The 230,686-nt window shown below is 58.2% G+C and carries 203 protein-coding genes and 2 tRNA genes (1 of these 205 running past the window's edge); 106 read left to right on the top strand and 99 right to left on the bottom strand.

Annotated features, from left to right (window positions below; genetic code table 11):
• The 6 genes from Q0864_RS01895 to Q0864_RS01870 all read left to right on the top strand — a co-directional run.
• On the top strand, positions 1-133 hold the 3' end of the coding sequence (locus Q0864_RS01895) for an ABC transporter ATP-binding protein (protein WP_298565615.1). The gene continues 1,439 nt to the left of window position 1, outside the view; only the last 133 of its 1,572 coding nucleotides appear in the window; the start codon falls outside the window, past its left edge; it ends in the stop codon at positions 131-133.
• A complete protein-coding gene (locus Q0864_RS01890) occupies positions 133-1,230 on the top strand; it encodes an ABC transporter permease (RefSeq protein ID WP_298565614.1) in 1,098 nt (365 codons plus the stop codon). The genes Q0864_RS01895 and Q0864_RS01890 overlap by 1 nt, the downstream gene beginning before the upstream one ends.
• Complete coding sequence (locus Q0864_RS01885; RefSeq protein WP_298565612.1) at positions 1,230-2,237, top strand: ABC transporter permease; 1,008 nt, start codon at positions 1,230-1,232, stop codon at positions 2,235-2,237. The genes Q0864_RS01890 and Q0864_RS01885 overlap by 1 nt, the downstream gene beginning before the upstream one ends.
• A complete protein-coding gene (locus Q0864_RS01880; protein ID WP_298565610.1) occupies positions 2,221-3,024 on the top strand; it encodes a purine-nucleoside phosphorylase in 804 nt (267 codons plus the stop codon). Before Q0864_RS01885 ends, Q0864_RS01880 begins: the two co-directional genes overlap by 17 nt.
• Before the next feature lie 69 nt (positions 3,025-3,093).
• Entirely contained in the window at positions 3,094-4,011 is a 918-nt protein-coding gene (locus Q0864_RS01875) for a sulfite exporter TauE/SafE family protein (RefSeq protein ID WP_298565609.1), read from the top strand.
• Complete coding sequence (locus Q0864_RS01870) at positions 4,011-4,778, top strand: TIGR02186 family protein (RefSeq protein WP_298565607.1); 768 nt, start codon at positions 4,011-4,013, stop codon at positions 4,776-4,778. Before Q0864_RS01875 ends, Q0864_RS01870 begins: the two co-directional genes overlap by 1 nt.
• Before the next feature lie 8 nt (positions 4,779-4,786).
• Here the strand turns inward: Q0864_RS01870 and Q0864_RS01865 are convergent, their stop codons facing one another.
• The 8 genes from Q0864_RS01865 to Q0864_RS01830 form a co-directional block, all read right to left on the bottom strand.
• Entirely contained in the window at positions 4,787-5,515 is a 729-nt protein-coding gene (locus tag Q0864_RS01865; RefSeq protein ID WP_298565605.1) for an SDR family oxidoreductase, read from the bottom strand.
• Positions 5,508-7,046, bottom strand: coding sequence for an AAA family ATPase (locus tag Q0864_RS01860; RefSeq protein WP_298565603.1), 1,539 nt, complete (start codon positions 7,044-7,046; stop codon positions 5,508-5,510). The genes Q0864_RS01865 and Q0864_RS01860 overlap by 8 nt, the downstream gene beginning before the upstream one ends.
• 64 nt (positions 7,047-7,110) lie before the next feature.
• On the bottom strand, positions 7,111-7,764 hold the full coding sequence (locus tag Q0864_RS01855; protein ID WP_298565601.1) for an acyl-homoserine-lactone synthase: 654 nt from the start codon (positions 7,762-7,764) through the stop codon (positions 7,111-7,113).
• A gap of 90 nt (positions 7,765-7,854) precedes the next feature.
• Positions 7,855-8,568 carry a LuxR family transcriptional regulator gene (locus Q0864_RS01850; protein ID WP_298565599.1) on the bottom strand — a complete coding sequence of 238 codons (714 nt, stop codon included), beginning with the start codon at positions 8,566-8,568 and terminating at the stop codon, positions 7,855-7,857.
• Positions 8,513-8,728, bottom strand: coding sequence for a hypothetical protein (locus tag Q0864_RS01845; RefSeq protein WP_298565597.1), 216 nt, complete (start codon positions 8,726-8,728; stop codon positions 8,513-8,515). Before Q0864_RS01845 ends, Q0864_RS01850 begins: the two co-directional genes overlap by 56 nt.
• Before the next feature lie 266 nt (positions 8,729-8,994).
• Positions 8,995-10,284, bottom strand: a complete 1,290-nt coding sequence (gene ccrA, locus Q0864_RS01840; protein WP_298565594.1) for a crotonyl-CoA carboxylase/reductase — start codon at positions 10,282-10,284, stop codon at positions 8,995-8,997.
• Between the two features lie 148 nt (positions 10,285-10,432).
• Complete coding sequence (locus tag Q0864_RS01835; RefSeq protein WP_298565592.1) at positions 10,433-11,878, bottom strand: 1-acyl-sn-glycerol-3-phosphate acyltransferase; 1,446 nt, start codon at positions 11,876-11,878, stop codon at positions 10,433-10,435.
• Positions 11,875-12,120 carry a hypothetical protein gene (locus Q0864_RS01830; RefSeq protein WP_298565590.1) on the bottom strand — a complete coding sequence of 82 codons (246 nt, stop codon included), beginning with the start codon at positions 12,118-12,120 and terminating at the stop codon, positions 11,875-11,877. The genes Q0864_RS01835 and Q0864_RS01830 overlap by 4 nt, the downstream gene beginning before the upstream one ends.
• Between Q0864_RS01830 and Q0864_RS01825 the strand changes: the two genes are divergently transcribed.
• Together Q0864_RS01825 and deoD are read left to right on the top strand one after the other, a co-directional pair.
• Positions 12,119-14,098: a protein meaA gene (locus tag Q0864_RS01825; RefSeq protein WP_298565589.1), complete on the top strand. Its 1,980-nt coding sequence runs from the start codon at positions 12,119-12,121 to the stop codon at positions 14,096-14,098. The genes Q0864_RS01830 and Q0864_RS01825 overlap by 2 nt on opposite strands.
• Before the next feature lie 113 nt (positions 14,099-14,211).
• Positions 14,212-14,916 carry a purine-nucleoside phosphorylase gene (deoD, locus tag Q0864_RS01820; protein WP_298565588.1) on the top strand — a complete coding sequence of 235 codons (705 nt, stop codon included), beginning with the start codon at positions 14,212-14,214 and terminating at the stop codon, positions 14,914-14,916.
• Positions 14,917-14,918: 2 nt separating this feature from the next.
• Here the strand turns inward: deoD and Q0864_RS01815 are convergent, their stop codons facing one another.
• Positions 14,919-15,782: a DUF1989 domain-containing protein gene (locus tag Q0864_RS01815; RefSeq protein WP_298565587.1), complete on the bottom strand. Its 864-nt coding sequence runs from the start codon at positions 15,780-15,782 to the stop codon at positions 14,919-14,921.
• A 256-nt stretch (positions 15,783-16,038) separates the two neighbouring features.
• On the opposite strand from Q0864_RS01815, the gene Q0864_RS01810 reads away from it, so the two are divergent.
• Positions 16,039-16,542: a DUF2478 domain-containing protein gene (locus Q0864_RS01810; RefSeq protein WP_298565585.1), complete on the top strand. Its 504-nt coding sequence runs from the start codon at positions 16,039-16,041 to the stop codon at positions 16,540-16,542.
• Positions 16,543-16,592: 50 nt separating this feature from the next.
• Here the strand turns inward: Q0864_RS01810 and Q0864_RS01805 are convergent, their stop codons facing one another.
• On the bottom strand, positions 16,593-19,841 hold the full coding sequence (locus Q0864_RS01805; protein WP_298565584.1) for an efflux RND transporter permease subunit: 3,249 nt from the start codon (positions 19,839-19,841) through the stop codon (positions 16,593-16,595).
• On the bottom strand, positions 19,834-20,841 hold the full coding sequence (locus Q0864_RS01800; protein WP_298565583.1) for an efflux RND transporter periplasmic adaptor subunit: 1,008 nt from the start codon (positions 20,839-20,841) through the stop codon (positions 19,834-19,836). The genes Q0864_RS01805 and Q0864_RS01800 overlap by 8 nt, the downstream gene beginning before the upstream one ends.
• A gap of 186 nt (positions 20,842-21,027) precedes the next feature.
• Between Q0864_RS01800 and Q0864_RS01795 the strand changes: the two genes are divergently transcribed.
• Positions 21,028-22,239, top strand: coding sequence for an FAD-binding oxidoreductase (locus Q0864_RS01795; protein ID WP_298565581.1), 1,212 nt, complete (start codon positions 21,028-21,030; stop codon positions 22,237-22,239).
• Between the two features lie 4 nt (positions 22,240-22,243).
• On the opposite strand, the gene trpA is transcribed toward Q0864_RS01795, so the two are convergent.
• Complete coding sequence (trpA, locus tag Q0864_RS01790) at positions 22,244-23,035, bottom strand: tryptophan synthase subunit alpha (RefSeq protein ID WP_298565579.1); 792 nt, start codon at positions 23,033-23,035, stop codon at positions 22,244-22,246.
• Positions 23,036-23,095: 60 nt separating this feature from the next.
• Positions 23,096-23,512: a VOC family protein gene (locus Q0864_RS01785; RefSeq protein WP_298565577.1), complete on the bottom strand. Its 417-nt coding sequence runs from the start codon at positions 23,510-23,512 to the stop codon at positions 23,096-23,098.
• Positions 23,513-23,611: 99 nt separating this feature from the next.
• Between Q0864_RS01785 and ychF the strand changes: the two genes are divergently transcribed.
• Positions 23,612-24,709, top strand: a complete 1,098-nt coding sequence (gene ychF / locus Q0864_RS01780) for a redox-regulated ATPase YchF (protein ID WP_298565575.1) — start codon at positions 23,612-23,614, stop codon at positions 24,707-24,709.
• 113 nt (positions 24,710-24,822) lie between these two features.
• On the opposite strand, the gene Q0864_RS01775 is transcribed toward ychF, so the two are convergent.
• From Q0864_RS01775 to Q0864_RS01765, 3 genes are all read right to left on the bottom strand, one after another.
• A tRNA-Leu gene (locus Q0864_RS01775) sits at positions 24,823-24,909 on the bottom strand.
• A gap of 71 nt (positions 24,910-24,980) precedes the next feature.
• A complete protein-coding gene (locus Q0864_RS01770) occupies positions 24,981-25,541 on the bottom strand; it encodes a tetratricopeptide repeat protein (protein WP_298565573.1) in 561 nt (186 codons plus the stop codon).
• Between the two features lie 32 nt (positions 25,542-25,573).
• Complete coding sequence (locus tag Q0864_RS01765; protein WP_298565571.1) at positions 25,574-26,053, bottom strand: Lrp/AsnC family transcriptional regulator; 480 nt, start codon at positions 26,051-26,053, stop codon at positions 25,574-25,576.
• A 110-nt stretch (positions 26,054-26,163) separates the two neighbouring features.
• Between Q0864_RS01765 and putA the strand changes: the two genes are divergently transcribed.
• Both putA and Q0864_RS01755 read left to right on the top strand, forming a co-directional pair.
• The gene (gene putA, locus Q0864_RS01760; RefSeq protein WP_298565569.1) at positions 26,164-29,622 is read left to right on the top strand and encodes a bifunctional proline dehydrogenase/L-glutamate gamma-semialdehyde dehydrogenase PutA; all 3,459 of its coding nucleotides are present in this window, start codon (positions 26,164-26,166) and stop codon (positions 29,620-29,622) included.
• A gap of 55 nt (positions 29,623-29,677) precedes the next feature.
• Positions 29,678-30,427 (top strand): rhomboid family intramembrane serine protease, encoded by a 750-nt coding sequence (locus Q0864_RS01755; RefSeq protein WP_298566167.1) that lies wholly within the window; start codon positions 29,678-29,680, stop codon positions 30,425-30,427.
• A gap of 145 nt (positions 30,428-30,572) precedes the next feature.
• Here Q0864_RS01755 and Q0864_RS01750 read toward each other — a convergent pair whose 3' ends face one another.
• The 3 genes from Q0864_RS01750 to Q0864_RS01740 form a co-directional block, all read right to left on the bottom strand.
• A complete protein-coding gene (locus Q0864_RS01750) occupies positions 30,573-30,773 on the bottom strand; it encodes a hypothetical protein (RefSeq protein ID WP_298565567.1) in 201 nt (66 codons plus the stop codon).
• Positions 30,774-30,844: 71 nt separating this feature from the next.
• Complete coding sequence (locus tag Q0864_RS01745; protein WP_298565565.1) at positions 30,845-31,633, bottom strand: inositol monophosphatase family protein; 789 nt, start codon at positions 31,631-31,633, stop codon at positions 30,845-30,847.
• Between the two features lie 70 nt (positions 31,634-31,703).
• Positions 31,704-32,609, bottom strand: a complete 906-nt coding sequence (locus Q0864_RS01740; RefSeq protein WP_298565564.1) for a LysR family transcriptional regulator — start codon at positions 32,607-32,609, stop codon at positions 31,704-31,706.
• 101 nt (positions 32,610-32,710) lie between these two features.
• Between Q0864_RS01740 and metF the strand changes: the two genes are divergently transcribed.
• Positions 32,711-33,577: a methylenetetrahydrofolate reductase [NAD(P)H] gene (gene metF / locus Q0864_RS01735; RefSeq protein WP_298565562.1), complete on the top strand. Its 867-nt coding sequence runs from the start codon at positions 32,711-32,713 to the stop codon at positions 33,575-33,577.
• A 21-nt stretch (positions 33,578-33,598) separates the two neighbouring features.
• On the opposite strand, the gene Q0864_RS01730 is transcribed toward metF, so the two are convergent.
• A complete protein-coding gene (locus Q0864_RS01730; RefSeq protein ID WP_298565560.1) occupies positions 33,599-34,738 on the bottom strand; it encodes a type III PLP-dependent enzyme in 1,140 nt (379 codons plus the stop codon).
• Positions 34,739-34,874: 136 nt separating this feature from the next.
• On the opposite strand from Q0864_RS01730, the gene Q0864_RS01725 reads away from it, so the two are divergent.
• The 4 genes from Q0864_RS01725 to Q0864_RS01710 all read left to right on the top strand — a co-directional run bounded on the left by Q0864_RS01725 (position 34,875) and on the right by Q0864_RS01710 (position 42,625).
• The gene (locus Q0864_RS01725; protein ID WP_298565558.1) at positions 34,875-35,306 is read left to right on the top strand and encodes an Lrp/AsnC family transcriptional regulator; all 432 of its coding nucleotides are present in this window, start codon (positions 34,875-34,877) and stop codon (positions 35,304-35,306) included.
• 45 nt (positions 35,307-35,351) lie between these two features.
• Complete coding sequence (locus Q0864_RS01720) at positions 35,352-36,980, top strand: alpha-D-glucose phosphate-specific phosphoglucomutase (RefSeq protein ID WP_298565556.1); 1,629 nt, start codon at positions 35,352-35,354, stop codon at positions 36,978-36,980.
• 342 nt (positions 36,981-37,322) lie between these two features.
• Entirely contained in the window at positions 37,323-39,356 is a 2,034-nt protein-coding gene (locus Q0864_RS01715; RefSeq protein WP_298565554.1) for an autotransporter domain-containing protein, read from the top strand.
• A gap of 125 nt (positions 39,357-39,481) precedes the next feature.
• Positions 39,482-42,625: a valine--tRNA ligase gene (locus tag Q0864_RS01710; RefSeq protein ID WP_298565552.1), complete on the top strand. Its 3,144-nt coding sequence runs from the start codon at positions 39,482-39,484 to the stop codon at positions 42,623-42,625.
• Positions 42,626-42,687: 62 nt separating this feature from the next.
• On the opposite strand, the gene Q0864_RS01705 is transcribed toward Q0864_RS01710, so the two are convergent.
• Positions 42,688-42,864 carry a Tat pathway signal protein gene (locus Q0864_RS01705; RefSeq protein WP_248364076.1) on the bottom strand — a complete coding sequence of 59 codons (177 nt, stop codon included), beginning with the start codon at positions 42,862-42,864 and terminating at the stop codon, positions 42,688-42,690.
• A gap of 96 nt (positions 42,865-42,960) precedes the next feature.
• Here Q0864_RS01705 and Q0864_RS01700 point away from each other — a divergent pair, with 96 nt between their 5' ends.
• Positions 42,961-44,073, top strand: a complete 1,113-nt coding sequence (locus Q0864_RS01700) for a pyridoxal phosphate-dependent aminotransferase (RefSeq protein ID WP_298565548.1) — start codon at positions 42,961-42,963, stop codon at positions 44,071-44,073.
• On the opposite strand, the gene Q0864_RS01695 is transcribed toward Q0864_RS01700, so the two are convergent.
• Entirely contained in the window at positions 44,070-45,269 is a 1,200-nt protein-coding gene (locus tag Q0864_RS01695; RefSeq protein WP_298565546.1) for an aminotransferase class V-fold PLP-dependent enzyme, read from the bottom strand. The genes Q0864_RS01700 and Q0864_RS01695 overlap by 4 nt on opposite strands.
• 158 nt (positions 45,270-45,427) lie before the next feature.
• Between Q0864_RS01695 and Q0864_RS01690 the strand changes: the two genes are divergently transcribed.
• The 4 genes from Q0864_RS01690 to Q0864_RS01675 are packed head-to-tail and all read left to right on the top strand — an operon-like array spanning position 45,428 to position 49,568.
• A complete protein-coding gene (locus tag Q0864_RS01690; RefSeq protein ID WP_298565544.1) occupies positions 45,428-46,114 on the top strand; it encodes a tyrosine-protein phosphatase in 687 nt (228 codons plus the stop codon).
• Positions 46,111-47,979 (top strand): ABC transporter ATP-binding protein, encoded by a 1,869-nt coding sequence (locus tag Q0864_RS01685; RefSeq protein WP_298565542.1) that lies wholly within the window; start codon positions 46,111-46,113, stop codon positions 47,977-47,979. The genes Q0864_RS01690 and Q0864_RS01685 overlap by 4 nt, the downstream gene beginning before the upstream one ends.
• Positions 47,980-48,033: 54 nt before the next feature.
• A complete protein-coding gene (locus Q0864_RS01680; protein WP_298565540.1) occupies positions 48,034-48,777 on the top strand; it encodes a folate-binding protein in 744 nt (247 codons plus the stop codon).
• Between the two features lie 14 nt (positions 48,778-48,791).
• Complete coding sequence (locus Q0864_RS01675) at positions 48,792-49,568, top strand: fructosamine kinase family protein (RefSeq protein WP_298565539.1); 777 nt, start codon at positions 48,792-48,794, stop codon at positions 49,566-49,568.
• Between the two features lie 3 nt (positions 49,569-49,571).
• Here Q0864_RS01675 and Q0864_RS01670 read toward each other — a convergent pair whose 3' ends face one another.
• Together Q0864_RS01670 and efp are read right to left on the bottom strand one after the other, a co-directional pair.
• Positions 49,572-50,117 carry an rRNA large subunit pseudouridine synthase E gene (locus Q0864_RS01670; RefSeq protein ID WP_298565537.1) on the bottom strand — a complete coding sequence of 182 codons (546 nt, stop codon included), beginning with the start codon at positions 50,115-50,117 and terminating at the stop codon, positions 49,572-49,574.
• Between the two features lie 67 nt (positions 50,118-50,184).
• Positions 50,185-50,748: an elongation factor P gene (efp, locus tag Q0864_RS01665; protein WP_298565535.1), complete on the bottom strand. Its 564-nt coding sequence runs from the start codon at positions 50,746-50,748 to the stop codon at positions 50,185-50,187.
• Positions 50,749-50,958: 210 nt separating this feature from the next.
• Between efp and Q0864_RS01660 the strand changes: the two genes are divergently transcribed.
• Together Q0864_RS01660 and Q0864_RS01655 are read left to right on the top strand one after the other, a co-directional pair.
• Entirely contained in the window at positions 50,959-51,276 is a 318-nt protein-coding gene (locus Q0864_RS01660) for a DUF6280 family protein (RefSeq protein ID WP_298565534.1), read from the top strand.
• A 121-nt stretch (positions 51,277-51,397) separates the two neighbouring features.
• Entirely contained in the window at positions 51,398-52,843 is a 1,446-nt protein-coding gene (locus Q0864_RS01655; RefSeq protein WP_298565532.1) for a cobyric acid synthase, read from the top strand.
• A gap of 12 nt (positions 52,844-52,855) precedes the next feature.
• Here the strand turns inward: Q0864_RS01655 and Q0864_RS01650 are convergent, their stop codons facing one another.
• From Q0864_RS01650 to Q0864_RS01640, 3 genes are all read right to left on the bottom strand, one after another.
• Entirely contained in the window at positions 52,856-53,857 is a 1,002-nt protein-coding gene (locus tag Q0864_RS01650; protein ID WP_298565530.1) for a hypothetical protein, read from the bottom strand.
• A gap of 101 nt (positions 53,858-53,958) precedes the next feature.
• The gene (locus Q0864_RS01645; RefSeq protein ID WP_298565528.1) at positions 53,959-55,365 is read right to left on the bottom strand and encodes a TolC family outer membrane protein; all 1,407 of its coding nucleotides are present in this window, start codon (positions 55,363-55,365) and stop codon (positions 53,959-53,961) included.
• A gap of 55 nt (positions 55,366-55,420) precedes the next feature.
• Positions 55,421-56,074, bottom strand: a complete 654-nt coding sequence (locus Q0864_RS01640; protein WP_298565526.1) for a protein-L-isoaspartate O-methyltransferase — start codon at positions 56,072-56,074, stop codon at positions 55,421-55,423.
• A gap of 199 nt (positions 56,075-56,273) precedes the next feature.
• On the opposite strand from Q0864_RS01640, the gene Q0864_RS01635 reads away from it, so the two are divergent.
• Positions 56,274-56,347 (top strand) — tRNA-Cys (locus Q0864_RS01635).
• Between the two features lie 62 nt (positions 56,348-56,409).
• On the opposite strand, the gene Q0864_RS01630 is transcribed toward Q0864_RS01635, so the two are convergent.
• Entirely contained in the window at positions 56,410-57,285 is an 876-nt protein-coding gene (locus tag Q0864_RS01630; protein WP_298565524.1) for a tyrosine-type recombinase/integrase, read from the bottom strand.
• A 630-nt stretch (positions 57,286-57,915) separates the two neighbouring features.
• Between Q0864_RS01630 and Q0864_RS01625 the strand changes: the two genes are divergently transcribed.
• A complete protein-coding gene (locus Q0864_RS01625; protein ID WP_058260740.1) occupies positions 57,916-58,263 on the top strand; it encodes a hypothetical protein in 348 nt (115 codons plus the stop codon).
• Positions 58,264-58,265: 2 nt separating this feature from the next.
• Here the strand turns inward: Q0864_RS01625 and Q0864_RS01620 are convergent, their stop codons facing one another.
• On the bottom strand, positions 58,266-58,682 hold the full coding sequence (locus tag Q0864_RS01620; protein WP_298565521.1) for a hypothetical protein: 417 nt from the start codon (positions 58,680-58,682) through the stop codon (positions 58,266-58,268).
• A 382-nt stretch (positions 58,683-59,064) separates the two neighbouring features.
• On the opposite strand from Q0864_RS01620, the gene Q0864_RS01615 reads away from it, so the two are divergent.
• Both Q0864_RS01615 and Q0864_RS01610 read left to right on the top strand, forming a co-directional pair.
• A complete protein-coding gene (locus Q0864_RS01615) occupies positions 59,065-59,277 on the top strand; it encodes a helix-turn-helix transcriptional regulator (RefSeq protein WP_055190692.1) in 213 nt (70 codons plus the stop codon).
• Between the two features lie 2 nt (positions 59,278-59,279).
• On the top strand, positions 59,280-59,483 hold the full coding sequence (locus Q0864_RS01610; protein WP_298565517.1) for a hypothetical protein: 204 nt from the start codon (positions 59,280-59,282) through the stop codon (positions 59,481-59,483).
• A gap of 174 nt (positions 59,484-59,657) precedes the next feature.
• On the opposite strand, the gene Q0864_RS01605 is transcribed toward Q0864_RS01610, so the two are convergent.
• Genes Q0864_RS01605 through Q0864_RS01595 form a run of 3 tightly spaced genes read right to left on the bottom strand, consistent with a single transcriptional unit; the run spans position 59,658 to position 68,667 of the window.
• Positions 59,658-64,988 (bottom strand): DUF3883 domain-containing protein, encoded by a 5,331-nt coding sequence (locus Q0864_RS01605; protein WP_298565515.1) that lies wholly within the window; start codon positions 64,986-64,988, stop codon positions 59,658-59,660.
• Between the two features lie 38 nt (positions 64,989-65,026).
• Positions 65,027-65,356 carry a DUF4357 domain-containing protein gene (locus Q0864_RS01600; protein ID WP_298565514.1) on the bottom strand — a complete coding sequence of 110 codons (330 nt, stop codon included), beginning with the start codon at positions 65,354-65,356 and terminating at the stop codon, positions 65,027-65,029.
• A gap of 17 nt (positions 65,357-65,373) precedes the next feature.
• Positions 65,374-68,667 (bottom strand): TM0106 family RecB-like putative nuclease, encoded by a 3,294-nt coding sequence (locus tag Q0864_RS01595; RefSeq protein ID WP_298565512.1) that lies wholly within the window; start codon positions 68,665-68,667, stop codon positions 65,374-65,376.
• Positions 68,668-68,772: 105 nt separating this feature from the next.
• On the opposite strand from Q0864_RS01595, the gene Q0864_RS01590 reads away from it, so the two are divergent.
• Positions 68,773-69,756 (top strand): WYL domain-containing protein, encoded by a 984-nt coding sequence (locus Q0864_RS01590; protein ID WP_298565510.1) that lies wholly within the window; start codon positions 68,773-68,775, stop codon positions 69,754-69,756.
• Between the two features lie 22 nt (positions 69,757-69,778).
• Positions 69,779-70,444: a HEPN domain-containing protein gene (locus Q0864_RS01585; protein ID WP_298565508.1), complete on the top strand. Its 666-nt coding sequence runs from the start codon at positions 69,779-69,781 to the stop codon at positions 70,442-70,444.
• Between the two features lie 536 nt (positions 70,445-70,980).
• Here Q0864_RS01585 and Q0864_RS01580 read toward each other — a convergent pair.
• Positions 70,981-71,829 carry an OST-HTH/LOTUS domain-containing protein gene (locus Q0864_RS01580; protein ID WP_298565506.1) on the bottom strand — a complete coding sequence of 283 codons (849 nt, stop codon included), beginning with the start codon at positions 71,827-71,829 and terminating at the stop codon, positions 70,981-70,983.
• Between the two features lie 587 nt (positions 71,830-72,416).
• Here Q0864_RS01580 and Q0864_RS01575 point away from each other — a divergent pair.
• The 14 genes from Q0864_RS01575 (at position 72,417) to Q0864_RS01510 (ending at position 83,229) form a co-directional block, all read left to right on the top strand.
• Positions 72,417-72,743, top strand: a complete 327-nt coding sequence (locus Q0864_RS01575) for a hypothetical protein (RefSeq protein ID WP_050673810.1) — start codon at positions 72,417-72,419, stop codon at positions 72,741-72,743.
• Positions 72,744-72,807: 64 nt separating this feature from the next.
• Positions 72,808-73,383, top strand: coding sequence for a lytic transglycosylase domain-containing protein (locus Q0864_RS01570; RefSeq protein WP_298565502.1), 576 nt, complete (start codon positions 72,808-72,810; stop codon positions 73,381-73,383).
• On the top strand, positions 73,383-73,673 hold the full coding sequence (locus Q0864_RS01565) for a TrbC/VirB2 family protein (protein WP_025060020.1): 291 nt from the start codon (positions 73,383-73,385) through the stop codon (positions 73,671-73,673). Before Q0864_RS01570 ends, Q0864_RS01565 begins: the two co-directional genes overlap by 1 nt.
• A gap of 7 nt (positions 73,674-73,680) precedes the next feature.
• Entirely contained in the window at positions 73,681-73,959 is a 279-nt protein-coding gene (locus Q0864_RS01560; protein ID WP_298565497.1) for a VirB3 family type IV secretion system protein, read from the top strand.
• The gene (locus Q0864_RS01555) at positions 73,949-76,315 is read left to right on the top strand and encodes a type IV secretion system protein B4 (RefSeq protein WP_298565495.1); all 2,367 of its coding nucleotides are present in this window, start codon (positions 73,949-73,951) and stop codon (positions 76,313-76,315) included. The genes Q0864_RS01560 and Q0864_RS01555 overlap by 11 nt, the downstream gene beginning before the upstream one ends.
• Entirely contained in the window at positions 76,308-76,466 is a 159-nt protein-coding gene (locus Q0864_RS01550; RefSeq protein ID WP_298565493.1) for a hypothetical protein, read from the top strand. The genes Q0864_RS01555 and Q0864_RS01550 overlap by 8 nt, the downstream gene beginning before the upstream one ends.
• Positions 76,467-76,512: 46 nt before the next feature.
• The gene (locus Q0864_RS01545) at positions 76,513-77,607 is read left to right on the top strand and encodes a lytic transglycosylase domain-containing protein (protein WP_298566166.1); all 1,095 of its coding nucleotides are present in this window, start codon (positions 76,513-76,515) and stop codon (positions 77,605-77,607) included.
• Positions 77,604-78,383, top strand: a complete 780-nt coding sequence (locus Q0864_RS01540; RefSeq protein ID WP_298565491.1) for a type IV secretion system protein — start codon at positions 77,604-77,606, stop codon at positions 78,381-78,383. The genes Q0864_RS01545 and Q0864_RS01540 overlap by 4 nt, the downstream gene beginning before the upstream one ends.
• A gap of 4 nt (positions 78,384-78,387) precedes the next feature.
• The gene (locus Q0864_RS01535; protein ID WP_298565489.1) at positions 78,388-79,038 is read left to right on the top strand and encodes a type IV secretion system protein; all 651 of its coding nucleotides are present in this window, start codon (positions 78,388-78,390) and stop codon (positions 79,036-79,038) included.
• A gap of 3 nt (positions 79,039-79,041) precedes the next feature.
• Positions 79,042-79,737, top strand: a complete 696-nt coding sequence (locus tag Q0864_RS01530; RefSeq protein WP_298565487.1) for a TrbG/VirB9 family P-type conjugative transfer protein — start codon at positions 79,042-79,044, stop codon at positions 79,735-79,737.
• Entirely contained in the window at positions 79,730-81,043 is a 1,314-nt protein-coding gene (locus Q0864_RS01525; RefSeq protein ID WP_298565484.1) for a TrbI/VirB10 family protein, read from the top strand. The genes Q0864_RS01530 and Q0864_RS01525 overlap by 8 nt, the downstream gene beginning before the upstream one ends.
• 2 nt (positions 81,044-81,045) lie before the next feature.
• Positions 81,046-82,041: an ATPase, T2SS/T4P/T4SS family gene (locus Q0864_RS01520; RefSeq protein ID WP_298565482.1), complete on the top strand. Its 996-nt coding sequence runs from the start codon at positions 81,046-81,048 to the stop codon at positions 82,039-82,041.
• Complete coding sequence (locus Q0864_RS01515) at positions 82,034-82,210, top strand: hypothetical protein (RefSeq protein WP_298565480.1); 177 nt, start codon at positions 82,034-82,036, stop codon at positions 82,208-82,210. The genes Q0864_RS01520 and Q0864_RS01515 overlap by 8 nt, the downstream gene beginning before the upstream one ends.
• 20 nt (positions 82,211-82,230) lie before the next feature.
• Complete coding sequence (locus Q0864_RS01510; protein ID WP_298565478.1) at positions 82,231-83,229, top strand: type IV secretion system protein; 999 nt, start codon at positions 82,231-82,233, stop codon at positions 83,227-83,229.
• Between the two features lie 149 nt (positions 83,230-83,378).
• On the opposite strand, the gene Q0864_RS01505 is transcribed toward Q0864_RS01510, so the two are convergent.
• The 17 genes from Q0864_RS01505 to Q0864_RS01425 form a co-directional block, all read right to left on the bottom strand.
• Entirely contained in the window at positions 83,379-83,999 is a 621-nt protein-coding gene (locus tag Q0864_RS01505) for a hypothetical protein (RefSeq protein WP_298565477.1), read from the bottom strand.
• An 11-nt stretch (positions 84,000-84,010) separates the two neighbouring features.
• Positions 84,011-84,412: a hypothetical protein gene (locus Q0864_RS01500; protein WP_298565476.1), complete on the bottom strand. Its 402-nt coding sequence runs from the start codon at positions 84,410-84,412 to the stop codon at positions 84,011-84,013.
• Between the two features lie 11 nt (positions 84,413-84,423).
• Positions 84,424-85,503 carry a hypothetical protein gene (locus tag Q0864_RS01495; protein WP_298565474.1) on the bottom strand — a complete coding sequence of 360 codons (1,080 nt, stop codon included), beginning with the start codon at positions 85,501-85,503 and terminating at the stop codon, positions 84,424-84,426.
• Positions 85,504-85,808: 305 nt separating this feature from the next.
• Positions 85,809-87,701, bottom strand: a complete 1,893-nt coding sequence (locus Q0864_RS01490) for a type IV secretory system conjugative DNA transfer family protein (RefSeq protein ID WP_298565472.1) — start codon at positions 87,699-87,701, stop codon at positions 85,809-85,811.
• Positions 87,694-89,502, bottom strand: a complete 1,809-nt coding sequence (locus tag Q0864_RS01485; protein WP_298565470.1) for a relaxase/mobilization nuclease domain-containing protein — start codon at positions 89,500-89,502, stop codon at positions 87,694-87,696. The genes Q0864_RS01490 and Q0864_RS01485 overlap by 8 nt, the downstream gene beginning before the upstream one ends.
• Positions 89,489-90,079, bottom strand: a complete 591-nt coding sequence (locus Q0864_RS01480) for a hypothetical protein (RefSeq protein WP_298565468.1) — start codon at positions 90,077-90,079, stop codon at positions 89,489-89,491. The genes Q0864_RS01485 and Q0864_RS01480 overlap by 14 nt, the downstream gene beginning before the upstream one ends.
• Before the next feature lie 252 nt (positions 90,080-90,331).
• Entirely contained in the window at positions 90,332-90,553 is a 222-nt protein-coding gene (locus Q0864_RS01475) for a hypothetical protein (protein WP_298565466.1), read from the bottom strand.
• The gene (locus Q0864_RS01470) at positions 90,554-90,991 is read right to left on the bottom strand and encodes a hypothetical protein (RefSeq protein WP_298565464.1); all 438 of its coding nucleotides are present in this window, start codon (positions 90,989-90,991) and stop codon (positions 90,554-90,556) included. It lies immediately after the preceding gene.
• Positions 90,992-91,115: 124 nt separating this feature from the next.
• Entirely contained in the window at positions 91,116-91,319 is a 204-nt protein-coding gene (locus Q0864_RS01465; RefSeq protein WP_298565463.1) for a hypothetical protein, read from the bottom strand.
• Positions 91,316-91,624, bottom strand: coding sequence for a hypothetical protein (locus tag Q0864_RS01460; RefSeq protein WP_298565461.1), 309 nt, complete (start codon positions 91,622-91,624; stop codon positions 91,316-91,318). The genes Q0864_RS01465 and Q0864_RS01460 overlap by 4 nt, the downstream gene beginning before the upstream one ends.
• Positions 91,625-92,247: 623 nt before the next feature.
• Positions 92,248-93,126, bottom strand: coding sequence for a zincin-like metallopeptidase domain-containing protein (locus Q0864_RS01455; protein WP_298565459.1), 879 nt, complete (start codon positions 93,124-93,126; stop codon positions 92,248-92,250).
• 420 nt (positions 93,127-93,546) lie between these two features.
• Positions 93,547-94,380, bottom strand: coding sequence for a phospholipase D family protein (locus Q0864_RS01450; protein ID WP_298565458.1), 834 nt, complete (start codon positions 94,378-94,380; stop codon positions 93,547-93,549).
• A 79-nt stretch (positions 94,381-94,459) separates the two neighbouring features.
• Entirely contained in the window at positions 94,460-96,226 is a 1,767-nt protein-coding gene (locus Q0864_RS01445; protein WP_298565456.1) for an ATP-binding protein, read from the bottom strand.
• Positions 96,223-97,887, bottom strand: a complete 1,665-nt coding sequence (locus tag Q0864_RS01440) for a DEAD/DEAH box helicase (protein ID WP_298565454.1) — start codon at positions 97,885-97,887, stop codon at positions 96,223-96,225. The genes Q0864_RS01445 and Q0864_RS01440 overlap by 4 nt, the downstream gene beginning before the upstream one ends.
• Positions 97,888-98,154: 267 nt before the next feature.
• On the bottom strand, positions 98,155-98,994 hold the full coding sequence (locus tag Q0864_RS01435) for a phosphoadenosine phosphosulfate reductase family protein (RefSeq protein WP_298565453.1): 840 nt from the start codon (positions 98,992-98,994) through the stop codon (positions 98,155-98,157).
• A complete protein-coding gene (locus tag Q0864_RS01430; protein WP_298565452.1) occupies positions 98,987-102,337 on the bottom strand; it encodes a hypothetical protein in 3,351 nt (1,116 codons plus the stop codon). Before Q0864_RS01430 ends, Q0864_RS01435 begins: the two co-directional genes overlap by 8 nt.
• Entirely contained in the window at positions 102,327-103,268 is a 942-nt protein-coding gene (locus tag Q0864_RS01425) for a DUF4007 family protein (RefSeq protein WP_298565451.1), read from the bottom strand. The genes Q0864_RS01430 and Q0864_RS01425 overlap by 11 nt, the downstream gene beginning before the upstream one ends.
• Before the next feature lie 126 nt (positions 103,269-103,394).
• Here Q0864_RS01425 and Q0864_RS01420 point away from each other — a divergent pair, with 126 nt between their 5' ends.
• Together Q0864_RS01420 and Q0864_RS01415 are read left to right on the top strand one after the other, a co-directional pair.
• Positions 103,395-104,537 (top strand): cysteine desulfurase family protein, encoded by a 1,143-nt coding sequence (locus Q0864_RS01420; RefSeq protein WP_298565450.1) that lies wholly within the window; start codon positions 103,395-103,397, stop codon positions 104,535-104,537.
• Between the two features lie 72 nt (positions 104,538-104,609).
• Positions 104,610-106,637, top strand: coding sequence for a DNA phosphorothioation-associated putative methyltransferase (locus Q0864_RS01415; RefSeq protein ID WP_298565448.1), 2,028 nt, complete (start codon positions 104,610-104,612; stop codon positions 106,635-106,637).
• Here Q0864_RS01415 and Q0864_RS01410 read toward each other — a convergent pair.
• The 7 genes from Q0864_RS01410 to Q0864_RS01380 all read right to left on the bottom strand — a co-directional run bounded on the left by Q0864_RS01410 (position 106,634) and on the right by Q0864_RS01380 (position 112,619).
• Positions 106,634-107,380, bottom strand: a complete 747-nt coding sequence (locus tag Q0864_RS01410) for a hypothetical protein (RefSeq protein ID WP_298565447.1) — start codon at positions 107,378-107,380, stop codon at positions 106,634-106,636. The two genes, Q0864_RS01415 and Q0864_RS01410, sit on opposite strands and share 4 nt — an antisense overlap.
• 353 nt (positions 107,381-107,733) lie before the next feature.
• Positions 107,734-107,931, bottom strand: coding sequence for a hypothetical protein (locus Q0864_RS01405; RefSeq protein ID WP_298565446.1), 198 nt, complete (start codon positions 107,929-107,931; stop codon positions 107,734-107,736).
• A gap of 248 nt (positions 107,932-108,179) precedes the next feature.
• Positions 108,180-109,253 (bottom strand): cell envelope integrity protein TolA, encoded by a 1,074-nt coding sequence (locus tag Q0864_RS01400; RefSeq protein WP_298565444.1) that lies wholly within the window; start codon positions 109,251-109,253, stop codon positions 108,180-108,182.
• An 87-nt stretch (positions 109,254-109,340) separates the two neighbouring features.
• Positions 109,341-110,561, bottom strand: a complete 1,221-nt coding sequence (locus Q0864_RS01395) for a type II toxin-antitoxin system HipA family toxin (protein WP_298565442.1) — start codon at positions 110,559-110,561, stop codon at positions 109,341-109,343.
• The gene (locus Q0864_RS01390) at positions 110,554-110,856 is read right to left on the bottom strand and encodes a helix-turn-helix transcriptional regulator (protein WP_298565441.1); all 303 of its coding nucleotides are present in this window, start codon (positions 110,854-110,856) and stop codon (positions 110,554-110,556) included. Before Q0864_RS01390 ends, Q0864_RS01395 begins: the two co-directional genes overlap by 8 nt.
• Before the next feature lie 235 nt (positions 110,857-111,091).
• Positions 111,092-111,955 carry a hypothetical protein gene (locus Q0864_RS01385; protein WP_298565438.1) on the bottom strand — a complete coding sequence of 288 codons (864 nt, stop codon included), beginning with the start codon at positions 111,953-111,955 and terminating at the stop codon, positions 111,092-111,094.
• Positions 111,956-112,307: 352 nt separating this feature from the next.
• Positions 112,308-112,619, bottom strand: a complete 312-nt coding sequence (locus Q0864_RS01380; RefSeq protein WP_298565437.1) for a hypothetical protein — start codon at positions 112,617-112,619, stop codon at positions 112,308-112,310.
• Positions 112,620-112,675: 56 nt separating this feature from the next.
• Between Q0864_RS01380 and Q0864_RS01375 the strand changes: the two genes are divergently transcribed.
• The 3 genes from Q0864_RS01375 to Q0864_RS01365 are packed head-to-tail and all read left to right on the top strand — an operon-like array spanning position 112,676 to position 115,170.
• Entirely contained in the window at positions 112,676-113,167 is a 492-nt protein-coding gene (locus tag Q0864_RS01375) for a RimK/LysX family protein (RefSeq protein ID WP_298565435.1), read from the top strand.
• Between the two features lie 54 nt (positions 113,168-113,221).
• Complete coding sequence (gene rimK / locus Q0864_RS01370; RefSeq protein WP_298565433.1) at positions 113,222-114,127, top strand: 30S ribosomal protein S6--L-glutamate ligase; 906 nt, start codon at positions 113,222-113,224, stop codon at positions 114,125-114,127.
• The gene (locus Q0864_RS01365; RefSeq protein WP_298565431.1) at positions 114,127-115,170 is read left to right on the top strand and encodes a succinylglutamate desuccinylase/aspartoacylase family protein; all 1,044 of its coding nucleotides are present in this window, start codon (positions 114,127-114,129) and stop codon (positions 115,168-115,170) included. Before rimK ends, Q0864_RS01365 begins: the two co-directional genes overlap by 1 nt.
• Before the next feature lie 135 nt (positions 115,171-115,305).
• Here the strand turns inward: Q0864_RS01365 and Q0864_RS01360 are convergent, their stop codons facing one another.
• Entirely contained in the window at positions 115,306-116,565 is a 1,260-nt protein-coding gene (locus Q0864_RS01360; RefSeq protein ID WP_298565429.1) for a urate hydroxylase PuuD, read from the bottom strand.
• A gap of 100 nt (positions 116,566-116,665) precedes the next feature.
• Here Q0864_RS01360 and Q0864_RS01355 point away from each other — a divergent pair, with 100 nt between their 5' ends.
• On the top strand, positions 116,666-117,571 hold the full coding sequence (locus Q0864_RS01355) for a LysR family transcriptional regulator (protein ID WP_298565428.1): 906 nt from the start codon (positions 116,666-116,668) through the stop codon (positions 117,569-117,571).
• 11 nt (positions 117,572-117,582) lie between these two features.
• On the opposite strand, the gene uraH is transcribed toward Q0864_RS01355, so the two are convergent.
• Entirely contained in the window at positions 117,583-117,936 is a 354-nt protein-coding gene (uraH, locus tag Q0864_RS01350; protein ID WP_298565426.1) for a hydroxyisourate hydrolase, read from the bottom strand.
• Positions 117,937-118,084: 148 nt separating this feature from the next.
• Here uraH and puuE point away from each other — a divergent pair, with 148 nt between their 5' ends.
• The 7 genes from puuE to Q0864_RS01315 all read left to right on the top strand — a co-directional run bounded on the left by puuE (position 118,085) and on the right by Q0864_RS01315 (position 128,279).
• A complete protein-coding gene (gene puuE, locus Q0864_RS01345) occupies positions 118,085-119,500 on the top strand; it encodes an allantoinase PuuE (RefSeq protein WP_298565424.1) in 1,416 nt (471 codons plus the stop codon).
• Complete coding sequence (locus tag Q0864_RS01340) at positions 119,497-119,988, top strand: ureidoglycolate lyase (protein ID WP_298565423.1); 492 nt, start codon at positions 119,497-119,499, stop codon at positions 119,986-119,988. Before puuE ends, Q0864_RS01340 begins: the two co-directional genes overlap by 4 nt.
• 50 nt (positions 119,989-120,038) lie before the next feature.
• A complete protein-coding gene (locus tag Q0864_RS01335; RefSeq protein WP_298565421.1) occupies positions 120,039-121,475 on the top strand; it encodes a nucleobase:cation symporter-2 family protein in 1,437 nt (478 codons plus the stop codon).
• A 210-nt stretch (positions 121,476-121,685) separates the two neighbouring features.
• Positions 121,686-124,343: a pyruvate dehydrogenase (acetyl-transferring), homodimeric type gene (aceE, locus tag Q0864_RS01330; protein ID WP_298565419.1), complete on the top strand. Its 2,658-nt coding sequence runs from the start codon at positions 121,686-121,688 to the stop codon at positions 124,341-124,343.
• 23 nt (positions 124,344-124,366) lie between these two features.
• Positions 124,367-125,644 (top strand): 2-oxo acid dehydrogenase subunit E2, encoded by a 1,278-nt coding sequence (locus Q0864_RS01325; protein ID WP_298565417.1) that lies wholly within the window; start codon positions 124,367-124,369, stop codon positions 125,642-125,644.
• 13 nt (positions 125,645-125,657) lie between these two features.
• Complete coding sequence (lpdA, locus tag Q0864_RS01320) at positions 125,658-127,403, top strand: dihydrolipoyl dehydrogenase (protein WP_298565415.1); 1,746 nt, start codon at positions 125,658-125,660, stop codon at positions 127,401-127,403.
• A 123-nt stretch (positions 127,404-127,526) separates the two neighbouring features.
• Positions 127,527-128,279, top strand: coding sequence for a sulfite exporter TauE/SafE family protein (locus Q0864_RS01315; protein ID WP_298565413.1), 753 nt, complete (start codon positions 127,527-127,529; stop codon positions 128,277-128,279).
• Between the two features lie 4 nt (positions 128,280-128,283).
• On the opposite strand, the gene Q0864_RS01310 is transcribed toward Q0864_RS01315, so the two are convergent.
• The 8 genes from Q0864_RS01310 to bhcA form a co-directional block, all read right to left on the bottom strand.
• The gene (locus tag Q0864_RS01310) at positions 128,284-128,790 is read right to left on the bottom strand and encodes an AmiS/UreI family transporter (protein ID WP_298565411.1); all 507 of its coding nucleotides are present in this window, start codon (positions 128,788-128,790) and stop codon (positions 128,284-128,286) included.
• A gap of 77 nt (positions 128,791-128,867) precedes the next feature.
• Positions 128,868-130,361 carry a nucleobase:cation symporter-2 family protein gene (locus Q0864_RS01305; RefSeq protein ID WP_298565409.1) on the bottom strand — a complete coding sequence of 498 codons (1,494 nt, stop codon included), beginning with the start codon at positions 130,359-130,361 and terminating at the stop codon, positions 128,868-128,870.
• 82 nt (positions 130,362-130,443) lie between these two features.
• The gene (locus Q0864_RS01300; protein WP_298565407.1) at positions 130,444-132,720 is read right to left on the bottom strand and encodes an NADP-dependent malic enzyme; all 2,277 of its coding nucleotides are present in this window, start codon (positions 132,718-132,720) and stop codon (positions 130,444-130,446) included.
• A gap of 160 nt (positions 132,721-132,880) precedes the next feature.
• Positions 132,881-133,411, bottom strand: a complete 531-nt coding sequence (locus Q0864_RS01295) for a peroxiredoxin (RefSeq protein ID WP_298565405.1) — start codon at positions 133,409-133,411, stop codon at positions 132,881-132,883.
• Positions 133,412-133,480: 69 nt separating this feature from the next.
• Entirely contained in the window at positions 133,481-134,446 is a 966-nt protein-coding gene (gene bhcD, locus Q0864_RS01290; protein ID WP_298565403.1) for an iminosuccinate reductase BhcD, read from the bottom strand.
• Positions 134,447-134,509: 63 nt separating this feature from the next.
• Positions 134,510-135,673 carry a 3-hydroxy-D-aspartate aldolase BhcC gene (gene bhcC, locus Q0864_RS01285; RefSeq protein WP_298565402.1) on the bottom strand — a complete coding sequence of 388 codons (1,164 nt, stop codon included), beginning with the start codon at positions 135,671-135,673 and terminating at the stop codon, positions 134,510-134,512.
• A 15-nt stretch (positions 135,674-135,688) separates the two neighbouring features.
• The gene (bhcB, locus tag Q0864_RS01280) at positions 135,689-136,642 is read right to left on the bottom strand and encodes a beta-hydroxyaspartate dehydratase BhcB (RefSeq protein ID WP_298565400.1); all 954 of its coding nucleotides are present in this window, start codon (positions 136,640-136,642) and stop codon (positions 135,689-135,691) included.
• Between the two features lie 20 nt (positions 136,643-136,662).
• Positions 136,663-137,832 (bottom strand): L-aspartate--glyoxylate aminotransferase BhcA, encoded by a 1,170-nt coding sequence (bhcA, locus tag Q0864_RS01275; RefSeq protein WP_298565398.1) that lies wholly within the window; start codon positions 137,830-137,832, stop codon positions 136,663-136,665.
• Positions 137,833-138,030: 198 nt separating this feature from the next.
• On the opposite strand from bhcA, the gene bhcR reads away from it, so the two are divergent.
• A complete protein-coding gene (gene bhcR, locus Q0864_RS01270) occupies positions 138,031-138,840 on the top strand; it encodes an HTH-type transcriptional regulator BhcR (RefSeq protein ID WP_298565396.1) in 810 nt (269 codons plus the stop codon).
• Here the strand turns inward: bhcR and Q0864_RS01265 are convergent.
• Positions 138,837-139,670: a bifunctional allantoicase/(S)-ureidoglycine aminohydrolase gene (locus Q0864_RS01265; protein WP_298565394.1), complete on the bottom strand. Its 834-nt coding sequence runs from the start codon at positions 139,668-139,670 to the stop codon at positions 138,837-138,839. The genes bhcR and Q0864_RS01265 overlap by 4 nt on opposite strands.
• 233 nt (positions 139,671-139,903) lie before the next feature.
• Between Q0864_RS01265 and modA the strand changes: the two genes are divergently transcribed.
• Genes modA through modC form a run of 3 tightly spaced genes read left to right on the top strand, consistent with a single transcriptional unit; the run spans position 139,904 to position 142,517 of the window.
• Complete coding sequence (modA, locus tag Q0864_RS01260; protein ID WP_298565392.1) at positions 139,904-140,728, top strand: molybdate ABC transporter substrate-binding protein; 825 nt, start codon at positions 139,904-139,906, stop codon at positions 140,726-140,728.
• The gene (gene modB, locus Q0864_RS01255) at positions 140,728-141,420 is read left to right on the top strand and encodes a molybdate ABC transporter permease subunit (RefSeq protein ID WP_298565390.1); all 693 of its coding nucleotides are present in this window, start codon (positions 140,728-140,730) and stop codon (positions 141,418-141,420) included. The genes modA and modB overlap by 1 nt, the downstream gene beginning before the upstream one ends.
• Positions 141,417-142,517: a molybdenum ABC transporter ATP-binding protein gene (modC, locus tag Q0864_RS01250; protein WP_298565389.1), complete on the top strand. Its 1,101-nt coding sequence runs from the start codon at positions 141,417-141,419 to the stop codon at positions 142,515-142,517. The genes modB and modC overlap by 4 nt, the downstream gene beginning before the upstream one ends.
• Here modC and Q0864_RS01245 read toward each other — a convergent pair.
• From Q0864_RS01245 to Q0864_RS01235, 3 genes are all read right to left on the bottom strand, one after another.
• Entirely contained in the window at positions 142,514-143,815 is a 1,302-nt protein-coding gene (locus Q0864_RS01245; RefSeq protein WP_298565387.1) for an FAD-binding oxidoreductase, read from the bottom strand. The two genes, modC and Q0864_RS01245, sit on opposite strands and share 4 nt — an antisense overlap.
• Before the next feature lie 55 nt (positions 143,816-143,870).
• A complete protein-coding gene (locus tag Q0864_RS01240) occupies positions 143,871-145,265 on the bottom strand; it encodes an aspartate aminotransferase family protein (RefSeq protein ID WP_298565385.1) in 1,395 nt (464 codons plus the stop codon).
• A gap of 131 nt (positions 145,266-145,396) precedes the next feature.
• Complete coding sequence (locus tag Q0864_RS01235; RefSeq protein ID WP_298565384.1) at positions 145,397-146,056, bottom strand: GntR family transcriptional regulator; 660 nt, start codon at positions 146,054-146,056, stop codon at positions 145,397-145,399.
• Between the two features lie 165 nt (positions 146,057-146,221).
• Here Q0864_RS01235 and Q0864_RS01230 point away from each other — a divergent pair, with 165 nt between their 5' ends.
• Genes Q0864_RS01230 through Q0864_RS01205 form a run of 6 tightly spaced genes read left to right on the top strand, consistent with a single transcriptional unit; the run spans position 146,222 to position 152,898 of the window.
• Positions 146,222-147,307: a polyamine ABC transporter substrate-binding protein gene (locus Q0864_RS01230; protein WP_298565383.1), complete on the top strand. Its 1,086-nt coding sequence runs from the start codon at positions 146,222-146,224 to the stop codon at positions 147,305-147,307.
• A gap of 45 nt (positions 147,308-147,352) precedes the next feature.
• Positions 147,353-148,525 carry an ABC transporter ATP-binding protein gene (locus Q0864_RS01225; protein WP_298565381.1) on the top strand — a complete coding sequence of 391 codons (1,173 nt, stop codon included), beginning with the start codon at positions 147,353-147,355 and terminating at the stop codon, positions 148,523-148,525.
• Positions 148,522-149,412, top strand: coding sequence for an ABC transporter permease subunit (locus Q0864_RS01220; protein WP_298565379.1), 891 nt, complete (start codon positions 148,522-148,524; stop codon positions 149,410-149,412). The genes Q0864_RS01225 and Q0864_RS01220 overlap by 4 nt, the downstream gene beginning before the upstream one ends.
• Positions 149,409-150,221, top strand: coding sequence for an ABC transporter permease (locus Q0864_RS01215; protein WP_298565378.1), 813 nt, complete (start codon positions 149,409-149,411; stop codon positions 150,219-150,221). The genes Q0864_RS01220 and Q0864_RS01215 overlap by 4 nt, the downstream gene beginning before the upstream one ends.
• Complete coding sequence (locus tag Q0864_RS01210; RefSeq protein WP_298565376.1) at positions 150,218-151,564, top strand: glutamine synthetase family protein; 1,347 nt, start codon at positions 150,218-150,220, stop codon at positions 151,562-151,564. The genes Q0864_RS01215 and Q0864_RS01210 overlap by 4 nt, the downstream gene beginning before the upstream one ends.
• A 5-nt stretch (positions 151,565-151,569) precedes the next feature.
• The gene (locus Q0864_RS01205; RefSeq protein WP_298565375.1) at positions 151,570-152,898 is read left to right on the top strand and encodes an FAD-dependent oxidoreductase; all 1,329 of its coding nucleotides are present in this window, start codon (positions 151,570-151,572) and stop codon (positions 152,896-152,898) included.
• On the opposite strand, the gene Q0864_RS01200 is transcribed toward Q0864_RS01205, so the two are convergent.
• Positions 152,895-154,421 (bottom strand): malonyl-CoA synthase, encoded by a 1,527-nt coding sequence (locus tag Q0864_RS01200; RefSeq protein WP_298565373.1) that lies wholly within the window; start codon positions 154,419-154,421, stop codon positions 152,895-152,897. The two genes, Q0864_RS01205 and Q0864_RS01200, sit on opposite strands and share 4 nt — an antisense overlap.
• An 84-nt stretch (positions 154,422-154,505) precedes the next feature.
• A complete protein-coding gene (locus Q0864_RS01195) occupies positions 154,506-155,177 on the bottom strand; it encodes an SOS response-associated peptidase (protein ID WP_298565371.1) in 672 nt (223 codons plus the stop codon).
• 54 nt (positions 155,178-155,231) lie between these two features.
• On the opposite strand from Q0864_RS01195, the gene Q0864_RS01190 reads away from it, so the two are divergent.
• Positions 155,232-155,786 carry a flavodoxin family protein gene (locus tag Q0864_RS01190; RefSeq protein ID WP_298565370.1) on the top strand — a complete coding sequence of 185 codons (555 nt, stop codon included), beginning with the start codon at positions 155,232-155,234 and terminating at the stop codon, positions 155,784-155,786.
• 112 nt (positions 155,787-155,898) lie between these two features.
• Here Q0864_RS01190 and Q0864_RS01185 read toward each other — a convergent pair whose 3' ends face one another.
• The gene (locus tag Q0864_RS01185) at positions 155,899-157,470 is read right to left on the bottom strand and encodes a bifunctional metallophosphatase/5'-nucleotidase (protein ID WP_298565367.1); all 1,572 of its coding nucleotides are present in this window, start codon (positions 157,468-157,470) and stop codon (positions 155,899-155,901) included.
• A 180-nt stretch (positions 157,471-157,650) separates the two neighbouring features.
• Here Q0864_RS01185 and Q0864_RS01180 point away from each other — a divergent pair, with 180 nt between their 5' ends.
• The 3 genes from Q0864_RS01180 to arsC are packed head-to-tail and all read left to right on the top strand — an operon-like array spanning position 157,651 to position 159,388.
• Positions 157,651-157,989 carry a DUF952 domain-containing protein gene (locus Q0864_RS01180; RefSeq protein WP_298566165.1) on the top strand — a complete coding sequence of 113 codons (339 nt, stop codon included), beginning with the start codon at positions 157,651-157,653 and terminating at the stop codon, positions 157,987-157,989.
• Positions 157,986-159,050: a quinone-dependent dihydroorotate dehydrogenase gene (locus Q0864_RS01175; protein WP_298565366.1), complete on the top strand. Its 1,065-nt coding sequence runs from the start codon at positions 157,986-157,988 to the stop codon at positions 159,048-159,050. The genes Q0864_RS01180 and Q0864_RS01175 overlap by 4 nt, the downstream gene beginning before the upstream one ends.
• Positions 159,047-159,388, top strand: a complete 342-nt coding sequence (arsC, locus tag Q0864_RS01170) for an arsenate reductase (glutaredoxin) (RefSeq protein WP_298565364.1) — start codon at positions 159,047-159,049, stop codon at positions 159,386-159,388. Before Q0864_RS01175 ends, arsC begins: the two co-directional genes overlap by 4 nt.
• On the opposite strand, the gene Q0864_RS01165 is transcribed toward arsC, so the two are convergent.
• The 3 genes from Q0864_RS01165 to Q0864_RS01155 are packed head-to-tail and all read right to left on the bottom strand — an operon-like array spanning position 159,385 to position 161,707.
• Positions 159,385-160,707 (bottom strand): MATE family efflux transporter, encoded by a 1,323-nt coding sequence (locus Q0864_RS01165; protein ID WP_298565362.1) that lies wholly within the window; start codon positions 160,705-160,707, stop codon positions 159,385-159,387. The genes arsC and Q0864_RS01165 overlap by 4 nt on opposite strands.
• Positions 160,704-161,219 (bottom strand): PaaI family thioesterase, encoded by a 516-nt coding sequence (locus Q0864_RS01160; protein WP_298565360.1) that lies wholly within the window; start codon positions 161,217-161,219, stop codon positions 160,704-160,706. The genes Q0864_RS01165 and Q0864_RS01160 overlap by 4 nt, the downstream gene beginning before the upstream one ends.
• The gene (locus Q0864_RS01155; RefSeq protein ID WP_298565358.1) at positions 161,216-161,707 is read right to left on the bottom strand and encodes a PaaI family thioesterase; all 492 of its coding nucleotides are present in this window, start codon (positions 161,705-161,707) and stop codon (positions 161,216-161,218) included. The genes Q0864_RS01160 and Q0864_RS01155 overlap by 4 nt, the downstream gene beginning before the upstream one ends.
• Positions 161,708-161,811: 104 nt before the next feature.
• Here Q0864_RS01155 and Q0864_RS01150 point away from each other — a divergent pair, with 104 nt between their 5' ends.
• From Q0864_RS01150 to Q0864_RS01115, 8 genes are all read left to right on the top strand, one after another.
• Entirely contained in the window at positions 161,812-162,936 is a 1,125-nt protein-coding gene (locus tag Q0864_RS01150) for a putative manganese transporter (RefSeq protein WP_298565356.1), read from the top strand.
• A gap of 95 nt (positions 162,937-163,031) precedes the next feature.
• Positions 163,032-163,400, top strand: coding sequence for a MerR family DNA-binding transcriptional regulator (locus Q0864_RS01145; RefSeq protein WP_298565354.1), 369 nt, complete (start codon positions 163,032-163,034; stop codon positions 163,398-163,400).
• Between the two features lie 249 nt (positions 163,401-163,649).
• A complete protein-coding gene (locus Q0864_RS01140) occupies positions 163,650-164,051 on the top strand; it encodes a MerR family DNA-binding transcriptional regulator (RefSeq protein WP_298565352.1) in 402 nt (133 codons plus the stop codon).
• 11 nt (positions 164,052-164,062) lie between these two features.
• Positions 164,063-165,835, top strand: coding sequence for an acyl-CoA dehydrogenase C-terminal domain-containing protein (locus Q0864_RS01135; RefSeq protein WP_298565350.1), 1,773 nt, complete (start codon positions 164,063-164,065; stop codon positions 165,833-165,835).
• 27 nt (positions 165,836-165,862) lie between these two features.
• Positions 165,863-166,075 carry a hypothetical protein gene (locus tag Q0864_RS01130; protein ID WP_248364151.1) on the top strand — a complete coding sequence of 71 codons (213 nt, stop codon included), beginning with the start codon at positions 165,863-165,865 and terminating at the stop codon, positions 166,073-166,075.
• Positions 166,076-166,103: 28 nt separating this feature from the next.
• Complete coding sequence (locus tag Q0864_RS01125; protein WP_298565346.1) at positions 166,104-166,739, top strand: glutathione S-transferase family protein; 636 nt, start codon at positions 166,104-166,106, stop codon at positions 166,737-166,739.
• A gap of 17 nt (positions 166,740-166,756) precedes the next feature.
• On the top strand, positions 166,757-167,962 hold the full coding sequence (locus Q0864_RS01120) for an acetyl-CoA C-acetyltransferase (protein WP_298565345.1): 1,206 nt from the start codon (positions 166,757-166,759) through the stop codon (positions 167,960-167,962).
• A gap of 15 nt (positions 167,963-167,977) precedes the next feature.
• Positions 167,978-170,182 carry a 3-hydroxyacyl-CoA dehydrogenase NAD-binding domain-containing protein gene (locus Q0864_RS01115; RefSeq protein WP_298565343.1) on the top strand — a complete coding sequence of 735 codons (2,205 nt, stop codon included), beginning with the start codon at positions 167,978-167,980 and terminating at the stop codon, positions 170,180-170,182.
• 69 nt (positions 170,183-170,251) lie between these two features.
• Here the strand turns inward: Q0864_RS01115 and Q0864_RS01110 are convergent, their stop codons facing one another.
• The 3 genes from Q0864_RS01110 to Q0864_RS01100 all read right to left on the bottom strand — a co-directional run bounded on the left by Q0864_RS01110 (position 170,252) and on the right by Q0864_RS01100 (position 172,762).
• The gene (locus tag Q0864_RS01110) at positions 170,252-170,863 is read right to left on the bottom strand and encodes a Hint domain-containing protein (RefSeq protein WP_298565342.1); all 612 of its coding nucleotides are present in this window, start codon (positions 170,861-170,863) and stop codon (positions 170,252-170,254) included.
• A 325-nt stretch (positions 170,864-171,188) separates the two neighbouring features.
• Positions 171,189-171,836, bottom strand: coding sequence for a sulfotransferase family 2 domain-containing protein (locus Q0864_RS01105; RefSeq protein WP_298565340.1), 648 nt, complete (start codon positions 171,834-171,836; stop codon positions 171,189-171,191).
• Positions 171,837-171,856: 20 nt separating this feature from the next.
• Positions 171,857-172,762, bottom strand: a complete 906-nt coding sequence (locus Q0864_RS01100; RefSeq protein WP_298565339.1) for a DMT family transporter — start codon at positions 172,760-172,762, stop codon at positions 171,857-171,859.
• 119 nt (positions 172,763-172,881) lie between these two features.
• Here Q0864_RS01100 and Q0864_RS01095 point away from each other — a divergent pair, with 119 nt between their 5' ends.
• On the top strand, positions 172,882-174,528 hold the full coding sequence (locus Q0864_RS01095) for an AMP-binding protein (protein WP_298565338.1): 1,647 nt from the start codon (positions 172,882-172,884) through the stop codon (positions 174,526-174,528).
• 63 nt (positions 174,529-174,591) lie between these two features.
• Positions 174,592-175,626, top strand: coding sequence for a hypothetical protein (locus Q0864_RS01090; protein ID WP_298565335.1), 1,035 nt, complete (start codon positions 174,592-174,594; stop codon positions 175,624-175,626).
• A gap of 45 nt (positions 175,627-175,671) precedes the next feature.
• On the opposite strand, the gene Q0864_RS01085 is transcribed toward Q0864_RS01090, so the two are convergent.
• The 5 genes from Q0864_RS01085 to Q0864_RS01065 all read right to left on the bottom strand — a co-directional run bounded on the left by Q0864_RS01085 (position 175,672) and on the right by Q0864_RS01065 (position 180,109).
• Positions 175,672-176,823, bottom strand: coding sequence for an SPOR domain-containing protein (locus Q0864_RS01085; protein WP_298565334.1), 1,152 nt, complete (start codon positions 176,821-176,823; stop codon positions 175,672-175,674).
• 68 nt (positions 176,824-176,891) lie between these two features.
• Positions 176,892-177,524: a uracil phosphoribosyltransferase gene (gene upp, locus Q0864_RS01080; RefSeq protein WP_298565333.1), complete on the bottom strand. Its 633-nt coding sequence runs from the start codon at positions 177,522-177,524 to the stop codon at positions 176,892-176,894.
• A complete protein-coding gene (locus tag Q0864_RS01075; protein ID WP_298565331.1) occupies positions 177,517-178,509 on the bottom strand; it encodes an adenosine deaminase in 993 nt (330 codons plus the stop codon). Before Q0864_RS01075 ends, upp begins: the two co-directional genes overlap by 8 nt.
• Positions 178,506-179,720 carry a phosphopentomutase gene (locus Q0864_RS01070; RefSeq protein WP_298565329.1) on the bottom strand — a complete coding sequence of 405 codons (1,215 nt, stop codon included), beginning with the start codon at positions 179,718-179,720 and terminating at the stop codon, positions 178,506-178,508. The genes Q0864_RS01075 and Q0864_RS01070 overlap by 4 nt, the downstream gene beginning before the upstream one ends.
• On the bottom strand, positions 179,717-180,109 hold the full coding sequence (locus tag Q0864_RS01065; protein WP_298565327.1) for a cytidine deaminase: 393 nt from the start codon (positions 180,107-180,109) through the stop codon (positions 179,717-179,719). Before Q0864_RS01065 ends, Q0864_RS01070 begins: the two co-directional genes overlap by 4 nt.
• 207 nt (positions 180,110-180,316) lie before the next feature.
• Here Q0864_RS01065 and Q0864_RS01060 point away from each other — a divergent pair, with 207 nt between their 5' ends.
• The 3 genes from Q0864_RS01060 to Q0864_RS01050 all read left to right on the top strand — a co-directional run bounded on the left by Q0864_RS01060 (position 180,317) and on the right by Q0864_RS01050 (position 186,335).
• Positions 180,317-182,590, top strand: a complete 2,274-nt coding sequence (locus tag Q0864_RS01060) for an NADP-dependent malic enzyme (protein WP_298565324.1) — start codon at positions 180,317-180,319, stop codon at positions 182,588-182,590.
• A 232-nt stretch (positions 182,591-182,822) separates the two neighbouring features.
• Positions 182,823-184,709 carry a propionyl-CoA synthetase gene (locus Q0864_RS01055; protein ID WP_298565321.1) on the top strand — a complete coding sequence of 629 codons (1,887 nt, stop codon included), beginning with the start codon at positions 182,823-182,825 and terminating at the stop codon, positions 184,707-184,709.
• 141 nt (positions 184,710-184,850) lie between these two features.
• Positions 184,851-186,335 carry a sigma-54 dependent transcriptional regulator gene (locus Q0864_RS01050; protein WP_298565319.1) on the top strand — a complete coding sequence of 495 codons (1,485 nt, stop codon included), beginning with the start codon at positions 184,851-184,853 and terminating at the stop codon, positions 186,333-186,335.
• Positions 186,336-186,343: 8 nt separating this feature from the next.
• Here the strand turns inward: Q0864_RS01050 and Q0864_RS01045 are convergent, their stop codons facing one another.
• On the bottom strand, positions 186,344-187,105 hold the full coding sequence (locus Q0864_RS01045; protein WP_298565318.1) for an NAD kinase: 762 nt from the start codon (positions 187,103-187,105) through the stop codon (positions 186,344-186,346).
• A gap of 169 nt (positions 187,106-187,274) precedes the next feature.
• Between Q0864_RS01045 and glyA the strand changes: the two genes are divergently transcribed.
• Positions 187,275-188,567, top strand: a complete 1,293-nt coding sequence (gene glyA, locus Q0864_RS01040) for a serine hydroxymethyltransferase (RefSeq protein WP_298565315.1) — start codon at positions 187,275-187,277, stop codon at positions 188,565-188,567.
• 158 nt (positions 188,568-188,725) lie between these two features.
• Here glyA and Q0864_RS01035 read toward each other — a convergent pair whose 3' ends face one another.
• Positions 188,726-189,088 carry a hypothetical protein gene (locus tag Q0864_RS01035; protein WP_298565312.1) on the bottom strand — a complete coding sequence of 121 codons (363 nt, stop codon included), beginning with the start codon at positions 189,086-189,088 and terminating at the stop codon, positions 188,726-188,728.
• A 123-nt stretch (positions 189,089-189,211) separates the two neighbouring features.
• On the opposite strand from Q0864_RS01035, the gene Q0864_RS01030 reads away from it, so the two are divergent.
• On the top strand, positions 189,212-189,970 hold the full coding sequence (locus Q0864_RS01030; protein WP_298565309.1) for an alpha/beta fold hydrolase: 759 nt from the start codon (positions 189,212-189,214) through the stop codon (positions 189,968-189,970).
• 63 nt (positions 189,971-190,033) lie between these two features.
• Here Q0864_RS01030 and Q0864_RS01025 read toward each other — a convergent pair whose 3' ends face one another.
• Positions 190,034-190,345, bottom strand: a complete 312-nt coding sequence (locus Q0864_RS01025; protein ID WP_298565307.1) for an ETC complex I subunit — start codon at positions 190,343-190,345, stop codon at positions 190,034-190,036.
• Between the two features lie 575 nt (positions 190,346-190,920).
• Here Q0864_RS01025 and uvrB point away from each other — a divergent pair.
• Complete coding sequence (uvrB, locus tag Q0864_RS01020) at positions 190,921-193,095, top strand: excinuclease ABC subunit UvrB (RefSeq protein WP_298565305.1); 2,175 nt, start codon at positions 190,921-190,923, stop codon at positions 193,093-193,095.
• Between the two features lie 63 nt (positions 193,096-193,158).
• Here the strand turns inward: uvrB and Q0864_RS01015 are convergent, their stop codons facing one another.
• The 3 genes from Q0864_RS01015 to Q0864_RS01005 form a co-directional block, all read right to left on the bottom strand.
• Positions 193,159-195,393 carry a molybdopterin cofactor-binding domain-containing protein gene (locus Q0864_RS01015; RefSeq protein WP_298565302.1) on the bottom strand — a complete coding sequence of 745 codons (2,235 nt, stop codon included), beginning with the start codon at positions 195,391-195,393 and terminating at the stop codon, positions 193,159-193,161.
• A 2-nt stretch (positions 195,394-195,395) separates the two neighbouring features.
• Complete coding sequence (locus Q0864_RS01010; protein WP_298565300.1) at positions 195,396-195,854, bottom strand: (2Fe-2S)-binding protein; 459 nt, start codon at positions 195,852-195,854, stop codon at positions 195,396-195,398.
• Between the two features lie 95 nt (positions 195,855-195,949).
• Positions 195,950-196,708 (bottom strand): DeoR/GlpR family DNA-binding transcription regulator, encoded by a 759-nt coding sequence (locus Q0864_RS01005; protein WP_298565299.1) that lies wholly within the window; start codon positions 196,706-196,708, stop codon positions 195,950-195,952.
• 120 nt (positions 196,709-196,828) lie between these two features.
• Here Q0864_RS01005 and glpD point away from each other — a divergent pair, with 120 nt between their 5' ends.
• Positions 196,829-198,412 (top strand): glycerol-3-phosphate dehydrogenase, encoded by a 1,584-nt coding sequence (gene glpD, locus Q0864_RS01000; RefSeq protein ID WP_298565296.1) that lies wholly within the window; start codon positions 196,829-196,831, stop codon positions 198,410-198,412.
• 5 nt (positions 198,413-198,417) lie between these two features.
• On the opposite strand, the gene Q0864_RS00995 is transcribed toward glpD, so the two are convergent.
• Positions 198,418-198,876, bottom strand: a complete 459-nt coding sequence (locus Q0864_RS00995) for an Lrp/AsnC family transcriptional regulator (RefSeq protein WP_298565295.1) — start codon at positions 198,874-198,876, stop codon at positions 198,418-198,420.
• A 141-nt stretch (positions 198,877-199,017) separates the two neighbouring features.
• On the opposite strand from Q0864_RS00995, the gene Q0864_RS00990 reads away from it, so the two are divergent.
• The 7 genes from Q0864_RS00990 (at position 199,018) to Q0864_RS00960 (ending at position 211,631) form a co-directional block, all read left to right on the top strand.
• Positions 199,018-202,425 carry an indolepyruvate ferredoxin oxidoreductase family protein gene (locus Q0864_RS00990; protein WP_298565292.1) on the top strand — a complete coding sequence of 1,136 codons (3,408 nt, stop codon included), beginning with the start codon at positions 199,018-199,020 and terminating at the stop codon, positions 202,423-202,425.
• A 446-nt stretch (positions 202,426-202,871) separates the two neighbouring features.
• Positions 202,872-205,283, top strand: coding sequence for a hypothetical protein (locus Q0864_RS00985; RefSeq protein WP_298565290.1), 2,412 nt, complete (start codon positions 202,872-202,874; stop codon positions 205,281-205,283).
• 8 nt (positions 205,284-205,291) lie between these two features.
• Entirely contained in the window at positions 205,292-207,178 is a 1,887-nt protein-coding gene (locus Q0864_RS00980) for a GMC family oxidoreductase (protein ID WP_298565288.1), read from the top strand.
• Positions 207,168-207,611: a hypothetical protein gene (locus tag Q0864_RS00975; protein WP_248363787.1), complete on the top strand. Its 444-nt coding sequence runs from the start codon at positions 207,168-207,170 to the stop codon at positions 207,609-207,611. The genes Q0864_RS00980 and Q0864_RS00975 overlap by 11 nt, the downstream gene beginning before the upstream one ends.
• Before the next feature lie 7 nt (positions 207,612-207,618).
• On the top strand, positions 207,619-208,920 hold the full coding sequence (locus tag Q0864_RS00970) for a hypothetical protein (RefSeq protein ID WP_298565283.1): 1,302 nt from the start codon (positions 207,619-207,621) through the stop codon (positions 208,918-208,920).
• Entirely contained in the window at positions 208,917-210,422 is a 1,506-nt protein-coding gene (locus Q0864_RS00965) for a hypothetical protein (RefSeq protein WP_298565280.1), read from the top strand. Before Q0864_RS00970 ends, Q0864_RS00965 begins: the two co-directional genes overlap by 4 nt.
• 9 nt (positions 210,423-210,431) lie before the next feature.
• Positions 210,432-211,631, top strand: a complete 1,200-nt coding sequence (locus Q0864_RS00960) for a catalase family protein (RefSeq protein ID WP_298565277.1) — start codon at positions 210,432-210,434, stop codon at positions 211,629-211,631.
• Positions 211,632-211,694: 63 nt separating this feature from the next.
• Here Q0864_RS00960 and Q0864_RS00955 read toward each other — a convergent pair whose 3' ends face one another.
• The 3 genes from Q0864_RS00955 to Q0864_RS00945 form a co-directional block, all read right to left on the bottom strand.
• On the bottom strand, positions 211,695-212,483 hold the full coding sequence (locus Q0864_RS00955; RefSeq protein ID WP_298565273.1) for an ATP-binding cassette domain-containing protein: 789 nt from the start codon (positions 212,481-212,483) through the stop codon (positions 211,695-211,697).
• Between the two features lies 1 nt (position 212,484).
• Entirely contained in the window at positions 212,485-213,606 is a 1,122-nt protein-coding gene (locus tag Q0864_RS00950) for an ABC transporter permease (protein ID WP_298565271.1), read from the bottom strand.
• 90 nt (positions 213,607-213,696) lie between these two features.
• Positions 213,697-214,647, bottom strand: coding sequence for a sugar ABC transporter substrate-binding protein (locus Q0864_RS00945; RefSeq protein WP_298565269.1), 951 nt, complete (start codon positions 214,645-214,647; stop codon positions 213,697-213,699).
• 186 nt (positions 214,648-214,833) lie between these two features.
• Here Q0864_RS00945 and Q0864_RS00940 point away from each other — a divergent pair, with 186 nt between their 5' ends.
• Positions 214,834-215,838: a LacI family DNA-binding transcriptional regulator gene (locus Q0864_RS00940; protein ID WP_298565267.1), complete on the top strand. Its 1,005-nt coding sequence runs from the start codon at positions 214,834-214,836 to the stop codon at positions 215,836-215,838.
• Here the strand turns inward: Q0864_RS00940 and Q0864_RS00935 are convergent.
• Genes Q0864_RS00935 through Q0864_RS00925 form a run of 3 tightly spaced genes read right to left on the bottom strand, consistent with a single transcriptional unit; the run spans position 215,835 to position 218,997 of the window.
• Entirely contained in the window at positions 215,835-216,968 is a 1,134-nt protein-coding gene (locus tag Q0864_RS00935; protein WP_298565264.1) for a Gfo/Idh/MocA family oxidoreductase, read from the bottom strand. The genes Q0864_RS00940 and Q0864_RS00935 overlap by 4 nt on opposite strands.
• Positions 216,969-216,980: 12 nt before the next feature.
• Positions 216,981-217,874 carry a TIM barrel protein gene (locus Q0864_RS00930; protein WP_298565261.1) on the bottom strand — a complete coding sequence of 298 codons (894 nt, stop codon included), beginning with the start codon at positions 217,872-217,874 and terminating at the stop codon, positions 216,981-216,983.
• A gap of 19 nt (positions 217,875-217,893) precedes the next feature.
• Positions 217,894-218,997, bottom strand: coding sequence for a Gfo/Idh/MocA family oxidoreductase (locus Q0864_RS00925; protein WP_298565258.1), 1,104 nt, complete (start codon positions 218,995-218,997; stop codon positions 217,894-217,896).
• A gap of 123 nt (positions 218,998-219,120) precedes the next feature.
• Between Q0864_RS00925 and iolD the strand changes: the two genes are divergently transcribed.
• The 7 genes from iolD to Q0864_RS00890 all read left to right on the top strand — a co-directional run bounded on the left by iolD (position 219,121) and on the right by Q0864_RS00890 (position 227,682).
• The gene (gene iolD, locus Q0864_RS00920; RefSeq protein ID WP_298565255.1) at positions 219,121-220,989 is read left to right on the top strand and encodes a 3D-(3,5/4)-trihydroxycyclohexane-1,2-dione acylhydrolase (decyclizing); all 1,869 of its coding nucleotides are present in this window, start codon (positions 219,121-219,123) and stop codon (positions 220,987-220,989) included.
• Positions 220,989-221,828, top strand: coding sequence for a phytanoyl-CoA dioxygenase family protein (locus Q0864_RS00915; protein WP_298565252.1), 840 nt, complete (start codon positions 220,989-220,991; stop codon positions 221,826-221,828). The genes iolD and Q0864_RS00915 overlap by 1 nt, the downstream gene beginning before the upstream one ends.
• The gene (iolC, locus tag Q0864_RS00910; protein ID WP_298565249.1) at positions 221,825-222,802 is read left to right on the top strand and encodes a 5-dehydro-2-deoxygluconokinase; all 978 of its coding nucleotides are present in this window, start codon (positions 221,825-221,827) and stop codon (positions 222,800-222,802) included. The genes Q0864_RS00915 and iolC overlap by 4 nt, the downstream gene beginning before the upstream one ends.
• A gap of 11 nt (positions 222,803-222,813) precedes the next feature.
• Positions 222,814-223,656, top strand: coding sequence for a 5-deoxy-glucuronate isomerase (locus Q0864_RS00905; RefSeq protein ID WP_298565246.1), 843 nt, complete (start codon positions 222,814-222,816; stop codon positions 223,654-223,656).
• Positions 223,653-224,483: a class II fructose-bisphosphate aldolase gene (locus Q0864_RS00900; protein ID WP_298565243.1), complete on the top strand. Its 831-nt coding sequence runs from the start codon at positions 223,653-223,655 to the stop codon at positions 224,481-224,483. The genes Q0864_RS00905 and Q0864_RS00900 overlap by 4 nt, the downstream gene beginning before the upstream one ends.
• A 1-nt stretch (position 224,484) precedes the next feature.
• Positions 224,485-225,474 carry an inositol 2-dehydrogenase gene (gene iolG / locus Q0864_RS00895; RefSeq protein ID WP_298565240.1) on the top strand — a complete coding sequence of 330 codons (990 nt, stop codon included), beginning with the start codon at positions 224,485-224,487 and terminating at the stop codon, positions 225,472-225,474.
• 210 nt (positions 225,475-225,684) lie between these two features.
• Positions 225,685-227,682 carry a CocE/NonD family hydrolase gene (locus Q0864_RS00890; protein ID WP_298565237.1) on the top strand — a complete coding sequence of 666 codons (1,998 nt, stop codon included), beginning with the start codon at positions 225,685-225,687 and terminating at the stop codon, positions 227,680-227,682.
• A 259-nt stretch (positions 227,683-227,941) separates the two neighbouring features.
• Here Q0864_RS00890 and Q0864_RS00885 read toward each other — a convergent pair whose 3' ends face one another.
• Positions 227,942-228,166, bottom strand: coding sequence for an alpha/beta-hydrolase family protein (locus tag Q0864_RS00885; protein ID WP_298565234.1), 225 nt, complete (start codon positions 228,164-228,166; stop codon positions 227,942-227,944).
• Positions 228,167-228,481: 315 nt separating this feature from the next.
• On the opposite strand from Q0864_RS00885, the gene Q0864_RS00880 reads away from it, so the two are divergent.
• Together Q0864_RS00880 and Q0864_RS00875 are read left to right on the top strand one after the other, a co-directional pair.
• Positions 228,482-229,996 (top strand): HAMP domain-containing sensor histidine kinase, encoded by a 1,515-nt coding sequence (locus tag Q0864_RS00880; RefSeq protein WP_298565232.1) that lies wholly within the window; start codon positions 228,482-228,484, stop codon positions 229,994-229,996.
• A complete protein-coding gene (locus Q0864_RS00875) occupies positions 229,993-230,601 on the top strand; it encodes a response regulator (RefSeq protein ID WP_298565230.1) in 609 nt (202 codons plus the stop codon). Before Q0864_RS00880 ends, Q0864_RS00875 begins: the two co-directional genes overlap by 4 nt.
• The last annotated feature ends 85 nt before the right edge of the window (positions 230,602-230,686 follow it).

The following is a 230,686-nucleotide window of genomic DNA, read 5'->3' as shown; positions in this document are numbered from 1 at the left end:
TTTGTCGCTCAGCGACCGGATCGCTGTCATGTTCGACGGACACATCATGGGTGAACGCCTTCCGGACAAGACCGACGAACGCGAGCTTGGCCTTCTGATGGCCGGGGTCACCGAAGAAGGGGACGCAGCCTGATGGAAAAGATGCCAAAATGGGCCGACGTTGCCCTGATCCCCTTCCTGAACCTGCTGATCGCCTTTGTGCTCTCTGGATTGGTCATTCTGGCCATCGGGGAAAACCCTGTCAAAGCGCTGCAGATGATGATTTCGGGGGCGCTTGGGTCGACTTATGGCTGGGGCTATACGCTGTATTACGCCACCAATTTCATCTTCACAGGTCTTGCCGTTTCGATCGCGTTCAAAGCGGCAATGTTCAACATCGGCGGCGAAGGTCAGGCGATGGTCGGCGGGTTGGGTGTGGCGCTTGTCTGCCTTTACATCCCCTTCCCGCACTGGTCCGTCGCGATCCTTTTCGCGATGATTGGCGGCGCCGTCTTCGGGGCGGCCTGGGCGGCCATCCCGGCCTATCTGCAAGCCAAGCGCGGCAGCCATGTGGTGATCACGACGATTATGTTCAACTTTATCGCCGCATCGCTTCTGAACTACATGCTGGTGAATATCTTGCGCCCGAAAGGCGAGATGAACCCGCAAACCGCAGGCTTCCCCGACGCGACACATTTGCCGACCCTGCACGAGATGCTGGCGCCGTTTGGCATCGCCTTTTCCAAATCGGCACCGGTGAATGTCTCGCTTTTCATCGCCCTTGCGGCTTGCGTGGTCGTCTATCTGCTGATCTGGCGGTCACGACTGGGGTACGAGATCCGGTCCTTCGGGCATAGCCAGGAGGCTTCCGTCTACGCTGGCATCTCGCCCGTCAAGATCACCATGATCGCGATGCTGCTGTCGGGTGGTCTGTCGGGTATGATGTCGATCAACAACACGATGGGCGAGGCTGAGCGCCTCGTCCTGAACTCGGTCGAGGGCGCAGGTTTCATCGGCATTGCCGTGGCTTTGATGGGTCGCAACCACCCGTTCGGCGTATTGCTGGCCGCGCTATTGTTCGGCTTTCTGTATCAAGGCGGCAGCGAATTGTCGCTGTGGACGAAGATCCCGCGCGAACTTGTCATTGTCATTCAGGGCCTCGTGATCTTGTTCACCGGGGCGTTGGACAACATGGTGCGCAAACCGGTTGAACGCGTCTTCATTGCCGCTGCGAAACGGAGGGCAAGCTGATGGATTTCTTCACGATTGTCCAAATCTTCGACAGCGGCCTGCGCCTTGCGATACCGCTTCTGTTCGCCTGCCTTGCTGGTCTTTTCTCGGAACGCGCGGGCATCTTTGACATTGGGCTTGAGGGCAAGATCCTTGTGTCGGCCTTCTTTGCCGCTGCCGTCGCAGCCATGACCGGTTCGGTCTGGCTTGGCTTGCTGGCGGGCGTTGCTGGATCGCTTGCGTTTTCGGCGGTGCATGGCGTTGCGTCGATCACCTTTCAAGGCAATCAACTGATTTCCGGCGTTGCGCTGAACTTCCTTGCTTCGGGTCTGACCGTTCTGGTTGGCGAGGCATGGTTCGCACTTGGTGGGCGCACGCCGTCGCTGTTTGGCAAGGGCCGTTTCACAAATATCGACCTGCCCTTCTCGATCACCAAAGCCGACGCCGAAGCTGCCGGGTTGCCTTTGTCGAAAATGCTTGAACAGGCCAATCCCATTCAACAGGTCTATACCGAGCTGATCTCGGGCCACACCATTTTGGTCTATGTCGGCCTGCTTCTGGTGCCACTGTCGTGGTTCGTCCTGTATCGCACGCGCTTTGGTCTGCGACTGCGTGCCGTGGGTGAAAACCCTGCGGCCGTCGATACGGCAGGCATTTCGGTGATCGGCCTGCGCTATAGCGCGATGGCGATCGCCGGCACGCTTTGCGGTTTGGCGGGCGTCTATCTGGCCACGGGTCTGGGCGCTGGTTTTGTGAAGGAAATGAGCGCTGGCCGCGGCTTTATCGCACTGGCCGCCCTGATCTTCGCCAAGTGGAAACCGGTTCCTGCCTTAGGCGCAACGTTCCTATTTGGCCTGCTGGAAGCCATCGCGAACCGTTACCAGAGCATCGACCTTGGCGGGTTCGTCATCCCGGTGCAATTCATGCAAGCCCTGCCCTATATCCTGACCGTTGTCATTCTGGCCGGTTTTGTCGGCAAGGCGGTTGGTCCAAAAGCAGGCGGTGTTCCCTATGTCAAAGAACGCTGAGGCACTGGCCGCTCAAATTCGCGACGTCGCCGGCCCCGAGCCAGTCCAGCTTGGTCTTGTTCTGGGGTCAGGTCTGGGTCATCTGGCCGAAGCGGTCGAAGGCGTGGCCATCCCCTATGATCGGCTGGACGGCTTCCCCCAATCACATGTTTCGGGACACAGCGCCAAGCTGGTGGTGGGCCAATTGGAAGACACGCGGGTCGCGGTTTTTGCGGGCCGCTCGCATTACTATGAGAACGGAAAGCCGGATGCGATGCGTCTTCCGCTTGAATTGCTCAAGGCTTTGGGGGCTGACAAGCTGATCTTGACCAATGCGGCTGGCTCCATGCGTCACGACATCCCACCCGGAGACCTGATGCTGATCTCGGATCATATCAATTTCTCGGGCCTCAATCCCCTGATCGGAGAGCCTTCGGACGCGCGCTTCGTTCCGATGGGCGACGCCTATGATCCTCAGATGCAGGCGGACTTTGCCAAGATTGCGACGTCCGAAAGCATCCCGCTGAAAGCAGGCGTCTATGCGTGGTATTCCGGGCCATCATTTGAAACCCCCGCCGAGATCCGGGCGATCCGCACCCTGGGCGCAGACGCTGTCGGTATGTCCACCGTGCCAGAGGTGATCCTTGCCCGTTTTCTTGGATTGCGCGTTGGTGCGTTCTCGACAATTACCAATATGGCGCAGGGGATGTCGGACGAGGCCATCAGCCACGAGCACACCAAAGCAATGGCCCCACTTGGGGCTAAAAAGTTGGAAAAACTGGTTCGCCGCTACTTAACGCGTGACTAACAGCCTGCAAATGGGCCAAGTATAGAGAACATCACCCCGGAACGCCCTTAGCCCAGAAGTCTTTCGAATATGCAGATTTACCTGCCGATCGCCGAAGTATCCGTGAATGCGTTTCTGCTGCTCGGATTGGGTGGAATCGTCGGCATTCTTTCGGGCATGTTTGGCGTGGGCGGTGGGTTCTTGATGACGCCACTGCTGTTTTTCATTGGCATTCCGCCAGCCGTCGCCGTCGCCACCGAGGCCAACCAGATCGTTGCCAGCTCGTTCTCCGGCGTGCTCGCGCACTTAAAACGCAAGACCGTAGACCTGCGAATGGGCTGTGTTTTGCTGGTCGGTGGCCTGATCGGTGCGGCCTTCGGGGTGCAACTGTTCAACAGCCTCAAGGCAATCGGCCAGGTCGATCTGTTGGTGAAGCTGTCCTATGTGCTGTTTTTGGGCGTCATCGGTTCGCTTATGTTCGTGGAAAGCCTGCGCGCCTTGCTGCAGTCACGCGGTGGCACTGTGGTGCCGACCCGGCGCAAGCACACATGGCTTCACAATCTGCCCTTCAAGATGAAGTTCCGCACATCGGGGCTTTATATCTCGGTCATTCCGCCGATCATCGTCGGAATTCTGGTGGGCATACTGGCTGCGATCATGGGGGTTGGCGGCGGGTTCATCATGGTGCCTGCAATGATCTACCTTCTGGGAATGCCCACCAAGGTGGTTGTTGGCACATCGCTGTTTCAGATCATCTTCGTGACCGCCTTCACGACGCTATTGCACGCGACGACCAACTTCACCGTTGATATGGGGCTGGCCGTTTTGCTGCTGGTTGGTGGCGTGGTGGGGGCTCAGATCGGCGCGCGCATCGGCACCAAGCTGAAAGCAGAACAGCTGCGCGTTCTTTTGGCGCTGATGGTGTTAATTGTGTGCGGCAAACTTGCGATCGACCTGCTGATCCAACCCGCCGAGCTTTACGAACTTGGCGCGAAAGGTGGCCACTGATGCGGCGCACCTTGTCCCTTCTTCTTTTCTTCATCGCGCTGGCCTTGCCCGCCCGCTCGGAAAAGGTCGTGGCCGGGCTGAGCCAGAACCGCGTGTCCATCACCGCAACCTTCGTCGGGTCAGAAATCCTGATCTTTGGTGCGGTCAAGCGCGACAAACCACCGCCCGAGGGTGATCCCCTGCAAGTTATCGTCGTCGTTGAAGGGCCAGCATCGCCCGTGACAGTGCGCCGCAAGGCGAAACGGTTCGGCATCTGGGTCAACACCGACGCAATGGAACTTGCTGCTGCACCCAGCTTTTACGCGGTGGCGACCTCGGCCCCGCTGTCACAAACCGTGTCCATTCTGGATGATCTGCGCCACCTCATTTCTGTTGAGCGGTCCATCCGCATCAGTGACAACCCCTTCACCAATGAAGACCCGCGTGATTTCTCAGCGGCCCTCATTCGCATTCGTGAAAACAACGGCCTTTACACGCTGATGGAAAACACCGTGAACCTACGCGAAGAAACGCTGTTCGACACCCGCATTGCCTTGCCGGCCAACCTGACCGAAGGTGACTATCGCACGCGGATTTTTCTGACCCGTGGCGGCTATGTTGCATCGCAATATGAGACGGTGATCAACGTGCAGAAGGTCGGATTGGAGCGCTGGATCTTCAACCTCGCCCATGAGCAGCCGCTGATTTACGGGCTTCTGTCTCTGGTGATTGCCATCGCCGCAGGTTGGGGCGCTTCGGCTGCATTCCGGTTGATCCTGCGCAGCTGAGCGCGCTTCTAGCCGCGCCCGATATAGGGCATCTTTGTTGCCATGACCGTCATAAACTGCACATTCGCTTCAAGCGGCAAAGTCGCCATGTGCAAAACCGACCGCGCGACATCGCTGACATCCATCGTCGGCGGGGGCGCAACTCCGTCGCGAACCGAGGCATCGACAATGCCCTGCAAAAGCTCGGTGCGCGCGTTGCCAATGTCGATCTGACCGCACGCGATATCGAAGGGGCGGCCATCCAGGCTGATCTGGCGCGTCAGCCCTGTGACACCATGTTTGGTGACGGTATAGGTCACGGCCCCCGCCCGCGGAACATGGGCGCTGACCGAGCCATTATTGATGATTCGTCCACCTTGCGGCGTCTGTGACCGCATCCGGGCAAAGGCGGCACGCGCGCACAGGAACATCCCCGTCAAATTGACCGACACGGCACGCGACCAATCCTCGACCGACACCTCGTCAATCGGAGCCGCTTCGGTGAACAGCCCTGCGTTATTGAACAACACGTCCAGCCGCCCGGCCTGCGACGTGAAACTGTCAAACGCGGCGTCTACGTCTTGTGGCTTCGACACGTCCGCGGGCAACACAATGGCACGGTCATGCCCCGCGGCGACTTCTTCCAGCGCCTCACGGCGGCGGGCCAGAAGGCCCAAGGTCCAGCCCTCTGCCAGAAAGGTTTCGGCCACGGCACGGCCAATACCTGCACTGGCACCGGTGATCAGAAGGCTAGGCATCGACTTCTCCTTCGGACTGCAAGTTGAGCGGGGCGGGTTTTGTCGACAGGTCTGCTGTTGAAAGCTCGGCCTGCGGGCGCGCCATGGCGTAGCGCTTGACCCAATGAAGCCGCGTTTCCGCGCGGGTGATCGCCACATAGGCCAAACGTTTCCACAGCGGCAAACCTGCTTCGGTGCGCCCAGCCCGCGACGCCGCCCAGATATCTGGCGCAAACACTTGCACCTCTGGCCATTGAGACCCCTGCGCCTTGTGGATCGTGACCGCAGCCCCATGAAGAAACGCGGCGCCCATTCGGGCCGCGTAGGGGATGAACGGCTCTTCCTCGTCTGGCATCTCGATCTTGATGATCGACGCCACGGACACCTGAGGGTCTTCGGCACCGATCACGTGAAGCCGCGAAAAGCCCTCGCGATTTCCCGGCCCAAGATAGACGCATTGAGCGCCCTTGATTAGACCACGCGCTTCTAGATCAATCCGCTTTTTTCGGTGCTTCAATGGCAGCTCGATCCCGTCGCAGATCAGCGGTTCACCGGGAAGAAGCGAATGTTCGGGGGCACCGAAAGCGCCTCGGAATGCACTGATCAACCGCACACGGGTCACATTGCGCCAGACCAAAACCGGAGACCGCGCCATCAGGTCGGCATTCACGCGTGCAGCCACCACGACACGATCATCAACGCGCGCTGCGTCCTCGATCATTTGCTCGAATGACGCAAAGTCGAGCGTGTCATCCGCCAAGGCATGGGCCAGATCCAAGATCGGGTTGTCCTGCGCTTGCCGGTGTATGCGGTGAAGCTCCAGCTTGCGGCGTTCACCCAGCTTGTCAAATACCATCTCGCCGGATTGGCCGACCGGGGCCAGTTGTGCGGGATCCCCGAACAACACGAGCGTCGGGAAAATCTCGCGCAGATCGGACAGCTGCTTTTCATCCAACATCGAGCTTTCATCGACAAAGCCGATGTCCAGCGGGTCATCTCGACGTTTCCAGCCGGTGATAAAATCGGATCCGCGCAGTCCTGCTGCGGCCAGCGCGCCAGGAATGGATTTCTGTGTCTGGTAAAACGCAAACGCGCGGTCAAGCGCGTCATCGGTCAAGCCCTCAACCGTTGGCCGCTCGCCGCTTCCAGCCAGCCATTCCGCTATTTTCTCGTATTCCGGGTCATAGACCGGCGTGTAGAGGATGCGGTGAATTGTGGTCGCCGGCACGCCACGGTTTCGTAGCACGCTTGCGGCCTTGTTGGTTGGTGCCAGAATGGCCAAAGTGCGTCGATCCTTGCGGCGCTTGCCTTCCCAGTCGCCCGACACAACCTCGACGCCCGCATCCTGCAACGCCTTGTAGAGTTCGGCCAAAAGCAGGGTCTTTCCCGACCCTGCTTTGCCGATGACAGCCATCACTTGTGCCTTTCCGTCCGCAAGCGGCGTCAGCACAGCATCGTCCAGATCAACCCCCGCACCGCGCAGCATTTCAGCCACGCGATCATGGGCTTCGGCCTGGTCGTCAGAGTAGGTCAGGGGCGCGCGTTCGGTCATAGCGCGACCCTAACCTGCGCTCTGGTCCTGCGCCAGCGCATAGGCGCTGGCCACAACGTTTTCGTCAGGCGGTTTCGGGCAGGTCTTGCTCTTGCGGAGCAGAACGTGCGCCAAGGCCGAGTGAATAACGCAACCAGCTTTTGCTGGTTTCGCGGCTGACGCCCACCCGTTCGAGGGTTGGGGCAAAAGCATCGTCATTCATCGACCATAGGCCTACACCGATCCGTTCCTTGCCTTCACCGTCCATACCGACGACCTCGGGCTCAAGCCCCATCAGGCGATAGATCCGCTCCATGCGCGGATCGAACACACCGACATAGTGCTTCAGTTTGAAGGCGCTCATCAACTCTCCGGCCCCCAACGCAAGTGCGGCCGACGCGCGACGGTCGGCACCGGGTGCCAGACAGAACCGGGTGCATTCCCAAATGAGCGGGCTTTCAATCCGCACACCTTCGGTCAAATGGATGAAGTGGTCGTTGACCATCGTTTGCCCCACTGTGGGCAGAAAACGCATTGATCCACCGTGACGGCCATCAGCCTGTTCCCAGATCACATAGAGAGGGTTAATGGCATCATACTCGTCACGTTCGTGCCCTGCCTCGTTGACGTGAACATCCCAGCCGAGACGGCGCGAGAATTGTTCAGCCCGATCGCGGAACATGGTGTCTGCAAGCAGAGGGAAATTGTTAAGATCGTTACCATAGAGATAGCGCAGCATGAGATTGGCTCCTTTGTCCGATAAGCTAGCCAAACAATGGTCGCCTTAAGGTTAATGTAAGGCAAATGTCTCGTGCGTTTTCATCAAATTTTAAACGATGATGATTCCCGTCGACAACGCACGCGCTACCGCATGGGTTGTATTCATGGCGCCCAGCTTGTGACGAGCCGATTCGATATAAACTCTTAGCGTGTGCTCTGATATCTGCAACTCAGCCGCAGCTTGTGCTCTATTCATCCCTTTGGCGAGGCAGGTCATGGCCGAAAGTTCGCGCGGCGACAGTGAGGGCGACGAGCTTTCTTCGCCCCATTTTTCAAATGCCAGCGCCTTTTTGTTCAGCTCGTGTGCAATAATCATCAGATCGTGGGTGTTCTGATCGACGAAACGCTCCCAGTCCTCATCGGCAACATTGTCGTTCAAAGTAAACAGCGCGAACTGTCCATTTGGTCCGCGGATCGGAATTGTGAAACCCTGATTGCCTAAACCGAACGCAAGCGCGTCCTGAAACATTTCACGTGCGGCCTTCGAGGACCAGTCGAGCTCTTTCCAGGAAACAGGTGTAAACCTTTGAAAACATCCGAAAATAACAGGATCAATCCGCAGGTAGTCCTTTTCGAGATAGCGATCTACCCACTCGGCGCTGTAGGTTCCCGCGCCGAAACGCTCTCCGACAGAGTTCACCCAATGATAAACGGCATGCGACACATTGTAGTAGTCCCGAAGCGCTTCGATAACGCTTTGAAGATCCTCAAGCGTGCTCGCCGCCTGCAATGTAGAGAGTAGGTCTTCCAACCGGTTTATCATATGGCTTCACGTTCTCCGTCGTCCGACGTGAAGCGCTTGCGATCTCGGTCATGGCGATAAGGCGCGCATCATCCAACTGGTCTGCCGTGACACTTAAACCATTTTTCACGGCATAGGCCTTCAGGTCGGTAAGAACATCAATGATCCATTCATCTGACATGTAAAGCCTCGATCCATAGGTTAGGGAAAACAACCTTAGCATGTGATTTTTTTTCGAGGTATTCACAGTTTTGCACTCCCCAAAAATGGCGAGGCTCAGAATACTATCCTATTGATTTGATCCCGGTGATGCCAATCGGCGTCGTTTCGCTAAAAGTGATTCGGAATAAATCTTTTCGCTGAATAGGTGTGCTGCGCGCACGAAAAAGCCCCCCACCCCAAGAACAGGGTGAGGGGCCGATCCATATGGCCCAGCAATCGGGTTGGTTACTTGGGACCAGCTTCCAGAGCGTCCTCAAATGTTCGCAGCCCGGTTTTCGGGGACTGCACCAGAACCGCCATGTTGCCCGGCTTGTGTTCGTTGCGCAGCATCTTCATATGCGCGTCCGGGATCTCGTCCCATGGGAACACCTCTGACATGCAGGGGTCGATCCGACGTTCCACCATCATCCGGTTGGCCGATGCGGCCTGCTTCAGGTGCGCGAAGTGACTGCCTTGGATGCGCTTTTGGTGCATCCAGAGGTAACGCACATCGAACGTGCAGTTGAAACCCGTCGTGCCCGCGCAGATCACGACCATGCCGCCTTTTTTACACACGAAGGTCGACACCGGGAACGTCGCTTCGCCGGGATGCTCAAACACCATGTCCACATTGTTGCCCTTGCCGGTGATGTCCCAGATGGCTTTGCCGAATTTACGGACCTCTTTGAACCACGCGGCGTATTCGGGTGTGTTCACGGTGGGCAGTTGCCCCCAGCAATTGAAGTCCTTGCGGTTGATGACGCCCTTGGCGCCAAGCGACATCACGAACTCGCGTTTGTCTTCTTCAGAGATCACACCGATGGCATTGGCGCCAGCCGCGTTGATCAATTGGATCGCGAAGGACCCCAAGCCACCTGACGCGCCCCAAACCAGCACGTTTTGACCGGGCTTCAACTCATGTGGCGCGTGACCGAACAGCATCCGGTAGGCCGTTGCCAAGGTCAGCGTGTAGCAAGCGCTTTCTTCCCAAGTCAGGTGCTTGGGGCGTGGCAAAAGCTGCTGCGCCTGAACATTGGTGAACTGCGCGAACGAGCCGTCAGGTGTCTCATACCCCCAGATCCGCTGGCTGGGCGAAAACATGGGGTCGCCGCCGTTGCATTCTTCGTCATCGCCGTCGTCCTGATTGCAGTGGATGACAACCTCGTCCCCAACCTTCCAGGTTTTGACCTTGTCTCCGACAGCCCACACGATGCCCGACGCATCAGACCCCGCGATGTGATAGTCAGCGCCATGGCCATCGAAGGGCGAAATCGGCACACCCAGACCAGCCCAGACACCGTTGTAGTTAACGCCTGCCGCCATCACGAGCACCAGAACTTCGTGGCTGTCCAATTTCGGTGTGTCGACGACTTCCACCAGGAACGACTTGTCGGGTTCGCCGTGCCGTTCGCGACGGATCGCCCAAGCATACATTTGTTCAGGCACATGGCCCAACGGTGGCATCTCGCCGATTTCGTAAAGGTCTTTTTTCGGGGCATCGTAGTCAGCGATGCTGGGTTGCGTGTCCAAAGCCATCGGGGCCTCCTGCTATTGCGCGTTATCTGATTCTGTTGCCGCAGTGCAGAAATGCGGCTGCTAATGCAGCATTACGTATGGCTCCGCAAGATTGCAACACCAAACAGCACATTTTTGTAACTTTATGTCGCGTCAAATGATTTCAGAGCTAAGGCAGAACGGCTGCGTCAGCCACCTCGGACGGGGTCAGGTCCGATATTTGAACCGTCGTGATGGCATCCGACAAATGGGCGATAGAGTTGGCGTAGTAAGACAAGATCAGCCGATCCGAAGGATTGACGCGATAGACCGACGCGCCATCTCTGCCCTCTTCCATGATCAACTTGCGCGATTCCAGAAGACGAAGTCCGACTTCGGCGGCATATTTCATGTCACCACGGGGCAAATGCACATGAGCGCCCTTGGCTTCCATGTCGGCCACAAGAGTCTGGAACCGATCTTCGATCTCGGCACTCGTATGCGTGTCTTTTTCAAGAAGAATGGCGGCGACAACGGGCACGGGAAGCACCGGCACGACGTCACGGATGCGCGACATCAGCTCTTTCCCAAGCGGGATCAGGATCTGTTCGGGGGTGCGATCCCCAAGAAAGGTCGCCAGTGATACCGGCGCCCCAAAGGACACACTGGCATAACCAAAGCGATGAAATTTACCTGTCAGGCGTTGCCAGATGTGGCGGCCCACATGGCGCGCAACATACTTGAAGCGCAGCCCGAACTTGCGATGACCGCTGACATCGGCGGCCACCAACACGCGATCCTCCAACACCCGGTCATAATTCATCGCCACCGGCACGAACACCACGTCGCGGTTCTTGCCCGGTTCGAAATCTTGCACGATATAGCTGAGCAGCCCCAGCTTGGGCGCCCCAACTGTCCCATTGAGGCTCAGCCCGCCTTCCGGGAACATCGCCTGCGTCACGCCGCCCTCTGTCGCCATCCGCACATAGCGCGCCAGCACTTTGCGATACAGCGCATTGCGGCTTTTGCGACGAATGAAGAACGCGCCCATCGACCGGATCAAGGCGCGCAGCGGCCAGACACGGGCCCATTCGCCCACCGCATAGGACAAGTGCGAACGTTCGGCCGCAAGCCACGTGACCAGCACATAATCCATGTTGGATCGGTGGTTCATAACAAAGACGACCGTCGCGTCAGGCTCTATCTCGCGCAGGCGCGCTTCGTCGAAAGCGCCAAGGCGCACACGATAGAAGGCCCGGCTCAGCAGTTTTGCCAGCCAGATCCCAAACCCGAAATAGGCGGTGGCCGAGAACCGCGGCACGATCTCGCGTGCGTATCGCTGGGCTTTCTCAAAGGCGACCTGCTCGGGAATGCCTTCGTCGCGGGCATGTTCGGAGATCGCCTTGGCCACTTCAGGATCATAAGACAGCCTTTGCACCATGTCATAGCGCCGGGCCAGCTTGAAGGGTTCGATCGGGCGTTCAAGCCTTTGGTTTAGCTGCGCAACCGCTCGTTCAAGGCGACGGCGAAAGAACCAACGGACAGAGGGGAACAGGAAATGCGACGCAAAAGTCACCGTGGCGAAAGCCAGGATCAGGACAAGCAGCCAAAGAGGCAATTCCACCACGCGCGTCATGGCGTCACGTTTTCAGGTTTCCGGCGCAAGGTAAAGCCTGACCAGCACCAATGCGGCACGCAATGCACGCACCAATTCTCATTTGTTTGCAATTGGAAGGCAGGATTGATGCCAACAACCGAGCCTGCCAGCATGGCGTCCCCAAAGCGCGCAACTTTCTTCATGCAATATTCACCCTTGCGTAACATTCTTTCGTCTGCGAAAAATGCTGCAGCGCAACAAACCCGCGAGTCACGGAACATGAACAGCCCCACGAATCCCAGCCCTCAAACGCGGCCATGGCTTTTCCGCACGTATGCGGGTCACTCGACCGCCAAAGCGTCGAACGCGCTTTATCGCACGAACCTTGCAAAAGGTCAGACGGGTCTGTCGGTGGCTTTCGATCTGCCAACCCAAACCGGATATGACAGCGACCACAAGCTGGCGCGCGGCGAAGTGGGCAAGGTGGGCGTGCCGCTTGGCCACCTGGGCGACATGCGCGCGCTGTTCGCCGATATCCCGCTTGAGCAGATGAACACCTCGATGACGATCAACGCCACGGCGCCGTGGCTGTTGTCGCTTTATATTGCAGCGGCTGAGGAGCAAGGCGCGGATGTCTCAAAGCTGCAAGGCACGGTGCAGAACGACATCATCAAGGAATACCTGTCGCGCGGCACCTATGTCTGCCCGCCAGAGCCTTCGCTGCGGATGATTACCGACGTTGCCGCCTATACGCGCGAACATCTGCCAAAATGGAACCCGATGAACGTGTGTTCCTATCACTTGCAAGAAGCCGGCGCGACGCCCGAAGAAGAGCTGGCCTTCGCACTGGCCACCGCCATCGCCGTGTTGGACGATCTGAAAAACAAAGTGCCCGCCGAGGCCTTCCCGGCCATGGTGGGCCGCATCAGCTTCTTCGTGAATGCCGGCATCCGCTTCGTCACCGAGCTGTGCAAGATGCGCGCCTTTGTCGAGCTGTGGGATGAAATCACCCGCGACCGCTACGGCGTCGAAGACCCCAAGTTCCGCCGTTTCCGCTATGGTGTGCAGGTGAATAGCCTCGGCCTGACCGAGCAGCAGCCGGAAAACAACGTCTACCGCATTTTGATCGAGATGCTGGCGGTCACGCTGTCCAAAAATGCCCGCGCCCGCGCCGTGCAACTGCCCGCTTGGAACGAAGCACTTGGCCTGCCCCGCCCGTGGGACCAGCAATGGTCTCTGCGCATGCAGCAAATCCTAGCCTATGAAACCGACCTTCTGGAATTCGACGACCTGTTTGATGAAAACCCCGCCGTGGAACGTAAAGTGGCCGAGTTGAAAGACGGCGCACGCGCTGAGCTGGCCCAGATTGACGGGATGGGCGGCGCGGTTGCTGCCATTGAATACATGAAGTCGCGCTTGGTGGATTCGAACGCGCGACGCATCAACAAGATCGAAGCGGGTGAAACCACTGTGGTCGGTGTGAACCGCTGGACGGAAGCCGCCGAAAGCCCCCTGACCGCAGGCGATGGCGCGATCATGGTCGCCGATAAGGAAGCCGAGGCCGATCAGATCGCCCGGCTGGAACAATGGCGTGCAGATCGCGACGGAGCCAAGGTCAAGGCTGCGCTGGACGCATTACGAGCTGCTGCCAAATCCGGCGACAACATCATGCCGCCGTCAATCGCCGCCGCCAAAGCGGGCGTGACAACGGGTGAATGGGGCGAAGTTATGCGCCAGACCTTCGGGCAGTATCGCGCGCCAACGGGGGTTTCGAAAAACCCATCAAACCGCACCGAAGGGCTGGACGAGATCCGTACCCGCGTGGATGCGGTGTCTGACGCGCTTGGTCGTCGTCTGACCTTCCTGGTCGGCAAACCGGGGCTTGATGGTCATTCCAACGGTGCCGAACAAATCGCCGCCCGCGCCCGCGATTGCGGCATGGATATCACCTATGAAGGCATTCGCCTGACACCGGAGGAGCTTGTCGCCTCGGCCATCGAAACCGAGGCCCACGTGGTCGGCCTGTCGATCCTGTCAGGCAGCCATATCCCGCTGCTGGAAGAACTGATCGAACGAATGCGCGAGGCTGGTCTGGGCCACATCCCCGTGGTTGCGGGCGGGATCATCCCGGATGAGGACGCAGACCGACTGCGCGCCATGGGGGTCGCCAAGGTCTATACGCCGAAGGATTTCGAGCTGAACACCATCATGGACGACATCGTAACCTTGGTGGCTCCAGCAGAAGTCGCCGCCGAATAGGCCGGCCCCGACACGACGGTTGAAAGCGTGCTGCGCCACTCTGCGCTGCATGAACCTTTCCCTTTCCGCACGCGCAGGCTAGGTTTCCTCTGTCCCAAGAAACGGAGAAGACTATGACCGTCCATATCGGTGCCGAAAAAGGCCAGATCGCTGAAACCGTGCTGATGCCCGGTGACCCCTACCGCGCCCGCTGGGCAGCAGAAAAGTTTCTGGATGGGGCCGAGTTGGTCAATGAAGTCCGCGGGATGCTGGGGTTCACCGGCACCTACAAAGGCAATCGCGTTACGATCCAGGGGTCGGGAATGGGGATGCCCAGCCTGTCGATCTATGCCAACGAGCTGATCCGCGACTACGGGGCAAAAACCCTGATCCGCATCGGGTCATGTGGCGGGATGCAGCCGCAGGTCAAGCTGCGAGATGTGGTGATTGCGATGACCTGCACGACCGTCGGGACACCCTCCAACACGATCTTCCGTGAGTTGAACTATTCGCCCTGCGCCGATTACAGCCTTCTGGAGGCCGCAGTGGCATCGGCCCGCACTCGCGATGTTGGGGTTCATGTCGGCGGTATCTATAGCTCGGACACGTTCTATGATGAACGCCCAGACCTGAATGAGCAGATGACGCGGCACGGCATTTTGGGCGTCGAAATGGAAGCGGCAGAGCTTTATACGCTTGCCGCCCGCCATGGCGTGCGTGCGCTTGGGATCATGACTGTCTCGGACCACCTGCAAACCGGCGAGGCTTTGGCCTCGGACCTTCGCGAACAGAGCTTCGGTGACATGGTCGAGATCGCGTTGGACGCCGCGTTCGCCTGAGCCTATCGGCCATGACTGCGGTCATAGCCGTTGCACGGCGGCTGTGACCATCCAGCAAGCGCACCTTCATTGGGGGCGAACACCTCGACCTGCAGCGGAAAACACGCCGCCGTATCCGAGCTGTGTTCAGATGAACAATCCCCACCCGGACAGGCGCTGAGTGCGCCCAGCAGGTCGATCTCGGCAAAGAACTCCAGATAGTCGCCGGGACGGACCGGACTTTTCTTCATGAAATACTGGCCAGTATCGCGGGTAAACCCGGTGCACATGAAAACATTCAGAACGTCATGGATGTGAGGTTCTGCTTGGGCCAGCGTGCAGCCCAGATGATCCGCCAAGCACCGCGTCAAATTGGAATGGCAGCAGTGGTGATATTGCCCGCCCGTCAAAAGATTGTGCGTATAGGGGTCACAGCGTGTGCCGATCACGTCATGCACTGACCCGCCAAAAGCGTCGAACCCATACCAATCCAGCGTGTCATCAACGATGGTCGCCATCGGACGCGTGCCGGGAAAACTTGTCCACATCCGATCTGAAACGGACAAATGCGTGCCGTGAAGGGCGCGTGTCTTGCCCGAATAGAACCTTTCATCAAGGTCATGCGCATTCCAAAGGTTCAGATCTCCGACCTGCGGCCCTTCGACCGAGGTGATGCGAAAGAAGTGACCGGCTGGCACGCTGAACACGCGCGCATCGCGTGGCGGCACCCGTGTTTCACTGATTTTCAGAGCCCCCTCGCGTGCCTCGCGGTAAAGCGACATGGGCGGGGGTGGCAGTGTGTCGGCGCGATAGCAGATCACCGGACCCTCGGCACGGCGAAGGTCGGCATCGCTTGGGGCCTCATACATCGGGTGTTGTGGCTTCATCCTTGGGCCTTTCGCTGTGTTTTCCGCATGAAGCCACGCCAGGACAACAGGGGCAAGGCTTCTCGATATGGCTGGTCAGGGACGGTCGGGTTGCGCCGGGCAAGCCAAATCTGCCGTCGCCACCGATCCGACGTCCTGGCACGAGGCGCCTGCATGTGCCGCGTGCCCACTGCCCCCGGCCGCACCATCGACCACAAGATTGACAAGCGGCGTATCGAAGGCCATCTGATAAGCCGTCTAGTGGAAGGGGTTTTTGATGAAGCTTGCCTATGTGATTGCACCGGGCCGGGGGCAAACCAACCTCTTGCTGGCGGGTGTGGCTGCGGCGTTGGGCCAGCGGGGTCTGTCGCTGTGTGGGACCGTTCAGTTGGACACGGAACGCGCCGAGGAACATCACTGCGATATGGACGTTTTGGTCTTGCCGGACGGGCCGAAGATCCGCATCAGCCAGTATCTTGGAGCGAACGCCCAAGGCTGCAAATTGAACCCCGACGCCTTGGAAACAGCCGTGGGCCAGACCGAGGACAGGGTGAAAGCTGGCGCTGACCTTCTGATCGTCAACAAGTTCGGCAAGCAAGAGGCCGAAGGGCGTGGATTTCGCGAAGCCATTGGAAGTGCGCTTCTTGCCGACATCCCCGCGATTATCGGTGTCAGCGAAGGGTCGCATGACGCCTTCAAGGCCTTTGTCGGCGAGGCAGAGCAGTTGGCACCTGAACATGACGCCGTGATGACCTGGGCAATCGACGCGACGGCCAAATAGAAAGGGCGCCGAACAGCGCCCTTCCCAGTCAACTGTGCGATTGTCGGACCTTAGGTGCGAAACACCCGGTAGATCGCGGGAATGACCAACACCGTCAGCAGGGTCGAACTGAGAAGCCCGAACAGAAGCGAAATCGCGAGCCCCTGAAAGATAGGGTCAGCCAAGATTACCACTGCACCGATCATCGCCGCGATCGCCGTCAACAGGATCGGTTTGAAGCGGATCGCGCCAGCTTCGATCAGGATCGACACCTTGTCCTGACGCGGGTCCGCATGCCGGATGAAGTCGACCAGAAGGATCGAATTGCGCACGATAATCCCCGCCAAGGCAATGAACCCGATCATTGATGTGGCCGAGAATGGCGCGGCAAACAGCCAATGCCCCACCATGATCCCAAGGAAGGTCAGCGGAATTGGGGTCAGGATCACAAGCGGAAGCTTGAATGACCCGAACTGCGCCACGACAAGGATATAGATCCCCAAAAGGGCCACCGCAAAGGCCGCGCCCATGTCACGGAACGTCACCCATGTGACCTCCCATTCGCCGTCCCAAAGAAGGGTGATGACGCTTTCATCCTCAGGCTGGCCATTCATTCGGATAACGGGCTTGGTGCCGTCTTCCCACTCCATCTGGTCCAACGCGTCAGCAACGGCGAGCATGCCGTAAAACGGTGCCTCGAAATCGCCCGCCAGTTCCGCCATCACCATCTCTGTGGCGCGGCCGTTATGGCGAAAGATCGGGAAACTCGCGCGCTCTTCAACCAGCGAGATGACGTCGCCCAGTTCGACCACGCCGCGCGCACCCGGCAGCGTGTTTGCGGGGATCGGCGTGGACAAAAAGCGTTCATCAACCACCCGGTCGGCCTTGTCACGCCCCACCACGATCGGAATCGGATAGCGCCCGTCGCTGCGGTGCGAATAGCCGACCGTGGTCTGGGTGTTCAGCATGCCCAAGGTCGCGAATACGTCCTGTTCCTGAACGCCGTGGAATTCCAGTTGGTCGGATGAAATGGTTGCGCGGATCTTGCGTGGCTGGGTACCGAACCCGTCATCGGTATCGACCACATAGGGAACGCTTTCAAACGCTTCACGGATCTTCAGCGCAGCCGCCCGGCGGGCGTCGGCTGTGGGTCCATACACCTCGGCCAGAAGCGTCGCGATGACCGGCGGACCGGGGGGCGGTTCGACAGTTTTCAGCGTCGTGCCCGGCGGAACATCCAGCGCCGCAATTCGGTCGCGGATCTCCAACGCAATATCATGGCTTTCGCGGTCGCGGTGGTGTTTGGCGGCCAGCATGATCTGCACATCGCCCATCTGCGGTTCTTCGCGCAGATAATAGTGACGCACCAACCCATTGAAGTTGAACGGGCTTGCTGTGCCGGCATGGGTCTCGACCGAGATCACCTCGGCCAGCTTCATCACTTCATGCGCGACAGATTGCGCGACGGCATCGGTGGCTTCGACCGAAGACCCTTCGGGCAGGTCGATCACCACGGACAGTTCGGACTTGTTGTCAAACGGCAAAAGCTTGACCGTCACGTCCTTCGTATACAGCAGTCCCAGCGATCCGAAGCTCAGCACCACCGAGACAAGAAGAAAGATCAGGCTGCGCGACTTGCTGGCTAGAATGGGCCGTGCGACTGCGGCATAGATAGCTCCCAGTCGACCCCCTTGAGGGCCTTCCTCGGCGTGATCATGGGCCGGCGCGTTGCCCGCGATCTTGATCATCAGCCATGGTGTGATGATCACCGCCACGAAAAAGGAAAAGATCATCGCAGCCGAGGCATTGGCCGGAATCGGGCTCATATAGGGGCCCATCAATCCCGACACGAACAGCATCGGCAAAAGGGCCGCAACCACGGTCAACGTGGCGACAATGGTGGGGTTGCCAACTTCAGCCACTGCACGCACGGCCTTGGTAACCCGATCGGCCTTGTCGCCCATCGCCCAATGGCGGGCGATGTTTTCGATCACAACGATGGCGTCATCGACCAAAATCCCGATGGAAAAGATCAACGCGAACAAGGACACTCGGTTCAGCGTATAGCCCATCACCCACGCCGCAAAGAGCGTCAGCAGAATGGTGACCGGGATCACGACCGCAACCACGATGCTTTCGCGCCAGCCAATGGCAAACAGCACAAGCCCGACGATCGACACCGTGGCAAGGCCGAGGTGGAACAATAGCTCGTTGGCTTTCTCGTCCGCGGTTTCGCCGTAGTCACGGGTGACGGTCACTTGCATGCTGTCAGGGATCAACGCGCCTTGCAGGGCGTCGACTTTGTGCAGAATGGCTTCTGCCACCACGACGGCGTTTGCGCCGGCGCGTTTCGCGATGGCCAATGTCACGGCCGGCGCCCGGATCAAGTCACCGGCACCGCCTGCGTGATCGTCACCATGCGCCCCACCTTCACGGCGGACCTGCGACACGATGCTGTCGGACATGTCTGGCACAAAGCTGACATCAGCCACGTCGCGCACATAGACCGCGCGCCCATCACGCGCGGTCAGCAACAAGTTGGCCACGTCGGCCGGGGCGCGCAGGGTTTCGCCCGCAACCAGCGTGACTTGCTCCCCCTTGTCGCGAACATAACCGGTTGAAAACGCGCGATTTGCCCCCTGAACCTTACCCGCCAGCTGTTGTAGGGTGATGCCATAGAGGGCCAGCTTTTCAGGGTCGGGCGCGATACGGATCGCTTCCGAACTGTCACCGACCAAATAGGTCAGCCCAACATCCTGGATCTTGGCAACCTCGTTTTGCAGCTCGCGCGCCACACGGGTCAGGTCGTTGGCCGTCACCGCGCCCTGTCCGTCGACCGGCGTCAGGGTCAGCGCCACGATGGCCACATCGTCGATACCACGCCCAACGATCAGAGGCTCTCCGATCCCGACGGGGATGCGGTCCATATTGGCGCGCACCTTGTCGTGCACCCGCAAGATCGCGGCATCCGACGAGGTGCCAACAAGGAACCGTGCCGTCACCATCGAATAATCGTCGCGGGTCGAGCTATAGACATGCTCGACACCATTGATGCCCTTCACGATGGTCTCCATCGGTTCGGACACCAGCTTCACGGCATCTTCAGCACGCAAGCCCGGGGCTTGCATGTGAATATCCACCAGCGGGACCGAGATCTGGGGCTCTTCCTCACGTGGAAGGCTGGCCAGTGCGACAAGCCCAACGGCCAGCGCCGCCAGGATCATCAAGGGGGTCAGGGCAGATTGAATGAAGCCTTTGGTCAAAGCTCCGGCAAGGCCCAGCGCCGTATCGCTTGGCGGAGGGGTGCTTTTATCACTCATGGGTCGCAGCTCCGCTTGTGGGCTTGGCTTGCGCCAAAACCTGTTCGCCGGCGCTTAGCCCGGTCAGGATCTCGACCAGATCGACGCCATCAAGGGCGTGGTGTTCACCGGGCACGACCACACGATCCACTGCCGTTCCATCCGCGCCGACGACCGACACGAAATCGAGCCCCATGCGCGTCGCAACCGCTTCGACCGGCACGACCAATCCTTGTGTCTCACCGACAGGGAGCCGCACCAGAACGCGCGCATCTACGAAGTCTTCGCTCAGGTCTGACACCTTGACATCAGCAATCACGCGGCCGTTTTCGATTTGCGGATAGACCTTTGCAAGTTGCCCAGACACATCCGTCCCGTCATTGCCAATCATGATCTCGGCCCCTTCTTTCAGAAAGGCAGCATGACGTTCAGGGACGGCAAGACGCAAAAAGAACCCGCCACCACCGATCACGGCCACAGGTTCGCCCGGCATCACAACCGAACCGCGCGTTACTGGCACCGACAAAACAGTGCCCGCGATGGGGGCCAGCACGGCGCCCTCGACCGCTTGTTGCTCAATGACACTCCGCTCGGCACGGGTTGCAGCGATCTGCCCCTTGACCACATCAACCTGCGTGCGCAACGCGTCCAGCCTTTGAGCCGTGGCGACCCCCCGTTCCACGAGGCTTTCGCCGCGCGTCAGTTCGCTTTGTGCGTTTTCCAGTTGCGCCTGAAGCGAGGTCAGCGTGGCGTCGATGGCCGTCAGGCGCAGGTCCAGCTTTGCGTCCGTCACAGTGGCCAGCAACGCGCCTTCGTCCACCCGCGCGCCTTCGGAGACAAGGATTTCGGTCAACGTGCCGCCCAGCCGCGAACGCGCAGGCACCATATCGGAGGCTTCGACCTTACCAAACACCGCTTTCCATTCCGTCAGTTGAACCGGCGCGACCGTGTATAGATCAGCCGCGTTGGCTGGCCCCGTCAGGCACAAAAGGGGGAGGGTCAAGATGATATCGCGCAGCATTGGGGTCTCCTTCAGCGGGCATTGCATCACTTCATATGCACATTTTTGAATGCTTATCAAGCGCAGCTATTTTTTATCTTTGCACCAAGTGCTTTGCAGCACCTTGACCCATGTCTAGTCTTTGACAGAAAACAGCCAAATAAACGTGCACATCTGTGCGCCTGATGCCAGGATCATCCATTGACCATGTCTCACCTCTCCCAGCACCCGGCGCGGACAAGTTATGATGTCGTGATCATTGGCGGCGCGATGATGGGTTCATCCGTTGCGTGGTGGCTTAGCCATTCGCCCGACTTCCAAGGTCGCATCTTGGTAGTCGAACGCGATCCGACCTATGCGCAATGCTCAACCGCTCACACGAATTCCTGTATCCGCCAGCAGTTCAGCGAGGCGCTGAATATTCGCATCTCGCAATTCACGGCCGAATTCATAAAGAACCTGCGTGCGAACATGGGGGGCGATTTGCGGGTCGATGACCTGTCGATCCAAGAATTTGGCTATCTGTATCTGGCCGACAGCGAACCCAAGGCCAACGCATTGCGTGCGGCACAAGTGATGCAAAACGGCCTTGGCGCACGCACACGTATCATGACCAAGCATGACCTGGCGCGCGACTTCCCGTTCTATCAGCTCGACGACATCCTTCTGGGCAGCCACGGCACGCGCGACGAAGGCTACTGGGATGGCGGGGCACTGTTTGACTGGTTTCGGCGCAAGGCCGTCGCGGCAGGCGTCGAATATGTGAATGCCGAGGTCACTGGGATCGAGGCAACGCAAGCTCAGGTGACATCGGTAGCGCTCTCCTCTGGGCGAACGCTGTCATGCGGCCATTTGGTGAACGCCGCAGGCCCGCGCGCCAACCATGTAGCGCAATTGGCTGGTCTGGACATACCCGTTGAGCCGCGAAAGCGTTTCACTTGGGTTGTGAAGGCTGAACACCCGTTAGATCACGAATTGCCGCTGACCATCGACCCATCCGGCGTGCACATCCGCCAGGATGGACCCGAAACCTATATGATCGGCGCGCGCCCTGGCCCTGATCCGGCGGTCGACCCGGCTGATTTCCACATGGATCACAGCCTGTGGGAAACCCATGTCTGGCCCATCGTTGCGACACGCATACCACAATTCGAAGCGCTGCGGATCGTGACCGAATGGGCGGGGCATTATGCGTATAACACGCTGGATCAGAACGCGATTCTTGGACCGCATAGCGAGGTCCGAAACTTCTACTTCATCAGCGGATTTTCCGGCCACGGGCTGCAGCAAGCCCCTGCCATGGGGCGTGGTCTGGCCGAGTTGATCACCACCGGCAGATTTCAAACCTTGGACCTAAGCCCCTTCGGCTATGACCGGATCGCGGCTCACCGCCCATTTGGCGAAAGCGCAGTGATCTAGGCGTCTAGCCCCGATGCGCCCCGTCGGACAGCGTTTTCACGAAAGCCAGCACATCCGCGACGGGTTCGCCTGCCGCAATTTTCGACACGATCGCGCTGCCCACCACCGTGCCGTCCGCGATGCTTGCGATCGCCTCGGCCTTTTCAGGTGTGTTCACGCCGAAGCCAACGATCACGGGGATATCTGTGGCCGCCTTGATGCGCGCGACCTCTGGCCCGACATTGGTCGCCTGCGCTTCGGCAGCCCCGGTAACACCCGTCACCGACACGTAATAAACGAAGCCAGAGGTATTCTGGAGCACCTTCGGCAACCGCTTGTCATCGGTGGTTGGCGTCGCCAGCCGGATGAAGTTCAACCCGGCCTTCTGCGCCGGGATGCAAAGCTCGTCATCTTCTTCAGGCGGTAGATCGACAACAATCAGCCCATCCACGCCCGCGGCCTTTGCATCCACCAGGAACTTGTCCACACCGCGACTATAGATCGGGTTGTAGTAGCCCATCAGAACAATCGGGGTCGTATCGTCGCCCTTGCGAAACGCGGCCACCATATCCAGCGTCTTTTGCAGGGTCATGCCGCCGTCAAGCGCACGCTGGCCTGCCAACTGGATCGTCGGCCCATCCGCCATCGGGTCGGTAAACGGCACGCCAAGTTCGATGATATCGACACCTGCCGCAGGCAGTCCCTTCATCACCTCAAGCGAGGTCGCCATGTCGGGATCCCCGCCCATGATGTAGCTGACAAACGCCTTCTGACCCTTTTCGGCCAAGGCAGCAAACTTCGCATCAATCCGGGTCATCATCCGTCCTTTGTCATGTTCAGAACCGATGTGCCGAATACGGGCGGGAAAATCAATGGGTCACTCGTAGTCGCTGTCCGCCATGATCATCCAACGCACCCCGAACTTGTCGGTCAGCGTGCCGAAAAGCGGCGTCCAGAACATCTCGCTCAGCGGCATCCGCACGTCACCCCCATCGGCCAAGGCATTGAAGACCCGCTTGGTTTCGGCCTCGTCCGGCAGGGAAAGGCAAACATTGCAGCCGGCCATTTCCGGTGTTTCGCCGCTTGGGTCGTCGCTGGCAAACAGCATACCGTCACCGATTGCCACGCTTGCGTGCATGACAGCATCATCCGGCACGCCGGGCATCTGGTTGCGATCTTCCTCTGGCATATCCTTGAAGGACATGATTTCGGGCGAGCTGCCAAAAATCTCGGCGTAGCGCGTGACGGCGTCACGACATTTGTCTTTAAAGAACACATAGGGAATGGGCTGCATGGCAAAGCTCCTCTGTTGCGCGTCTCGCCACTTCACCACGCTTGCGCCCATCCTGTCAAAGCCCTAGAACGCCCCGAACACTGAATGACGGAGGCCGTGATGGGTTTCAAGATGGGCATCGTTGGTCTGCCGAATGTCGGCAAGTCGACCCTTTTCAACGCACTGACCAAGACCGCAGCTGCGCAGGCGGCGAACTTTCCGTTCTGCACGATCGAGCCCAATGTGGGCGAGGTGAACGTGCCGGATGACCGGTTGGACAAACTGGCCGCCATCGCCGGGTCGAAAGAGATCATTCCGACCCGCATGACCTTCGTTGATATCGCGGGGCTGGTGAAGGGCGCCTCCAAAGGTGAAGGGCTGGGCAACCAGTTTCTGGCCAACATCCGCGAGGTGGATGCCATCGCCCACGTCCTGCGCTGCTTTGACGACGGCGACGTGACCCATGTCGAAGGCCGGGTGAACCCGGTTGAAGACGCCGCGGTGATCGAAACGGAACTGATGCTGGCCGATCTGGAAAGCATTGAAAAACGCCTGCAAAACATCGTGCGCAAGGTGCGCGGCGGAGACAAAGAGGCAGTTCAGCAAGAACGCCTTCTGCGCGCCGCTATGGAAGTGTTGGAAAAAGGCGAACCCGCCCGCACCGTTGATGTGGACGACGAGGACCGCAAGGCATGGAATATGCTGCAACTTCTGACCTCCAAGAAAATCCTGTATGTCTGCAACGTCAACGAAAGCGATGCGGCCAGCGGCAACGCCTATTCGCAAGCGGTCGAGAATATGGCCGCAGAGCAGGGCGCGGCCTCGGTCGTGATCTCAGCCAAGATCGAGGAAGAGATCAGCCAGCTTGACGCAGACGACATGGAAATGTTTTTGGAAGAGCTGGGGCTGAAAGAAGCCGGACTGGACCGCCTGATCCGCGCCGGATACGAGCTTCTGCACTTGGAAACCTACTTCACCGTCGGCCCGAAAGAGGCCCGCGCCTGGACCATCCGCGAAGGCACACGGGCACCGCAGGCGGCCGGCGTCATCCACGGCGATTTTGAACGCGGCTTCATCCGGGCCGAGACCATCGCCTATGACGACTACATTGCCCTGGGTGGCGAAGGTGGCGCGAAAGAAGCAGGCAAAATGCGGGCGGAAGGCAAAAGCTACGAAGTGAAAGACGGCGACGTCCTGCACTTCCTGTTCAACGCCTGATCCAACACATATGTCGAAAATTTGAAAGCCGGGGCGCGTCGGTCCGGCTTTCTTGGCGCAGAAAAGTCGCAAAAGTGATAGCTATCGCCGTCACCATTCAGGGCTGGGTGGGGTGGTGCGGGCGGTGGGAGTCGAACCCACACGGGCACAAGGCCCAACAGATTTTAAGTCTGGTATGTCTACCATTCCATCACGCCCGCGCCGGGCGGGGCAAGCCCCTGCCCTTCCCTACAATCAAAGAATTGCTGACGCAATCAACCAGTTGCATGCCTCAAAGCGCCGTCCCCTTTGGTTTGGTCAGCATGCGGCGTTCAGGGATCCAAGGGTTGAGCGTCAAAGCAGCGCGCAAGCTTTCCTGAGCGGCCTCGCGCCGTCCCAAAGCATGAAGCGTCAAAAACTTACCTGACAAGGCCGCGACGTGACGTGGATTGCGCATCAAGGCGGCATCCAGATCGCCCAGCGCGGATTGATAATCGCCCTGCAAAAAGTTGGCAAACGCGCGCTGATTATAACCTTCTGCATAGTCCGGGCAGTAGTCGACCAAGTCAGACAAGGCCTGCGCGGCGGCTTCATGGTCGCCAAGCCGGATCTTCGCACGCCCATCGTCCAGCAGCGCCTGCGCCTTCGCATCGGGGGCACGGGTCCACAAAAGCCACATCCCATTGACGGCGGGTCGCGCCTCGCCTTCGTTACGGGCTTGTTGAACCAGCGAGAATAATACATCCATCTGGTCGCGAATGTCGGGCGGGCGCGGGCATGCCTGAGCTGTCGCGGCAATGGGAAACGCCAAAACCGCAGACAGGAAAAACGATATGAAACCAGCCCGTATCATGGCCTATTTTGCTCTCGAACACCTTGATCGGGTCAAGTCACAACCCTGTGTCCATCGTCTTTGACCGCCTGCATCACCACATGTGTCGAACTTTGCGCCACATGCGGCAGTGACGATATCGCTTCGCCAAGCACCCGACGAAAATCGCGCATATCATGGGTGCGCACCTTCAAAAGATAGTCGAAATGGGCCGCCAGCATGTGACATTCTTCAACTTCGGGAATTTGCGCGACTTGCGCGTTGAACGCCCTGAGCGCCGTTTCGCGAGTGTCTGACAGCTTCACTTCGACAAAGGCGACGTGATCGCGACCAAGCCGGATCGGATCAATGTCCGCCCGATAGCCAGTAATCACGCCCTCAGCCTCCAGCCGCCTGACCCGCGCCTGCGTCGGGGATTTCGACAACCCGATCCGCCGCGCCAAATCGGTGATAGAAATCCGTCCGTCCCCCGACAGCACATCCAGAATCTTCTGATCAAGCCGGTCCATCTCGACTTGCTTTCTTTCCCGCATATCTGCCTCCAAACAGGTCATATTAACTGTGTCCAGACAATATTCAGGAATACCGCTAGGCTAATTCGGAATATCATAGGGGAAACGTGAACATCAATGGGATCTGCGAAATGACTGATTCTTTGCGCCAGAACATCGACCGCCTCGCCTACACGGACGAAGAAAGCCACATTCAAACGCTTGTCCGGTCAGCCGGGCTGACGGCCGATGACCGCGCGCGGATCGCCGCGCGTGGCGCTGACCTTGTGCGCGCCATCCGCGCGTCGTCTGATCCGGGCATGATGGAGGTCTTTTTGGCCGAATATGGCCTGTCGACCGACGAGGGCATCGCGCTCATGTGTCTCGCCGAAGCCCTTTTGCGGGTTCCAGATGCAGAAACCATCGACGCGCTGATCGAAGACAAGATCGCGCCCAGCGACTGGGGCAAGCATCTTGGGCGGTCATCGTCTTCGCTGGTGAACGCTTCGACTTGGGCGCTTTTGGTCACCGGCAAGGTGCTGGATGAACGCGAACCCGGCATCGCCGGTGCGCTGCGCGGCGCAGTCAAACGACTGGGCGAACCTGTCATCCGCACCGCAGTTGGTCGTGCAATGAAGGAAATGGGTAACCAGTTTGTCTTGGGCGAGACCATTGGCAACGCGATGAAACGCGGTGCAAAGATGGAGGCGAAAGGCTTCACCTATTCCTATGATATGCTGGGCGAAGCTGCGCTGACCGATGATGATGCCCGGCGGTATCAAATGTCCTATGCCAAGGCAATTTCCGAGATCGCAGGCGCCTGTAAATCAAAAGATATCCGTGCAAATCCCGGCATTTCCGTCAAGCTGTCGGCATTGTTCCCACGCTATGAACGCGCCCAGCGCGACCGGGTGATGGCGACACTTGTGCCACGCGTCTCTGCCCTTGCGCACTTGGCGAAGTCGGCGGGCATGGGCTTCAATATCGACGCCGAAGAAGCAGATCGTTTGCAAATCTCGCTGGACGTGATCGAAGCTGTGCTCAGCGACAAGGCACTGGCCGGGTGGGACGGGTTCGGCGTCGTCGTGCAGGCTTATGGCCAACGAGCGGGCGCTGTCATTGACTGGCTTCACGCATTGGCCCAGCGACTGGACCGCAAGATCATGGTCCGTCTGGTCAAAGGCGCTTATTGGGACACCGAAATCAAGCGCGCACAGGTCGAAGGGCTGGACGCGTTTCCGGTTTTCACCCGCAAAGTGGCCACCGATGTCAGCTATATCACCAATGCGCGCAAACTGCTGTCGTTGACAGATCGCATCTATCCGCAGTTTGCGACGCATAACGCCCATACAGCGGCCGCCATTCTGGACATTGCGCATAGTTCGGGCGTGGACGCGCGTGGGTATGAATTCCAACGCTTGCACGGCATGGGCGAGCGTTTGCATCAGATCATCATGGACGAGAACGGCACCCGTTGCCGTATCTACGCCCCGGTCGGCGCACATCGAGACTTGCTGGCCTATCTTGTGCGCCGCCTTCTTGAAAATGGCGCCAACAGCTCGTTTGTAAACCAGATCGTTGACGAAAGCGTCACGCCCGAAGAGGTCGCGGCCTGCCCGTTCGACGCGCTCGATCACCCCGCGCCGCATGTTCCGACCGGACCAGAGTTGTTCGGCGCGAGAAAGAACTCGATGGGGCTGGACCTGACTTATGAGCCGCATCTTGAAAGGATCGATGCGGCACGCGGCAAACACTATTCTACGGCGTTCAAGGCCGCGCCGCTGATCGCATCCACGCCGAAGGGTGGCCAAGTCGTGTCCGTCACCAACCCTGCCGATGGCAGCCCGGTCGGCAAGATCACATGGGCAAGCGCCGAAGACGTGTCGGCAGCCCTTGGCGCGGCCACCCGTTGGAATGCAAGCCCTGACGACCGCGCCAAGGTGCTGAACCGCGCTGCCGATCTGTATGAGGATCATCTCGGCACCTTCTTCGCCCTGTTGGCCCGCGAGGCTGGCAAGACTTTGCCCGACTGCATGGGAGAGCTGCGTGAAGCCGTTGATTTCATTCGCTACTATGCCAGCCGCATCCCGCTGCTTTCGCGCGATGCTTGTGGGGTTTTCGCCTGTATCTCGCCCTGGAACTTCCCGCTGGCCATCTTTACCGGCCAGATCGCCGGAGCCTTGGCGGCGGGCAATGGTGTGGTGGCCAAACCGGCCGAGCAAACCGGGATCATCGCGTATGAGGCCGTGAAGCTGCTGCACAAGGCCGGTGTGCCGCGCGAGGTGCTTCAGCTGTTGCCCGGTGATGGGGCGACGGTCGGCGCAGCCGTCACGTCGGATGCACGCATCAGTGGCGTGGCCTTCACCGGCTCGACCGAAACCGCACTGGTAATTCGGCGCGCGATGGCCAAGCATCTGTCACCCGCAGCCCCGTTGATTGCCGAAACCGGCGGGCTGAATGCCATGATCGTTGACAGCACCGCGCTGCCGGAACAGGCCGTGCGCGACATTGTCGCGTCAAGCTTTCAGTCGGCAGGTCAACGTTGCTCTGCGCTGCGCTGCCTTTACGTGCAAGATGACATCGCGGACGCCATGACCGAAATGCTGATCGGCGCGATGGATGCGCTTTCACCCGCCGACCCTTGGGATTTGTCATCGGACCTTGGCCCCGTCATCGACCAAGAGGCGCAAGACGGGATTCAAGCCTATGTCGACACCGCCCGCGCCGAAGGCCGATTGCTGCACGAGCTTTCGGCCCCACAAACGGGGCATTTCATCGCCCCTGCCCTGATCCGCATCGACGGCATTCACCAGATGGAACGCGAAATCTTTGGACCGGTCCTGCATATCGCCCGGTTCAAATCCGAAGACCTTGACGCCGTGATCGATGCGGTGAACGCCACGGGCTATGGCCTGACATTCGGCCTGCACACGCGGATCGACGACCGGGTGCAGCACGTGGTTGAGCGTATCCATGTCGGCAATGCCTATGTGAACCGCAACCAAATTGGGGCCATCGTCGGGTCGCAACCCTTTGGGGGAGAGGGCCTTTCTGGCACTGGCCCCAAAGCGGGCGGACCATGCTATATGGACCGGTTCTGCGCACCGGCGCCTTCGCCTGTTTCCGGTGCGGATGACAAAACGGCTCCGCCTGACGCAGCCGCCTTGTCTGCCAGCATAGCGGCAGCAACCGCGGACCTTGTTCTTGGCTCAGAACGGCTGCCCGGCCCGACCGGAGAGTTGAACCAGCTGTCAACACACACCCGCGACCCTTTCGTCTGCCTTGGACCCGGACAAGCTGTGGCAACGCGCCAGAAAGCCGACATCGAAGCCCTTGGTGGGCGGGCTGTCGTTGCATCGAACCTCAGCGCTGAAGCGCTTGGCGATCTGAACGGCATCGGTGGTGCGGTCTATTGGGGCGATGCACAGACCGCACGCGCCTTGGTGACGGCACTCGCAGCGCGCGACGGCGCGATTTTGCCTTTGATCACCGGTGCAATAACTGCAGAAGTCGTCACCCACGAACGGCATCTCTGTGTCGACACCACGGCCTCGGGTGGCAATGCCGAGCTTCTGCTGATGTCGCAGCCGCCTGATCTGGCCGCACAATAGACCACAGCGCAAGCCTATGCTTGACCAGGTGCATCGCATCGGGTCAAGTCAGCCAATGTTCCCGATCCGTGATCACAACCCGTCTGAGCGCACCCCTTATGTCACTTATGGGCTGATCGCGGCCAACCTGATCGTGTTTGCGATGATGTGGCCGCTTTATAGCGACGAGGCTGCCGCCGGTGCCGTCTTCCAGCGGTTTGGGATTATACCCCTGCGCCTGATGTCCGGCGACGGATTCGAGACGATCCTGACCTCGATGTTTCTTCATGCAGGGTTTCTGCATTTCGCGGGCAATATGCTGTTTCTGTATATCTTCGGCGACAACCTTGAAGATGTTCTTGGGCATGTCAGATTCGCCGTTTTCTATGCCATCTCGGGGCTTGGCGCGGCGCTGTTGCAAATCGGTGCCGACGTCACAAGCCCCGTGCCCATGGTTGGCGCATCGGGTGCCATTGCAGGCGTAATGGGGGGCTATCTGCTTTTGTTTCCGCGCGCCCGTGTCGATGTGCTGTTCATCATCGTCATCATTTTCAGGGTCGTTCCGTTCCCAGCCTGGCTGATGCTACTGATCTGGTTCGCGCTTCAGGTCGTAAATGGCGCGCTGAGCCTGTCGCAGGTCGGTGGCGGCGTCGCATATTGGGCGCATGCCGGGGGCTTCATCGCTGGGTTTTTATTCGTGCTGCCTGTTTGGAAGGGGTTGGGAGGGACGGCCTATTGGGCCAGAACGGACGGCCACCCGGACCATCCGGAAACGCGTTATCGGCTGGACCGAACCAGCGTGCCGACCGTCTATCGACGCAAATAGATGGAATGCCCATGCGCCGCATTTAACGACGCCAAACGACAGCGCAAAACACTGCTTGTCGCATAAAGCGCATCTTGCCGTGTCAGGACACCCACCCCGGAAACCTTCCGAAGCACCAATCAGGTCCTAGCATCGGTGACGTGCCTTAGCCGCCAATCGTCATGTTTGACAAGGAACTGCTGACCCTGTCAGCAAATCCCGGGATGTTGCCAGTCACAATAAACATGCTGATCATCCCCAAAAACAATATTGTAGCGGTCAGGACGATCCAATCGACGGTGACAGCACCGTCCTCATCCCGAAACAAATCAGCCAATTGGCATTTAATATATAAAATACGTTCCATAGGCTCTTTTCACCTGACTTTCAGGCAGGAATGTGACCTTCAAACGTCTTTTTGCAGAAAACACTTCTATTTCAGGCGCCCCGAACAAGCTTTGCGAACTTGTCGAAAATGGCTTCGTTGCTTGCGATGACTTCCCCGTCAGCAAGCACATTTTTGCCCGGCGTGATCGGTTCGATGAAGCCGCCGGCTTCGCGCACGATGATCAGCCCCGCGGCCATATCCCATGCATTCAGGCGCCGCTCCCAATACCCATCATACCGCCCGGCCGCTACATACGCGAGATCAAGCGCCGCCGATCCATACCGGCGCACGCCAGAGCACGACGGCAGGATGCGCGCAAGATCCTGGATCGTTTCCGGCAAATCCGACCGCCCCCCGAAGGGCAATCCGGTCGCAAACAGGCTTTCGATCAACCGCGCGCGGCCCGAAACCCGCAGGCGGCTTTGGTTCAGCCAGGCGCCTTTGCCTTTTTCGGCGACGAACATCTCGTCCTTGGCGGCGTCAAAGATGACGCCTGCGACGACCTCGCCCTTGTGCTCAAGACCGATGGACACCGCCCAATGTGGCAGTCCGTGCAAGAAATTCGTCGTGCCGTCCAGAGGGTCAACAATCCAGCGCCGCGTCGGGTCTTTGCCTTCGATCGCTTCGCTTTCCTCTGCCAGCCAGCCGTAGTTGGGTCGCGCTTCCATAAGCTCATCACGGATGATCTTTTCGGCCGCAATATCCGCTTTTGAGACGAAATCACCGGCCCCCTTCATCGAGACTTGCAGGTTCTCGACTTCACGGAAGTCTTTCACAAGGCTGCGACCCGCCATTCGGGCAGCCTTGATCATCACATTCAGATTTGCACTGCCTTCCATGGGGCGCTCCTATCTTCTCAGACGGCGCGTATACGCGCAGACGCCTTGTTTGCCAAGTCGGTTTAGCGGCTCAACTGCGTTGGCGTTTTACCGGCTCCGATCGACACAGCCGGATCATATGGGCGACATAGGGCACCATCGTGTCTTCGTCGCGTGTCGCCGCATACATCCGCTTGGACAGCCCGTTTGGTGTCAGCGGTCTTGTCACGAAATCCGAATTATCCGCGACCTTGCGCAAAACCCAATCCGGCAACACCGCCACACCACGCCCAGCGGCGACAAGCATCAAGATGACCTCGGTCATCTCGACCTGCCGAACAGCGCGCGGTTCAACCCGCGCAGGCGTTAACAAACCAGTGAAAACATCGGTTTTTGAACGGTCTACGGGATAGGTCAGCAACAGCTCTTCCTCGAAGTCTTCGGCTTCGATGTGATCGTGTTGCGCCAAGGGGTGCGCGGCAGCCGCGACAAATCTGGGTTCATAGTCAAACAGCGGTGAAAAAGTAACCCCGGGCAACGCCACCGGGTCCGACGAAATGACAAAGTCGATTTCTTCGCGCCGGAGGGCTTCCAGCGCATCGAAAGCCAGTCGCTGACGGATGTCCAGATCGACCTCGGGCCAGGCGTGGCGCAACTGGTCCAGCACCGGAAACAACCAGTCAAAGCAGGCGTGACATTCGATCGCGATGTGAAGGCGACCAGAACGACCGGATTTGAGCGCCCGAAATTCCTCCTCAAGCCGTGCGACTTCGGGCAGGACCATTTCGGCAAGGCGCAACATCTTCATACCTGCCGGGCTAAGCCGCATGGGTTTTGTGCGTCGGTGGAACAGCTCCATCCCGACCTGATCTTCCAGTCCCTTGATCTGGTGGCTCAGGGCTGACTGCGTGATGTGCAGGGTGTCTGCTGCGCGCGCCAAGCTGCCAGATTGGTGAATGGCACGGATTGTGCGCAGATGCCTAAATTCCAGATACATGTATGAGGCTCATGTTAAATGTGAGTAATATGAATTTGTCTCACAAACCAAAAACAGGCACAAGGGGCCATCCGATTAACGAGTCGCAATCCGAGGCCACCATGATCACGCCAAACATCTCTTTCGAATTCTTCCCGCCACAATCCTTGGACGCCTCATTCCGACTTTGGGAAACCGTTCGTGAATTGGCACCGCTGGATCCCGGCTTTGTGTCCGTCACTTACGGCGCGGGCGGCACGACCCGAGAGCTGACCCATGACGCAGTGGGCACGATCCACAAGCATTATGGCCTGAATGTCGCCGCGCATCTGACCTGCGTCGACGCCTCGCGCGAAGAAACAATGGAAATCGCCAACGGCTATGCCGCCGAAGGCGTGCGCGAAATCGTGGCCCTGCGCGGCGATCCCCCCAAAGGAAGCGCTGGCTTTGTGCCGCACCCTGACGGCTTTGCCTCATCGGTCGAACTGATCGAGGCACTGGCAGATACTGGGGACTTCCACCTTCGTGTCGGCGCCTATCCCGACCCCCACCCTGAAAGCGGCAGCATGGACGACAATGTTGCATGGCTGAAACGCAAGGTCGACGCAGGCGCTGGATCGGCAATCACTCAATTCTTCTTCGAAGCAGACACGTTTTTCCGGTTTCGCGACAAGTGCGAACGGGCCGGCATCACCGTGCCGATCATTCCGGGCATTCTGCCGATCGAGAACTGGAAAGGTGTGCGCAAATTTGCGGAACGCTGCGGTGCGACGGTTCCGGCGTGGCTTGATGACGCGTTCGACAAAGCCAACCGCGACAACCGCGAAGACCTGCTGGCAACAGCACTGTGCAGCGAGTTGTGCTCGGACCTGATTGATGGCGGCGTAGAGGACCTGCACTTCTACACCCTGAACAAGCCGGCACTGACACGCGATGTCGCGCGCGCGCTGGGGATCACCCCACGCGTCACGCTTCAAGACGTCGCATAAGGCGCGTCGCGGCGCGGCGGATTACAGTCCGGCGTGCTGCACCGTCACCAGTTCAAGCACCCCGTAGCCATTGAAGCGGGTCACGGTCGCCATGCTATAGGCGCCCATTCCGGCAAACAGCACATAGTCCTCTTCCGCCAGATCAGCAGGCAAAGCCAACGGATGAGGCAGCTGGTCAATTGAGTCGCAGGTCGGACCGAACACCACACGCGGCGTGGCGATACCCTGGTGCGCTTTACCCTTCGGTGTAACGGTAACAATCCGGTCCGGCACCCCAATCGAAGGCGCCTCGGACAAGGCGCCATATATCCCGTCGTTCAGAAAGACGGCCCCGTCTTCGCGGATCGATTTGACCTGCGTGGCAAGGGTGAAGGCCTCGGCCACCATCGCGCGACCGGGTTCACAAACCAAACGCGGCACGTCGGCACCAAAGGCGCTTTGCGCCGTGTTGTGGATCGCATCGAAGATCGCTTCAAGATCCGGTGCAACGCCACGGTCGGCGGCAAATCCGCCACCGACATTCAACCGGGCCAGCCGCACACCAGCTTTCTTCGCCACGTCAGCGCAGGTCACAATATAAGTGGACCACGCTGCGGGCTCGGCACATTGTGTGCCGGGGTGAAAAGTCATCGACGGGGTATAGCCCGCTTGGGCGACCTCTTTCAAAAGCGCGATCGCATCTTCCGTATCAGCCCCGAACTTCGCACCGAAATGATAGGCCGCCCCCGCAACGGGAAGCCGCAAACGCACCGCAACCTCGATGCCTTTCGGGGCGACCTGGGCTTGCAGCTTGCGAAATTCATGAGGCGCATCCACGGAATAGGATTTGACGCCCAGCGCGACCGCCTCGGCAATTTCGGCCCGCGACCGGACGGGGTTGTTGTAGTGCATCACTGCATCGGGTGACACGGCGCGCAGCGCATGCATTTCCTCGGGGCTTGCGACATCGAATGCGCTGATCCCGGCCGCAACAAGATTTTCCAGAACGACACGGCTATCATTCGCTTTGACAGCATATGTCACCAGCCCGTCAAACCCGTCGATGAAACGGCGCGCCGTCGCCTGCAGGGTCGCAGGCGCAAAATACAGCACGGGCCGGGATGGCGTTTCGGTTTTCAGATGGGACAAGGCTGTCAGCCAGATCGAGGGTTGCCTGCTCATGTTTGCTCGCTTTTTGGTCTTAGAGTGTCTGTTCGCGGTCACATGTTAAGAATCTGGCCCGCGACCGTCGATTTCCAGTGGCATTTCATACCAAATGTAAGGTATTTTCCGACGAAACATCGAAGGATTTAGGCGAATGGACGAAAAAGACCGCGAGTTGATCGCCCAGCTGGAAACAAATGCGCGCCTTCCCGTGGCCACGCTCGCGCGGCGGCTTGGTCTTGCGCGCTCCACCGTGCAGGCGCGGATTGAACGGTTGGAAGAAAAGGGGATCATCGCGGGATATGCCTTGCGTCTGGGCGACGCGGCGCGCGGCGACCGGATCCGCGCTACCGTCTTGATCGCAATCGAACCGCGCTCGACCCCGGTTGTATTGGCGCGGCTCAAAACGATGCCGCAGGTCGAAACGGCCCATACGGCCTCGGGAAGATTTGACATGATCCTGCAAATTGCAGCGGCCTCGACCACTGTGCTCGACCAAAGTCTTGATGCTATTGGCGAAATCGACGGGGTCAAAAGCTCAGAAAGCCTTATCCATCTCTCGACGCGGATCAATCGGCTAGGTTAACATGTCGCCATTCTATGCCGACTGAATTCTGGACGAGGTTCCCCAATGCAAATTTCCACCTGCACGACCAAACCGATCGACGGGCAGGTCCCCGGCACCTCCGGGTTGCGCAAGAAAGTCGAGGTGTTTTCGCAGCCCGGCTACCTTGAGACCTACGTGCAGGCGATCTTTGACGCGATCGACCCCGCAGGCAAGACATTGGTGATGGGCGGCGACGGGCGGTATTTCAATCGCACCGCGATGTCGACGATCTTGCGCATGGCGGCGGCGAATGGCGTGGCGCGGGTGATCATCGGTCAGAACGGCTTGCTGTCGACACCAGCCGCCAGCCACCTGATCCGCAAACGTGCAGCCGATGGCGGGTTGATCCTGTCGGCAAGCCACAACCCCGGTGGACCCAAGGGCGATTTTGGCCTGAAATACAACGTTGCCAATGGAGGCCCCGCCCCCGAGGCCGTTACCGACGCCATCGTTGCCTGTGCAAAACAGATCACCCGCTACCAGATTGCGGATATGGCCGCCCCATCTTTGGATCGGATCGGCGAAACCACATTGGGCGATATGGAGGTCGAGGTGGTGGACCCGGTTTCGGACTACGCGGACCTGATGGAGACCTTGTTCGACTTCGACGCCATCCGCGACCTGATCGCCGGCGGGTTTACACTGTGCTTTGACGCAATGCATGCGGTGACCGGCCCCTATGCCACGGCCATTTTAGAACATCGGCTTGGCGCGAAACAAGGCAGCGTGGTCAACGCCGAACCAAGCGAGACCTTCGGCGGCGGGCACCCCGATCCCAACCCGGTCTGGGCGAAACCGCTTTTTGATCTGATGCATAGCTCCGACGCGCCCGATTTTGGTGCAGCCTCGGATGGCGATGGGGATCGCAACATGATCGTGGGGCGGGCTGCCTATGTAACCCCTTCCGACAGCCTGGCCATTCTGGCGGCCAACGCACAGCTTGCGCCGGGCTATGCGCAGGGTCTCAAGGGCATTGCACGCTCAATGCCAACCTCGGCGGCAGCCGACCGGGTTGCCGAAGCTTTGGGGATCGAGATCTTCCGCACGCCAACCGGCTGGAAGTTTTTCGGCAACTTGCTGGATGCCGGGCGCGTGACCATCTGCGGCGAAGAAAGCGCAGGCACTGGTTCCGATCACGTGCGTGAAAAAGATGGCCTGTGGGCGGTGCTGTTGTGGCTGAACATTCTGGCCGCGCGCAAGGAACCGGTCGCAGACATCCTGAGGGCGCATTGGGCTAAATATGGTCGCGACTACTATTCGCGTCACGATTTCGAGGCGATCGAAAGCGAAAAAGCCCAAGCCTTGATGGATAGACTGATTGCCGCGCTGCCCAATCTACCCGGTCAAAGCGCCGCGGGGCTGTCCGTTAAATCGGCCGAGAATTTTGCCTATACCGACCCGATCGACGGGTCAGAAAGCGTCGGTCAGGGGATCATCCTGACATTTACGACCAACGCACGCGCAATGTTGCGACTTTCCGGCACCGGCACAGAAGGGGCGACCTTGCGGGTCTATCTGGAACAATATGCCGCGCCAGACCAGCGCCACGACACTGACGCACAGACCGCCTTGGAGCACGTGATCAAGGCCACGATGTCGCTTGCAAGGGTCGAGCATTTCACAGGGCGCAGTGCTCCGGATGTGATCAGCTGACGCATAGAAAGCGAAGGTGTGCGGTGGGATTGGTTGCTTTAAGCAACTTTTGAGTTGCGAAAATGCGAGATTCAGAGCGCCCTTGCCCGTCAGGCCAGGAACCCGGCCTTTACCTCAACGCCACACGAACTAACAAAGCCCTTTAATTCTTGGCTTTTCGCCTTTCTCAAGGCATAGTTAACCTAAGTTAACGGGTGTGGATTTGCGTCTGAAGCGTGCAAGATCGCGGCCGAGGGCAAGGGGAACAAAATGAGCTTGTGCATAACACGAAAAAGAGGGCGGCACGGGTGTGCCACTACGGTAAATCTAGGGATCGCAAAAAGCATTATTGCAAGCGTGGCCTTGGCTGCAAGCGTGCAGGGCAGCCATGCAGCAGGGCCTACGTTTGAACAGATCCCAACCCTTCCGCCAGCAACCGGGCTCGCTTTTTCCGAAGCCTTTGCGGTCTCGGGCGACGGCAAGCTGGTCGTCGGGTTTTCACAATCTGCCACCGGGATCCCGCAAGCCTTCACATTCCAGAACGGCGCTTTAGCCGCACTTGACCCCAGCTTCTCGGGCACCTTCAGCGCAGCGCGCGGGGTCAGCGATGACGGATCGGTGATTGTTGGCGAGCTGACGGTCGGGGCCGGCCAACCGACAGCCTTTTACTGGACCGCGGGCTCTGGGATGGTGGCAGCACCCCCGATGCTGGGCGGCAACAGCTTTGCCAACGGTGTCAGCGGCAATGGAAAGAAAATCATCGGCACGATGGGGAACGGCTCGCTGCCGCAACGCGCGTTTGTCTGGGACCGGAAGACCGGCACCGTAACCGATATCGGCACCCTGAAAAGCGACCTGAGCGGGCTTGCGCGGGCCAACGGCGTTGACGATAGCGGGAATGTGGTCGTTGGCGGAGCCTCGGCTCGCAATGGCTTCCACGCCTTCCGCTGGACACCGACCGGCGGCATGCAGGATTTGGGCACCATCGGCGGCGTGAAAGGGTTCAGCGAAGCCCATGCCGTTAGCGGCGATGGCCTGGTGGTCGTTGGGCGCTCTGCCATTCCTGCACCGGTGGACAACCGGGCATTTCGTTGGTCAGAGGGAACCGGCATGGTGCAATTGTTGGCACCAAACGAAGCCGACCTGCGCGAAACGCGCGCGTTGGCTGTCAGCCAAGACGGCACTTACGTCGCCGGGTTCACCATTGCACAAACACCCAAACGCTTCCGCGCGATCCGATGGGACGGCGCAGGAACCGGGATGTATCTGGGCGACCTGACCCCCAACAACGATGGCAACTCGCGGGCCACCGGAATCAGCGATGATGGCAGCATCGTTGTCGGCGTGTCCGAGTTCGATGCGAGCACGAACCTTCGCGGGTTTATCTGGCGCGAGAACCGAAAGGCGCCGGGCGGCACGATGCTGGACCACGTCAACACTTTGGCACAGGTGGCGCAAGGCGCTGCCGATCAGGCCAGCGCAGCCGCAACAATCGCCAACCTTGCCCAATTCGTGCTGGGACAGGAAATCGCAGCACCATCAGGCGGTTTGGCGGGCGAAGCCCTGTCCAGCCGTGGCGAAGGCGGGCCGATGCCCATCGCGATGCGCGTTTCCATTGGGGCCAGTCGCAGCGACGATGACAACGATGCCGTCGTCGGGGGTTTGACTGCTGCAACCGCCCTGACGCCTTCGTTGACCCTTGGCGGCTATATCGGTCTTGGATCGGACAACAACACGCTTGGCAGTTTCGGGATCGATGGGAATTTCACAAGCTATGGTCTGTTTCTGCGCAACGGTGCAGTGGGTGGCGAGGGGCTGACATGGAAAGTCGCCGCAGCGCAAACGCGCGCGGATGTGGACATCACCCGATCCACGCAGCTGGCCAACACCGAAACCGGCGCCGGTTCGTCGGAGATGCGCGCTCAGGCGGCCTCGGTCGAGCTGGGATACGGCATGCGGTATGGCACCGCACATGTCACACCATTTGCCCGACTTGCACGGTCATCTGTCACCCGCGACGGATATACCGAAACCGGCAACGTCGCCTTCCCGGTGACCTACGATGATTACGAGATCACAGCAACAGTCGCGACATTGGGCGCGAATGTCGGCAAAGCCGTGTCGGACGCCGGATGGCTAAGCTTTTCGGCTGGGGTAGAGTGGGATTTGTCGCGCAACTCCGGGCCTGTAACAGGCACAAGCGATATTCCGGGCATGACAAACTTTTCCATCGCCGGTCCGATAACGGAACGTGATCGCCGCGTCTTTGCCGAAGTTCGCTATACCCACCAATTGGGCAACGGGCGCGCTTTTGATATTGGGATCGGCGCGACACAGACCCCATATTCGAAAGAGGCGACCGCCATGGCGTCGATCGGTTATCAGATGAACTTCTGACCCAACGCACCTTTGAAAAGCTACGCCCGAGCCCAGCGCTCGGGCGTTGTCTTTTGGGACCGGGCTTCCCCTTTCCGTTCGTCTTGGGTAAACGGTCTTGAACTCATAAGACTTGGGACAAAACCATGGCCATGGACAAGACCTTCGACGCGGCATCTGCCGAGGCACGCATCTATCAAACCTGGGAAGACGCGGGCGCTTTCAAAGCGGGTGCAAACGCCAAACCGGGCGCGGACAGCTTCGCGATCATGATCCCGCCGCCCAACGTCACGGGCGCGCTGCATGTGGGCCATGCGTTCAACAACACCTTGCAGGACATTCTGATCCGCTGGCACCGGATGCGGGGCTTTGACACGCTGTGGCAACCTGGTCAGGACCACGCGGGCATCGCCACCCAGCTTCAGGTCGAAAAGATGCTGGCCGAGACGCAGCAACCGGGCCGTCGTGAGCTTGGCCGCGAGGCATTTCTTGAGAAGGTCTGGGAATGGAAGGGCGAATATGGCTCGACAATCATCAACCAGTTGAAGCGCTTGGGATCCACCTGCGACTGGTCGCGCAACGCCTTCACCATGGCTGGCGCACCCGGTGATCCGCGCACGGGGCACGAGAACTCGGCCGATTTCCACGATGCCGTTCTGAAGGTTTTTGTCGACATGTATGACAAGGGCCTGATCTATCGCGGCAAGCGTCTGGTCAACTGGGACCCGCACTTTGAGACCGCGATTTCTGACCTTGAGGTCGAAAACATCGAGACGCCCGGCCACATGTGGCACTTCAAATACCCGCTGGCGGGTGGTGCGACATATACCTATGTCGAAAAGGATGAGGACGGGAATGTCACACTCAGCGAGGAGCGCGACTATATCTCGATCGCCACGACCCGGCCCGAAACCATGCTGGGTGACGGCGCGGTGGCCGTGCACCCCGATGACACGCGCTATGCGCCCATCGTGGGTAAGCTGTGTGAAATCCCGGTCGGCCCGAAAGAACATCGCCGCCTGATCCCGATCATCACCGATGAATACCCGGATATGAATTTTGGCTCGGGTGCTGTGAAAATCACCGGTGCGCATGACTTCAACGACTATCAGGTCGCCAAGCGCGGCGGCATTCCGATGTATTCGCTGATGGATACACGCGGACACATGCGGGCCGATGGTCTGTCCTATGCCGAAGAAGCCGCGACCGCCCAGCGCATCGCCAATGGCGAAGAAGGGTTCGACGAGGCAAAGATTGCCGCGATGAACCTTGTCCCGGATGAGTTCCGTGGGCTGGACAGGTTTGACGCGCGCAAACTGGTGGTTGACCAGATCACAGCCGAGGGTCTGGCCGTGATGCACGACGTCACCCGGACCGAAATGGACGAAGACGGCGTTGAGACCCAGATCACCGAGACCGTGCCCTACGTCGAGAGCAAACCAATCATGCAGCCCTTCGGCGACCGCTCGAAAGTGGTCATTGAGCCGATGCTGACCGACCAGTGGTTCGTGGATGCCGAGAGAATCGCCGGCCCCGCGCTGGACGCTGTGCGCAATGGCGACGTGAAGATCATGCCGGAAAGCGGCGAGAAGGTCTTCTTTCATTGGCTGGAAAACATCGAACCGTGGTGCATCTCGCGCCAGCTGTGGTGGGGGCATCAGGTGCCTGTTTGGTATGGCCTTGACCTGTCGGGTGAAGGCTTCACGGACGACGAAGGCAACAACGCACTTGATCTGGTGGAAATGGGCCGTCTGCTGCTGCAACAAGACATGCTGCCCGGCCATGAACATAGCCACTGTGCCCATGACTTCGACGCGGTGACGCCGAAATTCGATGAAGTGCTTGTCACCCTGCCCACGCCCCTGAGCCATGCGCGGGTGATCGAAGTGGCGGACCGTGGAGCCGCAATTCATGCACTGGCCGAAAGCCTTGCCGCCTATGAGACCACGCAGGACCCAACCAAGCTGGTCTATCCCGTGTGGCGCGACCCCGACGTGCTCGACACATGGTTTTCGTCGGGCCTCTGGCCCTTCGGGACGCTGGGCTGGCCTCAGGACACCGACGAACTCAATCGCTTCTTCCCCGGTGATGTGCTGATCACTGGTCAGGACATCCTGTTCTTCTGGGTCGCCCGGATGATGATGATGAGCCAGGCGGTGACGGGCAAGAACCCGTTCCACACGGTCTATCTGCACGGTCTTGTCCGTGACGAGAAGGGCAAGAAGATGTCCAAGACCACCGGCAACGTGATCGACCCGCTGGAAATCATCGACGAATACGGTGCGGATGCGCTGCGGTTCACCAACACCTCCATGGCATCCATCGGCGGCGTGTTGAAGCTGTCGCGCGAACGCATCGCGGGCTATCGCAATTTCGGCACCAAGCTGTGGAATGCCGCCCGCTTTGCCGAAATGAACGACTGCAAACCGGTCGCCGGGTTCGACCCGAAAAGCCCGACCCAGACGGTGAACCGCTGGATCATCTCGGAAACTGCGCGGGTCCGCGTTGAAGTTGACGAGGCGCTGGCGGCCTTCCGCTTCAACGACGCCGCCAACGGGCTTTATGCCTATGTATGGGGTAAGGTCTGCGACTGGTATGTGGAGTTCTCGAAGCCTCTGTTGAATTCGGAAGACGTGGCTGTGCTGGCCGAAACCCGTGCCACCATGGCGTGGGTGATCGACCAATGCCTGATCATGTTGCACCCGATCATGCCCTTCATCACTGAAGAGCTGTGGGGGCAGATTGCTGCCCGCGACACGATGCTGATCCATGCCGACTGGCCGACCTATGGTGAAGAACTGGCCGATGGCGACGCCGCGCGCGAGATGAACTGGGTGATCTCGCTGATCGAAAACATCCGCTCGGCGCGCGCGCAGATGCATGTCCCTGCCGGCTTGAAAGTTCCGCTGATCCTGCAAGAGCTGGATGACGCAGGCCGCACCGCATGGGCGGGCAACGAGGTGATGATCAAACGCATGGCGCGGATTGACAGCATGACCGAGATGGCGGACCTGCCCAAGGGTTGCATCACCATCGCGGTGGCGGGCGGCATCTTCGCCCTGCCTTTGGCCGACATTATCGACGTCGGTGAAGAAATTGCGCGCCTTGAAAAGTCACTCGGCAAGCTTGGCAAGGAATTGGGCGGATTGCGTGGACGGTTGAACAACCCGAAATTCGCAGCAAGCGCTCCGGCAGAGGTTGTGGCCGAGGCCCGCGCCAATCTGGCCGCCCGAGAAGAGGAAGAAGCGACGCTGCTGACCGCGCTCTCCCGTCTTCAGGAAATCGGTTAGGGCCAATGGCAGCAAACTGAACATCAGGCCGGGCAAGCAGTCCGGCCTGTTTTGTTTGTGCCTTACGGCACCAGCCGCTCCACCGCGCGCATCATCCCAAGCGACTTGTCATAGACAAGCGTCAGAACGCGGCGCATCGGCGGAGAACTAACGGCCTTGCTGGCGATCTGTGGCAACCCACGGGTCGCCCCAGCCGCGGCCGCACTGGCCAGAAAAAGTCGGCGGTTCATTTTGGGCATAGCGCGCCCTCCACTCGTTAAGAACTCGTCTTATTTGGGTGTTGCCGCTCGATTTTCAACCTTGTCGCCTGCGATCTGCCCTGCTCTAACACCCCTATGACCAAGACCTATGCCCGCCTGACCCCGCTTGCCGAAAGCCTTCCCGCGACCGTCCCATTTGTGGGCCCCGAAACGCAGGAACGCGCCCGTGGCCGTGCCTTCGCCGCACGTCTGGGTGCCAATGAAAACACGTTCGGCCCCTCGCCCCACGCCATCGCCGCGATGGCAGATGCTGCGCGGGATGTGTGGATGTATGGCGACCCGGAGAACTTCGAGTTGCGCACCGCACTGGCCGTGCATCATCAGATCGACGCTGACAACATCATGGTCGGTGAAGGCATTGACGGGCTGCTGGGCTATCTTGCGCGGCTGCTGGTGGGTCCGGGCGATGTGGTTGTGACGTCGCAAGGCGCATACCCGACCTTCAATTATCACGTTGCGGGCTTTGGTGGGCGGATCGAGACCGTGCCTTACAAGGACGACCATGAAGACCCCGACGCGTTGATCGCCAAGGCGACCGAAACGGGCGCGAAGCTTGTTTATCTCGCCAATCCCGACAACCCGATGGGCACATGGCACAACGCTGATACCATCCAGCGCATGATCGACAGTGTGCCGCAGGGCTGTCTGTTGATCCTTGACGAAGCCTATGTCGAGTTTGCCCCGGACGGCACGGCCCCGCGTCTTGCCCCCGATGACCCCCGTGTCATCCGTATGCGCACCTTTTCAAAGGCTTACGGCATGGCAGGGGCGCGGGTCGGGTATGCGATTGGCGGAAAAGACCTGATCACCGCGTTTCACAAAATCCGCAATCATTTCGGCATGTGTCGGATCAGCCAAGCAGGGGCGCTGGCGGCGCTTCGCGATCAGGATCACCTGTCGCAAACCATCGCCAATGTGGCTGCCGCCAGAACCCGGATAGACCAGATCGCACGCGAAAACGGCTTGACCACCCTGCCCTCTGCCACCAATTTCGTGGCCGTGGATTGCGGTCGCGACGGCGCCTTTGCCAAAGCCGTGCTGGACGCGCTGACCGAACAGGACATCTTCGTGCGCATGCCCTTCGCCGCCCCGCAAAACCGCTGCATCCGTGTGTCAGCGGGTCGCCCAGAAGATCTGGATGCTTTCGCGGCCGCCCTACCGGTCGCGCTGGAAAACGCACGCGACTAAGCCTCGGCGATCACGCGCGCGGCGGCATCAAGCGCACCGTGACCGTACGGGATATCCAAGGCAATCAACCCGGACTGGATCGACGACAGCGCGCCCATCACCATTTGCGCGTTCAGATGCCCCATATGGCCCAGCCGGAAAAACCCGTCTGCGTTGGGGTCGTCTTCGGTTTGCATTCCCAGCCCGATGCCAAGCGTCACGCCGGTCTTATCCTCGGTCCAGCGCCTGAGCGCCGTCCCATGTGGCGCGCCGATCCGCAGCGACGTGACCGCGTTCGACCGATGCGCGCGATCCGCTACGTTCATCTCCAGCGGGCCATCGCAGGACCACGCCTCAAACGCGGCCCAGATCGCGCGGGCAAGATGAGCGTGGCGGGCCCAGACGGCTTCGATCCCGCCCTCCTCGGCGATCATGTCCAGTGCCTCGCGCAGACCATACAGGTGATGGGTGGGGGCCGTGCCGCCAAAAAACTGATAGAACAGTTCGGGGTTGGCGCGGTCGGTCCAATCCCAATACCGCGAAACGCGGGGCATTCCAGCCCGCACCTGCGCGGCCTTGTCGCTGAAAAAGACAAACGCCACGCCCGGCGGCACCATCAGCCCTTTTTGCGAGGCTGTCACGGCGACATCGACACCCCATGCGTCCATTTCAAACCGGTCACAGCCCATCGAAGCGATGCAGTCGACCATCAACAGCGCAGGGTGGCCGGCGGCGTCCATGGCCGCCCGCACAGACGCCACATCGTTCAGGATCGAGGTCGAGGTATCCACATGGGTCAGCAGGATGGCGCGGATGTTGCCGGCTGGATCGGCGCGCAAAGCAGCCTCGACCCGGCCCGGATCAACAGGTGCGCGCATGCCGAAGTCTTCGACCTGCACGTCGCCCCCCAAAGCCTCGGCCATTTCGCTCCACCCATGGCCAAACCGGCCGGTGCACAGCGATAAGACCCGGTCGCCCGGCGCAAGCACGTTCGACAATGCGGCCTCCCACGCGCCGTGCCCGTTTGCGATATAGATCGCCACATTGTGCCGGGTTCGCGCCACGTCGCGCAGACCTTGGGTCAGGTCCGGCATCATCGCGACCAAGGCGCCCTCATAGATGTTCGGGCCGGGTCGGTGCATTGCGCGCAGCACGCGGTCGGGAATCACAGACGGTCCCGGTATGGCAAGATATGAGCGTCCAAAGGAGAGAGTCATGCGAGTCATCTCGTGTTATCAATCCTCCAAGCGGTAGTGCGCGCCCGCCGCCCCGTCAACTGACCGAAGATCGGGCCGTGCTTGTCTGGACTTGTCCGACAGGCTACACCGCCTCGAAACCGCCCGCGAAACCGTTGGGCCATCCACCCGGAGACACAATGTTTTCCAAGGTCTATGCCCGGATCAAACAGTGGGAACGCAGCTGGAAAAGCTCGTTTGGCACCGATATCTCGACGCCCGAGGCGCGACGGGCCGCGCGGTGTCACAACAACCTCGTGGACCATGCCTTTCTGCGCCGAATCCTGCCCAATCGCTACAAGCTGTCGGACGAGGCATGGCGGTCGAACCAACCCGACCCGGTGCATTTTCCCGCCCTTGCCAAGATCGGCATCAAAAGCGTGATCAACCTGCGCGGGCCGGACAAGTTTTCGTATTATTTGTTCGAGAAAGAGGCCTGTGCGGACTATGGCATGACCCTCTACGATCACGAACTGTTCGCCCGCGAGCTGGGCAGCGCGCAGGATTATCTTGATCTACTCGACCTGATGGACAGTGTCGAAAAGCCGATGCTCATACACTGCAAATCGGGGGCCGACCGCACCGGCATTGCAGCTGCGCTGTATCTGCTGGACCAAAAAGGGGCCAGCATCGACGCGGCACGTGCGCAACTTTCGTTGAAATATGCGCATCAACGCTGGTCAAAGGCAGGTATTCTGGATCATCTTCTAGAAGCCTACGCCACCCAAATCGAAACCGACCCTATGCCCATCCGGGACTGGCTGGCGACCCATTATGACCCCGAGGCGCTAACCGCCTCGTTCTTAGCCAAGCGGAGCAAAGGATGAGCGACCCGAAACACCCCGACATGATCCGGTGGATCTGGAAAAGCTACATGCGGGCTTACCGGCTACCGCTGATCGCGGCGGTGTTTCTGATGTTGCTGGAAGGGCTGGCCCTTGGCGGGTTGAGCTACATGATCAAACCGATGTTCGATGTGGCGTTCTCATCGGGCAGCACATCGTCGATCATCGGTGTCGCTTTGGGCGTTGCCGGGATCTTCGTCGTTCGCGCCTTTGCCGCCTTCGGACATCGCATCTTGATGGTCCATGTTGGCCAACGCGTGGCCGCCAGGCTTCAGTCGGACATGGTGGCGCATATGCTGACATTGGACAGCAGCTTCTTTCGCGAAAACTCGCCCGGCACCCTGATGGAGCGTGTGCGCGGCGACGCCCAGGCCATCGCCAACATCTGGGAAGTGGTCCTGGCGGCTGTGGCGCGCGATGTCGTGTCGCTTCTGGCGCTGCTGGGTGTGGCGTTGTCGATTGACTGGCTATGGGTCGTTGTCGCCGTTGCGGCCGCACCGATCCTGACCATTCCGATGGGAATCCTTCAAAAACGGGTGCGCCGAACGACAACGGACAGCCGCGCTTCTGCGGCGCAGATCTCGACCCGGCTGGACGAGATCTTTCACGGCATCAACTCGATCAAACTGTCTGGCACCGAACGTCACGAACAGGGTCGCGTCGACCGCGAGATCGACCAGTTCGCGCGCACGCATTTACAAAGCCAAGCCAATCAAGGCGGCATTGTCGCGATGGTTGATATCATTGCGGCCATCGGTTTCTTTGGTGTGCTGGTGTATGGCGGCATCCAGATCAACGCAGGCGTCAAGACCGTCGGCGAATTCATGAGCTTTTTCACCGCGATGGCGTTGGTCTTTGACCCCTTACGCAATCTGGGCAAGGTTTCGGGCGCGTGGCAGGCTGCCCTTGCCAGCTTGGAACGCATTCGACGTGTGTTCGACGAACGCCCCTCGATTCTGTCGCCAGCCAAACCCGCAGCCCTTCCGGGGTCAGCCACCAAGGCAAAGATCGAACTCCGCGATGTTTCGTTTTCTTACGGGGATACGCCGGTCCTGCGCGGTGCCAGCTTCACGGCAGAAGCCGGAAAGACGACCGCGCTTGTGGGGGCTTCGGGCGCGGGCAAAAGCACCGTCTTCAACCTTTTGTCACGGTTGGCGGACGCGAAGTCCGGCAAAGTTTTGATCGGCGGCGCAGACGTCACAACCTTACCGCTGGACCAGTTGCGCGGATTGTTTTCCGTGGTGAGCCAAGAGGCGTTGCTTTTTGACGAAACCCTGCGCGACAACATCCTGATGGGCCGCACCGACGTGGGCGAGAAGAAACTCGCCCATGCGCTTGAAGCCGCACATGTGGCCGATTTCCTGCCCCGCATGGAACATGGTCTGGACACCCAAGCCGGCCCGCGCGGATCAAACCTGTCAGGCGGGCAGCGCCAACGCGTCGCCATTGCCCGCGCTGTCTTGCGTGATGCGCCGGTATTGCTGCTGGACGAAGCCACGTCCGCGTTGGATGCAAAATCTGAAAAACTTGTGCAAGAGGCGCTGGACAGACTGTCCAAGGATCGCACGACATTGGTGATCGCGCACCGTCTGGCCACCGTGCGCGACGCCGACAAGATCGTTGTGATGGATCAGGGGCAAGTGGTCGATCAGGGCACCCATGACGAGCTTCTGGCCCGTGGGGGCATCTATGCCCAGCTCTATAAGTTGCAGTTTCAGGACGGGTCCGGTCGGCAAAGCCCGCAACGAGCATCGCGATCATCGCAAAAGGGCCTGAAAGCCTCTGCCACCCAGACAGAGCCTGCGCGCTGGTCCCTGAAACGGCTTTTCTTTCGAAAGCAGTTTTGAGCACTTCCCCTTGCCTCAAGCCCACCTATATTGGGGATGCGACAGGAGAGCCATATGACCACCGACACCACCCGCACCGTGTTTCGGATATCCGGACCTGACCGAGAGGCCTTTTTGCAGGGCCTCGTTTCGAACGACATAGCGAAACTCGCAAGCGGTGCAGTCTATGCGGCCCTTCTGACCCCGCAGGGCAAATATCTGGCCGACTTTTTCTTGGTGCCGGCGACTGACGCGATATTGCTGGATGTCGCCAAACCGCTCGCCGCCGCGCTGTTGCAGCGGTTGACGATGTATAAACTTCGCGCAAACGTCACGATCGAACCCACGCAGATTGAACCCGCGCGCGGGCTGGGCGACGCACCGGCGGGCGCTTTCACCGACCCGCGCCACCCCGCACTTGGCTGGCGCGCCTATGACGGGCGCGACGGGCAGCAAGGCGTTGATTGGGATCAAATTCGGGTGACCCACTGCATCCCTGAAACGGGTATCGAACTGACACCGGACAGCTATGTGCTGGAGGCCGGATTTGAACGGCTGAACGGCGTGGATTTCCACAAGGGCTGCTATGTCGGTCAAGAGGTCACGGCCCGCATGAAGCACAAGACCGAGCTGAAAAAGGGGCTGGTCACTGTCAGCGTCTCAGGCGCAGCCCCGATCGGCAGCCAGATCACCTCAGGTAGCAAGCCCGCAGGACATCTTTTCACCCAAGCAGGCGGTCACGCCATCGCCTATTTGCGGTTCGATCGCGCCGGGCCGGACATGCAGGCCGGCGACGCCAAAGTCTCATGGAGGGGCTAAGCACCGCAATTCGGATGCTACTTGGTGTCGCCATTCAGACGACACGCCCCTTGCATGGCGGCAACCTGTCCACAGTCGAATTGGTCACCTTGATCGATGGTCGCGAGATCGTCGCGAAACACGGACCTCTGGTGGCCCGTGAAGCGCGCATGCTGAAGGCGATTGCCAAGGCCGAAGCACCTGCGCCAATGGTGTTGGGTGTGGCGGGTCAGGTGCTTTTGATGGACGCCTTACCGCAAGCGCCAGCGTCAACCAAGGGCTGGACCGCCTTGGCGCGCGGATTGGGTAAACTGCATGCGACCCATGGCGACCGCTATGGATGGGCGGAGGACTATGCCTTTGGCCACGTCACCATCTCCAACCAACCCTGCGCGACTTGGCCGGAGTTTTGGGCAAATCACCGTCTGCTGCCAGCTGGCGAGAAACTTCCCCCCGCGCTGATGTCCCGGATCGAAGTGCTTGCCAAGCAGCTGCCCGAACGGTTGCCCAGCCACCCGCCCCTCGCCTTGCTGCACGGAGACCTCTGGACAGGCAACGCGCTGTTTACAAGCAACGGCGCTTATTTCATCGACCCGGCCTGTTACTTTGGGCACAACGAAGTTGATCTGGCGATGCTTCATCTTTTCGGCACGCCGCCCGCCGCATTTACTGATTGCTATGGCCCCCTGGAGGCGGACTGGCAGACACGCCGGGCCATCTATCAGCTCTGGCCCGCGCTGGTTCATTGGCGCCTGTTTGGTGCGGGCTACACCCCGATGGTGACAGGCTTGCTGGACCAGCTTGGTGTATGACCGTCACGCGTGCCGCCAACTTCCCGGCGCAAGCCCGTCCAGACACCACTCTCCGATAGAATAGCGGATCAACCGCAAGGTTGGGTGCCCGACGGCTGCCGTCATCCGACGCACTTGGCGGTTACGTCCTTCGCTGATCGTCAGCGCAATCCAACAATCGGGAACCGATTTGCGAAACCGCACAGGGGGATTGCGCGGCCAAAGGGCGGGTGGCGCATCCATGCGCACCACCTTTGCAGGTCGGGTACGCCCGTCTTTCAAATCGACACCCTCACGCAGCGCCTGCAGGGCAACATCATCGGGAATGCCTTCCACCTGCACCCAGTATGTCTTTGGCAACTTGTGCCGCGGATTGGCAATACGTGCTTGCAGCTTGCCGTCGTCGGTCAGAACCAAAAGCCCCTCGCTGTCGCGATCCAACCGACCCGCAGCATAGACACCCGGCAGGTCGATGAAATCGGACAGGGTCTGACGTTTGGTCCCTTCACTTCCCCTGTCTGTGAACTGCGACAGGGTATCGAAAGGTTTGTTGAAAAGGATCGTCGTCATCGGTGGGGTCCAACACATAAGGGCAGAGCCTGCGCCCTGCCCTTTATCATGCATCATCGCAGATTGATCAGGCGCGTTCAGCGTATTCCATGGTTTCGGTGTTCACCACGATCGCCTCGCCGGGGCCAACGAAGGGCGGCACGCTGACGCGAACGCCATTGTCCAACAAAGCCGGCTTGAAGCTGTTGGCTGCGGTTTGCCCTTTCACCACTGGTTCGGTTTCTTCGATCGTGCAGGTCACTTTCTGCGGCAGCGACGCGTTCAGCGCCTCGCTTTCATAAAACTCGACCACAATTGTCATGCCATCCTGCAAGAAGGGGCGCCGCTCGCCAAGCAAATCTGCAGGAAGCTGGATCTGGTCGTAGGTTTCGGTGTCCATGAAGATCAGCATGCCATCATCTTCGTAGAGGAATTGCTGATCTTTTTGCTCCAGCCGAACCCGTTCGACCTTGTCTGCTGACCGGAACCGCTCGTTCAGTTTGGACCCATTGCGCAAATTACGCATCTCGACCTGCGCGAAGGCACCACCCTTGCCGGGCTTCACATGATCGACTTTTACCGCAGCCCAAAGGCCACCATTGTGTTCCAGCACATTGCCGGGACGAATTTCGTTGCCGTTGATCTTGGCCATATCGGAAAACCCATAGAAAAAGGTTGAAGTTTGTTGACCCGCACCTATATCTTGGCGGTCTGCCCGTGGCAAGGCGACGAAATCCGCTCGACCTAGGTATGCACTGGGCGCATAGCAGGCATGTATCGGCGGGGATACCGAATCGCGTGGAAAAGGCCATATTGGCCGTCACGCCCGCAAGAACAAGGCCAAGAATAATAAAGGACCACCATGCTGGATTCCGTAGACGGCACTGCATTCAACAACGAACAAGGCAATCGCGCCCGCAAGCTTTTTGCGGCGGTGGTCCTCGCCGCGTTGGATGACGCAATTTCCGACGACAAGAAGTATGGCAATGGTCCTGATCAGATTGCCCGCTGGGCCCGGTCGCGTGACGGCCGCGAAGTGTTGAGCTGCGCCGGCATCGACCCGAACGAACGCGTCGTCAAAGGATTGATGGAGTTCGTTTCCAAAGGCGTCCGCACCTCGGTTGCGTTGAGCCGCGAAGAAAGCGAACGCCGCAACGCAGCGCAGGCCGAAGCCGCCTGACGTAGCACAGCCAAAATAGTCGAGAAAAAGCGCGCCTCACTGGGGCGCGTTTTTCGTTTTGGTGGCGATATGGGTCAGTTCAGGGCTGGGCAGAAACCTCAAAAGACCATATTCAATCGGCATGACCAAAGCGATCATGATACAGGGCGCAGGCTCAAATGTCGGAAAATCCCTGCTGGTGGCTGGGATCGCGCGGGCATGCCTTAGGCGCGGCCTCTCTGTTGCGCCGTTCAAACCGCAAAACATGTCAAACAACGCTGCCGTAACAACGGATGGCGGCGAGATCGGGCGCGCTCAAGCCTTACAGGCGCGCGCTTGTGGGTTGGACCCGCAGGTGGACATGAACCCCGTGCTGCTGAAACCCGAAACCGATACCGGGGCGCAGGTCATCGTGCAAGGCAAGCGCTTTGCAACGATGAAGGCGCGCGACTATGGCAAAGCGAAAGCTGACCTGATGCCGCGTGTTTTGGAAAGCTATCACAGGCTGGCCCGAAACCACGACCTGATCTTGGTCGAAGGGGCTGGCAGTCCGGCCGAGATCAACTTGCGGGCAGGCGATATCGCCAATATGGGCTTTGCCGAGGCTGCGGACATTCCGGTCCTTCTGGCAGGTGATATCGACCGAGGTGGCGTCATTGCCCAACTCGTTGGCACCTATGCCGTTCTGCCGCCAGACGACCGCGCACGGATCAAGGCGTTTCTCGTCAACAAGTTTCGCGGTGACCCCAGCCTGTTCACCGAGGGCGCGTCCGCCATCGCAGATCAGACCGGGTGGCGAAATATGGGCACGGTGCCGTGGTTTGCAGATGCGTGGCGATTGCCGGCAGAGGACGTGATGGACATCGCATCACGAGGCGGCGGTGCTTTCAAGGTGGCTGTGCCACGCCTGAACCGGATCTCCAATTTCGACGACCTGGATCCCTTGGTCAATGAACCCGGTGTGACCGTGGACATCATAGCGCCCGGTCAGGCACTGCCCGGCGACGCCGATCTTGTATTGATCCCCGGTTCGAAATCCACGATTGCCGATTTGGTCGATTTTCGAGCGCAGGGCTGGCATATTGATTTGCACGCCCACATTCGCCGGGGCGGTCATGTGATGGGGATCTGTGGCGGATATCAGATGTTGGGGCGCGAAATCGTTGACCCAGAGGGGCTTGAAGGCCCGCACGGACGCATTGATGGCCTTGGGCATCTGGATATTTCAACACGGTTGCAGCCTCGCAAAACGCTGGCGCTGACCCGCGCCCAGCACATTGCCTCTGGCGCCCCCGTCGAGGGGTATGAGATCCATCTGGGGCAGACTGAAGGCGCGGATACAGCGCGCGCTTGGCTATCTGTCAACGGGCGCCCCGAGGGAGCCTCAAGCACAGACGGACGCATCCTTGGCTGTTATCTGCATGGCCTTTTCGCATCTGACGCATTCAGGCGAACCTACCTGCAGAGCCTTGGTGCGACCGTCAGCGACACCGCATTTGATGTGCGCATCGAAAACACGCTGGACGACCTTGCCCGCCATCTTGAGGCCCACTTGGATTTGGACGCGTTGCTTGCAATTGCCGGTTAGGTCGAGCCGTCGCTATTCGAGCCCTTTCAGCGTGAAAGCCCGCGCGATTTCGCGCCGCACCAGGCTACGAACCGATCGGGTGATCTTTTCACCCACGTCGCCTTGCAGTTCTTCACGCACCAGGCGAGACACCAGAGCCTGCAAAGCCGCTTCGTCGATCACGTCCGTATCTTCATCCCGAAGATCCAGCGGGTCGACTTGCTCTGCGCCCTGCTCAGCCCCGCGGTTCGCTATTGGAACCTCCGGCAAATCGGCCTTGATCGTCTGCGCACTATAGCTCCGGAACAAGAGAGGCTTTTCCGCAAGGGGCGCGTTTTGTTCTGCCGGTTCCTCGACCGTTTCGCTAACCGTTTCGCTGTCGGTTTCAGCGTCTGTCGGTGCGGCATCTGTCAGTTCGGCGTCAGTGATTTCCAACGACGGTCCGTCGCTTTGCAAATCACGGCCCTCACCTTCAGCGCGAAGGCGGGCTGCGTGAAACTTTAGGACTTCGGCCTGCGCGGTTTCTTCACCGCCATCCGGTTCCCAGCCGCCCAAGGTCGCACTGACAGCGGCTTCCAGCTCTGCAATCCGGTTCTCCAGGCTTTCGGCTTCGCTCGCGGCAGCACCAGAGGGCGTCGCCATCTCGTCAAAGCCAGAAAGCAGCTCAGCATCATCGTATGCGCTGTCGTCATGATCTACTGCGTCTGCCGTGATCTCGTCCTGCGCATCTGCTTCAGGGGAAGCCAGCCCCCCATTCCAATGGGAAAATGTCGGAGGTTCTTCTGGCGTGTCAGATGGCTTGCGCGCGTCAAATGCAATCGGGTGCACAAGTTCCAACACGGGTGCTTTTGTTTCCGCCGCGCTGTCGTCTTGATCTTCCGACCCTGTATCATGCACACGGAACGCTGGCGTGAGCACCAGCTTTTCGCCCGTCACTGCCCGATCCCGGTCATCTGACGACGCGCTTTCGGAAATGAGGCGACGAATCGATGACAGGACATCTTCGATTTCGATGTTGGAGACCGGATCTGACATTTAAAAACTACCTGTAAAGCGACGTGTTGGACCAGTCTATCTGGCCTTCGTTAATTGAACTTTACCCAAACACGTCGCTTCACACAACTGATCCGCGCAGATCAGTCCTTTCCAAGCGCTTCCAGCAGGCTGTCCAGACGCTTGCCCTGAGGGCTAACGCGATGCACCGGCGCGCTTTGCACCGTGTTGAAATAGGCTTCGGGATCATAAGTGACAACGCCAAGCTTCAGGTGCTCGGCGGTCAACAAACCCATCGACGACAGCAACGAATAGGCAGCCAGATACTGGTTTGACTGCGCTGCGATGCGGCTTGCTTCGGCGTCCAGAAGCTCTTGCTCGGCGTTCAACACGTCCAATGTGGTGCGCGACCCCAGTGTCGCTTCTTCGCGGGCCCCGCGTAAAGCAACCCGGCTTGCGCGGATCTGACGTTCTGTCGCTTCAAGGGATGCAGCCGCAATCGCCAGTTGCGCCCAAGCATTGGCGACCCCCTGATCGACCCCAAAGCGGACCTGATACAATCCTGCCCGCGCGGCCTCTGCTTGTGCAACAGCCTTACGGTATTCAGCCGACCGCAAGCCGCCTGAGTAAATCTCGCCGCGAATGGCAACGCCGACGCTGCTGTTCACGCTATCGGTGCCTGACGGAAAGGTCGAACGGTCGGCCCATGTGGTGCGCGCCGTGCCGACAACCGACGGCTTCATCGCGGCCTTGGAAATTGCAATCGCCAGATCTGCCGCAGCAACATTGTGCTGAGCGGCCAGAATGTCCGGGTGGCGTTCACGGGCGACCGCCTTGGCGGCATCCAGTGTCTTGGCCGTCATTGGCAAGGCAGGCGGCGTGGACAATCCATTTGGCATATGGCCAATCGCGGCTTTGTATTCCTCACGGGCGATTGCCAGACTACCCTGAGCAGACGCCGCGCCGGACCGGGCGGCCGCAAGCCGCGCCTGTGCCAGCGCCACATCGGTCTGGGTGACCTCGCCCACTTCAAAGCGATCATTCGCAGCGCGCAATTCCTGTGTCAGAACGCGCACCGAATTGCCTTGCAATTGCACGTTTTCCGCAGCCGAGCGCACATCCAGAAAGGCTTTGACAGCGCGCAGCAAGATCTGTTGCTCAACACCGACAAGGCTTTCGCGCGTCGCAAGCACGACCTCTTTCGCCGCTTCGACCGCCATCTTTCCGCGACCAAAGTTGAAAATGAGGATCTCTGCGGTCAACGTCGCGGACGTTTCCCAATAGTCATCGTTCGATACAAGTGATGTCGGATCAGTCCAGCCATGCTGGATTGCATATGACAAAACGGGCCGCAGACGGGATCGCGCGATCGCAACGTCTTCGTCCGTCGCACGCAACAGGGCTTGGTTTTGCTGCAGCAAGCCGCTGTGCTTGTAGGCCGAGGCCATCGCGTCAGACAGGCTTTCCGCCATCACTGCGGGAACATGAACAACCGAAAGCACCGCCGCCATGGCCACGCCTGTAAGTTTGCGTTTGATACCAATGGTCATCTTTTTCCCTTTTCCTAACCCGCGTCGCCGTTCCGGCAAGAGCATTTTAACAGCTTTACAATACGAAGCCCCGTGGCGCTTCGAACCCGGCGATCAGCGGTGCGCCTGCGCTAAACCCGTGGCGCCAAACCATGGCCCCATCTATCTTATAGCCGATTTTCACCGTTCCAAGCATCCCCTCTGCGAAGATGCAGGTCATGCGACCACCATCCTTCAATTGGTCGGTCAGAACATCCGGCACGGCTTCGACCGCACCTTGGATCATGATCACGTCATATGGTCCGTTCTTGGCATTGCCTGCCGTAAGCGGACCGGCAATGACCGCCACGTTGTCCACGCCATGCTCGGACAGGGTGGATTGCGCTTCGGCAGCCATCGCTTCGTCTTCTTCCACGGCCACGACGAAATCGGCCATACGGGCAATCACTGCCGAGCTGTAGCCAAGCCCGCACCCAAGATCGAGCACCAACTCATCTGCCTGTATATCCACAGCATCCAGCATCTTGGCCAGCGTGCGCGGCTCCAGCATTACGCGACCTCCGCCCAGGTCGACATTCTCGCCCATATATGCCGCTTCACGCTTGGAATCCGGCACATAATCTTCGCGCGGAACGGACAACATGGCGTCAAGGATCGGGAACTTGGTCACATCCGAAGGGCGAACTTGCGTGTCCACCATCTTTGTGCGGCGCATGGCAAAATTGGTCATAGCTAGCCTATCTTATCTGAAACGTCGGGCTTCTCTTGCCATAGTTAGCCTATAGCGGCAATCCCGCAAGGAAATATGTGCAATTTCGATCGCGACCGGGCGCCGCAGCTACCCTAAATGAAACGACCACTGCGCCCCTGTCAGTTCCGGGCTGGACAAGTCCCTGCCATTGGCGCTAGAGAAGCCCAACACCACGGATGGCGAGTTGGCGGAGTGGTGACGCAGCGGATTGCAAATCCGTGTACACCGGTTCGATTCCGGTACTCGCCTCCATTTAAAAACAATCACTTAGATCACTCCTTGCCGTGTTTGAGGCCCCGCGTTTACAGGGGCGTTTACATTTTTGAGTCTTGAGACAGTGATTTTGCTCGATTGAGCTTGCGCAAAACTGCATCGCTTTCGTCTGGGCTAACCTGCGCATAATGCTCGATAACCTGCGCCGCGTAGCGAACCGACCACCCCATCAGAACTGCGATTTGGCGCAAAGACAGATCGGCATTCAGCAATCTTGTCGCCGCTGTCCCGCGCGTGTCAGACAGAGTCTTCTCTCTACCGTCGATCCAAGGGGGGATCTGAGCTTCGCGTCGCCACTTGGTAATCTGGTTCGATGCCCAACGGGCCGTCAAAGGCCTGCCAAGCTCTGATACCAGCAGCACCTCTTGGCCTTCCGGCGTCTCTGCGATCAATTTCTCAAGGGCTGAAGTGGCCGGGATATATGCGATCTGGCCGCGCTTGCTGGTCCTGAAACGAAGGCGCTTGCCGTGCGGCGTGTCTTCGAATTGGTCCATCTTGACCTGAACCAGATCAGCTGCACGTAAACCGGTTTCGCATCCTGCGGTCAGGATCCTTTGGACCCACTTGGGTGCATGTTTGTTGAACTGGGCGATATCGCCGCTCGTCCAGATGATTTCTGTGCGGTTCGATTGGTAGAGCTTCTTGAGCTTGTGGCAGTGATGCTCTTTCAGCTTCCCCTCTTCCACCGCCCAATTGAGGACGCGCGTCACATGGGTGCCCGCCATATCGTGTTGCTTGGGCGAATGAAGCCACTTTTTGCGCCAATTGTTGACCTCGCCTCGAGAGGCACGCTCTTCGAACATCGCGACGGGATCTGCCCCAAATTCCTCGCGAAACAGTTCCAGCCACTTGCGGATATCGGCCTTCGAACGCTCGGCTTTTGGCAAGGACGCACTGGACAGAAAATCGTCGACCAAGTGAGTCGTCAGATATTCGGCAGGACTCGCGGGCCTGCCGCACTGAGAAAACGCATGATAGAATTCGGGATCTTTGGGGTTTGGGTCCGTTCCTTCCCAAAATTTGGGGCCGCCCCGCCAAGCATAGAAATGGTAGCGAACACCAGACACGACCTTGCGCCGGACACGGTGGACGCCCTTGGGAAGGTTACTTCTGGGCACGGCGCGCTCTCCGCTGTGCAACAAGGCTCGGTTGGGAAGTAGCTTCGCGGTCAGCTGCGCTGATTCCCTGAACAGCATCCAATCGCGCGCGAATGAGTTTCGGGTCATACCACCCGCGCCGCCCTGGCACCGGAGCGATACCCGTCCTACGGCAGAAATCATAAAAGGACGCGCTCGGCTCACTGTAACCAAAGAGAAGCGCGAGCTCTGGGGTCGGAATCAGCTGAATATGGCTTGAGCTCATTTCTTAGCCCTCTCACCCACGGCTTCTTGCCGCGACATGGCTGCCCGCAAACAAGACACCACCTGAGCGCCCTGTGAGCGTAAATTCCGCACAGCCTCCTCTTCAAGCCAGGCTTTCACGTCCGCTGGAAGGTTAAGTTTGAACTGGGTTGTCTTCATATTTACACCTCAACAAAAGGACATAAAATGTCCATATCATTGAGGACAAATATTGTCCATCATGCAATCATGAAAGAAGAAGCCTTGGTCCAATTCAAACTCTTGCTTCCTGCCGCGCTCAAGAAGCGTCTGGAAACGCATGCAACACTGAACCGGCGCAGCCTGTCTCAGGAAATCGTCGTCGCTCTTGAGGAGAAGTACCCGGCTGCAGAACCGGATGCGACGTCGGATCCAGCGGCCCGGCTGCTCTTCTGGCTCGCCAAACGCATCCGCCGGAGAAACCCTAAGCCTGGAACGCCAAGGGACAAACAAGCCGCCCTGTATGAGCGCATTGCGGGCGATATCGCCGAACGCATGAAAGACATCGGCGAATAACCCTAGTAGGCCACCCACTCATATCCGTGGTTGCCCTCGTGATCTTCCCATTCAACGCCAACCCCGCGCCTCCAATTTGATGACGAACAGTGTCGCGTCGGCAAAACCCATCGCGGGGCGGCGGCTGGTGTCGTGCGTTGCCAGCCAAATTCGCCCTGCGCGCCGTAGGACCCGAGGCGCATGTTGTAACTCTCAGAGCAATCATCGTCGCGTCCACGTTCGCGATGACTGTAGTGTCGTACATCCCAGACACGGATCGAGCGCACGAAATCGAATTCCAAGCCACTGATGTCGATATCGGCACGGCCTTCGACCACCTGTGCCTGAATGACTTGGCCGAGCGTCTGACCTGATTGGTCGCTGGCCTCCCAGATCCTTGAGGCCGTGCTTTGCAAAGGCGCACGCTCAGAAACACCCATCGGACAACGCCAAATTTGCAATGGCGGCTCAATTGGCCAGGGCGTGATCCGGCGGATAAACACGGCGCGGGCATGGGCACATTCTGCTGACGCAGGCCAACCACCTGCTAGGCAAAGCAGAATGGCGCAGTCGACCTGATAGGCTTTCGCCGCCTGCGGAGACAGGGTTGAAAGCAGAGCCAGAGTAGTTCCGGCGGTCCATTTTCTGAAAAGTCTGCACCACATATCAATAATTGCCTTTTGACTACATTACTGCATTATTGAAACTTTACAATCACCTCCGCCTTTACACCATATGCGAGCATATGATTTGCGAGGTTCGCGCGCGTTTTGTGGAATATATTCCGTAGAGCAGTTCTTGTGATCTGGCCGAATAGAGGCCATGAAATTACGGGAACGAGTAGGGTTAAATGTCCGGAATCTCAGAAGTTCCAGAGGATTAAGCCAAGAACAACTAGCGTTAGCTGCGGATGTGGATCGCAGCTATATCAGCGAGATCGAACTCGCCAAAAATTCAGCATCAATCGATGTTCTGGAGCGGATCGCGGATGCTCTCGAGGTCGATCCCAAGGAATTGTTTAACGAGAGGGGCTAGTTTTGCCCGAATTTGAGAGTGTGCGCACAACGGCCGAAGCCATCGGCCGCATTACGTGCATCAATACAGGCGAAGAAATCGGCCTACTGTACCAGTGGGACAACGGCGAAACGCAGGCAGCGCTTTATGAGCCGTATGAGAAAAACCCAACTGGTACGCCAAACATGTCTGAGCAAGATACAAACCTTGATCCTGACCGCAGCTAACGTCAAGAACGGGACTGTCCGCTGTTGCGTCAGGCACGAATAGCCAAGAGCTGCAGAAAAGCTGCCGTTGGTCGAGATGTGGATACCCAGAAGAGGAAATTCAGGGGGCAACGGCGTTGGAACTTTGGTGGAGGAAACGAGACTGGGAGCGAACTTTCTTTGCTTCTAACAAGTTTACCGGCGCTCAAAGCGTAATCTAAGCGATCCGCGTCCAACGACGGAGAACTGAGCCTGTGTTTCCTTATCCATCGGGTTTGGCAGTTCGAAAACGCACCAGTTTTCGGGCGAGAAAACATAGGGAACATAGAGAATGCGATATCGCCTGCGGCCGGTTCGTGAGGCGGAACTAGCGACGCGAAGTTCGTTGGAGGTCAGTTCGAATTCGCAGCCGTCCTCCAAAGTGGACTTCACCTCAAACATCCAATCAACCGTCGGTGTCTGTACCAGAAAATCGTAGCCGGCTGAGTCATCACCTTCGCCGCCGCCAAAGAACTTCTTTCTATTCTCCGATACCCATGAACTCTCGTCGACGGCGTCGGGAAACCGTCGCTTTAGGTACTGATAGGCCAACCATTCACTGGCGACGCCCATTGCGACCTTCTGCGTCTCTGTCAGTCGGGCGGTGCGCTGCCCCCGTTTGCCTCCCCTGCCGTTGCCGCCATCGGCGTCCGATCTCGACGCCCCATCAAATGGCACCAACCTGGTTCGCTGACGACTCCGCGCGAACCAGCCATCGTCGGATGCCATCGCGGCCTCGGCAATGTTCTGCATGGCTGCGGCAAATGAGGGATCACCTGAATCAAGGTCTTGCCCGGCAAATTGGATGATCCGCTTCCGACGGTCACGCTCTTGTTGCTCTCTAACCTTCCGTTCTTGCTCCTCGCGCACAGCGCTTTCGTCCAGCCCGAGGCTTTCTGGATCAATCCTTGCAGGCATATCATCAGGCCAGATACCGGCGCGCTCGCAGAGAGCTGCGACACGGTCCGAGTTGATCACATCGAAGTCAAGCAGGCCTGCATTCTCGACCAAGCGCACGACCTCCTGTGCCTCTCCTCTTTCCCAGACCTCCGGAAGATCAATATGGTTCTTGCGGCACCACGCCCCTATTACGGGTTTGGCTTCGCCCGCAAAGGCGCGAACCACTTTGCGGTTCTCGCTGATCGTCTTCTCGAAAGGCGGAAGCTCAACTTGCGGCACCATCCCCAACACCTCGGCAAAGGACGTCTCCACATGCTCGACGACCATCTGTCGGTCGAGCGTCTCAAAGTCGACAACCCAAGCTGGGTCAAATTGGATGAATTTGAGTTCGCGTCTTGAAAGGTAAGTCGAAAGGTCTTTACCGAGCCGGTAGTCATCTAGATGCAGCCGCCGTAGTCGGTCCCTTAACGTGGGCGCCATCTCACGCAAAAAAGCTTCGAAGGTGGCTCGCAATTCCACGTCACTTGATAGGGTTTCCTCACCGAGCGACAGGAGCACTCGGTTGAACTGTCCGTAGTTAAGGTCAAGCGCTGCCGCAATTGACCGCCGATCAGGATTATCCTCACATGCCGCGAGCAGGTCGGCGACAGCAGGAGACTCCGCTGAAAGATGCGCCTCCAGCCAAACCCGAAGTTTAAATTCAGCGCCTTGATCCTTGGCGGCATCTGCAAGGTCCCGAGCAAGATCGACATTTTCAAAGTATGCGACGACCGGAATGACCAAGTGAAGTACGTGCGCTAGGTCAGTCCGCATCCCTGCACGCATGTCTTCGATTATTCTAGCATCACATCCAAGCGCAGAAGCGAGTTCGATTTCGGTAGGTCGATCAATAGTGCCATCAGGGTGTCCCGGCGCAAGCCGAAGAAGGGCCAACTCGAGAGATCGAAGTCGAGCGTGGATAAGTTTCGAGAGTTCGGCCGCAAGGCCCTTTGCCAGTCGAGGCCAGTCAATTGTGATACCGTCCGTCAGTATGAGCGTCGGGTTGGCTTCATCGCGATAGGCGTACCACTGCATGTGACTGCCGTTCGCCACTTCCTGGCCAGCCACTGTCAGAGAAATCGATCTGCACCTCCGAACCCTGATCGACCTAATTCGGCTGTCGAGTGTCGTTTGGAGGATACCTCGCTCTAGGTTTTCGCCGATCATTTCGTTGGCAATAACTGCAATTTCAGGAAGCCAATCCAGCCCCATTGACACCAGATACTCGTCGTCGACCGAAGGTACGAAAACCGAGCCGTCCACCAGCAATCGAACTGAGTCACGATCCAGTTTCTCGGCCGAGTATGCCTCAATCTGCCCTAAGCTCTTTTCGATGACCCCGAGGTCCAATTCACCCAGCTCAAGTACTGCAATGCCTGCTGCGGAAAGCGCCCGCGCCTCAAAGCCTTGCGCGTTTTCGACGAGGATCACTTTAGTCTGGGTGCCATCGTCACCTTCGATCCGGATCAAGTTTCCAAAACGATTGACGGCAAGCGGGAGATTGGGTGGCAATTCGGCGTGGCTTTCGGCGACTTCTGCCCAAGCCCGACTATATTGGCGTCGAAACGTTGCGATATCTCCAGACTGAAGTTTCTCGCAGCAGTTTGCCAAGGCAACGAGGCGAAGCGCGGCTGTTTCGTGGCTGGCCCAATCTAGAAGCCCGAGCCCCTCGCCAAATGCAATTTCGGCGACTTCGTCCCGGTCAATGAGAACCCTCGCGTTGTCCGAGAGACGCGGCATGAATGCCGGAACACCCGGTCTCTTTGTTCTCGATGCCCAGCATTGGCTCGGTGATAAGAACATGCGCTCTCCGCGCATCTCTCCCTGCAGCCACTCCTCGGACCGCAAGAAGGCACCTAAAGGCGTGACAATGCGGCGCTCATCCCAATCACGTTCCGATCGACGATAGCGCCCGATCCTAGCAGAAAAGAATTTGCTGCGGTGAAGCGCGATATGGTGGACAAGCAATTCATAGAACGCCTCGCGCAGGTGGTCTGGAAACTCACCGTAATCAATCTGTCCCGGCAGTCGCCAGAAATCTCCCTTAAGCGTATAGTCTTCAGTGTATGGATGATAAAAGGATGTCTGCCGAGCCAGCTTTGTCCACTCTTTCCCAAGCCCTAGGTTGGCATCCCCATTTCGCAAAAGATTGTCCCAATGGTACGCGGGCGACCCTCTTTTCTTAACCCCGGATGCTAATTCTTTCAGACCATCGCTCACGCCCAAGAGATCCAGAAAGGCACCCCATTTTCGGTTGCCTTCTGCAATCGGCAGAACCCACTCTTTTAGTGGTTTGACAAGCTGGTTTCTCGAGCGCCGGCAATCCGGTGAATACTCGGAAGCCTCGCTAAGGAAGGCTTCCAGACGCTTTCCAATTTCAGTCCATGTGCCTGAGAAAACGGCCTCGGTTGCTGGCAGCCACCCCCCGATTGTCGGCACGTGCAAGTTGGCATCTTTGACTGCGGCTTCCGCACTCTTGCCCGCCGCATCCCAAACTCGAAACGCCCAATCGAGAGCGTCCATCCGCCTCTTTTCGCTAGGCGTCTTGCCCACCGCTGTACCCAAACCGGAAAGCGCTTCTAGCGGATCAAACTGCCGGACAAGTCCAGCATCAGACAGAGCATTCAGGGTTTCGTCGGACAGAGGGATCTTCTCGTCGAAAAAGCGGTACCCTCTGGTGAGGGAGGATGGTGGTAGAGGAACATTTCCCTTCTTGCGCTTGCCGATTTCACTTGCGCCGCGAACGTAAAGACCGCGCCGATCGCCCTCCTCATGTCCACCGGCCGAGCGCAGTTTCCCAGCCCGGTCGAGAAGAACCTCGGTACCGTCGAGGCAATCTAAGTTCACACCAGAAGCCTCGCAGAGCGCGACCAGATCCTTGTAGAATTTTGCCCACGTTAGCGGCTTTGCGGACCGTTCGATCAGAGATCTCGCATAGACTTCCGCCCAAACCGGGATCTCATCAGGTGAAGGCAGGCGAGAATACTGCCAGCCATAGCGACCCAAACAGCGTCCGGCCATCTCGCGCAGACGTTCAAGCCGCTGGCTCTCCAGCTCGCTTGAAGTGAGGTGCGCTCCGACATGCTTTACTATTTCGCGCGACTTCAGTAGCGCGAATTTGACCTCGGGCCAGATGGTGACTTCATTGATCGTTGACCAGCTTTCGCCGTCATTGGTCGGAATGATTGGAACAAAGCTAAGGTCTTCTAATTGCAAGTCGGCAACCCGGACGGCGTTATCAAGATTCCTAGCAGCACTTCCGGTCCACGCAATCAGGTCAAAGACACTGCGACCGGGAACATCTATCTGCTCATTTACCACAGCTAGAGCCCCAGAAAGGCAGGTCTCTGCGACAGCCTCCATCAGGATACTGTTGAGCGGAAGATCCAGTTCAATGTTGCGTCGGTCGATGTCTGCAAAAAAGGGAGCGTCTATGTGCCCCAAGAGCGGCGATCCGGCCTCTGCTGCCATTGGCAGAAAGTTGTAGAGTTGTCCGTTCAAAATGGCTGCGGTGGATATCCCTACTGCAACCGAAACAGATGGTTGCCCCTTCCAGTCCAACCAACGTTTCAAAGCGGGGGCTCGGTCGATGCTTTCTCTTACGGCATCAAGAACCCGTTCCTTCTCGACCTCCTGCTGGACCAGGAGGAAGCGACGCCGCTCTCCGACGTCAATTGCAGAGATCCGCGGGTTCCCCGGACGCCCCCCCTCCCGTAAAATTTTCTGGCGTCTGGTCAGGCGACGGCTACCCGTTCTTTTTCCTTCGATTTCAACGTCTATGCGGACCTCCGCGATACGATCGAGAAAAAGGAGAAGGGGGTGTTCCAGGTTTGCGATCTCGTCGACTTGTTTTCCCACCAGAGCCACCGCTGACGTGGATCGCAGAGGAGCAACTACAACCGTCGCATAGCCGGCAGTCGCGAAGCGTTCGACCTCGGGAGGGACTTCAGCTAGCGGTTGCGGCACCAGGTATCGAGGGATTGTCTGCGAGATCTGATCCGCTTCATCTTCCCTAACTTCTTGATCGAGCAGCTCGGAAAGAATGATGTCACGTATCTCACCAGGTTGAGAAAAACGGAAACAGTAACCGTCAAACGAGTTCGACGCTGGGTCCTGCGATCGCGAGTAGATTCGCACATCATCAGTGATCGCCTCAATACTGCGAAAGCCGAGACCCTTGTTGCCGATCCCCTCGCCGATCTCTTTTCCACTGGTCGCCAAGTTCATGATTCCATTCACATCACGCTCTTTGAAACCACGCCCTCGGTTGGCCACAAAAAGGTAACCTTCAGTGTCCGATATTTTGACAAACTTGATCGTGATCGCACCATTCTCACCAATTTCGTGAGCATCGTGCGCATTCTGGATAAGCTCAAAAAGAACTCGGTCACCGTATTCAGTCCCAATGACTTCTCCCAAATTCTTTAGGCTTTCATAGGTCGACAGCTCCTTCCGATGCGCATCGAGTGCGTTCGAAAGAGCATTGCGGGCCTTGGTCTTCAGAGATTCGGAAAGGCTGTGGGACGCTATATCGGTGGACAGGTTCAATTAAATAGCCTCATCTTTCTGAGCGATATATGGAAATATTATTCACGAAAGCTCCTTGAGAGTTTCCCGTCCTTGCTGCGGCGCCAAGTCTGCGGTCCGCTGCAATTACCGTCCTTAACCACGCCGCCAGCCATGCTCGCGCTTGGAAACAGGTGATCTCGTGAAAAACGATACAAGTCAGGATCACTGTCTGGGATGAGGATTCCCTCGCGAACCAGACGGTCACGCTCCTCGCGATCCCGCTTCACGCTAGGGGAGCCATCGCGCATCGCCGTCGAGTCTTTGCGGACAAGGAAGCCGTCACCTTCCGGCCTACCATAAGCTTGAGCCTTCTGCGGACGCATCACAAACCAACCGTTCTCTCTCATGAATTCCGTCTTTCATTCTATTTGATCAATGGCAGAGCACACAGCGTATTCACCAGCTGCATTTGCTCAACAGTATTGCACTTCGCTTCGCGCAATCGGGACGATCCAAAGACCAATGCGAGGCCCTTGGCACGTGAGACCGCGACATTGATGCGGTTCAGCGAAAACAGGAACTCCATCCCGCGCGAAGTTTCTTCGGTGGAGGATGCGGTCATGGAAACCAGGCAGATCGGTGCCTCTTGTCCCTGAAACTTGTCCACGGTTCCGACACGGACACCCGATGGAAGTGCATCCCTGAGAGCGTTTACCTGTGCGTTATACGGGGCGACGACGATGATGTCCGTCTCGCACATTGACCGCGTGCTGCCATCCTTCTCCGTCCAGCTGCTGTCAAGGAGGTCAGTGACGGTTTTGCCAATAGCGGCGACTTCTTCCTGTGCGATCTGTGCATTGCCCTCATGCGGAACCGGCACCCAGAAAGCTCCAGCTTCGGGGAGCGCCGTGCCTGTCACGCACTGGTTAGCCGTATCAGGATGGCTGGTCAGTCGGCCTTCATACACCTGCTCCGAGACAAACCGACAGACCTCCGGGTGCATGCGCCGGGATGTGGGAAGGAAGACGCCCCGCTCGGCTGGAACCGTCGCATGCTCTCCGAGCATCCAATCCAGGCACGACAGGTTCGCAGGCTCGGGATGTGCCCCCTGGATGACCTGCGGCAACTGGCGCGGGTCACCCACAAGGACGATGTTTCGCGCGGCACGACCCATGGCAGCCATGTTTGCCAAGCCAACCTGGCCCGCCTCGTCGACGAACAGCCAATCAAAAGCCTGCACATTCTCGCCGCGGGAAAAAAACCACGCCGTGCCGCCCACGACATTGGCGTCTGACAGCGCAGGGTCGTCGTTCGACTGGGCGCGGGTAATCCCGGAAAAACCGTCGGGATACCCATCCTCACCGCCGCCAACCTTGTGCGCCAGTTCGGCGTTTTCCAACGTGATGTCGGGATCGTCATCCTCGAGGGCGAGAAGACAGCCCATCAGAACATTGCGGATCGCCTCGTGACTGTTCGAAGCGACTCCAACGCGGAACCCTTGGCGGACAAGTGACAGGATCGCGCGCGCGCTCACATAGGTCTTACCGGTCCCGGGCGGTCCCTGGATCGGCAGGACCGTTCCATCCATGTCATTCACCACGGCAATGGTGCCTGCAACAGGATCTTCTTCGCCCAAAAGATCACCTCTTGGCCCGGAGCGGAGGCGCGGCGCTGTGCGCGACAGCAGGTCATCCACGGCCGTGTACCGGCGCGCGCCGCACTGATCGGCGATCACATCACGCAAAGCACCGGCAATGACGCCTGTCTGTATTGGCCAGTCCGGATGCAACGTCAGTTGATCCGCCAGAAGATCGGCCTTGCCCGGACCTGCCTTGACGGTGATATGACGGGCGCGGCGATCCATGGACTCGATCCCGACCGTCGTAGGTGGGCTGTCGAACACCGGAACCGTCGCCTTTTTACCGCTTCGAAGCTTCGTTTCCTGTTCAGGATAGGTGTAGCTGCGCGCGAAGGATCGCTTGACAGGCTCCACTGGACCCGCTGCCTTGAGCCCCGCAAGCGCATCGAGATCGTCGATCAGATCATCTTCGTCCTTCGCAGCACTATCGAACACGGCCCATTGCGCAGGCTTCACCTCACGGCTGTGGAAGACGCCGAGGTTGAACAACAAATCCTGCCGCGCCTCGGGCAAGCCGGACTCTGTGAGCATGTTCCGCAATGCTTGCGTATCGGCATCCTCTTCGACCTCTTTATCGCCTGCATCCGGGGCAAGAGTCGGCCAAGGGCCGACAGGCCGGATGCCAACCAGCCAATCGCGCAATTCCTCGGTCGAGATACAGTCGACGCGGTTGTAATCCTCGATCTCGTCCAGAATCTGCTGGTCCTGCGTTTCGCGCCAGCGCTCATAGGCAACGACCGAGCCACCCGCCGTCTTGACCTCGCCGTCGCGCTTTCGGTCGTAGAAAGCCTCCATCGACTTAATGGAATAGTTCAGCTCCGATCCGATCAGCCCGCCGCGTACCACGGCGAACAGATCCACGAAGCGGCGTTCCCTTAGCAGCCGGTCGAGGAAAGCCTCACCGATCCCATATTTCGTGGTCAGGCGTTTGAGCGCTGTGATCTCGTATGGCGCGTAGTGATAGATGCGCGCAGTGGGGTATTGCGAAATCCGCGCGCGAAAGAACGCCAGCAAGTCGGACAATGCCCGCGCCTCGGCATCCTGGTCATGGGCCCAGAACGCCTCGAATTGCCCGTCGAACCAGATCCCGTGCAGATATTCGAGGCCGCCCTCGTAGTGAGGATCGCCTTCAATGTCGTAGAACAGGTCGCCCATCTGGGGTTCAGGCAGGAGATCGAAGCCTTTGCCAGGCTCGGGTGCCCGCAGTTCGAAATCTGGCTCCCCAGTTTTGCGGGCCTGTTGCAGGCGGGCCTGAGTGATCAGACGGGCCAGCGTGTTTTCAGCCATACCGCGGATTGGGTGATCCAGCGTTGAGAGAGCCTCCAAGGTGTGAACGCCAGCGGCTTCAAGTTTCTTTACCTGACCACGACTGATGTTGGCGACATTGAACAAACTGTCTTCTTCTTGCCAGACGCTGTTGCAATGTTCGGCCCAACGGCACAGACCGCAATCAGCACATGGCACCGGGCGTGTCGGCTGCGGATCGGCAACGAAAGCTTCCAGCCGTGTGCGGGCCATGCGTGCATAGGCAGAGTAGTCCGCCAGGCGCAGTGTCGCGCGGGTACCGTCGCCCAATTCGACATGCGCGAACGTAGGTACCACACCCTGAATTTCCGCCAACAGGTCGGAATACAGAACCAGCTGAAGCACATGTTTGGGATCGGCCCGCCGTTTCAGCTTAGTGTCGGCCACCTCATAGCTGAACGGTCCGAGCGCCGAAGGTGTCTCGACACGCTCCAGGAAATCAGACCAGCCGCCCCAGTTCCCCGACAGAAACGCGCCCTGAAACACGACATCCGGACCTGCGGCAAGCGCTGCGCGCGTGGCCTCGGCGTTATCACCAAGTTTGCCACGCTCGATTTCCTTGACCTTGCGTCCGGCCTCCTTGAGGCGCGCTAGATGCGCCGCCTCGTGCGCATCGCCCTGCTTTTGCAACAGTGCTGCGTCCTCGGTGTCTTCTCCCGGCTCTGGACCCGTTCCGCGCATATGTGCCAGATCAAGGGTGGTCGCATGTGCGCAGCCCATGAAGCGCATGAGATCCGTGGCGGACAGAAAGATGCGGCCGTCGAGATCCCTCATGACTACTCCATTACAAATGCAAATCAATCTCCAAGGGAATCACCTCGACAGATTGTAAGTTCATCAATACCTTACGAGGGTGTCAATTTCTGGCATGGAGGTCAAATGTCTTTCGCCAAAGCGCAGGATCTGCTTCGCCTCGCTCAAATGGCTGCATCCCGCCGGGGCGGTGTCAGTCTCGAGGACATTTGCGCTGAATTTGATGTTTCGCATCGCACCGCTCAACGGATGACTGAGGCTCTCGAAGCAACTTTCGTGAACGTTTCGACCGCAGACGACGCAGAAAGACGGCGATACTGGCGGATGGACACACCCTTGCCAGACCGACTGCAGCCCCGGCAGGAAACGGCGATCGAGGCGCTGGAAATTGCGGCACGTACTGCGCGCGCTGAAGGGCGAATACGGCATTCACGTGCTCTGGAGGATCTTCGCGACGGGCTGCTGGCGCGTTTGAAACCAAGGGACGCGCTTCGGTCGGAAGCCGATGCAGAGGCAGTGCTGGCTGGATTGGGCCAGGTCACGCGCCCCGGCCCGACCGTCACACTGAAGCCTGCCGTGACAGATGCTGTCATCGAAGCGCTGCGCGGTCCGTTCCGGCTGCGCGTCTGCTATGGGACTCAGGGTGCTACGCAGCGTGTGATTGAGCCACACGGTATACTGCTGGGGCACCGCAGCTATCTCGTCGCACGTCAACCCTCGCGTGGAGAAGACATTCTGAATTTCCGCATGGATCGGATTCATGAGGCGGAGGCTCTGAACGAAAGCTTTCAGCTGGCCCCGGGTTTCTCTCTAGAATCCTATGCCGCTCAGGCGTTTGGTGTCTATCAAGACCCCGAACAATACGGCGAAGTCGTGTGGCGCTTCACACCTGAAGCCGCTGAGCGCGCCGCCGAATTCCGTTTCCACCCAACCCAAGTTGTCGAGCCTCAGGACGATGGCAGCCTGATCGTCAGGTTCAAAGCAGCGGGTTGGCTGGAAATGGCATGGCATCTTTATCAATGGGGCGACAAGGTGGACGTGTTGGCGCCCGCAGGGTTGCGCGAATTGATTGCGGGCCACCAGAGGTCGGATTTCGACGCCCTGCCATGACGATATCGAACAGGAAATTACTATGACAAACGGTTTTGACCATGCAGCCCTGAAAGCAAAACAACGCGCCATTCGCGAAAGCTTCCCCGAAACCATGGGACTGCGCGCCCATCGCGCCATCAGTTGGGTCGGTCGAGCCGAAGCCTGCGGCGAGGATGATGATGCGCGTTTCATTTTCCTTTGGATCGCATTCAACGCTGCCTACGCCGACGAGCAGGAGTTTCAGGCGGTCGCCCCAGGAGAGCGCGCTGCTTTCGTGGAATACTTCGGTCGGCTGGTCGCCTTTGATCGAGACCAACGCATCTACAAGGCGCTGTGGCAGCGGTTTTCAGGCCCGGTTCGAATGCTCATGGAAAACCGGTATGTCTTCAATCCCTTCTGGCAATACCACAATGGGATTGATGGGTTAGAGGATTGGGAGGATCGCTTTGCCGCCTCCGCCCGCTCCTTTGCATCGTCGTTCCAAGCGGGCGACAGCACACGCGTCCTGAGCTTCGTCTTCGACCGGTTGTACGTCCTGCGCAATCAGCTCGTTCACGGAGGGTCGACCTGGAACAGCGGTGTGAACCGGGCGCAGGTTCGGGACGGGGCTGAAATCCTTGGGTTTCTTATGCCTGTGTTCATCGACATCATGATGGACAATCCAAATGAAAACTGGGGTAAACCATTTTATCCGGTGGTAGCCTAGTCGCCCTCGCGCATGTACTTTGACGCGAGCGTTTAGAGGGCGTTTCGTCGCCAGTACTCCCTCGGCCAATTGCTCGACGGTCTAATTCGAGTTCAATGTTGAATGACTTTGTGGATGCGCACTGTTGCGCCGGAATTTGCGTTGTAGAACAGCGTTAAGCCGATGAAGCAAGTGCCGTCGACTTAACTGACGCCAGTGACTTAACGAAGATTTGTAAGTCTTACGCTAGACAAGTTCAGGCAGCTTCCGCAGAGAAAATAGGGTCATCAGAATTGTTAAATGCCATTTTCACGGTGGCGCGGTTGACCATCGTTATCGCTCAATGCTGTTGATCTCCAAAACGCGAGAATAGTCATTGGAGAACTCGCGCGCCTCCTCGAAGGCCTCGGTCATCAAAGGCGTCTCCAGCAATGCGCGTCGCTGGGCGAGTTTTGTGCGAGCTCTAAGTGAGTCCACCCTTGGAACGCCATCAGAATGATCTGGTGTTCCGACCAACGCTACATAAACCGCCCAGCACACACGCGACCTTTGACACGTTATTTTTCTTGAAAGAACGCGGATCGCCGACCCTGCTTCTCAAAATACTTCAGCTTAAAAATGGACGCTTCATGTACAACCTGGCGCCAACTTTTGCAGCCGTACTTCGATGGAGTTTGTTCGGGATTCCGTGCAGCTATCCATCTACCAGCCTCGTCGACACATGCCCACCCGTCGACCGACAGAACCGAAAATGCCTCCCTGAGTGCTATGACAACGCCACTATGTTCCCATTCCAGCGCCTGGTCTTCGGAAACACCGTTGAATACCTTATCTCTAAATGCGTCAGATTGGATCACGCCAGACAACGCCCTGCGCATTCGAATCATATCCTTCGCCCACTCCGACAGCTGCTGGAAATGATCTTCGATACGGTTGAGCGACACGCTCAAGGACTCTTTAGCCACAACGCAACCATCCACACTTTGCATGTCAAAGCGGTCGAAAAAGTGATGAACCAAATCGTTGCGCAAGGTTACAAGCTCTTTGAGTTCCTGATCTATTCGCGCAAATTCCGAAACTGGAAGGCTCAATTGCGTCCCTAGGGCAATCCAAGCGCCATCTTCAGGCAAGCTTGAGGATGTATCTTGGGGTGCACTTTCGTCAATGGGAACGACATAAGAACCGAGGAGTTCACCAACTAGCGAGCCAAGTGTCTTGCGAGCGGTTTCCTCCGCTCGCGCCGCTCGAACTTGCTCTATGCTGTGGGCACGCCCTGATACTTTGTGATCAGCCACGATAGCTTTAATGAGCCGCTCGTATTGTTGAAGCCGCAGTAAGCATTTTCCCAGAAAAAGCTGGACCTCTTTCTGGTGCGCGTCCAGCTCGTTCTCAAGCGATACATCCATTTAAAGTACCTAGTCAAAATAACCTGCCCAGCCAACATAACACCGGCATCACTTATGATCCCACTATTTTGTTTTCGACCAGATGGTTGTCGCTAGACATTTGCATACCCCACCCGGACAAGTCTGAGAGATTTGATAGTGATACCTACTCAGCTTCCAATTCTAGCAATCGCGCATATGCTTCGCTAAATTCTCGCGCCTGCACAAACACCTCCCGTCGCTCCTGATCCTGACAACGGAAATATTTCTCGACATCGGCAAAGTACGTCTCCGCTTCACGCCTCAATAGGTCAGCATATGACCTGACATCATCGGGATCAGTGGGTATCCAGGGCGGCGCTGGCGGCAGGCAGCTGCCTGCGATAGCGGCAGAATCCCAGCTCAGAACGACCATCACCGCCCATGTTTGTTTCAAAAGCACCATATTATCTTGGCTCAGCCACTCCGTTGCAGTAAATTTGTTTCAACGCATGAGGGGTGCAATAACGCAAATTGCACCTATTGATTGCAAGATTATAATATTGTATCAGTTCGGGAGTCCATGAGGGACTGCCGGGCTAATGCACAATTCTGCAAGGCTCGATCCTATGAATTTGATGCAAGACGCCCCAAATGTTGTCAGTGAAGACGGGCTGCGCACGCTGCTTGCCGAGGGTCATTCGGCAGACGTTGTGTGCCGGGTTACGCCCAAACGTACAGGTGCTCAGTGGTCCGGAGTTTGGACCGTGCATTGCGTCTCGCCTGATGGCGAGACGCGTCGCCTGCTCGTTACAGCGCGCAACAACATGGCTGCCCGAGAGTTCAAGACAATCAACGGCTTATCCAGCTTCCTTGCTGGACTTGGTGTCTCGATCGTCTCGATCCCGATGCTCGAAGGCAAGATCGCTTCTCACAAGTTGGACGACGCGGGCTAAGCCACTTTCCGTCCTCGCAGCATTCCTTGCCGCTCCTGCCTATTCTGAAGGCTTCGTGCTTTCCATGCGGGCCGATGGCCAGCTAGAGACCAAAGCTCCCCAAACAGGTTTTGCTCAAAGCTATGTCGACGGGATTGGCGCAAACCCACCAGAACTGATCGTCTTCAATGCACATGAGCCCGTGCCGTCTCCGCAACGCGCCCGTGCAGTTCCCCGCCCCGAAATCCTCGCAGCCCTCGAAAGCACCGCTCACCGTTATGGTGGGCATCCGGCGTTGCGTCGCGCGGGTCTGTCGGTGACGGAATGGCGGGCCCTCTTCCAAGCCAATATCGAGATCGAAAGCGCCTATCGCCCAAATGCGCGCAGCTCCGCTGGCGCGATTGGCCTCGGTCAGTTGATGCCCGCGACGGCCGCACAGCTCGGCGTTGATCCGCATGATTGGCAGGCGAACCTGGACGGGTCTGCCCGTTACCTTCTGATGATGCTGGCGCAGTTTGGCACGGCTGAACTTGCGCTTGCCGCCTATAACGCGGGACCTGACGCGGTCGCACGCTATGGCGGCATCCCTCCCTACCAAGAAACCCAAAATCACGTGCGCCGCGTCATAGCTGTGCGTGACCGACTGACTGGAGCCTCCTGATGCACATTCAATTCCGCACGATCCTATCGCTGGCTCTGGCCAGTTTGATGATTGCCAACCCGGCCTTTGCCCAGAGCATCGACCTCTCCCCGGTGCAGAACCTTTTGCAGGGCATCGTCGACACGATCACCGGCCCCTTGGGCATTGTCATCGGCACCTTGGCCTTGATCGGCGTGTTCCTCTCCTGGCTCTTTGGCATTCTCGATTTCCGTCAAGCCCTCTGGGTGCTGGTGGCCATTGCAGGCATCGCGGCCGCGCCGACCATCGTGACCGCCATCTGGGGCGCGTAAATCCGGCATGGCAACGCAGACCCGCCTCTTCCTGGGCCTGATCCGGCCGCCAAAGCTCATCGGCTTGCCGATCATGTATGCAATGGTTTGGCTCTTCGGGTTTGTATTGTTGTTTTTGTGGGTCCAGAGCTGGCCGGTGATCATCATCGCCGCACTGGCCTATCCCGCATTGTGGAAAGCAGCAGACTGGGATCCGGCCTTTCTTGAGGTGATGGTCACTGCCCTGCAGGAAACGCCGCGCACCCCGAACCGCAAGATCCATTCGGGGGACAGCTATGCTCCGTGACCCCTCGGATGATCTTGCAACACTGCCGGACTGGGCGCGCAAAGAGCGGCCGATGGCCAGCATGCTGCCCTATGTCAGCCTGGTGAATGACGTGACGATCCGCACGCGCGGCAATGCTTTGTTCCAGTGCATCCGCCTTGATGGCGTCAACAGCATGACAAGCGATGACGCGCATTTGGAGAAGGTCCGCGCGCTCTTCGCGGCGATCATCGCGCAGATAGGGCCGGAGTACAGTTTCTACGTCCACAAGGTTTCAAAAGCGATCGAAACCGGCTTGCCACCAGTGCCCAATGAGGGGTTTGCCCAAGCCCTGGACAGCCGTTGGCAATCGGCCATGGCGCGGGCGGGTCTGCGGGACAAGACACTCACGCTGACAGTTCTGAAACTTCCTCCCCTCGGTGCGCGGCTGCGTCTGAAACGTGCAGACTCAATCTCACAGCTGAAAGACCAGACGGCCAAGCAGCTGCGCAAGCTCGAGGAGGTCGTTGGGTTTCTGCTGTCGTCTTTTGCGGAAATGAACCCACATCTGCTTGGGGCCGAAAGCGGCGAGCTACTCGGGTTCCTCGGGGCGCTCAACATCGGCCAAGAGCGACCGCTCTTCGCAAAATCGCGCTTTGGCGTCATTGCCGAAGATGTAGCCAACACGCGCGTCACTTTTCAGGGGCGCGACTTTTCCCTCGACGATGGGACGGCAGGTAAGCGGCTTGGCACCAGCTTTGCGATCAAGACCTACCCGGCCAAAACCAGCTGCACGATGTTCGATGAGCTGAACCTGCCTGTCGACATGGTGGTTTCGCATTCTTTCACACCTATCAACAGCAACATCATGGCCAGCCGGATCAAGCGCCAACAGCGCCTAATGAAGGCCAGCGATGACGGCGCGATTTCCCTCGCCGAAGAACTGGTCGACGCTCTGGACGATCTGGAATCCAAACGGCTGAGCTTTGGCGATCATCACATGACGGTGACGGTCTTCGCCGAGACCGAAGAAAAGCTGGAAGCCATCGCCGCCGAAGTGCGCAACATCGCGGCCAGCGAAGGTGTTAATCTGGTGAACGAGAGCTTTGCGGCGCGCACCCATTATTTCGCGCAGCATCCGGGCAATGGGCAGATGCGCAGCCGCAAGGCCGCCATCACCAACACCAACTTTGCCGACCTCGCAGCGCTTCATCGCGGTCAACTGGGCAAACCTGGCCACCAAGTGCCTTGGGGCAAGCCAATCACACTGTTTCCAACGCCTGAACGCTCGGGCTTCTTGTTCAATTACCATGAAACGGGTCAGCCAAACAAAGAGCCGACGGGCGGCCACACTTTGATCCTTGGCCGTCCTGGGTCCGGCAAGTCGGTGTTATCAGCCTTCCTCATGACCCAAGCCCGTCGCTGCGACGCGCGCGTATTCGTGTTCGACTATCGCGCGGGCATGGAAATGGCGGTGCGCGCCAATGGCGGGCGCTACAGCGCCATCAAGGCGGGTGAAGCCACAGGTCTGAACCCGCTCCGCACGGAAATCGACGGGCGCGGGCAAGCCTGGCTTTCTGATTGGCTGGCCACGCTGCTGCATCGCGCCGACAAACCCCTGAGCCCTGTTCAGATCAACCGCATTCAGGAAGTGGTACGCCAGAACGCCGGGGCGAGCGATGCCGCCCTACGCAACTGGCAGGATTTGGCCTCCCTCTTTGTGGCGGGGGCAGATGAAGGGGATCTGTTCGAACGGATTCAGGAATGGACTGCTGATGGCCGCTACGGTTGGATTTTCGGGCAAAGCTCTGAGGATACCTTTTCGCTCAATGGTGATGTGGTCGGGTTCGACCTGACCGGCATTCTCGACAGCGAAAGCGAGAAGGAACGCATGGCGGTCCTGTCCTACCTGTTTCGACGGGTGGAGCGGGTGATCGAGGACCGCAAGCCGACGCTGATCATTATCGATGAAGCCTGGAAGGCGCTCGACAACCCGTATTTTGCCGACCGGCTCAGCAACTGGCTGGTCACGGCGCGGAAACAGAATGCCGTCGTTGTGATGATGACCCAATACGCAAGCCAGCTTGAGAAAACCCGCACCGGCAAAACAATCGTCGAGGCCGTTCCGACGCAGCTACTGCTACCCAACATTCGCGCCTCGGCCAGCGATTACACTATGCTGGGCCTCACTGAAAAAGAGCTCAGCGTTCTGCTCAGCACAGGCAGCAATTCCCGTCTGGCGCTGGTGCGTGATGATCAAGGCTCGGTGGTGATCGACGCAGATCTCAGCGCGCTCGGCCCCTACCTCACGATCCTTGGCGGCATGGAAAAAGGCGAAGCGCTGGTGGGCGCGGATTACCGCAAGAACCTCGATTTTTGGAGACAGATTGATGCGTAGACTTTGCGTGCTGACCCTCACCCTTTTGGCCCTGACAGCCTGCGCGGAATATCGGCCGTCTGAAGCCGAATGCTTCAACTCCTTTGCCGAGGTCAGCCGCAGCAATTGTAATTTCGAGTTGCTTGGCCCGATTGGTGGTCTCGGTGAGTAAGCACCGCCTGCATATCCTTGCGTGCTTGGTGTGGCTAGCCACGCCAATGGCCTTTGCCCAAGGCGTGCCCACGTTTGATGCGGGCATGTTCTTGCAGCGCGAGCGCGTGCTGCAGCAGGGAGAACAAGATCTGGCGCTGCAGCGGGATCGGTTGACTAAAGAGGAAGAGCTTGAAGAGCTCGAGCAAGAACAACTCCAGGCACTGGAAGACATCCTCGATGCCACGACGTTGGCCAGCGGGAATTCCGGCGCACTGGTCGCAAGCCTGGAAGCTGGTTCATCACCTGAAAGCGCCGCAGACACGCTTTACAGCCCGGTCGATCCAAACCCTGGCGCGGCACAGATGTTCGGCGATGCCTCGGGCTCGATCGAACAGCTGATCATTCGCGCGGCTCAAGAAACGCACCACATGCCCGGCGTGCGCGCGGCGGGTCTATCGCCCAAGCAATGGCGCTGCCTTTTACAGGCGCTGATCTGGCAGGAAAGCCGCTTTACCATCGGCGCGCGATCCCCTGTTGGCGCATTCGGCCTGACCCAGATTATGCCCGGCACGGCGCAGGATCTGGGGATTTACCCGGCCTACTACGAAAATCCCTATATCCAGGTCACGGGCGGCGCGCGCTATCTGGCGCAGATGCTGGCCATGTTTGACGGCAACATCATTCATGGGCTGGCCGCCTACAACGCCGGTCCCGGCAATGTGCAGCGCTACGGTGGCGTGCCGCCTTTTGCCGAGACCCAGCACTACGTTCAGGTGATCCCCGAGCGCTACAATCTCTACCTTGCCCGCGTGGGTGGCGTTGACGCGCTCGGCACCATTGATCCCGTCTTGCTTGCCAACTCGACCATGAGCCTCACCTCTTTCGGCGCAGGGATCTACGGCGATTACTCCTTGGTCTCCGTGCAAGCGGCCGCGCTTCGGGTGCAGGACATCATCACCCGCATTGGCGAGACAGATGACATTCACGCGGCCATGTCGCTCAACACCTATGCGCGGGCCGAACTCGCTCGTCTGATCGCCATCCGCACGCGTCTCAAGGCCGCCCATACCCGCCCACTCAGCGCGTCAGAACTAGCCATGGCGGCCGCTCAGGCGCGCGAAGAAGACTTCATGCAATTCGATCTGGAGGCATTCCGATGATCCGCTTTCTTACTACCGTTGCCACTTGCGCGCTGTTGGTTGCCTCACCCCTATTTGCCCAAGGTGTCCCCACGGTCGACACGCGCAATATCGCGCAGGAAATTCGCCAGTTGCAGCAGATGCTGGAGGATTTCGGGATCCAGACCGACCAGCTCGACACGCTTCTCGAGCAGCTCGACCTGGTGCAGCAGCAACTCGACACGCTCAATGAGACCTACGCCGCCCTGACCGGAGCGACGGACATCATCGAGATGGCCATGGGCGGCGACCTTGACGGCCTCCTAGACCAAGAATTTGGCGACCTCCTTGGCACCATACGGCAAATCCAAAGCGGCGATTTCAGCGGCCTCATCGGCAATGCCGCCCCTCAAATGGAAGGCCGCATGACACAAGCACTGGAAGATGCAGGCTTTGACCAAGACAGCCTGTCCGACATGGCCAGCAGCGGCAATCCAGGGGCAGAACGCATTGCGAGCCAGGCAGGCACCGGGGCGGTGATGTCGGCGGCGGCCGAGAACAGCTATGACGAGGCCGCGCAATCCCTCGAACGGGTCGAACAGCTGGTCTCGCTAATCCCGGATATGGAAACGCTCAAAGAAGCCGTCGATCACAACACCCGCGTCACCGCTGAGCTGGCGATTGCCATGACGCGCATGTGGGAGCTCGAAGCCATCCAGACCGTTGGCGCGGGCCAATCCGGCGTGGTGGATGCCGCCACGCTGGCCGAAGAGCGCCGCTACATGGACTTCACCCTACCAGAGCTTCGCGCGGATTGATCCCATGAACAGCGAGGCCGAAATCATCGAAGAAGAGCTCGTCTACGGCGCAAGACGACGCGAGCTCATGTGGCAGAAATTGGGGCTGACAGGCATGGCGTTTGGCATGGCAGGTTGCCTCGTCGCTGCCCTTGTGGCCCTGTTCGACGTGGACCCGCCGCCCATGATCGTGCCCTTTGATAGCGAAACCGGCATGGCCCTCCCCAATGCCGTGGTTGAAGCGGTCTCACTCACGGAACGCCCCGCTATCATCGAGGCACAGGTCTACCGCTATGTCATTGAGCGAGAGACGTACAATCAGCTCGACAATGATGTGCGTGTGCGGCGGGTCCTGGACCAGTCAGACGGCGCGGCCGCTTCAGGACTGCGCGCCCTTTGGACCAGCGGCCATGAGGCCTATCCGCCCGACAGCTACGGCACAGATGCCCGTTTGGATGTCGAGGTTCTGTCGATCACGCACATCAGCGCCAATCGTGCCCAGGTGCGCCTGCGCAAGCGCTTGAACTCGCCGCGTGGCAGTCAAAACGGGCTCTTCACCGCAACGCTGATGTTTGAGTTTCGGCCCGAGAACAGCCGGTCGATCGACGATGTCTGGCAGAACCCTTTCGGCTTCACCGTCACCGAATACGCGATCCGCTCGGATCGTCTGGAGTAACCAATGCGTCGCCTGTTCCTGACACTCGTCTTCCTCGTGCCGCTTGCTGGCACCGCCTATGCCGAAACGCAGCCGCGCCAAGGCCCCTATGATGCCCGCGTCCGGCTGGCCACCTATCAGGATGGGCAGGTCTACCGTATCCGCACCAGCCTGACCCATGTGACCAGCATTGAGTTTGGCCAGGGCGAGACCATCCGCTCGATCATTGCGGGCGACACTGAAGGGTTCCTTTTGGACGGCGTGCCCGGTGGTCAGGCCTTCGCGATCAAGCCCGTCACAAGCGGCGCTCATACAAACATCACGGTCTACACCAACCGGCGCAGCTATTATTTCAACGTCACTGAGGCGAGCTCTCCGACGTTCTATGTCATCCGCTTTACCTACCCCGAAGCGACACCACGGCAATCGCGTGTGGCAGCGAACGCACCAGCAAACCACGCCTATGGCGTCAGCGCGCGGTCCGAAATCACTCCGCGTGAGATTTGGGACGACGGCACCTTCACCTATTTCCGCTTTGCTGCGAACGCGCCGTTGCCCGCGATCTTTCGTTGGTCCGGCGGTAATGAGCGGAGCGTGAATGCGCTGGCGCGGCCAGATGGCGTGATCCGCGTGTCAGGTGTCAGCAATCGATGGGTTCTCAGGCTCGGCGAGGACGAAATCTGCGTCCAAGAGATGAGCGAGGCAAGTCAGGATGAGTGAAACAGTCGAGCTTAAAAAGCGTCTCGAAGCGCTTGAAGGAAAAACACAAAGCCCAAAAACGCGACCATCTTTTTTCGCCGTCGCCCTAGGCATTGGGGCAATCGCGGCTCTTGGCGGCCTATTGCTGTTGTTCTCTGGCGGCTCTGAACCCGACAGTTTGGAAACCGCCTCCCCAGATGAGTTCCAAGCGGCAGGACCGGGCTTTGGTGCGCTCGAGCCCACGCCCGCACCGATTGACACAGCCCCGCCGCCGGAGCCGGAACCGGCCCGCGACACAGAAGAGCTGCGCGCGCAAATGGACGCCATGCGCACCGAGCTCGAAGCCCTGCGCAACGCACCCGCACCTGAAGTCCCAGCCGTCAACACTGAAGCATTGGAGACCTTGGGTGCAGAGATCGATGCCCTGCGCAGTGAGGCCGCTGCTACGCAAGCCGCCTTGCGCGAAGAGTTGGAAGAACGCGCACGTCAGATACAGCGACTGCAGAACGATCTGGAGCTTGCGCGCCTGGAAACCCCGCGCACGCTCGCACCAACCGGCCCCACGGCCGAGGAGCTGCGTCTGCAAGAGCTCGAGCGGCGGCGGCGAGCCGAGCTTGAGGAACTGCAAGCGCGTATTGCCAGCCCAATCATCGCCTTTGGCGGCACTGGAAGCGGCAACAATGATACCGCCGCGCAACAGCGGCGGCTTGATGGTGACACAGACTTTGTCCGCAATGGCGCTGAACCCGCTGAGGTGACGCAAGCCCAGTTGATTGTGAACCCGTCAAACACCGTCGTTCAGGGCACGATGATCCAGGCTGTGCTCGAGACAGCGATCGACAGCTCGCTCGCCGGTCAGGTCCGCGCATTGGTTTCTGAAGATGTCCATGCTTACGACGGCTCACGGATCCTGATCCCGCGCGGCGCACGCCTGATCGGGCGCTATCAATCTGGCCTCGATATCGCACAACAACGCGTGACGATCGCTTGGGACAGGATCATTCTGCCCAGCAACCAGACCGTAGAAATCAGCGCCTTCGGTGGTGATGAACTGGGGCGCTCCGGCACAACTGGTTTCGTCGACAGCCGCTTTGGCACACGGTTCGGTTCTGCCGCCCTGATATCCCTGATCGGAGCCTTGCCCGCCATGGCCGCCCAGAACACAGAAGATGAGATCACTTCTGATGTTCTCGAGGGCATTGCCGAAGACCTTCAGGACAGCGCGCAAAGCGTGATCGGCGAATATCTCTCCGTCTCGCCGGTGATCTATGTGGATCAGGGTGCCCGCGTCACCGTGATGGTCGACCGCGATCTGGAGATCTTCTGATCATGGCGGCCAGCTATCTGCAAAGCTCAATGGACAAGATCCCCGAGGCGCGTGATCCAAAGCTTATCGAGCTTTGCGTCAATCCTGATGGTTCGCTTTGGGCGGAGTTTCAGGGGGATCACTTCATGCGGAACGTCAATCGACAGCTCTCGGCGAATGAGATCAAGGACCTGGGAAATCAGATTGCCTCCGCCGCGAACACCACGCTCAGCCGAACGAAGCCCATCGTCTCGGTCAGCATTACCTACCGAGACCGCCCAATCCGGGCGCAAGTCATCCAGCCCCCCGCCGTTGATGGCGGTTACGCGATTTCACTGCGGTTCTTTGCGGACCTGCCACTGGATCAGATCAAGCTATCCTATCTTTTCGGCAAAGAACGCAGCAATGAAGGTGCGCGCCGCAAGCGCAACGCCGAGCTGCGCGATGTCGTGGTCACGGGTGACATCGATGCCGCAATCAAGTTTTGCGTCACGCACAAGCTTAACATGATCGTGTCCGGTGGCACTTCGACGGGCAAGACCGTCACGGCGCGCAAGATCCTCTCCTTCGTGCCCGCCGACGAGCGGGTCATCACGATTGAAGAGGCCGCGGAGCTGCGACCGACGCAGCCCAATGTCGTGACGCTGATGTCTGATCGCGATGAAGCCACGCGCAGCGCTGATGTCCTACTGACTTCCACCCTTCGCATGCGGCCAGACCGCATCGTCCTGGGCGAAGTGCGCGGCAAAGAGGCCATGACCTTCCTTGAGGCTATAAACACCGGCCATGGTGGCTCACTCACCACACTGCATGCTGAAACACCTCAGTTGGCGGTTCAGCGTCTCGCCATCGCCGCCCTGAAAACCGATGTGCCCATGACCTACCGGGACATGAGCGAATATATCACCCGCTCGATCGATGTGATTATCCAGGCCGGTCGCCATGAAGGCGCGCGCGGCATCACTGAATTTTACCTGCCGAACGATCCGGCCCTATCAAAGGAAACAACCCATGTTTGAATACAAGATTGAACTGATCAACACCGCCAAGACAAAGTCACCGAAGATCGAAGCGCAGCTGACGGCTCTTGGCCAAGTTGGCTGGGAACTGGTTTCCGTCGTGCCGGATTTTGACGGCGAGCATATCCTAAAGGCCTTCCTGAAACGTCGCACTGGTGACAGCACCTAAGCCCAACCGAGGAGGATCCCATGGGCGTTGTCACCTGGATGGTAGAGACAACCAACAATTTTTTGGATGACGCGGCCCAAACCACTTTTGGCAACGTCGCCGGTCAGCTTGGCGGCGTCATTGCCGTGGCCTCGACGCTCGCCGTGATCGGCGTCTTCCTCAACATGGTGTTTCAGTACAAATCCATGGATGGGCGCACCGCGTTCTGGTTCGCCCTCAAGCTCATGCTCATCTTTCTGTTTGCGATGAACTGGGTCCAATTCAACGCAGTAGCCAGCGCCCTCATCAACGGGCTAGACCAGCTCGCGGGCGGCATGGTGGCAGGACTTGGCGGGGGCGGTGCAGGCGCATCCTACTTTGCCGGGGCCTTTGACGACCTCATCGAAGAGTTCGGCGACTACCTGAACGCGGCTGGTGACAACATGCATTGGATGGCCGGAGCCCTGATCGGCGCGATTGGTGCGTTCCTTTTAGGCGTCATAGGCGCGCTTTGCGGCCTGGTCCTGATTTTCGCGAAGATCATGCTGGCATTCATGATCGGCATCGCCCCCATCATGATCGCGCTTTCCCTGTTTGATGTCAGCAAGGACTATTTCCATCGCTGGCTGTCCAGCACGGTGTCCTACGCACTCTACCCCCTCGTGATTGCGGGGGTGTTTTCCACCGTCGTCGGAATGTCGCGCTCGCTGATGGCCGAACTCGGAGACCCCTCCGGCGCAAGCAACATCGGCGCGCTGGTCCCCTTCTTCATGATGATGTTTCTCGCAGGCGGCATGATCATCGCCACCCCGCTAATCGTCCGCTCGATCTCGGGCAATTTCATGATGGCCGGACCGCCAAGCATTCCGGGGCCCGGCGGGTTCGCTAAAGGCTTGATGGGCACCAAGGGGTCACGGGCACGGGCAAGGTTTGGGACGAGGTCAAATGCGGAGATCGCCGGGGCTGGGATAAGTCAGGCGGGCGCTGCGACTATTTCAGTGGTTCAGCGGATGGCAGAACGGGCGAAAAGGTTGGAATGAAACCGGCCCGTTGCGGTCACTCGAGAATAGAGCATTTTTCTGCAGTCGCAGCACGCTTTGCAGACATTCGCCGCAGATGACTTTGCGTTGCTCCGCGAACGGTAAACGGTGCCACAGGTGCTATCCAAGATTATTTATCAAAGAGAATCTCATGCGGCTTTTTTCTTGTCTGCCGGTTCGTGGTGCAGCGTTACAACTTTGTGTCGAACACGATAATCTAGACCCGTTTTTTCATGTTTGTGGGTGGACCAAAATGCGAGTGGATTTCCGTTCTCATCATCGGCAGTTTCAACTGCGGCATTTCGATCAGTCAGTTCCTCGCGCCACTTTCTAAGCATGGCGAGTGCATCACGATTTCTGCAGTAGATGATGACTTCGCCTTGATCCTGGCCGGGTACGCCCGTGGAATAACGCGTTGCGAGTTGTTGGAATCCTTGATCGAGCCATGAATAACTCGTGTGCCACTTGGCCTCAGCGACAAACATGAACATGTCTTTGCCGCGAATGAGAATGTCGCAGTGTCCGCCAGCTTGCTCATCATGCCGAGGTTCGAAACCCAATCCGCGCATGTATTGGCAAATTTCAATCGTCAACTGGTCTTCCGATAGGTCTTGTTTAAGGTGGCTATTCACTTCCAGCTCACTGCAGGCGTGGTCAATCACTGTCCTTACGGCTTCAAGCCGGGCATCATGCGTTTGTGCGAGGGTATAGCGTAGAGCAGCCGCTAGGGCCGTGCCATCGTGCAGAGCTAGAACGGTACTGAGTGTCATTTCTGAGGCCATCAGGAACTGGCCTCCGCGTTCTTGAGCGAAAAAAACGGACACACCTTGTTCGCGGCATCCTCAACTGGGTAACCGGAGTCTGGATGTACCAAAAAGTTGCGACTAAGGACGTTCTGAAACTCCTCGGCGGTCAACTCATGACTGTTGTCGTCCTCGTCGATAAAGAATCCACCGGCGTCCAAAATCGCAAACTCGGCGGTGGTGAGCAGATTTAACGCTGCGACTAGTTCGGGTGTTACTGAGTCTTCCCCGACCAAATCGAGGATGTTCTGGTAGGTAAGCGCCGCCGAAGCTTGTGGCTGCAAACCCAAGATGCGGTCAACAAGAACAAGGCACACTTCACCGACAGGGGTATGGCCCCAGTCTTTTTCAATCGCGCTCTTTATCTCTGCAACTTCCACGTCAATCCAAGCTAGCTCGCAGCTTCTCCTTCGTTGCTGGGCATGTGAGCCACCATTTTGGCCTTCACATGCTCATAGTCCACCATACCGATGCAGTTCTTAATGACGGCTCCCGAAACGAGCTGACCTTTTGCGGGTCCACCTGCGGTTTGTTGACCGCGAGACGTCCCTGCCAGCGTCAGTTCAGGCTGGTAGGCTTGGCCCTCGTGCTGGAACTCCCAGCGGATGCTCACCTTGAAAGGCTCAATCTTCGTTCCGAGCGCATCCTTACCGCCCTTGTGATACAGCTCATCACGCAGGCAGAGCCTCGTTCGGCGCATCTTCTCGTTCTTGATTGATGCGGTTGAAGTCTTGAAACTCAGTTCCACCACCGTCCCCTCACCCTTGGTCTCGTACATTGACGAAATCAGTGGAAACAAGTCAATCGGCTGCTCCAAAGGCGACCCTTCAACCAAGCTGTTCGCAATTGCCTTGAATTGCGATTGGATTTCGTGTGCCAGCTCCTGCCGCATGCCTCTGGGAAAGTCGGTTCGAACCTCAACCAAACCGTCATGGTGCGGCACCCAAATGATGTTGAACATCTGTACCGCCTCAAACTTGAGGCCAATCACCTCGTCGTAGCGTTCCCTGACATTGTCCGGGTCATTGAAGACTTCGCCGATGGGTATTTGCTCGCGCGAAGTCAGCTTTATTGTCTGAGCGAAGACTGCCCCGACGCCATCGTCGGTTCGTTCCACAGAGACTAGAACCGGTTCAGAAGTCTGCTCGGTAAGTTCCGTTTCGCTCATCACAAAGGGATAACTTTCGGCGAACGCATGATCCGCAGGGGACAGTTCGTTTATCGCCTCCAAAAGCTCCGCTTTGACGGCATCCCTAACCGCATAAAACTTGGTCATTTTTTCGCCGCAGAGAGCATGTTGCCGCAGCAGACCAATCAGGAACGCTTCGGCCTTTGGATGGTCCGTCGTTGAATATTTTGCGCGCGCACCGTCCCAACCTTGGGACCCGTCCAAACCGGCTCGCTTCATCGCTCTGTTGGCAAGAGTCCAAGGCATCCTTGCTTCAAGAGAATTGAGAATTCTCAAATCCATGTACAAAAACCCTTTGTTCAAATTCGCGGTGATCCATCCAAATCGTCCATGCATTCACCGTCTGCTCAACCTATAGGTAGACTGCCAAGGAGCGATTGTAAAACCAGACACGGGGGCCTGATCGGATTGCTTCCCCACTTAGCGAAAGTGATGCAGGTTGCTTAGAGCTTGCCAATAGTCGTCGGTCACCAAACAACCGAGCACGCCTACTTTTTCTTCTGATCAAAAAACCAGTTTTGAATGTCTGCTCTTCCAGCTGAATGCCTTGCACCCCGCATATGCAGAGAATGACCGCTTCCCGCGTTTCATCCCCGAGCTGCCTCCTCCATAAATCTCTCCACCCGTTTAGCTCCTGCTTGATACTCGCCCAAACCAGGCTTTTCGCCTGACGCCGCACCCCGCTCTTCATTGACCAAAGCATCGATCTCTGCACGTCGCTTCCCGTCAATTTCAGTGCCATCACCTGAAACCGCTCTTGGCACCTCCAGCGCCCCGATCTTCGCCTCCAGCGCCTTGATTTGCCCTTGCAGACCGCGCATCTGGTCTCCGGCTGAGGGATATGGCAGATCCCCGGACTGCTTATCGAAGATCTGCTTAAAGAACCGGTCTTCATAGTATTTGATCCGCTTGGCGCGCACGGGCATTTGCGCGTCGACCACCAGAACAATGTCATCAAGATCCATGCGACGGGCCTCATCCTCCGGTAACAAAGGCGTCTCTTCCGTCCGTTCAGACATACTGCGCCCCGCGAATGGGTTGCGGCCGACCGAGCGCGAACGGGTCACAACGCGTTTGGTGGTTTTGCCGACGGCTTTGCTGAGCTCTTCGATGGTCTTTTCATCTGAGGGGGTCAGATAGAGCTTGATGCCCGCGTTACCCTGCAAGGCGCGGCGGGAATTTTCGCCGTAGATTTCATCTAGCGCCGGGATGGTCTGGGTGACGATCGCCAGATTAGCCCGGTAGGATCGAAGGGTTTCGATGCTGTCCAGAACGATTGGCATTTTGCCCAGCCGATTGAACTCATCGAGCATGATCATCACCGGCCAAGGCTCGTCCTTGCCAGGTTCATGGTCCTGCAGCGATGCCAGCAAGTCCGAGAAGAACAGACGGATCAGCGGAGCGAGGGGTTTCACCATAAGCGGCTCGACCACGAGATAGACCGAGAACGGCGTCTTTCGGATGTCCCGGAAATCGAAGTCTGAGGTCGCGGTTGCGCGATCGATTGCGGGGTTGGACCATTGTTTGAGGCCAGATGTCATCAAGAGCGAAAGGTAAGAGGTCAGCGTGTCGTTGTTGGTCGAGGCCATGCGCATGAAGATCAGCTTGGCAGCTGGATTAACGACTTCGTCGGCTCGGCGGCGATATTCCTTCTGCTTGTCTCCGCCAGATGCGGTGATGCGGTAAATCTCGCCCAGGGTCGGCCGCTTGCGCTCAAACGCCAAAAGCCCTGCCGCCACAAATAGGTCGATGCCGCCATCGAGGAGTCCTTGAACTCGGTCGTTATCAGCTTGGAGGAACAATGAGGCCAAGAGCTGCAGCTCCATTTGCTGGCGGTCGACGTTTTCCAGCGCCGAGATCCGCAGCAAAGGATTGTATCGGTGCGAGCGGCTATCTTTCCAGTCAGTGGGCGCGAACCGAAAAACCTTGTCGCCCTGCGCTGCCCTGTGGCGCGATGTTGCTTCGAAGTTTTCGCCTTTTACGTCGAGCACCACCGCACTGCCCTGATAGGTCAGAAGGTTCGGGATGACAAACCCCGTCGTTTTGCCGCGTCCAGTCGGGGCGACGATCAGGGCATGGGGGAACACCTTGGACATCACAAAGGGTTTGCGGCTCCTGGGCTTACCCATTTTACCGAGAACAAAGCCGTGGCCAGGCTTGCCGAAGAAACCGTTGCGCTTCATCTCGGACATGTGCTGCCAGTGGGTTTCCCCAAATTTGGTTAGCGCATCGTTCATCAAGACCGCACTGAGCAAAACACCGGCACCAGTGCTGATCCCCACGATCAAGTGAACAATCTGCATATCGGCCGGATGGGTCGTGCGGAGCCCCCCATAGCTACGTGCCAGCATCAAGAAATCGATATCCGCCCCGACCCCGAACCAGCGGAACGTCAGAAAGGCCGACGCCAGAACATACCCCAGCACCGCGCCGAGAAGAGCAAAGCTTATGACGCCAAGTGCGATCCGCGCCTTACCCATGCGTCACGCCCTTTTCGCCGTCGGCATCGACATGCCGCTCGCGTTGGAGGTCTATTTCCTCATTGGCGATCTCGTCAAGGACATGCTCCATCGCCACGCTGTTCGCCAGAGCGGCATCGCTCTGCAGATAGGCCTTGGCCGCATAAAGGCGGTCCAGACGGTCTTCGATATGCTCCTCAAACGCTGTCTCATCGCCAATCGCCAAATCCTGGGTGCCCTCTTCACCGACCAGTTCCGCCATCTCAGCACGCCAGGTCTCGCGTTCCAGATCGTTTCGGAATGGATCTGCCGTTGGGTCGTCTCTCATACGGCTCAGGATATCAGCCGTGGTCGGCGGCAACCCGTCGACTATGGCTTCCTGCCGGTCGGCCTCCACCACTCCACTGTCCTTGAGAACTTCAGCATCGGCCAACATACGACCCAGATCACTGTGCACCCGGTCAAGGCGGTCGATCGCTTTCTCAAGCTCATCGGCGCGTGACAGGTCAAAGCCGTCCTTCTCGGCAATCGCCTTCAGATCCTGTCCAAGCCATTGCCGCTCGAGCGCGGCATTGCCCGCGCCGTTTTCGACACGACGTGTCACCTCTTGCGCGTTAATGCCGGTGCCTTTCAAAGCCTGCTGGAGACGTTCTGCCAGAGCTGGATCCTGCAACGCTTCTTGAGCTTCGGCCTGGATATTTGCGGCAGAATAAATCCCACTTTTGGACGCATCCTCGAGCAATGTGTGAGACTGCGTTCCCATTGGGCTGAGATGTGACAGTGAGCGATAGATGTCGTTGAGCTCATGCTCGAGCGCCGCCCGCCGTTCAACCGAAGCGTCCGCGACGATCCGTTCAGCCTGATGGATCTTGTCGTGAAAGGCATCCACGACCTCATCAAACGAATGCTGTTCTTTGGCCATGCCATATACCTTTCCATCTGCTTCAATCGGTTTGCCCTGCGCCAAAAGCGTCGCGGCCTTGTCCAAGGCTGCTGCAATGTCATGCTGGTTCTCGCGCGAGGCCTCGGCCGCCAAGCCGCGATAGTGCCGCGCGTTCTGCGCCACCTCAGCCAAGGCACGGTCAAGCTCCGGCCCCACGCGCTCACACTCGGTCAGCTTCTGCCCCGTGGCTTCTGCACGACGCTGGTCTGCATCGCTTGGCCTCTTCGTCGTGATCCCTCGCTCCAGCTTTCGCGTCGCCTCAAGCCGCAGCCCATAGCGGTCCGACACCTCCACCATCGCTTCGCGAAAACTGTCGTAGTTGAAATGGTGCCCTTCTTTCAGAAAGAAGAATTCACCGTCTTTGCTGCGCCGGTTCAGGACGATATGGGCGTGTGGGTGATCCCGGTCCTCATGCACGGCGGCGATGTAGTCAAAGTGGCTGCCTTCACCCTGAAAGAACCGCTCGCAGATCTCGCGCGTGATCTCGGCGACATCCTCACCGCGCGTGCCAATTGGGAAAGCCATCAAGAGATGCGAGGTGTGTCCCAGCTTGGGATGAAACCCCTCATTCCACTGCGCTGAAAACCGACGCGTGACCTGTTCGATTTCTTTGGCTGACAGAACGCTTTGGCCGTCATAGGTGCCACGGCTGTCGATGATGAAGCTCGACTTGGTGGTCAGGTACTCCAGCTGGTTGCGGAGTTGCGTTTTGTTGTGTGTGCCGCCGTCGCGAATGGCTTTGAAGATCGCGGGGGAATGCCCCATGGCAGCGCGCGCCATTTGCTTGGCACGGGCGCGCGGAACGCTGCCGCGAATGCGGCTCCAGTCGCGATCGAAAAAGGCCTCCTGCGCGGCGGCAACGGCGCTATTCCGGGCCATCGGCAAAGCCTCCCAGTACGCGGGCAACCTCGCCAGAAAGCGCGCTTCGGCGGCGCTGCGCCATGTCCTGAACCTGGTCGGCGATGTCGAAGATCAGCCCGGCCAAAGCGCGGACCTGAGCATGGGCGGAATTGCCATAAGGTGGCGTCTTGCCCTGGCGCTTTGCCTCGTTCAGGCGCTGCGCAATTTGATTGATATTGTTGCCGGTACGATTGAGCGAGGCCGACAGACCTTGCATCTGATTGGCCAGCTCATCGTCGGGGACGAAGAGATCGTTCGACGCATAGATCAGCCGCCGCAACCCGTCGGCGCGGCTGTTGATATCATGCCGCGTCAGCACCGCATCGAAGCTGGCAAGCTCCTTTGGCGTGAGCCGGACATTCACCAGTTCGGAGCGCACGCGCGCATCCAACTTGCGGCTTTGATCGGCCTTCAACGTGTAAAATATGCTGCGGGTCGTGACACCGAATTCACGGGCCAGATCCTCGATCGCCACCCCTTCGGCACGCTTGCGCACGATGGCAAAACGCTGGTTTTGCGTCAGTCGCTTGTGCCGTGGTGCGCGCGGTCGGCCCATGTGAAGTAATCACCCCTATTTCTTGCCAGCATCATACAGGCAGCTCTGTTATGGCATTTCACCATAATTGATTCAATATTATAATATTGCATCAACTGCCTGTATTCCGTTTGGAGCAGCCCTACGCTGCGACCGCCGGGCAAAGCCCGGCCACATGCGCAATCACGTTTGCTTACCGAGCCAAATCAAAAAAGCCGCCAAGACTGGCGGCTCATTCCTTTTCATTCTGCAGAGTTATGTGGTGCGTTGCCTTTAGCCGCGATCAGCTAATCTGCTGGCAACTGCCTGTTTGGCTCGACCAATTGCCCACAGAACCAACCAGATCGCAGATAACAGGGCAAAAGTTAAGACCATGCCAACAAAGGATTCCATTTCATTCGCCCCGTAGCCGTCGGGCCCGGAACTAATCAAACCGTAGAACTTGAAGCCTATTGCCAATAGGGCTGCGATCCAAAGCCACTTGATTGTTTTCATTTACTTCAGCTCTCTCAAGCCATCGTAGATGTCAAAAAACTCTTCAAGAAGCTCTCGGAGTTCGTTCGTGAAGTCTTCATCTGAAACGCCCTCATCTTGCGAAAACTGGAACAGCTGGACATAGTTCCTTCCCTTTCGATCACGCTCGATTCCGTCAAAACCATCGATCTTTCTGACGGCCAGATCATGCGCAGCTTGAAGAAGGATATCGGGATGTTTGCAAGCCTCAAGTCCGAGGTCATTTTCGCCTGCCGTTGCAGTCATTACACGGTAGTCCGTGCCATCTCCGGCCAAACGTAAAAAAGCTTCCCCTGCTCGAGATACAACAAGCTCTTGCTCCCAATCTCGGTCAAGTTCTCTGCTGAGTTGCCGTGTTTCATGAATTTCAAACTGTGAATTTTCCAATTTCCCACATTCCGCCCAAGATAAATTCTTCAAACCTCAATTGTTTGAGCAATATTGCTCGACCAACCAACTAGTTTGAACCCAAAGATGCGCTTTCATCTCAAGAGTTAATGAACGCGGTTGCCCGCGTCCACTGCTGCTTTGATGTCTTCCAAGGTTATCGCAACGCCTCTTCAAGGATTGCGAGAGCCCCAAGACAATCGTCGATATAGGGTTGCTCCTCGCCGTCCAGGTCGTTCATCTCCAGCCGGTTCAAGACCGCGTAGAGCGTGGCGCGCGCTTCACGGGCCGCGCTTCGCAAGCTGACGGTATCCTCCAGACGCGCCGTCGCAAAATCATCGCTGTGATAGTCGGGGATCATCGGATTTCTCCCGCCTTGTGCTTCCAACGCGGGGCGATGTCCTTGAACGGCACCGTAAAGGGCGGCAGCGCGTCAAAGCCGTTCGAGCTCTTGACAACCTTCACCTTGGCGCAATCATCCTCAACGCTGAGGATCTCGACACAGAACACGCCACCCAAACCTGACGGAACAACGATCTCCTTCAGCTCGTGCCGATGCTTCCCGCAATAGACGCAAGCACTATAGAGCCCGTCGATGATGTGGCCGCCGGTCGTGCGATCACAGTCGCAGGTCCAGAATCTTGGGGGCTGATGTATTTGAGCCATTTGTGGCCTCCTTTTGGGTGCTGCGGTCGGGGCTTGGCTCCCCTTCCGCTAATGGGCTGCACACCGGCCAATCTGATCTGACCGGATACGCATGTATTCGGCGGAACAGAGTGGGTGGGGGCACAGCCCGACCCACGGCCCTGGAGCGGCCAGTCAATGGGTCGAAGCCAGCAACTGGTGCGGCCCGCAGCGCGCCCCGCGCGAGGACACGGGTTGCAGTCTTTGACGGCGCGCCAGCGCGGCGCTTGCCCATTGACGGGACACGACAGGGATGTTGGGCGGACCAATCAAATTGAAAGAAGCCTGAAGGAGGTGAGCGGGCTGAAAGCCAGCCGATCCTCCGCACAGTCCATGTCTCAAAGCGGCCCGTGCACAGCAGCACGGGCCACATTTTCTCCTCCCGTTCAAAACGTCTGCGCCCTGCCACATGAGGCGGGGCGCAGACGTTTAAAGCTCAACACCGGCTTTCAAGTTGCCGTCCGGATCCAGCCAGAAACGGGCCTCGGCGCAATCCAAGCAAATACAGGAGCAACTGCCTTTCACGATGACCGGCGCGAGAAAGATCACTGGGTTTGACGCGCCGCATTTGCGGCACGTCATCGGGGGTAGAATTGCGGGGCCGCTCATGCTGCGGCCGCTTTCGATTGACCTGCGGCTGCTAGGACAAAATCGGCTGCCTTTTGCGCCTCGGACGCCGCGCGAAAGATCGCCCGTTTGTCCTCCTTGAGCGCTTTCAACCACCCTTCAACATAGGCGGCGCTTTGGTCGAATTCCGGCGCGACGCCAATCTGAGCACCAAGGAAACAAGCACCGATTTCCGCCACCAGCTCTTCAAAGGCATAGGCTTCGCGGTTCGCAAATTTCTTGATCCGCTCAAGCCGCTTTTCGCTACCGGTCCAATGGATAAGCTCATGGGCCAACGTCCCATAGTAGCCTGCCGCATCGTGAAACGTGGCAATCGGCGGCATGTGGATGTGATCTTTGGAGGGGCTGTAATAGGCACGCGGGTCGTCGCTGGTGAGGATCTCCGCCCCTGTCCGGCTGAAAAACGCCTCAAACTCCGGATCTTCCGCTGTGCCAAGATCGCGCGGGGCCTCGGGGCGGATGTAGTAATCCTCCGGCAAGCCTTCGATCTGATCCGCGTTGAACACGCGATAGGCGCGCGCATAAGGCAGTTCTTCCTCAATGCCCTGCTCGTTCTCTCGGGTGAACGTCCCGTATTTGACCACGGTCGACGACGTTTCGCCTTTGCGGACTTGGCCACCCAGCTCTTGCGCCTGCTTGTAGGTCATCCAGCGGCTCGAAACATAGCCATTCTTGGCGGCCATGACCCAGAGCATCAGGATATTAATCCCGCGATACTCCTCGCCATTGTGTCGGGTCGGCAAGGCAACGCCGGACGCGCTTCCGGTCCACGGCTTGCGCCAAGGCGGCGTGCCCGCCTCGATCTCTGCAATAATGGTGCCGGTGACATGGGCATAAACATCAAACTTCGGTGCCATTTGTGGCCTCCTCGATCAAAGTGACGCGGGTGAGGCTTCGCGCCCCCTTTCCGCCGATGGGCTGCGCCTCGGCCACCTGATCTGACCGAATACGCATGTATTCGGCGGAACAGAGTGGGAGAGGGCAAAGCCCGACCCACGGCCCTGAACGGGGCTGTCAATCGGCCACATTTGCGAAGAAAATGTCTGCGCCAAAATCAGACGCCAATTTGCCCCGCGAGGAATGGCTCGCTCGCGAGACAGGGGAAATTGGTGGCTGATTTTGGGGATGGACTAAGGTTGACCGCTACGGTCAGGGATGTTGGGCGGACAAAACAGAATCGATGATGTCTGGATCGCGGTGAGCGGGCCAACGGCCCGTCGAGCCCCGGTGCAGTCTATTGGGAGATGTCGCCCGCGCGCTAAAGCGCGGGCTCATTACTACACCGCACGGATTACCTGTCTGTGCTGCGGCCTGGCCACTTCAAACTTTGTGTTGCACCTGCTAGCCCAATCGAACAGGTTTGCCACACCTTCCTTGATGTTCTTTCGATATGGCATAGGGTCATCAAGTATCTGGTCGTGAAACAGCGAGGTGACCTTCCCAAAGGATAGCTCACCGTATTCCTGCAATTGCACTTCAAGCCAAAAGCAAATTTGCGACGACATGAAGCCTTTCAACAGCTCGCCTTCGGCAGCGCCTTTCTTGCCTAGAAAGCAATCTAGATCGTGCTCAATTGCCGTTGCTGCAGCCGTCTGCGCTAGCAACTGATTTGGGCTGCACATTGGAAGATCGTGAAACCAAACACCGAGGGGTTGAGAACCAAGTTTTTCAGAAATTTCTTGGGGCCACTCATTCGAATGCACATCCGTGTTTCCGCCAAAGCCTCTCAAGAAGTCAGCCATCAATTCGACAGTTTTGACATCAAGCCAGTTTACGGAAGCGAGATAGTCCCGGACTTTGATCTTCTCGGTCTGACCGTATTCGAATCCAGTTCCGAACTCGTCGTTTACATAATGCGAAAGGGACATCCCCTTTGATGTTAGATTGGCGCTACCAATGAAGATCTTAGAATCTACGATATAGACTTTTCCATGCAGGTTCTGAGAAATCCCAAATGGAATATTAGCCTCATCACAGAGGTAAAAGCACTCCAGGTCGGAGGCTCCAGCTGCTAGATCTGACGGCTGCCAACGGGCTACGACCGTAAGGTTGCTCGTTTTACTGTTTTCAATAAGCCACTTAAGCGCATCGAGCTTAATAAATGCACTCATAACGATGACTTCTTGCTCTGCCGATGACAAGGCAAACGCAAGTTCCTCTCGAAAAGCACCCGTCTCTAAGAGAAGCATTCTACTCGTCAACATTCTCTAAGAGTTTGGATACCCAGTAGCCCCACCGGTCACGGAATTTCTCAAAGGTTTCGCCATCTAGGGTCTTCCTGAACTCGTCTTCAGTACGCACATAAGCCATCGTGTACACTTCAAGAGCACTCAGCGCTCGATCATCGCCAGAGTCTTCGACATGCTGCCACAATTTTTCGTAATATGGGGAACGGGTGTTGATAACTCCAACCGCTGCATTTGCTACGAACTGCAGGTCCAAGAACATTGTCCCAGGCCAACTGCCCTTGTTCAGGTCAACCTTGTAGTCAATCGTTGCTTTGGCGAACGCTTGTGCATCTTCTTCAGAAAGCTCTGGGCGAGTTTCCAGAACATATTTTGTACGTTCTGCCAGCTTCTCCTGTTCCGACTTGGTCTCAGCCTCTTTGTCTGAGGATGTTTCAGTGTGATCCTCCGCCACATCCTTATTGACCTTTTCAGAAACGGGGTCAGGCTTGGCTTTAGATGGGTCCGCAGAACTCCCTTCCTTTCGTGTTTTAATAACGTCCAACATTGCATTGATCTTAACTGTGAGATTTCGATTGAGCTCAAGGTGCAATGAGGATTTGTAGTGGCCAGAATTCTCCGGGTCCTCCGCAGCTTCGTTCAAGGCTTCAATCTGCTCGACGTCGTGTTTCGGGTCTAGTTTCTTGAAGCCTCGAATATGCTGCTTGTTGTTAGTAACACCAAACAACTCATCCAAAACCGGCTTAAAACGTACTTCTACGCCCCACCACCTCTGCCTGGTATCACTGTCTAGAAAACCAAAGGAACCAAAGTCTATCTCACGGCCAGCTCGAACAAACGAGATACCAGTATTGCGTGCGTAGTGCTTGCCGAGATTTGAATTACCACCCATTTTTTGGGTCTCTGGCTTTGCTATACTAAGGCGAATTTCAATGTCCGAAAATTTTCCCTGCTCATACTCTATTGGTATGGCATATGGTTTCTCAAACTCGACGTTCGTAGCCTTTCCATCGCTGTCAGGGCAGCTTGACGGCTCCAAAAGGTACAAAGGATCATTGGGCTTCAACTCGTGCGACGCTTCGACTTTGTTATTGTCTAGATCGAAGTCAACCAAGCTCACATCACGTTTCTTGCCATAATCATCATTGTCATCCAGGAAGTGCCGATAAATGCGGCAGAGCTCTTCCTGCATCCGAGAAAAGAGCGTCGACGGGCGCTTGAAATCCACTCCATCTAGCTTGGACCATAAGACCAGCGTGCCACTGCTACCGATCTTTCCTCCAACCGCTTCAACTATCTCTTTGGGAAGGTCCGTCTCTTCAACGCTTTTAAGATACTGCTGTCTGCCTTCCTTGACTTCCGGTAGATCAAGATACGTCTTGTGGACCGACCCATTTTGCCAAGCATAAACCTCAACAAGCTCCGCCTGTGAAAGAGACGAACCTTTAAGTCCAAAGCCAAAACGTCCGAGACCATCTCGGGTATCTAGTCGAGTGCCCCAACCTAGTGATAGACAGCGTCCCAACTCATCCGGTGTCATCCCGTGCCCATCATCCAAAACCGCTATTTTTTGAACTCGGTAGACCGTACGCTTTGCTACAGGTTCTCTGGCTGACAGCGTAACTATGGTTATCTTTTTTGCCTCGGCCTCGATCGAGTTATCAACCAATTCAGCTACCGCAGTAGCTGTGTTTCGATAGCCGACTTGGCGCAATGCATTCAGCGCCAAGTACGCATCAACAATCTGCACTGGCTTGTCTTGTTTGTTCATTTTGCTTCCCCGAAATGTTCGTCAAAATACGTAAAAGCTTGCGGCACGTTGGGTAAATTTACAATATTATCAACCACATCCACCACAGTGCAGCTAGGCGTCCCACCAACTGAATTGCCTCTAAGGCCCCGTCCCACCATTTGTGAATAAAGCACAACCGACGTTGTCGGACGCGCAATCACAACGGCCTCTGTCTTTGGCGCGTCAAATCCGGTTGTCAAAACACCAAAATTTGTGAGAACCCTGACACTTCCGTTTTTGAAATCTTCAATCGCCTCGCGTCGATCGCTTGGTGGAGTTTCGCCGGTTACCGCTCTTGCCGCGCACCCTCTTTCCCTTAAGACCAATGCCATATCAGATGCATTCTGCTTCGATGGGCAAAACACGATGGTCTGTTTCTTATCAACAAGTGCAAGCTTTTCGACTGCAGCGACTACTTCCAATGTCCTCTGGGCGTTGTTGCCTAACTCCGCCAGCACTTTGGGTGAGATGTCTAAAAGATCGGAAATTAACCTGACTGCGTCGGCGTCAAGATTAACAGTAGCGCTGGTGTTGAGACGCATACGCTCAACAGAAGACAAAATCCCACGATCCTGAAGATACTCAATTGAGTTTCGCTCGCCGGTCAATCGCTGGTCTATCGTGAGTTTTTTGTTGCCATAAAAATCCGATAGAGCCTTGGTTTGAGCTACATCACCCCCAACGTGATGCCTACCAGGCGTAGCCGTCAAGCCGATCAGAGTAGTGCTCGAGTTACAGAGAAACTCTATTGCTTTTTTGTAAGTCGGCGCCATCGACATGTGCGCCTCATCGACAATCAGGAGACTGCATTCGCGCCTAATTTCTGCAAATCGGTCAAAATCAGCGTTTTTGTTTGAGTGAATGCTAGAGTAGCAACTCTGAAAGCTAGTAACTATAAAACAGGGCTTGCTCAGATCAATGTTGTCTGGCTTCCTGCCCCCCCACATTGAGTAAACATTTGCATTCTCAGTTCCCAGTTTTGTCCAAATGCTAAGGAACGTTTGAACCGCCTGATCGCAGAGCTCTTCGCTATGAGCAAGCCAAACCACAACGGGATTTTCACGTGAACAGCTAAACCTAAGGAAATCTGAAATGAATTCCATGGCTGTTCGTGTTTTCCCCGAGCCTGTCGGCATATGTGCGACGATTCTTCTGCTTGCTGCATTGGCGTGGGCACCTGCCTCCAAAAACGAAAAACTAACAAGCTGTTTTCTAATGCTGTTTTGATAATCAAATAGGGGTTTTTCAATGTGTGTTTGCAGATGCGGCTCTGGGCCAGACATCAAATCGTTTGGGAAAGCTTCGTCGATGTTCAGGTCCATCAGCTTTAGAAAATTGGTCGTTGCCTCATTTCTTCCCCAAGTAAAATTCGGTGGAATAGTTACAGGGCAACCATCTGGCCCTGAGCCGAGTTTGTCTCGGATAATTTGTGGCGAAAACACTTCTAGTACAGCGTTTCTGAGGTCTCGCTTCTTAAAGATAGCCAGCCCACTCTCAGACAGCATGGCTTCAGCTACCGCGCGAGGTCGAGTACTAACCCCGAGCTCTGAAAGCCCTTCTAACCGGTTCTCACCCCAAAAAGCCGCCAGTCGTGCGATACCTATGCTTGCGAGGGCGTCAACTACGGCGCTCGAACTCATCTTGTTTTCCACTCTCTCGATTTTTTGCTCGCCAGCAGCTCGCCCCAAGGGTGTACGCTTTCAACATACTTTGACAGATTCCGCTGTTTGGTAAAGCCCCTGAAGGGAAATGCTTTTTCATCGACGACCCCTAAATGCGAGCTCAGTGATCTGTTGAGGAAACAAAACCCAATTTTGGGTTCATACGAAACAATCTGACGGTGTATATCTGCGAGCCCGCTTCCGAAGACCTTCATTGCTGCATCCTAAACAAATTCCTACATCAGATCATTTATGGCAGGCCAAACACACCTTTTGCTGGCCATAAATCTCATCTAGATCAACTGCGCCTTGTTCCGGTCGTAGAGGATCAACCTTCCTCTTCGCCTTAGCTCTTTCGACACGTTTTTCATGATCTGCGCGGATTTGAGCAATGCGTTCAGGCTTTTCCAGTTCAAGCAGTGTTTCCCCTTCACTCCATGAAAACGGCGATCCGTGGTCGAGAGAAGTTTTTTCCATCTGCTTAGCCCTCTCGAAGGCTTCAGGGTGACGCTCCTTTAGGCCAACCCACTCGATTTTTTGCTGAAAGAAACAAAACGTGCAGCCACTCCTGGAACGCCAATCGTAGTATGAGGGAAGGCCAAGACCCGAGTTCTCAAGAATTTCGAAAACGCCGGCCTTGTCGATCCCATCATCTTTGAAAGGCAGCTTGGTAATCAAATTTCCATTTTTCGAGTTCAAACCTTGACGAAAATCTTCGTCAGCCCGGATCGCCACATAACTATAGACTGTATATCCGTGTTCGGTGAATTCAGATTTCACCCACTTCTCAAAGGGCTTGATCTTTAGGTCTTTCGTACACCAACGCGTCTGGGCAGACGGGAGGAATTGATTATATTGGGCTAGGTAAAACTTAAAATCTCGCCCCGGATCCAGGTACCGGATCTTCTTGCCAAGAAAGCCCTCGAGCATCGCTAAATACTCATAAACCTCATCCAGCTCTTCGCCCGTATCAGTGAAGAAATACTCAATATCAAGTTCGGGGTGAGCCTGGCTCATGTAAATCGCGAGGGCTGAACTATCTTTGCCCCCTGACAAACCTAGAACATGTTTAACTTTGTCAACCATCTACTTCCTCACTTGCGTTCGATTGTTTGATCCTCGCAGCCCCGACTTTTGCCAATGCAGCTAGGATTACGTTTCTACCGGTGCCTTCCGCAGCTTCCTGCAACACTTCTTCAATCTTTCTACTCAGGTTGTTCACCTGCTCATCGTCGGAGTCCAAGACATCAAATTCCTCCATCACAGGCGTGGGCCGATCATCAACGCTGACAATCAAGGCCATTGCGGAGCGCTTGTCCTTCCGCCCGGCCACGCGCGCGACAGACTCGTGCTGGTTGAACTGTTGCGCAAGCAAGGTGAGTTGAACAATTGCCCGGTCAATGTCGCTATCGATCCAAGCTTTAGCAGGCTTGTTGATGCCCAACCCCGCGAGTGCCTCCATCGACTGTAGGTCATCTCCGAAGCTTGTGAGCTGGGTGATGAAAGATCGAAGCCGCAAGTCACCTGCAACATCTCGGATATTCTTCGCGCGCTCATTCAGTTCTCGGTACGCTTTCTCAGTGCGCCCGTGAACTTGTAACTCGTTCAGAATGTGTTCGCGCATTCTTGTGAGCATCGCAGGGTAAGCTGCGCGGATTTCGATGAGCCCTTCTTTGATGTTTTGAGCGATCTCAGAGATTCCTTGATCTGTGAGAATGTCGATGTCCTGTCCGTAAAGCCCAGGAATGTCATCAAATGCGAACTTTTGTGGGTCATTAGAACGCTTGAAGAGCGCTCTGACTTTTTTTGCGTGCTCAGGAAGGCGTGCGGTTCGTTGAACCCAAGGTGCTGAAGTTTCGTAAGCTGCGATGAGCGCGCGTCCAACTTCTAGCGGACTTAGAGTTGAGATTGGTTTGTCCACAACTTCACCGACCGCGTTTGCCAGCTCAGTAAGCAGCCTCTTGGTCGTTCGGTTCATTTCGATCCAGCGCAACTGGACCATTTGCGGCGCTCTCAGAACATAGTCCACGTCGACATCCGAAATAGTCGATAAAAAAATACCTTCCCGATAGTGTGACAGGTTCCGGCGTTCAGCTAGCATGAACAGCACAGCAAGGAATGGCATCAAACCGTCCTTCAACCCAAAGGGAGGTGCCCGCCATAGGTCATAAACATCGGTAAGTTGTACGTTGCGGTTACCCCGCTTCTTCAAGAAGTCTTTCGTTGCTTTCCAAATAGGCAACAGATTTGCGGGGTCCTCTCCTGAAGGCGGCACAAACTGCCAACTGTCGCCCTCCTGCACGTATAGCTCGTTGGCCTCGACGAGCGATACGAACAGAGCTTTTTCCGCTGGGAACTTCTTAAACCCAAGCCCCGGAATACCTTCTTTAAGGACGGCAGCATGCAGTAACAGCTTGAGCGCTGAATTGGCCGATGCCGAGGGCTTGGTTCGGTTCAGCAGTTCGTTGTTTAGTTTGGGCGACTGCGAAAACCGACGGTCTGCCATTTCTGAGGCTAAAACTGTGAGGTTCCGGCGCGCGGAAATCGGGAGATCATCAATTCCAGTTTCCCATTCTGCGCTTGCGATCAATTGCCAGACTTCATGCTCAATCCTACCCCCAATCGCCTCGATACGATCGGTAAGCTCTCTGCGCGCGATTTTGTCTCGATGAATCTCGGGGTTCGATGCCAAGATATCCTTCAAAGCGGAGTGCTCTCGTGCGAGCGCCACAAGGTTCTTCGATTTTTCAGACCTCACAACCGCAAAGTCGGCCCCCCACCCATACTCACCAAAATCCTCAACAATGCTTGGCGTCGCATCGTCCAGTGAAATGATGAATGCGCCAAAGCATCCATTTGTAGGTGTAAAGCTAGTAACATAGTTCTCGACTTGGCTTTCGAGCAGTACCTTGAGTTCGCACCAGCGCAGAGCACCAGTTTCACGGTAGTGCCGCTTTGCGACGATATTGGGTGAAGATAAAGCGTTTGAGATTGAGCTGAGATCGAAGTCTGATCTTTCTCTCAATGCCTCATCCAACGCCACTTCAATGTCAAAGTCGCTCCCGTCAAAGAGAGAGTAAGTGCCCCTGAACTTTCGAAAAACAACAATCGACGCCGCCTCAAGTTCTGACAAGAGCCCCTCTACCGCAGCACTTGTTTGATTTATTGCCAGGCTAAGTGCGCCCAGCGTCGCACCTACTCCGGTCTGCTTTTGTGTCAGTTCCAAAATGGCCAGCGACTTTAGCAGCTGCACACCGATCTCACCGCCATCTTTCGCTTCCCACCGCGCAATTGCATCCCTTGCATTTGCAAAGTGATGGCTGTCCAAAGACACGGCGATTGCAGCTTGCAGATTGAAATCTAGATAATCCCAAAAATCAGCCAATCCGTAGTCCTTCGGATCTTCTTTGCTCGCCTTCTCAAGGTAGTCCTGAAAGCCGAACAGCTCGGAAGAGCCCAGGAAACTGAAGATGCTACGCTGGTTTTGCCCATAGCTCCGACGCGATGCAGGCCCTAGCACCAGTGTAACAAGCGGGTTGAGTGGCCAAGCGCTAGTAAGCAACTCTTTCGAAACTACGGACGCGCCACGTCGAACATCGGCAAGTAGTTCCGTGGCTGCCTCTGCGTTCCGTCTAGCGCTATCCGGCTGCTCTGAAGCGATAATCGCCTTGCTCACCAATTCAATCTGCTCATCGCCAGATACATTGACGGGAATGTCGATGAAGCGACCCTGGATCTTTCCCCACTCATCTTTGATGTCGCGTGCCAAGCGGCTCGCATATTCTTGGAAGGATTGATGAAGGATACCCACAACGATAAGGCGGCCACCGCTTCTCGACGCCGCTTCACCAAGCAGCTGGAAGAAATATGCATCTCCTGTTGAGGATGCCGCGTGCTCAAGTAGCTTCCCCATTTCATCCAAAAAGAGGACTAAACCTCCAGAATGCTCACGGTCGTCGGCGGCCAAAAACTGCAAGTACTCAATTACTTTTTCAGGCGTATCAAACTTCCTTTGGCGTGCCGCCAATCCTGCATCCTTGATACAATCACCGATCAGCTGGAAGGGTTCCATGCTGCGCCCAACGACCGACACACATTTCCAGCCATCTCGCTTCGGAGGGAGTAACTTCCATAGTTCCTTTGCAAACTCCGGATCAGTCCTGCTCGCAGCCGTTGCGCGTTCTTGCTTACTACCACTCAACAACGCGGAGAGGGCGAGTGCGAGGCTCGACTTCCCGCTTCCGTACGGGCCAGTCCAAGTGAAGGCGCCTTGCCCGCTCTCAAATTGTTGGCGTGAGAAATTACTAAGGGTCTCCCTTACTGATGATGAAAAAACAAACCCCTCTAGGGCTTCATTACGGTCATCTTGATCAATTCGAACAGATCGCAGAAAGCGACCATTCACCGAGACAATTTCGTTAAGCGGCATATGAACCTCTCAACGCAGAAATGTCGGAGGACCACAGGTTTTCTGCAAAACCTTGGGGAAACTCCTCTTGTCTAAGAAGTTGTTTCAATCCAGCCGTCTCAGACCAAGAAATCAAACCGTCGGACATGTCGGCGACATCGGCCAACCGATCAATCAGTTCCCACTCTTCAAGTACGAAAACCCTTCCAGGAGACCCGGGCTCTAGTAGCATTGATTGGACGCCAAGCGTGTTAGCAGAAGAAGTTCGCTCCCAAAAATCGCACACCGCATAGAGAAACACGCCGTTAGACAGGCCTGGCTTTCGCCCTAAGTTCATACTGAATTTTCCATTTGAGCGCCGCCGTATTAATCCCAGCTCGGTCAGCGGAGAATTGAACGCCTCTTCGCTAGGGCCCCGCTTTGGGACACTAGGCACGTAGTTAGCCAATAAGACGCTTATATCGCTTGTTAACGTTTTCTCTGTTGGCAATTTCCAACCACGCTGACCAATAAATTCCATCAGTCTTCGCAGAACAGTATCGCGATCAAAGTTGGGTTCATTGAAAATATTGAACAACCAGTAGGTGGCTGTATGCTTAGGATTGGAGGCAATATCCCAGTGGATTTTCCAAAGAGACGAAGCGCTTTCAAGGTATGGATCGCACCCATTGGGGCCAAGTAACTGCTGACCAAATTCGGTCGTTCTTACATCCTTCCCATCCGTTGTGAGAATACCTGCGACCTGTGCCCAAAATCGAATTGCCGCCACCATGTTCTTGCCCACGCCGAAATGCGCAATCGCCTCGCTCTCTGAAAATATCTTGTTGTTATTCAGGCCACTAGCATCAACAGCTTCGAAAGCCTTTTCCAACCATCCGTAGCGCAACGGAAAGGTCTCGTGGCCGGAGAACTGCGGCTTGTAATCCTGTGTAAATGTTGTTTGCTTTTTCATAAATCTGCTACCCCGCTTAGTGGTTGTTATAGCGATCTTCCGAGGGGATGGTCAACGACGACCTGGTGCTTGACCCCAGGATCAAACTTGGTCTACAGATAACCTTCGATTTGGCAGGGAAACCCTTTGACCATATACCTTGATCATCAAGCAAGCACTCCGATGCTGCCAACAGTTCGGGCCGCAATGCAGCCGTTTTGGACTGAGTTCCATGGCAACCCGCACTCCTCCGAACATTCAACAGGGTGGTCCGCGAATAAGGCTACCGAGACTTCGAGGGCCAAAGTGGCCAACCTCCTTGGAGTCGATGCGGATGAGATAATTTTTACGTCCGGCGCTACAGAGGCGAACAATCTTGCCATCAAGGGTCTGAGCACTCCGGAGCAACGGCAAAGTCAGCGCACGACAATCCTTGTTTCAGCGACAGAGCATAAGTGCATATTGGAAAGTGCCGCCTATGCAGCTCAGACAAAAGGATGTGCGGTTCGAGAGATTCCGGTCAACGGGAAAGGCCACATCGACCTCGACAAACTGCGAGACATGCTAAGTGAAGATGTTCTTTTGGTAAGCGTGGCATTGGTCAACAATGAGATCGGGACCATCCAAGATCTTGCTTCAATATCAGCACTTTGCCGTGATATGGGAGCAATCCTCCACTCCGACTTCGCGCAGGCACCAAGCGCAGTCAACCTCCAAGAATATGCAGATATGGCTGACATGGTTAGTCTGTCGGGGCATAAATTTGGTGGGCCAATGGGTGTTGGGGCGCTCTATGTGAGCCGAGAGCTGAAGGACCGGATTGAACCTCTGTTTCACGGCGGTGGGCAAGAGGGTGGGCTTCGGTCCGGCACACTGCCCCTTCCCTTGTGTGTTGGTCTTGGCTCAGCGGCGGAGTTCCATTCCTCTGAAGCCGGATCTGCTTTGAGAGCGCGGGTCGCAGGTCTACGAGATCTTTTCGTAGACAAACTGCAATCGAACCGCGACCATATTGGATTGAATGGAGATAAGCTCTGCTCCCGCCATCCTGGCAATGCGAATCTAAGGTTCGAAGGACGCGATGCGGGAGAAATGCTCCAACGATTACAACCGATCGTGTCAGCTTCTACAGGTTCGGCCTGCTCTTCGGGAATTTCGGAACCAAGCTACGTCCTCCGTGCAATCGGGCTCACATCGGATGAAGCGCAAGCCTCCATACGCTTTAGTTTTGGGCACACCAATACATCGGATGAAGTTCTAGAAGCCGCCGAGGCCATTATAGCAGTACTCTAGATCGATCGCTCCTCGGTCAGGTAGGATGTTTCAAAAGAGCCTTTAGAAAGATCCAAACCCGAGGGGTGAAACTTGCAAAACAATAAATCTCTCAAAAATGCGGTTGGAAAAAAGGTAGGCCAGGCGATCTACGTGCACCGTAGCGCGGTCGATCACCTTCAGACGAGCGCAAAGGATAAGCTGAGCCTTGCACTGCAAAGGGTTCCGGAAGATTTCCAATGGTCAGTGTTGAAGATCTCGGGGCAAAACGACCAGACCTTCTCGTTTTTGGACTATCAAGACTTTAGCGCCGTGGCTTTTCCAGAGCTGCGGGCAAGCCTACTCGTCAACCTCTCGGAAGAAGGAGCAAAACTGAGAAAATATTCTGACGCAAACCCACCCATTCTACACAGAAAGGAGCTACTCCTAGCCCCGGATCATCCGCTAAGAGATGACTTTGCAAAGCTGACGCAGTCCTTAGAGAGCAAGGGGCTCTTTAAGAACATGGCAAACAAGGGAACGCGGCGGATTTGGATGAAGACATTGGCTGAAGCCGGATTGACCGTCGAAGGTCCTCACATCGTGCAGAGCGATTTGATCTCAGAAGAGTCCTCCAAGAAATCAGCCGATGAAATGAATGGCCCAGAGAAAAACACTGTTGAGCGCCACAAAACGGCGATCACGCGAGCTGCGCTCTCAGCGCCAATGTACCTGCTGTTTACAAGTGGTCTGATCCGTCGCGATAGAACCGTTTTGGACTATGGATGCGGTCAAGGTGATGACATCCGAGCCCTACAGTCTGATGGCTATACCGTCGAAGGTTGGGATCCCCACTATCGACGAGATCCCAGTACTCTAAAAAAGAGCCAAATCACTAATCTTGGATTTGTGCTCAACGTAATCGAAGATCCTGAAGAGCGGGCAGAAGCACTTAAGCGCGCCTTCAGTCTAACGGAGCTCTGCTTGGCCGTATCCGTCATGTTGTACGGCAAGGCTGACCTGAGTGGCGTGCGGCCTTACCGCGACGGATACTTGACGTCCCGACAGACATTCCAAAAGTACTATACCCAAGCAGAACTCAGAGACTTCATCGTAAGCATTTTGAATGTCGAACCCTTGGCCGTAGGCCAAGGTATATTTTTGGTCTTTCGGGACGAGTTGGAAGAGCAAAGATATTTACTAAGGCGTCAAATAGGCTTCAAAGGCCGTGAGTATCGCTCCGTTCCAAAACCAAGTGCACCGAAAAAAGGCACCCCCAAAAACCCCAACGACAAGCTCAACAAAACAACCATCCTAGACCTTGCTGCTGAGATCAGGGCCTTTGGCCGTCAGCCCGATATCTCAGAACTTCCCAAGAGCCTTGTGACGAAGCTTTCGCGATCAAAGCAAGGCCTTCAGTATGCGGCAAGTCAGGCAATTGCAGAAATAGGTCACGAGGAACTTGAAGGAATCGTCGCCACAAGAACTGAAGATCTAAGCCTTCACTTCGCAATGCATGCATTCTCACAAAGAAGATCGTATGGCTCATTTCCTCCTGAACTACGGCGCGACATTCGTGCTTTCTTTGGCAGCCACAAAAGAGCGCAGGAATCTGGACAAGCGCTCCTCTATTCGATCGGCAACCAGGACCTTCGCCTAGAAGATGCTGAAACGGCAGCCGCTGCTGGAATCGGTCATTTAGAACAGGGCAGATATCAATTTCCCACTAATAGGCTCCAAGAACTGTCCGTCAGGCTTCGAGGGTTCGTCGCTCTCGCTGAAAGGCTAGCGGGTGATCTGTCCGAAACAACTTTGCTGAGAATTCACATTACCAGCCGTAAGCTGACTGCGCTAACCTATGCCGATTTTGAGACGTCCTTCTTGCCTCGCTTGATGACCCGGGTGAAAGTCGAGTTCGACACCTTCGACGTTTCCATCATCGACCATTCTGCAGACAATGACGTCCGACTTCTGTATCTAAAATCCCGCTACATGAAAGAGACTGATCCTCGGCAAGCGGCGCAGAAAGCATTTGATCAGGAAGTCCTAGACTTGAATACTCTCAATTTCAGCAATGAGGGACCAAGTTTTAGGGAGTTTGCTCAGACCCTCCTCAAAGCTGGCGTGAGAATTCCCAGCTAGGTAAGCCAGCGATCCTCAGGTCGATGGAGATTCAAAAGTACAAACCCAGCAGAATGCTCCCCTTTGTCATCTAAAACTAGTGAAAGTGGGATCTTGGCCGATTGATTAGTGACTCGATGCAAAATCAGGATCTGGATCAGCATCAACAACAGCGTTGCTGAAGCATAGAAATGCGCAACAGTTGTCGAGCCTCCAGAAAGGGGGGTACTATCATCGCCATGCACTACATGATTTCGGAACAGCCGCATCAACTCTGCCGCTGCCGACGCACCTTCAAGCCTGTACTTAGTCTGAATAAGGTCAATACCGTCTTTTAGTCCACTACGTTTGCCGCATATTCTTGCGGTGGCTCTATAGACCGCATTGAAAGAAGCGATTTTTGTTTCATGTTTCTCTTCCGTGCCATTCAGGAACTTTCGTGATTGGACGGCTGGCTTATCTTTTGAAAAGTTTTCGCCAAGGCAGTATCCGATCGCTTCTTCGTATGCCATCCAAATAAAATTGAAGATGGCAAGCGCTGCGACATACTTTGACGAAGTCTCACGCTGCTCCTCATCGAACTCCCAAGCGCTATCACAGTATAGTCCGGAACTGCTTTCATCAATGTATGCCGGATCGACAAAAACGTCCTCGATACTGACAGCCATGTGCAACGAATACAGAGTTCCAGGCCATGGATCCTGGCCTCCATCGATAAGTCCAACATGGCCACAAGACAAAATCGCTTGGATGAGAGCGCCCATGTGCTCCCGCAGTGGGCGGAGGTTCCCGGTCGGACAATCAGGCTTTCCACATGTACATCTTAGCAATTCATCCATTGGATCAATCGCTGTGTATTGACGCTCCCATTTTGGCATTCTGGTGACCTTTTCGCCGCGTGAAATTCAAAGCAAATAGCTTGGAGTGTAAATGCACCACAATCACAACACTTTAGGTGTTCAGTTTCCCCTAAAATTTGACCAGGGAGTACATCCATTCAAGCACTTTACAGCCATGTTTACCATGCTGCGTAATTGGTAAGTTTCATCTCGAAACGACCGGCCAGATGGCTTTCAGCGATAATGGCCAGGGCGGGTAACCCGCCCTGGCGCTCAGGTCACTCGGTGACCGGAACTTCATCGCGACGCGGGAAGGCGACCATTTCGACGTCGGGAAACATGCTGTGTTTGACGTTGATCGACGTGATGTTGCCACTGTCGTCAGTGTTGACGAAGAGGACGCCGCAGCGGTCCCAGAAGTTCTTGCCGTCTTTTTCGCCGGATTTGACGTTCAGTTTCAGAGTTTGAGTAGCCATTTTTGATCCTCATTTTGAGTGTTTCGATGAACATGACCAAAGCTGGCACCAAGTGGCTGTCAGCGAGAAACTTGCCTCGCGAGGAATGCGCTAGCGCAGGGGAATTTTCTTGTTGAAGAGGGGACTGCCCCGCGTCTGATACGGCTGCCCGCTTATGTTCAGCAATCGGAAACACGGCAGTGAGAACGAAAATCTGGCAACCCCAAAATACTGCTGCGAAACTTTCACAAACCTTAAAAGAACCAGAACTAGAGACCACGGCCAGGCCAACTGAAACCAAAATGACGGACGTAGTATTTGTCATGCATGTACTTCAGATCGTCTTCCCAATCCGAAATCGCATCCTCGTAGCCGCGTGACTGCATTTTTTTGAAGTTTTTCGCTAGACCGGCAATGTGATAAGCGATTTTTCGAAGCCTCAAAGCAGACTTTGGTTCGCCCCACATACGAAGCGCCGAAATCCCTTCGACTGGTGGAAGATGTCCCGAGAAGCAGCGGTCCAGGATCAACTGCCGTGTTGATGCTGGCAAGCCATTTGTTTTCCCGACGGTATATCCGAGCACTTTCAGAAAACTTTCTTCAGCCCTCTCAAAATCACCGCCACCATGACCACTTCCAACATCTGTGGTGGGCCATTTGAAGGCTTCCACCTCGGGCAGATCTCGAACCCTTCGCCTCCACTCCTTTTCGACAGCGGAAACAATCAAAAGGTGTTCGCTTTTCTTTTGGCCTGTCGAATTGGCTGCACGTGATGTGTTTGCCTTCCACAGGTTTAAGAGTTGCTCATTGTTTGACCTGGACAGGGAAGAGCGAATTCTTTTTCCGCTTTCGACGAGTGATGACATCTCTCGCTTCTGACGAGCTTTTGCTTGCCGCTTCACCTCTTCTTTTCTGCGAGCTTCTTTTGATTTCCCCTTTTCCAGCCTCTTTTGGACTTTTTGCTCTTTGGCTGCCCGTTGTTGATCGAGATGCCGCTGCTTTCTAGCAGCTGTTTCGATAGTCTTTGCCCATGAATGAAAGTGTCGCTCGTAGATCAAGTCTATTTCCGCCTCGTGGCGGATGACGGTTTGCCCTTTGAAGGTCAGGCCGACCGTGAATTTCGGTCCTTCTTGCGGAGACCCGACCCACATTTCATCTCTCATCACAGTGAAGAGGCGCACGAAAACCTGGTTGAAGATCGGATCGTCGCCAAAGCCGTGCAGTTCCTGATAAGCCTTACCGACAGCAACCCACTCTCTTGGCTGATCAGTCAAGCTGTTCAAAACGAAAAGCGACAATTTTCGAACAGTATCGAGGTTAAGTTCAAATTTGGATCTGCTCATTAGCATCCGCTTTCAAAGTATTTTAATTCGAGGCCAATGGATTTGCGTCCTCATCTCAAGAACCCCAGGCTGGCCGATCACCATAATTCACGCTCGCGCCAAATCCGCTTCCTCGTGCTCGAAGGCTGTCGCCATCTCCTTGATTTCCCTCTCCGGAGCCCCCAAAGCCCGAGCAACGTCACGCCAAGCCATAGTTGCTTCGGCTACCTCTGCAATGATGCGGTCTGCCTCGCCGCTTTCGAGAAGATAGGATTCATGTTGCGCGCGGTGCAGGGCAATGCTGGCGTCCGGATTGTCGTCATCAACGTAGCTCTTGAGCACCCGTGGTTGGTTCGGCACAGGATTGATGTCGTAGGCCGGTGAGAGGTGCCAGCCGCCCCGCCCACGCAGAAATCCGTGATTGCGCATATGGTCATCGAGGTTCGTCACGAGAATGGAAAAGGCAACCCGCCGGTATAGCTCCTCGCGATCTTGGTCGGGCGTGACGCTTTCTGATGTGATGATATCGGCCAGGTCTAAATAGCTGTAGCTCTCGCCATCTTTGCCGCCCAGCATCGCCGTGGCTGAGATGAACGGGATCCTGCCATCACCGTTCCGGTCAAAACGATGGGACAAGAAAACCGGTTTGTCGCCTGCCATCTCAAGCGTGTGATCCGAAACCGTGATTCCGGCGCGTCTTGCCAATTCCAGTGCAATGGCTTCCCAGCGTTCGACGCAATAGGTGTCCGTCTCCTTCGGGAACTTGGCGACAGAAAGACGGCCGTGTTGGTCGAGGATGCTGGCTTTCGGCCGAGCGCCGCCCAGAGAACTTCCCGGAGCAAACAGCATTTGGAGGTCTTCAGCGGTCTCTTCCCCGCGAAGAACGCGCTGAGACGCATGAAGCAAATCTCCGAGGCTCACGAGCGCAGGCACGCCGATGCCTTCGCGCGCTTGAAACTCACCATCAACCTTGAAGCGCAGCGCACCCAGCCGGGCCTCATCATTCACCCCAAGCAGGTAGTCGGTTTCTTGCAGCACTCTCGGACGTCGCCCCTCGGCCTCTGCCATGCGCCCCTCAAAGCGCCGCATCACCGTTCTGCCCCAAGTATCAGGGGCAGAATCCCCAAGCGGTGCAAGCATGTCCTGCCCTGCCTCAGGCACGAATTGCCCTGCAACGAGAGGCATGTCCAGCGAAAGCCCAAAGGCATTTTCGTCGGCAAGCCAGTCATCGTGATAGGTAAAGGACACCCGCTCTCTGCCGCGTCCCGCTGTGCGGTGGAGCGTGCCAACCTGTTTCAGCCCCTTCCAGTCGATCCAGACCTCAACCATTTTTCAATCTCGCACGCTGCGGGAGGTCATCCAGGGCCAACTGCTCGCCAACCGGATCATCGATATCCCCCCAACCTTTCAGCAGGCCGAGCGCCTGCAGTACTGCCACGTAGGTGCCGATCTTGACTGCGGGGTTCCCGCTTTCGATCTTCGCGATGGTCTGCCGCGTTGTACCAGCGCGCTGCGCAACAATCTCAGCGGTTAACTTGCGGCGCAGTCGTGCAACGCGAATGTTTTCCCCAAGTGTCACGAGCTCCTTACGCGCCGCCCTTGGCATCTTGATCGGAACAGCCATAATGATATCTCCAGGCGACATTAAGCTTTTATATGTTAAACTGAGAGAACATTAATGTCAATTTCCACCGCTCAGCTCTATAATCCACTGCTGCCACTCCAGTCACACATTTTGTTACCTCAAAATGACATTGAGCCCATTAAGGTTACCATCAAGCAACACAAGCCGGTCACCTCACCACACTCATACAACGCGTCTGCTCGAACGAAACGATTGCGTGGCCCTGCTTCGAAAGTCATGCCTGCAGCCCCGCAGCGCGCACCTGTTCGGGCGTCACCAGCTTCGACGCGATCAAATCCTCGATCTGCCGGTTTGTGATGTGGCGGCATAGAGGATGGCGCTCGTGGATCCACTCGACGAGGCTGGCGCGCCCTTTGGCTTTGGCCTCTCGCGCCTTCTCACGGTCCGCCTGTATCTGAGCCAGCCCCTTTTCCCATCGGCGCATTTTGAACCAGTTGTCTGAGAAACAGACCTTGCTGCGCGTGTAGCCTTCGCTTTCCTTGCCATAGGCTTTGACCGCCTGCAGCAGGTCATCGGACTCCACCCCGGCCTTCACGGCCCCTGAGATCAAACGCAGACTGGTCCGTCGGTCACGGATCCTGTCTTCGGGATAGGCCGCCAAGATCTTCGCAGTTTCAAGATCTTCAACCTCCTCCGCCGCCTCGCGCCTGCGCGTAGGTGGTTTATGGATGGTTTTAGGATGGTTTGGGGTCCACCGTGAACCCCGTACCCCGTTCACCGTGGACCCCGTGCCGGGTTCAGGCTGGACGGGGTTCACAGTGACCCCCGTGTCGATGTCGGGCTCAGCCGTAGGTTCGAGCGCGGCCACGCGCTCCAGTACAATGCGGTAAATGACGGTGTAGCCGTTTTTGCAGTGCCGCCGCCCCGTCTCGATCAGAATGCCTTCGCGCAGGAAGTCGATGATGGTGCGCTTGACCGTGCTCTCGCTGAGCTCTGTGTGGCGCTGGATGGTCCCTTTGGAACACCAGATGCCCGAGCCGTCATCGCTCGCCTTGTCGGCCAGGAACATGATGATCTGCTTGCGCGCGGCGCTGCCAAAGCGACGCTCGGCGCATTCGTTTGCGATGCGCCAGCTCATGATCTCACCGCCAATTGGGTTGAGGTCAGACCGGAAATGCCGTAGGTATTGGGACGGAAGTATTCTTCTATGCCGTTGAGGTGGGTGGCCGCCCCCTCAGCGGTTTTTCTTTGCCTTTTCGTCAGAGCAAGAGCCTTTGAAAAACCGTTTACTTGGGCCTCGTAACCTATTGAAAAGTGACCCTGAACGAAACAAGTCCGTTTACAATTTTTCCCTTTGAAATCAACGAAATTTTCCGGATTGCAAATCCGTGTACACCGGTTCGATTCCGGTACTCGCCTCCATCCCCATCCAGAAGAAATCTTTATTGTTTGGCACCGCAAAGGCAGCGCATGCGCGATCGCCTCTGACGTCACGAAGCGCCAAATTGGCGGGACATCAGTGGATCGCCGAGAGGCACATCGCTTTCCTCGCATGTTTTTGGTTTACCTGAGCTGTCAAAATGGGAAACAATGACATCTGGGCCTTGCCCGCGTTTACCTTGCTCTATTGGTGTCGCGATCGGTGGGTCAGGCAACACAGGAAAAGAGCGCACTCGGGCCGAATCCAGCACGCGAAACTGCAGACCGGACCGGCTTTGATAATAGCGAATGAGACATTCAATTTGACCCAAGTTATTCCGAAAGAACCATTTGTGCCGCTGGAAACAGGTGGTGCGCTGCACGACACCTCGTCGCACAGCTTAGCGCTTGCCCTGCCTTGTTCGAAAGGTCGCCTGACGTGAAACCGCCCAAAAAATTAAGCAAACGCACGTTCGAGACGATCGGTTGGCGAGAAAACGTTGGCTTGCCGGATTTCGGGATCAGCCGCGTCAAAGCCAAGATTGATACGGGCGCACGCACATCCGCGCTGCATGCCGAAGAACAGCAGCGCTTTTTTCGGGACGATCAGGAATGGGTCCGCTTTCTGACACCCGTAAACGGCAAGCGAAAACTGTCGCAGGTTGAAGCCCAATTGCTGGGCGAACGGGAAATCAAAAACACCGGCGGAATTCCAGAGCGTCGATTGATCGTGCGAACGACCCTGTTACTTGGGCGTCATTGCTGGCACATTGAAGTATCGCTTGCAGACCGAAAGAAAATGGAGTTCGACTTGATCCTCGGGCGGACGGCCATTCGCGGTCGCCATGTCCTTGTGGATCCGGGCAGTTCCTTTCTTGCCGGGCCGCCCCGGATGCGCGATGCAATCGGCAAATCCGCCGAAACGCCTTAGGCGCCACAACAACAAAGCCAAAAGGCATCACGCCAGAGGTTCAGGGAGAAACCGATGAAACTCGCAATGCTGGCCGTTAATTCAAAGCTTTACACCCATCAGCGCCTGAAAGAGGCCGCGGAAGCACGGGGGCATTCTCTGGACATCATCAACACGCTGCGTTGCTATATGAACATCGCGTCACGGCGACCAGACGTGTATTACGAGGGTGAAAAGCTGCCAGCCTACGATGCAATCATTCCGCGCATCGGTGCGTCAGTGACGTTTTACGGCATGGCGGTGTTGCGACAGTTTGAGATGCAGGGCGTCTTTCCGCTGAACGAATCCGTAGCCATCGGCCGATCGCGAGACAAGCTCAGGTCCATGCAGCTTTTGGCACGCGAAGGTGTCGGCTTGCCGGTGACCACCTTCGCCAACGACCCCAAGCAGACCGAACAGGTGCTTAAGCTTGCTGGTGACGCCCCATTGGTGATCAAGCTTCTGGAAGGCACACAAGGGATCGGCGTTGTCTTGGCTGACACCAATCGATCCGCCAAATCGGTGATCGAAGCGTTTCGGGGTGCCAATGTTCACGTCCTGGTGCAGGAATTCATCAAAGAAGCCGGCGGCACCGACATTCGGGCGCTTGTGGTTGGCGGAAAGGTCATCGCAGCAATGCAACGCACAGGCGCCGAGGGGGATTTCCGGTCGAACTTGCATCGTGGCGGCTCGGCTAAGGCGATCAAGATTTCACCGGAAGAACGGTTAACTGCGGTTCGATCCGCCAAGTCAATGGGCCTGAATGTCTGTGGCGTGGACATGCTGCGGTCAAATCACGGCCCGGTGGTAATGGAGGTCAATTCCTCGCCGGGGCTTGAGGGCGTCGAAAAGGCGACCGGTATCGACGTGGCGGACAAGATCATCGAGTATCTTGAAAAGAACGCCAAGCCAAACAAAACAAGGACGCGGGGCAAAGGCTGATGCTGAAGGTCGCGCCTTTTGAAATTGGCACCCACCAGATCGCTGCGGGCACGCGCGAAACCGTAGACCTGCCGGTCAGCGTTCTGTCGGACCACACACCGGTCACCATGTCGGTTCATGTGGTTCATGGGCGCAGACCCGGCCCCACGCTGTTTGTCAGCGCAGCGGTGCATGGCGACGAGGTGATCGGCGTCGAGATCGCGCGCCGTTTGATGCAGGCGCGTATGCTGGGCAATATCCGAGGCACGATCCTGATCGCGCCGATCGTCAACACGTTCGGGTTTCTCAACCATTCGCGATATTTGCCCGATCGTCGCGATTTGAACCGGTCCTTTCCAGGCAGCGCGCGCGGGTCACTTGCCAGCCGCTTGGCCCATTTGTTCATGAAAGAAATTGTCACCCGGTCGGATTTCGGCATCGACCTGCACTCGGCCGCGATACACCGCACCAACTTGCCCCAAATTCGCGTCTCGCCCGCTGACCCTGACACATTGGCCCTTGCCGAGGCTTTTGGCGCGCCAGTGATCCTAACCGCCCCGTTACGCGAAGGGTCGATGCGGCAGGCCGCGCTGGACCATGGCGTGAGTATGTTGCTTTACGAAGCGGGCGAAGGGCTGCGATTCGATGAATTTGCCGTGCGCGCGGGCGTGCGCGGTATTCTTAGGGTAATGCATGCGCTGGACATGATCCCCGTCAAGGGGGTCAGCAAGTCTAAGACTGACAGCGCCTATTCCACGTCCAGCAGCTGGGTGCGCGCACCGGCAGGCGGCTTGATCCGGATGTTCAGATCCACCGGGGAGGCGGTTGATGAAGGCGACGTACTGGGGATCGTCTCCAACCCGTTCGGGGATGTCGAACACGAGGTCATCGCCCCGATCGCCGGGCTGATCATCGGGCGCACCAACCTTCCTGTCGTGAATGAAGGCGACGGCGTGTTTCACATTGCCAAGGTTCAGAAACGCAACGCCACGGCCGATGCGGTCGATGATATGGCCGCGCAGCTTAGCGCCGATCCTTTGTTCGATGAGGATGAGATTATCTGAGCCAATGGCGACAATCCTTCGCCAGCTTTCGGTGTTTGCGACAGGGTGACCCGCGCGCGGACATGATCGCAGACAAGAAAAAGGCCCCTGCGACCTTGTCGCGGGGGCCTTGGTTTTGTCGTCTCGCAGGGCGGCTCAGTTCGATGCGATATAGAACGGCAGATCCTTGGACGCGTTTTGATACCAAGCCACGACTTTCTTGCGCTCTTCTTCCTCCATGAAGGACACGTTCGCGGGCGGCATTGCCACCGTTACCCCGGCCTGAATATAGATCTGACGCGCGGCGCGGGTGATGTCACCGGCGGTTTCCAGATGAATGCCCTTGGGCGCCCGGCGGATGCCGTCATAGAAGACTTCGCGCGCATGACACATAGAGCAGCGGCCCAGGACAATGTCCTGGACCTCTTCAAACCCTTCGGCGTTCGCGAAGATCTGCTCGGTTTTGCTCAGCGGGCGGGCTTCGGCCTCTTCCAGCGTGTCATTCTCCAACGGTGCGGTCGACAGCCACATGATCATGATGAACAAAACCGCCGTCACCAACCATGTCCACTTGGGGTCACTTGTGCCCGCGTGGTTCGAGTTGAAGTAGTGGCGGATCGACACACCCATCAGGAACACAAGGGCTGCAATGATCCAGTTGTATTCCGAGGCGAACGCCAGCGGATAGTGGTTCGACAGCATCAAGAAGATGACCGGCAGCGTCAGATAGTTGTTATGGGTCGAGCGCAGCTTGGCGATCTTGCCATATTTGGCGTCCGGCGTGCGGCCTTCTTGCAGGTCTTTCACCACGATACGCTGGTTGGGCATGATGATGAAGAACACGTTCGCGGTCATGATCGTCGCGGTGAAGGCGCCAAGGTGCAGCATCGTCGCCCGGCCCGTGAAGATCTGGTTATAGCCGTATCCCATTGCCACAAGCAGCACGAACAGCAGAACCATCAGAACCGTGGGGTTTTCGGCCAGCGTCGATTTGCACAACCGGTCATAGACAATCCAACCGATCGACAAGGACACAGCCGAGATCGCGATACCTTGCCACAGCGCCAGATCTGCTTTCTGGGCGTCGATCAGGTAAAGCTCGCCGCCAACCCAGTAAACGATCATCAAAAGGGCCGCACCCGACAACCAAGTCGTATAGCTTTCCCATTTGAACCAGATCAGATGTTCCGGCATGTTTTCCGGGGCCACAAGGAATTTGCGGATGTGGTAGAACCCGCCCCCATGAACTTGCCATTCTTCGCCATGGGCGCCGACAGGCAAATCCGGAGCTTTGCGCAGCCCAAGGTCAAGGGCGACGAAGTAAAAGGACGAGCCAATCCAGGCCATGGCAGTGATGACGTGCAACCAACGGACCGCAAAGGCCAGCCAGTCCCACATGATAGCAAGATCTTGCATGGGGTGTTCCTCCTACATTTTTTCCAAAGCTAGTGCATGACAAGATTATCGTGTATTAGGGAAAAAACCCAAGCTGCTTCAAAAAAAAACGAAGAATAGAATGGCCTATCTGGACAATATTCGGACCTTTGTCCGCGTTTATGAACTGGAAAACATGTCGGCGGCTGCGCGCGACTTGCGGATTTCCGCAGCCGTCGCATCGTCGCGCATTTCGCAACTGGAAGACCATCTGGATGTCAGGCTTTTTCAGCGCACAACGCGCCAGCTGAACCCGACCGAGCAAGGCAACACCTTCTATAAGGGCGCCATCAAGATCCTCGAAGCGGTGGACGAAGCCGAGGCAGACATCAGCGACATCACCCGGTCGCCCCGCGGAACGCTATATGTGGCCGCGCCGCTTGGGGTCGGTCAGAAATTCATCGCGCCTGCCGTGCCGAAGTTCCACGAGGCCTACCCCTTGATCAATATCCGCTTGCGCCTGTCTGACCGTAAGCTTGATTTGGCTGCCGAAGGGTTGGACGCTGCCTTTTTTCTGGGCGTGCCGGAGGATAGCAACCTGCGCATTCGCAAGGTGACGGATTGCCCGCGTGTCCTTTGCGCTTCGCCTGATTATATCAAGCGCCATGGACAGCCAACCAGCAGCGACGAGCTGAAAACAGACATGCATGTCTGCCTGAACCTGCGCTATCCGGGCGCGCCGGAATTCCAATGGCCCTTGCAAGCGCCTGATGGGGTCAAACGGGTCACGGTCTCGGGTCCATTCGAATCGGATCATGGCGAGATCCTGACCAGCTGGGCTTTGGCGGGGCACGGGATTGTCCTCAAGCCGCAGTTCGAAGTGTCAGATCACCTTGCCGCTGGCCGTTTGGTCACGGTTCTGGACAAAGAGCCGCCGCTTCCAATCCAGATGGCCTGTCTTTACATGCACAGACGCAGGCAAGACCCGAAGGCCCGCCTGTTCATCGATTTCATGGTCGATCATATTCTGGCGTCTATGCCGGACTAAGGCGAAACGCCTTAGCTGCCGCGATAGGTCGAATAGCCAAACGGCGACAGCAAAAGCGGCACGTGGTAATGCGCAGGCTCGGACATCCCAAAACGCAGCGGAACCACATCAAGGAACCGGGGTTCTTCAGGCGGGGTGCCGATAGCATCCAGATACGCACCCGTATGGAATACAAGCTCATATGTTCCGATGGCAAACTCACCAGCGGGCAAAATTTGTTCGTCCGTGCGGCCATCATCATTGGTCTTCAGGCTACGCAGGTGGGTGCGTGTCTCACCCTCGATCCGATACAGGTCGATCTCAAGCCCCTCAGCCGGGCAACCTCGGGCCGTGTCCAGAACGTGCGTTGTCAGATATCCGGTCATTTCGCGTCTCCTTCTGATTTGGCTCATTAATGTCGCGCGCTTGGTTATCAATACATAGAGAACTGTCAAAAAGCTCTTTCAAAAAAAATATGAAAGTTGCAGTGATTGTTTTGCGCTATAAGAAAACTGAAATTCAAGGAGACTCGCGTTGACCCGCTACACTCGTGACATGCGTGGCTACGGCCCAACACCACCTAATCCGCAATGGCCGGGCAATGCCAAGGTCGCGGTTCAATTCGTGTTGAATTACGAAGAAGGCGCGGAAAACTGCGTGCTTCACGGCGATGACGCGTCCGAGGCCTTCTTGTCCGACATTCCCGGTGCCGCCCCGTGGCCCGGCAAACGTCACTGGAACATGGAATCGATGTATGAATACGGCGCGCGCGCCGGGTTCTGGCGTCTGCACCGTCTGTTCACTGGCGCCGATATTCCGCTGACCATCTATGGCGTCGCCCGCGCGTTGTCGCGCAGCCCTGAACAGCTTCAGGCGATGAAGGATGCGGGCTGGGAGATTGCCAGCCACGGTCTGAAGTGGATCGAACACAAAGACATGCCCGAGGATGCCGAGCGCGCCTCGATCGAAGAAGCAATCAGCCTGCATACCGAAGTTGTCGGTGAACGGCCGCGCGGCTGGTATACGGGCCGGTGTTCGGAAAACACCGTGCGACTGGCCGCTGAAGAAGGCGGGTTTGCCTATGTGTCGGATACGTATGACGACGATTTGCCCTATTGGATGGAAGTCGGCGACCGTGATCAGCTGATCATTCCTTATACGTTAGAGGCCAACGATATGCGGTTCGCCACCGCCCCCGGCTGGGTGACAGGTGACGATTTCGGCCGCTATCTGACCGACGCGTTTGACATGCTTTACGCCGAAGGTGAAGCTGGGCGTCCTGCCATGATGACCGTTGGATTGCACTGCCGCCTTGTGGGTCGCCCCGGCAAGATCGCCGGATTGAAGCGCTTCATTGACCACATTCAGGCCCATGACGGCGTCTGGACCCCGCGCCGCATCGACATTGCCGACCATTGGGCCAAGACCCATCCGCCCAAACGGTTCGAACGCCCCAGTCAGATGGACAAGGCGCGGTTCGTGTCGCTGTATGGCTCGATCTTTGAGCATTCGCCCTGGATCGCCGAACGCGCCTTCGATCTGGAACTGGGACCGGCCCATGACAGCGCTGCGGGCGTGCACAACGCCCTGTCGCGCGCATTCCGTGTCGCGTCCGAAGAAGAGCGCCTTGGCGTTCTGACCGCGCACCCCGACCTGGCCGGGAAACTTGCCGCGGCAGGCGAGCTGACAGCCGAAAGCACCTCGGAACAAGCCGGGGCTGGTCTGGACTTCCTGACCAACGAAGAACGCGAAACATTTACCAAGCTGAACGACGAATATGTTGCAAAACATGGGTTCCCGTTCATCATCGCTGTGCGTGATCACGACAAGGCTTCGATCTTGGCTAACTTCAATGAACGGATCGACAACGACCGCGATACGGAATTCGCGGAAGCCTGCCGTCAGGTTGAACGCATCGCGCAATTCCGCCTGAAGGATCTGCTTCCGTGACTGAATTGCTTTCCACGCAGCCGCTGACATCAGCCGCGTTCGCCCCATACGGCGACGTGATCGAGGTCGAAGGCACGCCAGACAAGATCATCAACCAGGGCATGTGCGGTCGTCACCATGACCTTGCCCGGATGGATTTTGGCGATGGCCAAGCCGGCATCAGCCTGTTTGACGCCAAGGCGCGCCAGTTTCCACATGTGGTCGATATGGTCGAACGCCACCCGGACGGAAGTCAGGCCTTCGTGCCTGTATCAAAGGTGCCGATGCTTGTGGTTGTTGCAGATGATCAGGACGGCACTCCCGTTAATCTTAAGGCCTTCGTGTCGCAACCGGGCCAATCCATCAACTTGCTCAGGGGCGTGTGGCACGGTGTGCTCGCCCCAATCGAACAGCCAGGCCAGTTCATCGTTGTCGACCGGATCGGCGATGGCGCGAACCTGGAAGAGTATTGGTTCGACGACCCCTACGTCGTCGAATCCATAGCCTGATGCTCTTGCCCTAGAAGCTGGACATCAAAACAGTCAAACGGGAGGAAACCATGGCTGACAATTCTATTGGGACGGCAGAACAACTGCGCGATCCTAACTTTACCCCACCCCTACACAAGGCGATCCCGCTGGGCATCCAGCACGTCTTGGCGATGTTTGTATCAAACGTCACGCCCGCGATCATCGTGGCCGGTGCTGCCGGTTTCGGATTTGGGTCCAATTCACCCGATTTCCCGGAACTGCTGTATCTGATCCAGATGTCGATGCTGTTTGCTGGCATCGCGACGTTGCTTCAGACGATCACGCTGGGCCCGATTGGTGCAGCACTGCCCATCGTTCAAGGGACGTCGTTTGCGTTTCTGCCGATCATGATCCCGCTGGTTGCAGGCAAAGGCGTTGACGCGCTGGCGGCCCTGTTCACCGGCGTCATCATTGGCGGTATCTTCCATGCCATCATCGGGACATTTGTTGGCAAACTCCGCTTTGCCTTGCCCCCGCTTGTTACCGGCCTTGTCGTAACCATGATCGGTCTGGCGCTTGTGAAGGTTGGCATTCAGTATGCCGCTGGCGGTGTTCCCGCGATTGGCACCCCTGAATATGGCTCGCTTCTGAACTGGTCTGCGGCGTTGATCGTGATCTTCGTGACCCTTGGCCTGAAGTTCTTCACCAAAGGTATGTTGTCGATTTCGGCTGTGCTGATTGGTCTGGTCGTTGGGTACATCTATTCGATCATGGTTGGCATGTTGTCGATTGAAGCCATCACCGGATCGTGGAGCCGCGCCAGCGCCTTTGCCCTGCCGATGCCCTTCAAATACGGCTTCGAGCTGTCTGCCGCGGCGGTTATCGGCTTCTGCCTGATGGCCTTCATCTCGGCGATCGAAACGGTTGGCGACGTGTCGGGGATCACCAAAGGTGGTGCGGGCCGCGAAGCGACCGACAAGGAAATCCAGGGTGCGACCTACGCCGATGGTGTCGGCACAGCGGTTGCCGGTTGTTTCGGCGCGTTCCCCAACACCTCGTTCAGCCAGAACGTGGGCCTGATCGCCATGACCGGTGTGATGAGCCGCCACGTTGTGACCTGTGGCGCGATCTTCCTGATCATCTGCGGTCTGGTGCCGAAAGTCGGCGGCGTCATCCGCACCGTTCCGATTGAAGTTCTGGGCGGCGGCGTGATCGTGATGTTCGGCATGGTTGTGGCCGCTGGTATCTCGATGCTGTCGGATGTGGACTGGAACCGTCGCAACATGGTGATCTTCGCGATTGCCCTGTCGATTGGCCTTGGTCTGCAACTGGAACCGGGTGCGCTTCAGCATATGCCTGATACAGCGCGTATCCTGCTGACCTCGGGCCTGTTGCCCGCAGCCCTGATCGCGATTGTCCTGAACCTGATCCTGCCGCACGAACTGGCGGATGAGGCAACCGAAGAAGTCTCCGGCGGTATGGCCGGACATGGACATGGTTCGATCGCGCGCGACGACCACGTATAACCAACATTCCGACGCCCCGCTCTGGGGCGTCGGACCAACCCAAAGTAGTGTCTAGATTTAGAGAAATCCGCGGCCGCCGCCATCCATCGCCGCGATGTTTCTGACCCGCGTTCCCCGTATCCGACCGGACAAAATCAAGAAACTGTGTGGGCAAAGCCCACGCGATAGATCACTATCGCTTAATGAAAAGCACAAAACGGAGACCCCTCCATGGTTGATTTGCCCAATGATATCGATCCAATTGAATCTCGCGAATGGCAGGAAGCGATTGAAGACGTCATCGCCAGGGACGGCCCCGACCGCGCCCATTTCCTGCTGGATAAATCGGTTCAACAAGCCCGTGCGGCCGGCGCGAACCTTCCGTTTTCGGCCACCACGCCATATCAGAACACCATCCCGTCTGATGATGAGATCGAGATCCCCGGCGATCTGGACATGGAATGGCGCATCCGCACCATCAACCGCTGGAACGCCATGGCGACGGTCGTCCGCCGCAACAAGGAATCGTCGGAATACGGCGGGCATATCGCCTCGTTCGCATCCTCGGCGGTCATGTATGACATCGGGCTGAACCACTTCTGGCGCTCGAAATCTGCCATTCACGGCGGCGACCTTGTGTTTTTCCAAGGCCACGTGATCCCCGGTATCTATGCGCGCTCCTTCATGGAAGGCCGCATTTCCGAAGAGCAGTTGGAAAACTTCCGTTCCGAGGTCGATGGCGGCGGTCTTTCGTCCTATCCGCACCCGTGGCTGATGCCCGATTACTGGCAATTTCCGACCGTCTCGATGGGTCTTGGCCCGCTGATGGCGATCTATCAGGCGCGGTTCATGAAATACATGCACAACCGCGGCCATATCGACATGGCCGACCGCAAGGTCTGGGTGTTCCTTGGCGATGGCGAGATGGACGAACCGGAAAGCCGCGGCGCGATTGATTTGGCCGCCCGCGAAGGGCTGGACAACCTGATCTTCGTCGTGAACTGCAACCTGCAACGGTTGGATGGCCCTGTGCGCGGCAACTCCAAAATCGTGCAGGAACTGGAAGGCGACTTCCGCGGCGCAGGCTGGAATGTCATCAAACTGCTTTGGGGCAAAGGCTGGGACGAGTTGCTTGAAAAAGACACCTCGGGCCGTCTGCGTCAGTTGATGGATGAAACCGTCGACGGTGACTATCAGACCTTCAAATCCAAGAATGGTGCTTACATCCGCAAGCATTTCTTCGGCAAATACCCTGAAACGGCGGCGCTGGTTGAAGACTGGACCGATGACCAGATATGGGCGCTGCGCCGGGGCGGGCATGATCCGCAAAAGGTTTATACGGCCTTCAAACGCGCCTCGGACAACAAGGGCCAGCCCACCTGCCTGTTGGTGAAAACCGTCAAAGGCTACGGCATGGGCACCGGTGGCGAAGGCATGAACACCTCGCACCAGCAAAAGAAACTGGCTGTGGACCAGCTGCGTGCCTTCCGCGACCGTTTCGACATCCCCGTCAGCGACGAGGACTTGCCAAACGCCCCGTTCGTCAAACTGAACAATGCGCAAAAAGCCTATCTGGCGGATCAGCGCAAGAAGCTGGGCGGAGAGTTCCCCAAGCGTCACTGGCGCGACACCCCGAAGCTGGAAATCCCCGGCCTGGACAAGTTCGCCGCCCAGTTCAAGGGCACGGGCGAGCGCGAAATCTCGACCACCATGGCGTTTGTGCGCATTCTGACCACGCTTCTGCGGGACAAGAATATCGGCAAGAACATCGTTCCGATTGTGCCGGATGAAAGTCGCACATTTGGGATGGAGGGTTTGTTCCGGTCCGTCGGGATTTATAACCCCGAAGGGCAGAACTATACGCCCGAAGACGCCGATCAGATGATGTATTACAAGGAAAGCATCAACGGTCAGGTGCTTCAGGAAGGCATCAACGAAGCTGGCGCTATGGCCGATTGGATCGCGGCGGCGACGTCTTATTCCAATCACGGCGTGCCGATGATCCCGTTCTTTATCTACTATTCGATGTTTGGGTTCCAGCGGATCGGCGATCTGGCCTGGGCCGCAGGCGACAGCCGCGCGCGTGGCTTCATGCTGGGCGGCACCGCCGGACGCACCACGCTGAACGGCGAAGGCTTGCAGCACGAAGACGGTCACAGCCACATTCTGGCCGGCACCATCCCGAACTGCATCACCTATGACCCGACCTTCCAATACGAGGTGGCGGTGATCGTTCATAACGGGTTGCAACGGATGTATGTCGATCAGGAGGACGTGTATTTCTATCTGACCCTGATGAACGAAAACTATTCGCACCCCGACATGCCGATGGGCGTCGAGGACGAGATCATCAAGGGGCTTTACCGCCTGCAAGAGGTCAAGAAGCCCGGCAAGAAGCACGTGACCCTGATGGGGTCGGGCACCATTTTGGTGCAGGCAATCAAGGCCGCCGAAATGCTGAAAGAAGATTTCGGCGTCACGGCAGAAATCTGGTCGGCAACCTCGTTCAACGAATTGGCGCGCGACTGTCAGGATGCGGCCCGCTGGAACCGACTGAACCCGCTTTCCGACCCGCGCGAGCCTTTCGTGACCCAACAGCTGTCGAAGGCCAAAGGTCCGATCATCGCGGCGACCGACTACATGAAAAACTTCGCGGAACAGATCCGGTCTTGTGTACCGGGTCGCTATACGGTGCTGGGCACAGACGGCTTTGGCCGCTCGGACAGCCGTGTGAACCTGCGCCGCTTCTTTGAAGTGGACGCAAACCACATCGCCGCCGCCGCCATGGTGGACCTTTATCGCGACGGCAACGTCACGAAGAAACAGCTGCAAGATGCGCTTTCCAAATATGACATCGACGGCAACAAACCCAACCCGCGTTTGGTGTGAACGGACAGACAGGAGATTATACAATGACGATCGAAGTAAAAGTTCCCGACATCGGTGATTTTTCCGACGTGCCCGTTGTGACCGTTCTGGTCAGCGTTGGTGACGTGATTGCTGAAGAAGACCCAATTGTTGAATTGGAAAGCGACAAGGCGACGTTGGAAGTTCCTTCCCCCGCCGCGGGTAAAGTGACCGAGATCAAGGTGTCCGAAGGCGACAACGTGTCCGAAGGCTCGCTTATCCTTCTGCTGGAAGGCGAAGGCGCTGCTCCGGCTGACGAGGCAGCACCAGCGGCCCCCGCTCCGGCTGCTCCGGCCGCCGCTGCGCCCCAAGCCGCACCAGCCCCTGCACCGGCAGCCGCCCCGGCGGCTGTTACCGATGCCGGTTTTGGCAAGGCCCATGCCAGCCCGTCGGTGCGCGCCTTTGCCCGCCAGTTGGATATTGATCTGTCCACGCTGAACGGCACGGGTCGCAAAGGTCGTATCCTGCGCGAGGACGTGACCGCCTCGCTCAAAACCCGATCCGCGCCTGCGGGCGGAGGTGCCGCTGCCAGCGGTGGCATGGGTATTCCGCCGATGCCAGCCGTTGATTTCAGCAAATTCGGCCCCGTCGAAGATGTCGAAATGCCACGGATCAAAAAGCTCAGCGGCCCCGCGTTGCACCGTGCATGGCTAAACATTCCCCATGTTACTGTCGACGAAGAAGCCGACATCACCGAGCTGGACGCCTATCGCAAAGAACTGGATACGGCAGCCAAGGAACAAGGTTATCGCGTGACGCTTCTGTCCTTCGTGATTAAGGCCAGCGTCTCGGCCCTGAAGGACCATTGGGAGGTCAACTCGTCAATCCATCCCGATGGTGACAAGCTGATCAAGAAGAACTTCTACAATATCGGCTTTGCCGCAGACACGCCGCAGGGCCTGATGGTTCCGGTCGTGAAGGACGCAGACCGCAAGGGCATCATCGAGATCTCGAAGGAACTGGGCAGCCTGTCCGCCGCAGCCCGTGACGGCAAGTTGAAAGCGGCCGATATGTCCGGTGCGACCTTCACAATCTCGTCTCTGGGCGGCATTGGCGGCACCGGCTTTACGCCGATTGTCAACGCGCCAGAGGTGGCCATTCTGGGCCTGACGCGGGCCAAAATCTCGCCGGTCTGGGACAAAGCCAGCGAAAGCTTTGTGCCGCGTCTGATGCAGCCGCTTAGCCTGTCGTTTGATCACCGCGCGATTGATGGTGCGCTTGGCGCGCGCTTCAACGCAACACTGAAACACCTGCTCGGCGATGTGCGCCGGCTGATGCTGTAAGGGGAACGAAGACATGGATGTAAAAGTTCCTGATATTGGCGATTTCTCGGACATTCCGGTCATCGGCATTCTTGTGGCCGTGGGTGACACGGTTGCGGTCGAAGACCCGCTGTTAGAGTTGGAAAGCGACAAAGCCACGATGGAAGTGCCCTCGCCCGCCGCAGGTGTGGTGAAGGAAATCAAAGTGGCCGAAGGCGACACGGTGTCCGAAGGCTCGGTCATCATGGTGCTGGACGCAGCCGACGCGGGTGACGCGCCTGCCGAAGCAACGGCGGCCGCACAGGACGCCGCCGCCCCTGCCCCAGCCGCTATTGCGGCGACAGGCACGGCAACCGGCCCCGGTGATATTCACGGCGAAGTGGTTGTTCTGGGCTCTGGCCCCGGTGGCTATACCGCCGCCTTCCGCGCTGCTGACCTTGGCAAAAAGGTCGTGCTGATCGAAAAAGACAGCTCGCTTGGCGGGGTCTGCCTGAACGTGGGCTGTATTCCGTCAAAAGCCCTGTTGCACGCCGCCAAGGTCATCACCGAGGCGGAAGAGATGGGCGAGCACGGCATCACCTTCTCAAAACCCAAGGTGGACCTTAAGAAGCTTCTCGACTGGAAATCTTCGGTCGTGACCGGGCTGACGGGTGGTCTGTCCGGGCTGGCCAAGGGCCGCAAGGTTCAGGTCGTGAACGGCTATGGCCGCTTCTCTGGCCCGAACATGATCGAGGTGCAGACCGATGACGGCATCACCAAAGTCAGCTTCGATCAATGCGTGATCGCGGCGGGTTCCGAACCCGTCACCCTGCCCTTCATCCCGCATGACGACCCACGTGTGATCGATTCAACTGGCGCGTTGGAGCTTGAAGACGTGCCGAAGCGCCTGTTGGTGCTTGGCGGCGGGATCATCGGCTTGGAAATGGCCACGGTCTATGATGCGCTGGGGTCGAAAGTGACCATTGTTGAGTTCATGGATCAGATCATTCCGGGCGCCGACAAAGACATCGTGAAACCTTTGCACAAGCGGATCGAGGGGCGCTATGAAGCGATCCTGACCAAGACGAAAGTCACTGCGGTCGAGGCGCAGAAGAAGGGCCTGAAGGTCACGATGGAAGGCCCGGACGGCGAGAAAACCGACACGTTCGACAAGGTGTTGGTCGCGGTTGGACGCAAGCCCAACGGGAAAATGGTCGACGCCGAAAAAGCTGGTGTTGCCGTGGACGAACGCGGCTTCATCAACGTGGACAACCAGCAGCGCACCGGTGTGCCACATATCTTCGCTATCGGCGATGTGGTCGGCCAACCGATGCTGGCACACAAGGCCGTGCATGAAGGCAAGGTCGCCGCCGAAGTCGCCGCCGGGGAAAAACGCTTCTTTGATGCGCGCGTCATCCCCTCCGTCGCTTATACCGACCCCGAAGTGGCTTGGGTCGGCCTGACAGAAACCGAGGCCAAGGCGCAAGGCATCAAGGTCGGCAAGGGCAGCTTCCCTTGGGCAGCCTCGGGCCGGTCGCTGTCGCTGGGACGCTCTGAAGGGATCACCAAATTGCTCTTTGACGAGGCTGATGATCGGGTGATCGGCGCGGGCATCGTCGGCCCCAACGCGGGCGACCTGATCGCCGAAGTCGCGCTGGCGATCGAGATGGGCGCGGATGCGGTCGATCTGGGTCACACCATCCACCCGCACCCGACCCTGTCGGAAACTGTGAACTTTGCCGCCGAGATGTTCGAAGGCACGATCACCGACCTGATCCCGCCGAAGAAACGCAAGAAGTGATAGGTGGCCCGAACCGGGCCCGCAGAACAGACAAGGCGCGCCCATCGTGGCGCGCCTTTTCCTTTGTTGCAGCCCTTACCCCAGCCCCCTAAGAATGGGGCAACCCAAAGACGAGCATCCTTCATGCAAGACTTCATCATCCTTGCCATCGCGGCCTATGCGGCGGGCGTTTTGAACACCATCGCCGGTGGCGGCACCTTCCTGACCCTGCCCGCATTGGTCTTTACCGGCGTGCCGGTTGTGGCCGCGAATGCCACCAGCGCCGTTGCGGTTTTTCCCGGCTATCTGGGCGGCGCGATGGGGTTCTTGCCTGAGCTTAAAAGCTTTGACCGCAAACTGATGGTTAAACTGACATTGGTCACACTCGCGGGCGGGGTTGTCGGCGCGGGGCTTCTGTTGATCTCGTCCGACAAGGCATTTGCCGCCGTGGTGCCGTTTCTGCTGCTCGCGGCGACGTTGGTCTTTCTGTTTGGCAATCAGTTGCGCGACTGGAGCGCCAAGCACAGTCGATCCGTCACCCCCTACGGGGCGGTTGGGCTGTTTGGGATCAGCATCTATGGCGGTTATTTCAACGGCGGGTTGGGGATCGTCCTGCTGGCGCTGTTTTCGCTTTGGGGCATGTCCAACATCCACCAGATGAACGGGTTGAAAAACGGGCTGTCTTTCGCGCTGTCCGCCATTTCAGTTGCGATCTTCGCGCTGGCGGGGCTGGTGGCATGGCAGCAGGCGCTGGTGATGATGGTGGCGTCCACCATTGGCGGCTATACCGGCGCCCCCGTCGCCCGTGCGATCCCGGTGCCGGTCCTGCGCCTGATCATCGCCGTGATCGGCTTCTCGATGAGCGCCGTTTTCTTTTATCGCTTCCTCGCGGCCTGACCCGTTAGGGCATCACGCTATGCAAGAATAATAGACCCGGCAGCCAGCCGGTCAAAACGCCCGTGGCAAAGGTCGTCGCGACCGTCAGCTTGCGGATGTTCCAGCCCAACCCCAGTTCCAGGAAATAGATAAACCACAACCCCGACCACGCTGCCCAGCTTGCCGCCATCCACATGCCCCAAAGGGATGGGGGCGCAGCCACGAAAGCCATGGGCAGGACGGTGATTGCGACGAACAGGCTGAACCATCCAAGCCCGCGCCCGTCACTGCCGGACGCCCGGTTATAGGCGACCCACCCATAGGTGATCGCAAACAGCAGCGTCATCGCCGCGTCGCGCATCCCGGTCTGATCCGTCGCCCCGATGGCCAAGCCCAACGCGATAGAGGTCGAAATCGCCGCGACAGCCACATTGATCACGATGATCTCGCGATCTTCAATCCGACCCGCCAGCCAGATGCTGTTCAGCACCAGCACCGCGCCGACATAAAGCAAGGTGATCCCCAGCAACATGCGTTTTTCCTTTGCCAACAAGAAAGGGAAGGGACAAAGCCCCTTCCCCAATTTTACCAGCTTGTCAGATCAGTGAATCAGTGACCACCATCTGATTGCTTAGCGGCCTGCACCAGCTCTTCCTCTGACACGTCCTTGGTGCCGTTAAGCACGATGTTCAACACAACCGAGGCAATCGCCGCCAGAAGAATACCCGAGTGGATCAGCGGCTCGATCGAGTGCGGCAACCACATGGTGAACTGCGGCGCGATCAGGGGGATCATCCCCATGCCCAGCGAAATGGCGACGATCAGACCGTTGTAACGGTTGGTCTTGAAGTCAACGCCACCCAGAATGCGCACGCCAGTTGCGGCAACCATGCCGAACATCACCAGACCAGCACCGCCAAGAACGGCAACCGGCAGGGCTTCGACCAGCGCGCCCATTTTGGGCACCAGACCCAGCACGATCATGATCGCACCACCGGCCACACAGACATAGCGGCTACGGATGCCGGTCACGCCGACAAGGCCCACATTCTGACTGAAGGATGTATAGGGGAAGGTGTTGAACACCCCACCGATCAGCGTGCCCAGACCGTCTGTCCGAAGGCCAGCCGACAGCGACGGGCGTTCGATCTTCTTGTTGCACATCTCGCCCAAGGCCAGGAACATACCGGTCGATTCAATCATCACAACGATCATGACAAGCGTCATGGTCAGGATCATGATCGGATCGAAGATCGGCAAGCCGAAACGGAAAGGTGTGATCAGGGCAAACCAGCCCGCATGGCCGACACTGTCAAAATTCATCATCCCGATCGAGGCCGCAAAGACCGCGCCCACGATAATGCCAAGCAGGACCGAGATGTTGGCAAGGAAGCCGGTTGCGAACTTCATCACAAGCACGATGGTCAACAGCACAAGGCCCGAGATCATCATGTTTTGCGGGGTGGCGTATTTCACGTTATCCACAGTCGGGGCCAGCTTCAGCCCGTTGGGGATTTCCGGCACAACGCCCGCGCCCAGCTCTTTCACTTGGTTCAGCCAGTCAATGTGGGACGGGTCCATGACCGAAGGGGCGGTGGGGCCGACAGGCAGACCGAAGATCCAGTTGATCCCAACGCGCATCAAGGTAACACCGATTACAAGGATGATCGTGCCTGTGACAACGGGTGGGAAGAATCGCAACATGCGACTGACCAGTGGCGCGATCAGCATCGCGATGATACCGGCGCCAATAATGGCCCCGAAGATCATTCGCGCCCCATCAACGCCGGGGTTTGCCACGGCGATCGACACCATGGGGCCGACCGACGCAAAGGTCACGCCCATCATGACGGGCATCTTGATGCCAAACCATTTGGACGCGCCCAGCGATTGGATGATGGTCACGACGCCACACACAAAAAGGTCGGCCGAGATTAGAAAGGCCACTTGTTCAGGGTTAAGTTTCAGAACGCGGCCAACAATCAGCGGCACGGCGATGGCCCCGGCATACATCACAAGAACGTGCTGTAGTCCGAGCGTGAAAAGTTTCGCGGGCGGCAGTTTCTCGTCAACTGCGTCCACGTCTGTAGTAAGTGCTGACACTTTGGTTATCCTCCTCCAATGTGTGTTTATGGCCGTGAGGTCGGAACGCTCCTACGGCGATCCTCGACCTACAACCCGATGCTCAGCCGTAGCTGGACACCGCAGATCCCGCCAATGCAGCGGTGTTCAAAATTCCCCTTACGGTGATCGAGGGCGTCACGATATGCACCCGATTTCCCATTCCCATCAGGATAGGGCCAACTTCCAGCCCCCCCGCGACCGACTTCAAAATATTGCGTGTGGCCCCTGCGGCATCCGTGTTGGCAAAGACCAGCACGTTTGCTTTGCCCGTCAGTCGCCCACCGGGGAACAGACGTTCGCGCAGGTCCGGGTCAAGGGCCGCGTCGGTGTGCATCTCGCCTTCGTATTCGAAGTTCAGATCCTGAGCGTCAAGAATGTCCAGAGCCCCGCGCATCGCACGACCCGAGGCACTGTCAAGGTTGCCAAACTGCGAGCCCGAACACAGCGCAATCCGCGGTGTGATCCCAAACCGCTGAACGTGACGTGCAGCGGCAACCACGGTTTCTGACAATTGTTGCGCAGTGGGCTCGATGTTGACATGCGTGTCGGCCACGAACATTGGGCCTTGATCAAGGATGACCAAAGACAGCGCGCCGACCGGATGCAATTCACCCTCGGCCAGCAGCTGTGTGGCATAGTTCAGGTGCCAACGAAACTCGCCAAAAGTGCCACAAACCATGCTGTCGGCATCGCCGCGACGCACCATCACAGCCGCGATCGCCGTGGTGTTGGTGCGCAGAATGGCTTTCGCCAGATCGGGCGTGACGCCTTTGCGCGCCAGAACACTATGATAGGTTTCCCAATAGTCGCGATAGCGCGGGTCGCTTTCCGGGTTCACAAGCTCAAAGTCCTTGCCCGGACGAATTTTCAACCCTTCGCGGTCCAATCGCGCCTCGACCACTTCGGGACGCCCAATCAGGATCGGCGTATCGACCCCTTCTTCGACCATCGACTGGGCGGCGCGCAACACGCGTTCATCTTCACCCTCGGCAAACACGATCCGGCGCTTGGCGGCACGGGCGGCATCGAACACACGGCGCATGATGGAATAGGACCGGAAGACCTCGCCCTGAAGCGTCGTCTTGTATTCGTCCAGATCAAGCGCGCGCGTGGCCACGCCTGACGCGATCGCGGCGCGTGCGACCGCTGTGGCAATCGTCGGCAGAAGGCGCGGGTCAAACGGTTTCGGGATCAGGTATTCCGGCCCAAAGGTCAGACGCTCGCCGCGATAAGCGACACCAACTTCCGCCGAGGTGGTTTCGCGCGCAAGGCTCGCAATTGCTTCAACGCAGGCCAGTTTCATCTCGTCATTGATCTCGGTCGCGCCACTGTCCAGAGCACCGCGGAAGATGAACGGGAAACACAGCACGTTGTTGACCTGATTGGGGTAATCCGACCGACCCGTGGCGATCAGCGCGCCGGGGGCAACCTCGCGGGCGACCTCGGGCATGATCTCGGGTGTGGGATTCGCCAGCGCAAAGATGATCGGATCATCCGCCATTTTCGCGACCATCTCTTTGGTCAGCAAACCGGGGCCAGAGACACCAAGAAACAGGTCCGCCCCGACCATCGCATCATCGGTTGTGCGCATGTCGGTGTCGCGGGCGAATTCCTGCTTTTGCGTGTTCAGATCGGTGCGGCCCGTGTGGACCACGCCCTTACTGTCCAGCATGGTGATATGCTCTTTCTTGACACCCATCACCATCAGCATTTTCAGACAGGCAATGCCAGCAGCACCCGCGCCAAGGGCCACAACCTTAATCTTGGCCACATCCTTTTTCGCCACGATCAGCGCGTTGAACGCCGCCGCCGAGGCCACAATCGCCGTGCCGTGCTGGTCGTCGTGGAACACCGGAATGTTCATCTTCTGCTTGCACAGCTCCTCCACCAGAAAGCAGTCGGGCGCTTTGATGTCTTCAAGGTTAACCGCGCCAAAGGTGGGTTCCAGCTTGGCAACAATCTCGGCCAGCTTTTCGGGGTCGGTTTCGTTGACCTCGATATCAAAGCAATCAATGCCCGCGAATTTCTTGAACAGAACCGCCTTGCCTTCCATCACGGGCTTGGACGCTTGCGCGCCGATATTGCCCAGACCCAGAACGGCCGTTCCGTTCGAGATCACAGCAACCAGATTGCCTTTTGACGTATAGCGCGCGGCATCCGCCGGGTTCTTTTCGATCTCAAGGCAGGCATCCGCCACGCCGGGGCTGTAGGCATTCGAAAGGTCGCGTCCAGTGGCCATTGGCTTGGTGGCGCGGATCTCAAGTTTTCCGGGGCGTGGAAACTCGTGGTAATCCAAAGCTTCCTGACGTTTGTCGTCGCTTTTGTTGTCCAGTGCCATGTTCTGTTCCTCCTCCAAGGTGCGGGCCGCTGGGGCACCGCGTTCAGCATGCTGTGGGTTTGCGCCACGTGTTGTCATGCCGACTAAAAAATATGTTTCGTCCAGCTAGGCGCATTCCGCACCCGACTCTCGCCGAGCACAGCGTTGATCTGGCAGAAGATCATAGACCCGATCCATAGCGTTTCAGCCACGCCACGACATCCGCTGCATTCTGTTCCGGTTCCCGAACCGGAAACATCACATGAGCCAGAACGCCATCGCGCACGATAAGCGTGATCCGCTGCAAAAGTTCCATCCCTCCTGCCGTGAACGTCTGCAATCCCAACGATCGGGCCAAAGTCAAATTCTCATCTGACAGCAAAGCGAAGGGCAGGTGCAACCGCTCGACCACCTCTGACTGATACGCTGAGTCTTGCACGGACAGGCCGAATACGTTGGCAACGCCAAGGTTTTTCAGATCGTCATAGTGATCACGAAAGGCACAGGATTGTGGCGTGCAGCCCCGCGCGCCGGGTATGTCGTCCCAACCAGGCAATGGTTTTGCATTCGGTGGGCTTGTTCTTGGATAGCCATAGACAACCGTGATCCCTGAAAGCGCTGACAGGTCGTAATGAGCACCGTCCGTGGCGCTCAATTCAACCCTCGGCAACTTCACACCTGCTGAAAGCAAAGATGTCACATCGGTCGTCATAACGTATCCTTTCTCTTCCAGCTCAGTTGGTCCAGTTTTCCGAAGATCAGGCGCACGGCCAAGATCGGCTTAGAAATCGACCTCGATCGCGATGCCTTTCTCGATGGCCAGATCGACCACCTTTGAGGCGACGGCGAGGTCTTGCAGGCCAACGCCGGTGCCGTCAAACAGCGTCACTTCGTCGTCCGCGCTGCGGCCGGGATGGTCGCCATTGATGACCGCGCCAATTTCCGAGATGTCAGCCTGTTTCAGCGACCCGTTGGCAACCGCGTGCTGCGCTTCGCCAATGCTGATCGACTGCGCGATTTCGTCGGTGAACACGGTGGCACGCGCGACCAGTGCAGCCTCGACCTCTTGCTTGCCTTTGGTGTCGGTGCCCATGCAGGCAACATGCGTGCCCGGTTTGACCTGCGCGTCCTTCAGGATCGCCGCTTGGCTGGACACGATCGTCACGATCACATCCGCCTGCGCGCCCAGTTCATCAAGGCTGACGCTTTCAAACGGCAGACCCAACTCGCCCGCGACTTTCTCAAGCGAGGCCAGTTTTTCGGGCGTCCGATTCCACGCGACGACTTTTTCAAAGTTGCGCTGCTCGGCCACGGCTTGCAGCTGGAACGTGGCTTGGTGCCCTGCCCCGATCATGCCCAGAACCTTGCTGTCCTTGCGCGCCAGATGCGCGACCGACACGGCAGCCGCAGCCGCAGTGCGCAGGGCGGTCAACAGGTTGCCACCGACGACGGCGCGGCATTTGCCGGTGTCGGCGTCGAACAGAAACACCGTTGACTGGTGGTTTGTCAGCCCCTTTTCGGCATTGCCGGGCCAGTAACCGCCTGATTTCAGACCAAGATTCAGCGCCGCCCGGTCGAACCCGGATTTGAACCCGTAAAGGGCATCGGCGTGACCAATCGCTTCACGGATCACCGGGAAGTTATAAGCCGACCCGCCCGCCATTGAGGCAAACACCTGTTCAACCGCATCAAAGTTGTCTTTGCGGGTCACAAGGGCGGCGATTTCTTTTTCGGGAACGATAAACATGTTCATTAATCCTAGAGAAATCGGTGGGACCAGACCCGGCCCCACCAGTTCAGGGAGGTTGTCTTAGTAGGCTTTGCCGCGCGCCGATACGGGCCACACGCTTTCGACTTTGCCGCCCCGCACGCCCACATACCAATCATGCACGTTGCAGGTCGGGTCACAGTGGCCCGGCACCAGCTTCAGCTTGTCGTTCACCTTCAACACGCCGTTCGGGTCGGCAACCACGCCGTGTTCGTCCGAGCATTTCAGGTATTCGACATCATCACGGCCATAAATAAACGGCAGACCGCTATCGACTGATTGCGCTTTCAAGCCGGCGTCCACGATTGCCTTGTCAGCTTTCGAATGGCTCATCACCGTGGTCAGGATGAACAGCGCGTTCTCCCATTCACCATCGTCGATGCGCTTGCCGTCCTTGTCGAGGATACGACCGTAATCGGCATCCATGAACGCATACGATCCACATTGCAGTTCGTTATACACGTTCGAGGCACTCTCAAAGTAATACGACCCGGTGCCGCCACCGCCAACGATGTCACACTCCAGACCGTTGCTTTTCAGACCTTGAACCGCGTCGGCAACCTGCGCGATGGCCGCGTCCAGCTTTTCCTTGCGATCTTCATACAGGTCCATGTGCTGCATCGCGCCCTGATAGGCTTGGATGCCGGCGAATTTCAGGTTCGGGGCCGCGTCGATCAGCTTGGCGATGTTCACCACGTCCTGTGTGGTGCTGACGCCGCAACGACCTGCGCCGCAGTCAATCTCGACCAGCGCTTCAAGCTCTGTGCCCGCCGCAACAGCGGCTTCTGACAGCGCTTTGACGTTCTCGGGGTCATCTACACAGACCAGAACGCGCGCGCCCAGTTTCGGCATTTCAGCCAGACGTTTGATCTTGGCCGGTTCCGTCACTTGGTTCGAGACCATAACGTCCTTGATACCGCCACGGGCGAAAACTTCGGCCTCAGAGACTTTCTGGCAGCATACGCCAACAGCCGCGCCAAGATCTTGTTGCAGCTTCAGCACGTCCACGGACTTGTGCATTTTGCCGTGGGCGCGGTGACGCATCCCGTGCGCCTTGGCATAGTCGCCCATTTTCTTGACGTTACGCTCAAGCGCATCAAGGTCCAGGATCAGACACGGGGTTTGGATATCCGCCTCGTCCATGCCGGGTTTGGCGGGAATGTCGAAACCCACGTCGAACTTCGAAAAATCAGTCGGTGCATTCATTGTTCAGTCTCCCAATCAGGTGTTCAGCCACGGCAGTTTGTCCAGATCGACATTGCCGCCAGTGATGATGATGCCAACACGTTTGCCTTTGAACGTGTCGGGGTTTTTCAGGATCGTGGCCAGAGGCACGGCGGAGGATGGTTCCATCACAACGCGCAGGTGCTTCCAGGTGATTTTCATCGCCTCGATGATCTCGGGGTCGGACGCAGTATAGATGTCGGACACGTGGTTTGACACGAAATGCCACGTCAAATCCTTCAAGGGCACCAGCAAACCATCGGCGATGGTCTTGGGCGCGTCGTCGGCAATGATATGCCCCGCCTTGAAGCTGCGATAGGCATCATCCGCCTGCTCGGGTTCCGCCGCGATGATCTTGGTTTCCGGCGCAAGGTTGGACACGGTCAGGCAGGTGCCTGAAATCATGCCACCACCACCGATGGGGGCAACGACGTAATCCAGCCCATCGACCTGCTCGATCAGCTCTTTCGAGCATGTCCCCTGCCCCGCAATCACACGCGGGTCATTGTAGGGATGCACGAAATCGCCACCGGTTTCGGCCTGCACCTTGGCGAAAGTTTCCTCGCGCGAGGTCGTCGACGGCTCACATTCGGTGATATTGCCGCCATAACGGCGCACGGTGTCTTTCTTGGCCTGCGGCGCGGTGTGCGGCATGACCACGTTGCACGGAATACCGCGCAACATGGCTGCATAGCTGAGGCACGAGGCATGGTTGCCGCTGGAATGCGTCGCCACACCCTTCTTGGCCTGTTCGTCATCCAGCCCAAACACCGCGTTCGAGGCACCGCGCACCTTGAATGCGCCCGGCGTCTGGAAGTTCTCGCACTTGAAGAACAGTTTGGCGCCCGTCAGCTCGTCCAGATAATCCGACGTGCGAACTGGAGTCCGAAGAATATGTGGCTTGATGCGCTCATGCGCGACAAGCATGTCTGCAAGCGTTGGGATATACATTGTCGTGGTATCCTTCCCGATTAAACAGCGTTGTTGCGATAGTATTCCTGCGCCGCGGCAACACCCGAGCCCAGTTTGATATCCAGACCCAGATCGACCATCACCATTTCAGCGGTGCCGATCCCTGACAGTGTCATAACATCGGTCAGGCTGCCAAGGTGGCCGATACGGAACACCTTGCCCGCGACCTCGCCCAGTCCAACACCGAAAGCGACGCCGTATTTGTTGGCCGCATGGGTGACGATATCCGTGGCGTTGAAGCCTTCGGGCGTTTTGATCGCGCTGACCGTGTCCGACTGCACATCTTTCGACACCGCGCACAGGTCCAGCCCCCAAGCGCTGACCGCCTGACGCACACCTTCCGCGATGCGGTGGTGACGGGCAAAGACGTTTTCCAGACCTTCATCAAGGATCATCTTGCACGCTTCGTTCAGACCATTCAACAGACCGACCGCAGGCGTATATGGATAGGCGTTGTTCGCATAGCCATTGCCCATGTCACGCACGTCAAAGAAGGTGCGCGGCAGCGTGGCGGTTTCCAGTGCGGCCATGGCTTTCGGCGAGAAGCCGACAATCGCCAGACCGGCGGGTAGCATAAAGCCTTTCTGCGATCCAGTGACGGCGATATCCACGCCCCATTCGTCCATGCGGAAATCCATCGACGCGATCGAGCTGACACCATCAACGAACAGCATCGCCGGGTGGTTTGCGGCGTCCAGAGCCTTACGCACGGCGGCAATATCCGACCGAACACCGGTTGCGGTTTCGTTATGTGTGGCCAGAACTACCTTGATCTCGTGGTTCTTGTCCGCTTTCAGAATGTCGGCGTATTTGTCGGCAGGCAGCCCGGCACCCCAAGGGGTTTCGACGATCTGCACGTCCAACCCGTGACGCTGACACATATCAATCCAGCGGTGGCTGAACATACCGTTGCGCGCGGCCAGAACCTTGTCGGCTGCGGAAAGCGTGTTGGTCAGCGCGGTTTCCCAGCCACCTGTGCCAGTCGACGGGAAGATGAAAATCTTGGCCGTCTCGCTTTTCAAAATCTGCTTCACACCCGCTAGGGCCGGATGCAGGATTTGCCCGAACAAGGGCGAGCGGTGATCCAGTGTCGGCATGTCGACAGCCTTGCGCAGGCTTTCGGGCATGTTGGTCGGACCTGGAATGAATACGGGGTTCTGGAAGCTCATGATTCTGCCCTCCTATTGGCGGTTTCAACAACAGTAACCAAGGGGTCGATCCGGTGATATATTTTTGAAAAAGTATTTCATTATTGGGTTAATCATGTTATTAGCAATTATTATCAATGGTTTGACTTTTTCACTAATCGAGCACGACTTTCAATATTTTCCAGAAGGTCTTGTTCGTTTTGTTCGAAGGGAATGAAAATGGAAGCCCCCAAACGGCGGATGGGTCGCCCGAAAAGCTTTAATCCCAATGAAAAGCAGACCACCATTCTGGCCTTGGATCGGGCTTTGGATGTGCTGGATACGTTGGCCCATGCAAACGGCATGACCTTGTCCCAACTGTCATCGCATCTGGACCAATCCCCGGCAACGATGCACCGGGTTCTTGCAACTTTGCATGCCAGAAATTTCGTTGAAATGGATCAGCGCACCCAGACCTGGCACATCGGATCGGCCGCGTTCCGTATAGGATCGGCCTTTTTGCGCCGCAGCAGCATCGTGGAACGCAGCCGCCCCATCATGCGCGAATTGATGGAGGCAACAGGCGAGACCTCGAACCTTGGGATCGAACGAAACGGCGACGTGATGTTCATCAGTCAGGTTGAAACGCACGAATCCATCCGCGCGTTTTTTCCGCCCGGCACCCTGTCGCCCATGCACGCCTCCGGCATCGGCAAGGCGTTGCTGAGCTGTTATTCGGACCACCGCGCGGACCAGTATTTCCGCACGGCCAGCCTGACTCAGTTTACTGGCAAGACGATCACCCTGCCCTCTGCCCTGAAAGAAGAGATGAAAGGCATCCGCGAAAAAGGCTGGGCGTTCGATGACGAGGAAAAGGCCGAAGGTATGCGCTGCATCGCCGCCCCTATCCGGGACATCTATGGCGAGGCGGTGGCGGGCATTTCGATTTCCGGCCCCACCCACCGGATACCGGAAAGCGAGGTCGAGAGGATCGGCGCATTGGTGGCCGACGCGGCCGCGCGGGTGTCGCGCGGCCTTGGGTCGCCTTAGATCTTGGGCGCGTTCAGGGTCATGTGCCGGTTCACGTCTTTATAAAGCAGATACCGGAACGGCCCCGGCCCACCCGCGTAACAGGCCTGCGGGCAGAAGGCGCGCAGCCACATGTAATCCCCGGCCTCAACCTCGACCCAATCCTGGTTCAGGCGATAGACGGCTTTGCCCTCAAGCACATACAGCCCGTGTTCCATCACGTGGGTTTCCGCGAAGGGAATGACGCCGCCCGGCTGGAACGTGACAATCGTCACATGCATGTCATGGCGCAGATCGTTGGGGTCCACAAAGCGGCTGGTCGCCCAAGCGCCATCCGTATCCGGCATGGCCGTTGGGGTGATGTCGTTTTCATTGGTGACGAACGCCTCTGGCGCGTCCAACCCATCGACCGCCTGATACTGCTTACGAATCCAGTGGAAACGCACCGGTGCCTTGCCATTATTGCGCAACGACCACTTGGTCTGCGGCGGCAAAAAAGCATATCCGCCCTCGCCCATCTCGTGCGCCGTGCCATCAATCGTCAGGGTCATGGACCCTTCGACGACAAACAACACCGCCTCGACACCGTCTTCGGTTTCGGGCCGTTCGCTACCACCACCCGGCAGCACCTCGGCGATGTATTGCGAGAACGTCTCGGCAAACCCCGACAGCGGGCGCGACAGCACCCAGAACCGCGCATCGTCCCAGAACGGCAGAAGGCTCGTCACGATGTCGCTATAGGTCCCCTTTGGGATAACGGCATAAGCTTCGGTGAACATCGCCCGATCTGTCAAAAGCTGGGTCTGGGGGGGCAATCCTCCGTGCGGTGCATAATAGGTGGAGTTGGTCATGATCGGGCCCTCTGATATAAACTCATCTTTCATACAATCTGTTTGCAGCCACCAAACCAACCTTTTTCGTTTCCGATATTAATTGAAGGATTGATTGGTTTTTTTTGATAAATGGTGCCGCGCAGCCAATCGCGGCATCGCCCGAGACGTCGCACCCGCCATGCGGCACGAAGGCCTCAGACCCGGAAAGCCCTTGCCGCTGCGTCCGGCTTGCCGTTATCTGCTCTTCGACCATGAGACACTTGCTGATTGCCAAACCCCTTGCCCGCGCCACCCCATCTGCATGTCGGCAGGTGCTTTGCGCAATCACACTGGCCTTGTCGTGGGCGGGTGCGCTGCCCGCGACCGCCGACCAGCTGACCGTATTCGCAGCCTCAAGCCTGAAGGGAGCACTTGACGAAATCGCCACCCAGTTCGAGGGCGAAACAGGGCACAAGGTCACGCTCTCCTATGCGGGGTCATCGGTTTTGGCGCGACAGATCACGCTAGGTGCGCCGGCCGATCTGTTCGTGTCTGCCAACCAAGACTGGATGGATGTCTTGCAAGCCGCAGGTGTGCTTGTCGATGGCACGCGCAATGATGTCGTGGGCAACACGCTTGTCATGGTGGCGCCCGCAACCGAAACCGACCCGGCCACGTTCGACCTGAAAGCGGAGGGCGCGTTTATCGCACGTCTTGGCGACGGTCGGCTGGCCATGGGCTTGGTCAATGCTGTGCCCGCAGGAATTTATGGCAAGGCCGCGCTTGACCATTTCGGACTGTGGGACACCGTTGCCCCGCGTGTAGCGCAATCGGACAATGTGCGTGCAGCGCTGGCGCTTGTGGCACTGGGGCAAGCCCCGCTTGGCATCGTCTATGCAAGCGACGCGAGGGCCGACGCCCGCGTGCAGATCATTTACGCGTTTCCTGAAGGCAGCCACCCACCAATCCGTTACCCTGCCGCAGCCATTGTCGGTGGGAACACGCCGCTGGCAGAGCAGTTTCTGGACCGCTTGGCCTTGCCCACGGCACGCGCCGTTTTCGATGCGCACGGCTTTGCAACACTGGAGCCATCGTGATGTCTTGGCTTGGGGCAGAGGAATGGCAAGCCGTCGCATTGTCGCTGAAGGTCGCCTTTTGGGCCATGACATTGTCGCTGCCCTTGGCGATTTTCGTGGCCTACGCACTTGCTCGCTGGCAGTTCGCTGGCAAACAGATCGTGAATGGGCTGGTGCATCTGCCTTTGATCCTGCCGCCGGTGGTCACCGGCTATCTGTTGCTGCTGACCTTCGGTGTGACCGGTCCGGTTGGTCGCGGTCTGGACCTGATTGGTATCAGTTTCGCCTTTCGATGGACGGGGGCCGCGTTAGCCGCAGCCATCATGGGCTTTCCATTGATGGTGCGTGCCATACGCCTGTCGATCGAGGCCGTTGATACCCGTCTCGAAGACGCAGCCGCGACACTGGGGGCAAACCGGTTGATGGTTTTTGCAACTGTCACCCTGCCGCTCGCGCTGCCCGGTATCCTTACGGGGGCCATCCTTGGTTTTGCCAAGGCGATGGGAGAGTTCGGCGCCACCATCACCTTCGTCTCCAACATTCCCGGCCAAACGCAAACCCTGCCTTCGGCCATTTATGCCTTCTTGCAGGTTCCCGGCGGGGAAAGCGCGGCGGCGCGGCTGGTGGTGATCTCGATCGTGATCGCCATGACCGCGCTTGTCTTGTCCGAGGTGCTTGCCCGCCGCGTTGCCAACCGGATGGAGGGCACATGACACCTGCTGCACTTTCCGTTCACCTTCAAAAAGAAATGGCCGGGTTTGCCCTTGATATCGGCTTTGACGCGCCCTCAGGGCTGACGGTGTTGTTTGGGGCCTCGGGGTCAGGCAAGACATCCGTGATCGACGCGGTCGCCGGGCTAAACCGGGCGGCGTCAGGGCGCGTCGCACTGGGCGATACGGTGCTGATGGACAGCGCCACTGGGCTGCATGTGCCGACCCATTTGCGTCGGCTTGGGTATATCTTTCAGGATGCCCGCCTGTTCCCCCATATGACCGTTCGACGAAACCTGAACTTTGCGCGCACGGTATCGCGTGCCCCGGCGGACCCGACAGAGTTTGACCGGGTGGTCGATATGCTCGGCCTGTCGCATCTGCTTGCCCGCCGGCCGGCCCGTTTGTCTGGCGGAGAAAAGCAACGGGTGGCAATCGGTCGCGCGTTGCTGGCCCGCCCGAAGCTGATCTTGGCTGATGAACCGCTGGCCGCGCTGGATGACGCACGCAAGGCCGAAATCTTACCGTATTTCGAACGGTTGCGGGACGAAAGCGATGTGCCGATCCTTTACGTCACGCATTCCGCGCCCGAGGTCGCACGGCTGGCCACCACCGTCGTCGCGCTGGATGCGGGTCGAGTGATCCGCCAAGGCTCCGCCGCCGAGGTGCTTGGTGATCCCAGCTTTGCCCCCGGCGGGGATCGCGCCATGGGAGCCGTGATCGAAGCGCGGGTGAAAACGCATCATGATGACGGGTTGACCGAGCTTGACGCGGGCGGCCTGCCACTGCTTTTGCCCCATGTGGCCCAGTCGCCCGGTAACAGGTTGCGTCTGCGCATCGCAGCGCAAGACGTGATCTTGTCAAAGACCCGGCCCGAAGGAATGTCGGCTCTGAACATTCTGCCCGGCACCATTGCTGACATTCGCATGGGCGACGGGCCGGGGGCTGTCGTTTCACTGGACACAGCCGCCGGGCGGGTGTTGGCGCGGTTGACCAAACGCTCGGTTCATTCATTGGAATTGCGGCAGGGATCAGAGGTGTTCGCTGTGGTGAAATCAGTCGCCGTCGCGCCGGGCGATGTCGGCGGACCAGCCCGTTAAAGCCTGTCGCGCAAGGAAAACCAGAACATCGCGGCCACCAGCAAGGGCCAGCGCATCGCGACACCGCCGGGAAAACGTGGCGTGGGCACCGACGCCATCATATCGAAGCGTTCCGCCTGACCGGCAATCGCTTCAGCCGCCAATTTGCCGCCCAGCGTCGCCATCGAAACCCCATGCCCAGAATAACCAGAGGCTGTAAGAACATTGCCTTGAAGCCGTGCAAAATGTGGCATCCGGTTCAGCGTGATCCCAAGCGTTCCGCCCCATGCATAGTCGATCCTGGTGTCTTTTAACTGCGGATAGATCTCTAACATCGGCTTCGACACCAACTTGACGATGTCTTTCGGGAAGCGGTAGCCATAGCTTTCTGCGCCGCCAAACAGCATCCGGTTGTCTTCTGAAAGGCGGAAATAGTTGATCACGAACTTGCTGTCCGCAACGGCATGACCTTCGCGGATCAGCTCTTTGGCAAAGCCTTCGTCTAGCGGTTCTGTGGCAAGGATGTAGTTGTTGATTGGCATAACGCGGGCCGCGACATGTGGTTCGGCATGACCCAAATACCCATTGCACGCCCAAAGCACATGTTTGGCCGATACTTTTGCGCCGTCCGTTTCCACCCGCACAGTAGGGCCGTCGGTCACCTTGGTCACGCGGCTGACCTCGTGAATCCGGGCGCCTTTTGCCGTGGCAGCCCGCGCAAGACCGAAGGCATAGCGCAGCGGGTGAATGTGCCCCGCCCCCATATCCAACGTGCCGCCGTGATACGCCTTTGAACCGCAAAGGTGGCGCATTTCTTCCCGGTCGACGGCGCGGATCAGGTCATAATCATAGTCTTCATTTAGCTTGCGGGCATAGGCGTGATTGTGTGGCACGAACCGCGCACGGTGGTCAGCATGAAGGATGCCGTCCACAAAATTGGCATCAGGGGCGTGGGCGGCGACTAGATCGCGGACAAGCTGCACGCTTTCCAGCGCCAGATCCCAAAGCTTGCGCGCATCGTCCTTGCCGACCATCTCCTCCAGTTCATCCTGTTCAAGGCGCTGGCCCGTGCCAACCTGACCGCCATTGCGACCCGAGGCACCGAAACCAACGCGGTGCGCTTCCAACAGCAGCACATCAAAGCCACGCTCGGCCAGATGCAGCGCGGCAGACAGCCCGGTAAACCCGCCCCCGATAACGCAGACATCACATGCCAGATCGCCCTGCGCCGCCGGGTATGGACCCGGTGCATCGGCGGTCGCGCTATACCACGACGCCGGGTAGGCGCCGACCTTGTCGTTGGCGGTCAGAATGTCCATCAGTGTCCCCTGAAGTGGAAAAAGCCGGCACAGAGGCCGGCCTTGCCCGGATCAATCAGCCTGCGACCAGCAAGCCCTTTTGCTTCACGATCTCATACGCCTCATCCAGCGATTTGCGCGCGCGTTCGATCAACGTATCAATTTCGTCCGGTGTGATGACCAGCGGCGGCGAAATGATCATCCGATCGCCCACGTGGCGCATGATCAGGTTGTTGGCAAAACACCGTTCACGGGTGATGTATCCAACCGTGCCGGCATCTGCGGCGAACGGCGCGCGGATCGCCTTGTCGGGGGTTAGCGCAAGCGACGCCATCAGCCCGACGATTTTGGTCTCGCCCACAAAGGGATGATCTGCCAAGGCGTTCCATTTTTCGGCCAAATACGGAGCCGCCACATCACGCACATGCTCGACAACGCCTTCTTCTTCCAGAATTCGCAGGTTTTCCAACGCGACAGCACAAGCGACCGGATGGCCGGAGTAGGTGTAGCCGTGGTTAAACTCGGTCGCGGCCAAAACCTCTGCGACCTTGTCCGACACGATCGACGCGCCGATCGGGATGTAACCAGAGCTAAGACCCTTGGCGACGGTCATGATGTCAGGCTTGATGTCCAACGTTTGGCTGCCGAACCAGTTGCCAGTGCGCCCAAAGCCGGTGATTACCTCGTCTGCGATCAGCAATATGTCGTATTTCTTGCAGATGCGTTGAATTTCGGCCCAATATCCGTCGGGCGCGACGATCACGCCGCCAGCGCCTTGGACCGGTTCGCCGATAAAGGCTGCGACCTTTTCAGGGCCAACTTCCTTGATCTTGGCTTCCAGTTGCTGGGCACGCTCCAGACCGAACGCCTCCGGCTTCGTATCGCCGCCCTCTGCATACCAATGCGGCTGGTCGATGAATTCGATGCCGTGGATCGGCAAACCGCCCTGCCCGTGCATCCCTTTCATGCCCCCCAGCGATGTGCCGCCGATGGTTGAACCGTGATAGGCATTCCAGCGCGAGATGATCACGTCGCGCTCGGGCTGGCCCTTTTCGGCCCAATAGGTGCGCACCATGCGAATATTGGTGTCATTGGCGTCCGAGCCGCCATTGGCATAGAAAACGTGGTTCAAGTCGCCCGGCGCAAGTTCGGCCAGTTTCTGGGCCAGCGCGATGGCGGGCACATGCGTTGTCTGGAAAAATGTATTGTAATAGGGCAGCTCGCGCATCTGGCGCGCGGCGACATCGGCCAGTTCCTCTCGGCCATAACCGATATTCACACACCACAGACCCGCCATGGCATCAAGAACCTGCTCACCTTCACTGTCCTTCAGCCAAATGCCATCAGCGGATGCGATCACGCGCGCACCCTTCTTCTTCAACTCTCCATCCGAGGTGAAGGGGTGCATATGGTGGGCGGCATCGATGGCCTGAAGTTCAGCCGTGGGCAGATGATTTGTGATCTTGTTCATGTCAGGACCTCCTGGAAACTGTCGAAAGCGGGGATGACAGGCATGGAATCATACGATGCCGCAGCCCTACGAAAAGCTGGCCCCAGAATATGATCAAAAATCGGAGTGTCAACGTCCAGAGAAGAATCTGATCAAATCTTTTCGGCCATCAGCGTTTCACGAACTTGGGCGATTCCCTGTTCGATATCGCCACGGATCGCGGCTGCGACTGCATCGGCGTCACCAGCCTTGATCGCCTCCATTGCCTCTGCGTGCTTGTCGGGCAGGTTCGCGGTGCCATAGCGCCCCAGCACCACCCGCAAGGACGGCCCGGCGCGCAGCCAAAGCATGTTGGCAATCGAAGAAAGCACTTCGGTTTCGGCCTGATCATACAGAAACGCATGAAAGCGGTAATTGTTTTCAAGATAGCCGCGCACATCGCCACGATCGATCGCCGCATTCAGGTGGTCATCATAGTCCGCCAACCGCGCCAATGCGTCGCTTGTGATCTTGATTGTTGCCTTTCTTGCCAATTCAGGCTCGATACAAAGCCGTGCAAACGCGATTTCATCCCACTGAGCCATACCGGGTTCAGGCACGGACACACGGCGATTTCCCTTGAAGACCAGCGCACCTTCGGATGTGAGCCGCCGAATAGCTTCGCGCACCGGTGTCATGCCAACACCTAGCGTGCCAACAAGTCCTTGAATGGTGACGGGCTGCCCCGGTGCAAGTTCTCCGAAAAGAATCATCTCGCGAAGTTTGCGGTAAACACGCTGGTGATCGGGCAGCTTCACAGGTTTCTCGGCCATGTGACCTCCGTCTGACACAAATGTTTTGCCTATTGTGGCACGAAAGATAATCTTTGGAAGCAAACTACTACGTCTCGAAAAATATTACCATATTGCGCGATGGGCTTTTTTTTGATCAAATGTAGCCAATCGAGGGTCAAACCTCAAAATCAGGGAGAACCAAACATGAAGAAGACTTGGGTAACGTTCGGCATCGCCGCCGCACTGGGGGCAAGCGCCGCCATGGCCGAAGAAGTGCGCGTCTATAACTGGTCCGACTATATCGACGAAGATCTGTTGGCGAAATTTGAAGAAGAGACCGGGATTGATCTGGTCTATGACGTATTCGATTCAAACGAAGTTCTGGAAACCAAGATGCTGGCCGGTGGCTCGGGCTATGATGTCGTTGTGCCCACCGCAGATTTTCTGCAACGCCAGATCACCGCTGGTGCTTTCCAAAAGCTGGACAAATCCCAGCTGCCGAATATCGCCAATATGTGGGACGTGATTGAAGAGCGCACCGCGCAATACGACCCCGGCAATGAATATGCGATCAACTATATGTGGGGCACAACAGGTCTTGGCGTTAACGTTGGCAAAGTGACAGAGATTCTGGGTGACGACGCACCAATCGACAGCATGGAGCTGGTGCTTAATCCAGCAAACATGGAAAAACTGGCAGAATGTGGCGTGCATTTTCTGGATGCCCCCACCGAGATCATCCCAATGGCTTTGAAATATTTGGGTGAAAATCCAGACAGCGCCGATCCAGATGTGATTGCAAAGGTCGAACCCGTCCTGATGGCTGTCCGCCCCTACATTCAAAAATTCCACAGCTCCGAATACATTAACGCGCTGGCCAATGGGGACATCTGCGTAGCTGTCGGTTGGTCTGGCGATGTCTTGCAAGCTCGCGACCGCGCTGCAGAAGCCGATAACGGCGTGGAAATTGCATATAATGCATTCGAAGAAGGTTCGCTTATGTGGTTTGACCAAATGGCGATCCCAACGGATGCGCCAAACCCGGAGGCAGCACACAAGTTCCTGAACTTCATCATGGATGCGGAAAACATGGCTGCGGCGTCGAACTACGTCTATTACGCCAATGGCAACAAAGCGAGCCAGGAGTTCCTGCTTGAAGACGTTATCGGCGATCCGGCAATTTATCCGGGTGAAGAAACGGTCAAGAATCTCTATACCAAATCACCCTATGAATCGAAGGTTCAGCGTGTGCTGACGCGTATGTGGACCAAGATCAAATCAGGCACCTAAACCTGAACACCTGCTCCCCCCGCTTGTGAAAACAGGCGGGGGGAGATGCCTTTTTCCCCTTCCGAGGTTATCATGTCTGACACCGCCACCGCACCGGTCTCTGTTTTCGCACCCTGGCAAGATCCCCAGGCCAAACCGTTGATCCAGTTTCAGAATGTCACCAAGCGCTGGGGTGATTTTACGGCGATCGACGACCTGTCGATCGACATCTACGCGCAAGAGTTTTTTGCGCTGTTGGGGCCGTCGGGCTGTGGCAAGACCACGATGATGCGGATGCTGGCGGGATTTGAAACCCCGACCGAAGGCAAAATTCTGATCGACGGTCAGGATGTCGCCCACATCCCGCCAAACAAGCGCGCCGTGAACATGATGTTTCAAAGCTATGCGCTGTTTCCGCACCTGTCGGTGGCTGAGAACATCGCGTTCGGCTTGAAACGCGACAAACAGCCAAAAGACAAGATCGAAGCGCGCGTCGAGGAAATGCTGTCTCTTGTCCAATTGAACAAATTCGCCAACCGCAAACCGCATCAAATCTCGGGCGGTCAACGCCAGCGCGTCGCGCTTGCGCGGTCACTGGCGAAAGCTCCGAAACTGCTGCTCTTGGACGAACCGCTTGGCGCGCTGGACAAAAAGCTGCGCCAAGACACCCAGTTTGAACTGATGGACATTCAGGAAAAGACCGGCACCACCTTCGTGATCGTGACCCACGACCAGGAAGAGGCGATGACCGTCGCCAGCCGGATCGCTGTGATGGATCATGGCAAAATCATTCAGGTGGATACGCCTTCGAAGATTTATGAAGAACCGAAATCCATCTATGTGGCGGACTTCATTGGCGACGTGAACCTGATCAGGGGCAATGTGACCAAGACCAGCGAAGGGCATGCGTCCATCAGTTGGGCCGAAGGGCAATCAGAACTCACAGGTATCGCACGCAGCGAAATAGAAGCAGGCGCGGTTGCGACCTTGGCGGTGCGGCCCGAAAAACTCAGCATCTATACCTCACGCCCCAAGGATCAGACGAACGTGATCAAGGGCAAGGTTCTGGACATCGCCTATCTTGGCAACATGTCCACTTATGTGATCGAGACTGCCTCGGGTGAAACGATCAAAGCGCAGGTCGCCAACACAAGACGCATCCAACGCCGCCAGATCACGTGGGAAGAAAAGGTCTGGCTTAGCTTCACCGACACGGCCGGCGTGGTGTTGAACCAATGAAACGCTTTGGCCTGATCTCTGTCCCCTATCTGTGGCTTCTCGCCCTGTTTCTGGTGCCGTTCCTGATCGTGCTGAAAATCAGCCTGTCAGACACCGCACTGGCCATTCCGCCCTACACCCCGACGCTTGATATCTCGCAAGGGTGGGAAGGCATCAAGGCCTGGTGGATTGCGCTTGATCTGGAAAACTACTTCTGGCTCGCCTCGGATGATCTTTACTGGAAGGCGTATCTGTCCAGCCTGAAGATCGCCATCATCTCGACCATTCTGACGCTGATGGTCGGCTATCCCATCGCCTATGGGATGAGCCGCGCGCCGGACGAATGGCGCCCGACCCTGATGATGTTGATCATCCTGCCATTCTGGACCAGCTTCCTGATCCGCGTTTATTCGTGGAAAGCGATCCTGTCGAACGAGGGGCTGTTGAACCAGCTTTTGATGTATCTGGGCGTTATTCAGGAACCGCTGGTCATCCTGAACACCAACCTCGCCGTCTATATCGGCATCGTTTACACCTATTTGCCATTCATGGTCCTACCGATCTATTCGGCGCTGGAACGGCTGGACGAAAGCCTGCTGGAAGCGGCCGAGGATCTGGGATGTTCCCGCCTGAAAGCCTTCTGGCTGGTGACGATGCCGCTGTCCAAGCAGGGGATCATCGCGGGATCGTTCCTCGTCTTCATCCCGGCCATGGGTGAGTTTGTCATCCCGGCCCTTCTGGGCGGATCGAAAACCCTGATGATCGGTAAGGTCTTGTGGGAGGAGTTCTTCTCGAACCGCGACTGGCCGGTTGCCTCTGCGGTCGCCGTCGTCCTTTTGCTGCTTCTGATCATCCCCATCGTTCTGTTCCAACGGAACGAAGAAAAACAGCGGGAGGCCGAGAAATGAGGCGTCTATCCTGGTTCAACACCGCATCCCTGACGCTGGGCTTTGCGTTCCTCTATATCCCGATGATCATTCTGATCACCTATTCGTTCAACGCAGGCAAACTTGTCACCGTCTGGTCGGGCTTTTCGACCAAGTGGTATGGCGAGCTGTTCCGCAACGAGGCGTTTCTGGACGCGGCATGGGTCACGCTGAAAGTGGCTGTGATGTCGTCGTCCATTGCCACCGTTTTGGGCACCATGGCCGCTTATGTCATGGTGCGGGCGGGCCGCTTCCCCGGTCGCACAGTGTTTTCGGGCATGATCTATGCGCCCCTCGTGATGCCTGAAGTCATCACCGGTCTGTCGCTGCTTTTGCTGTTCATCGCAATCGGGTTGGATCGTGGGGTGCTGACGATCGTGCTGGCACACACCACATTCTCGATGTGTTTTGTGTCGGTCGTGGTGTCATCGCGCCTTGTGACCTTCGACCAGTCACTGGAAGAGGCCGCGCTTGATCTGGGCTGCACGGGGTTTGAGGCGTTTCGCCTTGTCACCTTGCCCATCATCATGCCCGCGGTCGTATCGGGTTGGCTGTTGGCCTTCACCCTATCGCTGGACGATCTGGTGATCGCCTCGTTCACCTCGGGCCCAAGCTCGACGACTTTGCCGATTAAAATCTTCTCGGCGGTGCGTCTGGGGGTCAGTCCTGAAATCAACGCCCTGTCCACGATCATGATCGGCCTTGTGACAGTGGGTGTGATTGGTGCCTCGCTCACCTCGAAACGATCCATTGCCAAACGTCAGAAAGACGAACAAGAGGCCATCCTATGAGCGATTTTCTTGAGGAATACGCGCAGTATTGCAAAACCCATGGCCGACCGGACCGGCTTGAGCTGATGTTGTGTGACATCAATGCCGTTCTGCGGGGCAAATGGCTGCCGGGCGATGACGAAAAGAAGCTGACGGAAGGTGCCGTGCGCCTGCCCCATTCGACCTATGTGCCGAATATCTTGGGCGCAGAGGTGTCAGAAACCGGGTTGGGCATCGTTGTCGGCGACCCGGACGGACGCATCGTGCCGATCCCCGGATCGCTGAAACCAGTGCCGTGGGCCAAAGGCAACATGGCGCAGGTTCAGGTCGAAATGCTTGACCCGGATACCGGCAAGATCAGTGAATTATCCTCGCGCAAGTTGCTGGCAAACATGGTTGACCGGTTCCACGACAAAGGTTGGCATCCTGTCTTGGCGAGCGAGCTGGAATTCTATCTGATCCAACCGCGCCAGAGCGAAGACGAACCCCCAACCCCGCCCGACCGCAGCCCGGACGCGCAGAACTATGACCTTGAGGTGCTGGAACGCACCCAAGATGTGTTGGACGACATTCTTGAGGTTTCGGCCATTCAAGGTATCGCCACCGACACACTGATCGCCGAATACGGCCCCGGTCAGTTCGAGGTGAACTTCCACCATACCGATGACGTGATGAAGGCCGCCGACACGGCGTTGTTGTTCAAGCGGCTGGTGCGCGGTGTCGCACGCAATCACGGGATGGAGGCCACGTTTATGGCCAAACCCTATGCCGATCACCCCGGCAATGGGATGCATCTGCACGCCTCGGTCGTGGATCGTGAGGGCAAGAACATCTTTGACGATGGCAGCGGAGAGGCGTCTGATACGCTGCGCGCAGCGGTGGGTGGGTCGCTTGACACCATGCGCGATCTGCAGGCCATCTTTGCACCGCACCTGAACTCCTATCGCCGCTATCGCCCGATGAGCTTTGCCCCCTCGGCCCCCGATTGGGGCTATGACAACCGCGCCGCCGGTGTCCGCCTGCCCGAGGTCTCGGGCCCCGGCGCAAGGCTGGAGCACCGCATCGCAGGGGCGGATGTGAACCCCTATCTGGTCATCACCGCCATTCTCGGCGGCATTCTGCATGGGTTGGAAACGAAACCAGACCTGCCGTTGCCCTTGGATGACCCAAACGCCGAGACCGCACCACGTTTGACCGCAGACTGGATCCGCGCTGTCGACCGGTTCTCGCAATCCGACATCGCCGCCGACATCTTTGGCGAACGCTACCGCGACATCTATTCCGCTGTGCGATTGGATGAAATCGACCAACTGACCAATGAAATCAGTCATGTTGAATATCGCGCCTATCTTGGCCGCCTCTAAGGCCCATGACGCGCCGTATTTACGAAGACTACGCGTATTCCGGCGCCGCACGGGCCGAATGTATCTGGCCCGTGCCACAAGGGAATTGGCCGTCGCTGGAAGGTGATGCCCGCGCTGAAGCGGCGGTTATCGGCGGTGGCTATACCGGTCTCTCTGCCGCGCTTCACTTGGCGCAAGCGGGCGTTCAGGTCACGCTGTTGGAAGCCAAAAGCCCAGGTTGGGGCGCGTCCGGTCGCAATGGCGGGTTTTGCTGCATCGGCGGCGACAAGCTGGGCCTTGGCGCAATCCGAAAACGCTTTGGCGCGGGCGCAGCACAGGCCTATATCAACGCCCAGCGCGATGCGATTGATCTTGTGGCCCACCTTCTGGACACCCACGACATAGATGCCGACACCCATTCCAATGGTGAACTGCAACTGGCCCACCATCCCCGCATCATGTCCGATCTGCGCGCTGAACAGGAAGAATGGGCAGCCTATGGCGTAAGTGCCACGCTGATCGAACGCGCTGAACTGGCCGCACGCGGCATGGCTGGCACCTTTCATGGCGGGCTTCATGTGCCGTTGGGCTTTGCCCTAAACCCCGGAAAATATGCGTCTGGCCTAGCTGACGCAGCCCGCAACGCCGGAGTAACCGTTCATGCAGATAGCCCGGTGGTGCACATCACCCGAACGGGCAACGGTTATCTGCTTGAAACGCCAACCGGACGACTGACCACCCAAAAGCTGATCCTCGCCACGAACGGGTATGGCACCGACGGCCTGCCGGATTGGATGACCGGGCGATACCTGCCGTTGCAATCCAACATCCTCGTGACCCGTTCGCTGAACGAAGACGAGATCGCCGCGCAAGGCTGGACCACCGATCTGATGGCCTATGACAGCCGCCACCTGCTGCATTATTTCCGCCTTTTGCCCGACCGGCGTTTCCTGTTCGGTGCGCGCGGAAATGTGGGGGCAAGCGCGCAGGGGCAAGCCGCAATGCGCGCGCGCCTGAACAGAGAACTCGCGTCTATGTTCCCAGCCTGGGCGGGGATCGAAACGCCTCATTTCTGGTCAGGCCTCGTCAGCCTTTCGCGCGATCTGTTGCCCTATGCTGGCCCGGTCGGCGATTGGGACAATGCTTGGGCTGGCATGAACTATCACGGCAACGGGGTCGCGATGGGCACGTGGGTGGGCGCACGGCTGGCGGATATGGCACTTGGGCGCGGGGTCGAGCTCCCCGTCCATACCCGCACCCTGCCCCGCTTTCCGTTCCCCCGGCTGCGACGCAGCTATTTGCATGGGGCCATGTTGGGTTACCGCCTGAAGGATGGTCCACCACCCAAGCCCTAAGTTTTCAGCACATCCGCATAGGTCTGGCGCATCACGTTTTTCTGCACTTTACCCATCGTGTTGCGGGGCAGCTCGTCCACGATGATTACGCGCTTGGGCTGTTTGAACTTGGCGAGTTTCCCCGCAACGCCCGCCATGATTGCGGCTTCATCCATGGACGCGCCCGGCTGCGCGACGACCACGGCGACCACGCCTTCACCGAAGTCCTCATGCGGCACGCCGATGACGGCGCTTTCCAGCACGCCGGGCAGATCGTCGATGACGGCTTCAACCTCTTTCGGGTAGACATTGAAGCCGCCTGTGATGATCAAATCCTTGCCGCGCCCGACGATGGTAACATAGCCATCTGCGTCGATCATCGCCAGATCGCCGGTGATGAACCACCCATCAGGCCGCAGTTCTTCGGCGGTTTTGTCGGGCATCTGCCAATAGCCCGCAAAGACGTTGTCGCCGCGCACTTCAAGCACGCCAATTTCACCCTCGGGCAAGGTCGCGCCAGTGTCGGGGTCACAGACTTTGACCTCGACCCCCGGCAGTGGCAGGCCCACTGTCCCCGCGCGGCGGTCGCCATCATAGGGGTTCGAGGTGTTCATGTTCGTCTCGGTCATACCGTAACGCTCTAGGATTGCGTGGCCCGTAACCTCGCGCCACCGGTCGTGAGTTTCCGTCAAAAGCGGGGCCGAGCCTGACACAAACAGCCGCATATTCTTTGACGCATCCGCCAAACGCGGATCTTTCAATAGCCGGGTATAGTAGGTCGGCACGCCCATCAACGCGGTCGCCTGCGGCATGGCGGCGATGATTGCGTCGGCATCGAACCCCGGCAGAAAGACCGCTGATCCGCCGCACATCAACGTCACGTTGGTCGCGACGAACAAGCCATGGGTGTGGAAGATTGGAAGCGCGTGGATCAAAACGTCTGTGTCGGTAAACCGCCAGTAATCACTGAGCGTTTCGCTGTTTGAGGCCAACGCCCGATGGGTCAACATCGCCCCTTTCGATCGCCCTGTCGTGCCCGAGGTATAGAGGATCGCGGCGAGGTCCAGCGGGTCGCGTGTGATGGGCGTGAACCCAGAAGCTTGCGCGTCGCGTGCGGCGACCAGCGTGCCTTGCTCTCCAGCCCCCAACGTCAGAATATGCGCCACGCCTGCGCTTTGGGCGACAGGGGTTAACGCCTCAAGCGCTTCAGGTGCGCACACGAAGACGCGCGGGGTGGCATCGCCCAGAAAATAGCTCACCTCGTCCGAGGTATAGGCCGTGTTCAGCGGTAAGAACACGCCTCCCGCCAGAACAGTGCCGACGTAAAGCTCCAGCATTGCAATCTCTTTCGGGGCCTGAACGGCGACGCGATCACCCGGCACCAAACCCAGCGCCACCAAGGCGGCCGCCATCCTTTCTGCGTTGGCCCAGAACGCCCCATAACTTTGGGGTCTGCCCATCTGCTGATCAAACAGAAAGATCGCGTCATGGCGCCCGTCCGAGGCCCGTGAAATAGCACGGGCCAGATAGTTATCGTCGTACATTGCGGTCCTCTTTGACGCGCGCGTGATCGCCACGCAGGCTGCTTCGTTTGCTCTTGCCCAAGTTAGCCATATCCACGCGCCCGATTAAAGCGCTTCGTCTTCAATGGGTTCAATCAATTGCGGCCCGGTCGCCCGGTTGGAATTCACCTTCGTCGAGACACGGCGCATGACAAGCACATCATCAGCCGGCGGCACCATCAGGACCGCCGCGCCGTGTCCGTCCTCGCCCAACCACTTGCCCCAGTGATCGCGGTCAATCACCACCGGACATCTGTGATGAATGCTGGACAAGGGTGCGGGGGCATCCGTTGTGACGATGGCAAAGCTCGACAGTGTTTCGCCGTCGTGGTCCCAGTCCTGCCAAATGCCAGCGCAGACCAAAGGCGCGCGGTCTTTTCGGGTGACGAAATAGGGCAGCTTCCGATCACCGTCTCGCAGCCATTCATAGAACCCGTCCATCGGGACAAGGCAGCGGCGGGTCCGGCAGGCTGCACGAAACGCGGGTTTTTCGGCGATGGTTTCGGCGCGGGCGTTGATCAACAACGGCCCATCATTGAGTGCCTTATACCAGCTTGGCACAAACCCCCAGCGCATCGGGGCCAAGCGCCGCGCGCCACCCATCAAGGACACAACCGAAACTTGCGTTGTGGGGCACACATTAAAGTTGGGCACCGACGGCAAGTTGTTCGATGGTTGCGCCGAGAAGAGCTGCGCCATCGCGTCGGGCGGAAGGGTCACGGCGATACGTCCACACATGGGGCGATCCTAGCTTGCCTTTGACTTCGCCGCCAGTTTCGTCATCTTGGCTGCATGAAAAACACTTTGATCTGCCTGCCTTATTTCTCAGGCTTTGGACACACGGAACGGATCGCTTCTGCCATCGCAGAGGGGACAGCCGCGAGCGACACCCAGCTTATCGACGTGGCGGATATGACAGCCCTTGATTGGCAAGCACTCGATCGCGCCGATGCCATCATCTTTGGGGCGCCCACCTATATGGGATCCGCTGCCGCACGGTTCAGCATGTTCCTTGAGGACGCGGCTGAGCGATGGGAACACGCGATCTGGGTCGACAAGCTGGCCGCTGGGTTTACCACGGCGATCCATCCGTCGGGCGATAAGCTGGCGACCTTGCAACGGCTTTCGGTGTTTGCTGCCCAGATGGGCATGGTCTGGGTTGGGCAAGCCGAAATCGGCGCGCCCGCCAATCCTGACAAGCCCGGCGTGAACCGCGACGGAAGTTGGCTGGGATTGATGGTGACCGAGCAGCTTGGAGCGGAAGAAGACCTGCTCGAAGACGATCTGGACACCGCCCGTCGCTTCGGTGCACGGGTTGACGCGGCGACGCGCCGTTGGGCGCGGTAACCGCGCCGACACAGTGATGGCCAGCGCCGTTTCGCCGCGATCAGCGCGCGACACCGCGTGAAAAAGCCCCCGCCAGTTTCCCGACGGAGGCTTGGTCAGGTGATCAACCACCTTATTTCTTGGTGATGCGCCCATCAAGCACGGGTGCCATCGCTCCCATATTGGCCAGATACTCGGCCGTTACATCCGCAAGGTCTGGGCCGAAATCATAGGCGTTTTCTGCCGACCGGAACATCTTGTAGCCGTCTCCGCCGTTTCGAACATAGTTGTTGGAAACAACGCCATAGGTTTTGGCCGGGTCGATTGGTGCAAAGGCATCGCCCTCCATCACCATCACGTCCGACACACGCTCGCCTGCCGGTTTCGCCGGATCAAAGGTGTATTTCATACCCGCCACTTGCGGGAAGCGGCCGGCGGCCTCTTCATACTGGCTTACGCCGTTTTCAAGCGCCTCAAGGATGGTTCCACCGCTGACCTGGAAGGTGGACAGCGTGTTTTGGAAGGGCAGCACCGTCAGGACTTCGCCCATCGTCACTTCGCCCGCGTCGATCGAAGCCCGGATGCCACCACCGTTTTGCAGCGCGATCTGGATGCCCTGATCCTTCACACGCGCCAGCATCGCATCAGCAATGAGGTTGCCCATCGCGCATTCCTGCGCGCGGCACGACCCCCGTTCGCCGTCGATCATTTCGGAGGTTTGGGCCACGACCTTGTTGCGGATCTCATCCAGCGGTGCCGCAGCTTCGGCAATGCGCGCAACGGTTGCTTCATCCTCAGTGACGGCGGCGTCCATGATGATCGGCTCACCCTTGGCCTCGGTGATGTTGCCGTCGTCGTCAAAGGTGACGTTCAGTTCGCCCAGAAACTTGCCGTAGGCATAGGCGGACACGATCGCGGTCGACCCGACCATGGTCGGATACGGCCCTTCGGCGCGCTCGTTGGAATTGGACAGCAGCGTGTTGGTGTGCCCACCCACAATGATGTCCACGCCCGTCGTGCCGGCCGCCACTTTCTGATCGACGCCATAGCCCGAATGGCTCAGCACGATAATCTTGTTCACACCCATTTCGGTCAGTTTATCGACCTCTCCCTGCACCGCGCCAACCGGATCAGTGAAGACGATCTTGTCTCCGGGGCTGGCAAGTTCGTCGGTGTCTTGTGGTGTCAGACCGATCAGACCCAGTTTTTCACCGCCGCGCTCGATCACGGTCGATTTCGCAAGTTCGCCCGCCAACAGCGGCTCACCCGAGACATCAGCGTTCGACATCAGGACCGGGAAATCTACCGCATCCATAAAGCCACGCAGAACTTCGGGGCCGTCGTCAAACTCGTGGTTGCCCACGGTCATCGCGTCATAGCCCATCTTGTTCATCATTTCGGCGGCAAGCTTGCCCTTGTAATACGTATAAAACAGCGTGCCCTGGAACTGGTCGCCTCCATCCACAAGGATCGAGTTGTTCGAGCGCGCGCGCGCCTCGGCGATGGCGCTGACAAGGCGTGCAGAGCCGCCAAAACATTCGCCCGCAGTGTTGTCTTCCGCGGAGCAGCCGGAATCGTATTTGCTGATCGGTTCGAAACGGGCATGGAAGTCATTCGTGTGCAGAACAGTCAACGTATAGTCTGCCGCCGCTGTGCCAGCCGTAACGGCCAATGCCGCAACCGTAGTCATGAAACGCGTAATCATGGGATCCCCCTGGTTTTAATGGTCTGCAAACAAGGTGACGCGAGTCGGGTCACCTTGTCAAAGATCACGATCTGCACAGCACGTTGACGTAACGGGAAGGATGCGGACAAAATGCGAGGCTTTTGTGCAGATCGACCAATGTTACTTGACGACGAAGCCCCTGCGCGGCACATGAAGGCCATGCAGATTTACAAAATTTTTCGCGCCGATGAATGGCAAATGTTTCAAGATACAGGCAAAACGCTGGGCGCCCCAGTCGATCTTGCCGATGGCTTTATCCATTTCTCGACCGCCGAGCAGGCCCAAGAAACCGCAGCAAAGCATTTTGCCGGTGAAGACGGGCTGATGCTGGTTGCCTTTGATGCACATGCGTTGGGCAGCGCTCTGAAATGGGAACCATCACGCGGTGGCGCATTGTTCCCACATCTTTACCGTGACCTCATGCTGTCCGAAGCCCTGTGGCACCGCGCCCTGCCCCTTGGCCCCGACGGGCACATCTTTCCAGAGACATTGGCATGAACCTGATCGAAAAAATCGCGCTGAAGGCGCTTCACCAAATCGACCCGGAACGTTCGCACGGATTGGCACTGATGGCGATGAAGGCGGGCGTTGTGCCTTTTTCTGGCTTGGTAACGACCGACCGTATCAAGACGACGTTTTGTGGCATGGATCTTCTCAACCCCATCGGGCTTGCTGCAGGCTATGACAAGAATGCCACTGTCGTCGACGCCTTGACCCAAGCCGGGTTCGGTTTTGTCGAAGTCGGCGCGGTGACCCCGCGCCCGCAACCCGGCAACCCCAAACCTCGCCTTTTTCGACTGTCCGAGGACCAAGCCGTCATCAACCGCTTTGGCTTTAACAACGAAGGGATGGAGGCCGCAGCCGCCCGTCTGACCCGCCGGTCGCGTCGCCGTCCGGTGCCGGTTGGGCTGAACCTTGGTGCAAACAAGGACAGCGACGATCGCGCCGCCGATTTCGTGCGGGTGTTTGAAACGTGCGGACCATTCGTGGATTTCGCCACCGTCAATGTCAGTTCGCCAAACACCGAGAAACTGCGTGACCTGCAAGGGGCAGATGCGCTGCGCGGGGTGTTGTCCGCTGTACTGGGCGCACGCGAAAAGCAGGACAAATACACGCCAATCTTCTTGAAGATCGCACCCGACCTGACCGATGCGGAATTGGCCGAACTGGCCGCTGTGGCGCAAGAGGTCAACGTGGACGCCATTATCGCCACCAACACCACTTTGTCGCGCGACGGGTTGCAAAGCCGTCATAAAACCGAGGCCGGTGGTCTGTCTGGCCCGCCCTTGTTTGAGAAATCGACCCGCGTTCTGGCCCGTCTGTCCGAATTGACGGACGCCAGGATGCCCCTGATCGGGGTGGGCGGCATTGCGTCGGCCGAAGATGCCTATCAAAAGATCCGCGCCGGTGCCTCTATCGTGCAGCTGTATTCGGCGCTGGCCTATAAGGGGCTCAGCTTGGTGGAAGAGATCGCCTTGGGGCTCGATAAGCTTTTGGAACGCGACGGCTTTGATCATGTGTCAGACGCGGTCGGCACTGGTCGAAAGGACTGGCTATGACCGAGATTTGGCACAATCCGCGTTGCTCAAAATCGCGCCAGACTCTGGCGCTCCTTGAAGCGCGCGGCGAGGATGTGACCGTGCGCCGCTATCTTGACGACGCCCCGGACGAAGCAGCCCTGCGCGCGGTGTTGACCGCGCTTGGTGTCAGCCCAATCGGTATGATGCGCAAAGGCGAGGTCCTGTTCAAAGAGCTTGGACTGTCCAAAGACACACCCGCCGACGACCTGATCGCTGCCATGGTCACGCACCCCAAACTGATCGAACGCCCCATCGTGATCAAAGACGGCAAGGCCCGCATCGGTCGCCCGCCCGAAAGCGTGATCGACATTCTTTAAACCGCTGCCTCTAACGCCGGATAGCGCAAACCAAGTGTCACGCCACGTGCGATGAATGAAATCAGAAGCGCCAACCAAAGACCGTGATTGCCGAACAAGGGCATCAGGGTCAGCACCGCGACGATATAGATCACGGTGGACACCACCATCATGTTGCGCATGTCAGCCGTGCGGGTTGCACCGATGAATATCCCGTCCAACATCCATGACGGCCACCCCACCAATGGGGCCAACACCATATAGACAAGAAACACCCGCGCCATTGCCCGCACGTCTTCTGCGGTGGTCATCAGGTCAATTGCCATCCCGCCAAACAATAAAAACCCCAGCGCCAACACGCCCGATATGCCTGCCCCCCATTGGCTGGACATGATCGCGGCCCGGCGCAGCCCCGCCTTGTTGCGTGCGCCCAGCGCCTGCCCCACGAAGGTCTCGGCCCCGAAGGCGAACCCGTCCATCGCATAGGCGGCCACATTCAGGAATTGCAGTAAAATCTGATTGGCCGCCAGCTCTACGTCCGAGAACCGCGCACCGAAAAACATGAAGCTGGTGAAGATCGCGGTCAGCATCAGCGACCGGATCAGGATGTCCGAGTTGACCACCGCCATGCGCTTCAATGTCATTGCATCCAGCACACGCGCCCGATCACGCCATGCGGCATTGGCAAACACATCCCGGCACAGCCAAAGCGCCAGCACCGCGCCGCCAAGTTCGGCGATCAGGCTGGCAACAGCGACCCCTTCAATCCCCCAACCAAGCCCCAGGACAAACCAGAAATCCAAAACAAGATTGACGCCGTTCATTGCGACCTGCAGGACAAGCACAGATTTGGCACGCTCCAAAGCGATCAGCCAGCCGGTGAAGGCAAAGATCGCAATGGCAAACGGCGCGCCCCAGATGCGGATGGCAAGATAGTCCCGCGCCATGCGCTCGACCTCGGCTGAGGCGGGTGCCGCTTTGAACGCCGACCAGAACAACGGGACTTGCAGCACGATCAGCGCCAGTCCCGCTGTGGCTGCAATCAACAACGCGCGCGTCAGCATGGCTGACACCTCGCCCGCACGCCCCGCGCCATAGGCTTGCGCCGTCAGGCCGGCGGTGCCCATTCTCAGAAACCCGAACAGCCAATAGAAGGTCGACAGGACAACGGCGCCGATCCCAACTGCACCAATCGGTGCCGCTTGCCCCAACTGCCCAATGACGCCTGTGTCGACCACTCCCAAAATGGGCACGGTGACATTTGACAGGACAATCGGTCCCGCGACGGCCAGAATGCGACGATGCGTGATGGGCGAGGTTCGGGCAGCGGCCCCGTTCATTTCGCAGGCATCAGGAAATGGCCCGTGGCCTGCGCATAAAGCTTGTTGCGGTTGTCTTGCCACGCCTCGACATGGACGGACGCGTAACGTCGCCCCTGCCGCACGATCCGCGCCCGCGCATAGGCGTCGCGCGGCAGACCGGAGCGCAGGTAATCAATCGAGAAGTCGATGGTCTTGGGCAGATATGGCAGGTTGTCCGGCCCCAGCGTGCCGGGGTCCAACTTGCCCGTCTCCATATCCTCCCACAGCGAGACCCAGCTGAGTTCGATCACCGCCGCGGTTTCCAGAAACGCAGCCGTGACCCCGCCGTGAATAGCAGGCAACAACGGGTTGCCGATCAGCTTGTCCGAAAACGGCAGGATCGCCGTCAGCTCGTCCCCGTGGCGTTCGATGCTGATCCCGAGGAAGGTCAGATAAGGCACGCTGTTGACCAGTGCAGACAAGGTGGCATCGCGGCGCTGCTTGACCACTTCAACGGGCTCGGGACGGGGGCGCTTAGGCGTGCCGCTCATGGCTTTTCGCCTCCGCTGATCTCGGCTGAGATTTCGGTGGAGCGCCGTCTTGGGTCGCCGTCCGCCGAAAATGCGCCTGTTGCGGTCGCGACCGGGCGACTTTCGTCTTCGTCCAGCGCCACCGCACGCACAAACGCGACCGAGCGCGTGACGTGGTAGCAGGTCGCGCGGGCAGTGATCTTCTGGCCGGGTGTGGCAGGGCGCATATAGTCAATGCGCAGGTCAATCGTTGCGGTGATCGCAGGCGCGTCGGGATGGCTCATCACCGCAGATCCGCAGCAGGTGTCCATCAGCGCCGACACTGCACCGCCGTGGATCACACCCGAGCGTGGATCGCCGATAAAGCGTTCATCATAGGGCATGGACATCACCGCCTCGCCTTCGCCCAATGCGTCAAGCGTCATGCCCAAGGCACCGCAATGAGGGATCGCTTCGGTAAATTTCCGGGCAATTTCAGCCTTTTTCTCTGGCGTCAGATTCTTGATCATCCAAGTTCCCCTTTGGCGCTTCCTGCCTTTTATTGGCCCTTGCAATTGCCGCGTCCAGCCCCTACTTTCGCAATTAAGAATTATTCGCAACTAAAAGAGTAGTCATGACTGACGCAACAGCCATTACCGCCCCTGTGGGGACGTTTCGCCCTAGGCGCCTGCTGGTGCTGGCTATCATGGCTGTTCTGGCGCTTGCCCCCGGCCATCTGGGTGAATTGACACGCGAATTGATGACCGATGCCTATGTGCAGGTATCGGTTTTCGTCGCCGCCACGCTTTTGATCTTTTATGGCGCAGAGCGACTGTTCGATTTTGACATCGGTGAAAGCCTGTCCAGAGCACGCGGAGCACAGGTGCCGCTGGCGGCACTTCTGGGCACCACACCGGGCTGTGGCGGTGCCGTTGTCGTTGTCGCGGCTTATAGCTCGGGCCATGTTGGCTTTGGCGCCGTGGTCGCGACACTGACCGCCACCATGGGTGATGCGGCCTTTCTGTTGATCGCCACCCGCCCCGATGCAGCCCTTGTGGTGCTGCCTTTGTCTCTGGTCGTCGGCATCTTGTCGGGCTGGCTGGTCGATCACTTCCATAAAGTGGAATACCGCGCTGGAAATCTTGCCAGTTGCGAGCTTGCCCCGCTGATCGGGCGCACCCGCTTGCAAGACATCGCGTATCTGTTGCTCGCCATTCCGGGCTTCACGGTTGGCGCTGCGCAGTTGGCACAGGTCGAAATCAACGCAATCTTCGGGATACCGGTCCAGTGGCTTGCCCTGACCGGCACCTTTCTGGGCCTGACAATTTGGGCCACGTCGAAACTGGCCGCGATGACCAACGCCAAAGACAGCCCCATCACACGGATGGCCGAAGAAACCAGCTTCATCTCGGTCTGGGTGATCGGTGCCTACCTGGCGTATGACTATGTGGCGGAGTTCGCGGGTCTGGACATTGAATTGCTGTTCCAGTCAATTGCGCCGCTTCTGCCGCTCATGGCCATTATTGTGGGCCTGATCCCCGGTTGCGGTCCGCAGGTTCTGGTCGCTACGCTGTTTCTGAATGGCGTCATTCCGTTTGCTTCGCTTGTCGGGAACGCCATTTCGAACGACGGAGACGCATTGTTCCCAGCGATTGCGCTGAACCCCAAGGCCGCCATTGTGGCGACGCTTTATTCTACCATCCCAGCGCTGATCGTCGCCTATACGTTCTATTTTCTGGCACCCGGTTTCATGAACTGACGGGCATGGGCGCGCGCCGCAGGTGGTTCTACGCAATTGCACCATGCGCGCGGGTCCATTACGCTTGCTGTTGAAAAGACCGCAAGGGAATCCTCATGGCCGAAGACCGCCTGACCTTCAAGGAAATGTGCGCCAAGTTCGACGTTACCCCGCGCACGCTCAGATACTACGAATACATCGAATTGCTGAGCCCCGAAAAGGAAGGCCGGTCGCGTTTCTACACCCCGCGCGAGGTTGCTCGCATGACGTTGATTCTCAGGGGGCGACGCTTCGGCTTTTCTTTGGAAGAGCTTCGACAGTGGCTTTTGATCTACGATGAAAAGGGAACCGAGGCCCAGAACCGCGCTTGGGTCGAGCTTGCTGACCGCCAGTTAACCGATCTGCGCGCGCAATTCGACCAGCTGTCTGAAAGCATCGAAGATCTGCAAAAGCTACGTGACGATGTTGCCAAAGCGCTGGGCTAGACCCGCCTGATTCCCTTGTTTTCCTGCTGCTCTGGCGGGTTTGTGCTTTTTTGAGCAGTTTTTGACTTACCTAGCGTAAGTTGATTTTTGTATGAAAAACATACCGTTACGTCACCCTCGATTTTCGAGACGTGACGTTACGACAAGAAAAACCCTGACGCCACGTTACATTTACGTAAACGTAAAGCTACATTGTAAGAAGACCCGGTTAGATCATGTTGCCGGTGTCGGGTAGTGATTGGAGATAGTATGACCGACGAACTCATGACCATTCGCCAGATGTGCGAGGCTTTCAATGTCACCGCGCGCACGCTCCGCTTTTATGAAGCGAAAGAGTTGATCGCGCCGATCCGTGAAGGCCAGAAACGCTTGTTTACCAGGCGTGATCGCGCACGTTTGAAGCTGATCCTGCGCGGTAAGCGTTTTGGCTTTTCGCTGGAAGAAATTCGCCAGCTTCTGGACCTGTATCACCGCGGCGACCAACAAAAGCTGCAGCTTAAGCGGACCTACGACGTGGCTTTGGGTCATCTCGAAGACCTTAAACGTCAACGCGAAGAGCTGGATGATGCCATCGACGATCTGACAAAACAGTTGAATTGGGTGAACGAAAAGATCGCCACATTCGACGATGACAATTCAGACCCGAAATAAGGACGACCTCTATGCCCAGCTACACCGCTCCGACCAAGGACATGGCCTTCCTTCTGCATGAAGTGCTCAAGGCAGACAAACAAGACATCCCCGGATATGACGAACTGGAACCCGATTTCACGGGTGCTGTTCTGGAAGAAGCCGGCAAAGTCGCGAGCGAGGTTCTTACGCCCTTGAACATCACCGGCGACCATGAAGGGTGCCGTCTGGAAAATGGCGTGGTTTATACCCCCGCTGGCTTCAAGGCCGCGTTTGAGCAAATGAAGGAAGGTGGCTGGACTGGGCTGGACATGCCCGAAGAATTCGGCGGTCAGAACATGCCCGTTCTGCTGGGCACGGCTGTGGGCGAGATGTTCTCGGCCGCAAACCAATCCTTCACCATGTATCAGGGCCTGACTCACGGTGCCGCGTCGGCCATTTTGGCGCACGGCACGGACGAGCAGAAAGCGACTTATCTGCCCAAGATGGTCAGCTGTGAATGGACCGGGACGATGAACCTGACCGAACCCCATTGCGGCACCGATCTAGGTCTGATGCGGACCAAGGCCGAACCGCAGGATGATGGGTCCTATAAAATCTCGGGCCAGAAGATCTTCATCTCGGCCGGCGATCACGACATGTCGGAAAACGTCATCCACCTTGTGCTGGCGAAAATCCCTGGTGGGCCTGACGGCATCAAGGGCGTCTCGCTCTTCATCGTGCCGAAGTTCAACCTGAACGAAGATGGCTCGGTCGGGTCACGCAACGGCGTGACGGTCGGCAATATCGAGCACAAGATGGGCATCCACGGCAACGCGACCTGTGTCATGAACTACGACGAGGCGACGGGTTATCTGCTGGGTGACATGCACAAAGGCATGCGCGCCATGTTCACCATGATGAACGAGGCGCGTCTGGGCGTGGGCATGCAAGGTCTGGCGCAAGCCGAAGCGGCCTATCAGAACGCCGTGATCTATGCCAAGGACCGTTTGCAAGGGCGCGACGTGACGGGCGCGAAAAACCCGGACGGCCCCGCCGATCCGCTGATCGTGCACCCGGATATCCGCCGGTCGCTGATGGACCAGAAAAGCTTTATCGAAGGCGCGCGCGGCTTCCTGCTCTGGGGCGCGCTGCTGATCGACCAGGCGCATCGTTCGGGTGACAAAGAAGCGGACGGCCTGATCAGCCTGATGACACCTGTCCTGAAAGGCTTCCTGACCGATCAGGGCTTTGACATGACCGTTCTGGCCCAGCAGGTCTTTGGCGGCCACGGCTATATCGAAGAACATGGGATGAGCCAGTTCGTCCGCGACGCCCGCATTGCCCAGATCTATGAAGGGGCCAACGGCGTGCAGGCGCTGGACCTTGTGGGTCGCAAGCTGGCCGCAGATGGCGGCAAGCCGATCATGGCGTTCTTTGAGTTGATCAAGTCCTATTGCAAAGAACAGGACAGCGATGAAATGAAGGATTTCATCGAGCCGCTGAAAGAAGCGTCAAAGCACCTGCAAGCCGCGTCGATGTATTTCATGCAAAACGGCATGAAAAATCCCAACAACGCGCTCGCTGGCAGCTATGATTTCATGCACCTGTTTGGTCATGTCTGCTTGGGCTACGCTTGGGCACAACAGGCGCGCGCTGCGCTGGACGCCCTTGCAAACGGCGCAGCTGACGCCACGTTTTATGAAACCAAACTGGCCACCGCGCGCTACTATATGGCACGCCGCCTGCCCGCCACGGCCATGCATCTGTCCCGCATCGAAAGCGGCGCGGAGACCGTGATGGCTCTGGACGCTGACGCGTTCTGATCTGGGCAACCCAAGCAAGGAGAGACCATGCCGAAACGTTTCAAACTGACCCGCCGCTTCCCCTGTGCCATGACAGAGGATGGCTATCGTCGGCTCAGGCGTTTCGCGAAAGAGGCAGGGCTTGACGAAGGTGAAGCCCTGTCCTTCCTGTTTGAGCATTTCGACAGTGTAACGGACGAAGAAAACCTGACGGCCCGTCTGCGGCTGTTCAACTCTGAACTGGACGCACGCAAACGCTGATGCGGGCCACGTTCAACGGGAGGGAACGATGACGATCAAACTCTATTGCTTCGGTGAAAGCGGAAACGCCTACAAAGCCGCTTTGACACTGGAATTGTCCGAGCTGGAATGGGAACCCGTCTTCGTCGACTTCTTCAACGGCGAAACCCGCAGCCCCGAGTTTCGCGAACTGAACCCGATGGGCGAGGTGCCGGTAATGATCGACGGGGATGTGACGCTGTCGCAATCCGGCGTCATTCAGGACTATGTGTCCTCGAAATCCGGCAAGCTGGGCGGGCGTAGCGCGAATGAACGGCGTGAAATCCTGCGCTGGCAGTTTTGGGACAATCACAAGATGTCGTCGGTCGCGGGAAACACCCGGTTCCTGATGAACTTCCTGCCCGAAGACAAGCGCCCTGCCGAAGTGATCGCCTTCAATCAGGCTCGTTTGAAAGGCGCTTACAAAGTGCTGGAAGACGAGTTGAGCAAACGCAACTGGCTGGTTGGCGACGCCATCACGCTCGCTGATATCTCATGCTGTGGCTACCTGTTTTACCCTGAACCCTTCGGCTTCGACCGCGTCGAATGGCCCGCAATTGACGCTTGGCTCACCCGTATTTCGGAAACGCCCGGCTGGAAACACCCCTATGACCTGATGCCCGGCTCCCCTGCGGACCGCGCGTGATCTCGAAAGGATGAATGATGACCGACGCCTATATCTATGACGCCGTGCGCACCCCGCGTGGCAAAGGCAAGAAAGACGGCACCTTGCACGAGGTGACCGCCGTGCGCCTGTCCGCTATTGCACTGAACGCGCTGAAAGAGCGCAACAATCTGGACGGCCACGCCGTCGAGGATGTGATCTGGGGCAATGTGACCCAAGTGGGCGAACAAGGTGCCTGTTTGGCCCGCTCCTCGGTGCTGTATTCCGATCTGGACGAGCGTATTCCAGGCGTGTCGATCAACCGGTTCTGCGCCTCGGGTCTGGAAGCTGTGAACATGGCCGCCAACCAAGTGAAGGGCGGCGCAGGTGATGCCTATATCGCCGGTGGTGTGGAAAGCATGAGCCGCGTGCCGATGGGCATGGATGGAGGCGCGATTGCGGCCGATCCGCATCTGGCGATGAAAGCCTATTTCGTGCCTCAGGGCATCTCGGCCGACATCATCGCGACCGAATACGGGTTCTCCCGCGACGATTGCGACGCTTATGCCGTCGAAAGCCAGAAACGCGCTGCCGCGGCCCGCGCCGATGGACGATTCAAGGCAATCATTCCAGTGCTTGATCAGAACGGCCTTGAGATCATGTCCGAGGATCAGATGATCCGCGAAACCACCATGCAAACGCTGGGCGGACTGAACCCGTCCTTCAAGGCGATGGGTGAGGCGATGCCGGGCTTTGACGCTGTGGCCCTGCTGAAATACCCGCATCTTGAGCGTATCAACCACGTGCACCACGCGGGCAACTCCTCCGGGATTGCCGATGGCTCTGCCGCCATCCTGATCGGCAACAAGGAATTCGGCGAACGCCACGGGCTGAAACCGCGGGCGCGGGTCAAAGCGACATCGAAAGTCGGCACCGATCCCACGATCATGCTGACTGGCCCTGTTCCGGCCACAGAACGCGTGCTGCAAGCCGCTGGCATGGATTTCGGCGACATCGACCTGTTTGAGGTGAACGAGGCGTTTGCCTCCGTCGTTCTGCGTTTCATCCAAGCCTTCGACGCCGACACCAACAAGGTGAACGTGAACGGCGGCGCTATCGCCATGGGCCACCCGCTGGGCGGCACTGGTGCGATGATCCTCAGCGCCCTGCTGGACGAAATGGAGCGCGCGGACAAGGAAACCGGTCTGGCCACGCTTTGCATCGGCTCGGGCATGGGTGCCGCAACCATTCTTGAACGCGTGTAAGAAGGAGACGTTATTATGGCTGATTTTCACTATTCCGTGGACGCCGATGGCGTCGCCACCATCACTTGGGATGTCCCCAACAAATCCATGAACGTGCTGTCCTATGACGCGCTGCGCGAGCTGGACGCCCATATCGACACCGTTCTGGCAGACGACGCCGTGAAAGGCGCGATCATCACCTCGGCGAAGAAGGATTTCGCCGGCGGGATGGACCTGAACGTTATCGCTCAGATGAAAAACGACGCGGGCGACAACCCCGCGAAGGGCCTGTTTGACGGTGTCATGGGCATGCACGGTGTGCTGCGCAAGATCGAGCGCGCAGGCATGGACCCCAAGACCAACAAAGGCGGCAAACCGATTGTCGCCGCCCTGCCCGGCATCGCGCTTGGCATCGGTCTGGAAATCCCGCTGTCCTGTCACCGCATCATTGCGGCGGACAATCCGAAGGCCAAGATCGGCCTGCCGGAAATCATGGTCGGCATCTTCCCCGGCGCAGGCGGCACCACCCGTCTTGTGCGCAAAATGGGTGCGATGGCGGCGGCGCCATTCCTTTTGGAAGGCAAGACTGTTTCGCCAGACAAAGCGAAAGCGGCTGGCCTGATCGACGAGGTTGTCGCGCCCGATGAACTGCAAGCCCGCGCGAAAGAGTGGGTTCTGAACGCCACCGATGCCGACATCGTGAAACCGTGGGACGCCAAGGGCTACAAAATGCCCGGCGGCGCACCCTATCACCCCGCTGGCTTCCAGACCTTCGTGGGGGCGGCTGCGATGATCCACGGCAAGACCAATGGCGTCTATCCGGCAGCCAAGGCTCTGCTGGCAGCCGTCTATGAAGGCGCAATGGTGCCATTTGACGACGCGTTGCGCGTGGAATGCCGCTGGTTCGTGAACGTGCTTATGAACCCGTCCTCCAGCGCGATGATCCGCTCGCTCTTCATCAACAAGCAAGCGCTGGAAAAGGGCGCTGTGCGGCCCAAAGACGTGGCCGATCAGTCGGTCAAGAAAGTCGGCGTATTGGGCGCGGGCATGATGGGGGCTGGCATCGCGCTGGTATCCGCCATGGCCGGGATGGAGGTCGTCCTGATCGACCAGACCCAAGAAGCGGCCGACCGAGGCAAAGCCTATTCCGAGGGCTATCTGGACAAAGGCATCGCCCGCAAGAAAGCCACGCCTGAGAAGAAAGAGGCCGTTCTGTCGGCCATCACCGCCACCACTGATCTGGAGGCCCTCAAGGGTGCGGACCTGATCATCGAAGCGGTGTTCGAGGACGTGGGCGTAAAGGCCGAAATGACCAAAAAGGTCGAGGCCGTGGTGGGCCCAGACTGCATCTATGCCACCAACACCTCGACCCTGCCGATCACCGAGCTGGCAAAGGCGTCTGAACGCCCGGATCAGTTCATCGGCATCCACTTCTTCAGCCCCGTCGAGCGCATGATGCTGGTCGAGATCATCAAGGGCAAAGAAACCGGCCCGCGTGCGGTCGCTAAGGCGCTGGACTATGTGCGCCAGATCCGCAAGACGCCGATTGTGGTCAACGACGCGCGCTTCTTCTACTGCAACCGCTGCATCATTCCCTACATCAACGAAGGGATGCGCATGGTTGGCGAGGGCGTCAGCCCTGCTCTGGTCGAAGGTGCCGCGAAACTGCTGGGCTTCCCGGTGGGACCGCTGCAGCTGGTTGATGAGACCTCGATTGATTTGGGTGTGAAAATTGCCAAGGCCACCAAGGCCGCGATGGGCGACGATTACCCCGACGGTGCCGTGGACGACATCATCTTCTGGATGGCGGACGAAGGCCGCTTGGGCCGCAAATCCAATGCGGGTTTCTATAACTACGACGAAAAGGGCAAGCGCACCGGACTGTGGGAAGGTCTTGAAGGGAAGTTCCCGCAGGCTGACGACCAGCCCGACCTGACTGAGGTGAAGCATCGCCTGATGATGAGCCAAGTCTTGGAGGCTGTCCGCGCGCTGGAAGAAGGTGTGTTGGAAGACATCCGCGAAGGCGACGTGGGCGCGATCCTGGCATGGGGCTTTGCGCCGTGGTCCGGCGGCCCGTTCAGCTGGCTTGACATGATCGGCGCGGACAAAGCGGTCGAGATTTGCGATGGCCTGACCGCCGCCCATGGCGCGCGGTTCACAACGCCTGCCCTTTTGCGCGATCTGGCCGACAAGGGCGACACGTTCTATGGCCGGTTCGACACCGCACAAGACGCAGCCTAACACGCGTAATCTTTAAGCACGAAACGGCCCGGATGCGACGTCCGGGCCGTTTTCAGTTCTGACTGGTGGTCACGCGGCCAGGTCAAAGGGCGACCCATGGATCAGCAAGCCGATCAAGGCCTGACCCTGGTCTAAGGTCAGATGTTTGTAGTAGCTGCGTTTTCCAGTATCAGCTTCAGCCCCATAGCAGCCCAACAAGACACCACTCTCGGCAAACACGACCTCTTCCTCTGCAAAGCCAAGTTCGATCACCTCGAGCGCCTTGGTGTTGCGATGGGCCAGTGAGACCCAGCTAATGCCGCGAAAACCCGCCAAGGCCGCGGCGGGCACCAAGACCATCGGCGCGCCAAACGCACCTTCGGCCAAGTCAGTTTCGATCAGAACGCTCTGCCCCGGCATCAAGACCATATCGGCACAATTGCCAAGCACACCGCCGGGCACATGCAGCGCACGGTCAACCGACAAGGTGCGGCGGTTCACCTGTTGCGCAACACGCAATCCGCCGTCCAACGTGTGCACTGCGTCGCCACGTGTCAGCGTCTCTACGGCGCGCCACCCGAAGGCGGTTTCGACCTTGGTGCCTGTGACAAACCCTGACAACTTGGTGTCTGCTGGGCGCATCAGCGCAGCCATTTCGACCGGCAGGGCATTGGCGAAGTCTGTTTGGGTATTCAGGAACATGGGGCTCTCCTATGGCTGTTATTGGGGTCAGAAAGCGCATCGGAACACAACGTTCTGGCCTCGTTTCAACGTGCCCAATCGGCGATTAACACTTTGGGCGATGAGACCAGAAGGTGCGGCGATTTCGCCATAAACCTGCCCATTCCAAGGAGGTTTGGTGTCATCATGCAACCCGCGCGCGCAATCGCATTTTGGGCGGGGCTTTAGCGTGAGTGGGGAAACAATCATTTACCACTTGGAAAGCATGGATTTTAACTGACCTGCTTTGTCCTGCCACAAGGTGGACACGTGGTTTTCATGATTCGAGGTCACCACACTTAAGCCATTAAAATTTATAGCTAAATCTTTGAATGTCCGGCGCACAAATTTGTGCCAACAGCGCCGCATCTGCATCCGAATAGTAAGGCCGGTAATCTGGGTCGCGATCTGACGCATTTTCATGGGTGAACGGTCCAAGGCGGACCCCCAGATGCGCCTCGAAAGGGGTGATATCAAGCGCAAGATGCTCAAGCCTGACGAACAGATCGCACCGCTCTTGCCCGCGCGCATCGGTGACATAGTCGCCAAATGGCGCGGCGGCAAAGCTGTCTGCAACAAACGGGTGGTTCAGAAACTCCGAAAAGGTCAGCACATGCGCAAGGTCGACCGCGGGGTGGTCGAAATGCTGACCCTTTAGCCAGTGGTAGTAGCTCACCATTCTGTCCCACGGGTTGCGCACCAAGGTAACGATGAAAAAGCTATCGATCTCGGCTTGTGTAACCAGACCCACGATATCACGCAGGGTCGAGTGTTTCCAAAGGCGCCCAGCGGCAGTGATGTTCTTCAGCCGTCGCCGCCGTTTGACTGCCTTGGGCGTATCACCCAGCATGATGTCATCAGCCATCGCGCGATTTTCAAGCGCCAACGCCAACGACGTGCCGCCCGTTTTGGGCGGGTGAACAAAGATATACTTGCGGCCACGCGAAATGATCATGCAGAGAGCTTAGCGCGGTTTCACACCCCGCGCGAGCGCAGAGAGATGATGACACCAGAGATCACGATCATCGCCATACCCAACAGCATCTGAGCGCTGATCGGTTCACCGAACAGCACATAGCTCCAGCCCGCCGCAAAGGGCAACAGCACGTATTCGTAGATCGCGACCTGAGACGCATCGCCCCATTGGTATCCCTTGAAGACCAGCCCCATCGCAACAATCGATCCGACCGCTTGCATCACCGTCAAGGCAAGCGCCAGAGGCGTCGGCCAGACAGCAGCGCGCAGGATAAACCCTGCCTCACCGGGTGGAACAGCATGCGGCCAGACCGTCATGATCACGACGCCGATCAACCCGAACACACCAAGCGACATGAAGAAATAGAGAAGCATGGACAAGGCGCTTTCCCCGTCGCACCACTGGCGCGTGGCGATCCCACCGATTGCATAGAAAACCCCGGCGCTCACCGGGACAAGCGCGAACAGGTTCAATCCGTTCTCAAAGGGATCTAGCACGATCAAAACGCCGATGAACCCGATCACACCCGCTGCGATGCGGGTAGCACCCACCGGTTGCCCCAGAAAGAGCGCTGAAATCAGCATCACCCAGATCGGCGCTGTAAACAGCCCCGCCGCCACCTGCCCAATGGGCAGAAATGCAAGACAGCCGAAATAGATCAGCATGGCGACCCCGGCGAACCCGCCCCGCAGCATGACGGCCCAGCGGCGCCGAGGCGTCAGCTGTGCCCGCCCCAAGCGGGCAAGAGCCAAAAGAATGGCGACGGCCAGCACCGCCCGCATCAGGTGAAACTGCCAAAGCCCCAGATCGCGCGCAATCACCGTTACAAAGTTATCCATAAACCCCAAAAGGAACATGGCCATGCAAATCGCACCCGCCGCCGCAATTGTCCGGTTTGAAGTCATGTCGTTTTTCACCTGTCATAGCGTCTTGAAGCCATTGACCGCGCCCAGCACGATCTGGTCTGCTCTAAAAACGACATACGCGGCAGGAATGCCGGGGCACAATCCAAGGAGACGCGACGGTGGGATGGATGAGTGACGAAACGGGCCTTGAAAAATGCGCGGCGAATTTCGTGCCGCTGACGCCGTTGTCCCACCTCAGACGGGCCGCACTTATTTTTCCAGACCGCGAAGCTTTGGTATATGGGCCGCGTAGATTGACCTATGCGGCTTATCATGACCGAGTGACGCGGCTCGCGTCGGTGTTGGCGGCGCGCGGGATCGCACCGGGCGACGTGGTGGCCACGCTTCTACCCAATGTGCTGGCACATGTGGAAGCAAGCTTTGCGATACCGGCCTGCGGCGCCGTGCTCAACACCATAAACACGCGGCTCGATGTGGATACCGTTGCTTATATTCTAAGCCATGGCGAAGCGCGCACCGTGCTTGTTGATACCGAACTTCTGCCGCTGGCCGAGGCCGCCATTGACCTGCTAAAAGCGAACGGCGCGCCCATCGAACCCGAAATCATCGAAGTCGCCGACGAGCACGCGGGGCATCCGGCGACAGGGCGCTATCCCGAATACGAGGCGCTTTTGTCGAAAGGTGATCCGGCATTCAGCTGGGTCATGCCAAAGGACGAATGGGAAAGCCTTGCGTTGAATTATACGTCTGGCACCACGGGGCGCCCCAAGGGCGTGGTCTATCATCATCGCGGCGCCTATTTGATGACCATGGGCACACCGATCAGTTGGGGCATGACACTTTACCCGCGCTATCTGACCATTGTGCCGCTCTTTCATTGCAACAACTGGAACCATTGCTGGATGATGCCAGTGCTTGGCGGCACGGTTGTCTGCTGCCGGGAAATCACTCCCAAGGCGATCTATGACGCGATTGCCGACGAAGGCGTGACCCATTTCGGCGGCGCACCGATTGTGCTGAACATGATCGTGAATGCTCCTGACAAAGATCGCCGCTCTTTCGACCACGTGGTCGAGGTCTTCACTGCCGGCGCCCCCCCGGCCGCCGCGACCCTGGCTGCGATAGAGCCGTTGGGGTTCAACATCACGCAGGTTTACGGACTGACCGAAACCTATGGGCATATCACCGAATGCCTGTGGAATGGCCCGCAATGGGATCACCTGTCGCAGGCGGAAAAAGCGTCTCTCAAAGCGCGCACTGGCGTTGCGATGCCGCAGATGGAGGACATCACCGTCTTGAGCCCAGACACGCTGGAGCAGGTGCCAATGGATGGTGAAGCCATCGGCGAGATCATGATCCGCGGCAACTCGGTCATGAAAGGGTATCTGAAGGACCCGGACGCAACCCGCGCGGCCTTCGAGGGTGGGTATTTTCATTCCGGCGATATCGCCCATCAGACGCCAGACGGCTATATTCGCATCACCGACAGGTCCAAGGACATCATCATCTCGGGCGGTGAAAACGTCAGCTCAGTCGAGGTCGAGGGCACACTGATGCACCATCCGGCGGTTAGCTTGTGCGCTGTGGTTGGCAAACAGGATGACAAATGGGGCGAAGTCCCCTGCGCGTTTGTCGAATTGAAAGACGGCGCCGATGTCAGCGCCGACGATCTGATCGCCTTTGCCCGCGAACGACTGGCCGGGTTCAAGACACCAAAAACGGTCGAATTCTGCGAACTGCCCAAGACGGCAACAGGAAAAATTCAGAAGTTTGAGCTGCGCAACCGGATCAAGAATGCAAACTGAACCGTTTGGCACATTGCCGGACGACCTTCGTAAGAGTATCCTGCCCCAAAGCACAACGAGCAGATGAGCCGCACCAAAACAATGACGGCCCTCACGAAATATCAACGGCTGGAAGCCCCCGGTTTGTGGCGTGCCTCGCCCGAGGCACAGCGCCGCAACGTCGTCTTGTCGCTTGGCGATGCCACCCTGACCATTTCTGACACGCATGACATGGCGCTGACCCACTGGTCACTGCCTGCCATCATCCGGCTGAACCCCGGCGAACGCCCCGCACTTTTCGCCCCCGGCACCGATGCCACCGAACAGGTGGAAACCGACGATGATACGTTGATCAAGGCGATCGAGAAGGTGCGCACCGTGGTCGAGAAACGCAGGCCCCATCCCGGCCGCCTGCGCCACTGGGTAACGGCCGGTCTGTTCGGAGGGTTGGTCGCATTGACCGTGTTCTGGCTGCCTGATGCGCTGCGCAACTACACGGTTTCGGTCGTTCCGACACCCACACGCGACGCAATCGGCCAACGGATCCTGAACCGGATCGGTCGCGTTGCGGGGCAGCAGTGCACAGGAAGCACAGGACGCGCAGCGCTGGACCAGCTGGGATTTCGCGTCCTGGGGTCAAATACGCCGCGCATGATCGTCCTGTCCGGAGGTGTGCAGACAACCACACACCTCCCTGGCCATATCACGTTGCTCAACCGTTCTTTGATCGAGGATTACGAAGAACCGGATGTCGTCGCAGGCTTTCTTCTTGCAGAAGATGCGCGCCGCCGCGCCACCGACCCGATCCAGGCCCTGCTGGACCATGCCGGGTTAAAGGCGACGGTCCGGTTGTTGACGACCGGAGACCTGCCTGACACCGTCATCGACAGCTACGCCGAATGGCTGCTGACCTCAACACCGGCGACGATTGACCGCGACACGCTGTTGGCACGGTTCAAGGCGGCCGGTGTCCGTTCGACGCCCTATGCTTATGCGCTTGATTTGACCGGGGAAAGCACACTGGATCTGGTCGAAGCCGACCCTGTGCCGCTCAGCGACGCCACCCCCCTGCTAAGCGATGCAGACTGGGTGCGCCTGCAAGGCATATGCGGCGAATAAACTGCCTCTGCGTTTGGCGTGGGCAGTGCCGATAATTGGCCCGGATTAATTGCGGGTAAAGGCGTCCGAAAAGCCCGATGCGCGCAAGCGCAACAGGGCCGACCGAAGATCTGACTGGGTCTGAAACGGTCCCGCCAGAACGGTCTTTACGGTCTTTCCGCCTCGTTTCGACGTGGCACTGGAAACGCGCAGCCCCAGCGCCCTCAGCTTGGCGATGGTTGCTTTGGCATTGGCTGGTGACGCATAGCGCCCAACCTGAACGTAGCGATGGCCCGTCGCCTGAGGCGTCGGGGCTGAGGGCTGTGCGCGCGTCGTTACGGTTTCTTGCATAGATGCAGATGATTTCGGGTTGGACCGGGCGGCTCCGGCTTTGGCCCCGTGCAACGTCACTGTGGTCTCCGACACAAGCCTGCGCGGCACAGTGTCAGTCCAAACCATTCGCGTCTGGCGCATCCCTTCGACCGTCTGAACACCACGGTTCGGGTTCAGCCGGTCATCGTCCCAGACTTTACGATAGCCCGATGGCACGACGACTTTTGCGTTCGACGCCGGATAGGTCGGGGGGGCAACGCGAGTGCCCGCAGGGAGGCGATCGACATCTTCGCGTGCAACAACGCGGTAGCCACCGCGATAGCCCTTTACGGGTATCTCTGCCGATTGTCCCGCAGATGCCACGACAGGGTCGGTCAGGGGCTGGACGTCGACCATGGCGCCGGGCGGTGCAGCGATGACGCGGGTGCGCTCGGCGTTGTCGTGATCTACGAGATAGCTCACAGCTTCTGTTTGCCCCGGTGAACAATTCACCGGCACAGTTTGCCCGTTGCCCAGATCTACCTGCGTAACGGTTGAACCCTCTAGACAGTTCACCCTGACCACACGCGTGACTTCGCCACGGTTGGTCTGCGGCTCGACAGGCACAACGGCAGAGCGCGCCGATCCAGCCGCCCAAGCGCCTTCGGTATGGCGTGCGCACATAACCTGTCGGTCCTGCGAAAGACGGGGCACCCAGGACACGGCACCTTCGTCACCAACCCGCAGATAGACACATCCGCGACTGTCGACATATTGATCGCCCGCGAAACTGGCAGGGGGGCGTTCAGCAGGTTCACCCGCTTGGGCAAGGCTCATGGCCTGCGCTGCAGTGCCAAGAAAACTGACGGTGACAACACATGTCGTGACGCGTTTGAAAGGGTTCATCTGTGCCTCTAAACGAAAACTAGAGGCGAGGATGAAACATACCCCACGGCAAGTAAAGGATATTTCCCCTACTTGGTTCCGAACATCCGGTCCCCGGCATCGCCAAGTCCGGGCACGATATAGCCCTTTTCGTTCAGCCTTTCATCCAGCGACGCGGTGATAATCGGCACATCGGGATGGGCCTCTTTCATCCGGGCCACACCTTCGGGGGCCGCCAGCAGGCACATGAAACGGATATCAGTCGCACCTGCCTGTTTCAGCAGATCAATCGCCGCAGCCGAACTGTTGCCCGTGGCAAGCATCGGATCAACAGCAATCACCAGCCTGTTCTCAAGCGAGTCCGGCACCTTGAAGTAATACTGCACCGGCTCAAGCGTTTCTTCGTCGCGATACAGCCCGACAAAGCCAACCCGTGCCGAAGGGATCAATTCCAACACCCCATCCAACAACCCATTGCCAGCCCGCAAGATTGATACGAGCGCCAGCTTGCGCCCTGCCAGAACCGGCGCGTCCATTTCCTGCATCGGAGTGCGGATGCGCTTGTTCTCCATCGGCAACTCGCGCGTCACTTCATAGGCCAGCAACTGGCTGATCTCGCGCAGAAGCTGGCGAAAGTGGTTGGTTGGTGTTGTCTCGTCGCGCATCAGCGTCAGCTTATGCTGGATCAAAGGGTGTTTCACGACGGTCAGATGGTCATACATCTTGGGTCTCCAGTTTTTTTCGCACGCGCGCGCGCGTCGCATCATCACAAAAAGCCGCGTCAATGGCCGTCAGGTTCAAGGCATTGAAATCAGATGTCTCCCACCCGAATTGCCGCGACAGGTTTTCATACTCCGTCACCAGATCGGTGCGGAAAAAAGGTGGATCATCCGTCGACACGGTCACCTTCACGCCGCGCTCGCGCAGTTTGGCGATCGGGTGGGCTGACAGGTCGGGATAGACGCCCAGAAAGACGTTTGAACCGGGGCATACCTCCAGCGTGATGTCGTCTTCGACCAGACGTTCGACCAAGGTCAAATCCTCGATCGACCGCACGCCGTGACCGATCCGTTCGACCTTCAGATCGTCCAGCGCAGCGCGCACTTCATCGGGCCCGCGCCATTCACCGGCATGGGTCGTCAAGCGCAAGCCCGCCTCGCGCGCCATGTCGAACGCATAGGCAAAATCGCCTTGCTTACCAGCGTTTTCGTCGCCCCCCATACCGAACCCGGTGATGAAGTCCCCTGCGGTTTGCTGTGCACAGATCGCAGTTTCGCGGGCGGGTTCGGGACCGAAATGGCGGATGGCGGTAACGATCCCTCGCAACGTGATACCGGCATCGCGTTCGCATTCGGCGGCGGCTTCTTGAATGGCGGCCAGGTATTCGCGCCACGCGCCCACGTCGCGCCCACCACAAAAGTCCGGCGACAGGAAGGTTTCGGCATAGACCACGCCGGCCTCAGCGCAGTCTTCCAGAACGGCTTTGGTCAGGCGCCCGAAATCCTCGGGACTTTTCAGAACCGAGGTCGCCGCTTCATAGACCTCTAGAAAATGTGAGAAGTCGCGATACGCATAGCCCCCATCATCCGTAAAGATGCCTGACAGATCGACATGCTTTTCTTTGGCCAACCCTCGAATGAACTCCGGCGGCGCAGCACCTTCGATGTGCAGGTGCAGCTCGACTTTCGGCAACGCCTTGAAACTCATAGAAACGAACTCCCGGCGCCGCGCTCTTCCAGCCCCAAATGCGCCGCGACCGACGCTCCGATATCGGAAAATCCACACAGGCCGATTTCTCGCACGCCAAGCCCAGCGCCAACCACCGGAACGCGTTCGCGCGTATGATCGGTGCCGACCCAAGTGGGGTCATTGCCGTGATCGGCGGTAAACAAGACAAGATCGCCCGCGCGCATCTTGGCAAACACCCTTGGCAGTTCTGCGTCGAACCATTCCAGTGCGCGCGCATATCCAGATACGTCGCGGCGGTGACCGAATTGCGCGTCAAATTCGACGAAATTCGCGAACACGAGATCGCCGTCCTGTGCCGTGTCCATCGCAGAGACCAGATGCTCCATCAGGTCTGCATCAGCGCCTTTCTTCAGCGTATCAATGCCGCGATGGGCAAAAATATCCCCAATCTTGCCAATGGCATGGACCGTTCCACCCGCGTCCTGCACCCAATCGCACAGTGTCGGGCTGGGTGGTGTCATGGCGAAATCACGTCGGTTGGTGGTGCGCGAAAATCCTTCGGCTTCGGTGCCAAGAAAGGGGCGCGCAATGACGCGGCCAACCTGCATATCGTGCACCATTGGGGCAATCGCCTCGCACAGCGATATCAGACGATCAAGACCGAACCGTTCTTCATGGGCGGCGATCTGGATCACACTGTCGACCGATGTGTAGACAATCGGCAACCCGGTGCGCATATGCTCCGGCCCCAACTCCTCCAGAATTTCCGTGCCAGAGGCGTGCTTGTTGCCCAAGACACCGTCGACCCCGGCCACCTCGCAGATCTTTTGCGTCAATGCTTCGGGGAAAGCCGGTTGCGTATCAGGGAAATATCCCCATTCCCAGGGGACGGGAACGCCTGCAATCTCCCAATGGCCAGACGGCGTGTCCTTGCCCAGCGAAACCTCTTGGGCAGCGCCCCAAAGCCCTTGCGGTTCGGCCGCTAACCCCGGAGTTTCATCGCCAGAGGCAAGCCGTATGGCGGCGCCAAGGCCCAGCCCGTCAAGATGCGGCATTTTCAACGGGCCTGAACGTCCCTCTTCAGCCCGGCCATCGGCGCAGGCCATGGCGATATGCCCCAGCGTGTTGGCGCCGGTATCAGGCACGGTCTTGTCATTGAAAAACGCATGCGCGTCGGGGGCTCCACCGCAGCCCGCGCTGTCCATAACGATCAGAAAAGCGCGCGTCATGTGTTCACCATATGCTCGGTGGCAAAAGCGCCCGGAAGAAGTTCTGCCATGGTCATGACCAATGTGTCACCCGCCAAGGTCATCATGGTGATCTTGGCGTCCGCCGCGGCGAATTCCGCCAGCTTTTGCCGGCACCCGCCACACGGGGTCACCGGCAACGGCGCATCCGCAATCACCAGCGCCTCGACGATATCGCGATCCCCGGCGGCCGCCATCGCAGCTATAGCACCCGCTTCGGCACAGGTGCCTTCGGGATAGGCGACATTCTCAACATTGCATCCGCTATAGATGGCGCCGGTGGCGCAACGCAGCGCGGCGCCAACCTTGAAGTTGGAGTAAGGCACATATGCGTTTTCGCGCACGGCTTTCGCGGCATCCAGAAGCGACATGGGGCATCCTTCTTCGATCGGGTCTCTGTATCAAGACACCGTGGCGCGGCACGGGATCGGATGCAAGGGCAAACGCAGGTTGTAGATTTACAAAGCACTGCGGCACGATCATGCTATGAATACACCAGCAGACTTGATCGCCGTGCCACCATTGGTGTATGTCCGGCGCAAGATAGTTTAAGACTAAACTTTCATCAGGAGGCCATCGTGAGCGACGACAACTACCCCCGAAAGCGGGCTTTGGATTACCATGAATTCCCCAAGCCCGGCAAGCTGGAGATCCGCGCCACGAAGCCCATGGCCAACGGACGCGACCTTAGCCTTGCCTATTCGCCGGGGGTGGCCGAAGCCTGCACCGAAATCGCCAAGGACCCAACGGCGGCAAGCCGCTTTACCGCACGCGGCAACTTGGTTGCGGTTGTGACGAACGGCTCCGCAGTCTTGGGGCTGGGCAACATCGGAGCGCTTGCGTCGAAGCCTGTGATGGAAGGTAAGGCGGTGCTGTTCAAGAAGTTCGCCAACATTGATTGCTTCGACATCGAACTGGACCAAAGCGATCCGGAAAAGTTAGCGGAAATCGTTTGTGCGATGGAGCCAAGCTTCGGTGCGATCAATCTGGAAGACATCAAGGCGCCCGATTGTTTCATCGTTGAACAAATCTGCCGGGAGAAAATGAACATCCCCGTCTTCCATGACGACCAGCACGGCACGGCGATCGTTGTCGGCGCTGCCGCTACAAATGCGCTGCAGGTGGCGGGCAAATCCTTTGACCAGATCAAGGTTGTTTCAACGGGTGGCGGGGCAGCCGGCATCGCGTGCCTGAACATGCTTTTGAAGCTTGGCGTAAAACGCGAGAACGTCTGGCTGTGCGACATCGCTGGCCTTGTCCATGAAGGGCGCGAAGAAGATATGACGCCGCAAAAGGCGGCCTATGCCCAAGGCACCACACCCGCAACACTGGACGATGTGATCGAAGGGGCAGATCTGTTTCTTGGCCTGTCCGGGCCGGGCGTGCTCAAAAGCGAGATGGTCGCCAAGATGGCCGATCGCCCGATCGTCTTTGCGCTGGCCAATCCGACGCCCGAAATAATGCCCGACGAGGTGCGCAAGGTCGCGCCAAACGCGATCATCGCGACGGGACGGTCAGATTTCCCCAATCAGGTCAACAATGTCCTGTGTTTCCCATTCATTTTCCGCGGCGCACTTGATGTCGGCGCGACGGAAATCAATGACGCCATGCAGCTTGGGTGCATCGAAGGCATCGCCGCCTTGGCGCGCGCCACCACCTCGGCGGAGGCGGCCGCCGCCTACAAGGGCGAACAGCTTAGCTTTGGTGAGGATTACCTTATTCCGAAGCCCTTTGACCCGCGCCTGATGGGGGTCGTGGCCAGCGCCGTCGCCAAGGCCGCAATGGAAAGTGGGGTCGCCATGCGCCCCGTCGAAGACCTTGAGGCCTACAAGGAACAACTTGACGGATCGGTCTTCCGCTCCGCCTTGATCATGCGCCCTGTCTTCGAGGCCGCTGCAACCGCTGAACGCCGCATCGTCTTTGCCGAAGGGGAAGATGAACGCGTGCTGCGCGCTGCAAACGCCATGTTAGAAGAAACCACGGATAAACCGATCCTGATCGGTCGCCCGGACGTGATTGCGCGCCGCTGCAAACGTGCGGGTCTGTCTTTGAAACCCGGCGAGGATTTCGAGATCGTGAACCCCGAGCGTGATGATCGGTATCGCGAATACTGGACCGCCTATCACCAGATCATGGCACGCCACGGTGTGACCCCTGATCTGGCAAAGGCCATCATGCGCACGAACACCACCGCCATCGGATCGATCATGGTGCAACAAGGCCATGCAGACAGCCTGATCGCGGGCACCTTCGGGCAATATTTGTGGCATTTGAATTATATCCAGCAAATTTTGGGCGATGAGACCCTGCACCCGGTTGGTGCACTTAGCTTGATGATCCTTCAAGACGGCCCGCTTTTCATCGCCGACACACATGTTCACAATATCCCGACCGCTCATCAGATCGCCGAAACGGTCTGCGCGGCGGCACGCCACGTGCGTCGTTTCGGGGTCGAGCCGAAAATCGCGCTGTGTTGCTATTCTCAATTCGGCAATCACGCCGGTGACAGCGGTGTGCGCACGCGCGGCGCGTTGGAAATTCTGGATAGCGCCCCGCGCGACTTCGCCTATGAAGGTGAGATGCACGTCGACGCCGCCCTTGACGAAGACCTGCGCAACCACATCTTCCCGAATGCCCGCTTTGCTGGACCGGCAAACGTGCTGGTCTTTGCCAACGCCGATGCAGCCAGCGCCGTGCGCAATACGCTGAAGGTCAAAGGCGGCGGGCTTGAGGTCGGGCCCATCCTGATGGGCATGGGCAACCGGGCACATATCGTGACCCCGTCCATCACGGCGCGTGGGCTTTTGAACATGTCCGCCATCGCCGGCACGCCGGTCGCGCATTACGGCTGACGGGCGAATCTCGGCCGTCAAAGTTTGCAAGGCGAGGTTTGCAGATTTGCAAATCTCGCCTTTTTCAAACTTTTGGCGCAGATTACACTACTGTTTGCAAAAGTTTGCAGGCTATTTCCAGCGCATCTGCAAATTTTTCGCGGTAAACTGCCGCGCAGGGCGACGTGGCGCTTGCCCCAAACCAACTTGGGCGCGTAACTCTTTCAACGAGGGAAATTGGAGGAAGTGCACCATGGCATACAATGACGTCTACGCCGCTTGGCAGGCAGACCCGGAAGGCTTCTGGATGGACGCCGCGAAGGCGATCAGCTGGGACAAACCCCCTTCGAAGGCGCTTTTCGACGACAACGCACCGCTCTATGAATGGTTCTCGGATGGCATGGTGAACACTTGCTACAATGCGGTGGACCGGCATGTGGAAAACGGTCGCGGCGATCAGATCGCGATCATCTATGACAGCCCGATCACCGGGCGGCAGTCCAAGATCACTTTTGCAGAGCTGAAAGAGCGTGTCGCCAAATTGGCGGGCGGGCTGCGCGACAAAGGTGTGCAGAAGGGCGACCGCGTCATCATTTACATGCCGATGGTTGCCGAAGCTCTGGTCGCCATGCTGGCCGTGACGCGCATCGGTGCGGTTCACTCGGTCGTGTTTGGTGGCTTTGCGTCCAACGAACTGGCCGTGCGGATCAATGACGCCAAGCCCAAGGCAATCATTGCTGCCTCCTGCGGGATCGAACCGGGTCGCGTCATCGCCTATAAACCGCTGTTGGACGGGGCGATCGACATCGCCACCCACAAACCAGACTTCACAGTGATCTTGCAGCGCGAAGAGAACCCTGCAGACCTGATCGACGAGCGCGACCATGACTGGAATACCTTGCAAGAGGTTGCGACACCTGCCGATTGTTTGCCGGTCGAAGGCAACCACCCCGCCTATATTCTTTATACTTCGGGCACCACAGGTCAGCCCAAGGGCGTTATCCGTCACACCGGCGGGCATCTGGTGGCGCTGAACTGGACCATGAAAAATATCTATAACGTGGATCCAGGCGATGTCTTCTGGGCCGCGTCAGATGTGGGTTGGGTCGTCGGCCACAGCTATATCACCTATGGGCCTCTGGTGCATGGCAACACCACCATCGTGTTCGAAGGCAAACCCGTCGGCACCCCCGACGCGGGCACCTTCTGGCGGGTGATCTCGGAGCACAACGTCAAAAGCTTCTTCACCGCCCCCACCGCCTTTCGTGCCGTGAAACGCGAAGACCCCAAGGGCGAGTTTGTCAAGAAATACGACCTGAGCTGCCTCAAGCAGGTTTATCTGGCCGGCGAGCGTGCCGACCCTGACACCATCGTCTGGGCACAAGATCAACTGAAGGTGCCCGTGATCGACCACTGGTGGCAAACCGAAACGGGCTATGCGATTGCTGCCAACCCTCTTGGGATCGAGGAGCTTCCGGTCAAGCTTGGCTCTCCTTCGGTGCCAATGCCTGGATATGATGTGCAAATTCTGGATGAAGGCGGGCATCCGATGGCGGCAGGTGAACTTGGCGCGATTGCTATCAAGCTGCCGCTGCCTCCGGGCACGCTGCCAACGCTTTGGAACGCGGAAGATCGTTTCAGATCAAGCTATCTGACCACCTTCCCCGGCTATTACGAAACCGGCGATGCGGGCTACAAGGACGAAGACGGCTATCTGTATATCATGGCGCGCACCGATGACGTGATCAACGTCGCCGGTCACCGCCTGTCTACGGGCGGAATGGAAGAGGTGTTGGCCAGCCACCCGGACGTGGCCGAATGCGCCGTCATCGGCGTCACGGACCAGTTGAAAGGCCAACTTCCGTTGGGTTTCATTTGCCTGAACGCCGGTTGTGATCGTCCACATGATGAGGTCAGCGCTGAATGCGTCAAGCTGGTGCGCGAGAAAATCGGCCCCGTCGCTGCGTTCAAGCTTTGCGTGGTTGTGGATCGGTTGCCCAAGACACGATCCGGCAAGATCTTGCGTGCCACCATGGTGTCGATTGCAGACGGCAGGGACTACAAGATGCCTGCTACCATCGACGACCCGGCCATTCTGGACGAGATCAAGGACGCGCTTGCAGGGTTGGGGTATTCCTGACGCTGGCAGGCGCAGCTCAAGACAGTCACCTCCGGGCACATTACCGGGGGTGATTTTTTTTGGTCTTTCGCGTTGGTGAGGGTATAGACATCTACAGGTGCGCCAATTTCCGGCGATTGGGCCTATGTCAGGTGAATTTTTATGAATGATACAGGTAAAGGTCGCGACGATCGCAGCGTGCCAGAAGCGCTCGTTTCGGCAGAAAATTCACGCTGCAAGATCCTTATCGTCACCGCACTTGCGACGGAAGCCCAGTTCCCACAGCAGCTTTTTGACGACCTGCACTGCACCGCGACCTATACTTTTTCACTGACCGAAGCCGCGAAAAGCGTGGCCCGCGACTGTCCTGATCTGGTTCTGCTGTCCCTGACGATCGGCAAGAAAAGCACATTGCAGTTGTTGTCGGACCTTCGCAAACGAGCGCCCGAAACTGCGGTTGTGGCGATTTCGCAAAGCGATCAGATAAACGACGCGGCCGAGGCGATGCGACTTGGCGCGGTCGATTGCCTTTTCTTTCCTTTCACCCAGGAACGGTTGCGAAAGACCGTGACAGCAACGCTTCGCAACGCTGGTGCGATAGCCCCGCAGAGGCGCGCGCGCGGTCATTCGTCCGAAACACCCGACGACGACGACAAGGCTCCAACAAGATTTGCGGGACACAACATCAAACACGGGATGATCCTGTCCGATATCGCAATGGAGCCCGTCCTGAAGGCCTTGAATGCAGTTTCGGTCTCGGTCGCACCTGTGTTCATCCAAGGCGAAACGGGCACTGGAAAAGAGCTTCTGGCGCGCGCCATCCATGCCGAAAGCGGCCGGGCGGAAGGCAAATTTGTCGTGGTCGATTGCGCGCGGCTTGATCCAGACACGCTTGGCTCTGAGATATTTGGCCACAAACGCGGGGCATTTCCCGCAGCCCATGCCGACAAGATCGGTGCCGCACAGGCTGCAGATGGCGGAACTCTGTTTCTGGACGAAATCGCGCATACCGACCTGCGAGTTCAGAAGCAGCTTATGCGGTTTCTGGAAGCCGGTGAGATTTTGCCATTGGGCGAAACACATCCCCTGAAAGTCGACACCCGTATCATCTGCGCTACCACGTCCGATGCGCAGGCAGAAATCAAAGCCGGGCGGTTGCGTGAAGACCTGTATTTCAGGCTCCATGTCGTACCAATCACCCTTCCTGCACTGCGCAATCGTGGACAGGACATCGTGGCCATTGCCAACACCAAGCTCGTTCAGATCGCCCAGGACGAAAACCGAAGTTTTCGCAGATTTGCACCCGACGCGATGAACTTGCTTTTGTCACATCCTTGGCCTGGCAATGTGCGACAGTTGATTAACGTGATCTGGAACGTGGTCTTGCTGCATGACGGAGAGCAGGTAACAATTGATATGTTGCCGGCAGATTTTCAGGCCGCCGCCGGGCAGGCTTGGACCGGGCAAACGCCGCCCAACCTGTCCTCTCATCCTGACCTGATCGGGCGCAGCTTGGCTGAGATTGAACGGATCATAATCGAAGACACCATCCGCGCAGAAGGCGGATCTGTCCCCAAAGCCGCGCAGGTTCTGGGCGTGTCGCCATCGACGATCTATCGCAAACGCGAAAGCTGGTTTGATCACTAAGCCAGCGGCTAGACGAATTGCTCGCGGATCAAACGCTCTTCCAGCCCGTGACCAGGATCAAACAGGATCCGGTGGGAAATATCGTCCTTGGAATGAATTTCCACCGATACGACATTCGGAAACGACCGACCATCCGCGTCCGCCATCACCGGGCGCTTCTTGTGCTGAAGCACATCAAAGCGCACGACCGCTTGCTTTGGCAAGAGCGCCCCGCGCCAACGACGTGGACGAAAGGCAGACATGGCCGTCAAGGCCAGGACATCTGACCCGATCGGCAAAATGGGGCCGTGCGCCGAATAGTTATAGGCGGTCGACCCCGCCGGCGTGCTCAACAGCGCGCCGTCGCAGACGAGCTCATCCAACCGCACCCGGCCGTCGACGCTGATCTGCAAAGTCGCGGCTTGAGGACCAGCGCGCAGCAGGCTGACCTCGTTGATCGCAAGCGCATGGTGAACCTCTCCATCTGCGTTTTCTGCGCGCATGGCCAAGGGGTTGATCACCTCTTCTTCGGCTTCGATCAACCGCTCGATCAGGTTGTCCGGCGAATACTCGTTCATCAGAAACCCGACCGTGCCGCAGTTCATGCCATACACCGGCGCCAAAAGCTCTTGCGTGTCGTGCAAGGTTTGCAGCATGAACCCATCGCCGCCAAGGGCGACGATAACATCGGCCTTGTCACAGGCCACGTTGTCATAGCGCGCCGTCAATTCAGCCTGGGCGTCCTGTGCGATCGGCGCGTCGCTGGCAACAAATGCTATTTTCTGGCTCATATTTGGTTTCCTGCCCCTGACCCTTGGTTTCCGAAAGAAACACATGTTTCCCCAAGTTGCCAGAAATTGCCGCGTCTTTACGCACCGATGTCGCTTTCCGGTCTTTGCGATCCGCAGCGTTTCCGATAGGAAATCCAGATATCTGGCTTCCAACCCAAGGATTACGCGCATGACTGCCACCCGTGACCAAGGTTTTTTTACCGAATCCCTCGCCACCCGCGACCCGGAGCTGTGGGGCTCGATCACTGATGAACTGGGGCGCCAGCGCGACGAGATCGAGCTGATTGCCTCGGAAAACATCGTGTCCGCCGCCGTGATGGAGGCGCAGGGCACGGTCCTGACCAACAAATACGCCGAAGGTTATCCGGGCCGTCGCTATTATGGCGGTTGCCAGTATGTGGACGTGGCCGAGACGCTGGCGATTGATCGCGCCAAAGAACTGTTTGGATGCGAGTTTGCCAATGTGCAGCCGAATTCGGGCAGTCAAGCGAACCAGGGCGCGTTCATGGCGATGATCCAGCCGGGCGATACGATCCTTGGGATGAACCTTGCCTCGGGCGGGCACCTGACCCATGGGGCGGCCCCGAACCAATCGGGCAAGTGGTTCAACGCCGTGCAGTATGGCGTGCGCAAGCAAGACAACCTGATCGATTATGACGAGGTCGCGGCGCTGGCAAAGGAACATCAGCCCAAACTGATCATCGCAGGCGGGTCGGCCATTCCACGTCAGATCGACTTTGCGAAGTTCCGCGAGATTGCCGACAGTGTCGGTGCCTTCCTGCTGGTCGATATGGCCCACTTTGCAGGGCTGGTCGCAGCGGGCGAGCACCCCTCGCCCTTCCCCTATGCCGATGTGGCGACCACAACAACGCACAAAACCCTGCGCGGGCCACGTGGCGGGATGATCCTGACCAATCGCGAAGATCTGGCCAAGAAGATCAACTCGGCCATCTTCCCCGGCATTCAGGGCGGCCCGCTGATGCACGTGATCGCCGCCAAGGCCGTGGCATTTGGTGAAGCCTTGCGCCCTGAGTTCAAGACCTATCAGAAACAGGTCCGCGCCAATGCAGTGGCTCTTGCTGATCAGTTGATGAAGGGCGGTCTGGACATCGTAACCGGCGGCACCGACACGCACGTGATGCTGGTGGACCTGCGCCCCAAAGGCGTGACCGGCAACATCGTCGACAAAGCTTTGGGCCGCGCACATATCACCTGTAACAAGAACGGTATTCCGTTTGACCCGGAGAAGCCCACTGTAACCTCGGGCATTCGCCTTGGCACCCCGGCGGGCACCACCCGCGGTTTTGGCGAAGACGAGTTCCGCCTGATCGCTGATATGATTGTCGAGGTCGTCGACGGGCTTGCCGCCAATGGGGCAGATGGCAACGGAGACGTGGAAAAGGCGGTTCGGGCAAAAGTCGCAGATCTTTGCGCGCGTTTCCCGCTTTATCCGAACCTGTGAGTTTTCACTTTTCGAACCTTTTTTGATAGTTTACAGCCCCAGTCTTCTGATTGGGGCTGTATTTTTCCAACAAACCTCAAGCTCAGATGGTGCGCGCTGATCCTCGCGACAAAACGGTTGCATCCCGGCTTGTCACGACATCGCTTTCTGCAACCAGCCTAGAGATAATCGCGCCAGAACAGCACGCCAAGCGCCAATGCTGCAACCACCAGCAGCTTGAACAGAACGCTGGCCGCCCCCATCACGGCAATGCCACGCCGTCTGTCCCAAGGGTCGACATCAAGCAGATGGCGTTCAAGCGCATCTGCCGCGCGCGACAACCTGTCAATGTCCAACCTGCGTGCCAGCCGCGGATGCGCCGCCTGTCGCAGCGCTTCGACCAACAAAGCGCCTTCCTTCCGCACATAGCGCGGCAACAAACGGCCAGCTCTTTTGAGCTTCACCTCGAACCCAGCCCCGCGGATGTCCAGCCGGTGTTCCAGCAGCTGTGCCAACCGTTCTGTGCGTGCCTGTAAATCCACGAGGCCTCCGAAAAATTCGTCCTGATCATTGTGCCGACACTAGCGAAGGACGCCCAAGATGCGAAGCGAGATGTGGTGTGAAAAAGGGGTTCAAGCCTGCGTTCACCCGCGTTATGAAAACACATGCTTGAAACTCAGTCATTTGGCGATGATGATCGCCACCCGCCCATCTTGATTGCACATGGCCTTTTTGGGTCTGGCCGCAACTGGGGCGTGATCGCGAAACGCCTGGCAGACACCCGGCGTGTCGTGACCGTTGACATGCGCAACCATGGCGCCAGCCCATGGACCACATCGCACAACTACGCCGATATGGCAGATGATCTGGCGCAGGTCGTTGCCTCGACAGGTGGCGAAGCCGACGTGATTGGACATTCGATGGGGGGCAAGGCTTCGATGGTGCTGGCGCTGAACCATCCCTCAATGGTGCGCCGTCTTTTGGTCGCCGACATCGCCCCAGTGGCCTATACCCACGACCAGCAACGGATGATTGCGGCAATGCGCAGCATTGATCTGTCTTTGGTCAACACACGTGGCGACGCGGATCGTCAGCTTGCATCGGTTTTGGACGAGGCATCGGTGCGCGCCTTTCTGCTCCAGTCCCTTGATGTAAAAGAGCGGCGCTGGCGGCTGAACCTTGACGTGCTAGAGCGCGACATGGATCAGATTGTAGGCTTTCCCGATGTCACGGGAGGGTTTGATGGCCCGACGCTCTTTCTGTCGGGCGCTTTGTCGGACTATGTCAAAACGGAACATCGCCCGCTTATCAAAGCCCATTTTCCGAACGCGAAGCTGGCCAAGATTCCAAAGGCAGGGCACTGGCTTCATGCCGAAAAACCCCGCGAATTCGAAGCGGCCGTGCGCAATCTTTTGAACACCTGAAGACCAAAACAAAAAGCCCCGCGAAAGACGCGAGGCTGACTGTATTGGCCACTGTTAGGGGTCTTAGTGGGTCCAGGGACCGCGGCGGTTGGTTGCGAAATTATCGCCATATCCACCGGGTCGGATATTCGGTTTGCGTTTGTGTGGGTCCTGCACAGTCGCCATGATCCCATGTTCTTTCGCATAGGCCAGCGCCGCGTCCTTGCTGTCGAACTTCAGCCGAACCTGACTTTGTGTGTCCGACGACCCTGTCCACCCCATCAAAGGATCGATATCGCGCGGCTCGTTTGCCGCAAATTCCAGCACCCAGGTTTTGGTCTTTCCCATACCAGAGGACATGGCGTTGCGAGCGGGTTGATAGATACGGGCAGGCATCCTGCTTCTCCTTCAAAGACTGCGCAGTTTATCCGGCATGGCGCTTAGCTTTTCAAGCTCAATTCAACAGCAAAGCAACATTGCTGCACAGAATTGAAGCCTAGGCACGCCGTGTCGGGTGCAGAAAGATGCGTTGGCTGGGGGGAAGTGCAGAAAGACTGCCGGTAACCGGCGAGGGAGCGAGGGGTGGGGTGGGTGTTTCGCCGCCACCGACAGTCCATTCTGCTGCTTGCTTGATGAACCTAGCGAGAATGATCAGCCGTCGCAATACCTAAAAACACTTTTAGTTGCATTTTTTCAAATGCAGCGCGAACTTCTTTCCATTATTTTTATTTATTAATAGATGCTTACCAAAAAGCAGTGATAGCGACGTAAATTTGTCGCTTCATCCGCCAACAACTCTTGGTTGTTATTTGGTTCGCCTGACACTGTCTGTCATTTGCGGCGTTGAGAGTCAGTGTCCTAGAAAGGCCCTGTGCGCTCAACTCGCCAATTATGGGGAGAAAAGGGTAAAGTATTCCTTACCCCTTGAAGAAGAACAAAATGTGACCATTCTTAAGCGCGGAAGGATTCGCATGACCCACAGCCCGTTGACCAGCCCGACCCTCGCCCCGACGGCCCGCCCCAAGCTTGAGGGCGGCAAGCGATTTGTCATGCACACACCCTTCCAGCCCGCAGGCGACCAACCCACGGCAATCGCAGAACTTGTCGGCGGGCTGGAAACTGGTGAACGTGATCAGGTGCTTTTGGGGGCGACCGGCACGGGCAAGACCTTCACCATGGCCAAGATCATCGAAGAAACGCAGCGCCCTGCGATCATTCTGGCCCCGAACAAAACGCTCGCAGCCCAGCTTTATGGTGAAATGAAGGGGTATTTCCCTGACAACGCGGTCGAATACTTCGTCAGCTATTACGACTATTATCAGCCAGAAGCCTATGTGGCGCGGTCCGATACCTTCATTGAGAAGGAAAGCCAGATCAACGAACAAATCGACCGGATGCGCCACTCGGCCACCCGCGCCCTTCTGGAACGGGACGATGTGATCATTGTGGCCTCGGTGTCCTGTATCTACGGCATCGGCTCGCCGGAAACCTATACCGCCATGACGCAAGACATCACGGTCGGCAAGGAATACGATCAGCGATCCATCATGCGCGATTTGGTGGCACAGCAATACAAGCGCAATGACAACGCCTTCCAGCGCGGGTCATTCCGGGTGCGCGGCGACAGTCTGGAAATCTGGCCCAGCCACCTTGAGGATCGCGGCTGGCGCCTGTCTTTCTTTGGCGAAGAACTGGAAGGCATCACCGAGTTTGACACATTGACCGGGGCCAAGACAGACACGCTGGAAAAGGTGCGCGTCTATGCAAACTCGCATTATGTGACGCCGACGCCGACCCTGAAACAGGCGATCCAAAGCATCAAACAAGAGCTTGCCGTGCGCCTGATCCAGTTCGAAGAAGAGGGCAAGCTGCTAGAAGCGCAGCGGCTTGAACAACGCACCAAGTTTGACCTCGAGATGCTGGAGGCCGCCGGGTTCTGCAGCGGCATTGAAAACTATTCACGCTACTTGACCGGTCGCGCGCCGGGCGAACCGCCGCCCACCCTGTTTGAATACATCCCCGACAATGCGATCGTATTTGCGGATGAAAGCCACGTATCCGTGCCGCAAATCGGCGGCATGTATCGTGGCGACTACCGGCGCAAGTTCACTTTGGCCGAACACGGGTTCCGCTTGCCCAGTTGCATGGACAACCGACCGCTCAAGTTTGAGGAATGGGACGCAATGCGCCCGCAATCGGTGTTCGTGTCCGCCACGCCCAGCAGTTGGGAGCTTGAGCAGACCGGCGGCGTGTTTGCCGAGCAGGTGATCCGCCCCACCGGCCTTATTGACCCAGAGGTCGAAATCCGCCCGGTCGACATGCAGGTTGACGATTTGCTGGACGAAGTGCGCAAAGTCGCCGCACGCGGCATGCGCACGCTGGTCACAACGCTGACCAAGCGCATGGCCGAAGACCTGACCGAATACCTGCACGAACAGGGCATCCGCGTGCGCTACATGCACTCGGACATCGACACGCTCGAACGGATCGAAATCCTGCGTGATCTGCGCCTTGGGGCGTTTGACGTTCTGGTCGGCATCAACTTGCTGCGCGAAGGGCTGGACATCCCCGAATGTGGTCTGGTCGCCATTCTGGATGCCGACAAAGAAGGGTTCCTGCGGTCCGAGACCTCACTGGTTCAGACCATCGGCCGCGCTGCCCGAAATGCCGAGGGCCGCGTCATCATGTATGCCGACCGGATCACCGGCTCGATGGAGCGCGCGTTGAAGGAAACCGAACGGCGGCGCGAAAAGCAAAAGGCTTATAACCTTGAACACGGGATCACCCCTGAGACGGTGAAGAAGAACGTCGATGACGTGCTGTCGGGTCTTTATTCAGGTGACACCGATATGTCGCGCGTCACGGCGACCATCGAAAAACCGCTGATCGGCGACAATCTGGCCGCGCATCTGGACAGCCTGAAGGCCGATATGCGCAAAGCCGCCGAGAACCTCGAATTCGAAGAGGCCGCCCGCCTGCGTGACGAGGTGCACCGGTTGGAGGCCGTGGAGCTGGCCGTGGCGGACGACCCTTTGGCGCGGCAATCCGCGATCGAGGCGGCCGGGGAAGCGGCGACCAAGACAAAGGGGCGTTCGACGGCTGGCAAACCGGGACAGCGGGCGGGTCGCAAAGGGCGTGGCGGATAAAAAACGCGCCCGCCATTTCTGACGGGCGCGCTGGGTCTGACCTCGTGAGTGGTGGCTAGGCGGTCAGACGAAAGTGAAACTATTGGCAAATGGCATCTCGGTCGGGCGGGTGCCGGTGGCTTGAAAAATCGCCTCGGCCAAGGCGGGCGCGGCTGGTGGCACGGGCGGTTCGCCCACCCCTGTGACGTGGTCACGGTTCTCCAAGCCACGCACCATAATTTCGGGGGTTTGATAAATGCGCAAACCTTCGAAATCGTAGTAGTTGTCTTGCTCGGCCATGCCGTCGGAATAGGTGATCTGACTGTTGATCGCGTGGCCAAGCCCCCAGATCACGCCGCCCTGCACCAAGTTCTCGAAATTCACCGGATCAATGACGCGGCCGACTTCGGCGGCGACCCAGACTTTGTCCAGCTTGATGCCATCCTCGCCATTGGTGATCTCGATAATCTGCGCGCAGGGGGTGCCGAAGGACAGGCAGAAGGCTACGCCGCGGGCTTTGTTTGCGCCCAGCGCGCCGCCCCAACCTGACATCTCGGCTACGGCCTCAAGTGTTTTGCGCGACGGCTCATCCGTCATAAGGCGGAGGCGCTCCTCGACCGGGTCGGCCCCAGCCTCGTGGATCAAAGCGTTCAGGAAATTCTCGTGAAAGAACCCGTTTTGCGACGCCCCGACTGACCGCCACGAACTGACCGGGCCCAACTTTGGCGACCGGTAGCCCGTCACGCGATAGTGCGGAATCGCGTAGGGCTGATCCCAAAGCGCCTGTGTGATGGTCGCATCCGGCCCCGGCAAACCCATGCCCTGCCGCTCGCCCATCTGGCTGTCCAAGATCGACGGAGACGCGACGCGAATATCCATCGACGTTACGTGCCCCGCCTCAACTGACCCGCGGCCCCGCATCAGCGCAATGGGGCGGGTGAAGTCCTGGGCGGTGTCCTCTTCGCGCTTGAATGTCAGCTTGACCGGCGTGCCCGGCAAGGCCATCGCCAGCTCTGCACAGCGTTTCACAACGTCATCTTCAAGCCGGTGCCCAAAACTGCCGCCCATCATCAGGATATGCACATGCACATTATCGACTGGCACACCTGTGATCTTGGCAACATTGGCCTGTGTCATGCGTGGGATCTGGTTTCCGGTCCAGACATCAACGCGGGTGCTTGTGACCCGAACCGTGGCATTCAGCGGCTCCAGCGGTGCATGCGCCACATAGGGCGCGCGGTATTCAGCCTTGATCGTCATGGGTATGCTGTCCACATCACCATCGTCGCGTGGTCGGGCATCTTGATCGCCGCTGTCCAGCGTGTCTGCAAGAACCTGCCAATGCTGGTCCTGTTCGGCAGGATATGGCGCGTCACCCCATTCCACGTCGATCGCATCCACAGCCTGAAAGGCGCGCCATGTGTTGTCGGCAATCACGCCCACCCCTCCGGTGACGGGGATAACCTTTTGCACACCGCGCATCCCTTCAGTTTCGCTGGCGTCAAAGCTGATGACCTCGCCACCCTTGCGCGGGTTTAGCCGGATGGCGGCATGAACCATGCCCTCCATCCGCATATCGATCCCATAGCTTTGCGTGCCGGTGGTTTTCGCCGCCATATCAACGCGCTGCATGGGCTTGCCCACCAGCCGCCATTGGGTTGACGGGCGCAGCACCACATCTGTAACGGGCTTGATCTCGGCGGCCTTGGCAGCCAGCGCCTGATAGGGAATGCGCTTGCCGTTCGGCAGCACGACCGCGCCGCGTTCGGTTTTCAGTTGAGTGGTGGCCAGACCCGTTTGTTCGGCGGCAGCGGCTTTCAATGTCTCGCGCGCAACGGCCCCTGCGACGCGCAGCTTCTCATACCCATCAGGCACGGTGGTCGAACCACCGGTGAGTTGGACGCCCATCAGCTTCATCACCAAATCGACGGTCCCGCGCATGGTGTTGGCCGCAGCACTTTGGTTGGTCGATGGGAACGGGACGGCATCGTTCGCAAGGGCAGTATTATAATAGGCCTTTGAGGGCGGGCCGGGATCAACCTTGATCTGGTTCAGATCGACATCCAGTTCCTCGGCGATCAAAGCCGCCTGAACGGAATACGCCCCCTGCCCCATATCCGCGCGCGGTGTGATCAGGGTGATCCCTTCCGCGTCGATCAAGACATAAGGCGTCAGCGCCGCCTCACCCTCGGCCAGCGTGTCAAGAAGCGGGTTTTCCAACGGTTGATTGTATTTATAGAATCCAAATGCCACCCCACCCAAAATCGCGGTCGACCCGACAAGGAAAGAGCGACGGGCGATGGTTCCAGCACGTCCCACGATCACGCCCCCTTCAGGTTTTGCGCCGCCGTTTTGACGGCCGCGCGGATACGTGGATAGGTGCCGCAGCGACACAGAATTCCGGACATGGCTTCGTCAATATCGGCGTCCGTTGGTGACGTTGTATTTGCCAGAAGCTCTGCCGCCTGTATCATCTGCCCGCTTTGGCAATACCCACACTGCGCGACCTGATGTTCAAGCCATGCAGCTTGAACAGCTTGCATTTCGGCAAGATCGCCCAACCCTTCGATTGTCGTAACCGAACCTTCCACGTCAGCGGCAAGAACTTGGCATGACAGGACCGCGACGCCATCTACATGCACCGCGCAGGCGCCACAGACTGCGACACCGCAGCCATATTTTGGCCCATCCAAGCCCAGCTCGTCGCGTAAAACCCAAAGAAGTGGCATGTCATCTTCGACTGCCAGTTCATGAATTGTGCCGTTCACTGAAAGCTTCATTGCGTGCTTCTTTGATCTGCTTCAGGGGGACGCGTGATGTCAGGTTGCGCCACTAACTGACCGCCAGTCATAAATAGTGACCACATAAACTTCTCTCACGCAACCATGATTTCGGTGCGCCAGTCTTTGCACCTGCGCTTGAGCGTTTCGGGCAGGTCGGTGTCCGTCACAACCAGATCCAGATCGCTCAGCGACGCGATCCGCGCAGGGGCCGCGCGCGCCAGTTTGGTGTGGTCGCACACAACGATCGCTTGCTGCGCCTGACACAGCGCCGCCTGACTGACCACGACCTCTTGCAAGTCGTAGTCGAGCACATCCCCGTCGGCATCCAGCGCCGAACACCCGATCACCGCATAATCAAACTTGAAATCGCGCACCAGTCGCGCCGCCAGTTCGCCGACCAATCCACCATCGGCAGGCCGCCTTACCCCCCCTGTCACGACCACCTGGCAGTCTGGGTTGGCGGACAGAATCTGCGCGACATTGGTGTTGTTGGTGACCACAAACAGCTTTTGGTGATGGATCAGCGCGGCCGCAACGGCCTCGGTTGTGGTGCCGATATTCAGAAAAAGGGCGCAGTCATTCGGGATGAGCCGCGCCACCGCACGGGCGATGCGCGACTTGCCAGTCTGGTTCAGCGCGCGCCTCTCTTCGTAGGCGATATTAGCGACGCCTGAGGGCAAGATCGCACCACCATGCACACGCTTCAGTCGCCCGTCCAAAGCAAGGTCGTTCAGATCGCGCCGGATGGTTTGCAAGGTGACGCCAAAATGCGCAGCCAACCCAACAACAGAGACCTTCCCGTCGCGCCTGGCCAATTCAAGAATCTCGGGAATGCGCAGCGTTTGGGACATGGTCGCTCCTTACAGACGGTTGCAGGTTGCGCCAAAACGAACAGTAACGAAAGTCTTTTCCTTTCTTTCTTGTGGGAATCGGCGCATAACTCAGATGACGTTTTCCGAGCGGGGCGACCCATGCCTGACATGGCCAAAAAGTCGATCAGCGATATCTTCATCATCGGTGGTGGCATTAACGGCTGCGGAATTGCGCGCGATGCCGCGGGACGTGGGTTGAGCGTCACGCTGGCCGAGATGAACGACCTCGGCTGGGCCACGTCGTCATCTTCGACAAAGCTCTTTCACGGCGGACTTCGGTATCTTGAGTATCTTGAAGTCCGGCTGGTGCGCGAAGCGCTGACCGAACGTGAAACGCTTCTGCGTGCCATGCCGCACATCAGTTGGCCGATGAGGTTTGTTCTTCCATATCATAAAGATATGCGGTTTGAGTCTGACACACCCGTCTCGAAACTTCTGTCATTTGCGCTGCCTTGGATGAAAGGCCGCCGGCCAGCGTGGCTGATCCGACTGGGATTGTTCATGTATGATCATCTGGGGGGTCGCAAGATCCTGCCGGGCACCACCACTCTGTCTCTTCGCGACACACCTGAAGGCGCGCCCCTGAAGACGAAGTTTGAACGCGCCTATGAATACTCTGATTGCTGGGTCGAGGACGCGCGGCTTGTCGTGCTCAACGCCCGCGATGCTGTGGCACGCGGCGCATGCATTTTACCCCGCACGCAGGTCATACGCACCACCCGCCGGGCTGACCACTGGGACATAGAAACGAAAGATACCGAAAACGGAAGAACCACGCATCACAAGGCAAGGATCTTGATCAACGCCGCTGGGCCTTGGGTTGGCGACATGATCGAAGACGTTCTGGATATCACCTCTCAGGATCGTGTCATGTTGGTGCGCGGATCGCATATCGTGACGCCCAAGCTGTTTGATCATGGCAAGGCCTATTTCTTTCAGGGCGAAGATGGTCGGATCATTTTCGCGATCCCGTATGAGACTGATTTCACCCTGATCGGCACCACCGATGCGCCGCATGAAAACCCTGACACGCGACCCGTCTGCACCGAGGACGAACAGCAATACCTGATCGACTTCGCCAACCAGTATTTCCGCGACCCGATCACCCGGCAAGATGTGGTTTGGTCCTATTCTGGCGTGCGCCCACTGTTTGACGACGGGGCAAGTTCAGCAACAGCCGCGACGCGGGAATATGTGCTGAAGATCAATGCAGAGGGCGGGGCACCCGTGCTCAACATCTTTGGCGGAAAAATCACCACCTACAGGCGGCTTGCAGAAAACGTGCTTGCCAAACTTGCGCCCAATCTGGCGAAGCCTACAGCGACCTGGACCTCTGGTGTCGCACTTCCCGGTGGTGATTTCCCAGTTGACGGGGTCGAAGCGCTCCTCCAGCGGCTCAAGTCCGACTATCCATTCCTGACAGACCGCTGGGCTGCACGACTGATCCGGGCCTATGGAACCGAAGCCTGGACCGTGCTTGGCCGCGCCCAATCCAAGGAAGAGCTTGGCATAGATTTCGGGGCAACCCTGACGGAGCGGGAAGTTAAGTGGCTGAAGGCAGAGGAGTTCGCGCAGACCGCTGAAGACATCCTGTGGCGCCGTAGCAAACTGGGCCTTCGCATGTCCGCCGCCGAAGTGACTGCGTTGGAGCACTGGATGGCGGCGCCATCCGCCAGCACATAGACAGATCAGGTCGCCGTTGGCCGGTTGCGTTTCAGCGCTTTCAACACAACATTCGTTTGCGCACTTGAAACTGCAGGCAGGCGAAACAGGAAATCGTCCAGAAATTCATTATAGGCCGCAAGATCGCGACACAGCACGCGCAGATGAAAATCGGCGCTGCCGGTGGTCGCATAGCATTCCTGAACATCCTGACTGTCCGCGATCGCACGTTCGAATTCAGTGATCTTTTCGGGATCGTGGCGAACAAGCTGGACATGCACGATCGCCTCGAAGCTCAACCCCATTGCCAAAGGGTTCACCATCGCCCCATAGCGCTCGATCACGCCTGCGTCTTCCAAGGCGCGCACCCGCCGCCACAGGGCCGATGCCGACATCCCGACCGACGCTGCAAGGTCTGCGTTTGATATCCGGCAATCCGCCTGCAAAAACGAAAGGAGTTGGCGATCTCTTTTGTCTATTTCCATTGTTGAACAATTCATCCGAATTTTGCCGCCCTAGTGGATCAGATCACCGATTTTAGCCCAATTTCGACCGGATATGGAAATTTTTTTCAAACCAAAGGGCTTACAATTTCACCTGTTCATCACCCAATCGGAGCCTTGACCATGCCATCCCCCCATCAGGCGCTTAAGCCCTATCAACTAGAGGATCGCTATCTGGCGGACCATGGCAGTGTCTTTTTGACAGGCACGCAGGCTTTGGTGCGCATCCTTCTGGATCAGGCCCGGCGCGACCGCGCGGCAGGTCTGAACACCGCCGGGTTCGTGTCAGGCTACCGTGGGTCGCCTTTGGGGGCCTTGGATCTGGAGCTGTGGCGCGCCGGTGATCGGCTTACATCCGACCGGGTGACCTTCATGCCCGCGGTCAACGAAGACTTGGGTGCAACGGCCGTCCTTGGCGCGCAGCAGGCCTCGCTTGACCCTGACTGCGACGTCGAGGGGGTGTTTTCCATCTGGTATGGCAAGGGCCCCGGCGTCGACCGGTCAGGCGATGCGCTAAAGCACGGTAACGCCTATGGCAGCGCCCCCAAAGGCGGCGTGCTGGTTGTGGCGGGTGACGATCACGGTTGTGTCAGCTCGTCGATGCCACATCAGTCCGACGTGGCATTCATGGCGTGGTTCATGCCCACTCTGAACCCGGCCTCGGTCGCGGAGTATCTTGAGTTCGGCGAATACGGCATCGCTCTGTCACGCTTTTCAGGAACGTGGGTCGGCTTCAAGGCCATCTCGGAAACCGTCGAAAGTGCGCGCACCGTAGAGCTCGCGCCTGACCGGGTCTTCGCTCTGCCCGAGATTTCCATCCCCGAAGGCGGGCTTCATGTCCGCGCCGCCGACCTTCCCAGCCCGGAAATTGAAACTCGCATCAAACACAAGTTGCGCGCCGTTCGCGCCTTCGCCGACGCCAACCCGATCGACCGGCGCATATATGACATCGAAGACGCCCGCTTTGGCTTTGTCACCACCGGCAAGGGTCATCTGGACCTGATGGAGGCACTGCGCCTTTTAGGATTGGACGAAGCCGCCTGCCGGCGCCTTGGCATCGACATTTACAAAGTCGGCATGGTTTGGCCACTTGCCCGCCAAGACGCGTTACGGTTCGTCAGTGGCAAACAGGAAGTCATGGTCATAGAGGAAAAGCGCGGCATTATCGAAAGCCAGTTCAAGGAGTATTTCTATGATTGGCCGGGCGCCAAGCCGGCCAAAATGGTCGGCAAGCATGACAGCCAAGGCGACCCGTTGATCCCATGGACGGGTGAGCTGAGTCCCCTGACGCTTTTGCCTCTGGTCGCCGCCCGCCTTGACGGGTTGTTTCCCGGCGAAAACTTGCTTCAAAAGGCCGAAGCCCTGCGCCCTGCGCCCAAGTTGATCGCCATTCCCGGCGCAACACGCACCCCCTATTTCTGCTCGGGCTGCCCGCATAACAGCTCGACCAAAGTCCCCGAAGGCTCGACCGCCGCCAGCGGGATCGGCTGCCATGTCATGGCCAGCTGGATGGACCGTCAAACGGTCGGTTACGCCCAGATGGGCGGCGAAGGCGTGCCCCATGTGGCCGCGTCGAAATTCAACGGCGGCAAGCATATTTTCCAGAACCTTGGCGAAGGCACCTGGTATCATTCTGGCAGCCTGGCCATCCGGCAGGCGGTCGCGGCACGCGCCAATATCACCTACAAAATCCTTTACAATGATGCCGTTGCGATGACTGGCGGTCAGCCAGTCGATGGCCCCGTCAGCGTCACCGGGATCGCGCATGCGTGCCGCGCCGAAGGTGTCGGGCGCATTGCGCTTGTGTCCGACGATATCTCCAAATTCAGGCGGCGTGACTTTCCGCAGGGCACCAGTTTCCACGACCGCGCAGATCTGGACAGGGTTCAACGTGAACTGCGCGACATCAGCGGCGTGACCGTCCTGATCTATGAGCAGACCTGCGCCACTGAAAAACGGCGCCGACGCAAGCGTGGCACGCTGGAAGACCCAAAACGCTTCGCCTTTATCAACGACCTCGTGTGCGAGGGGTGCGGCGACTGTTCGGTCGAAAGCAATTGCCTGAGCGTCGAGCCGTTGCAGACCCCACTGGGGCGCAAACGCAAGATCAACCAATCGTCGTGCAACAAGGATTTTTCCTGCCTGAACGGATTTTGTCCAAGCTTCGTCACCGTCGAGGGTCGATTGCGCCGGGACAAAGGCGTCAAACTGGACGCTGAAGCCATTGAACACCATTTGCCTGACCCGACCCTGCCCACCCTTGAAGACCCGTTTGACCTGCTGGTCACCGGGGTGGGTGGCACAGGCGTTGTCACCATTGGTGCGCTGATCACGATGGCTGCGCATCTTGAAAACAAAGGCGCGTCGGTATTGGACTTCACCGGGTTCGCCCAGAAGTTCGGAACAGTGCTTAGCTTTATTCGGTTGGGGCAATCGCCTGATCAACTCCATCAGGTCCGCATTGAAGAGGCAGCTGCCGACGCGGTAATTGGCTGCGATGCCGTGGTCAGCTCAGCACCAAAAGCGTCGGCACATTTCAAGCCCGGCACGCAGGTCGTTTTGAACCTTGCGGAAATGCCCACCGGCGATCTGGTGCTGCGCCGCGATGCCTCGTTGGAGATTGATCGCCGTGCCGACGCGATACGCCAGGTGGTGGGTGCCGAGAATCTGAGCGCCTTTGACGCAAATGCCACCGCAGAAAGCTTGCTGGGGGACACGGTATTTGCGAATGTCATCATGCTTGGGTTTGCATGGCAATCGGGCTTGGTGCCGGTGTCGCAAGCGGCGCTGCAACAGGCCATCCGGCTAAACGGGGTGGCCATCGACAAGAACCTTCTGGCCTTTGCCATCGGTCGTTGCATGCAAGCCAATCCCGACCATCTGCAAGCTTATCTTGAAGCCCCTCAGAGCACCGAGTCGCTTGATCAGATGATTTCGCGCCGCACCGCCTTTCTGCGCGACTATCAGGACGACGCCTATGCCCGTCGCTACGCAGATCGTATGGCTTCGTTTCGCGACGCCCATCCCGACGCGCCTGACCTGTTGCTGCAACTGATTGCGCGTAACCTGTTCAAGTTCATGGCCTATAAGGATGAGTTTGAAGTCGCGCGTCTGATGACATCCCCCCAATTCAACGACGCATTGCAGGGCACTTTCGACGACGGGGCGAAGCTTCGCTATCATCTGGCCCCGCCCCTGATCAGCTGGGCCAAAGACGCCCGCGGGCGCCCCAAGAAGTATGCGTTCGGGCCTTGGCTTGGGTCTGTGCTGGCCCCGCTTGCGCGGTTCAAATCCTTACGTCGGTCGGCTCTCAACCCGTTCGGATATCATGCAGAGGCCCGATTGCACCATGACACGCTGGCATGGTTTGAAACGCTGGTTGATCGCGCGCAATCCGAGCTTTCGGTGGAAAACGCTGACAAATGGGCAAGTGTCTTGGCCGCAGCGGACGAGGTCCGTGGCTACGGCCCGGTTCGACAATCCGCCTTCACCGCGGCGCAGTCCGAGGTCGCGGAAGCACTGCAAGGTTGATGCCACCTTGGTCTGACACATTCCCTTTCCAGCGGGATCAGATGGCAATCCCACTGTAAGACCGCATTGGCGCGCAACAGGTCATCTGTGACGCCGCAAATCATTTCTGGTTACGGACAAGATCTCACCTTGTTGGTCCCGCTGCGACAGGAGACCCGACAGGGACCAAATGGCTGTGAGGGCAACCTGGGCAGATCGTTGTTTTTCGGTCGGCGTAACCCGTCAAGTGACAGCCTTCGGGGCGCATCATTTCCCTTACCAGATTCCGAAGCCGCAGCGCATTTTGACGCGCAAAGAAGCGAGCCGCCACAACTGTCCAAACTTGCTCAACAATTCGCCGCAAAAGTCGAAACTGTTGCAAAAAAGGCGATCTGCGCCGACAATGACGCTATTATTTGCCACTTTTAGTTGATTCTTTTTCATACGCCGAACTGAGGAGTTTACCCATGTTACTCCGTATTTTAATTCGCTTTTTGCTCGTATTTTTGGTGCCGCTCTCTGCATCCGCGCAGCTTTTTTCAGGCCCGCGGGACGAAGCCCTTCTGGTGGGCCGCGACGAAACCACATTCCCCCCAGCCGACGAAGATTACTTTGCCGAAATGGACAACGGGATTGCCTTGAGCCCGGATGAAATCAAGGGCCGCAACATGTGGTTGGTCTGGACCGGCGGCAATGATCTGCTCTGGGACACGCTGACGGTGGACACGTTCGGGCAGTTCGATCTGCTCAAGACATTGTCGTCACATCCCAGCCTTGAAGCCAAACGCAGCAATCGGTTTGAACAACTGGGTCTGATCAACGAACCATGCTTTGACGAGGCCACGGGTCCGGTCGCCGATCGCCACGGGCTGTGGCTGGACGTGCGCCAACCCGATTGCGCGCCCGACCCCTTCGCCAACGCCGAGAAGTATCCCGGCGTCGAAATCGGCGCGCGCGGCCGCAACATGCCCATCTGGTCCTATTACGGGGAGCCAACCGGCGTGCTGGGCTTGCGCCTTTTCCCGAACCCGGAATTCGACGAACGCGCCGAAAGCCGCTGGGACGCGGAGCGTTTCTACAATGATCCCGACTATTACAACGACGACGACCTTGTGCGTCCCTATCGTGTCGGCATGTCCTGCGCGTTCTGTCATGTCGGCCCAAGCCCGATTGATCCGCCAGAGGACCCCGAAAACCCCGCCATGAACAATCTGAACGCCACGGTCGGCGCGCAGTATTTCTGGTTTGATCGGGTCTTTGCGTGGAAGCCGGACAAGCGTCAGTACATGGTTCAACTGATCCACACCGCGCGGCCCGGCACGCTGGATACCTCGCTGGTTTCACCGGATTACATCAACAACCCGCGCACGATGAACGCGATCTATCTGCTTGAAGAACGGCTTGCCGTTGCGAGGCGCTTTGGCGAAGAGCGGCTTGAGGGCGGCGAACGCGACAACAAGCAATTTCAGGACTACATCGCGGAAGGCCCGCTGACCGAGTTTTTCGAAGAGCCTGACCTGAGCCTCAGCCCGCGTGTTCTGAAGGATGGGGCGGATTCCGTCGGTGCCCTTGGGGCGCTGAACCGCGTGTATCTGAACATCGGGCTGTTCAGCGAAGAATGGACGCGTCATTTCAACCCGATTGTGGGTGGGAAGGACATCACGCCGATCAAGATCGAGACCGCGCAGAAGAACTCGGCCTATTGGCGAGCGACCGAAGATCAGTCGCCCCTGACGGCGCTCTACTTCCTCAAGGCCGGGCGCCCCGACCGTTTGAAAGACGCCCCCGGCGGCGACGCGCATCTGACCGAGGATGACGCCCTGCTGGATCAAGGCAAGACGATCTTTGCCGAAAACTGCGCGGGCTGTCATTCGTCGAAACTGCCCGAAAGCGCCTATGAGGCGATGCCCGGCGGCTGTTCCGGCCCCGGTTATCTGGAATGTTTCCAGCGCTATGGCGAACTGACCCGGACCGACGCGTTCAAGGCCGAGATGCGCGAGATCGTGCATGCAGATGACTTCCTTGACGGCAACTACCTGTCAAACGAGCTGCGCATCCCGGTGACGGTACTCGAAACCAACGCCTGCAGCCCGCTGGCCACCAACGCGATCGAGGGCAACATTTGGGACAATTTCTCGTCCTCCACCTATAAAGCGCTGCCATCGGTCGGGACGATCAAGGTACATCACCCGAAAACGGGCGAGGAATATGACTACGTATTGCCCGCAGGCGGCCGCGGCTATACCCGTGTGCCGTCGCTGATCAGCCTGTGGTCAACCGCGCCCTATCTGCTGAACAACACGGTTGGGTACTACAATCAGGACCCGTCAGTCGATGGCAGGATGCAGGCGTTTGACGACGGCATCACCAAAATGCTCTGGCCAGAAAAGCGCCTGCGCGACTCCGTCTTGGGCGACAAGGTGCCCGGCGTGATCGACCGCACAACCGAGCAGAGCTATCTGATCGTGCCGAAAGGGTTTCAGCCCGATTTCCTTGTGAAACTTTTGACCCCGCTTCGCGACGATCTGCCGTGGCTGTTCAATCTGGATGGCGACATCGTCCTTGGTCCGATCCCTGCGGGCACGCCCATTGGACTTCTGGCAAACCTCAATATCCGGCTGGACCAAGCTGACCTGCTGGAGCGTATCGGCCACGATTTTGAGCTTGCCAAGCTGATCATCAAGATCAAACGCGACCTGAAGGAGTTGCCCGACGATGCCAGCGACGAACAGGCCCGCGCGATCTTTGCTGATCTGGTGGAACCACTTCTTGAACTCAGCAAATGTCCCGATTTCGTCGTCAATCGCGGGCATTACTTCGGCACCAAACTCGCGGACGAAGACAAGCACGCGCTTATCGCCTTTCTCAAACGCTTCTGAGGAGCGGGATGGTGGAGCCAACCTATGACTACATTGTCGTCGGCTCTGGCGCCGGCGGGGGAACCGCTGCCGCGCGGCTGGCCGAGGGCGGGATGCGCGTGCTGTTGTTGGAAGCCGGTGGCGACCCGCGATCCCTGAATGGTGGCGTGCGCGACATGGACGAGGCCGCGAACCGCCTGCCCGACGATTATGACGTGCCCGCCTTCCATCCGTTCGCGACCGAGAACGCGGCGATCAGGTGGGATTTCCATGTCAGCCACTATGCGGATGCTGATGCGCAGGCCCGCGATCCCAAAGCCGGACCCGAAGGCGTGCTGTATCCGCGCGCGGGCACGTTGGGGGGCTGCACGGCCCATAATGCGATGATCTTCGTCTACCCGCATCACTCCGATTGGCAGCGTATCGCGGACCTGACCGGTGATGAAAGCTGGTCCCCTAAGGCCATGCACAAGACCTTTCAGAAGTTGGAAAACTGTCGGCACCGGCCTGTGCAGCGCATATTGAACGCGATCGGCATAGACCGGACGGGCCACGGCTTCGCTGGCTGGCTGTCGACCGAGAAGGCCATTCCGCGCGCAGCCCTCAGGGATGACGATATCATGAACGTTGTGCGGACCTCCCTGCGCGAGATGCTGGGGGCGGGAGGTGACGTCCTGCAACGCCTGCGCTGGCTTGCCAACAGCGCCGCAGACCCCAACGACCGTGACCGGATCAACGATGACGCGGACGGAATGGTCTATACACCCCTGACCACGCGCAACGGCGTGCGCATCGGGTCGCGCGAACGGGTTTTGGACGTGGCGCAGCGACACCCTGACCGGCTGACCGTCGAGCTCGACGCGCTGGCCACCAAGGTGCTTCTGGACGATGACAATCGCGCGGTCGGGGTCGAATATCTGAAAGGTGCCCGGCTTTACCGCGCCCATGCCGACCCGAGCACCTCGCCGGGCGAGACACGACAAGCCCACGCAGCGCGAGAGGTCATTCTGGCCGGCGGTGCCTTCAACACGCCCCAGCTTTTGATGCTGTCTGGCATTGGCGACCCCGATGAGCTTGCCCCCCAGGGGATCACGCCCAAGGTGGCGCTGCCGGGTGTCGGGCGCTCGCTCCAGGACCGTTATGAGGTCACAGTGGTGAACCGGATGAATTTCGACACGTGGGAGTGCATGGCCGACTGCCGCTATGAGGTCGGCGACCCATTGTGGAAGACGTGGAAAGAACGTGGCGACGGCCTTTATGCCACCAACGGGGCTGCTCTGGCGGTCATCCGGCGCTCTTCCGAGGCTCAGGCGGTGCCAGACCTGTTCTGCATGGCGCTTTTGGGCAAGTTCAACGGGTATTATCCCGGTTTTGCGGCCGATCTGGCGCGCAGCAAGAACCACATAAGTTGGGCCGTTCTGAAGGCGCATACGTTGAACCGGGCGGGTCGTGTCCGCTTGGCGTCCAACGATCCACGCGACAGGCCGATCATCGACTTCAACTATTTCGCGGAAGGCGGCGAAGAAGACCTGTCCGCCGTGGTCGAGGGCGTCAAATTCGTGCGACAGCTCTGCGCACCCCTACACGAGGACGGACGTATCGCCGCCGAGGAAACGCCCGGCCCGGAGGTGCAAACAGACGCACAAATCGCGCAATTCGTGCGCGACAATTGCTGGGGCCATCATGCGTCCTGCTCCTGCCCCATTGGTCCGGCGGATCAAGGCGGCGTTCTGGACAGCCGTTTGCGGGTTCACGGCACCAAGGGGTTGCGGATCGCCGATGCCTCGGTCTTTCCCGAAATCCCCGGATTTTTCATCGCGTCCGCCGTCTACATGATCGGCGAGAAAGCCGCCGACATGGTGCTGGAAGACGCGCAGTCCCAACCCCAAAGCGAGGATATGTTGCATGAAATATGATATTGATACCCTGATGGACATGGAGCAGGACGAGTTGGACGCGCTGTTCACCGTGTCCAATGCCGGTGAGATCCCTGATGGCGAGGCCGAGGGCACCGCGATCATCGCGCCGGGCACCCGGTTCACACCGCTGATTTCGCGCTTCATCAACGGGTTTGCGTGGCAAGGCAAGGTGTTTGACGCCGAGAAATGCGTGCTGAAAAACCGCATCTTGCCCTTCGGGCTGAACGCCATCTTGGCCAAGGTCTATAAGGACAAAAGCTGGCTGGACGGCAAGGAATGTATCGTGCTGGATTATTCCGACACCTCGATCGTCGCCCAGTGGATCCGCGATGAGATCCGCCAGATCGGGCCGGGCATGTATCTGGGCAAGGTCTATTGGGACGACACGCGGCTGATCGACTTCGCCCTCGATTTCAACGCGGAAACCTGAGGCCCCAATGACGCAGCAGGACACATTCTTCATCCTCGCCCCGGTCGCGGAAGGCCGGGCAGAAGAATTGGAGTCGCTGCTGCTAGGCATGACCCTGAAACCGGGCCTCGCTGATCCCGAAAACGCGCTTGTGCCTTTTGGCAGGTTCGACCAGCTGCATGTCGCGCGCTTCTTTCTGGTCGAGGCGAACACATGGCGCGATATCGAAGCCTATGGTCAGGAACCGCAGCCGTATCCGATGCAGCTTGCCTTTCTTGGTGATGTTGACGGGGATCGGCAGACGTTTTTGAAAGAACTGATGGTCCACTGTGCCGATGGGTTGATGGAGGTTTTCAGTCATTGCGAGGGCGTAGACCAAGGCACAGATCTTTTGCGCTGGATGGAAGACCATAACGTCAGAGAGTCTGCCAATTACATCAACACGCGCGGTCGCACCGTGCGTCAGGTCCACGAGGAAGCCGCTTTGGCCGCCGCCTTGCATGACGAACTGGCGAACGTGGTGAACGCCCGCGGATCCGCCGACCCGTTCGAAATCCACGAGCGGTTGGTAGATTATGTGCGCCGCGAGAGAGCCAGTGGCGTGCTTCACCTGACCCCGCCTGCGCGCACAACACTGCGCGAGCGGTTGGCCAACTGGATTGACCTGATCAGCTTGCCGCTGATCTTGTTGATGATCTCCCCTCTTTTGCTGCTGGCTCTGCCGTTTTTCGTGATCCGCCTGCGTATGCACGAGCGTTCGGACCCAGAGATCCTTCCCCGTCCAGCCGACGCCCGCATCGCCGATTTGGGCCGCTATGAAGACCATGATGTGACCAACCCGTTTTCCGCCTTCGGTGACGTGAAGCCCGGCCCGTTCCGGCGGATGATCGCGACCGCAGCGCTCTATTTGGTCAACTATTCAGCCCGCCACATCTTTGGGCGCGGCTATCTGACCCGCGTGCAGACGATCCACTTCGCGCGCTGGGTTTTCTTGGACGGCAAACGCCGGGTGATGTTTTGCAGCAATTATGACGGGGCGGTGGAAAGCTATATGGATGATTTTGTGAACAAGGTCGCGTGGGGCTTGAACCTCGTCTTTTCAAACGGCGTTGGCTACCCTTCGACACGCTTTCTGATCAAGGGCGGCGCGGAACAAGAGGACAAGTTCAAGCGCTACTTGCGCAATCGCCAACTGCCCACGCAGGTCTGGTACAAAGCCTATCCCGGCCTGACCGCGCGCGACATGGCACGCAACAGTGAAATCCGCAAAGGGTTGGAGAGACGCCCGGATGGCGCCAAGGCCCTGCGCAACTGGTTGTCGAAGATATGAGCAAAACGCCCAACATACCCTCTGATCCCGTCGAATTTGACGACATGCAAGGGCTGATCCGGTTCGGCCATGGCGCATTGGTCGAGGCGGAGTTCATCTTGTGCACCGTCAAAGACCCCGCGGCGGCAGGCGAGTGGTTGCGCACCGCCCCGGTGACATCAGCGAAGACGCTGGACAGCCCCCCCGACACCGCCCTGCAAGTCGCTTTCACAGCCGCAGGCCTGTCGGCGTTTGGCCTGTCAGACAATGCCACTTCAGGCTTCGCCCAGCCGTTTCTGTCGGGCATGGCGGGCGAGGATAGCCGGTCACGCCGGCTTGGCGACACGGGGCAGAATGCGCCCGAAAAGTGGGCCTGGGACGGGGCGAACGCGCACCTGCTGGTCATGCTCTATGCGCGCAATGGTGGTTTGGAGGATTGGAGAAAAGAGGTTCTAAGCCCTAAATTCAACGCAGCGTTCGATCTGGTCCAGAGCTTTCCCACCCGTCCAAATGAAGGGATCGAACCATTCGGCTTCCGTGACGGGATTTCCGAGCCAAAGGTCGATTGGAAAAACACACATCCGCCGTCAAAACACGGGCGCGAGGATTACAGCAACCTGATCTCACCCGGCGAGGTCATCTTGGGGCACCGCAACGAATACAACGCGCGCTCGGCCTCGCCATTGCTTGACGCAAGCGTGCGGGGTCGCGACGTGCTGGCTCAAGCCCCCGACGCGCCAGATCTGCGTGATCTGGGGCGCAACGGCAGCTATCTGGTGTTTCGCCAATTGGCGCAGGATGTGCCGGGGTTCTGGCGCTACATGGACGCGGCCAGCGAGGGGGACCCAACCCGCCGCGACGCACTGGCCGCCAAGATGGTCGGGCGCGAACGGGATGGCACCTCCTTGATCCACGGCCGCCACGATATCGATGGGTCGCCGCGTAGCAATGACTTCACTTATGAGGACGATGTTAACGGCGTGTCATGCCCCCTTGGCGCGCATATCCGCCGCGCCAATCCCCGCACCGGCGACCACCCGCACCAGCTTGAGGGGCGCATTGGCTGGTTGCTCAGCACATTGGGGTTCCGCAGGCGGCGCGATAAACTGCCGGGGCGGCATGACCTGGTTGCCTCGACCAGATTTCACCGGTTGGTGCGGCGCGGGCGGGTCTATGGCCCGAAATTGACGCCCGGGGATGCAGTGAAAAATGACGCCAAAACCGACGATTGCGGGCTGTTGTTTATCTGCCTGTGCGCCGATCTGGTCCGGCAGTTCGAGTTTGTTCAGAACGCGTGGATCGCCTCGCCCAAGTTCAACGGACTGACCGGGGAGGCCGACCCCCTGCTTGGCGGTCGCACGCCGGTCAGCGGGGTCGCAAGCGACGGGTTCTCGATCCAGAAAGCCGACGGGATCGACGAGCGCCACACGCCCCTGCCGCAATTCGTAACCGTAAAAGGCGGCGGTTATTTCTTCCTGCCCGGTCTGCGCGCCCTGCAATTCATCGCCCGTCACGGCAGATAGGAGACCCGAATGCGCTCGATCCTGATCCCGATCCGCCGTCTGATCCACCGTGCGACACAGGTTGGCCTGCATTTCGAACGGCGGTTAGAGCCGTTCTTTCGCCGCCGCCTGAACGCGCTGGTCCGCGACCCGCTGGCGCGATTGATCCAACGGCTCAAGAACCGCAAGCGCGACGACTTTGGGCTGGAATTGGCGGAAGAGAAAATCTTTGATTGGGAAGAGGAAGCGCTGCAAACCATCATCGACGAGATGCGCGAGCAGATGAACCTGCACTTCCAGCCCGGCGCGTATGAACGCGGCGGCAACACCAAGACGCACGGGTTGGTCAAAGCCACATTCACCGTGCTGCCCGACCTGCCCGACCATCTGCGCCACGGGGTGTTTGCGACCGAACGGGAATATCCCGCATATATCCGATACGCCGGACCGGGGCCGGACGTGCCCGAGGATATTCGCGACGTGGGCTTCGGGTCGATGTCGGTCAAAGTCATGGATGTGCCCGGCCCGAAACTGATGGACGAGGAAAAGTTTACGCAAGACTGGCCCGCCGTCGTGACGCCCACCTTCGTGACACCGGACGCGCGCGAGAACGCCAAGCTGCAATATTGGAGCACGATTGACGAACCACTTTGGTATTTCCTCAATCCCTTGGACAACCATGTGCTTGATATGCTGATGCAGGGGCTTTGGAACGAGACGCAATATAACCCGCTTGGCCACAGGTATTACAGCTGCGTGCCCTACCTAATGGGCGAGGGTCAGGCGATGCTCTATTCCTATGTGCCGCGCACCGAAGTGCCCATGGACATTCCCGGCGTGCCGTTTGGCCGCGTGCCACCCAATTACCTGCGTGACAACATGGCCAAAACCTTGCGCGAAAAACCGGTGGAATTCGACATGGTCGTGCAGATCCAAACCGACCCTCACCTGATGCCGATCGAGGACGCCTCGGTGCTCTGGCCCGAGGAGCTTTCGCCATGGATCCCCGTCGCGCGCATTCGCATACCAATGCAAGAATTTGAAAAACCTGCGCAAATGGCGTTTGCACGCAACATGAGGATCAACCCGTGGCATTCCCTGCCCGCGCACCGGCCCTTGGGCAATCAAAGCCGCGCGCGCAGGCGGATGTATCAGGAATTGGCGCGGTTCAGGCAGCACATGAACAAGGTCGACCATATCGAGCCGACCGGAGATGAGGTGTTTGAGTGAGCACAAAAGCGACCGTCCCGCCGGTGCGTTCACCAGCGGGAGGGTCGCTCAATGTCTTTCCCCTTAGACTGTGCCGCCCAAGCTGCCCTCCAAAGCAACCAGTTCCTGCCCGCCTGCCATCAGGTCCTGAAGCTCTTCGGGGGTGATCTGACCGCGCTGTGCGGTGCCCAGTGTCTGACCACGGTTCAGAACGGTAAAGCGGTCGCCCACGGCCATCGCATGGCGCACGTTGTGGGTGATGAACACCACGGCGATGCCTTGCTTGCGAACCTTCGCGACGGTGGCCAGAACATTCGCGGTTTGGCGCACCCCAAGGGCTGATGTCGGTTCATCCAAGATCAGCACCTTGGCGCCGAAATGGACCGCGCGGGCAATCGCCACGGTCTGACGTTCACCGCCAGACAACGTGCCCACGGCCTGATCCGGTCCGCGCAGGTTGATGCCCATCTTGCTCATCTCATCCATGGTCACTTGGTTGGCATAGTCGTGATCGAAGAAATTCAAGGGGCCAACTTTTTTCACCGGCTCGTTGCCCATGAAAAAGTTGCGACTAACCGACATCAGCGGGATCATCGCCAAGTGCTGGTGCACCGTTGCGATCCCGGCCGATATTGCATCGCGCGGGTCGGCAAAATGCATTGGGTGACCTTCGAACAGGATTTCGCCTTTGGTGGGTTGATGCACGCCGGACATGGTCTTGATGAAGGTCGATTTGCCAGCGCCGTTATCGCCCAGAAGGCAATGGCATTCACCGGGAAACACATCCAGCGAGACACCGGCAAGCGCGATGACAGACCCGAAGTGCTTTTCGATATTCTTCATCTGGATGATTGGTGCGTGTTCGGGATTCATATCAACGCTCCCCTGTGATGATGCGACGGATATAGGTGTTTAGGATCACGGCAAACAGCAAGATCACACCAAGAAATACGCGGAACAGGCTGCTTTCCACCCCGGCAAAGAACAGGCCCTGCTGCACCACGCCGAAGATCAGCGCACCAAGCGCCGCCCCCAGAACCGAGCCATAGCCGCCCGTCAACAACGCGCCCCCGATGACCACAGCGATGATCGCTTCGAATTCCTTCAGAAGACCCCGATCGGACCCGGCAGAGCCAAACTCCATCACCTGACAAGTTGCGAAAACACAGGCGCAAAATGCGGTGAACATGAACATGCTGACTTTGACCTTATTGACCGGCACACCCGAGTTGCGGGCTGCCTCTGCGTCGCCGCCAGCCGCGAAAATCCAGTTTCCGAAACGCGTCTTGGTCAGCAGAACATGGCCCAGGATAACCAGAATGATGGCCCAAATGATCAGCATGGGGATGCCATCGACGACCGGTTGCCCCTTGCGGGTGCCACGCTCGAATGTGGCGATCAGACCTGCATCGCCCAGCCAGTTGAACATGCCCCCCAAGATCTTTCCGCCAAATACGGCCGCCAGCCAATCGCCTTCGGCCACATCCTTGATGCCGCCAATGATTGTCTTACGCTCGATCTGTTGCGGCAGAAAAATCGCAAAGCCGCGCAGAATGAACAGGAAGGCCAGCGTCACGATAAAGCTGGGAAGCCCTGTGCGCACAACGATAAAACCGTTCAAACCCCCAATGGCGATACAGATGGCGAAGGTTACCAAGATCGCCATCCAGACCGGCCAGCCCATCGTGACCGAGAAGATCGCGATCAACATGCCCGCAAAGCCGATCATCGAACCGACCGACAGGTCGAACTCCCCCGCGATCATCAACAGGCACGCCCCCACGGCGATGATCATGAATTGCGCCGACACGATCGACCAGTTCATGATCCCTTGGCTGTTGAACATGCCACTATCGAAGGCGAACAGCAGAAAGAAGGTGAACACGGCAATTGTGCCGACGATGCCGCCCAGCTCGGGGCGGATCATGGCTTCGCGGAATCTGGAACGGGTCTTGATCCGTTCGTCGACAACCGATGGAATTGGTGCGTTGGACATGATGGCCTCATACGTCCTTGGTCAGGACATGATGTTTCAAGAGACAAAAAGGGCGGCCAAAATGCTCTGGCCGCCCGTGTGGACAGAAGATTAGCGGTATTCGCCCGCGTATTCCTCGATCTTGGTCAGCCCGTCCGCGGTCACGAAACCGGGGCCCGAGTTGATGTTGTTGCCCGGCAGCACGCCATAGCGGTGATAGTTGGTCATCACCACGACCGGCAGATAGGCCTGCAGGAAGGGCTGTTGGTCGATGCCCCATTGGATCACACCAGACTTGATGCCTTTGACAATTTCTCCGCCCAGATCGAACGTGCCGAAATAGATGTCACCGGCCATGCCGTTTTCTTCTAACGCCAGCAATGTCGGGTCCGCCGAGGTCGGTCCGAGCGTCAGCACCGCGTCAGTGTCCGGGTTGGCCGACAGATAGGCCAGCACACGGTTCTTGATCTCGGCGGGGTCTTGCCCGGCATCGATCATCTGGTCGCCCAGTTCGATGCCCAGACCGTCAGCAAAGCCCTGACACCGTTCTTGCGACGACGGTTGCACGATGTAGTGGTTCACACACAGAAAGCTGCCCACACCGTCACCTTTTGCACGAACACCAGCCGCAAGACCTGCGTCGTATTCCGGCTGGCCGACATACATCAGGGCGCCGACTTCGCGGGCCTGATCAGGGGTGCCCGTGTTCATGATGATCACGTCCACGCCACTGTCGACAGCCGCTTTGATCGGGCCGCTGAGCACGTCGTAGTCGGCCAGAGTCGTAATAATCCCGTTCGGACCGGACGCTGCGGCCTGTTCGATGATCCGCGCCATATCGGCCAGATCACCTGTTGGCGGGTTACGGTATTCGACATCGACGCCCATTTGCTCACCAGCCAAGGCGATGCCGTTCTTGATCGTGTTCCACCAGCTGTCACTGTCCGGCGCGTGGCTGACCAGAATGTATTTCTCTCCGTCCGCGTAGGCGCTTGTGGCAGCCATCAGTGGCGCCGCGGCAACGGCAGAAGCCAGCACCAGTTTTTTCATCAGTGAAGTCATGTTTTCCTCCCAGAAGTTCACCGTCTTTAGGCGAAAGGGCGGTCCTCCCCGCCTCTCCGACTCAAGGTAAAGCACATCTGGCGCATTTTTGCAACCGGTTGCAAAAGGGGTTGGGGTATTTCATGCTGCACCTGTCTGGAAAACCAGATAAAAGGTTCGAAACAAGAATTTCCTGGGATGCAATGCATGGCCGTCACGTTGAAAGAGGTTGCAGAACGCGCCGGGGTTTCCCGCTCGGCGGTGTCACGCACCTTCACCAACGGGGCGTCGGTGTCCGACAAGATGCGGCGCAAGGTCGAAAAGGCCGCGCGCGAGCTGGGCTACAGCCCGAATGCGCTGGCGTCGTCGCTGACAACCGGGCGCACAAAGCTGATTGGCTTGGTGTCCAACAACTTTCACAACCCGATCTTTCTGCAGGTGTTCGACCTGTTCACACGGGGCCTGCAGGACCGCGGGCTGCGCCCCCTGCTGGTCAATCTGACCGACGAGGTCGACCCGGAACAATCGGTCCGCATGCTGCGCCAATACTCGGTCGATGGGGTGGTCGTTGCCTCGTCCACCCTTCCTCCGGGCTTCGCCAAGGCATTTCGTGATGCAGGCGTGCCGGTGGTGCATTCCTTTGGCAGGTATTCGTCCGCGCCGCAGGTGCATGTGGTTGGCATCGACAACGTCGAATGTGGTCGCATGGCGGCACGCTGCCTGGTCGACCGTGGCTATGATCACGTGGCCTTTCTGGGCGGGCCGGAAAGTGCGACATCGACGCAAGACCGGCTGTCCGGTTTCATGACGGAAATGTCGACCCATCCGGGTATCCGCACCAGCTTTTCCTATGCCGATGCCTATTCCTTTGACGCAGGTCGGCGCGAGATGTTGCGGCTTCTGAAAGACACGCCAGCACAGGCCTATTTCTGCGGTGACGATGTTTTGTCAATCGGGGCGCTGTCTGCCGTGATCGACAGCGGCCTGGCGGTCCCTGACGACATCGGCATCATCGGTCTGAACGACATGGAAATGGCCCAATGGGAGAACATCAACCTGACCACGATCCATCAACCGATCCGTCAGATTGTGACCTCCTCCATCGAACTGATGGTCGCGATGCTGGACGAACCCGACCGGTATCCCGAGGCGCGGATTTTCCCGTGTTCTGTGGTTGAACGGGGCACCCTGCGCCCCGTCCTCAAATCCTAGCGAAACATTGGTGGACGCGCGTCCAGCCACGCGCCGTCAGCCTTCGCCGAGGCCACAGCCGCATGCACGGCCGCCATTGACCGCACGCCGTCGGACGCATTGGGCAGCCCATCGCGGGTTTCGCCCCGGATCGCATCAGCCAGATCGCAATAGATGTTTGCCACAGCCAGCGGGAAGCCTTCGGGATGGGCGATTGCCACGCGCGACAGGCGTTGCGCCTCTTCATGCAATCCACCCTCGCCCTTTTCGATGATCTGAGTGCGGCCCCCGACAGGTGTATAAATCAACTGGTTGGGCTGCTCCGACGCCCAGCGCAGACCACCAGTTTCGCCAAACACCTGAATATCAAACCCATGCTGACGCCCGATCGCAACCGACGACGTCCACAGCCGCCCAACCGTGCCACCAGCCATGCGGAAATTGACCATCGCGTCATCTTCCAATTCGCGGCTGGCAATGGTCGAGGCGAAATCGGCCGACAGTCTTTCGACCTCATCGTCACAAATGAACCCGGCCATGTGCATTGCGTGGATGCCGCAATCGGCAAACTGCCCGGACACGCCCGCCATCGCCGGATCATAGCGCCAGCGCACCCGCGGATTGTCCGCGTCAGTCGCGTCGCCGTGATGACCGTGGCTGAAATTCGTAACGACCAGACGCACCTTGCCGAGCTCGCCCGCACGCACCATCGCGCGCGCTTGGCGGACCATCGGATAGGCGGAGTAGCAGTAGTTCACGGCGCAGATTTTCCCGGTCGCCTGGGCCACGCGGACGATCTCTTCGCCCTCGTCCACGCTCATGGTCATCGGCTTTTCGCACAGCACGTTGAACCCACCCTCAAGAAAGGCTTTTGTGATCTCGAAATGCGTCGCGTTGGGCGTTGCCACAGTGACCAGATCAACGCGGTCTTCGCGGTCTTTCTCACCCGCCAGCATTTCCTGCCAGTTGCCATATGCGCGGTCCGCAGCCACGCCCAGACGTTGCGCATAATCGCGCCCCACATCGGGGCGATGATCCAACGCACCGGCGGCAAGTTCAAACAGCCCATCCGCCTGCGCACCAAGGCGATGCGCTGGTCCAATCTGGCTGCCTTCACCGCCGCCAATCATGCCCCATTTCAGTTTTGCCATGAGATGATTTCCTCAACTAAAGCCAATAGATTCAAGGTATTCGAGATTGATCCGCGCATCACCCACCGGGTCGGGATCAAGCGTAGGGTCGCAGTCCTGTTCGACCGTGCACCAACCTTGGAACCCAGCGTCCAACAACACTTGCCGCACCGCTGGGAAGTCGACGTCGCCGTCGCCCAGATTGCAGAAAATCCCCTGCCCGCAGGCGTCATAGAACCCGGTGCGCTTCTCGATCACGTCGGCTTTCACATTTGGATCAATATCCTTGAAGTGCATATACGAGATGCGATCCATGTGGCGTTTCATGAACGCCACCGGGTCAAAACCGGCATAAGAATGGTGCCCTGTGTCGAAGCAGATCTTCAGGATCTTCTCATCCACTTCATCCAGCAGCCGTTCCAGCTCTGGTTCGAAATCCATGAAGCCTGCGGCATGGGCGTGGATGCCGACCGTCAGCCCATATTCCTCGGCCCCAATCCGCGCGCTTTCTGCGATGCGGTCGCGATAGGCTGTCCATTCAGCCTTGTCCATCTGTTCGGCCATGTCAGCGCGACCCGCCGTCGGCGCACGGCGTGGCGATATTGAATCGATCAGCACAAGATGCTCCGCCCCATGCGCCTTCAATGCGCGCGCGGTGCGGTGCGTTGCGTCTAGCACGTCTTCCCAAGCGTCAGGGTCGTGATAGGCGCGGAATACCACGCCGCCGATCAGCTCCAGTTCATGCTTCACCAACACCTCGCCAAGCACGGCAGGGTCTTCGGGCATGAAGCCCACAGGCCCCAGTTCAATGCCCTTATAACCCGCTGCAGCGCAGTCCTTGAGGACCGATTGCCAGCTGGGATTGCGCGGGTCTTGCGCGAATTCCACACCCCACGAACAGGGCGCATTGCCAATTCTGATTGTCATCCAAGTGCCTTTCTGATGCTCAGAACGTTTCGATATCTTGCCAAGCCTCATCGCGGGACGAGGTCATGGCGGCCGCGATCACGCGGTTCACCTCCATCCCATCACGGAATGTTGGCCAAACGGGTTTTCCGGTTTCAATCGCGGCAAGAAAATCGCGTGCCTCGATGATGATCTGGTCTTGGTAACCAGTGCCATGCCCCGGCCCCTGACAGAACGGAAGGTAGTCTGGATGCGCCGGGCCGGCCAGGATCTTGGTAAAGCCGCGCGTGGCTTCAGGCCCCTCCATCCGATACAGCCAGATCGCATTCTGATCTTCCTGGTCAAAGCGGATCGCGCCCTTGGTGCCCGTGATTTCATAGGCATAACCCATCTTGCGCCCCGTCGCGATGCGGCTGAAATACATCTGACCCATCGCGCCGTTTTCAAACCGGCACATCATCTGGGCGTGGTCGTCATTCGTAACGTCCCCGCCGGGTCGGGTGGCATGCACCGTTTCGACGGTTGCCATCACGCGCGTGATCGGCCCCAACAAGGCGAGCGCCGCGTTGATCATGTGTGGGGCAAGGTCGCCCATTGTTCCGTTCGCCTCGCCCGTGGTGCGCCACGTCGCGGGCGCTTCGGGGTCGGCATAGAAATCTTCGGTGTGTTCGCCGCGAAACCAAGTGACGTCGCCAATCTCTCCGTCCGCAATCAGTTGGCGCGCGAACTGGCTGGCCGGGGTGCGAATATAGTTGAAGCCAACCATATTGGCCGCACCCGACGCTTCGGCGGCAGCGACCATGGCACGGCTGTCATCCAACGAGGCGCCCAGAGGCTTTTCACAGAACACCGGCTTGCCCAGAGCAAAGGCGGCTTCCGCGACAGTGCGGTGGGTTTCTTGTGGTGTGGCAATCACGATCGCCTCGACATTCGGGTCATTGACCAGCGCGCGCCAATCATCGGTGGCGCGCGCGAAGCCATAGGCCGCGCGGTATCGTTCAGCGCTTTCAAGGGTCGAGGCGCAGACCATTTCCAGCCGAGGCCGCAGCCCGGTATCAAACACCGCGCCAACCGCGGACATGGCGACAGCGTGGGCTTTGCCCATATAGCCACCACCAAGGATGCCGATCCCGATCTGGGTCATGATGCTGCCTTCCATTTTGAAATACAGTTTGCAACCGGTTGCAAAACTTGTATCTTGGGAATCGAAATCTCGCAAGCTGCATTCGGCACAGGGTCGAATTTTCCCGGAAAGGTTCGCGTTGACATGACACCGACACAAGACACCATCCGCTTGACCACGGCGCAGGCGATTATCCGTTGGCTTTCCAACCAGTTCATCGAGGTTGACGGGCAGGAAATGCGTCTGTGTGGCGGCGGTTTCGGCATCTTCGGGCATGGCAATGTCACCTGCTTGGGCGAGGCGTTGCACGGGGCGCAAGACGACCTGCCGCTGTATCGTGGGCAAAATGAACAAAGCATGGGATTCGCCGCCGCCGGGTATGCAAAGCAATGGCTGCGCCAACGGTTCATGTTCTGCACGGCAAGTGCCGGGCCGGGCACGTCGAACCTGTTGACCAGTGCGGCTTTGGCCCATGCGAACCGGTTGCCCATGCTGCTATTGTGCGGGGACACGTTCCTGACCCGCCTGCCCGACCCGGTCTTGCAGCAGATGGAGAACTTCAACGACCCGACCTTTGGCGTGAATGACGCCTTCAAACCTGTCGTGCGGTATTGGGACCGGATCACGCACCCGGCGCAGGTGATCCAGTCGCTGCCAGCCGCGATTGCCACGATGCTGGACCCGGCCGATTGCGGCCCGGCCTTTTTGGGGCTGCCGCAGGATGTGCAGGGTTGGACTTATGATTACCCGACAGTGTTTTTTGAAAAGAAAGTCCACCGCATCCGCCGCCAATCCCCGGATGCGGATGAGGTCGCAGATGCGACCGCAACGCTCGCGGGTGCGAAACGCCCGATGATCATCGCCGGCGGAGGCGTGCAATATTCGCGTGCGGTGGCGGAATTGACCGCGTTTGCCGAAGCCCACCAAATCCCTGTCGTTGAAACCATCGCGGGCCGCGCGAACATGCTGGCGACCCACCCGTTGAACATTGGCCCAATCGGTGTCACCGGATCGGACAGCGCCAATGCGATTGCCGAAACGGCGGATGTGATCGTCGCTGTTGGCACGCGGCTTCAGGATTTCACCACCGGGTCGTGGACAGCCTTTGCTAAGGACGCGCAATTCATATCGGTGAATGCCGCCCGCCACGACGCGGCCAAGCATATGTCCCTGCCAGTGGTAGGCGACGCAAAACTGTCGCTGACCGCCTTGACCGATGCTTTGGACTACGCCGCCCCTGCCGCTTGGGTCACTACTGCGCAGGACAAGCGGCGGGCGTGGGATGATTATGTGGCCGCCAATGTGTCCCACGGCAACCGCCCGAATTCTTATGCGCAGGCCATCGGTGTTGTGAACGATCTGTGCGATCCGCGCGACCGCGTGGTGGCCGCAGCGGGCGGGTTGCCTGCCGAAGTTACCGCCAACTGGCGCACACTGGACATCGGCACGGTGGATGTCGAATTCGGGTTTTCCTGCATGGGATACGAAATATCTGGCGCATGGGGCGCGCGCATCGCGCAATCAGAACAAGAGCCCGACAAGGACACGATCGTCTTCATCGGTGACGGGTCTTACTTGATGATGAACTCGGACATCTATTCGTCGGTCCTGAGCCGGAAAAAGCTGATCATCCTTGTGCTGGACAACGGTGGATTTGCGGTGATCAACAAGCTGCAAAACAACACCGGCAACGAAAGCTTCAACAACCTGATCGCCGATTGCCCGACCATCCCTGCGCCTTTTGGCGTCGACTTCGAAGCACATGCAGCATCACAAGGGGCGATTGCCGAAACCGTGTCGAACCCCAGTGAGTTGGGCGAAGCTTTCAGTCGCGCGAAGGCGTCGGACCGCACCCATGTCATCGTCATGAAGGTCGATGCCTACGAAGGCTGGACCACCGAAGGTCACGCGTGGTGGGAGGTCGGCACCCCCCATATCACCGACAGCGACCGCGTTCGCGCCGCACATGAGGACTGGGAAAGCAGCCGCTCCAAACAGCGCAAGGGCGTGTGATGAAACGCTACACCGCTCAGACAGCCAACCCCGCCGAAATTGTTCAGGAACTGCTACATGGCGGCGGGGCCGTCGGTATTTCAGGCCTGTTCACGCCCGAAGAAATCGCCGAGGCGCGTGCCATTGTCATGGCCCACTCGGAAAGTGCCGCCGAGAAGGTAACGCATTTTCAGGGAGCCGCTGAAGACGCTGGCAAGCTGGACCTGCAACGCCGGGTTTGGAACTTGTTGGCAAAGGGGGCAGTCTTTTCGCGCATGGCGTCGCATCCGGTCTTGATGGATGTCCTGCGCGCCTTTCTGGGCACTGAATTCATCATGGGATCAATCGCGGCCAACCGCATTTTGCCGGGTGGTCCCGGGCAGGAACCGCATGTGGATTACCCCTATTGGGACTTTCACAAACCCGAAACCCATCCGGTTGGCCTGAACGGGTCGTTTCCCATGAATGCGCAGGTTTCAGTTCTGCTTGATCCGTTCACCGAAGAAAGCGGCGCGACCGGCTATGTGCCTGGATCGCAACGGGAATTACGATACCCAACCGCCGAAGATCGTTTCTACGACAAGTGTGAACGCATGACCGGACAGCCCGGCGACGTTGCGCTGTTTTACGGCGTCACTTGGCATTGCGCGATGCCGAACAAGGCGGATCACGACCGCAGCGCCATCCTGATCCAATACCTGCCGAAATGGGTAAAGCCGATGGAGGACATGCCCGCCGCGCTGCCGCAGGATTTCCTGGATCAGGCCAGCCCGGATATGCGCCAGCTTTTGGGATTGAACTATCCCTATCCCGAAGTGCTTGATGCCGCGCGCGCCGGAAATACGGAGGGGCGGTCGTGATCCTGAATGGCATCTCGAAACGCAATTTTCTGGTGATCGGGCGGGTCGGCATGGACCTTTCCCCCGACCCGCCCGGCACGCGCACGCGGGATGCTCAAAACATGATGGTCGCGATGGGCGGCAGCAGCGCCAATATCGCGGCAGGGCTGGTTAAACTCGGCTGTCAGGCTGCTTTGGTCACCCGCGTGTCGGACGACGCTGTGGGTTGGTATTGCGAAGGGCAGTTGGACGCATACGGCGTCGACCGCACCCATGTCAGCCGCATCCAAGGCGAAGAGCGCACCTCGCTTGCCGTCTATGAAACCCGCGTCGAAGAGCATCAAAGCGTTATCTACCGCAACAATGCTGCCGATTTTCAAATGTCCATCGAGGATGTCGAGGCGGTCGATTATGCAAGCTTCGGCGCGTTGATTACCGCAGGCACCGTGTTTGCGGCAGAGCCGTCCCGCACGGCCACATTCCGGGCGTTCGAACTGGCCAAGGCCGCCGGTTTGCCTATCATCTTTGATGTGGATTACCGCCCCTATAGCTGGTCCTCACCGAGGGTTGCCGAAGAGGTTCTGTCACGCGCTGGCGCCCTATCAGACGTGATCGTTGGCAATGACGAAGAATTCGGCTTCATGGCCGGAGACATCGCGCACGGGTTAGACAAGGCGCGTGACCTGGCCGGGTCGTCTGCCACGATTGTCGTGTATAAAATGGGCGCTGAAGGTGCGATCACACTGGCTGATGGAGCAGAAATTCGCACCGGCATCTTTCCCACCAAGGCCGTGAAACCCACCGGTGCTGGCGACAGTTTCATGGCGGGCTTTCTGGCCGCTCTGGCGGACGGGCAAGCACTGCGCGACGCCATTCTGCGCGGGTCCGCCTGCGCCTCCATCGTCGTGGCCAAGCCCGGCTGCGCCCCCGCAATGCCCAATACAGCCGAGCTTGAGGCGTATCTCGCCTCGCATCCCGGCCCCACCGACTGCTGAAAGGATATCCAATGCATATCGCGCCCCATGACAATCAAAACAAGCCCATCGTCGATGTCGATCATGACCTTGTGCCGTTGAACTACTTCAACATCGTCAAGCTGAAGAAGGGCGAGGTCTTCGACTACGCCGTGCCGGGATATGAGACCTGCATCGTGCCTGCGACGGGCACCGTTGACGTAGATGTCGACGGCGCGGCCTATCCGGCACTGGGCAACCGGACGGTCGACGTTTGGGACGGCGAGCCTGAAGGCGTCTATGTTCCCACCGGGGCACATGCGCGCATCACCTGTGTCACCGACGCCACCGAGGTCTTCATCGCCGGGGCGAAATTCGACAAGGTGTTGGAGCCGTTCGACGTGCGGGGTGACGCGATTGATTTGGTGCAATACGGGTCTGACGACACCAAAACGCATCGTAAAATCAAACACATACTGGGTGCAAACCACCACGATCAAGTCGGTCGACTGCTGGTTAGCGAGCTGTACACAGTCGGCCAAGGCGGCTGGTCTGGCTTTCCGTCACACAAGCATGACACCGATCGCCTGCCCGACGAAACCCGTCATGACGAAACCTATAACTTCCGGTTCCGCCCTGACTATGGCTCCGGCGTTCAGATGTTGCAGCGCGAAGATAACGAACCGGGCGATGCCTATCACATCATGAACCGCTCAACCGTTCTGATCGACAAGGGATACCACCCCTGCGCCGTTCTGCCGGGTTATGAGATGTATTATTTCACCATCCTTGGGGGGCTTTCGCAGCGGTCGTTGAAACAGTATTTCCAACCGACCCACGCCGCCCAATTGCACACGATCCCTGGCATCATGGACATGGTGGCAAAGTTCAAATGACCCTTGCGACCTTGTCAGACGTGCTTCAGCCCGCGTTGAAGCACGGATATGCCGTGGCCGGGCTGGTCACGCTGGGCTGGGAAGATATGCGCGCCTTCGTTGCAGCCGCCGAGGCAGAGGAAGTGCCCGTGATCTTGCAAGCTGGACCATCGTGCCGCGAACACACACCGCTTCCCATACTCGGCCGTATGTTTCGCCACTTGGCAGAAAACGCGACCGTGCCAGTCGTGGCCCATCTGGACCATGGCTACACGGCTGAGGATTGCCGGATTGCGATCGACAGCGGCTTCACCTCGGTGATGTTCGACGGCTCTCGCAAACAGTTGGCCGATAACATTGACCAGACCGCTGCCATCGTCCAGATGGCCCATCAGGCTGGCGTATCCTGCGAGGGTGAGATCGGTTTTGTCGGCTACTCGGGCGGCGAAACCTCGGCCGGGACAGACCCGGAAGAGGCGGCGCAGTTCGCCCGTGACACCGGCGTGGATGCCATGGCGATTTCGGTCGGCAACGTGCATTTGCAGCAGGACAAAGAAGGCGGTCTGGACATGGATCGCATTCGCGCCATCGAGGCCGTCACCAGCGTCCCATTGGTGATCCATGGTGGGTCTGGCGTGCCGGTGGCGCAACGCACGGCGCTTGCCCGAACTTCCAGCATCTGTAAATTCAACATCGGCACAGAACTGCGCATGGTCTTTGGGCAAGCCCTTCGTCATGCTGTGAACGCCGATCCCACTCGTTTCGACCGGGTGCAGATCCTGAAAGAAACGCATGACCCGGTGGTGGCTGCCACGCGCCTGGTGCTACAAGCCTTCAAAGGAGCTTGAGATGCTGAAAGTTGGACTTTTGGGCTGCGGCCGCATCGGACAAGTGCATGCGCGATCCATCGGCCAAATCGACGGCGTGCGCGTCTCGGCGGTGGCCGATGCTTTCGCCGAGCCTGCTCAATCGCTGGCCGCACAAACTGGCGCGCAGGTGTTGGACAGCCAAACCCTGATCGACAGTGCCGAGGTTGACGCGGTCGTCATCGGCACCCCGACGGACACCCATTACGACCTGATCCACGCCGCCGCTCGGGCCGGCAAGGCCATTTTCTGCGAAAAGCCCGTCGATATGTCCGCCGACCGCATCCGTGATTGCATCAAGGTGGTCGAGACATCCGGCGTCCCCTTCATGACCGCGTTCAACCGTCGTTTTGACCCGAACTTCGCAAATGTTCAGACGCGCATTGCCGGAGGCGAAATCGGCGCAGTCGAGATCGTGACCATTCAGTCGCGCGACCCGTCGCCGCCCCCGATCAGCTATATCAAAAGCTCGGGCGGGCTGTTTCGTGACATGATGATCCACGACTTGGACATGGCGCGATTTTTGTTGGGCGAGGAACCCGTCAGCGTTTACGCGGTTGGGTCGGCCTTGGTTGATTCAGAAATCGGGCGGGCCGGGGATGTCGATACAGCCGCCGTGACGCTGACCACTGCCAGTGGCAAGATCTGCCAGATTACAAATTCGCGTCGCGCGACCTATGGCTATGACCAACGGATCGAGGTGCATGGGTCGAAGGGCATGATCCGCGCCGAAAACATATTGGAAAACACGGTCGAGATCGCGTCGGAGGCGGGCTTTCGCAAAGCGCCCGCGCAACATTTCTTCTTGGAACGCTACGAGGCGGCCTACCGCGCCGAGATGCAGCACTTCGTGCGCGGCGTTTTGGATAGCAAACCGCTTTTTCCAGGGATCATCGACGGCCTGCGGGCTCAATTGCTGGCGGACGCTGCGACAAGTTCGCTGGCGCAGGGAACGCCTCTGTCCGTGGCGTAATCCGCGCGTTTGCGGCAAATATCAGCTTCTATCCCAGAGGCGGACACCTCGGGCAACTCGGACTTGGCTGTCTTTTCAGTCTCTAGCTCTGTGGGCACGGCGCAAACTTCCCTGTGAGTGGAGCCGCGCCAACAATTCATCGGTCGACAACCTGCGCCACGCGGCACAGGATAGCCTTTGATGAAGCAGGGAAAGTGAAAGGTATTCGCAATGGCCACCGAAATACTTGAACATATTTGGATCACCCTGTCAGACGGCTGCCGCTTGGGCGCACGCATCTGGCTGCCCGAAGGCGCGCGCGACACACCCGTTCCAGCGGTGCTGGAATACATCCCCTATCGCAAACGCGACGGAACCCGCGTGCGGGACGAGCCGATGCACGGCTATTTTGCAGAACATGGTTATGCCTCGGTGCGGGTCGATATGCGCGGGTCGGGCGACTCCGATGGTCACATGGCAGACGAATATCTGCCGCAAGAACAGGACGACGCGCTGGAGGTTCTGTCCTGGATCGCCGCGCAGGACTGGTGCAGCGGCAATATCGGCATGATGGGCAAAAGCTGGGGCGGCTTCAACTGCCTGCAAGTCGCCGCCCGCCGCCCGCCGGAACTGAAGGCCGTGATCCCGGTCTATTTCACCGACGACCGGTTCCGCGACGACATTCACTTCATGGGCGGCTGCCTTTTGAACGACAACCAGTGGTGGGGGTCGATCATGCTGGCTTATCAGGCCCGCCCGCTGGACCCCGAGATTGTCGGCGATCGCTGGCGCGAAGATTGGCTGAAACGCATCGACGACCTGCCCTTCTTCCCCGCCCTTTGGGCCGAACATCAACGCTATGACGCCTATTGGAAGCACGGCTCGGTGCAGGAAGATTACGCTGCCATCACCTGCCCCGTTCTGGCCTTCGGGGGCTGGGCTGACAGCTATACCAACTCGGTCCCGCGGATGTTGGAGCACCTCTCGGTCCCCTGTCGTGGCATCATCGGCCCATGGGGCCATGTCTATCCCCATGACGGCATCCCCGGCCCCGCGATGGGCTGGCTGCAAGAGGCCGTGCGCTGGTGGGATCACTGGCTCAAGGGCATCGACACCGGCGTGATGGATGAGCCCAAGCTGCGCGCCTATGTGAACGATGCCACCCTGCCCGATGGCAGCCGCCCCATGCAACCCGGCCGTTGGGTCGGTGAGGTGGAATGGCCCTCAAACGAGGTCACGCCAATGCCCCTGTGGCTGACCAAATCGGGGCTTGCGGGGAAACCCGGCGCGGGCGAGCTCTCGATCCGCTCGCCGCAAAGCCACGGCAAGGCAGCGGGCGAATGGATGGCCGCCGGTGTGCCCGGTGAAATGCCCACCGACCAACGGCTTGACGATGGCGGGTCGCTGAATTTCGACACCGAGATCCTGACAGACGAGGTCGAGGTTCTGGGCCGCCCCCATCTTGACCTGACGCTGACATCAGACAGCCCAGTGGCGCAAATCGCGGTGCGCCTGTGCGACATTCTGCCAACGGGCGAGGTCTTGCGCGTCAGCTATCAGGTCCTGAACCTGACCCATCGCGACGGGCACGACCACCCGCAACCGCTGGAGCCCGGCAAGCCCACCAAAGTCCGTGTCGCGCTGAATATGTGCGGCCATCGGTTCGCCAAGGGGCACAAAATCCGCGTCTCGGTCGGCACCGCCTATTGGCCCATCGTCTGGCCCGCGCCCTATGCCGCGACCCTGACCGTCGCGCTGGAAGATGCCTGCCTGTCCCTGCCCTGCCGCGCAGGTGGCGACGTGCACCAGATGACCTTCCCTGACCCCGCGCACGGGCCGCTTACACCTGTCACCCAGCTTGATCCCGGCTCCATCGCCCGCACCAGTCTGCAAGACCACCTGACGGGCGAAACGGTCTATGTCACCGATGGCGTCGGCGGCGTGTTCGGCGAAGGCGTCCTGCGCTTTGACGATATCGGCACCCATACCGCCCACTCCCTTCGGCGCGAGCTGCGCATCCGGGACGACGACCCGCTGTCAGCCCGCTCGGTCATCGAGCATAGTTATGACACCGTCCGCGACGGCTGGAACATCCGCACCGAAACCCGGCTTGAACTGACCTCGACCAAGACTGAATTCCACCTCGACGGCACATTGCGCGTGCTGGAAAACGGCGACGAACTGCGCAATCGCACTTGGCACAAGGTCATCCCCCGCGATCTGATCTGAGCTTCTCAATCGGTGGCAGGGTGCGCAACGCCTCTGGCGCCGAACGCGCACGGGCAACGGCATGCCGTCGACAGCGAATATTGAGACCAGGCAGCAGAAATTGGACAAGGCAGATTGCGAAAGGGAGGGTTCAAGGTTTTCAAAGCAATGGGCCGCATTCCTAAGCGCGACATACACGTCGAACCAGCAGCGCCAAACCCGACAGTGATCGGAAATTAGTCCCCACATCCTTGACGCAAACCGCCGTCACCATGAGCCGCTAATCTTGCACTGTCCGCTTCGCTCCAATTGTCCGGGTCTGTGACCGCGACCCGCGGTCGGACATGGTCAGGGCCAAAATAGGCGTGACCATGTCCATCGGGTGCAGAGTTTGCAGCGCCATTTCAACGGCAAGTTGGAACTGGGTGACGACGGGCATGAATTTCATACCGGGCGAGACATCAACAGCAGCAAGCTCTCTCATCCATTCCGGCGCGCGGAACATTGATGCTGGTTCTTAAAAGGCAATCTTCCACCTACCCAAAAAGCGGCGCAGGATTTGTCCGTTCGCACAGACGAGGCTGTCCGCTTCATCAACACCGTCTCTGCATTGGACGGACCATTGCAGATTAATTTCTGAAGTTGCGTTTCGTGAACCAACGGCAATTCAGAAATGTTGATCGGGGTGTTTGCTCGCGCATACCTCGCGTCGGCCAGAGTGGCTTGCGGCACACGATCCTTGCTTGGCGAATCGGGTTGGCGTTGAGCAGACCGTAGAAATACGGATTGGTGATTGCGGCTTCACCTGCGAGAAGTAGGCATGACCGCTTCAAATTCACATAACATCTCACGTTACCTGTGGCTCTGGGCACTTGCCGTTGCCGTGGTGCTTGGTGGGTTGGCGTTTCTTGAACGGCAAAGTCTGGTTCGCGAACTGACTGTCAAAAGCGCGACGCTTCACCGCTTGGCCTCACAACGCGCAGATCAGCATGATGCCCATCTGACGTCGCTGTCAGCGATTTTTGTGGCAGGCGGGGTCGAGCGTCAGGACTTGTTCCTGGATGTGGCCGCAACAATCATGCGCTTTTATTCCCGCATCACATCGGTGAATGTGATCCCGTTTGATCCATCCGAGCCCGCGATGCAAACACAGCCCGGACTTACGACCGAGGATGCAGCGCAGGTCGTTCAACTGGCCCGCAACTCGACAGGTGCGTTGGGGATTGAGCAAGTGCCGACGATGCCCGGCAACTACATGGTTGTGAAGCGCACGCCCAACACAGATGCGGCTCGTTATGGATTGGCGCTGATCATCAATGCCCGCGCGCTGGTCGAGACTGAAGACCCCTTTTGGCAACGCCCGTCCGTATCGCTTCGCCTTTTGACACCGGACGGGCAGAAGGCGCTTGTTGGTCAGGCTTCACCCGACTCGGTGGGGTTCACAAAGCCACTGGGAAGTGCGTCCCAACCTTTGATCCTTGAAACCGCCCTGACAATCGGTGTGGCAGACGTCTTGCCGCTGGGCAAAGCGCTGGCTGCCATCTCGCTCGCGACAGCTCTGTTTGTTCTTGCGGCATTTGGCGTCAGGCAACGGGCACGCAGAACGGATGCAGAAAGTCGCGCAAAGCTCAGCGCACAGGAGACGCGTCTGGCGCACGCGTCGCGGGTGAATGCGATGGGAGAGATGGCCAGCGGGATGGCGCATGAATTGGCACAACCGTTAACGGCCATTCTGAGCCAAGCCCAGGCCGGTCGCCATTTGGTCCGGCGGGGCGACGCTGAACGCCTGGGCTCGGTACTGGACGAAACAGTGACACAGGCGCAGCGCGCCGCCGACATTCTTGACCGGCTAAGGCGTTGGAGCAAACCCAACCGTGCAGCTTCAGAACCCTGCGCGCTTCAGGATGCCGTTCATAGTGTGCAGCGTCTTTTGGCATCGGACGCCACGGCCAAAGGGGCCACAATTACGCTGTCTCTGTCCGACGCACCGCTTCTGATTGATGCCGATCCGGTCGAGTTGGAACAGGTTGTCTTCAATCTGGTTCGCAACGCACTTGATGCCTCGGATGCGGCGCACGTCACGATCAAAACTGATATCGATGGTAGCACTGCGATATTGGACGTCATCGACAACGGGCCGGGCGTGCCCGAAGCGATAAGAACACGCATCTTTGAACCGTTTGTCACCGGAAAATCAGACGGAACGGGCCTTGGGCTGGCGCTGTGCCAACGCTTGGTCGAGGAAATGGGCGGCGAAATTGAACTGGTATCCGAAGCGGTCGAGACGACGTTTCGGTTGTCCCTGCCGCTTTCACCACAGAAAGCCTCGTCATGAAAAAGCACGTCTATCTGGTCGATGATGATGAGGCCATCCGCAAGGCGCTGACCCTTCTGCTTGAAACGGTCGGCTTGGACGTGCGCAGCTTTGCGTCGCCCGAAACGTTCTTGAACCAAGCGCCCGGGCTGACACCGGGATGCTTGATCCTTGACATCCGGATGCCCGCAATCTCGGGGTTGAAGCTGCAAGAGAAACTGACCGAACAAGGCATGACATGGCCCACTGTCGTGATCAGCGGTCACGGTGATATCAAAGCGTGCAGACGAGCGTTTCGTAATGGTGCGATAGACTTCCTCAGCAAGCCGGTTGACGAGCAGGACCTGATCGACGCCATCCAAAAGGGCCATGCAGAACTTGAAGCACGGCAGCAAGCCTTGGAAGAACATGCCGAAGCGATTGCGCTGATCACCCAGCTTTCTGTTCGTGAGCAAGAAGTCTTGGGCATGATTGCCAAAGGGCTGACGACAAAGCAGATCGCAGACGCGCTTGGCCTGTCGCCGCGCACGGTCGAAAGCCATCGTGCCGCGATTGCAGCCAAGGCAGGCACGTCCTCTGCGGCGGAACTCACGCGATTCTGGCTGGATGCGCAGGTAGACCCGTAGAACTACGGATATCCTTGCGGTGGCTACGAATATCGCGGTCGACCCGTTGTCCCTAGACAAGGTGCATCAGTCACACAAAGGGAGA

It is taken from the genome of uncultured Aliiroseovarius sp. (assembly GCF_947497285.1).
Classification (GTDB): Bacteria; Pseudomonadota; Alphaproteobacteria; order Rhodobacterales; family Rhodobacteraceae; genus Aliiroseovarius.
Note: the sequence above shows the minus strand (reverse complement) of the source record. Positions and strands in the feature narration are given on the sequence as shown.

What these genes read in the sequence shown, in the direction of transcription:
- Q0864_RS01160 (WP_298565360.1), bottom strand. Translation starts at nt 161,219, where the DNA reads ATGAGCGGCACGCCTAAGCGCCCCCGTCCCGAGCCCGTTGAAGTGGTC.
- Q0864_RS01085 (WP_298565334.1), bottom strand. Translation starts at nt 176,823, where the DNA reads ATGAACCCTTTCAAACGCGTCACGACATGTGTTGTCACCGTCAGTTTT.
- modA (WP_298565392.1), top strand. Translation starts at nt 139,904, where the DNA reads ATGAGACACTTGCTGATTGCCAAACCCCTTGCCCGCGCCACCCCATCT.
- Q0864_RS01865 (WP_298565605.1), bottom strand. Translation starts at nt 5,515, where the DNA reads ATGCCTAGCCTTCTGATCACCGGTGCCAGTGCAGGTATTGGCCGTGCC.
- Q0864_RS01165 (WP_298565362.1), bottom strand. Translation starts at nt 160,707, where the DNA reads ATGAACGGGGCCGCTGCCCGAACCTCGCCCATCACGCATCGTCGCATT.
- Q0864_RS01240 (WP_298565385.1), bottom strand. Translation starts at nt 145,265, where the DNA reads ATGAACAAGATCACAAATCATCTGCCCACGGCTGAACTTCAGGCCATC.
- Q0864_RS01220 (WP_298565379.1), top strand. Translation starts at nt 148,522, where the DNA reads ATGAAACGCTTTGGCCTGATCTCTGTCCCCTATCTGTGGCTTCTCGCC.
- Q0864_RS01475 (WP_298565466.1), bottom strand. Translation starts at nt 90,553, where the DNA reads ATGAAAACAATCAAGTGGCTTTGGATCGCAGCCCTATTGGCAATAGGC.
- Q0864_RS01225 (WP_298565381.1), top strand. Translation starts at nt 147,353, where the DNA reads ATGCCTTTTTCCCCTTCCGAGGTTATCATGTCTGACACCGCCACCGCA.
- Q0864_RS01130 (WP_248364151.1), top strand. Translation starts at nt 165,863, where the DNA reads ATGCCGAAACGTTTCAAACTGACCCGCCGCTTCCCCTGTGCCATGACA.
- Q0864_RS00950 (WP_298565271.1), bottom strand. Translation starts at nt 213,606, where the DNA reads ATGTCCAACGCACCAATTCCATCGGTTGTCGACGAACGGATCAAGACC.
- Q0864_RS01825 (WP_298565589.1), top strand. Translation starts at nt 12,119, where the DNA reads ATGAACAGCCCCACGAATCCCAGCCCTCAAACGCGGCCATGGCTTTTC.
- Q0864_RS00930 (WP_298565261.1), bottom strand. Translation starts at nt 217,874, where the DNA reads ATGACAATCAGAATTGGCAATGCGCCCTGTTCGTGGGGTGTGGAATTC.
- Q0864_RS01695 (WP_298565546.1), bottom strand. Translation starts at nt 45,269, where the DNA reads ATGACTCTCTCCTTTGGACGCTCATATCTTGCCATACCGGGACCGTCT.
- Q0864_RS01315 (WP_298565413.1), top strand. Translation starts at nt 127,527, where the DNA reads ATGCAAGACTTCATCATCCTTGCCATCGCGGCCTATGCGGCGGGCGTT.
- Q0864_RS01720 (WP_298565556.1), top strand. Translation starts at nt 35,352, where the DNA reads ATGCAAATTTCCACCTGCACGACCAAACCGATCGACGGGCAGGTCCCC.
- Q0864_RS01550 (WP_298565493.1), top strand. Translation starts at nt 76,308, where the DNA reads ATGCGTAGACTTTGCGTGCTGACCCTCACCCTTTTGGCCCTGACAGCC.
- Q0864_RS01830 (WP_298565590.1), bottom strand. Translation starts at nt 12,120, where the DNA reads ATGTTCCGTGACTCGCGGGTTTGTTGCGCTGCAGCATTTTTCGCAGAC.
- Q0864_RS01180 (WP_298566165.1), top strand. Translation starts at nt 157,651, where the DNA reads ATGCAGATTTACAAAATTTTTCGCGCCGATGAATGGCAAATGTTTCAA.
- Q0864_RS01890 (WP_298565614.1), top strand. Translation starts at nt 133, where the DNA reads ATGGAAAAGATGCCAAAATGGGCCGACGTTGCCCTGATCCCCTTCCTG.
- Q0864_RS01300 (WP_298565407.1), bottom strand. Translation starts at nt 132,720, where the DNA reads ATGGCACTGGACAACAAAAGCGACGACAAACGTCAGGAAGCTTTGGAT.
- Q0864_RS01440 (WP_298565454.1), bottom strand. Translation starts at nt 97,887, where the DNA reads ATGAGTTCGAGCGCCGTAGTTGACGCCCTCGCAAGCATAGGTATCGCA.
- modB (WP_298565390.1), top strand. Translation starts at nt 140,728, where the DNA reads ATGTCTTGGCTTGGGGCAGAGGAATGGCAAGCCGTCGCATTGTCGCTG.
- Q0864_RS00960 (WP_298565277.1), top strand. Translation starts at nt 210,432, where the DNA reads ATGCGCTCGATCCTGATCCCGATCCGCCGTCTGATCCACCGTGCGACA.
- Q0864_RS01810 (WP_298565585.1), top strand. Translation starts at nt 16,039, where the DNA reads ATGAAGCTTGCCTATGTGATTGCACCGGGCCGGGGGCAAACCAACCTC.
- Q0864_RS01520 (WP_298565482.1), top strand. Translation starts at nt 81,046, where the DNA reads ATGGCGGCCAGCTATCTGCAAAGCTCAATGGACAAGATCCCCGAGGCG.
- Q0864_RS01580 (WP_298565506.1), bottom strand. Translation starts at nt 71,829, where the DNA reads ATGGATGTATCGCTTGAGAACGAGCTGGACGCGCACCAGAAAGAGGTC.
- bhcB (WP_298565400.1), bottom strand. Translation starts at nt 136,642, where the DNA reads ATGTATATCCCAACGCTTGCAGACATGCTTGTCGCGCATGAGCGCATC.
- Q0864_RS01590 (WP_298565510.1), top strand. Translation starts at nt 68,773, where the DNA reads ATGTCTTTCGCCAAAGCGCAGGATCTGCTTCGCCTCGCTCAAATGGCT.
- Q0864_RS01230 (WP_298565383.1), top strand. Translation starts at nt 146,222, where the DNA reads ATGAAGAAGACTTGGGTAACGTTCGGCATCGCCGCCGCACTGGGGGCA.
- Q0864_RS01860 (WP_298565603.1), bottom strand. Translation starts at nt 7,046, where the DNA reads ATGACCGAACGCGCGCCCCTGACCTACTCTGACGACCAGGCCGAAGCC.
- Q0864_RS01155 (WP_298565358.1), bottom strand. Translation starts at nt 161,707, where the DNA reads ATGATCAAGAATCTGACGCCAGAGAAAAAGGCTGAAATTGCCCGGAAA.
- Q0864_RS01815 (WP_298565587.1), bottom strand. Translation starts at nt 15,782, where the DNA reads ATGAAGCCACAACACCCGATGTATGAGGCCCCAAGCGATGCCGACCTT.
- Q0864_RS01655 (WP_298565532.1), top strand. Translation starts at nt 51,398, where the DNA reads ATGACCAAAGCGATCATGATACAGGGCGCAGGCTCAAATGTCGGAAAA.
- Q0864_RS01660 (WP_298565534.1), top strand. Translation starts at nt 50,959, where the DNA reads ATGCTGGATTCCGTAGACGGCACTGCATTCAACAACGAACAAGGCAAT.
- bhcA (WP_298565398.1), bottom strand. Translation starts at nt 137,832, where the DNA reads ATGAGCTTCCAGAACCCCGTATTCATTCCAGGTCCGACCAACATGCCC.
- arsC (WP_298565364.1), top strand. Translation starts at nt 159,047, where the DNA reads ATGACCGAGATTTGGCACAATCCGCGTTGCTCAAAATCGCGCCAGACT.
- Q0864_RS01645 (WP_298565528.1), bottom strand. Translation starts at nt 55,365, where the DNA reads ATGACCATTGGTATCAAACGCAAACTTACAGGCGTGGCCATGGCGGCG.
- bhcR (WP_298565396.1), top strand. Translation starts at nt 138,031, where the DNA reads ATGGAAGCCCCCAAACGGCGGATGGGTCGCCCGAAAAGCTTTAATCCC.
- Q0864_RS01365 (WP_298565431.1), top strand. Translation starts at nt 114,127, where the DNA reads ATGCTGAAGGTCGCGCCTTTTGAAATTGGCACCCACCAGATCGCTGCG.
- Q0864_RS01200 (WP_298565373.1), bottom strand. Translation starts at nt 154,421, where the DNA reads ATGTACGACGATAACTATCTGGCCCGTGCTATTTCACGGGCCTCGGAC.
- Q0864_RS01575 (WP_050673810.1), top strand. Translation starts at nt 72,417, where the DNA reads ATGAATTTGATGCAAGACGCCCCAAATGTTGTCAGTGAAGACGGGCTG.
- Q0864_RS00985 (WP_298565290.1), top strand. Translation starts at nt 202,872, where the DNA reads ATGTTACTCCGTATTTTAATTCGCTTTTTGCTCGTATTTTTGGTGCCG.
- Q0864_RS00965 (WP_298565280.1), top strand. Translation starts at nt 208,917, where the DNA reads ATGAGCAAAACGCCCAACATACCCTCTGATCCCGTCGAATTTGACGAC.
- Q0864_RS01140 (WP_298565352.1), top strand. Translation starts at nt 163,650, where the DNA reads ATGACCGACGAACTCATGACCATTCGCCAGATGTGCGAGGCTTTCAAT.
- rimK (WP_298565433.1), top strand. Translation starts at nt 113,222, where the DNA reads ATGAAACTCGCAATGCTGGCCGTTAATTCAAAGCTTTACACCCATCAG.
- Q0864_RS01705 (WP_248364076.1), bottom strand. Translation starts at nt 42,864, where the DNA reads ATGCCCAAAATGAACCGCCGACTTTTTCTGGCCAGTGCGGCCGCGGCT.
- Q0864_RS01445 (WP_298565456.1), bottom strand. Translation starts at nt 96,226, where the DNA reads ATGAACAAACAAGACAAGCCAGTGCAGATTGTTGATGCGTACTTGGCG.
- Q0864_RS01435 (WP_298565453.1), bottom strand. Translation starts at nt 98,994, where the DNA reads ATGGTTGACAAAGTTAAACATGTTCTAGGTTTGTCAGGGGGCAAAGAT.
- Q0864_RS00905 (WP_298565246.1), top strand. Translation starts at nt 222,814, where the DNA reads ATGCATATCGCGCCCCATGACAATCAAAACAAGCCCATCGTCGATGTC.
- Q0864_RS01390 (WP_298565441.1), bottom strand. Translation starts at nt 110,856, where the DNA reads ATGGCTGTTCCGATCAAGATGCCAAGGGCGGCGCGTAAGGAGCTCGTG.
- glyA (WP_298565315.1), top strand. Translation starts at nt 187,275, where the DNA reads ATGACTGCCACCCGTGACCAAGGTTTTTTTACCGAATCCCTCGCCACC.
- Q0864_RS01670 (WP_298565537.1), bottom strand. Translation starts at nt 50,117, where the DNA reads ATGACGACGATCCTTTTCAACAAACCTTTCGATACCCTGTCGCAGTTC.
- Q0864_RS01145 (WP_298565354.1), top strand. Translation starts at nt 163,032, where the DNA reads ATGGCCGAAGACCGCCTGACCTTCAAGGAAATGTGCGCCAAGTTCGAC.
- Q0864_RS01355 (WP_298565428.1), top strand. Translation starts at nt 116,666, where the DNA reads ATGGCCTATCTGGACAATATTCGGACCTTTGTCCGCGTTTATGAACTG.
- glpD (WP_298565296.1), top strand. Translation starts at nt 196,829, where the DNA reads ATGCCTGACATGGCCAAAAAGTCGATCAGCGATATCTTCATCATCGGT.
- Q0864_RS01265 (WP_298565394.1), bottom strand. Translation starts at nt 139,670, where the DNA reads ATGACCAACTCCACCTATTATGCACCGCACGGAGGATTGCCCCCCCAG.
- Q0864_RS01515 (WP_298565480.1), top strand. Translation starts at nt 82,034, where the DNA reads ATGTTTGAATACAAGATTGAACTGATCAACACCGCCAAGACAAAGTCA.
- Q0864_RS01555 (WP_298565495.1), top strand. Translation starts at nt 73,949, where the DNA reads ATGCTCCGTGACCCCTCGGATGATCTTGCAACACTGCCGGACTGGGCG.
- uvrB (WP_298565305.1), top strand. Translation starts at nt 190,921, where the DNA reads ATGACCCACAGCCCGTTGACCAGCCCGACCCTCGCCCCGACGGCCCGC.
- ychF (WP_298565575.1), top strand. Translation starts at nt 23,612, where the DNA reads ATGGGTTTCAAGATGGGCATCGTTGGTCTGCCGAATGTCGGCAAGTCG.
- bhcC (WP_298565402.1), bottom strand. Translation starts at nt 135,673, where the DNA reads ATGAATGCACCGACTGATTTTTCGAAGTTCGACGTGGGTTTCGACATT.
- Q0864_RS00940 (WP_298565267.1), top strand. Translation starts at nt 214,834, where the DNA reads ATGGCCGTCACGTTGAAAGAGGTTGCAGAACGCGCCGGGGTTTCCCGC.
- Q0864_RS01125 (WP_298565346.1), top strand. Translation starts at nt 166,104, where the DNA reads ATGACGATCAAACTCTATTGCTTCGGTGAAAGCGGAAACGCCTACAAA.
- Q0864_RS01675 (WP_298565539.1), top strand. Translation starts at nt 48,792, where the DNA reads ATGCTACTTGGTGTCGCCATTCAGACGACACGCCCCTTGCATGGCGGC.
- Q0864_RS01800 (WP_298565583.1), bottom strand. Translation starts at nt 20,841, where the DNA reads ATGCTGCGCGATATCATCTTGACCCTCCCCCTTTTGTGCCTGACGGGG.
- Q0864_RS01400 (WP_298565444.1), bottom strand. Translation starts at nt 109,253, where the DNA reads ATGAGCAGATCCAAATTTGAACTTAACCTCGATACTGTTCGAAAATTG.
- Q0864_RS01755 (WP_298566167.1), top strand. Translation starts at nt 29,678, where the DNA reads ATGTTCCCGATCCGTGATCACAACCCGTCTGAGCGCACCCCTTATGTC.
- Q0864_RS01215 (WP_298565378.1), top strand. Translation starts at nt 149,409, where the DNA reads ATGAGGCGTCTATCCTGGTTCAACACCGCATCCCTGACGCTGGGCTTT.
- Q0864_RS01650 (WP_298565530.1), bottom strand. Translation starts at nt 53,857, where the DNA reads ATGTCAGATCCGGTCTCCAACATCGAAATCGAAGATGTCCTGTCATCG.
- Q0864_RS01685 (WP_298565542.1), top strand. Translation starts at nt 46,111, where the DNA reads ATGAGCGACCCGAAACACCCCGACATGATCCGGTGGATCTGGAAAAGC.
- Q0864_RS01210 (WP_298565376.1), top strand. Translation starts at nt 150,218, where the DNA reads ATGAGCGATTTTCTTGAGGAATACGCGCAGTATTGCAAAACCCATGGC.
- Q0864_RS01175 (WP_298565366.1), top strand. Translation starts at nt 157,986, where the DNA reads ATGAACCTGATCGAAAAAATCGCGCTGAAGGCGCTTCACCAAATCGAC.
- Q0864_RS01690 (WP_298565544.1), top strand. Translation starts at nt 45,428, where the DNA reads ATGTTTTCCAAGGTCTATGCCCGGATCAAACAGTGGGAACGCAGCTGG.
- Q0864_RS01010 (WP_298565300.1), bottom strand. Translation starts at nt 195,854, where the DNA reads ATGAAGCTTTCAGTGAACGGCACAATTCATGAACTGGCAGTCGAAGAT.
- Q0864_RS01115 (WP_298565343.1), top strand. Translation starts at nt 167,978, where the DNA reads ATGGCTGATTTTCACTATTCCGTGGACGCCGATGGCGTCGCCACCATC.
- Q0864_RS01850 (WP_298565599.1), bottom strand. Translation starts at nt 8,568, where the DNA reads ATGATAAACCGGTTGGAAGACCTACTCTCTACATTGCAGGCGGCGAGC.
- Q0864_RS01455 (WP_298565459.1), bottom strand. Translation starts at nt 93,126, where the DNA reads ATGGCACCGAAGTTTGATGTTTATGCCCATGTCACCGGCACCATTATT.
- Q0864_RS01870 (WP_298565607.1), top strand. Translation starts at nt 4,011, where the DNA reads ATGCGGCGCACCTTGTCCCTTCTTCTTTTCTTCATCGCGCTGGCCTTG.
- Q0864_RS01410 (WP_298565447.1), bottom strand. Translation starts at nt 107,380, where the DNA reads ATGGGCGCTCTCATCCAAGCGATTTTGTCTTGTGGCCATGTTGGACTT.
- Q0864_RS01805 (WP_298565584.1), bottom strand. Translation starts at nt 19,841, where the DNA reads ATGAGTGATAAAAGCACCCCTCCGCCAAGCGATACGGCGCTGGGCCTT.
- upp (WP_298565333.1), bottom strand. Translation starts at nt 177,524, where the DNA reads ATGTATGACCATCTGACCGTCGTGAAACACCCTTTGATCCAGCATAAG.
- Q0864_RS01615 (WP_055190692.1), top strand. Translation starts at nt 59,065, where the DNA reads ATGAAATTACGGGAACGAGTAGGGTTAAATGTCCGGAATCTCAGAAGT.
- Q0864_RS01110 (WP_298565342.1), bottom strand. Translation starts at nt 170,863, where the DNA reads ATGTTCCTGAATACCCAAACAGACTTCGCCAATGCCCTGCCGGTCGAA.
- Q0864_RS01190 (WP_298565370.1), top strand. Translation starts at nt 155,232, where the DNA reads ATGAAAAACACTTTGATCTGCCTGCCTTATTTCTCAGGCTTTGGACAC.
- Q0864_RS01480 (WP_298565468.1), bottom strand. Translation starts at nt 90,079, where the DNA reads ATGGGCCGACCGCGCGCACCACGGCACAAGCGACTGACGCAAAACCAG.
- Q0864_RS01055 (WP_298565321.1), top strand. Translation starts at nt 182,823, where the DNA reads ATGGCATACAATGACGTCTACGCCGCTTGGCAGGCAGACCCGGAAGGC.
- Q0864_RS01725 (WP_298565558.1), top strand. Translation starts at nt 34,875, where the DNA reads ATGGACGAAAAAGACCGCGAGTTGATCGCCCAGCTGGAAACAAATGCG.
- Q0864_RS01510 (WP_298565478.1), top strand. Translation starts at nt 82,231, where the DNA reads ATGGGCGTTGTCACCTGGATGGTAGAGACAACCAACAATTTTTTGGAT.
- Q0864_RS01545 (WP_298566166.1), top strand. Translation starts at nt 76,513, where the DNA reads ATGGCCTTTGCCCAAGGCGTGCCCACGTTTGATGCGGGCATGTTCTTG.
- Q0864_RS01090 (WP_298565335.1), top strand. Translation starts at nt 174,592, where the DNA reads ATGAGCCGCACCAAAACAATGACGGCCCTCACGAAATATCAACGGCTG.
- Q0864_RS00900 (WP_298565243.1), top strand. Translation starts at nt 223,653, where the DNA reads ATGACCCTTGCGACCTTGTCAGACGTGCTTCAGCCCGCGTTGAAGCAC.
- Q0864_RS01535 (WP_298565489.1), top strand. Translation starts at nt 78,388, where the DNA reads ATGAACAGCGAGGCCGAAATCATCGAAGAAGAGCTCGTCTACGGCGCA.
- Q0864_RS01530 (WP_298565487.1), top strand. Translation starts at nt 79,042, where the DNA reads ATGCGTCGCCTGTTCCTGACACTCGTCTTCCTCGTGCCGCTTGCTGGC.
- bhcD (WP_298565403.1), bottom strand. Translation starts at nt 134,446, where the DNA reads ATGTTTATCGTTCCCGAAAAAGAAATCGCCGCCCTTGTGACCCGCAAA.
- Q0864_RS00935 (WP_298565264.1), bottom strand. Translation starts at nt 216,968, where the DNA reads ATGGCAAAACTGAAATGGGGCATGATTGGCGGCGGTGAAGGCAGCCAG.
- Q0864_RS00890 (WP_298565237.1), top strand. Translation starts at nt 225,685, where the DNA reads ATGGCCACCGAAATACTTGAACATATTTGGATCACCCTGTCAGACGGC.
- Q0864_RS01430 (WP_298565452.1), bottom strand. Translation starts at nt 102,337, where the DNA reads ATGCCGCTTAACGAAATTGTCTCGGTGAATGGTCGCTTTCTGCGATCT.
- Q0864_RS01070 (WP_298565329.1), bottom strand. Translation starts at nt 179,720, where the DNA reads ATGACGCGCGCTTTTCTGATCGTTATGGACAGCGCGGGCTGCGGTGGA.
- Q0864_RS01030 (WP_298565309.1), top strand. Translation starts at nt 189,212, where the DNA reads ATGCTTGAAACTCAGTCATTTGGCGATGATGATCGCCACCCGCCCATC.
- Q0864_RS01625 (WP_058260740.1), top strand. Translation starts at nt 57,916, where the DNA reads ATGTCCATATCATTGAGGACAAATATTGTCCATCATGCAATCATGAAA.
- Q0864_RS01540 (WP_298565491.1), top strand. Translation starts at nt 77,604, where the DNA reads ATGATCCGCTTTCTTACTACCGTTGCCACTTGCGCGCTGTTGGTTGCC.
- Q0864_RS01745 (WP_298565565.1), bottom strand. Translation starts at nt 31,633, where the DNA reads ATGGAAGGCAGTGCAAATCTGAATGTGATGATCAAGGCTGCCCGAATG.
- Q0864_RS01395 (WP_298565442.1), bottom strand. Translation starts at nt 110,561, where the DNA reads ATGGTTGAGGTCTGGATCGACTGGAAGGGGCTGAAACAGGTTGGCACG.
- Q0864_RS01710 (WP_298565552.1), top strand. Translation starts at nt 39,482, where the DNA reads ATGGCCATGGACAAGACCTTCGACGCGGCATCTGCCGAGGCACGCATC.
- Q0864_RS01100 (WP_298565339.1), bottom strand. Translation starts at nt 172,762, where the DNA reads ATGACTTCAAACCGGACAATTGCGGCGGCGGGTGCGATTTGCATGGCC.
- Q0864_RS01525 (WP_298565484.1), top strand. Translation starts at nt 79,730, where the DNA reads ATGAGTGAAACAGTCGAGCTTAAAAAGCGTCTCGAAGCGCTTGAAGGA.
- trpA (WP_298565579.1), bottom strand. Translation starts at nt 23,035, where the DNA reads ATGACCCGGATTGATGCGAAGTTTGCTGCCTTGGCCGAAAAGGGTCAG.
- Q0864_RS01460 (WP_298565461.1), bottom strand. Translation starts at nt 91,624, where the DNA reads ATGGCTCAAATACATCAGCCCCCAAGATTCTGGACCTGCGACTGTGAT.
- Q0864_RS01245 (WP_298565387.1), bottom strand. Translation starts at nt 143,815, where the DNA reads ATGGACATTCTGACCGCCAACGACAAGGTCGGCGCCTACCCGGCGTCG.
- Q0864_RS01185 (WP_298565367.1), bottom strand. Translation starts at nt 157,470, where the DNA reads ATGATTACGCGTTTCATGACTACGGTTGCGGCATTGGCCGTTACGGCT.
- Q0864_RS00875 (WP_298565230.1), top strand. Translation starts at nt 229,993, where the DNA reads ATGAAAAAGCACGTCTATCTGGTCGATGATGATGAGGCCATCCGCAAG.
- iolD (WP_298565255.1), top strand. Translation starts at nt 219,121, where the DNA reads ATGACACCGACACAAGACACCATCCGCTTGACCACGGCGCAGGCGATT.
- Q0864_RS01050 (WP_298565319.1), top strand. Translation starts at nt 184,851, where the DNA reads ATGAATGATACAGGTAAAGGTCGCGACGATCGCAGCGTGCCAGAAGCG.
- Q0864_RS01465 (WP_298565463.1), bottom strand. Translation starts at nt 91,319, where the DNA reads ATGATCCCCGACTATCACAGCGATGATTTTGCGACGGCGCGTCTGGAG.
- Q0864_RS01855 (WP_298565601.1), bottom strand. Translation starts at nt 7,764, where the DNA reads ATGCTGCGCTATCTCTATGGTAACGATCTTAACAATTTCCCTCTGCTT.
- Q0864_RS01585 (WP_298565508.1), top strand. Translation starts at nt 69,779, where the DNA reads ATGACAAACGGTTTTGACCATGCAGCCCTGAAAGCAAAACAACGCGCC.
- Q0864_RS01765 (WP_298565571.1), bottom strand. Translation starts at nt 26,053, where the DNA reads ATGCGGGAAAGAAAGCAAGTCGAGATGGACCGGCTTGATCAGAAGATT.
- Q0864_RS01845 (WP_298565597.1), bottom strand. Translation starts at nt 8,728, where the DNA reads ATGTCAGATGAATGGATCATTGATGTTCTTACCGACCTGAAGGCCTAT.
- efp (WP_298565535.1), bottom strand. Translation starts at nt 50,748, where the DNA reads ATGGCCAAGATCAACGGCAACGAAATTCGTCCCGGCAATGTGCTGGAA.
- Q0864_RS01565 (WP_025060020.1), top strand. Translation starts at nt 73,383, where the DNA reads ATGCACATTCAATTCCGCACGATCCTATCGCTGGCTCTGGCCAGTTTG.
- metF (WP_298565562.1), top strand. Translation starts at nt 32,711, where the DNA reads ATGATCACGCCAAACATCTCTTTCGAATTCTTCCCGCCACAATCCTTG.
- Q0864_RS01065 (WP_298565327.1), bottom strand. Translation starts at nt 180,109, where the DNA reads ATGTCGCTTCTGGATGCCGCGAAAGCCGTGCGCGAAAACGCATATGTG.
- Q0864_RS01495 (WP_298565474.1), bottom strand. Translation starts at nt 85,503, where the DNA reads ATGGATTTGAGAATTCTCAATTCTCTTGAAGCAAGGATGCCTTGGACT.
- Q0864_RS00925 (WP_298565258.1), bottom strand. Translation starts at nt 218,997, where the DNA reads ATGACCCAGATCGGGATCGGCATCCTTGGTGGTGGCTATATGGGCAAA.
- Q0864_RS01640 (WP_298565526.1), bottom strand. Translation starts at nt 56,074, where the DNA reads ATGACCAATTTTGCCATGCGCCGCACAAAGATGGTGGACACGCAAGTT.
- lpdA (WP_298565415.1), top strand. Translation starts at nt 125,658, where the DNA reads ATGGATGTAAAAGTTCCTGATATTGGCGATTTCTCGGACATTCCGGTC.
- Q0864_RS00995 (WP_298565295.1), bottom strand. Translation starts at nt 198,876, where the DNA reads ATGGAAATAGACAAAAGAGATCGCCAACTCCTTTCGTTTTTGCAGGCG.
- Q0864_RS01295 (WP_298565405.1), bottom strand. Translation starts at nt 133,411, where the DNA reads ATGACGACCGATGTGACATCTTTGCTTTCAGCAGGTGTGAAGTTGCCG.
- aceE (WP_298565419.1), top strand. Translation starts at nt 121,686, where the DNA reads ATGGTTGATTTGCCCAATGATATCGATCCAATTGAATCTCGCGAATGG.
- Q0864_RS01680 (WP_298565540.1), top strand. Translation starts at nt 48,034, where the DNA reads ATGACCACCGACACCACCCGCACCGTGTTTCGGATATCCGGACCTGAC.
- Q0864_RS01795 (WP_298565581.1), top strand. Translation starts at nt 21,028, where the DNA reads ATGTCTCACCTCTCCCAGCACCCGGCGCGGACAAGTTATGATGTCGTG.
- Q0864_RS01740 (WP_298565564.1), bottom strand. Translation starts at nt 32,609, where the DNA reads ATGTATCTGGAATTTAGGCATCTGCGCACAATCCGTGCCATTCACCAA.
- Q0864_RS01750 (WP_298565567.1), bottom strand. Translation starts at nt 30,773, where the DNA reads ATGGAACGTATTTTATATATTAAATGCCAATTGGCTGATTTGTTTCGG.
- Q0864_RS01490 (WP_298565472.1), bottom strand. Translation starts at nt 87,701, where the DNA reads ATGGGTAAGGCGCGGATCGCACTTGGCGTCATAAGCTTTGCTCTTCTC.
- Q0864_RS01195 (WP_298565371.1), bottom strand. Translation starts at nt 155,177, where the DNA reads ATGTGTGGACGTATCGCCGTGACCCTTCCGCCCGACGCGATGGCGCAG.
- Q0864_RS01105 (WP_298565340.1), bottom strand. Translation starts at nt 171,836, where the DNA reads ATGATCATTTCGCGTGGCCGCAAGTATATCTTTGTTCACCCGCCCAAA.
- Q0864_RS01385 (WP_298565438.1), bottom strand. Translation starts at nt 111,955, where the DNA reads ATGAGCTGGCGCATCGCAAACGAATGCGCCGAGCGTCGCTTTGGCAGC.
- Q0864_RS01600 (WP_298565514.1), bottom strand. Translation starts at nt 65,356, where the DNA reads ATGAGAGAGAACGGTTGGTTTGTGATGCGTCCGCAGAAGGCTCAAGCT.
- Q0864_RS01335 (WP_298565421.1), top strand. Translation starts at nt 120,039, where the DNA reads ATGGCTGACAATTCTATTGGGACGGCAGAACAACTGCGCGATCCTAAC.
- Q0864_RS01505 (WP_298565477.1), bottom strand. Translation starts at nt 83,999, where the DNA reads ATGACACTCAGTACCGTTCTAGCTCTGCACGATGGCACGGCCCTAGCG.
- deoD (WP_298565588.1), top strand. Translation starts at nt 14,212, where the DNA reads ATGACCGTCCATATCGGTGCCGAAAAAGGCCAGATCGCTGAAACCGTG.
- Q0864_RS01075 (WP_298565331.1), bottom strand. Translation starts at nt 178,509, where the DNA reads ATGAGTTTCAAGGCGTTGCCGAAAGTCGAGCTGCACCTGCACATCGAA.
- Q0864_RS00980 (WP_298565288.1), top strand. Translation starts at nt 205,292, where the DNA reads ATGGTGGAGCCAACCTATGACTACATTGTCGTCGGCTCTGGCGCCGGC.
- Q0864_RS01560 (WP_298565497.1), top strand. Translation starts at nt 73,681, where the DNA reads ATGGCAACGCAGACCCGCCTCTTCCTGGGCCTGATCCGGCCGCCAAAG.
- Q0864_RS01570 (WP_298565502.1), top strand. Translation starts at nt 72,808, where the DNA reads ATGCGGGCCGATGGCCAGCTAGAGACCAAAGCTCCCCAAACAGGTTTT.
- Q0864_RS01360 (WP_298565429.1), bottom strand. Translation starts at nt 116,565, where the DNA reads ATGCAAGATCTTGCTATCATGTGGGACTGGCTGGCCTTTGCGGTCCGT.
- Q0864_RS01045 (WP_298565318.1), bottom strand. Translation starts at nt 187,105, where the DNA reads ATGAGCCAGAAAATAGCATTTGTTGCCAGCGACGCGCCGATCGCACAG.
- Q0864_RS01485 (WP_298565470.1), bottom strand. Translation starts at nt 89,502, where the DNA reads ATGGCCCGGAATAGCGCCGTTGCCGCCGCGCAGGAGGCCTTTTTCGAT.
- Q0864_RS01880 (WP_298565610.1), top strand. Translation starts at nt 2,221, where the DNA reads ATGTCAAAGAACGCTGAGGCACTGGCCGCTCAAATTCGCGACGTCGCC.
- Q0864_RS01620 (WP_298565521.1), bottom strand. Translation starts at nt 58,682, where the DNA reads ATGGGTGTTTCTGAGCGTGCGCCTTTGCAAAGCACGGCCTCAAGGATC.
- Q0864_RS00955 (WP_298565273.1), bottom strand. Translation starts at nt 212,483, where the DNA reads ATGAATCCCGAACACGCACCAATCATCCAGATGAAGAATATCGAAAAG.
- Q0864_RS01205 (WP_298565375.1), top strand. Translation starts at nt 151,570, where the DNA reads ATGACGCGCCGTATTTACGAAGACTACGCGTATTCCGGCGCCGCACGG.
- Q0864_RS01325 (WP_298565417.1), top strand. Translation starts at nt 124,367, where the DNA reads ATGACGATCGAAGTAAAAGTTCCCGACATCGGTGATTTTTCCGACGTG.
- Q0864_RS01835 (WP_298565592.1), bottom strand. Translation starts at nt 11,878, where the DNA reads ATGACGCGCGTGGTGGAATTGCCTCTTTGGCTGCTTGTCCTGATCCTG.
- Q0864_RS00915 (WP_298565252.1), top strand. Translation starts at nt 220,989, where the DNA reads ATGAAACGCTACACCGCTCAGACAGCCAACCCCGCCGAAATTGTTCAG.
- Q0864_RS01785 (WP_298565577.1), bottom strand. Translation starts at nt 23,512, where the DNA reads ATGCAGCCCATTCCCTATGTGTTCTTTAAAGACAAATGTCGTGACGCC.
- Q0864_RS01885 (WP_298565612.1), top strand. Translation starts at nt 1,230, where the DNA reads ATGGATTTCTTCACGATTGTCCAAATCTTCGACAGCGGCCTGCGCCTT.
- Q0864_RS01150 (WP_298565356.1), top strand. Translation starts at nt 161,812, where the DNA reads ATGACTGACGCAACAGCCATTACCGCCCCTGTGGGGACGTTTCGCCCT.
- modC (WP_298565389.1), top strand. Translation starts at nt 141,417, where the DNA reads ATGACACCTGCTGCACTTTCCGTTCACCTTCAAAAAGAAATGGCCGGG.
- Q0864_RS01450 (WP_298565458.1), bottom strand. Translation starts at nt 94,380, where the DNA reads ATGAGTGCATTTATTAAGCTCGATGCGCTTAAGTGGCTTATTGAAAAC.
- putA (WP_298565569.1), top strand. Translation starts at nt 26,164, where the DNA reads ATGACTGATTCTTTGCGCCAGAACATCGACCGCCTCGCCTACACGGAC.
- iolG (WP_298565240.1), top strand. Translation starts at nt 224,485, where the DNA reads ATGCTGAAAGTTGGACTTTTGGGCTGCGGCCGCATCGGACAAGTGCAT.
- Q0864_RS01730 (WP_298565560.1), bottom strand. Translation starts at nt 34,738, where the DNA reads ATGAGCAGGCAACCCTCGATCTGGCTGACAGCCTTGTCCCATCTGAAA.
- Q0864_RS00885 (WP_298565234.1), bottom strand. Translation starts at nt 228,166, where the DNA reads ATGTTCCGCGCGCCGGAATGGATGAGAGAGCTTGCTGCTGTTGATGTC.
- Q0864_RS01595 (WP_298565512.1), bottom strand. Translation starts at nt 68,667, where the DNA reads ATGAGGGATCTCGACGGCCGCATCTTTCTGTCCGCCACGGATCTCATG.
- Q0864_RS01700 (WP_298565548.1), top strand. Translation starts at nt 42,961, where the DNA reads ATGACCAAGACCTATGCCCGCCTGACCCCGCTTGCCGAAAGCCTTCCC.
- Q0864_RS01235 (WP_298565384.1), bottom strand. Translation starts at nt 146,056, where the DNA reads ATGGCCGAGAAACCTGTGAAGCTGCCCGATCACCAGCGTGTTTACCGC.
- Q0864_RS00945 (WP_298565269.1), bottom strand. Translation starts at nt 214,647, where the DNA reads ATGACTTCACTGATGAAAAAACTGGTGCTGGCTTCTGCCGTTGCCGCG.
- ccrA (WP_298565594.1), bottom strand. Translation starts at nt 10,284, where the DNA reads ATGGCTTTGGACACGCAACCCAGCATCGCTGACTACGATGCCCCGAAA.
- Q0864_RS01120 (WP_298565345.1), top strand. Translation starts at nt 166,757, where the DNA reads ATGACCGACGCCTATATCTATGACGCCGTGCGCACCCCGCGTGGCAAA.
- uraH (WP_298565426.1), bottom strand. Translation starts at nt 117,936, where the DNA reads ATGACCGGATATCTGACAACGCACGTTCTGGACACGGCCCGAGGTTGC.
- Q0864_RS00880 (WP_298565232.1), top strand. Translation starts at nt 228,482, where the DNA reads ATGACCGCTTCAAATTCACATAACATCTCACGTTACCTGTGGCTCTGG.
- Q0864_RS01025 (WP_298565307.1), bottom strand. Translation starts at nt 190,345, where the DNA reads ATGCCTGCCCGTATCTATCAACCCGCTCGCAACGCCATGTCCTCTGGT.
- Q0864_RS01875 (WP_298565609.1), top strand. Translation starts at nt 3,094, where the DNA reads ATGCAGATTTACCTGCCGATCGCCGAAGTATCCGTGAATGCGTTTCTG.
- Q0864_RS01405 (WP_298565446.1), bottom strand. Translation starts at nt 107,931, where the DNA reads ATGGCTACTCAAACTCTGAAACTGAACGTCAAATCCGGCGAAAAAGAC.
- Q0864_RS01310 (WP_298565411.1), bottom strand. Translation starts at nt 128,790, where the DNA reads ATGTTGCTGGGGATCACCTTGCTTTATGTCGGCGCGGTGCTGGTGCTG.
- Q0864_RS00990 (WP_298565292.1), top strand. Translation starts at nt 199,018, where the DNA reads ATGCCATCCCCCCATCAGGCGCTTAAGCCCTATCAACTAGAGGATCGC.
- Q0864_RS00970 (WP_298565283.1), top strand. Translation starts at nt 207,619, where the DNA reads ATGACGCAGCAGGACACATTCTTCATCCTCGCCCCGGTCGCGGAAGGC.
- Q0864_RS01005 (WP_298565299.1), bottom strand. Translation starts at nt 196,708, where the DNA reads ATGTCCCAAACGCTGCGCATTCCCGAGATTCTTGAATTGGCCAGGCGC.
- Q0864_RS01770 (WP_298565573.1), bottom strand. Translation starts at nt 25,541, where the DNA reads ATGATACGGGCTGGTTTCATATCGTTTTTCCTGTCTGCGGTTTTGGCG.
- Q0864_RS01425 (WP_298565451.1), bottom strand. Translation starts at nt 103,268, where the DNA reads ATGAAAAAGCAAACAACATTTACACAGGATTACAAGCCGCAGTTCTCC.
- Q0864_RS00975 (WP_248363787.1), top strand. Translation starts at nt 207,168, where the DNA reads ATGAAATATGATATTGATACCCTGATGGACATGGAGCAGGACGAGTTG.
- Q0864_RS01135 (WP_298565350.1), top strand. Translation starts at nt 164,063, where the DNA reads ATGCCCAGCTACACCGCTCCGACCAAGGACATGGCCTTCCTTCTGCAT.